This is a genomic window from Amycolatopsis sp. NPDC101161 (assembly GCF_044768185.1).
Lineage (GTDB): Bacteria > Actinomycetota > Actinomycetes > Mycobacteriales > Pseudonocardiaceae > Amycolatopsis.
On sequence record NZ_JBIWPI010000007.1, the window covers coordinates 113,143 to 342,369 of the forward strand.

At 72.4% G+C, this 229,227-nt stretch carries 195 protein-coding genes and 4 pseudogenes (2 of these 199 cut by a window edge); 99 read left to right on the forward strand and 100 right to left on the reverse strand.

The features are described from left to right. The 9 genes from yjfF to ACIRSS_RS43355 form a co-directional block, all read left to right on the forward strand. Nucleotides 1–826, forward strand: partial view of a galactofuranose ABC transporter, permease protein YjfF gene (gene yjfF / locus ACIRSS_RS43315; RefSeq protein WP_400906201.1) — the 3' portion only. 161 nt of this gene lie to the left of the window's left edge; 826 of the gene's 987 nt are visible here — the last part of the coding sequence; the start codon falls outside the window, past its left edge; it ends in the stop codon at nt 824–826. Beyond that, nucleotides 823–4,638, forward strand: a complete 3,816-nt coding sequence (locus ACIRSS_RS43320; protein ID WP_400906203.1) for a LamG-like jellyroll fold domain-containing protein — start codon at nt 823–825, stop codon at nt 4,636–4,638. The genes yjfF and ACIRSS_RS43320 overlap by 4 nt, the downstream gene beginning before the upstream one ends. A 72-nt stretch (nt 4,639–4,710) precedes the next feature. Next, complete coding sequence (gene araB / locus ACIRSS_RS43325) at nt 4,711–6,351, forward strand: ribulokinase (RefSeq protein WP_400906205.1); 1,641 nt, start codon at nt 4,711–4,713, stop codon at nt 6,349–6,351. Next, the gene (locus ACIRSS_RS43330; protein WP_400906207.1) at nt 6,351–7,028 is read left to right on the forward strand and encodes an L-ribulose-5-phosphate 4-epimerase; all 678 of its coding nucleotides are present in this window, start codon (nt 6,351–6,353) and stop codon (nt 7,026–7,028) included. Before araB ends, ACIRSS_RS43330 begins: the two co-directional genes overlap by 1 nt. 14 nt (nt 7,029–7,042) lie before the next feature. Continuing rightward, a complete protein-coding gene (gene araA / locus ACIRSS_RS43335; RefSeq protein ID WP_400906210.1) occupies nt 7,043–8,551 on the forward strand; it encodes an L-arabinose isomerase in 1,509 nt (502 codons plus the stop codon). A 17-nt stretch (nt 8,552–8,568) separates the two neighbouring features. Beyond that, nucleotides 8,569–9,672 (forward strand): multiple monosaccharide ABC transporter substrate-binding protein, encoded by a 1,104-nt coding sequence (chvE, locus tag ACIRSS_RS43340; protein WP_400906213.1) that lies wholly within the window; start codon nt 8,569–8,571, stop codon nt 9,670–9,672. Then, nucleotides 9,669–11,189, forward strand: a complete 1,521-nt coding sequence (gene mmsA / locus ACIRSS_RS43345) for a multiple monosaccharide ABC transporter ATP-binding protein (protein ID WP_400906216.1) — start codon at nt 9,669–9,671, stop codon at nt 11,187–11,189. The genes chvE and mmsA overlap by 4 nt, the downstream gene beginning before the upstream one ends. Beyond that, nucleotides 11,186–12,406, forward strand: coding sequence for a multiple monosaccharide ABC transporter permease (gene mmsB, locus ACIRSS_RS43350; protein ID WP_400906219.1), 1,221 nt, complete (start codon nt 11,186–11,188; stop codon nt 12,404–12,406). The genes mmsA and mmsB overlap by 4 nt, the downstream gene beginning before the upstream one ends. A gap of 135 nt (nt 12,407–12,541) precedes the next feature. Further along, nucleotides 12,542–13,234 carry a hypothetical protein gene (locus tag ACIRSS_RS43355; protein WP_400906222.1) on the forward strand — a complete coding sequence of 231 codons (693 nt, stop codon included), beginning with the start codon at nt 12,542–12,544 and terminating at the stop codon, nt 13,232–13,234. Nucleotide 13,235: 1 nt separating this feature from the next. Here ACIRSS_RS43355 and ACIRSS_RS43360 read toward each other — a convergent pair whose 3' ends face one another. Continuing rightward, a complete protein-coding gene (locus ACIRSS_RS43360) occupies nt 13,236–14,675 on the reverse strand; it encodes a DUF1996 domain-containing protein (protein WP_400906225.1) in 1,440 nt (479 codons plus the stop codon). Between the two features lie 309 nt (nt 14,676–14,984). On the opposite strand from ACIRSS_RS43360, the gene ACIRSS_RS43365 reads away from it, so the two are divergent. Then, complete coding sequence (locus tag ACIRSS_RS43365; RefSeq protein ID WP_400906227.1) at nt 14,985–15,746, forward strand: substrate-binding domain-containing protein; 762 nt, start codon at nt 14,985–14,987, stop codon at nt 15,744–15,746. Between the two features lie 3 nt (nt 15,747–15,749). Here ACIRSS_RS43365 and ACIRSS_RS43370 read toward each other — a convergent pair whose 3' ends face one another. From ACIRSS_RS43370 to ACIRSS_RS43380, 3 genes are read right to left on the reverse strand one after another with little or no spacing between them, the layout of a single operon-like run. Continuing rightward, entirely contained in the window at nt 15,750–16,529 is a 780-nt protein-coding gene (locus tag ACIRSS_RS43370) for a hypothetical protein (protein ID WP_400906229.1), read from the reverse strand. A gap of 57 nt (nt 16,530–16,586) precedes the next feature. After that, on the reverse strand, nt 16,587–18,536 hold the full coding sequence (gene glpK / locus ACIRSS_RS43375; protein ID WP_400906233.1) for a glycerol kinase GlpK: 1,950 nt from the start codon (nt 18,534–18,536) through the stop codon (nt 16,587–16,589). Nucleotides 18,537–18,546: 10 nt separating this feature from the next. Continuing rightward, entirely contained in the window at nt 18,547–19,314 is a 768-nt protein-coding gene (locus ACIRSS_RS43380; protein ID WP_400906236.1) for an IclR family transcriptional regulator, read from the reverse strand. Nucleotides 19,315–19,467: 153 nt separating this feature from the next. On the opposite strand from ACIRSS_RS43380, the gene ACIRSS_RS43385 reads away from it, so the two are divergent. The 4 genes from ACIRSS_RS43385 to ACIRSS_RS43400 all read left to right on the forward strand — a co-directional run bounded on the left by ACIRSS_RS43385 (nt 19,468) and on the right by ACIRSS_RS43400 (nt 24,672). Continuing rightward, on the forward strand, nt 19,468–20,289 hold the full coding sequence (locus ACIRSS_RS43385) for an MIP/aquaporin family protein (RefSeq protein ID WP_400906238.1): 822 nt from the start codon (nt 19,468–19,470) through the stop codon (nt 20,287–20,289). A 14-nt stretch (nt 20,290–20,303) separates the two neighbouring features. Continuing rightward, complete coding sequence (gene glpK, locus ACIRSS_RS43390; RefSeq protein WP_400906241.1) at nt 20,304–21,821, forward strand: glycerol kinase GlpK; 1,518 nt, start codon at nt 20,304–20,306, stop codon at nt 21,819–21,821. A gap of 2 nt (nt 21,822–21,823) precedes the next feature. After that, nucleotides 21,824–23,527 carry a glycerol-3-phosphate dehydrogenase gene (glpD, locus tag ACIRSS_RS43395; protein WP_400906244.1) on the forward strand — a complete coding sequence of 568 codons (1,704 nt, stop codon included), beginning with the start codon at nt 21,824–21,826 and terminating at the stop codon, nt 23,525–23,527. Between the two features lie 65 nt (nt 23,528–23,592). Further along, nucleotides 23,593–24,672: a hypothetical protein gene (locus ACIRSS_RS43400; RefSeq protein WP_400906247.1), complete on the forward strand. Its 1,080-nt coding sequence runs from the start codon at nt 23,593–23,595 to the stop codon at nt 24,670–24,672. On the opposite strand, the gene ACIRSS_RS43405 is transcribed toward ACIRSS_RS43400, so the two are convergent. Then, nucleotides 24,587–25,519, reverse strand: coding sequence for an aminoglycoside phosphotransferase family protein (locus ACIRSS_RS43405; protein WP_400906250.1), 933 nt, complete (start codon nt 25,517–25,519; stop codon nt 24,587–24,589). The genes ACIRSS_RS43400 and ACIRSS_RS43405 overlap by 86 nt on opposite strands. Before the next feature lie 91 nt (nt 25,520–25,610). Between ACIRSS_RS43405 and argG the strand changes: the two genes are divergently transcribed. After that, complete coding sequence (gene argG, locus ACIRSS_RS43410; RefSeq protein WP_400906253.1) at nt 25,611–27,056, forward strand: argininosuccinate synthase; 1,446 nt, start codon at nt 25,611–25,613, stop codon at nt 27,054–27,056. A gap of 50 nt (nt 27,057–27,106) precedes the next feature. On the opposite strand, the gene ACIRSS_RS43415 is transcribed toward argG, so the two are convergent. The 4 genes from ACIRSS_RS43415 to ACIRSS_RS43430 form a co-directional block, all read right to left on the reverse strand. After that, a complete protein-coding gene (locus ACIRSS_RS43415) occupies nt 27,107–28,114 on the reverse strand; it encodes a medium chain dehydrogenase/reductase family protein (RefSeq protein ID WP_400906256.1) in 1,008 nt (335 codons plus the stop codon). A gap of 72 nt (nt 28,115–28,186) precedes the next feature. Beyond that, complete coding sequence (locus ACIRSS_RS43420; RefSeq protein ID WP_400906258.1) at nt 28,187–28,756, reverse strand: TetR/AcrR family transcriptional regulator; 570 nt, start codon at nt 28,754–28,756, stop codon at nt 28,187–28,189. 46 nt (nt 28,757–28,802) lie between these two features. Further along, nucleotides 28,803–29,942 carry a permease gene (locus ACIRSS_RS43425; protein WP_400906261.1) on the reverse strand — a complete coding sequence of 380 codons (1,140 nt, stop codon included), beginning with the start codon at nt 29,940–29,942 and terminating at the stop codon, nt 28,803–28,805. Nucleotides 29,943–30,034: 92 nt separating this feature from the next. Next, nucleotides 30,035–30,736, reverse strand: a complete 702-nt coding sequence (locus ACIRSS_RS43430; RefSeq protein ID WP_400906264.1) for a S1 family peptidase — start codon at nt 30,734–30,736, stop codon at nt 30,035–30,037. A gap of 315 nt (nt 30,737–31,051) precedes the next feature. On the opposite strand from ACIRSS_RS43430, the gene ACIRSS_RS43435 reads away from it, so the two are divergent. From ACIRSS_RS43435 to ACIRSS_RS43465, 7 genes and pseudogenes are all read left to right on the forward strand, one after another. Beyond that, entirely contained in the window at nt 31,052–31,642 is a 591-nt protein-coding gene (locus tag ACIRSS_RS43435) for a DUF6801 domain-containing protein (RefSeq protein WP_400906265.1), read from the forward strand. Nucleotides 31,643–31,840: 198 nt separating this feature from the next. Then, entirely contained in the window at nt 31,841–32,425 is a 585-nt protein-coding gene (locus tag ACIRSS_RS43440) for a papain-like cysteine protease family protein (RefSeq protein ID WP_400906268.1), read from the forward strand. After that, nucleotides 32,422–33,189, forward strand: a complete 768-nt coding sequence (locus ACIRSS_RS43445) for a hypothetical protein (RefSeq protein WP_400906271.1) — start codon at nt 32,422–32,424, stop codon at nt 33,187–33,189. The genes ACIRSS_RS43440 and ACIRSS_RS43445 overlap by 4 nt, the downstream gene beginning before the upstream one ends. A gap of 67 nt (nt 33,190–33,256) precedes the next feature. Continuing rightward, nucleotides 33,257–34,288, forward strand: coding sequence for an Lrp/AsnC family transcriptional regulator (locus tag ACIRSS_RS43450; protein WP_400906274.1), 1,032 nt, complete (start codon nt 33,257–33,259; stop codon nt 34,286–34,288). A gap of 31 nt (nt 34,289–34,319) precedes the next feature. Then, the gene (locus tag ACIRSS_RS43455) at nt 34,320–35,459 is read left to right on the forward strand and encodes a serine hydrolase domain-containing protein (protein WP_400906277.1); all 1,140 of its coding nucleotides are present in this window, start codon (nt 34,320–34,322) and stop codon (nt 35,457–35,459) included. Between the two features lie 50 nt (nt 35,460–35,509). Continuing rightward, the gene (locus ACIRSS_RS43460; RefSeq protein WP_400906279.1) at nt 35,510–36,748 is read left to right on the forward strand and encodes an FAD-binding protein; all 1,239 of its coding nucleotides are present in this window, start codon (nt 35,510–35,512) and stop codon (nt 36,746–36,748) included. A 116-nt stretch (nt 36,749–36,864) separates the two neighbouring features. After that, a pseudogene (locus tag ACIRSS_RS43465) lies at nt 36,865–37,270 on the forward strand (integrase core domain-containing protein); the annotation flags it as partial. Between the two features lie 27 nt (nt 37,271–37,297). Here the strand turns inward: ACIRSS_RS43465 and ACIRSS_RS43470 are convergent. Then, nucleotides 37,298–38,275 (reverse strand): LacI family DNA-binding transcriptional regulator, encoded by a 978-nt coding sequence (locus tag ACIRSS_RS43470; protein ID WP_400906282.1) that lies wholly within the window; start codon nt 38,273–38,275, stop codon nt 37,298–37,300. 229 nt (nt 38,276–38,504) lie between these two features. On the opposite strand from ACIRSS_RS43470, the gene ACIRSS_RS43475 reads away from it, so the two are divergent. The 12 genes from ACIRSS_RS43475 to ACIRSS_RS43530 all read left to right on the forward strand — a co-directional run bounded on the left by ACIRSS_RS43475 (nt 38,505) and on the right by ACIRSS_RS43530 (nt 51,250). Beyond that, on the forward strand, nt 38,505–39,470 hold the full coding sequence (locus ACIRSS_RS43475; protein WP_400906284.1) for a polysaccharide lyase family 1 protein: 966 nt from the start codon (nt 38,505–38,507) through the stop codon (nt 39,468–39,470). Between the two features lie 203 nt (nt 39,471–39,673). Continuing rightward, the gene (locus ACIRSS_RS43480) at nt 39,674–40,855 is read left to right on the forward strand and encodes a Gfo/Idh/MocA family protein (RefSeq protein WP_400906287.1); all 1,182 of its coding nucleotides are present in this window, start codon (nt 39,674–39,676) and stop codon (nt 40,853–40,855) included. A 210-nt stretch (nt 40,856–41,065) separates the two neighbouring features. Next, on the forward strand, nt 41,066–42,346 hold the full coding sequence (locus ACIRSS_RS43485; RefSeq protein ID WP_400906289.1) for an ABC transporter substrate-binding protein: 1,281 nt from the start codon (nt 41,066–41,068) through the stop codon (nt 42,344–42,346). Between the two features lie 3 nt (nt 42,347–42,349). After that, nucleotides 42,350–43,315 carry a carbohydrate ABC transporter permease gene (locus tag ACIRSS_RS43490; RefSeq protein ID WP_400906292.1) on the forward strand — a complete coding sequence of 322 codons (966 nt, stop codon included), beginning with the start codon at nt 42,350–42,352 and terminating at the stop codon, nt 43,313–43,315. Next, entirely contained in the window at nt 43,312–44,157 is an 846-nt protein-coding gene (locus ACIRSS_RS43495) for a carbohydrate ABC transporter permease (RefSeq protein WP_400906295.1), read from the forward strand. Before ACIRSS_RS43490 ends, ACIRSS_RS43495 begins: the two co-directional genes overlap by 4 nt. Before the next feature lie 5 nt (nt 44,158–44,162). Continuing rightward, nucleotides 44,163–44,723 carry a DUF624 domain-containing protein gene (locus tag ACIRSS_RS43500; protein ID WP_400906298.1) on the forward strand — a complete coding sequence of 187 codons (561 nt, stop codon included), beginning with the start codon at nt 44,163–44,165 and terminating at the stop codon, nt 44,721–44,723. After that, nucleotides 44,720–45,829 carry a Gfo/Idh/MocA family protein gene (locus tag ACIRSS_RS43505; protein ID WP_400906301.1) on the forward strand — a complete coding sequence of 370 codons (1,110 nt, stop codon included), beginning with the start codon at nt 44,720–44,722 and terminating at the stop codon, nt 45,827–45,829. The genes ACIRSS_RS43500 and ACIRSS_RS43505 overlap by 4 nt, the downstream gene beginning before the upstream one ends. Further along, nucleotides 45,829–47,049: a Gfo/Idh/MocA family protein gene (locus tag ACIRSS_RS43510; RefSeq protein ID WP_400906304.1), complete on the forward strand. Its 1,221-nt coding sequence runs from the start codon at nt 45,829–45,831 to the stop codon at nt 47,047–47,049. The genes ACIRSS_RS43505 and ACIRSS_RS43510 overlap by 1 nt, the downstream gene beginning before the upstream one ends. After that, a complete protein-coding gene (locus ACIRSS_RS43515) occupies nt 47,046–47,966 on the forward strand; it encodes a PmoA family protein (protein WP_400906306.1) in 921 nt (306 codons plus the stop codon). The genes ACIRSS_RS43510 and ACIRSS_RS43515 overlap by 4 nt, the downstream gene beginning before the upstream one ends. A gap of 11 nt (nt 47,967–47,977) precedes the next feature. Further along, on the forward strand, nt 47,978–49,252 hold the full coding sequence (locus tag ACIRSS_RS43520; protein ID WP_400906308.1) for a polysaccharide lyase family 1 protein: 1,275 nt from the start codon (nt 47,978–47,980) through the stop codon (nt 49,250–49,252). A 161-nt stretch (nt 49,253–49,413) separates the two neighbouring features. Continuing rightward, a complete protein-coding gene (locus ACIRSS_RS43525; RefSeq protein ID WP_400907782.1) occupies nt 49,414–50,187 on the forward strand; it encodes a pectate lyase in 774 nt (257 codons plus the stop codon). Between the two features lie 55 nt (nt 50,188–50,242). Next, a complete protein-coding gene (locus ACIRSS_RS43530) occupies nt 50,243–51,250 on the forward strand; it encodes a pectinesterase family protein (protein WP_400906311.1) in 1,008 nt (335 codons plus the stop codon). 216 nt (nt 51,251–51,466) lie between these two features. Here ACIRSS_RS43530 and ACIRSS_RS43535 read toward each other — a convergent pair whose 3' ends face one another. From ACIRSS_RS43535 to ACIRSS_RS43545, 3 genes are all read right to left on the reverse strand, one after another. Then, nucleotides 51,467–52,333, reverse strand: a complete 867-nt coding sequence (locus tag ACIRSS_RS43535) for a manganese catalase family protein (RefSeq protein WP_400906314.1) — start codon at nt 52,331–52,333, stop codon at nt 51,467–51,469. Nucleotides 52,334–52,472: 139 nt separating this feature from the next. Beyond that, nucleotides 52,473–54,596 (reverse strand): BTAD domain-containing putative transcriptional regulator, encoded by a 2,124-nt coding sequence (locus ACIRSS_RS43540; protein ID WP_400906317.1) that lies wholly within the window; start codon nt 54,594–54,596, stop codon nt 52,473–52,475. A 222-nt stretch (nt 54,597–54,818) separates the two neighbouring features. After that, nucleotides 54,819–55,163 carry a cupin domain-containing protein gene (locus ACIRSS_RS43545; protein WP_400906320.1) on the reverse strand — a complete coding sequence of 115 codons (345 nt, stop codon included), beginning with the start codon at nt 55,161–55,163 and terminating at the stop codon, nt 54,819–54,821. A gap of 37 nt (nt 55,164–55,200) precedes the next feature. On the opposite strand from ACIRSS_RS43545, the gene ACIRSS_RS43550 reads away from it, so the two are divergent. After that, a complete protein-coding gene (locus tag ACIRSS_RS43550) occupies nt 55,201–55,821 on the forward strand; it encodes a TetR/AcrR family transcriptional regulator (RefSeq protein WP_400906323.1) in 621 nt (206 codons plus the stop codon). On the opposite strand, the gene ACIRSS_RS43555 is transcribed toward ACIRSS_RS43550, so the two are convergent. The 3 genes from ACIRSS_RS43555 to ACIRSS_RS43565 form a co-directional block, all read right to left on the reverse strand. Next, entirely contained in the window at nt 55,814–56,212 is a 399-nt protein-coding gene (locus tag ACIRSS_RS43555) for a hypothetical protein (protein WP_400906326.1), read from the reverse strand. The genes ACIRSS_RS43550 and ACIRSS_RS43555 overlap by 8 nt on opposite strands. A 59-nt stretch (nt 56,213–56,271) precedes the next feature. After that, nucleotides 56,272–57,135: a universal stress protein gene (locus ACIRSS_RS43560; RefSeq protein ID WP_400906328.1), complete on the reverse strand. Its 864-nt coding sequence runs from the start codon at nt 57,133–57,135 to the stop codon at nt 56,272–56,274. A 349-nt stretch (nt 57,136–57,484) separates the two neighbouring features. Next, entirely contained in the window at nt 57,485–58,663 is a 1,179-nt protein-coding gene (locus ACIRSS_RS43565) for an MFS transporter (RefSeq protein WP_400906331.1), read from the reverse strand. A gap of 105 nt (nt 58,664–58,768) precedes the next feature. On the opposite strand from ACIRSS_RS43565, the gene ACIRSS_RS43570 reads away from it, so the two are divergent. Continuing rightward, nucleotides 58,769–59,668, forward strand: coding sequence for a LysR family transcriptional regulator (locus tag ACIRSS_RS43570; protein WP_400906333.1), 900 nt, complete (start codon nt 58,769–58,771; stop codon nt 59,666–59,668). On the opposite strand, the gene ACIRSS_RS43575 is transcribed toward ACIRSS_RS43570, so the two are convergent. Further along, complete coding sequence (locus ACIRSS_RS43575; RefSeq protein ID WP_400906335.1) at nt 59,661–60,683, reverse strand: PucR family transcriptional regulator; 1,023 nt, start codon at nt 60,681–60,683, stop codon at nt 59,661–59,663. The genes ACIRSS_RS43570 and ACIRSS_RS43575 overlap by 8 nt on opposite strands. A 105-nt stretch (nt 60,684–60,788) precedes the next feature. On the opposite strand from ACIRSS_RS43575, the gene ACIRSS_RS43580 reads away from it, so the two are divergent. Continuing rightward, on the forward strand, nt 60,789–61,739 hold the full coding sequence (locus tag ACIRSS_RS43580; protein ID WP_400906338.1) for an alpha/beta hydrolase: 951 nt from the start codon (nt 60,789–60,791) through the stop codon (nt 61,737–61,739). Between the two features lie 43 nt (nt 61,740–61,782). After that, nucleotides 61,783–62,622 (forward strand): DUF1932 domain-containing protein, encoded by an 840-nt coding sequence (locus ACIRSS_RS43585; RefSeq protein ID WP_400906339.1) that lies wholly within the window; start codon nt 61,783–61,785, stop codon nt 62,620–62,622. Here the strand turns inward: ACIRSS_RS43585 and ACIRSS_RS43590 are convergent. After that, a complete protein-coding gene (locus ACIRSS_RS43590; RefSeq protein ID WP_400906342.1) occupies nt 62,606–63,643 on the reverse strand; it encodes an NADPH:quinone reductase in 1,038 nt (345 codons plus the stop codon). The genes ACIRSS_RS43585 and ACIRSS_RS43590 overlap by 17 nt on opposite strands. Nucleotides 63,644–63,845: 202 nt before the next feature. On the opposite strand from ACIRSS_RS43590, the gene ACIRSS_RS43595 reads away from it, so the two are divergent. The 3 genes from ACIRSS_RS43595 to ACIRSS_RS43605 all read left to right on the forward strand — a co-directional run bounded on the left by ACIRSS_RS43595 (nt 63,846) and on the right by ACIRSS_RS43605 (nt 64,397). Then, a complete protein-coding gene (locus ACIRSS_RS43595; protein WP_400906345.1) occupies nt 63,846–63,995 on the forward strand; it encodes a hypothetical protein in 150 nt (49 codons plus the stop codon). Next, entirely contained in the window at nt 63,992–64,186 is a 195-nt protein-coding gene (locus ACIRSS_RS43600; RefSeq protein ID WP_400906347.1) for a hypothetical protein, read from the forward strand. The genes ACIRSS_RS43595 and ACIRSS_RS43600 overlap by 4 nt, the downstream gene beginning before the upstream one ends. 79 nt (nt 64,187–64,265) lie before the next feature. Further along, the gene (locus ACIRSS_RS43605; RefSeq protein WP_329046949.1) at nt 64,266–64,397 is read left to right on the forward strand and encodes a hypothetical protein; all 132 of its coding nucleotides are present in this window, start codon (nt 64,266–64,268) and stop codon (nt 64,395–64,397) included. A 137-nt stretch (nt 64,398–64,534) separates the two neighbouring features. On the opposite strand, the gene glgC is transcribed toward ACIRSS_RS43605, so the two are convergent. The 6 genes from glgC to ACIRSS_RS43635 all read right to left on the reverse strand — a co-directional run bounded on the left by glgC (nt 64,535) and on the right by ACIRSS_RS43635 (nt 73,644). After that, nucleotides 64,535–65,752: a glucose-1-phosphate adenylyltransferase gene (glgC, locus tag ACIRSS_RS43610; protein ID WP_372664802.1), complete on the reverse strand. Its 1,218-nt coding sequence runs from the start codon at nt 65,750–65,752 to the stop codon at nt 64,535–64,537. Continuing rightward, nucleotides 65,749–66,903 carry a glycogen synthase gene (glgA, locus tag ACIRSS_RS43615; RefSeq protein WP_400906349.1) on the reverse strand — a complete coding sequence of 385 codons (1,155 nt, stop codon included), beginning with the start codon at nt 66,901–66,903 and terminating at the stop codon, nt 65,749–65,751. Before glgA ends, glgC begins: the two co-directional genes overlap by 4 nt. Before the next feature lie 92 nt (nt 66,904–66,995). Further along, nucleotides 66,996–68,909, reverse strand: a complete 1,914-nt coding sequence (locus tag ACIRSS_RS43620; RefSeq protein WP_400907785.1) for a glycosyltransferase — start codon at nt 68,907–68,909, stop codon at nt 66,996–66,998. Next, the gene (locus ACIRSS_RS43625; protein WP_400906351.1) at nt 68,837–70,345 is read right to left on the reverse strand and encodes a hypothetical protein; all 1,509 of its coding nucleotides are present in this window, start codon (nt 70,343–70,345) and stop codon (nt 68,837–68,839) included. The genes ACIRSS_RS43620 and ACIRSS_RS43625 overlap by 73 nt, the downstream gene beginning before the upstream one ends. Then, on the reverse strand, nt 70,342–71,862 hold the full coding sequence (locus tag ACIRSS_RS43630) for a hypothetical protein (RefSeq protein ID WP_400906353.1): 1,521 nt from the start codon (nt 71,860–71,862) through the stop codon (nt 70,342–70,344). The genes ACIRSS_RS43625 and ACIRSS_RS43630 overlap by 4 nt, the downstream gene beginning before the upstream one ends. Before the next feature lie 204 nt (nt 71,863–72,066). Continuing rightward, entirely contained in the window at nt 72,067–73,644 is a 1,578-nt protein-coding gene (locus tag ACIRSS_RS43635) for a choice-of-anchor A family protein (protein ID WP_400906356.1), read from the reverse strand. Between the two features lie 236 nt (nt 73,645–73,880). On the opposite strand from ACIRSS_RS43635, the gene ACIRSS_RS43640 reads away from it, so the two are divergent. The 3 genes and pseudogenes from ACIRSS_RS43640 to ACIRSS_RS43650 all read left to right on the forward strand — a co-directional run. Then, nucleotides 73,881–75,047 carry a sensor histidine kinase gene (locus ACIRSS_RS43640; protein WP_400906359.1) on the forward strand — a complete coding sequence of 389 codons (1,167 nt, stop codon included), beginning with the start codon at nt 73,881–73,883 and terminating at the stop codon, nt 75,045–75,047. Beyond that, a pseudogene (locus ACIRSS_RS43645) lies at nt 75,044–75,691 on the forward strand (response regulator); the annotation flags it as partial. The gene ACIRSS_RS43640 and the pseudogene ACIRSS_RS43645, both read left to right, overlap by 4 nt. Nucleotides 75,692–75,886: 195 nt before the next feature. Next, nucleotides 75,887–76,525: pseudogene (locus ACIRSS_RS43650) on the forward strand (BTAD domain-containing putative transcriptional regulator); the annotation flags it as partial. Here ACIRSS_RS43650 and ACIRSS_RS43655 read toward each other — a convergent pair. Further along, nucleotides 76,522–76,902, reverse strand: a complete 381-nt coding sequence (locus ACIRSS_RS43655) for an STAS domain-containing protein (RefSeq protein ID WP_400906362.1) — start codon at nt 76,900–76,902, stop codon at nt 76,522–76,524. The pseudogene ACIRSS_RS43650 and the gene ACIRSS_RS43655 sit on opposite strands and share 4 nt — an antisense overlap. A 362-nt stretch (nt 76,903–77,264) precedes the next feature. Between ACIRSS_RS43655 and ACIRSS_RS43660 the strand changes: the two genes are divergently transcribed. Continuing rightward, nucleotides 77,265–78,143 (forward strand): MerR family transcriptional regulator, encoded by an 879-nt coding sequence (locus ACIRSS_RS43660; protein WP_400906363.1) that lies wholly within the window; start codon nt 77,265–77,267, stop codon nt 78,141–78,143. On the opposite strand, the gene ACIRSS_RS43665 is transcribed toward ACIRSS_RS43660, so the two are convergent. Further along, entirely contained in the window at nt 78,140–78,574 is a 435-nt protein-coding gene (locus tag ACIRSS_RS43665) for an SRPBCC family protein (protein WP_400906366.1), read from the reverse strand. The two genes, ACIRSS_RS43660 and ACIRSS_RS43665, sit on opposite strands and share 4 nt — an antisense overlap. 190 nt (nt 78,575–78,764) lie before the next feature. On the opposite strand from ACIRSS_RS43665, the gene ACIRSS_RS43670 reads away from it, so the two are divergent. The 3 genes from ACIRSS_RS43670 to ACIRSS_RS43680 all read left to right on the forward strand — a co-directional run bounded on the left by ACIRSS_RS43670 (nt 78,765) and on the right by ACIRSS_RS43680 (nt 85,685). Next, on the forward strand, nt 78,765–82,370 hold the full coding sequence (locus ACIRSS_RS43670) for a discoidin domain-containing protein (RefSeq protein ID WP_400906369.1): 3,606 nt from the start codon (nt 78,765–78,767) through the stop codon (nt 82,368–82,370). Between the two features lie 87 nt (nt 82,371–82,457). Further along, a complete protein-coding gene (locus tag ACIRSS_RS43675) occupies nt 82,458–84,098 on the forward strand; it encodes a PucR family transcriptional regulator (protein ID WP_400906371.1) in 1,641 nt (546 codons plus the stop codon). 183 nt (nt 84,099–84,281) lie between these two features. After that, nucleotides 84,282–85,685, forward strand: coding sequence for a M4 family metallopeptidase (locus tag ACIRSS_RS43680; RefSeq protein ID WP_400906374.1), 1,404 nt, complete (start codon nt 84,282–84,284; stop codon nt 85,683–85,685). 241 nt (nt 85,686–85,926) lie between these two features. On the opposite strand, the pseudogene ACIRSS_RS43685 reads toward ACIRSS_RS43680, so the two are convergent. Both ACIRSS_RS43685 and ACIRSS_RS43690 read right to left on the reverse strand, forming a co-directional pair. Further along, nucleotides 85,927–87,120: pseudogene (locus ACIRSS_RS43685) on the reverse strand (cysteine desulfurase-like protein); the annotation flags it as partial. A gap of 20 nt (nt 87,121–87,140) precedes the next feature. Beyond that, nucleotides 87,141–87,362, reverse strand: a complete 222-nt coding sequence (locus ACIRSS_RS43690; protein ID WP_400874535.1) for a hypothetical protein — start codon at nt 87,360–87,362, stop codon at nt 87,141–87,143. Nucleotides 87,363–87,459: 97 nt separating this feature from the next. On the opposite strand from ACIRSS_RS43690, the gene ACIRSS_RS43695 reads away from it, so the two are divergent. Then, entirely contained in the window at nt 87,460–88,710 is a 1,251-nt protein-coding gene (locus ACIRSS_RS43695; protein ID WP_400906377.1) for a glycosyltransferase 87 family protein, read from the forward strand. On the opposite strand, the gene ACIRSS_RS43700 is transcribed toward ACIRSS_RS43695, so the two are convergent. Next, a complete protein-coding gene (locus ACIRSS_RS43700; protein WP_400906380.1) occupies nt 88,661–89,080 on the reverse strand; it encodes a DUF4383 domain-containing protein in 420 nt (139 codons plus the stop codon). The genes ACIRSS_RS43695 and ACIRSS_RS43700 overlap by 50 nt on opposite strands. A 77-nt stretch (nt 89,081–89,157) precedes the next feature. On the opposite strand from ACIRSS_RS43700, the gene ACIRSS_RS43705 reads away from it, so the two are divergent. Then, nucleotides 89,158–89,619 (forward strand): SRPBCC family protein, encoded by a 462-nt coding sequence (locus ACIRSS_RS43705; RefSeq protein ID WP_400906383.1) that lies wholly within the window; start codon nt 89,158–89,160, stop codon nt 89,617–89,619. Here ACIRSS_RS43705 and ACIRSS_RS43710 read toward each other — a convergent pair. Both ACIRSS_RS43710 and ACIRSS_RS43715 read right to left on the reverse strand, forming a co-directional pair. Next, nucleotides 89,589–90,785 carry an FAD-dependent oxidoreductase gene (locus tag ACIRSS_RS43710; RefSeq protein WP_400906384.1) on the reverse strand — a complete coding sequence of 399 codons (1,197 nt, stop codon included), beginning with the start codon at nt 90,783–90,785 and terminating at the stop codon, nt 89,589–89,591. The genes ACIRSS_RS43705 and ACIRSS_RS43710 overlap by 31 nt on opposite strands. Beyond that, a complete protein-coding gene (locus tag ACIRSS_RS43715; RefSeq protein ID WP_400906386.1) occupies nt 90,782–91,216 on the reverse strand; it encodes a nitroreductase/quinone reductase family protein in 435 nt (144 codons plus the stop codon). The genes ACIRSS_RS43710 and ACIRSS_RS43715 overlap by 4 nt, the downstream gene beginning before the upstream one ends. A 54-nt stretch (nt 91,217–91,270) precedes the next feature. Between ACIRSS_RS43715 and ACIRSS_RS43720 the strand changes: the two genes are divergently transcribed. After that, a complete protein-coding gene (locus ACIRSS_RS43720; protein ID WP_400906388.1) occupies nt 91,271–91,717 on the forward strand; it encodes a MarR family winged helix-turn-helix transcriptional regulator in 447 nt (148 codons plus the stop codon). Here ACIRSS_RS43720 and ACIRSS_RS43725 read toward each other — a convergent pair. Next, a complete protein-coding gene (locus tag ACIRSS_RS43725; protein WP_400906391.1) occupies nt 91,696–92,439 on the reverse strand; it encodes an ABC transporter ATP-binding protein in 744 nt (247 codons plus the stop codon). The genes ACIRSS_RS43720 and ACIRSS_RS43725 overlap by 22 nt on opposite strands. 83 nt (nt 92,440–92,522) lie before the next feature. Here ACIRSS_RS43725 and ACIRSS_RS43730 point away from each other — a divergent pair, with 83 nt between their 5' ends. From ACIRSS_RS43730 to ACIRSS_RS43740, 3 genes are all read left to right on the forward strand, one after another. Continuing rightward, nucleotides 92,523–93,167 (forward strand): TetR/AcrR family transcriptional regulator, encoded by a 645-nt coding sequence (locus ACIRSS_RS43730; RefSeq protein ID WP_400906393.1) that lies wholly within the window; start codon nt 92,523–92,525, stop codon nt 93,165–93,167. Between the two features lie 10 nt (nt 93,168–93,177). After that, nucleotides 93,178–94,674 (forward strand): cryptochrome/photolyase family protein, encoded by a 1,497-nt coding sequence (locus ACIRSS_RS43735; protein ID WP_400906395.1) that lies wholly within the window; start codon nt 93,178–93,180, stop codon nt 94,672–94,674. A gap of 83 nt (nt 94,675–94,757) precedes the next feature. After that, the gene (locus tag ACIRSS_RS43740; protein ID WP_400906398.1) at nt 94,758–95,897 is read left to right on the forward strand and encodes a DICT sensory domain-containing protein; all 1,140 of its coding nucleotides are present in this window, start codon (nt 94,758–94,760) and stop codon (nt 95,895–95,897) included. A 42-nt stretch (nt 95,898–95,939) separates the two neighbouring features. On the opposite strand, the gene ACIRSS_RS43745 is transcribed toward ACIRSS_RS43740, so the two are convergent. Genes ACIRSS_RS43745 through ACIRSS_RS43760 form a run of 4 tightly spaced genes read right to left on the reverse strand, consistent with a single transcriptional unit; the run spans nt 95,940 to nt 104,017 of the window. Continuing rightward, nucleotides 95,940–97,397 (reverse strand): MFS transporter, encoded by a 1,458-nt coding sequence (locus ACIRSS_RS43745; protein ID WP_400906400.1) that lies wholly within the window; start codon nt 97,395–97,397, stop codon nt 95,940–95,942. Next, entirely contained in the window at nt 97,394–101,683 is a 4,290-nt protein-coding gene (locus tag ACIRSS_RS43750) for a beta-ketoacyl synthase N-terminal-like domain-containing protein (RefSeq protein ID WP_400906403.1), read from the reverse strand. The genes ACIRSS_RS43745 and ACIRSS_RS43750 overlap by 4 nt, the downstream gene beginning before the upstream one ends. Then, nucleotides 101,680–103,383 carry a fatty acyl-AMP ligase gene (locus ACIRSS_RS43755; RefSeq protein WP_400906405.1) on the reverse strand — a complete coding sequence of 568 codons (1,704 nt, stop codon included), beginning with the start codon at nt 103,381–103,383 and terminating at the stop codon, nt 101,680–101,682. The genes ACIRSS_RS43750 and ACIRSS_RS43755 overlap by 4 nt, the downstream gene beginning before the upstream one ends. Nucleotides 103,384–103,402: 19 nt before the next feature. Then, on the reverse strand, nt 103,403–104,017 hold the full coding sequence (locus tag ACIRSS_RS43760) for a hypothetical protein (RefSeq protein ID WP_400906408.1): 615 nt from the start codon (nt 104,015–104,017) through the stop codon (nt 103,403–103,405). 404 nt (nt 104,018–104,421) lie between these two features. Between ACIRSS_RS43760 and ACIRSS_RS43765 the strand changes: the two genes are divergently transcribed. From ACIRSS_RS43765 to ACIRSS_RS43775, 3 genes are all read left to right on the forward strand, one after another. Next, nucleotides 104,422–105,435 (forward strand): alpha/beta hydrolase, encoded by a 1,014-nt coding sequence (locus ACIRSS_RS43765; protein ID WP_400906409.1) that lies wholly within the window; start codon nt 104,422–104,424, stop codon nt 105,433–105,435. Further along, nucleotides 105,402–106,262, forward strand: coding sequence for an SDR family NAD(P)-dependent oxidoreductase (locus ACIRSS_RS43770; protein WP_400906412.1), 861 nt, complete (start codon nt 105,402–105,404; stop codon nt 106,260–106,262). Before ACIRSS_RS43765 ends, ACIRSS_RS43770 begins: the two co-directional genes overlap by 34 nt. 112 nt (nt 106,263–106,374) lie before the next feature. After that, nucleotides 106,375–107,562, forward strand: a complete 1,188-nt coding sequence (locus ACIRSS_RS43775; RefSeq protein WP_400906414.1) for a glycosyltransferase — start codon at nt 106,375–106,377, stop codon at nt 107,560–107,562. On the opposite strand, the gene ACIRSS_RS43780 is transcribed toward ACIRSS_RS43775, so the two are convergent. Together ACIRSS_RS43780 and ACIRSS_RS43785 are read right to left on the reverse strand one after the other, a co-directional pair. Beyond that, complete coding sequence (locus tag ACIRSS_RS43780; RefSeq protein WP_400906417.1) at nt 107,559–107,873, reverse strand: transcriptional regulator; 315 nt, start codon at nt 107,871–107,873, stop codon at nt 107,559–107,561. The genes ACIRSS_RS43775 and ACIRSS_RS43780 overlap by 4 nt on opposite strands. Continuing rightward, complete coding sequence (locus tag ACIRSS_RS43785; RefSeq protein WP_400906419.1) at nt 107,870–108,166, reverse strand: hypothetical protein; 297 nt, start codon at nt 108,164–108,166, stop codon at nt 107,870–107,872. Before ACIRSS_RS43785 ends, ACIRSS_RS43780 begins: the two co-directional genes overlap by 4 nt. A 309-nt stretch (nt 108,167–108,475) precedes the next feature. Between ACIRSS_RS43785 and ACIRSS_RS43790 the strand changes: the two genes are divergently transcribed. Then, nucleotides 108,476–108,886, forward strand: a complete 411-nt coding sequence (locus ACIRSS_RS43790; RefSeq protein ID WP_400906423.1) for a RidA family protein — start codon at nt 108,476–108,478, stop codon at nt 108,884–108,886. Here the strand turns inward: ACIRSS_RS43790 and ACIRSS_RS43795 are convergent. Together ACIRSS_RS43795 and ACIRSS_RS43800 are read right to left on the reverse strand one after the other, a co-directional pair. Next, nucleotides 108,883–109,878 carry a YdcF family protein gene (locus tag ACIRSS_RS43795; RefSeq protein ID WP_400906426.1) on the reverse strand — a complete coding sequence of 332 codons (996 nt, stop codon included), beginning with the start codon at nt 109,876–109,878 and terminating at the stop codon, nt 108,883–108,885. The two genes, ACIRSS_RS43790 and ACIRSS_RS43795, sit on opposite strands and share 4 nt — an antisense overlap. 78 nt (nt 109,879–109,956) lie before the next feature. Next, the gene (locus ACIRSS_RS43800; RefSeq protein ID WP_400906429.1) at nt 109,957–111,468 is read right to left on the reverse strand and encodes a catalase; all 1,512 of its coding nucleotides are present in this window, start codon (nt 111,466–111,468) and stop codon (nt 109,957–109,959) included. Nucleotides 111,469–111,573: 105 nt separating this feature from the next. Here ACIRSS_RS43800 and ACIRSS_RS43805 point away from each other — a divergent pair, with 105 nt between their 5' ends. After that, nucleotides 111,574–111,939: a DNA polymerase ligase N-terminal domain-containing protein gene (locus ACIRSS_RS43805; protein WP_400906431.1), complete on the forward strand. Its 366-nt coding sequence runs from the start codon at nt 111,574–111,576 to the stop codon at nt 111,937–111,939. Further along, nucleotides 111,929–112,759, forward strand: coding sequence for a dihydrodipicolinate synthase family protein (locus ACIRSS_RS43810; RefSeq protein ID WP_400906433.1), 831 nt, complete (start codon nt 111,929–111,931; stop codon nt 112,757–112,759). The genes ACIRSS_RS43805 and ACIRSS_RS43810 overlap by 11 nt, the downstream gene beginning before the upstream one ends. Here ACIRSS_RS43810 and ACIRSS_RS43815 read toward each other — a convergent pair. From ACIRSS_RS43815 to ACIRSS_RS43840, 6 genes are all read right to left on the reverse strand, one after another. Beyond that, nucleotides 112,744–113,424: a DUF998 domain-containing protein gene (locus ACIRSS_RS43815; RefSeq protein ID WP_400906436.1), complete on the reverse strand. Its 681-nt coding sequence runs from the start codon at nt 113,422–113,424 to the stop codon at nt 112,744–112,746. The genes ACIRSS_RS43810 and ACIRSS_RS43815 overlap by 16 nt on opposite strands. A gap of 112 nt (nt 113,425–113,536) precedes the next feature. After that, nucleotides 113,537–114,403, reverse strand: a complete 867-nt coding sequence (locus ACIRSS_RS43820; protein WP_400906439.1) for an NAD(+)/NADH kinase — start codon at nt 114,401–114,403, stop codon at nt 113,537–113,539. Between the two features lie 33 nt (nt 114,404–114,436). Then, a complete protein-coding gene (locus ACIRSS_RS43825; RefSeq protein ID WP_400906443.1) occupies nt 114,437–115,912 on the reverse strand; it encodes a flavin-containing monooxygenase in 1,476 nt (491 codons plus the stop codon). Beyond that, a complete protein-coding gene (locus ACIRSS_RS43830) occupies nt 115,909–116,754 on the reverse strand; it encodes an SDR family NAD(P)-dependent oxidoreductase (protein WP_400906445.1) in 846 nt (281 codons plus the stop codon). Before ACIRSS_RS43830 ends, ACIRSS_RS43825 begins: the two co-directional genes overlap by 4 nt. After that, on the reverse strand, nt 116,738–117,628 hold the full coding sequence (locus ACIRSS_RS43835) for an alpha/beta fold hydrolase (RefSeq protein ID WP_400906448.1): 891 nt from the start codon (nt 117,626–117,628) through the stop codon (nt 116,738–116,740). Before ACIRSS_RS43835 ends, ACIRSS_RS43830 begins: the two co-directional genes overlap by 17 nt. Then, the gene (locus ACIRSS_RS43840; protein ID WP_400906451.1) at nt 117,625–118,920 is read right to left on the reverse strand and encodes a cytochrome P450; all 1,296 of its coding nucleotides are present in this window, start codon (nt 118,918–118,920) and stop codon (nt 117,625–117,627) included. The genes ACIRSS_RS43835 and ACIRSS_RS43840 overlap by 4 nt, the downstream gene beginning before the upstream one ends. A gap of 178 nt (nt 118,921–119,098) precedes the next feature. Here ACIRSS_RS43840 and ACIRSS_RS43845 point away from each other — a divergent pair, with 178 nt between their 5' ends. Then, entirely contained in the window at nt 119,099–119,686 is a 588-nt protein-coding gene (locus ACIRSS_RS43845; protein ID WP_400906454.1) for a TetR/AcrR family transcriptional regulator, read from the forward strand. 48 nt (nt 119,687–119,734) lie between these two features. Here the strand turns inward: ACIRSS_RS43845 and ACIRSS_RS43850 are convergent, their stop codons facing one another. From ACIRSS_RS43850 to ACIRSS_RS43870, 5 genes are read right to left on the reverse strand one after another with little or no spacing between them, the layout of a single operon-like run. Next, nucleotides 119,735–120,013: an HPr family phosphocarrier protein gene (locus ACIRSS_RS43850; protein ID WP_400907787.1), complete on the reverse strand. Its 279-nt coding sequence runs from the start codon at nt 120,011–120,013 to the stop codon at nt 119,735–119,737. An 11-nt stretch (nt 120,014–120,024) separates the two neighbouring features. Next, the gene (locus ACIRSS_RS43855; RefSeq protein ID WP_400906457.1) at nt 120,025–121,473 is read right to left on the reverse strand and encodes a PTS fructose transporter subunit IIC; all 1,449 of its coding nucleotides are present in this window, start codon (nt 121,471–121,473) and stop codon (nt 120,025–120,027) included. Between the two features lie 2 nt (nt 121,474–121,475). Then, nucleotides 121,476–121,928, reverse strand: a complete 453-nt coding sequence (locus tag ACIRSS_RS43860) for a PTS sugar transporter subunit IIA (RefSeq protein WP_400906459.1) — start codon at nt 121,926–121,928, stop codon at nt 121,476–121,478. After that, nucleotides 121,925–122,869, reverse strand: coding sequence for a 1-phosphofructokinase (pfkB, locus tag ACIRSS_RS43865; RefSeq protein ID WP_400906462.1), 945 nt, complete (start codon nt 122,867–122,869; stop codon nt 121,925–121,927). Before pfkB ends, ACIRSS_RS43860 begins: the two co-directional genes overlap by 4 nt. Beyond that, the gene (locus tag ACIRSS_RS43870; protein WP_400906465.1) at nt 122,866–123,627 is read right to left on the reverse strand and encodes a DeoR/GlpR family DNA-binding transcription regulator; all 762 of its coding nucleotides are present in this window, start codon (nt 123,625–123,627) and stop codon (nt 122,866–122,868) included. Before ACIRSS_RS43870 ends, pfkB begins: the two co-directional genes overlap by 4 nt. Nucleotides 123,628–123,730: 103 nt before the next feature. Between ACIRSS_RS43870 and ptsP the strand changes: the two genes are divergently transcribed. The 3 genes from ptsP (at nt 123,731) to ACIRSS_RS43885 (ending at nt 126,846) form a co-directional block, all read left to right on the forward strand. Continuing rightward, nucleotides 123,731–125,293, forward strand: coding sequence for a phosphoenolpyruvate--protein phosphotransferase (gene ptsP / locus ACIRSS_RS43875; protein ID WP_400906468.1), 1,563 nt, complete (start codon nt 123,731–123,733; stop codon nt 125,291–125,293). 4 nt (nt 125,294–125,297) lie between these two features. Next, nucleotides 125,298–125,708, forward strand: a complete 411-nt coding sequence (locus ACIRSS_RS43880) for a cupin domain-containing protein (protein WP_400906470.1) — start codon at nt 125,298–125,300, stop codon at nt 125,706–125,708. A 94-nt stretch (nt 125,709–125,802) separates the two neighbouring features. Further along, complete coding sequence (locus tag ACIRSS_RS43885; RefSeq protein ID WP_400906473.1) at nt 125,803–126,846, forward strand: zinc-binding dehydrogenase; 1,044 nt, start codon at nt 125,803–125,805, stop codon at nt 126,844–126,846. Here ACIRSS_RS43885 and ACIRSS_RS43890 read toward each other — a convergent pair. After that, entirely contained in the window at nt 126,843–127,814 is a 972-nt protein-coding gene (locus ACIRSS_RS43890; protein ID WP_400906476.1) for an SEFIR domain-containing protein, read from the reverse strand. The genes ACIRSS_RS43885 and ACIRSS_RS43890 overlap by 4 nt on opposite strands. A gap of 259 nt (nt 127,815–128,073) precedes the next feature. Between ACIRSS_RS43890 and ACIRSS_RS43895 the strand changes: the two genes are divergently transcribed. The 5 genes from ACIRSS_RS43895 (at nt 128,074) to ACIRSS_RS43915 (ending at nt 134,641) form a co-directional block, all read left to right on the forward strand. Then, nucleotides 128,074–128,640 (forward strand): toll/interleukin-1 receptor domain-containing protein, encoded by a 567-nt coding sequence (locus ACIRSS_RS43895; protein ID WP_400906479.1) that lies wholly within the window; start codon nt 128,074–128,076, stop codon nt 128,638–128,640. A 3-nt stretch (nt 128,641–128,643) separates the two neighbouring features. Further along, complete coding sequence (locus ACIRSS_RS43900; protein WP_400906482.1) at nt 128,644–130,278, forward strand: CATRA system-associated protein; 1,635 nt, start codon at nt 128,644–128,646, stop codon at nt 130,276–130,278. Then, a complete protein-coding gene (locus ACIRSS_RS43905) occupies nt 130,275–130,931 on the forward strand; it encodes a hypothetical protein (protein WP_400906485.1) in 657 nt (218 codons plus the stop codon). Before ACIRSS_RS43900 ends, ACIRSS_RS43905 begins: the two co-directional genes overlap by 4 nt. After that, complete coding sequence (locus ACIRSS_RS43910; protein WP_400906488.1) at nt 130,931–134,005, forward strand: ATP-binding protein; 3,075 nt, start codon at nt 130,931–130,933, stop codon at nt 134,003–134,005. Before ACIRSS_RS43905 ends, ACIRSS_RS43910 begins: the two co-directional genes overlap by 1 nt. 72 nt (nt 134,006–134,077) lie before the next feature. Beyond that, complete coding sequence (locus tag ACIRSS_RS43915; RefSeq protein ID WP_400906491.1) at nt 134,078–134,641, forward strand: dihydrofolate reductase family protein; 564 nt, start codon at nt 134,078–134,080, stop codon at nt 134,639–134,641. A 38-nt stretch (nt 134,642–134,679) separates the two neighbouring features. Here ACIRSS_RS43915 and ACIRSS_RS43920 read toward each other — a convergent pair whose 3' ends face one another. The 4 genes from ACIRSS_RS43920 to ACIRSS_RS43935 form a co-directional block, all read right to left on the reverse strand. Next, on the reverse strand, nt 134,680–135,357 hold the full coding sequence (locus tag ACIRSS_RS43920; RefSeq protein ID WP_400906492.1) for an Asp23/Gls24 family envelope stress response protein: 678 nt from the start codon (nt 135,355–135,357) through the stop codon (nt 134,680–134,682). A gap of 238 nt (nt 135,358–135,595) precedes the next feature. Then, nucleotides 135,596–136,813, reverse strand: coding sequence for an SGNH/GDSL hydrolase family protein (locus ACIRSS_RS43925; protein WP_400906495.1), 1,218 nt, complete (start codon nt 136,811–136,813; stop codon nt 135,596–135,598). Next, on the reverse strand, nt 136,810–139,107 hold the full coding sequence (locus tag ACIRSS_RS43930; RefSeq protein ID WP_400906497.1) for a beta-glucosidase: 2,298 nt from the start codon (nt 139,105–139,107) through the stop codon (nt 136,810–136,812). Before ACIRSS_RS43930 ends, ACIRSS_RS43925 begins: the two co-directional genes overlap by 4 nt. A gap of 95 nt (nt 139,108–139,202) precedes the next feature. Further along, nucleotides 139,203–140,213 (reverse strand): LacI family DNA-binding transcriptional regulator, encoded by a 1,011-nt coding sequence (locus ACIRSS_RS43935; protein WP_400906499.1) that lies wholly within the window; start codon nt 140,211–140,213, stop codon nt 139,203–139,205. A 133-nt stretch (nt 140,214–140,346) separates the two neighbouring features. Here ACIRSS_RS43935 and ACIRSS_RS43940 point away from each other — a divergent pair, with 133 nt between their 5' ends. Genes ACIRSS_RS43940 through ACIRSS_RS43955 form a run of 4 tightly spaced genes read left to right on the forward strand, consistent with a single transcriptional unit; the run spans nt 140,347 to nt 146,470 of the window. After that, entirely contained in the window at nt 140,347–141,642 is a 1,296-nt protein-coding gene (locus tag ACIRSS_RS43940) for an extracellular solute-binding protein (protein ID WP_400906502.1), read from the forward strand. Beyond that, a complete protein-coding gene (locus ACIRSS_RS43945; RefSeq protein WP_400906505.1) occupies nt 141,639–142,610 on the forward strand; it encodes a carbohydrate ABC transporter permease in 972 nt (323 codons plus the stop codon). The genes ACIRSS_RS43940 and ACIRSS_RS43945 overlap by 4 nt, the downstream gene beginning before the upstream one ends. Continuing rightward, nucleotides 142,610–143,434 carry a carbohydrate ABC transporter permease gene (locus ACIRSS_RS43950; protein WP_400906508.1) on the forward strand — a complete coding sequence of 275 codons (825 nt, stop codon included), beginning with the start codon at nt 142,610–142,612 and terminating at the stop codon, nt 143,432–143,434. Before ACIRSS_RS43945 ends, ACIRSS_RS43950 begins: the two co-directional genes overlap by 1 nt. Nucleotides 143,435–143,449: 15 nt before the next feature. Next, entirely contained in the window at nt 143,450–146,470 is a 3,021-nt protein-coding gene (locus ACIRSS_RS43955) for a glycosyl hydrolase 115 family protein (RefSeq protein ID WP_400906511.1), read from the forward strand. A 236-nt stretch (nt 146,471–146,706) separates the two neighbouring features. Here ACIRSS_RS43955 and ACIRSS_RS43960 read toward each other — a convergent pair whose 3' ends face one another. Beyond that, nucleotides 146,707–147,768: a LacI family DNA-binding transcriptional regulator gene (locus ACIRSS_RS43960; RefSeq protein ID WP_400906514.1), complete on the reverse strand. Its 1,062-nt coding sequence runs from the start codon at nt 147,766–147,768 to the stop codon at nt 146,707–146,709. Nucleotides 147,769–147,837: 69 nt separating this feature from the next. On the opposite strand from ACIRSS_RS43960, the gene ACIRSS_RS43965 reads away from it, so the two are divergent. Beyond that, nucleotides 147,838–148,857 carry an endo-1,4-beta-xylanase gene (locus ACIRSS_RS43965; protein ID WP_400906516.1) on the forward strand — a complete coding sequence of 340 codons (1,020 nt, stop codon included), beginning with the start codon at nt 147,838–147,840 and terminating at the stop codon, nt 148,855–148,857. Here the strand turns inward: ACIRSS_RS43965 and ACIRSS_RS43970 are convergent. From ACIRSS_RS43970 to ACIRSS_RS44000, 7 genes are all read right to left on the reverse strand, one after another. After that, the gene (locus ACIRSS_RS43970; RefSeq protein ID WP_400906519.1) at nt 148,844–149,386 is read right to left on the reverse strand and encodes a polysaccharide deacetylase family protein; all 543 of its coding nucleotides are present in this window, start codon (nt 149,384–149,386) and stop codon (nt 148,844–148,846) included. The genes ACIRSS_RS43965 and ACIRSS_RS43970 overlap by 14 nt on opposite strands. Nucleotides 149,387–149,441: 55 nt before the next feature. Continuing rightward, entirely contained in the window at nt 149,442–150,380 is a 939-nt protein-coding gene (locus ACIRSS_RS43975) for an acyl-CoA desaturase (RefSeq protein ID WP_400906522.1), read from the reverse strand. Nucleotides 150,381–150,650: 270 nt separating this feature from the next. After that, the gene (locus ACIRSS_RS43980; protein ID WP_086680104.1) at nt 150,651–150,854 is read right to left on the reverse strand and encodes a cold-shock protein; all 204 of its coding nucleotides are present in this window, start codon (nt 150,852–150,854) and stop codon (nt 150,651–150,653) included. A 101-nt stretch (nt 150,855–150,955) separates the two neighbouring features. Next, the gene (locus ACIRSS_RS43985) at nt 150,956–152,251 is read right to left on the reverse strand and encodes a class I SAM-dependent methyltransferase (RefSeq protein WP_400906525.1); all 1,296 of its coding nucleotides are present in this window, start codon (nt 152,249–152,251) and stop codon (nt 150,956–150,958) included. Next, the gene (locus ACIRSS_RS43990; protein ID WP_400906528.1) at nt 152,233–153,615 is read right to left on the reverse strand and encodes an FAD-binding oxidoreductase; all 1,383 of its coding nucleotides are present in this window, start codon (nt 153,613–153,615) and stop codon (nt 152,233–152,235) included. Before ACIRSS_RS43990 ends, ACIRSS_RS43985 begins: the two co-directional genes overlap by 19 nt. A gap of 85 nt (nt 153,616–153,700) precedes the next feature. Next, nucleotides 153,701–154,234, reverse strand: coding sequence for a hypothetical protein (locus ACIRSS_RS43995; protein ID WP_400906531.1), 534 nt, complete (start codon nt 154,232–154,234; stop codon nt 153,701–153,703). Next, nucleotides 154,231–154,653 (reverse strand): DUF6292 family protein, encoded by a 423-nt coding sequence (locus tag ACIRSS_RS44000; protein ID WP_400906534.1) that lies wholly within the window; start codon nt 154,651–154,653, stop codon nt 154,231–154,233. Before ACIRSS_RS44000 ends, ACIRSS_RS43995 begins: the two co-directional genes overlap by 4 nt. 185 nt (nt 154,654–154,838) lie before the next feature. On the opposite strand from ACIRSS_RS44000, the gene ACIRSS_RS44005 reads away from it, so the two are divergent. Further along, complete coding sequence (locus ACIRSS_RS44005; protein ID WP_400906536.1) at nt 154,839–155,255, forward strand: DUF6292 family protein; 417 nt, start codon at nt 154,839–154,841, stop codon at nt 155,253–155,255. Between the two features lie 27 nt (nt 155,256–155,282). Next, nucleotides 155,283–157,157, forward strand: coding sequence for a S9 family peptidase (locus tag ACIRSS_RS44010; RefSeq protein WP_400906539.1), 1,875 nt, complete (start codon nt 155,283–155,285; stop codon nt 157,155–157,157). Here the strand turns inward: ACIRSS_RS44010 and hpaD are convergent. From hpaD to ACIRSS_RS44040, 6 genes are all read right to left on the reverse strand, one after another. Continuing rightward, complete coding sequence (gene hpaD, locus ACIRSS_RS44015; RefSeq protein WP_400906542.1) at nt 157,140–158,183, reverse strand: 3,4-dihydroxyphenylacetate 2,3-dioxygenase; 1,044 nt, start codon at nt 158,181–158,183, stop codon at nt 157,140–157,142. The two genes, ACIRSS_RS44010 and hpaD, sit on opposite strands and share 18 nt — an antisense overlap. After that, a complete protein-coding gene (gene hpaE / locus ACIRSS_RS44020; RefSeq protein ID WP_400906545.1) occupies nt 158,180–159,688 on the reverse strand; it encodes a 5-carboxymethyl-2-hydroxymuconate semialdehyde dehydrogenase in 1,509 nt (502 codons plus the stop codon). Before hpaE ends, hpaD begins: the two co-directional genes overlap by 4 nt. Then, nucleotides 159,685–160,632 carry a 4-hydroxy-tetrahydrodipicolinate synthase gene (gene dapA, locus ACIRSS_RS44025; protein WP_400906548.1) on the reverse strand — a complete coding sequence of 316 codons (948 nt, stop codon included), beginning with the start codon at nt 160,630–160,632 and terminating at the stop codon, nt 159,685–159,687. Before dapA ends, hpaE begins: the two co-directional genes overlap by 4 nt. 16 nt (nt 160,633–160,648) lie before the next feature. Continuing rightward, entirely contained in the window at nt 160,649–161,317 is a 669-nt protein-coding gene (locus tag ACIRSS_RS44030) for a GntR family transcriptional regulator (RefSeq protein ID WP_400906551.1), read from the reverse strand. Further along, the gene (locus ACIRSS_RS44035; RefSeq protein WP_400906554.1) at nt 161,299–162,720 is read right to left on the reverse strand and encodes a fumarylacetoacetate hydrolase family protein; all 1,422 of its coding nucleotides are present in this window, start codon (nt 162,718–162,720) and stop codon (nt 161,299–161,301) included. The genes ACIRSS_RS44030 and ACIRSS_RS44035 overlap by 19 nt, the downstream gene beginning before the upstream one ends. 72 nt (nt 162,721–162,792) lie before the next feature. Next, on the reverse strand, nt 162,793–164,229 hold the full coding sequence (locus ACIRSS_RS44040) for an aldehyde dehydrogenase family protein (RefSeq protein ID WP_400906556.1): 1,437 nt from the start codon (nt 164,227–164,229) through the stop codon (nt 162,793–162,795). A gap of 138 nt (nt 164,230–164,367) precedes the next feature. On the opposite strand from ACIRSS_RS44040, the gene ACIRSS_RS44045 reads away from it, so the two are divergent. Further along, nucleotides 164,368–165,798 (forward strand): GMC family oxidoreductase, encoded by a 1,431-nt coding sequence (locus ACIRSS_RS44045; RefSeq protein WP_400906558.1) that lies wholly within the window; start codon nt 164,368–164,370, stop codon nt 165,796–165,798. On the opposite strand, the gene ACIRSS_RS44050 is transcribed toward ACIRSS_RS44045, so the two are convergent. From ACIRSS_RS44050 to ACIRSS_RS44060, 3 genes are read right to left on the reverse strand one after another with little or no spacing between them, the layout of a single operon-like run. Then, nucleotides 165,795–167,399, reverse strand: a complete 1,605-nt coding sequence (locus ACIRSS_RS44050; RefSeq protein ID WP_400906561.1) for an amidohydrolase — start codon at nt 167,397–167,399, stop codon at nt 165,795–165,797. The genes ACIRSS_RS44045 and ACIRSS_RS44050 overlap by 4 nt on opposite strands. Nucleotides 167,400–167,402: 3 nt before the next feature. Beyond that, nucleotides 167,403–168,143, reverse strand: coding sequence for a MoaF C-terminal domain-containing protein (locus ACIRSS_RS44055; protein WP_400906563.1), 741 nt, complete (start codon nt 168,141–168,143; stop codon nt 167,403–167,405). 6 nt (nt 168,144–168,149) lie between these two features. Further along, nucleotides 168,150–170,009 (reverse strand): primary-amine oxidase, encoded by a 1,860-nt coding sequence (locus ACIRSS_RS44060; protein ID WP_400906566.1) that lies wholly within the window; start codon nt 170,007–170,009, stop codon nt 168,150–168,152. A 113-nt stretch (nt 170,010–170,122) separates the two neighbouring features. On the opposite strand from ACIRSS_RS44060, the gene ACIRSS_RS44065 reads away from it, so the two are divergent. Then, on the forward strand, nt 170,123–171,037 hold the full coding sequence (locus ACIRSS_RS44065; protein ID WP_400906569.1) for an SDR family NAD(P)-dependent oxidoreductase: 915 nt from the start codon (nt 170,123–170,125) through the stop codon (nt 171,035–171,037). Nucleotides 171,038–171,050: 13 nt separating this feature from the next. Continuing rightward, nucleotides 171,051–171,851: an SDR family NAD(P)-dependent oxidoreductase gene (locus ACIRSS_RS44070; RefSeq protein ID WP_400906572.1), complete on the forward strand. Its 801-nt coding sequence runs from the start codon at nt 171,051–171,053 to the stop codon at nt 171,849–171,851. 1 nt (nt 171,852) lies between these two features. Here ACIRSS_RS44070 and ACIRSS_RS44075 read toward each other — a convergent pair whose 3' ends face one another. From ACIRSS_RS44075 to ACIRSS_RS44105, 7 genes are all read right to left on the reverse strand, one after another. Further along, nucleotides 171,853–172,545: an ABC transporter ATP-binding protein gene (locus ACIRSS_RS44075; protein WP_400906575.1), complete on the reverse strand. Its 693-nt coding sequence runs from the start codon at nt 172,543–172,545 to the stop codon at nt 171,853–171,855. Beyond that, complete coding sequence (locus ACIRSS_RS44080) at nt 172,542–174,215, reverse strand: ATP-binding cassette domain-containing protein (RefSeq protein ID WP_400907790.1); 1,674 nt, start codon at nt 174,213–174,215, stop codon at nt 172,542–172,544. Before ACIRSS_RS44080 ends, ACIRSS_RS44075 begins: the two co-directional genes overlap by 4 nt. Nucleotides 174,216–174,403: 188 nt before the next feature. Further along, nucleotides 174,404–175,264 (reverse strand): branched-chain amino acid ABC transporter permease, encoded by an 861-nt coding sequence (locus ACIRSS_RS44085; RefSeq protein ID WP_400906578.1) that lies wholly within the window; start codon nt 175,262–175,264, stop codon nt 174,404–174,406. A 10-nt stretch (nt 175,265–175,274) separates the two neighbouring features. Continuing rightward, nucleotides 175,275–176,444, reverse strand: coding sequence for an ABC transporter substrate-binding protein (locus ACIRSS_RS44090; RefSeq protein ID WP_400906581.1), 1,170 nt, complete (start codon nt 176,442–176,444; stop codon nt 175,275–175,277). Then, nucleotides 176,441–176,836 carry a nuclear transport factor 2 family protein gene (locus ACIRSS_RS44095; protein ID WP_400906583.1) on the reverse strand — a complete coding sequence of 132 codons (396 nt, stop codon included), beginning with the start codon at nt 176,834–176,836 and terminating at the stop codon, nt 176,441–176,443. The genes ACIRSS_RS44090 and ACIRSS_RS44095 overlap by 4 nt, the downstream gene beginning before the upstream one ends. An 11-nt stretch (nt 176,837–176,847) precedes the next feature. Then, nucleotides 176,848–177,609, reverse strand: a complete 762-nt coding sequence (locus tag ACIRSS_RS44100; RefSeq protein ID WP_400906586.1) for a MoaF C-terminal domain-containing protein — start codon at nt 177,607–177,609, stop codon at nt 176,848–176,850. 57 nt (nt 177,610–177,666) lie between these two features. Then, nucleotides 177,667–178,605: a helix-turn-helix domain-containing protein gene (locus tag ACIRSS_RS44105; RefSeq protein ID WP_400906589.1), complete on the reverse strand. Its 939-nt coding sequence runs from the start codon at nt 178,603–178,605 to the stop codon at nt 177,667–177,669. 131 nt (nt 178,606–178,736) lie between these two features. On the opposite strand from ACIRSS_RS44105, the gene ACIRSS_RS44110 reads away from it, so the two are divergent. Next, on the forward strand, nt 178,737–180,938 hold the full coding sequence (locus tag ACIRSS_RS44110; protein WP_400906592.1) for a helix-turn-helix domain-containing protein: 2,202 nt from the start codon (nt 178,737–178,739) through the stop codon (nt 180,936–180,938). Nucleotides 180,939–181,251: 313 nt separating this feature from the next. Here the strand turns inward: ACIRSS_RS44110 and ACIRSS_RS44115 are convergent, their stop codons facing one another. From ACIRSS_RS44115 to ACIRSS_RS44125, 3 genes are read right to left on the reverse strand one after another with little or no spacing between them, the layout of a single operon-like run. Next, nucleotides 181,252–181,971 (reverse strand): glycosyltransferase, encoded by a 720-nt coding sequence (locus tag ACIRSS_RS44115; RefSeq protein WP_400906593.1) that lies wholly within the window; start codon nt 181,969–181,971, stop codon nt 181,252–181,254. Next, the gene (locus ACIRSS_RS44120) at nt 181,968–183,209 is read right to left on the reverse strand and encodes a bifunctional PIG-L family deacetylase/class I SAM-dependent methyltransferase (RefSeq protein ID WP_400906596.1); all 1,242 of its coding nucleotides are present in this window, start codon (nt 183,207–183,209) and stop codon (nt 181,968–181,970) included. The genes ACIRSS_RS44115 and ACIRSS_RS44120 overlap by 4 nt, the downstream gene beginning before the upstream one ends. After that, nucleotides 183,206–184,162, reverse strand: coding sequence for an acyl-CoA dehydrogenase family protein (locus tag ACIRSS_RS44125; RefSeq protein WP_400906599.1), 957 nt, complete (start codon nt 184,160–184,162; stop codon nt 183,206–183,208). The genes ACIRSS_RS44120 and ACIRSS_RS44125 overlap by 4 nt, the downstream gene beginning before the upstream one ends. A 54-nt stretch (nt 184,163–184,216) precedes the next feature. On the opposite strand from ACIRSS_RS44125, the gene ACIRSS_RS44130 reads away from it, so the two are divergent. Beyond that, nucleotides 184,217–185,188, forward strand: coding sequence for a magnesium transporter CorA family protein (locus ACIRSS_RS44130; protein WP_400906602.1), 972 nt, complete (start codon nt 184,217–184,219; stop codon nt 185,186–185,188). On the opposite strand, the gene ACIRSS_RS44135 is transcribed toward ACIRSS_RS44130, so the two are convergent. Then, nucleotides 185,183–186,337: an NAD(P)/FAD-dependent oxidoreductase gene (locus tag ACIRSS_RS44135; RefSeq protein ID WP_400906604.1), complete on the reverse strand. Its 1,155-nt coding sequence runs from the start codon at nt 186,335–186,337 to the stop codon at nt 185,183–185,185. The genes ACIRSS_RS44130 and ACIRSS_RS44135 overlap by 6 nt on opposite strands. Nucleotides 186,338–186,686: 349 nt before the next feature. On the opposite strand from ACIRSS_RS44135, the gene ACIRSS_RS44140 reads away from it, so the two are divergent. The 4 genes from ACIRSS_RS44140 to ACIRSS_RS44155 all read left to right on the forward strand — a co-directional run bounded on the left by ACIRSS_RS44140 (nt 186,687) and on the right by ACIRSS_RS44155 (nt 195,945). Beyond that, nucleotides 186,687–191,237, forward strand: coding sequence for a HAMP domain-containing protein (locus tag ACIRSS_RS44140; RefSeq protein WP_400906607.1), 4,551 nt, complete (start codon nt 186,687–186,689; stop codon nt 191,235–191,237). A 4-nt stretch (nt 191,238–191,241) separates the two neighbouring features. Then, nucleotides 191,242–193,614, forward strand: a complete 2,373-nt coding sequence (locus ACIRSS_RS44145) for a SpoIIE family protein phosphatase (RefSeq protein WP_400906610.1) — start codon at nt 191,242–191,244, stop codon at nt 193,612–193,614. Between the two features lie 549 nt (nt 193,615–194,163). Further along, on the forward strand, nt 194,164–195,540 hold the full coding sequence (locus ACIRSS_RS44150; RefSeq protein ID WP_400906612.1) for an AIPR family protein: 1,377 nt from the start codon (nt 194,164–194,166) through the stop codon (nt 195,538–195,540). A gap of 96 nt (nt 195,541–195,636) precedes the next feature. Further along, the gene (locus ACIRSS_RS44155; protein WP_400906614.1) at nt 195,637–195,945 is read left to right on the forward strand and encodes a hypothetical protein; all 309 of its coding nucleotides are present in this window, start codon (nt 195,637–195,639) and stop codon (nt 195,943–195,945) included. Nucleotides 195,946–196,431: 486 nt separating this feature from the next. On the opposite strand, the gene ACIRSS_RS44160 is transcribed toward ACIRSS_RS44155, so the two are convergent. Both ACIRSS_RS44160 and ACIRSS_RS44165 read right to left on the reverse strand, forming a co-directional pair. Further along, a complete protein-coding gene (locus tag ACIRSS_RS44160) occupies nt 196,432–197,526 on the reverse strand; it encodes a calcium:proton antiporter (protein ID WP_400906616.1) in 1,095 nt (364 codons plus the stop codon). A gap of 51 nt (nt 197,527–197,577) precedes the next feature. Beyond that, nucleotides 197,578–198,471, reverse strand: coding sequence for a LysR family transcriptional regulator (locus ACIRSS_RS44165; protein ID WP_400906619.1), 894 nt, complete (start codon nt 198,469–198,471; stop codon nt 197,578–197,580). A gap of 70 nt (nt 198,472–198,541) precedes the next feature. On the opposite strand from ACIRSS_RS44165, the gene ACIRSS_RS44170 reads away from it, so the two are divergent. Then, a complete protein-coding gene (locus tag ACIRSS_RS44170; RefSeq protein ID WP_400906620.1) occupies nt 198,542–200,275 on the forward strand; it encodes a pyruvate dehydrogenase in 1,734 nt (577 codons plus the stop codon). Nucleotides 200,276–200,318: 43 nt separating this feature from the next. Here ACIRSS_RS44170 and ACIRSS_RS44175 read toward each other — a convergent pair whose 3' ends face one another. The 4 genes from ACIRSS_RS44175 to ACIRSS_RS44190 form a co-directional block, all read right to left on the reverse strand. Beyond that, on the reverse strand, nt 200,319–200,561 hold the full coding sequence (locus ACIRSS_RS44175) for a hypothetical protein (protein WP_400906622.1): 243 nt from the start codon (nt 200,559–200,561) through the stop codon (nt 200,319–200,321). A gap of 16 nt (nt 200,562–200,577) precedes the next feature. Next, nucleotides 200,578–201,687, reverse strand: coding sequence for an NDMA-dependent alcohol dehydrogenase (locus ACIRSS_RS44180; RefSeq protein ID WP_400906624.1), 1,110 nt, complete (start codon nt 201,685–201,687; stop codon nt 200,578–200,580). An 87-nt stretch (nt 201,688–201,774) separates the two neighbouring features. Next, entirely contained in the window at nt 201,775–203,388 is a 1,614-nt protein-coding gene (locus ACIRSS_RS44185; RefSeq protein ID WP_400906627.1) for a sigma-54-dependent Fis family transcriptional regulator, read from the reverse strand. Nucleotides 203,389–203,490: 102 nt separating this feature from the next. Continuing rightward, complete coding sequence (locus ACIRSS_RS44190) at nt 203,491–204,315, reverse strand: urea carboxylase-associated family protein (protein WP_400906630.1); 825 nt, start codon at nt 204,313–204,315, stop codon at nt 203,491–203,493. A 146-nt stretch (nt 204,316–204,461) separates the two neighbouring features. Here ACIRSS_RS44190 and ACIRSS_RS44195 point away from each other — a divergent pair, with 146 nt between their 5' ends. Together ACIRSS_RS44195 and ACIRSS_RS44200 are read left to right on the forward strand one after the other, a co-directional pair. Next, nucleotides 204,462–205,709 (forward strand): hypothetical protein, encoded by a 1,248-nt coding sequence (locus ACIRSS_RS44195; RefSeq protein WP_400906633.1) that lies wholly within the window; start codon nt 204,462–204,464, stop codon nt 205,707–205,709. An 82-nt stretch (nt 205,710–205,791) separates the two neighbouring features. Beyond that, the gene (locus ACIRSS_RS44200; protein WP_400906636.1) at nt 205,792–206,448 is read left to right on the forward strand and encodes an HNH endonuclease family protein; all 657 of its coding nucleotides are present in this window, start codon (nt 205,792–205,794) and stop codon (nt 206,446–206,448) included. Here the strand turns inward: ACIRSS_RS44200 and ACIRSS_RS44205 are convergent. After that, the gene (locus ACIRSS_RS44205) at nt 206,445–207,188 is read right to left on the reverse strand and encodes a fructosamine kinase family protein (RefSeq protein ID WP_400906638.1); all 744 of its coding nucleotides are present in this window, start codon (nt 207,186–207,188) and stop codon (nt 206,445–206,447) included. The genes ACIRSS_RS44200 and ACIRSS_RS44205 overlap by 4 nt on opposite strands. 55 nt (nt 207,189–207,243) lie before the next feature. Here ACIRSS_RS44205 and ACIRSS_RS44210 point away from each other — a divergent pair, with 55 nt between their 5' ends. Then, complete coding sequence (locus ACIRSS_RS44210) at nt 207,244–207,600, forward strand: MmcQ/YjbR family DNA-binding protein (protein ID WP_400906640.1); 357 nt, start codon at nt 207,244–207,246, stop codon at nt 207,598–207,600. On the opposite strand, the gene ACIRSS_RS44215 is transcribed toward ACIRSS_RS44210, so the two are convergent. The 5 genes from ACIRSS_RS44215 to ACIRSS_RS44235 form a co-directional block, all read right to left on the reverse strand. After that, nucleotides 207,525–208,382, reverse strand: a complete 858-nt coding sequence (locus tag ACIRSS_RS44215) for a GNAT family N-acetyltransferase (protein ID WP_400906643.1) — start codon at nt 208,380–208,382, stop codon at nt 207,525–207,527. The two genes, ACIRSS_RS44210 and ACIRSS_RS44215, sit on opposite strands and share 76 nt — an antisense overlap. 44 nt (nt 208,383–208,426) lie before the next feature. Further along, entirely contained in the window at nt 208,427–210,499 is a 2,073-nt protein-coding gene (locus ACIRSS_RS44220) for a putative Ig domain-containing protein (RefSeq protein ID WP_400907793.1), read from the reverse strand. A 108-nt stretch (nt 210,500–210,607) separates the two neighbouring features. Beyond that, nucleotides 210,608–210,829: a hypothetical protein gene (locus ACIRSS_RS44225; RefSeq protein WP_400906644.1), complete on the reverse strand. Its 222-nt coding sequence runs from the start codon at nt 210,827–210,829 to the stop codon at nt 210,608–210,610. A gap of 201 nt (nt 210,830–211,030) precedes the next feature. Beyond that, nucleotides 211,031–212,602 (reverse strand): acyl-CoA synthetase, encoded by a 1,572-nt coding sequence (locus ACIRSS_RS44230; protein ID WP_400906646.1) that lies wholly within the window; start codon nt 212,600–212,602, stop codon nt 211,031–211,033. 55 nt (nt 212,603–212,657) lie between these two features. Further along, nucleotides 212,658–213,248 (reverse strand): hypothetical protein, encoded by a 591-nt coding sequence (locus ACIRSS_RS44235; protein ID WP_400906648.1) that lies wholly within the window; start codon nt 213,246–213,248, stop codon nt 212,658–212,660. 56 nt (nt 213,249–213,304) lie between these two features. On the opposite strand from ACIRSS_RS44235, the gene ACIRSS_RS44240 reads away from it, so the two are divergent. After that, nucleotides 213,305–213,670 (forward strand): DUF488 domain-containing protein, encoded by a 366-nt coding sequence (locus ACIRSS_RS44240; protein WP_400906650.1) that lies wholly within the window; start codon nt 213,305–213,307, stop codon nt 213,668–213,670. A 14-nt stretch (nt 213,671–213,684) separates the two neighbouring features. Here the strand turns inward: ACIRSS_RS44240 and ACIRSS_RS44245 are convergent, their stop codons facing one another. Both ACIRSS_RS44245 and ACIRSS_RS44250 read right to left on the reverse strand, forming a co-directional pair. Beyond that, entirely contained in the window at nt 213,685–216,030 is a 2,346-nt protein-coding gene (locus ACIRSS_RS44245; protein ID WP_400906651.1) for a glycoside hydrolase family 2 protein, read from the reverse strand. A gap of 76 nt (nt 216,031–216,106) precedes the next feature. Then, nucleotides 216,107–217,141, reverse strand: coding sequence for a LacI family DNA-binding transcriptional regulator (locus tag ACIRSS_RS44250; protein ID WP_400906653.1), 1,035 nt, complete (start codon nt 217,139–217,141; stop codon nt 216,107–216,109). 150 nt (nt 217,142–217,291) lie between these two features. Here ACIRSS_RS44250 and ACIRSS_RS44255 point away from each other — a divergent pair, with 150 nt between their 5' ends. From ACIRSS_RS44255 to ACIRSS_RS44295, 9 genes are read left to right on the forward strand one after another with little or no spacing between them, the layout of a single operon-like run. Then, complete coding sequence (locus ACIRSS_RS44255; protein ID WP_400906656.1) at nt 217,292–218,809, forward strand: sugar ABC transporter ATP-binding protein; 1,518 nt, start codon at nt 217,292–217,294, stop codon at nt 218,807–218,809. Next, nucleotides 218,806–219,846 (forward strand): ABC transporter permease, encoded by a 1,041-nt coding sequence (locus tag ACIRSS_RS44260; RefSeq protein WP_400906659.1) that lies wholly within the window; start codon nt 218,806–218,808, stop codon nt 219,844–219,846. The genes ACIRSS_RS44255 and ACIRSS_RS44260 overlap by 4 nt, the downstream gene beginning before the upstream one ends. Beyond that, nucleotides 219,839–220,846, forward strand: coding sequence for an ABC transporter permease (locus ACIRSS_RS44265; RefSeq protein ID WP_400906663.1), 1,008 nt, complete (start codon nt 219,839–219,841; stop codon nt 220,844–220,846). Before ACIRSS_RS44260 ends, ACIRSS_RS44265 begins: the two co-directional genes overlap by 8 nt. 5 nt (nt 220,847–220,851) lie before the next feature. Next, on the forward strand, nt 220,852–221,913 hold the full coding sequence (rhaS, locus tag ACIRSS_RS44270; protein WP_400906666.1) for a rhamnose ABC transporter substrate-binding protein: 1,062 nt from the start codon (nt 220,852–220,854) through the stop codon (nt 221,911–221,913). Next, nucleotides 221,913–222,248: an L-rhamnose mutarotase gene (locus ACIRSS_RS44275; protein ID WP_400906669.1), complete on the forward strand. Its 336-nt coding sequence runs from the start codon at nt 221,913–221,915 to the stop codon at nt 222,246–222,248. The genes rhaS and ACIRSS_RS44275 overlap by 1 nt, the downstream gene beginning before the upstream one ends. Before the next feature lie 5 nt (nt 222,249–222,253). Continuing rightward, nucleotides 222,254–223,420 carry an L-rhamnose isomerase gene (gene rhaI / locus ACIRSS_RS44280; protein ID WP_400906671.1) on the forward strand — a complete coding sequence of 389 codons (1,167 nt, stop codon included), beginning with the start codon at nt 222,254–222,256 and terminating at the stop codon, nt 223,418–223,420. Between the two features lie 2 nt (nt 223,421–223,422). After that, entirely contained in the window at nt 223,423–225,441 is a 2,019-nt protein-coding gene (locus tag ACIRSS_RS44285; RefSeq protein WP_400906674.1) for a bifunctional aldolase/short-chain dehydrogenase, read from the forward strand. Nucleotides 225,442–225,449: 8 nt separating this feature from the next. After that, a complete protein-coding gene (locus tag ACIRSS_RS44290) occupies nt 225,450–226,871 on the forward strand; it encodes an arabinose isomerase (RefSeq protein WP_400906675.1) in 1,422 nt (473 codons plus the stop codon). After that, nucleotides 226,871–228,262: a rhamnulokinase family protein gene (locus tag ACIRSS_RS44295; protein WP_400907795.1), complete on the forward strand. Its 1,392-nt coding sequence runs from the start codon at nt 226,871–226,873 to the stop codon at nt 228,260–228,262. The genes ACIRSS_RS44290 and ACIRSS_RS44295 overlap by 1 nt, the downstream gene beginning before the upstream one ends. A gap of 13 nt (nt 228,263–228,275) precedes the next feature. Here ACIRSS_RS44295 and ACIRSS_RS44300 read toward each other — a convergent pair whose 3' ends face one another. Together ACIRSS_RS44300 and ACIRSS_RS44305 are read right to left on the reverse strand one after the other, a co-directional pair. Further along, complete coding sequence (locus ACIRSS_RS44300) at nt 228,276–228,872, reverse strand: DsbA family protein (RefSeq protein ID WP_400906677.1); 597 nt, start codon at nt 228,870–228,872, stop codon at nt 228,276–228,278. Between the two features lie 66 nt (nt 228,873–228,938). Continuing rightward, nucleotides 228,939–229,227 carry the final stretch of a response regulator gene (locus ACIRSS_RS44305; RefSeq protein WP_400906679.1) on the reverse strand. It continues 320 nt past the right edge of the window, so only the last 289 of its 609 coding nucleotides appear in the window; the start codon falls outside the window, past its right edge; its stop codon occupies nt 228,939–228,941.

The window sequence follows — 229,227 nt, forward strand, 5'->3', positions numbered from 1 at the left end:
CTTCCTGCTGGTGGTCGCGATCGGCATGACGTTCGTGATCCTCACCGGCGGCATCGACCTGTCGGTCGGCTCGGTGGTCGCACTGTCCACTGTGGTCTCCGGTGACCTGATGCAGAAGCACGGCTGGTCCGCGTACGCGGCGATCGCGGTGGTGCTCGTCATCGGCGCCCTGCTCGGCGCCGGGATGGGCGCGCTCATCCACTTCTTCGAGATCCAGCCGTTCATCGCGACGCTGATCGGGATGTTCTTCGCCCGCGGGCTCTGCTACACGATCAGCACCGAGGCGTACTCGATCGACAACCCGACGATCGCCACCCTCGCCCAGACGCAGATCCCGCTCGGCGGGGAGCTGCACATCTCGATCAGCGTGGTGGTCGCGCTGGTCGTCGTCGCGGTCGCGGTGTACGTCCTGGCGTTCACGCGGTTCGGGCGCACGGTCTACTCGATCGGCGGCAACGCGCAGTCGGCGATGCTGATGGGCCTCAAGACCGGCCGCACGAAGATCGCGGTGTACACGATCAGCGGGTTCTGCTCGGCGCTGGGCGGGCTGCTGCTGGTGCTCTACAAGTCTTCGGGCGACCCGCTCAACGGCGTCGGCCTCGAGCTGACCGCGATCGCCGCGGTGGTCATCGGCGGCACCATCCTCACCGGCGGCTCCGGCTACGTGCTGGGCACCGTGCTCGGGATCATGGTGCTGGGCATCATCCAGACGCTGATCACCTTCGACGGCACCCTCAACTCCTGGTGGACCTCGATCATCACCGGCGCCCTGCTCTTCGTCTTCATCGTCCTGCAGCGCCTCGTGACCCGGGGGAGCCACCGATGAACCCCGCTTTCCGGCGCGTCTTGGCCGTGCTCACGGCCCTGACGCTGTTCGCCGCCCTGCCCGTCACGGCCGCCGCGGCCGACCCGGACCCGGCGCTCGCCGGGCACTGGACGTTCGACGAAGGCAGCGGCACGACCGCCGCCGACACGGCGGGCGACCACCCTGCCGCCCTGAACTCCGGCGCGGCCTGGGGCCCGGGCATCCGCGGCGGCGCCCTGACGACCGACGGCACGAGCGGGTTCGCCGACGCCGGCGCACCCGTGCTCGACACCACCCAGAGCTTCTCCGTGTCCAGCTGGGTCAAGCTCGACAAGACCTCGGGCTACCAGACGTTCGTGAGCGTCGACGGAAACCAGGTCAGCAACTTCTTCCTGCAGTTCCGCGACGACTCGCGCCGGTTCGCCTTCACCCGCCTGGCCGGGGATGCCCCGACCGACGGCGTGGTCGCGAGCGCCAACTTCGACCCGGTCGCCGGCCAGTGGTACCAGCTCACCGGCGTGTTCGACGCCGCCGCGTCGACCCTCGCGCTGTACGTCGACGGCACCCGCCAGGCCACCGTCGCCGCGCCCGCCGGCTGGGCGGGCACCGGGCACCTGGTGATCGGCCGCGGCAAGTACGGCAGCAACCCGGTGGACTACGTCGACGGCTCGATCGACGACGTCCGCGCCTACCGCGGCGCGCTGACCGCGGCCGACGCGGCCCGCCTGGCCATCGCCGGGCACTGGACCCTCGACGAAGGCACCGGCACCACGGCGGCCGACGACTCCCTCGACGCGCGCACCGCCACCCTCACCGGCGGCACGACCTGGGGCGACGGCGTCGTCGGCCCGCACGGCGCGGTCTTCGACGGCACCGATTCCGCCGTCGACGCCCCGGCTCCGGTGATCGACACCGCACAGAGCTTCTCGGTGTCCGCGTGGGTCAAGCCGACCGCGGCCACCGGCTTCCGGACCGCCGTGAGCGTCGACGGCTCGGCCATCAGCGGCTTCTACCTCCAGCGCGCCGCCGACGGCCGGTTCGCCTTCACCCGCCGCGCGGGCGACGGCGACACGGCGTCGTCCGCGGCGGTGTCCACTCTGCCCGCGCAGGCCGACCAGTGGCAGCACGTCGTCGGCGTCTACAACCGCGCGGCCGGCACGCTTTCCCTGTACGTCAACGGAACCCTGCAGCAGAGCGTCCCGTTCACCACGCCGTGGACCGCGGGCGGGCACCTCGTCCTCGGCCGGGGCAAGTGGGCGGGCGCCCCGGCCGACTGGTTCGCCGGTGGCATCGACGACGTCCGCGCGTACCCGACGCCGCTGACCGCGTCCGCCGTCGCCGCCCTGGCCGCGAGCGGCTCGTGGCACTTCGACGAGGGCGCCGGCACGGTCACGCGCGACGCTTCGGCGAACGCCGCCGACGGCACGCTGAAAGGGGCCACCTGGACCGCGGGCGCGGCGGGCAAGGCCGTCCAGTTCGACGGCAAGTCCACTGTGGACATGGGCACCTCGCCCGCGTTCGACACCGGCACCGGCTCCCTCTCGCTGGCGGCCTGGTTCCGGACCACGGCGGACGGCACCCTCGTCGACCACGGCGACGGCTACGCCCTCGGCGTGACCGGCGGCAAGCTCACCGCCCACGTCGGCACCATTCAGGTGACCACCACCGGGGGCGGGCTCGCGGACGGCAACTGGCACCACGCTGCCGTCGTCCTCGACCGCGCTGCGCAGCGGCTCACCGTCTACGCCGACGGCGACGCGGCCGCGGTCACCAGCACCTGCGGCACGCCCAGCGGGACCACCCTGGACGTCTCCGCGTGCCCGGCCTCCGGGACCGCCGCGGCGCCGCTCACGGTCGGCACCGGGTTCACCGGCGCGGTCGACGAACTCGAACTGCGCCGCTTCCCGCTCACCGCGGCGCAGATCGGCACCCTCGCGGGCGCCAACCAGCTCGCGGTCGACGCCAACGTCGTCCGCGCGAACACCCGCCCGACGACGTACGGCTCGATCCTCGAGGACATCAGCCACTCCGTCGAAGGCGGGCTGTACGCCGAACTCGTCCGCAACCGCACCTTCAAGGAGGCCTACCAGCCCGGCAGCGGCGCGGGCGACACGCCGGTGCCGTACTGGTCGCTGGTCACGTCGGCCGGCGCGACCGGCGCGTACGCGATCGACACCGCGGCTCCGCTGAACACCGCGCTCGACCGTTCGCTGAAGCTGCACGCCGACACCGTCCCCGCCGGGGGCCGGGTGGCGGCCGCCAACGTCGGCTTCTACGGCGTCGCGGCGAAACCGTCCACGAAGTACACCGGCAGCTTCTTCGCCAAGGGCACCTGGACCGGCGCGGTCCGGGTCAGCCTGGAGAAGCCGGACGGCACGGTCCTGGCGAGCAAGGACGTCCAGCCGGTCGGGCCTGCGTGGGCGCAGCAGACGTTCAGCTTCACCACCCCGTCGACGATCGCCGCGTCCACCGACAACCGGATCGTCGTCTCCCTGGTGAACAAGGGGAAGACGGCCCCGTCCGGGGACGCCTGGTTCCAGCAGGTGTCGCTGTTCCCGCCCACCTTCAAGAACCGGCCGAACGGCGTCCGCGCCGATCTCGGGCAGAAGCTCGCCGCGATGAAGCTCGGCCTGTTCCGCGTCCCGGGCGGCAACTACCTCGAGGGCAACACCCTCGACTCGCGGTTCGCGTGGAAGAACACCATCGGACCCCTGGAACAGCGGCCCGGCCACCAGAACACCGCGTGGGGCTACTGGTCCACCGACGGCTTCGGCATCCTCGACTACCTCAAGCTGGCCGAGGACATCGGCGCCCAGCCGCTGCTGGCGCTGTTCGCCGGCTACACCCTGAACGGCCAGCACGTCGACCAGGCCGACTACCCGCAGTACGTCCAGGAAGCCCTCGACGAGATCGAGTACGCCATCGGTGACGCTTCCACGACGTGGGGCGCGAAGCGTGTGGCCGATGGGCACCCGGCGCCGTTCGACCTGCACTACGTCGAGGTCGGCAACGAGGACTGGTTCGACGGCTCGGGCAGCTACGCCTGGCGCTTCACCGACATGTACAACGCCATCAAGGCGAAGTACCCGCAGCTGACCGTCATCGCGACGACCGGCGGCCTGCAGGGCGGGGCCGCGTCGAGCACGTCGACCGGGGTGCGCCCGGACGCCGCGGACGACCACTACTACCAGTCGCCGCAGTGGTTCACCGACAACTCGACCCGCTACGACACCGCGGACCGCTCCGGCCCGGACATCCTCGTCGGCGAGTACGGCGCCCAGGACGGCCGGCCCACCGGCACCCTGGCCGCCGCCATCGGCGAGGCCGCGTTCCTCACCGGGCTCGAACGCAACAGCGACGTCGTCATCGGCTCGATGTACGCGCCGGTGCTGGTGCAGGAGAACCAGCCGAACTGGCCGGTCAACCTGGTCGGCTTCGACGCCGGGAGCAGCTACGGCTCGCCGTCGTACTGGGTGCAGCAGATGTTCTCCAGCACCCTCGGCAAGCAGATCGTCACCAGCCGCCTCAACCCGGGCAGCCCGCTGCGCCAGGTCGTCAACGTGACCACCAAGAGCGGAAGGAAGACCTTCACGGTCAAGCTCGTCAACCCGACCGGCCAGGTGCAGACCGCGCGACTGGCGCTCACCGGCGTCACCGCGGTCGACGGCACCGGGACGCTCACCACGCTCACCGGCGACCCGGCGGGGCGCAACAGCCTCGCCGCGCCGACCGCCATCGTGCCGCAGACCAGGGAGATCACCGGGCTGGCGGCGACGTCGAAGCTGACGCTGCCCGCCAATTCCGTGACGACCCTGGTCCTCACCGGCCGCTAGAACCCCGGGGCGCGGCGCGCAGACCGCCGCCCGCGCCGCGCCCCGGTCACCAAACAGGAGGGAGAGGACACCGTGGCAGAACCACTCACCGTCGGCGTCGACTTCGGCACGCTGTCGGGCCGCGCGGTGGTCGTGCGGGTCCGGGACGGGGCCGAGCTCGGCTCCGCGGTTTTCGAGTACCCGCACGGGGTGCTCGACGAGACGCTGCCCGCCACCGGCCGCGCGCTGCCGCCGGACTGGGCGCTGCAGGTGCCCGCCGACTACGTCGGGGTCCTCCGCAACGCCGTACCGGCGGCGCTGCGCGACGCGGGCGCCGACCCGGGCGACGTCATCGGCGTCGCGACCGACTTCACCGCGTGCACCATGGTGCCGACCACCGCGGACGGCACGCCGCTGTGCGAGCTGCCCGAGTTCGAAGGCGACCCGCACGCGTACGTCAAGCTGTGGAAGCACCACTCGGCCCAGCCGCAGGCCGACCGCATCAACGAGCTGGCCCGCACCCGCGGCGAGAAGTGGCTGCCGCGCTACGGCGGCCTGATCTCGTCGGAGTGGGAGTTCGCCAAGGCGCTGCAGCTGCTCGAAGAGGCGCCCGCGGTCTACGCCGCGATGCGGCACTGGGTCGAGGCGGCCGACTGGATCGTCTGGCAGCTGACCGGGACGTACGTCCGCAACGCCTGCACCGCCGGGTACAAGGGCATCCTGCAGGACGGCCAGTACCCGAGCCGCGACTTCCTCCGCGAGCTGGCGCCCGGGTTCGAGTCCTTCGTGGCCGACAAGCTCGAACACCCCCTGGGCGAGCTGGGCTCCCGCGCCGGTTCACTGTCCGCTGAAGCCGCTGAATGGACCGGATTGCCCGAGGGCATCGCGGTCGCCGTCGGCAACGTCGACGCCCACGTCACCGCGCCCGCGGCGAACGCCGTCGAGCCCGGCCAGATGGTCGCGATCATGGGCACGTCGACCTGCCACGTGATGAACGGCGCCGAACTGCGCGAAGTCCCCGGCATGTGCGGGGTCGTCGACGGCGGGATCGTCCCCGGGCTCTGGGGCTACGAGGCCGGGCAGAGCGGCGTCGGCGACATCTTCGGCTGGTTCACCGAGCACTTCGCCCCCGACGGGCACGACCAGCTCACCCGGCTGGCCGCGCAGCAGGAGATCGGCGAACACGGCCTGGTCGCCCTCGACTGGCACAGCGGCAACCGGTCGGTCCTCGTCGACCACGAGCTCTCCGGCGTCATCGTCGGCCAGACGCTGGCCACCCGCGCCGAGGACGTCTACCGCGCGCTGCTGGAAGCCACGGCGTTCGGCACGCGCAAGATCATCGAGACGTTCAACGCCGCCGGCGTCCCGGTCACCGAGCTGATCATCGCCGGCGGGCTGATGAAGAACGCGCTGCTCATGCAGATCTACGCCGACGTCACCAGTCTGCCGCTGTCGGTCATCGGCTCCGGGCAGGGTCCCGCGCTCGGCTCGGCCATCCACGCGGCCGTCGCCGCCGGGGCCTACCCGGACATCCGCGCGGCCGCCGCGGCCATGGGCTCGGTCGAGCGCGCGGTCTACCGGCCAGTGCCCGCCCACGTCGTCGCCTACGACGAGCTCTACGCCGAGTACACGACGCTGCACGACTACTTCGGCCGCGGCGGCAACGATGTCATGCACCGCCTCGCCGCCCGCCGCCGTGCCGTTTCCCAGGCTGTCGCGAAAGGACGGTCCTGATGTCGCTGACCGGCGAAGTCCTCGACACCGTCGCCGAGCTGCGGGAGACCGTGGCGAACCTGCACGGCGAGCTGACCCGCAACGCGCTGGTCATCTGGACCGCCGGCAACGTCTCGGCGCGGGTGCCCGGGCGCGAGCTGATGGTCATCAAGCCGTCGGGGGTGTCCTACGACGACCTGTCCGCCGACACCATGGTCGTCACCGACCTGCACGGCGAACTCGTCCACGGCGAGCTGGCACCGTCTTCGGACACCGCCGCGCACGCCTACGTCTACCGGCACATGCCCGAGATCGGCGGCGTCGTCCACACGCACTCGACCTACGCCACGGCGTGGGCCGCGCGCGGTGAGCCGATCCCGTGCGTGCTCACGATGATCGCCGACGAGTTCGGCGGTGAGGTGCCGGTCGGGCCGTTCGCCCTGATCGGCGACGACTCCATCGGCAAGGGCATCGTCGAAACGCTGCGCGCGAGCCGGTCGCCGGCCGTGCTGATGCGCAACCACGGCCCGTTCACCGTCGGCCGCACCGCCCGTGACGCCGTCAAGGCCGCCGTGATGGTCGAGGACGTGGCCCGCACCGTGCACAAGGCCTTCGAGCTGGGCACGCCCGAACCCCTGCCGCCCGAGGACGTCGACCGGCTCTACGCCCGGTACCAGAACGTCTACGGCCAGCACTGATACCGAGGAGAACGATGACCCGCGCGTCGAAACCCCAGCTCTGGTTCCTCACCGGGAGCCAGGCCCTCTACGGCGAGGAGACCCTCGAGCAGGTCGCCGGCCAGTCCCTGCGCATCCAGCAGCTCCTGGCCGCCTCCGGTGGCCTCCCGGCCGAGATCGTCGGCAAGCCGGTGCTGACCGAGGCCGCGTCGATCCGCCGTGTCCTGCAGGAAGCCAACTCCGACGCCGCGTGCGTCGGCGTGATCGCGTGGATGCACACCTTCTCGCCCGCGAAGATGTGGATCACCGGGCTGGACGCGCTGCGCAAGCCGCTGCTGCACCTGCACACCCAGCTCAACGAAGCCCTGCCGTGGTCCACCATCGACATGGACTTCATGAACCTCAACCAGGCCGCGCACGGCGACCGCGAGTTCGGGTTCATCCAGACCCGCCTCGGTGTGCCGCGCAAGACCGTCGCCGGGCACGTGTCGGACCCGGCCGTCGTCGCGCGGATCGACGCGTGGGCGCGGGCCGCGATCGGCGCCGACCACCTGCGCAACCTCCGCCTGGCCCGGTTCGGCGACAACATGCGCGACGTCGCCGTCACCGAAGGGGACAAGGTCGAGGCCGAGCTGCGGTTCGGCGTCTCGGTCAACACCTACGGGGTCAACGACTTGGTCGAGGTGGTCGACCAAGTTTCCGAAAAAGACACAGTCGACTCGCTCGTGGCGCAGTACGCGCAGGATTACAACGTTGTCGCGGACCTGGCGGCCGGGGGAGCGCGGCACGAATCCCTGCGGTACGCGGCGAAGATCGAGGCCGGGCTGCGGAAGTTCCTCACCGACGGCGGGTTCGGCGCGTTCACGACGAACTTCGAGGACCTCGGCGGCCTGCGCCAGCTGCCCGGCCTGGCCGTGCAGCGGCTGATGGCCGACGGCTACGGCTTCGGCGGCGAGGGTGACTGGAAGACCTCGGCGCTGCTCGCCGCGGTGAAGGCGATGGGCGTCGGCCTCGAGCGGGGCACGTCGTTCATGGAGGACTACACCTACCACTTCGGGCCGGGCACGCCGAAGATCCTCGGCGCCCACATGCTGGAGGTCTGCCCGAGCATCGCCGCCGCGAAGCCGTCGTGTGAGATCCACGCGCTGGGCATCGGCGGCCGCGAGGACCCGGTCCGGCTGGTGTTCGACGCGGCGCCCGGCCCCGGCGTCACCCTCGGCCTGGTCGACCTCGGCGACCGGTTCCGCCTGGTGGCCAACGAGATCGAGGTCGTCGAGCCGGACGAGCCGCTGCCGAACCTGCCGGTGGCGCGCGCGGTGTGGGAGCCGGCGCCGTCGCTGTCGACGTCGGCCGAGTCGTGGATCACCGCGGGCGGCCCGCACCACACCGTGCTGACCCAGGCCGTCGGCACCGAAACCCTTCGCGACTTCGCGAACCTGCTCGGCGTCGAGCTGCTGGTGATCGACAAGGACACCACGCCGCACGACTTCGCCGACCGCATCCGCTGGAACCAGGCGTACCACCGGCTCGCACAGGGCTTCTGAGAAAGGAAGAAAGAACGATGAAGTTCACCAGAGGAATCGCGGCGCTCGCGGCCGCGGGGCTCGTGCTCACGCTGTCGGCGTGCGGCTCGAGCCAGAAGACCGCGGACCAGACGGCCGCGCCCGGCGCGAGCGCGGCGGGCAGCCTGGTCGGCGTCACCATGCCGACGAAGTCGTCGGAGCGCTGGATCCACGACGGCGACAACATCAAGTCGGCGCTGGAGAAGCTCGGGTACAAGGTCGACCTGCAGTACGCCGAGAACGACATCCCCACCCAGGTGAACCAGATCGAGAACCAGATCACCAAGGGCGCCAAGCTCCTGGTCATCGCCTCGATCGACGGCACGGCCATCACCACCCAGCTGCAGGAGGCCGCCGACAAGAAGATCCCGGTCATCGCCTACGACCGGCTGATCCGCAATTCACCGAACGTCGACTACTACGCCACGTTCGACAACTTCAAGGTCGGCGTCGAGCAGGCGAACTCGCTGGTCAAGGGCCTGGGCAACGGCCCTGGTCCGTTCAACATCGAGCTGTTCGCCGGTTCCCCGGACGACAACAACGCCACCTTCTTCTTCAACGGCGCGATGTCCGTCCTCAAGCCCCTGATGGACAGCGGCAAGCTGGTCGTCAAGAGCGGCCAGACCGACTTCGCCCGCGCGGCCATCCTGCGCTGGGACCCGGCCACCGCGCAGCGGCGCATGGAAGACCTGCTCACCAAGACCTACACCGGTGGCGCGAAGGTCGCGGGCGTGCTCTCGCCGTACGACGGCCTGTCGATCGGCATCCTCTCGGCGCTGAAGAGCAACGGCTACGGCACCGCCGGCCAGCCCTACCCGATCGTCACCGGGCAGGACGCCGAGGTCGCGTCGGTCAAGTCGATCATCGCCGGTGAGCAGTACTCGACGATCTTCAAGGACACCCGCATCCTCGCCGACACCACGGTGAAGATGGCCGACGCGGTGCTCAAGGGCGGCAAGCCCGAGGTCAACAACACGAAGGACTACGACAACGGCAAGAAGGTCGTCCCGTCCTTCCTGCTGCAGCCGGTCACCGTGGACAAGGCCAACTACCAGAAGGAACTGGTCGACTCCGGCTACTACACGGCAGGTCAGCTGAAATGACCGAACTACTCGGCATGCGCGGGATCACCAAGACCTTCCCCGGGGTCAAGGCGCTGTCCGACGTCACGCTTTCCGTGCGCCAAGGGGAGATCCACGCGATCTGCGGGGAGAACGGCGCCGGGAAGTCCACCCTGATGAAGGTGCTCTCGGGCGTCTACCCCCACGGGACGTACGACGGCGAGATCACCTTCGACGGGCAGCGGTGCGAGTTCGGGTCGGTGCGCGACAGCGAACGGCGCGGGATCGTGATCATCCACCAGGAGCTCGCGCTGTGCGGCCAGTTGTCGATCGCGGAGAACATCTTCCTCGGCAACGAACAGCAGAAGCGGGGCTGGATCGACTGGAACCGCACCAACCACGAGGCCGGCGCGCTGCTCAAGCGCGTCGGCCTCGCCGAAAACGCGACCAGGGCGGTGCAGGAGCTCGGCGTCGGCAAGCAGCAGCTCGTCGAGATCGCCAAGGCCCTGTCCAAGGAGGTGAAGCTGCTCATCCTCGACGAGCCCACCGCGGCGCTCAACGACGACGACTCGGCCCACCTGCTCGACCTGCTGCGCGGGCTGCGCGACGAGGGCGTCACCTGCGTGATCATCTCGCACAAGCTGGGCGAGGTGACCGCGATCGCCGACACCGTCACGATCCTGCGGGACGGCAGGACGATCGAGACGCTGGACGCGGCGGGGCTGACCGAGGAACGCATCATCACCGGCATGGTCGGGCGCGACCTCGAGCACCGGTTCCCGCCCCGGGAGCCAGACATCGGCGAAGAGGTGCTGCGAATCGAGGACTGGACGGTGCACAGCCCGACCCAGGCCGGCCGCGTGATCGTCGACAACGCGTCGCTTTCGCTGCGGCGCGGGGAGATCGTCGGGCTGGCCGGGCTGATGGGCGCGGGCCGGACCGAGCTCGCGATGAGCGTGTTCGGCCGGTCCTACGGCAAGGACATCTCCGGGCGGATCATCAAGCACGGGAAGGAGATCGACGTCCGGTCGGTGCAGGACGCCGTCCGCCACGGCATCGCCTACGCCACCGAAGACCGGAAGCGCTACGGGCTCAACCTGATCGAGGACATCCAGCGCAACGTGTCCGCGGCCGGGCTCGGCAAGCTGGCCAAGCGCGGCTGGGTCAACGAGCACGCCGAGCACGACACGGCCGCCCGCTACCACCGCGACCTGCGGATCAAGGCGCCGTCCGTGCGCAGCGTCACCGGGAAGCTCTCCGGCGGCAACCAGCAGAAGGTCGTGCTGGCCAAGTGGATCTTCACCGACCCGGACGTGCTGATCCTCGACGAGCCGACCCGCGGCATCGACGTCGGCGCGAAGTTCGAGATCTACACGATCATCAACGCCCTCGCCGCGCAGGGGAAGGCCGTGCTGGTCATCTCCTCCGAGCTGCCGGAGCTGCTCGGGCTCTGCGACCGGATCTACGCGCTGTCGGCGGGCCGGATCACCGGCGAGGCGACCCGCGAACAAGCCACCCAGGAACTGCTGATGCAGTACATGACCAAGGAACGGCAATGACCACGACCGAAGCGCGGCCCGCCGCGCCCCCGGCCGAGCGCTCCGCCCGGCGGATCTCGATCAACCCGCGCCAGAGCGGTATCTACGTCGCCTTCGCGCTGATCGTGGTGCTGTTCGAGGTGCTCACCGGCGGCGCGCTGCTGGAACCGCAGAACATCTCCAACATCATCGTGCAGAACAGCTACGTGCTGATCCTGGCGATCGGGATGATCCTGGTGATCATCTCCGGGCACATCGACCTCTCCGCGGGGTCGGTGGTCGCGATGACCGGCGCGGTGTCGGCGGTGCTGATGGTGAACTGGCACCTGCCGTGGTTCTGGGCGGTGCTGGTCACCCTCGTCGTCGGCGCGGTGATCGGCGCGTGGCAGGGTTACTGGGTCGCCTACTTCGGGATCCCGGCGTTCATCGTGACGCTGGCCGGGATGCTGGCGTTCCGGGCCCTGACCCTGACGGTGCTGGGCAACCAGGGCATCGGCCCGTTCCCGGACGCCATCCGCACGCTGTCCAACGGCTTCACCGACGGTTACCTCGGCAACATCGGCCTCGGCCCGCTCGGCGGCGCCGACCTGGTGTCGCTGCTCGCCGGCGTCGCGGCGGTGGCCGGGATCGCGTTCACGCAGTGGCGGAAGCGCTCGGCGCGGCTGGGCTACGGCCAGGACGTCGACCCGTTCGGCATCTTCGTGCTGAAGATCGCCGGGATCGCGGTGCTGGTGCTCGCGCTGGTCGTGCAGCTGGCGCGGTTCAAGAACCTGCCGTGGGTGCTGATCCTGCTGGCGGCGCTGGTGCTCGGCTACTCGCTGGTGGCCGGGAAGTCGGTGTTCGGCCGGCACATCTACGCCGTCGGCGGCAACCTGCAGGCCGCGACGCTCTCGGGCGTCAAGGTCAAGTCGGTGACGTTCTGGATCTTCGTCAACATGGGCGTCCTGGCGGCGCTGGCCGGGATCATCTTCGCCGGCCGGCTCAACCAGGCGGGCCCGACGGCGGGCGTCAACTTCGAGCTGGACGCGATCGCGGCGGCGTTCATCGGCGGCGCGGCCGTCCAGGGCGGCGTCGGCAAGGTGGTCGGCGCGATCACCGGCGGCCTGATCATGGCGGTGATCAACAACGGGATGTCGCTGATCGGCGCGCCGAGCGAGCGGGTGATGCTCGTGAAGGGCGTCGTGCTGCTGGCGGCCGTGGCGTACGACATCTGGACGAAACGCCGCGCGGCTTCCTGAGTCCCGGTATCGAAAGGGGCTTTCCCGTTCGACGGGAAAGCCCCTTTCTTTTTCGAAGTTCTCGAATTGCTTGACCGCACGGTAACGGGACGTACATAGTGCTGGTGAATCCCTCACCAGTGGAGGACACTTCCCATGCACAAAGCCGTGCGCTCCCTCGTGGTTTCCGTGACCGTGGCCGCTTCCGTGGCCACCTCGGCCGGCGTCGCTTCGGCTGCGACGTGGTCGTCTTCCGACAAATGGGCGACCTGGTCCAACGGCGGGTACACGATCCGCAACGACGTCTGGGGCAGTGGTGCGGGCCCGCAGACCATCTGGGCGAATTCGTATTCCGACTGGGGTGTCTGGTCGGATCAGCCGAACACCGGCGGCGTGAAGTCGTACCCGCATTCGGCGAAGAACGTCGGCAAGAAGCTGAGCGCTCTCGGCCGGGTGTCGAGCAGCTTCAATGTGAACCGGCCCGGTGGTGGTGCCTACGAGACCGCCTACGACATCTGGGCGGACAACAACGCCTACGAAACGATGCTGTGGATGAACAAGCAGGGCGCGGTCGGCCCGCTCGGCAGCAAGCAGGCCACCGCGACGGTCGGCGGTCACACCTGGGACGTCTACAAGGGATCGAACGGGTCGAACGCGGTCTTCTCGTTCGTGCGCACGTCGAACACCGACGCGGGCACGGTCGACGTCCTGGCGGTGCTGAACTGGATCCGTGCCCGCGGGTGGTTCGGTGACGTGACGCTCGGCGAAGTCCAGTTCGGCTTCGAGATCACCTCGTCCGCCGGTGGCCTGGACTTCGCCGCGAACAGCTACTCCGTCACCTCGTCCTGACTCACTGGCTGCAGCGCTTGCCGGTGTTGATGCAGTTGACGACCTGGTTCATCAGCCGCTGGCCCATGACGTTGGCGAAGTCGTCGTGGTCCGAGCGGGGGTTGTGGCTCTCCTGCGGGAAAGCGTCCACTTTGTACTGGCCCTTGACCTGGATGTCGTGCGGGATGTCGTAGACCAGCTTGATGACCAGCTGCGGCACGTTCTGGAAGCCTTGCGGGCACTTGCCCTGCTGGTCGGCGAACACGATGTGGGTGCGGTGGTTCGCGCTGTCGATGTTCTTGCCGTCCCAGCAGTTCGGGAACGCGTGGATCCGCTCGACCCGGCTGCCCTGCGGGCAGATCGGGTAGTGGTCGGTGAGCCGGTCCTCGAAGCCCGTGCAGGTCCAGCTGGGCCGGGCGTTGGCCGGGCCGTTGGTGCTCTGCTTGGCGTCGCCGTAGAGGATGCGGAGGAACTGCGGCATCGCGACGACCTTGTTCGCGCCGCCGCTGGTGAACGTGATCGTCGCCGAGCGGACCCGCTGGATCTCGCCGTCGTTGCCGGCGACTTCGTTCTTGTCGTTGACGCCGGGTAGTTCGGCCGCCTGGCCGGCGCTGTTCTGGCCGCCGTTGTCGAGGCCGCCCTGGCCGTTCTGCTTGAGCACGCACGCGGCGAGCCCGCCCAGGTTGGTGGGCTTCGCCGCGCGGCGGCCGATCGCGATGGCGATGCGGTCGATCGTCGCCGTGCGCTTGTCCTTCAGCGGGCCGACGACGGCGTTCTGGATGTCCTGCGGCGTCTTGAGGTCGCCGTTCGCGATCCGCTTGTTCGCCTCGGCGATCTGCGTGTCGAGCAGGTCGAGGTTGCGGTTCACCTCGTCCATGGCCTGGTCGGGGACGTCGGGGAGCTTGCTCGCGACGTCGGGGCAGTCGACCTGCGCGCTCGCCTTGTCCTTCGCGCTGCCGGCGCGGTCGGGCTGGGTCGCGGGCGGGTTCTTCGCCTCGTCGCCGGTGTCGATGCGCACGACCGGCCAGAAGTAGGCGGACTTGTCGCCGTTCTTGCACGTCGTCCCGGCCTTGACCAGGCTCTTGTTGTTCGAGTCGGCGTTCGTCGACAGGTTGCCGACGTAGTCGTGCAGGTGCTGGGCGCCGTTCTTGACACCCGGCTGGGCGATGAAGTTGTCGGGGTTGAAGTGCTGGTTCTCGTTGCGTCCGCAGTCCACGGTGAACGTGCCGCGCGCGCCCTTCTGCTGCACCGCTTTGTTCACGTTAACACCGGCCGGCACCTTCGCGATGTCGAGGAAGAACGACGCGTCGGCGGGATCGGCGCTGGCCTGGCCGGTGCGTCCGGCCGTGGTCGCGACGACGATGCCGCCGACCGCGAGCGCGAGGGCGAGCCCGCCGGTCGCGATCTTGGTGCGGCGGGTGATGCGATGTCTGCCCGTGGCGGGGGAGGTTTTCCGGGGCAATGGTCACCTTCTTCGGTTTTCCGGGCGCGCCGACGACAGCTGCGTGCCCGGGTGGGGAGACGCGCGGAACCCGGGGGAGTGCCACCGCGGCGCGGGAATCGGGGAACCGCGCCGGTGTCACTGGTTCCGGCACTGGCTGAAACGGCCGCCGCGGAGGACCGGTTCAAAGCGCCTTTCGCGCGTTACCGTTTCGTTATTTATGGAAAGTGAAGGAAGTTCACGTCCGATCGTGTGATCGTTAACATCGTCGCCATGTCCGCGGACGACGCAGGTCCTGTCAGACCCCCGGCCCGGCGAGGCACGCTCGGGGTGATCACCACGGGAGCCGCCGCGGCCGGGCCGGTCCTCACCGGCTTGCGCGCGGCCGCGCGGGAATACGGGTACGCCCTCGTCGTCTTCAGCGTGCCGGGCCGCGGCCGGCCCGCGGTGTCGGCCGCCGTGGCCGGCCTGCGGCTGCAGGGGGTGGCCGGGATCGTCCTGCTCGACCCGCACGCCGCCGGCGCCGACCTGCCGCCGGTCGCCGGCGTCCCGCTCGTGCCGGCCGCGTCCGCCGACCAGAGCGACGGCGCGCGCCGAGCCACCGAGCACCTCCTCGACATCGGGCACCCGACGGTCTGGCACGTCGGCGGCCCCGAAGACGGGGTGATCGCCCGCGACCGTGAACGCGGCTGGCGCGAAACCCTCGAACGCTACGGCGCCGACGTGCCCCCGGTGGTCCGCGGCGACTGGTCGGCCCGCTCCGGCTACCGCGCGGGTCAGTCCCTCGCGGTCGAAGCGGGGGTGTGCGCGGTGTTCACCGCGAACGACCACATGGCACTCGGTCTCCTGGCGGCCTTCGCCGAAGCCGGGATGCGGGTGCCGCGCGACGCCCACGTCGTCGGCTTCGACGACGTCCCGGAGGCGGCCTACTTCGCGCCCCCGCTGACGACGGTCCGCCAGGACTTCGTCGCCGCGGGCCGCCACACGATGGCCGTGCTCGCCGCGCGGATCGACGGCCTCGCGGCCCCCGGCGGCGGTGCGGTCCGGACCGAACTGGTGGTGCGGGAGAGCAGCCGCCCGGTCCGGAGGTGATCGTCAGCGCGTGGCGGTGACGCAGACGTTGATTTCGCAGTTGGGCTGCGTCCAGACGCCGGCCAGCGAGCCCGCGAGGAGTCCGAGGTAGCCGGCGGCCAGGCCCTGGGCACTGTCCACTCCGGTCATCCCGCCGGTGGCAGGCAGGCCGTACTGACCGCCGGTCCCGTCCCGGAGCAGGGCGGTGAGCTGGGCGGCCGTGAACCAGATGGTCTGCCCGAAGGCGCTGTCGTAGAGCTGGAACCGCAGGTTCTCGGTCGTGGCGGCGGTGCCCTGGGGCCAGGCGGCCCAGCGGACGTACTGGAAGAGCGCGTTGGTCAGGTCCCGGAAGGCCGTGTAGCCCGGGATGTCCGTCGCGAACTGGTAGAGCTCGCGGCCCGTCGTGGTGTAGACGCCGTACAGCGCCGGGACGACGTTGCCGGCGGTGTCGCGGTCGGCGGCCAGGGCGAGGTCCCAGTACCACCGGCCGTTCTCCTGGAAGTAGTGCCGGCCGTCGGAGGCCCAGTAGGCACCGGAGCGGAAGCTCGGGCCGGCCGGGGCGCCGGCCGCGCCCCCGGTGGGTGCGCCGGATCGCGCGTCGTACCGGGCCGCGCGGCCGGCGTCCACAGTGGCCGGCGGCGCTTCGGTGCCCGGTGTGGTGGGTGGCGTGGTCGTGACGACGGCGCTCGACGGCGCGGCCGACGGCGAACCGGAAACGGTGCAGGCACCCAGGAGCAGGGCGAGGGTGACCGCGACGACCGCACCGGTCACCGTGCGTTCCGGAACGGGCGTTGTGCGTGGCATGGGCTGCCCTCCCGAGGTCGTCCGTTGCCCCTAGCCTCGCCCGGACGGCGGAATCCGTTACAGCGCGAGCCGGTCGCCGAGCTCGCGGATGTGGCCGGTGGTGCCGCAGCCGAGGTCGAGCTGACGGCGGCGTTCCGCGACGAACGCCCGCCCGAGGCCGGTGCGGTCCGAAGTGGACATCGTGCGGCGCAAGTCGTTCAGCAGCCCGCGTTCCTCGCCGCGCACGTGCCCGTCGACGATGTTCTCCAAGCGCAGCAACGCCTTCTCGAAGTCGTCGGCTTCGAGGACCGCCAGGAGCTCGTCGGCGAAGGGGGTGCCGGGGGAGCCGGGCCGGACGATCCGCTCGGTCGCCGTCGCGTGCGCGACGAGCAGGGCCGCCAGCTCCGCGACCAGTGCCGGCCGGTCGGCCTCGGCGTTGCGCAGGTCGCGCAGCAGCTGCTCGAACCGGCGGTGGTCGGCCAGCAGCACCTCGACCAGGTCGGACCCCGGCGCGGCGGCGGCCGGGCCGGGGCGCATCCAGCCGAACGTCAGCTCCACCGCCTGGCGCCAGTGCCCGTACTCGGTGTCGCGGCGGGCCGGGTCCATCGCCGGCAGCCACTGCCCGGCCCGGTGCCAGTTGCGCCGCAGCCCTTCCAGGTCCGGCCAGTACCCGACGGACAGCCCGGCCGCGTAGGCCGCGCCGAGCGACACCGTCTCCGCCACCATCGGGCGCACCACCGGCACGTCGAGGACGTCGGCGATGAACTGCATCAGCAGGTTGTCGGCGGTCATGCCGCCGTCGACCTTCAACGTCTTCAGGGCCAGGCCCGAGTCGGCGTTCATCGCGTCGACGACCTCGCGGGTCTGCCAGCCGGTCGCCTCCAGCACCGCCCGCGCCAGGTGGCCCTTGGTGATGTACGACGTCAGGCCGGCGATCACGCCCCGGGCCTCGCTGTGCCAGTGGGGCGCGAACAGCCCGGAGAACGCGGGCACGATGTAGCAGCCGCCGTTGTCGTCGACCGTCCGCGCGAGGGTCTCGATCTCGGGTGCGCTGCCGATCAGCTCCAGGCCGTCGCGGAACCACTGCACCAGTGACCCGGTGACGGCGATCGACCCTTCGAGGGCGTACACGGCCGGCTCGTCGCCGATCTTGAACCCGACCGTGGTGAGCATGCCGTGGGTGGACAGCACCGGCGTCGGGCCGGTGTTGAGCAGCAGGAAGCTGCCGGTGCCGTAGGTGCACTTCGCCTCGCCGGGCGCGAAGCAGGTCTGGCCGAACAGCGCGGCCTGCTGGTCGCCCAACGCCGCCGCGATCCGGATGCCGGGGACCACGCGCGAGGTGGTGCCGTAGACCTCGGTCGAGGAGCGGATCTCCGGCAGCATCGCGCGCGGGACGTCGAAGAAGTCGAGCAGCTCGTCGTCCCAGTTGAGCGTGCGCAGGTTCATCAGCATGGTGCGCGAGGCGTTGGTGACGTCGGTGACGTGCACGCCGCCCTCGGCGCCGCCGGTGAGGTTCCAGATCAGCCAGCTCTCGATGGTGCCGAAGAGGACGTCGCCGCGCTCGGCGCGTTCGCGCAGGCCGGGGGTGCGTTCGAGCAGCCAGCGGACGCGCGGCGCGGAGAAGTACGTCGCCAGCGGCAGGCCGCACAGCTGCCGCACGCGGTCGGCGCCGGGCTCGCGGGCGAGCTGTTCGAGCATGGCGTCGGTGCGGGTGTCCTGCCAGACGATCGCCCGCCCGACGGGGTTGCCGGTGTGCCGGTCCCACAGCACGGTGGTCTCGCGCTGGTTGGCGATGCCCAGCCCGACGACCTGGTCCGCGGTCGCGCCCGCGTCGGCCAGCGCCTGCGGCACAATCCGGGAGAGGTTCCGCCAGATCTCGATGGCGTCGTGCTCGACCCAGCCGGGCCGCGGGAAGTGCTGCTGGTGTTCCCGCTGGACGACCGAGACGAGCCGGCCGCGCGCGTCGAACAGGATGCACCGGGTGGAGGTGGTGCCCTGGTCGATGGACATCACGTACCGCTGGACCATGGTCCTCCCTTCACCATCGGGACGCACCCAGGTCCCGCGACACCGCGCGCGCCGCGTCGCGGACGTGGCCCAGCAGCCGCGGGCTCGGGCTGCCGTCCGGCTCGCAGACGCGCTCCACCGCGCCGGACACGCCGATCGCGCCGACCACGATGCCGCCGTGGCCGCGGATCGGCGCCGCGATGCCCGCCTCGCCGGCGATCATCTCGCCGTTCTCCACCGCCCAGCCCGCCTCGCGCACCTTCCCGCAGGCGCGCTTGATCGCGGTCTGGGTGACCAGCGTCCGGCGGGTGTAGGCCTCGGGCTCGCCGGTGCGCAACGATGCCACGAGAGTCGTGTCGTAGGCCAGCAGCACTTTCCCGAGCGCCGTCGCGTGCAGCGGCAGCAGCGTGCCCACGTCGAGGGTCTGCAGGCTGTCGTCCGGGCGGAACACGTGGTGCACCACCAGCACCCGGCCTTCCAGCGGCGCGCCGATCCGGACCGCCTCGCCGCTGCGGGCGGCCAGCGCGTCCGCCCAGTTGATGGCCCGCGACCGCAGCTCGTTGACGTCCAGGTAGCTCGTGCCCAGGTGCAGCAGCGCCGCGCCGAGCTGGTACTTGCCCGTGTCGCGGTCCTGCTCGACGAACCCGACGCCCTGCAGCGTGCGCAGGATCCCGTGCGCGGTGCCCTTGGCCAGCTCGAGCGCGTCGGCGATCTCCCCGACGCCCAGACGGCCCGAGCCGCGCGCCAGCAACCGCAGGATCGCGGCGGCGCGCTCGATGGACTGGATCGGACCCGGCACGCCGCGACCCTAGCCCGACCGGCCCCGATTCGACAATGTCGAACATCCACTCCGGCCGTTCGACAATGCCGACCGGCGTCCGTTGACCCCTCCGCAACGCGAACTTAACTTTCATCCACCAGGGGGAATGAACGGTCCTTTGTGGAGGAAGCAATGGTGCGAAACCTCAAGGCCCACGGGCTCGTCGGCGAGATGGCCGCCGAGTTCGTGGGGACGATGATCCTCATCCTGTTCGGGTGCGGGGTGGTGGCGCAGGTCGTCGCCGCGGGCATCGGGGACCACGACAGCATCGCCTGGGCCTGGGGACTCGGCGTCACGCTCGGTGTCTACGTCGCTTCGCGGATCAGCGGCGCGCACCTGAACCCGGCCGTGACGGTCGCCCTCGCCGTCTTCAAGGGCTTCGAATGGCGCAAGGTCGCCCCCTACGCCCTGGCCCAGACGGCCGGCGCGTTCCTCGCCGCCCTGCTGGTGCGCTGGAACTACACCGAGGTGCTCAACGCCAAGGACCCCGGCCTGACGATCAAGACCCAGGGCGTCTTCTCCACCCTTCCGGGTAACGGCACGCTCCCGGTGGGTGACTGGGGCGCCTTCCGCGACCAGATCATCGGCACCGCGATCCTCGTCCTGGTGATCTTCGCCATCACCGACCTCCGCAACACCTCGCCGGGCGCGAACCTGGCCCCGGTCGTCGTCGGCTTCCTCGTCGTCGCCATCGGCATGGCCTGGGGCACCGACGCCGGCTACGCGATCAACCCCGCCCGCGACTTCGGCCCGCGGCTCGCCTCCTGGCTGACCGGCTACGACACCGCGTTCACCGACCAGTACGGCTTCCCCTACTGGTGGATCCCGATCGTGGCACCCGTCCTCGGCGCGGTGATCGGCGGCGCGATCTACAAGTTCTTCATCGAGCGCTACCTGCCCGCCGGGGAACCCCTCGATGCCATGCCCGCCAAGGACTTCGAGCCCGCCAACTGAGTAGGAGCACGACCATGCCGGACTACGTAGGCGCCGTCGACCAGGGCACCACGAGCACCCGCTTCATGATCTTCGACCACGGCGGCAACGAGATCGCCCGCCACCAGCTCGAGCACGAGCAGATCCTGCCCAAGCCGGGCTGGGTCGAGCACGACGCCACCGAGATCTGGGAACGCACCCGCTCGGTCATCGCGACCGCGCTCAACAAGGCCAACCTGACGCACGCCGACCTGGCCGCGCTCGGCATCACCAACCAGCGCGAGACCACCGTCGTGTGGAACCGCCGCACCGGCCGCCCCTACTACAACGCGATCGTCTGGCAGGACACCCGCACCGACCGGATCGCCTCGGCGCTGGAGCGCGAGGGCAAGGGCGACGTCATCCGCCGCAAGGCCGGCCTCCCGCCCGCGACGTACTTCTCCGGCGGCAAGCTGCAGTGGATCCTCGAGAACGTCGATGGCGTGCGCGAAGACGCCGAGAAGGGCGACGCCCTCTTCGGCACCACGGACTCGTGGCTCATCTGGAACCTCACCGGCGGCCCGGACGGCGGCGTGCACGTCACCGACCCGACCAACGCCTCCCGCACCATGCTGATGGACCTCGAAACCCTCGACTGGGACGACGAGCTGCTGTCGTTCTTCAACGTCCCGAAGCGGATGCTGCCCGCCATCCGGCCGTCGTCGAACCCCGGCCTCTTCGGCACCACCCGCGCCGACGGCCCGCTCGGCGGCGAGGTCGCGCTCACCGGCGTCCTCGGCGACCAGCAGGCGGCCACCGTCGGGCAGGTCTGCTTCCGGCCCGGCGAGGCCAAGAACACCTACGGCACCGGCAACTTCCTGCTGCTCAACACCGGCCACGAGCTGGTCCGCTCGAAGCACGGCCTGCTCACGACGCTGTGCTACCAGTTCGGCGACGACAAGCCGGTCTACGCGCTGGAAGGCTCGATCGCCGTCACGGGTTCCGCGGTGCAGTGGCTGCGCGACCAGCTGGGCATCATCAGCGGCGCGGCGCAGAGCGAGAGCCTGGCCCGCCAGGTCGAGGACAACGGCGGCGTCTACTTCGTCCCGGCGTTCTCCGGCCTGTTCGCGCCGTACTGGCGCTCGGACGCCCGCGGCGCGATCGTCGGGCTCACCCGCGCCACGACCAACGCCCACATCGCGCGGGCCACCCTGGAAGCGATCTGCTACCAGACCCGCGACGTCGTCGAGGCGATGCAGAACGACTCGGGCGTCACCCTGGACGTGTTGCGGGTCGACGGCGGCGTCACCGCCAACGAGCTGTGCATGCAGCTGCAGGCGGACATCCTCGGCGTGCCGGTGTCGAAGCCGGTCGTCGCCGAGACCACCGCGCTCGGGGCCGCCTACGCGGCCGGCCTGGCCGTCGGCTTCTGGTCCTCGACCGACGAGCTCGAGCAGAACTGGAACGAGGACAAGCGCTGGGCGCCGACGTGGACCGGCGAGCAGCGCTCCGAGGGCTACGCGGGCTGGCAGAAGGCCGTCGGCCGCACGCTCGACTGGGTCGACGTGCAATGACCATGAGGAGGAACACCGTGACAGCGCTTTCCCCGTCCTACCGCGCGGACACCCTGCGGAAGCTGGCGCGCGAGGAGATCGACGTCCTGGTCGTCGGCGGGGGAGTGACCGGGGCGGGCGTGGCGCTCGACGCCGCGTCGCGCGGGCTCTCGACCGCGCTGGTCGAGGCCCGCGACTTCGCGGCCGGCACGTCCAGCCGGTCGTCCAAGCTGATCCACGGCGGCCTGCGCTACCTGGAGCAGCTGGACTTCAAGCTGGTGCGCGAGGCGCTCAAGGAACGCGGGCTGCTGCTGCAGAAGCTGGCCCCGCACCTGGTGCGGCCGGTGAGGTTCCTGGTGCCGCTGACGCACCGGGTGTGGGAGCGCGGGTACATCGGCGCCGGCGTCACGCTGTACGACACGCTCGGCGGCGCCCGCGCGCTGCCGCGGCACCGGCACCTGTCCAAGCGCGGCGCCGCCAAGGTGGCGCCCGGCCTGGCCGACGACGCGCTGATCGGCGCGATCCAGTACTACGACGCCCAGGTCGACGACGCCCGCCACACGATGACGATCGCGCGGACGGCTGCCGAACAGGGCGCTTCGGTGCTGACGCGGGCTCGCGTGACGTCGCTGCTGCGCGACGGCGAGCGCGTGGTCGGCGCGAAGGTCGTCGACCGCGAGAGCGGCGCCGAGATCGAGGTGCGGGCGAAGACGGTCGTCGCCGCGACCGGCGTGTGGAGCGACGACATGGCGGAGGCGGCCGGGATCCCGGCGCCGTTCACCGTGCGCGCGTCGAAAGGCATCCACCTGGTGGTGCCGCGGGAGAAGATCGACCTCGACACCGGCCTGATCCTGCGCACCGAGAAGAGCGTGCTGTTCGTGATCCCGTGGGGCCGCCACTGGATCGTCGGCACGACCGACACCGAGTGGGACCTCGACCGCGAGCACCCGGCGGCGAGCCGCGCGGACGTCGACTACGTGCTGGAGCACCTCAACGCCGTCCTGCGTACCCCCGTGACGCACGACGACATCGAGGGCGTCTACGCGGGTCTTCGCCCGCTGCTCGCGGCCAAGGCGGCCGCGACGACGAAGCTGTCGCGGGAGCACGCGGTGGCGCACCCGGTGCCGGGCCTGGTGATCGTGGCGGGCGGCAAGTACACGACGTACCGGGTGATGGCCGCGGACGCGGTCGACGTCGTGGTCGAGGAGCTCGGCCGCCCGGCCCCGCCGTCGTGGACCGACCGGCTGCCGATCGTCGGTGCCGAGGGCTACCACGAGCTGTGGGAAGACCGCGTCGGCCTGGCCGCGCGCGCCGGGCTGCCGCTGACCCGCGTCGAACACCTGCTGCAGCGGTACGGCACGCGGATCTGGAACCTCCTCGATCTGATCGAGGAGCAGCCTTCGCTCGCGGAGCCGATCACGGAGACGTCGGAGTACCTCCGAGTGGAAGCGGTGTACGCGGCCACGCACGAGGGTGCGCTGCACCTGGAGGACGTGCTGACCCGGCGGACGCGGATCTCGATCGAGGAACGCGACCGCGGCGTGGCGGCGGCCCCGGTGGTCGCCGGGCTGCTGGCCCCGGTGCTGGGCTGGGACACCCACCGCGTCGAGCGCGAGGTGGCCAACTACCTCGCGCGGGTGGACGCGGAGCGCTCGGCCCAGGAAGCTCCGGACGACGCGGCGGCGAACGCCACCCGCCTCACGGCCCCGGCGCTCCTGCCGGGCTGACTCAACCGATCGCCGCCGTCGCGCGTGAACACCCCGGAACCCACCTGACAGGGGAGGAGCAGGGGATGTTCAGAGGTGTTCTCGCGACGGCGGTGGCGACGACGGTGCTCGCCGCCGTCCCGGCGAGCGCGGACGAGGTGACCGGCCCGATCGACCTGGGCACGCTGCCCGGCGGCTCGAGCAGCTCGGGTCTGCTGGTGACCGACCGCGGCACGGTGTTCGGCGAGGCGTACGACAAGGCGTTCGACGTGCACGGGGCCCGGTGGGACCCGGCCGGCCGGATCACCGACCTGCGGCCGCTCGACGGCTACAGCGCCGTGAAGGCCACCGCCCTCAGCGAGGCCGGGGTGGCGGTCGGGGACTCGACCAACCACGTGAACACCGGGCGGGCCACCCGCTGGGACGCTTCGGGCTTACCGGTGGAGCTGGACCAGCCGACCGGTTTCCCGGGCTACGCGTGGTCCACGCCGGTCGCGATCAACGAAGGCGGCATGGTCGCGGGTACCGCCTACGGCGCGCCCGGCCCGGACGCCGCCGTGCGGTGGGACACCTCGGGCAAGGTGACCGTGCTCGGCCTCGGCCGGGTCCGGGCGATGAACGACGCGGGCGCGGTGATCAGCGAGTCCACGTACTGGGACCCGGCGGGCAACGTCGTCGAGCTGACCGACGGCGGTTCCCTGCGCGACCTCGACAACGCCGGCACCGTGGTCGGCAGCATCGGCGTCCACGCGGCGAAGTGGGACTCGACGGGCCGGCCCACGGTGCTCGACACCACCTGGGAGTCCAGCGAGGCGCTGGCCGTCACCGCCGGCGGGACGATCGCCGGCGAGGTGCGCGACAAGGACTTCACCACGCGGATCGCGCGCTGGGACCCGGCGGGCACGCTCACGGTCTTCGAGGCCCCGGGGTCCCGGTTCACGGCCGTCAGCTCGTCGGGCGCCGTGCTCGGGCAGCTCGGCGACGGGACGGCGGTGGTCTGGGACCGGGCCGGCCGGGTGCTGCGGCTGCCGGTGCCCGAAGGCGGGATCTGCTCCGCGGACGGGCTGAACGACTGGGAGGTCACGGGTTCGTGTTCGGTGCCGGGCCGGAACTCGCACGCGGTGCTGTGGCGCTTCGGGGAGCCGGTCGGCAACCGAGCTCGGTGAGCACGTACCGGGCGTTGGCCGAGATGACCGGGTTGGTGTGCCGGTAGTACGGCAGCTGGATCACGGCCATCGACAGCGCCCAGCCGCGGCCGCGGGCCCAGGTCGCCTCGTCGGCTTCGACGGCGTCGCGGAAGACCCCGCGTGTGTTCTCCGTCAGCAGGTTCCACGCGGGGATCAGGTCGCACGCCGGGTCGCCCAGGCCCGCCGTCGCCCAGTCGAGGACCCCGGTCAGGCGGCCGTCGCGCAGCAAGAGGTTGCTGGGCATCAGGTCCGAGTGGACCCAGCGCGGCGGGCCGGTCCACTGTGGAGCGTCGAGCGCCTCGGCCCAGACGGCGAGGGCCGCGGCCGCGTCGAACGGCTCGTCGGTGCGGCTGAGCTCGTCGATCGCCCGGCGGGTGGCCCGGTCGACCGGACCCAGGGGTTTTCCGCGGTAGGCCGGGGGACCGTCCGCCCGCTGGGCGCGCAGCGCGCGGACGAACTCCGCCAGTTCGCGCGCCGGTGCGTCACGGCCTTCGCGGGCCGGTTCGCCGTCGAGCCAGCCGTGCACCGCCCACGGCCACGGATACCCCTCGGCCGGTTCGCCGACCCCGACGACGGCCGGCACCGCCACCGGCAACCCGTCGAGCGCTGCGAGGACCCGGGCTTCCTTCGCGAGGTCACCGGCGCCACCGCCGGTCAGGGGGAGCCGGACCGTCAGGCTGTCGCCGAGGCGGTACACGGCGTTCACCGTGCCGCCGGAGGCCAGGGGCGTGACCGGCAGGTCCGCCCACTCCGGGAACCGCCCGCGCACCAGCCGCCGCACGAGGGCGGTGTCGATGGCGTGCTCGTCGGTGTGCATCCGGCCCATGCGATCACGCAACCACGCACGTCAACCGGGTTTCCGTGAGCCACGGCACCCCGGATTGCACGACGATGCATGGGCGTGCATAATCATTCGCATGTCCAAGGTGCTCACTTCCCTGCCCGTCGGCGAGCGTGTCGGTATCGCCTTCTCCGGTGGCCTCGACACTTCCGTAGCGGTCGCGTGGATGCGCGACAAAGGCGCGGTCCCCTGCACCTACACCGCCGACATCGGCCAGTACGACGAGCCCGACATCGAGTCGGTGCCCGGGCGGGCCGGCCAGTACGGCGCCGAGATCGCGCGGCTGGTCGACTGCAAGGAAGCCCTCGTCGAAGAGGGGCTCGCGGCGCTGACCTGCGGCGCGTTCCACATCCGCACCGGCGGCCGCAGCTACTTCAACACCACCCCGCTCGGCCGCGCCGTCACCGGCACGCTGCTCGTGCGCGCCATGCTCGAGGACGACGTCCAGATCTGGGGCGACGGCTCCACCTACAAGGGCAACGACATCGAGCGGTTCTACCGCTACGGCCTGCTGGCCAACCCCTCCCTGCGCGTCTACAAGCCGTGGCTCGACGCGGACTTCGTCACCGAGCTCGGCGGCCGCAAGGAGATGTCCGAGTGGCTGCTCGCGCACGACCTGCCCTACCGCGACAGCACGGAGAAGGCCTACTCGACCGACGCCAACATCTGGGGCGCCACGCACGAGGCCAAGTCCCTCGAGCACCTGGACACCGGGATCGAGATCGTCAAGCCGATCATGGGCGTGGCGTTCTGGGACCCCGAGGTCGAGATCGCCACCGAGGACGTCACGATCGGCTTCGAGCAGGGCCGCCCGATGACGATCAACGGCAAGGAGTTCGCCACCGCCGTCGACCTGGTCCTCGAGGCCAACGCCATCGGCGGCCGGCACGGCCTGGGCATGTCCGACCAGATCGAGAACCGGATCATCGAGGCCAAGAGCCGCGGCATCTACGAGGCCCCCGGCATGGCGCTGCTGCACGCCGCCTACGAGCGGCTCGTCAACGCCATCCACAACGAGGACACCCTCGCGAGCTACCACAACCACGGGCGGCAGCTCGGCCGGCTGATGTACGAGGGCCGCTGGCTGGACCCGCAGGCGATGATGCTGCGCGAGTCGCTGCAGCGCTGGGTCGGCACCGCCATCACCGGCGAGGTGACGCTGCGGCTGCGCCGCGGCGAGGACTACTCGATCCTCGACACGACCGGCCCGGCGTTCAGCTACCACCCGGACAAGCTGTCGATGGAGCGGACCGAGGACTCGGCGTTCGGCCCGGTCGACCGCATCGGCCAGCTGACCATGCGCAACCTCGACATCGCCGACTCGCGCGCGAAGCTGGAGCAGTACGCGAGCCTCGGCATGGTCGGCGGCTCGAACCCGAAGCTGATCGGCGCGGCCCAGGCCGCGTCGACCGGGCTCATCGGCGCGATGCCCGAGGGCGGCGCCGAAGTGATCGCCTCGCGCGGCAAGGCCGACGACGTCGAGCTGCTCGACAACGCCGCGATGGAGTTCGGCACGGACTGATCCGCAAGACCCGAAGGCCACCACGCTCGCCGTGGTGGCCTTCGGTGCGTTCAGGGGACGAGCGCGACCTTGCCGGTGGTCGTCCCGGATTCCGCCAGTGCCAACGCTTTCGCGGCCTCCTCGAGCGGGATCCGCGCGGCCACCTGAGCCTTGAGCTCGCCCTTCGCCGCCAGTTCGAAGACGGCCGTCAGGTCCTCGGCGAGCCGCGCGCGGAACCGGGCGAGGTTCCGCTTGCCGCCCCAGACGTTGTAGAAGTGCGTCCGGCGCCGGTTCCGCAGCGCGTTCCACCACAGCAGCCGCGCGACCAGCTTCAGCACGGCGGACCTCGGGTTGCCGCCGGTGTCCTTGGTCGCCGCGCTGCCGTAGGCGATCAGGGCGCCCCCGGGTGCCAGCAGGCGGAACGAGTCGACGATGCCGGGCCCGCCGACGTGGTCGAAGACGGCGTCGACGCCGCCGGGCGCCAGCGCGCGGACCTGGGCCGGGACGTCGCCGCGGTAGTCGAGGGCGGTCGCGCCGAGCCCGGTGACGACGTCGAGGTTGCGCGCCGACGCCGTGCCGATCACCTTGATCCCGGCGGCCCGGGCGAGCTGGACGAGCGTGGTGCCGACGCCGCCGCTCGCGCCGTGGACCAGGATCGTGCCGCCGGCCTTCACCTTCGCCCGGCGGTGCAGCATCTGGTAGGCCGTGATGCCGTTGACCACGAAGGTTTCGGCCTCGGCCGCGTCGAGTTCTTCGGGCACGGGGACGAGGTCGGCTTCCGCGAGGACGAGGTGGCTGCTCCAGCCGCCGATCTTGGTCATGGCGGCCACCCGGCGGCCGATGAGGGCCGCGTCCTCGGCTTCGAGGACCGTGCCGACGACGTCGTAGCCGGGCACGAACGGGAACGGCGGCTGGTCGTAGTACTTGCCGCGCCGCATCTGCTGTTCGGCGAACGAAACCCCGCTGGCTTCGACGCGGACGAGGGCTTCGCCGGCGTCGGGCCGCGCGATCTCGCGGTGCTCGACACGCAGGCCGTCCGGCTCGACGAGGCCGGGGAGGACGATCTCGGTGACGTTCATGGTGCTTCCTTCCGGGTGTGAGTGATTGGTCAATCACTCGACGGGTGTGAAAAAGGGTTCGCTGGTCGGAGGTCAGTTTTTGCCGGGGTGGCGGATGCCGGCGGAGAGGACGGCGGCCCACTCGCCGACGTGGTCGTCGAGGTCGAGGGTGGCGATGAGGTGGCAGAGCTGGCCGTAGGCGATGAACCGCTGGACCTGGTCGCCGTCGGCACCGGAGCGCCGGCGGGCGAGTTCGGTCACCTTCGCGAGCCCGCGGCGCACGGCGTCGGCGATTTCGGGGGTGTCGGCGGCGGACTGGGCGTGCACCTGCAGCATGAGCAGGTCCCGGTCGGCGATGAGCTCGGCGTAGGCGCCGCCCATTTCGTAGAGGATCTTTTCGGGGTCGTCGTCCTCGGCGCGGGCGGCGCCGTTGGAGAGCGCGTGCGCGACGAGTTCGTAGCACCGGTCGAGCGCGGCGACGAAGAGGGAAACCTTGCTGGGGAACAACTTGAAGACGTAGGCGGGGGAGATGTCGGCCTTGGCGGCCACGGCGCTGATCGGCGTGCTGTGGTACCCGGCCCGCGCGAACTCGGCGATGGCCGCGTCGACGACGACGTCCCGCCGGGCATCGGAGGTGGAGAGGGTGGCACCGCGCTTGGTCATGTGAGTGACTGTACACTCACTCTCGTCGGCGGCGCAACACCGCTGGTCAGTCCCGGTCGGGGGAGCCGCCCATCATGCGCAGCATCCCGGCTCCTCCCGTGCGCAGGAAGCGCGTCACCAGAACCGCGGCCAAGACCAGGAACACGATGTTCAGCCAGGTCGTGTAGTTCCAGGAGACGCCTTCGCGCATGACCGTCGCCGAGCGCTCGGCCGGGATCAGCCCCGTGACGCCGAACAGCAGCTCGACCACGTACCCGGCGCCGACCATCGCCGCGTAGAACGTGCCGAGCAGCACCAGCGTCATCCGGACTCCGTAGTACTTCCGGTAGATGTTCAGGATAGGCAGGATCAGTAGGTCGGCGAAGATGAACGACACCACGCCGCCGAAGCTGATGCCGCCGTTCCACAGCACCGCGGCCAGCGGCACGTTGCCGATCGAGCACACGAACGCCAGGATCGCGACGACCGGGCCGATGATCGGGCCCCAGACCGCCGAAGCGACTGCGTGGTCGGTGAAGAACAGTGCCCGCCACCAGGACTCCGGGACCCACGCGCCGACCGCGCCCGCGATCAGCAGGCCGATCACCAGGTCGCGCAGGATCGCCGCCCACTCCATGACGAACACGTGCGCCACCGCGGTGAAGCCGGCCTCGGAGAACAGCCGCTGCCGGAAGGTGCCCGGGCCCTGGACGGACATGTCCATCGCCGCGTGGCCCTCCATCGACCCGGCGAGGCCCTTTTCCGCCTGTTCGCGGGCCTGCTCCAGCAGCCGGCGGCGGACGAACACGCGGAACAGCACCGCCACCAGCACGATCATGATCGGGCCGCCGACGAACTCGGCCGCGGTGAACTGCCAGCCCATCAGCAGGGCCAGGATGATCCCGAGCTCGACGACCAGGTTCGTCGAACCGATCTCGAAGGCCATGGCGGCGGTGAAGTGCGCGCCCCGCCGGAACAGCGACCGCGCCAGCGCCACCGCGGCGTACGAGCAGGACGACGACGCCGCGCCCAGCAGCGACGCCACCGCGAGCGTGCGCGGCCGGTCGTCGCCCATGAGCCGCACGATCGTCGACTTCCGGACGACGGACTGGACGACGGCGCTCAGCAGGAACCCGAGGATCAGGGCCCAGAGGATCTCCCAGGTCATCGACCCGGCCAGCGCGAGCGCTTCGAGGACTTCACCCACAGGACCGGGACGCTACTCTCGCCGTGGCGCCCCGGCCACGCGAACGCGCCCGCCGCGTCCACTGTGGACTCGGCGGGCGCGCCGGGGACGGCTCAGACGCCGGCGGTCGAGGAGATCCAGTCGCGGTACTTCGTGATGTTGATGTACGCCGTGTACGACTGGCGGTCGCTCGTCGACGCCACGCCCACCTGCTTGCCGTTCGCGTACATCGGGCCGCCCGAGTCGCCGCCCGCGGTGATGCCGTCGCCGCGGTTCGCGCACACCGAGACGCCCGCCGCGCCGTCCGGGCAGTCGATCGACGTCACGCTCACCTTCGCGACCTTCAGCAGCTGCGACTGGCACTCGATCTCGGGCTTGTCCGTGCACGTCGCGCCCCAGCCGTACACCTCGGCCTGGTCGCCGACCTTGACGTCGCCCTCGCTGCCCAGCGGCGCGTACTCCGTCCGCACCTGCTGGTCGATCTGCACGAGGGCGATGTCCGAGTCCGGCGCCTCGTGCACGGACGTCGCGTTGACCGTGGTGCCCTTCGTCTGGTCCAGGTCGCCCACGTGGAAGCTGATCGGCTTGCCGCCGGCGCCCTGCGTGCAGTGGCGTGCGGTGAGGATCCAGTCCGGCGCGATGATCGTCGCCGAGCAGATTTCCTGGCCGCCGGCGAACATCCGGGCCGCGGAGTGGAGCGAGCCGGCGTTGCCGCCGTCGATGATGGCCGGCTGGGCGGCCAGGGACGGCGCCGCGGCTGCGAGGGCCGAGAGCAAGACGCCGGAGACGACTACGCCGGTTCGCGCGATACGCACCTGGGATCAACCTCCTGCAACGTGGGGTGAAGGACGCACCTACCGTCACGGCTGTGGGTGAATCTCCGGAACCCGCCGATAGTCGGTTGACCCAAAACGCGACTTTCGTCGTGGGCCGTCCGGCGCAGCGGGTCGCTGACGCGAGTGAGTGCGCGGCACCGGAAAATTGTCACCCCGAAAATGGTGTGTGACAAAAAACAAAGCCCGCAACAGCGATCGCCGTGACAAATTATGCGCCCACGGGAAAGCGCATTGGCCGGTTGGGAAGTTTCCGCCTAGCATCCGAATCGCCGTTCGACGACGAAAGGACGAGACATGACGGAAACCCTCGTGCGGAAAAAGCGGTTCCGGGGAATCGGGCTGGCCGCGCTGCTGGCGTGCGCGGTGGCCGTGGTTTCCGCGGGACCGGCCGCGGCGGCGGAGAAAACGCTCACGTACAAGGGCGGCTTCCCGCTGATCGGCGACCAGCAGGTCACCGTCGTGGTCAAGGCGGACATCCCCGCGACCGCCACGGCGGGCACCCCGGTTTCGGTGCCGTTCAGCCTCGACGTCGACGCCGGGCAGGCGGCCGGCGACGGCCTGCGCCTCGTCGGCGCCACGAAGGTCTCGGGCACCATCAAGTCCCAGGTGAACGTCGCGATCGCCGGTCAGTCGGTCGCCATCCCGATCGAGCTGCCCATCCCGGAGACGCCCGTCCCGGCCGAAGGCAGCCTCAAGTTCACCGCCCAGGGGCAGGTCGACTTCACCGTCCCCGCCGGCACCCCGGCCGGGGAGGCGACCAGCAGCGTCGACGCCGCGGCGACCACCCACGTCGCCACCGACAGCAGCCTCGGCGAGTTCGACGTCGCGCTGACGCTCGACCCGCCCGGCCAGGACGCCACCCTCGGTACGACGACCGTGAGCTGACCTACGGCGTCCCGGCCCGCCGGAATCCGCCCGGCGGGCCGGAGCCGATGCCGGAATCCGGCACCCGGGAAATGCCGGGATCCGCCGGAACCCGTTCCCTCCCAACGTGATCCTCCCTTAGTAGGTACCGGGCGCACCGCGGTGCGCGGAGTATTCCCTGCCACCAGGTCGAATCCCCACCGGCTGGAGGACCACTTCGTGAAAACCACTTCAGGAGTCCTACGTGGACTCGCGGCGATTTCGGCCGCGGTGGCCGTCGTCGCACTGCAGGCGCCGGCCACCGCGGCCGCCGCGCGAACCGATCTCGGTATCACCATGCAGGCCCAGCAGAAGGACCAGTGGTGCTGGGACGCCAGCGGCAACACCATCGCCGACTACTGGGGCTATTCGCTTTCCCAGACCCGGTTCTGCCAGGTCGCCCACAACGAGTCGGGCAGCGACTGCGCCAACAACCAGGGTTATCTGTCCGACCAGCAGCGGGTGTTCCGCTGGCTCGGTTTCCCGAACGTCGGGTCGTACAACTCGAACGGGCAGGTCCTTTCCTTCACCACCATCAAGAACCAGATCGACGCGGGACAGCCGATCGGCACCCGCATCGGCTGGCGCTCCGGCGGCGGGCACATGCACGTCCTCTACGGGTACGACAACGCCAACGGCGCCACCCGCGTCGAATACGGGGACCCGTGGCCGAACAACAGCCGCTACAACTCGATGAACTACGACACCTACCGCTCGAACACCCAGTTCCAGTGGACGCACACGCTTTACGGGATCGAGGGATGAGCGTGCTGAAGAACGCGATGGGCGCGGCCGTGCTGGCCGGCGCCGCGATGCTCACCACGGCCGGCGCCGCCGGCGCGGCGACCGGGCCCGCCGGCACCCCGAGCGCGGCCGACACCGCCGCGATCGGGCAGGTCACCGGCGGCAAGCAGACCCTCGACCGGCTGGCGGAGACGAAGTTCCCCGGCGCCCGTGCGGCGGCCGCGGCGAACAGCGCGAACGCCGACCCGCGCACGCAGGTCCCGGTCTACGAACCGACGGCGGGGTTCGTCTCCGGGACTTCGGACGTCCCGGCCGCGCTGGCCTACGTCGCCGTGCCCGCGCGCACCGGCGACGGCACGACGGCGACGGTCTGGGCCGAGCGGCAGGGCGCGGCCTGGACCGTCGTCAACGTCGCTTCCGGTGACTACGAACGGAAGTACGCCGCAGCCGCGGCCGGTGGTTACCTGCTGCACGAACCGCAGGTCAACGCCTGGTACGCGGTACGCGGCGACGCCGTGACGGTGCTCGACGGCTCGGTCACCGGCCTCGCCGCGGGCACGAAGCTGGCGCTCGCCGACTACCGCGCCCAGCTGCACCAGCGGTACGCGGACAAGCTGCCGGGCTCGGCCTACGACCGCGACGGCGCGGGCGGCGGCTACGGCGGCCGCGAGCGCGCGGTGCCGGCCGCGGACTCCGGCGGGCTGCCCCTGCTGCCGTTCGTGCTCAGCGGCGTCCTGGTGCTGGTGGCCGGGGCGGTCGTGGTGCCGCGGCTGCGGCGTCAGTAGGACGGCGGGGCCGCCGGGACGCCCGGCGGCCCCTTGGCAGGTGATCATGACCAGGGCACAATGCGCCATGCCCGTTCCCACGGCGGCCCAGCCGGAACCGGCGCGGCTGACCGGGTCGGACCTCGCGCTGGTCGAGGCGCTGCAGCGCGACCCGCGGGCGCCGTGGACGCGGATCGCCGCCGCCGTCGGCACCGACGCGACGACGGCCGCGCGCCGCTGGGACCGGCTGCAGGCGGCCGGGCTGGCCTGGCTCACCGCGTACGCGACAGCCCCGACGACCACGGTCGGCTACGTCGACCTGGCCTGCCGCCCGGACGCGCTGACCGAGCTGACCCGCGAGCTGTGCGGCTGGCCGTCGGTGTTCAGCGTCGAGCGCACGACCAGCCGGTTTTCGCTGTTCCTCTCGCTGGCCGCGCGCGACCTCGACGCGCTGGACGGCTTGGTGACCGGCCGGATCGGCGGGCTGCCCGGGGTGCGCGAGGTCCGGTTCGCCGTCGCGACGCGCGTGTACCGCGAAGGCAGTGGCTGGCTGGTGAACGCGCTGGCCCCGGAACAGCGGGCGGTGCTCGACGAGACGGCGGTGCAGGCCCGGCTGGTCGTCCCGCAGCAGTGGGACGACCGGGACGTGCGCGCGCTGGTCGAGTCCCTCGGCGAGGACGGCCGGCGCAGCTACGCCGAGCTGGCCCGCGACTGCCGGATGAGCGAGTCCGCGGTGCGCCGCACGCTGGCGCGGATGCTGCGCAACCACGAGCTCGACTTCCGCTGCGACCTCGCGCACGTCCCGGCGGGCTGGCCGGTGATCGCCGGCTACCGCCTCGACCTCGCGGCCGCCGACCTGGACCGCGCCGGCACCGCGATCGCGCAGCTGCCCGAGACCCGGCTCTCGGCCGCGGTGGTGGGCGAGGGCAACCTGGTGGTGTCGGCGTGGCTGCGGGAACCGGCCGGCTGCACGGCCTACGAGCAGCGGCTCGCGGCGGTGGCCCCGGGGGCCCGGGTGCTGGACCGGGCGATCACCTTGCGGATGCCGAAGCGGATGGGCCGGCTGCTCAGCCCGCACGGCCTCGGCGGCACCCACCAGGCGATCATCCCCGCCCGCTGACTATCGTGCGGCCACGGACCCGGGGAGGATCATGAGCCTGCGCGAAACCCTGCAACGCCACGTCGACGCCGGCGCGCTGCCCGGTGCGGTGGCCGTCGTCGACCGGGGCGGAGACCGCGAAGTCGTGGCGGTCGGCGCGGCCGACGTCGAAGGCAGCCGGCCGATGACCGCGGACTCGCTGTTCCGGATCGCGTCGATCACCAAGCCGATCACCGCCGCCGCGGTCCTCACCCTGGTCGACGACGGCACGCTGGCCTTCGCCGACCCGATCGCGCGGTGGCTGCCCGAGCTGGCGGACCCGAGGGTGGTGCGCACGCCGTCGAGCCCGGTCGACGACGTCGTCCCGGCGCGGCGGCCGATCACCGTGTTCGACGTCCTCACCGGCCAGGCCGGCTGGGGCTTCGCCTCGGACTTCACGCTCCCCGCGGTGCAAGCGCTGTTCCCCGTGCAGGGTGACGGCCGGGAGGTGCAGAGCTTCCCGTCGCCGGACGTCTGGCTCGCGCGGCTGGCCGAGGTGCCGCTCGCCTTCCAGCCGGGGGAGGCGTGGCTGTACGACACGTGTTCGACGATCCAGGGCGTGCTCGCGGCCCGCGCGTCCGGCCGGTCGCTGCCGGAGCTGCTCGAGGAGCGGATCTTCGCGCCGCTGGGCATGGCGGACACCGGGTTCGTCGTCGGCCCGGACCGGCGCGACCGGTTCACCACCTTCTACAAGAAGACCGCCGACGGGCTCGTCCTCGCCGATCCGCCGGACGGCCAGTGGAGCACGATGCCGGCGTTGCCGCTCGGCAGCGGCGGCCTGGCCGGGACGGCGGGGGACTGGGTGGCCTTCGGCCGGATGCTCCTCGCTTCCGGCGCCGCCGCGGACGGCCGGCGCGTGCTCAGCCCCGAGTCGGTCCGCGCGCTGACGACCGACCACACCACCGCGGCGCAGCGCGAGATCGGCGCGCTGTTCCTGGAGGGCCAGGGCTGGGGGATGGGCGGCGCGGTGGACGTCGCCGCCGTCGAGCCGTGGACGGTGCCCGGCCGCTACGGCTGGGTCGGCGGCACCGGCACGACCGCCCACATCGTCCCCTCGACCGACACGGTCGCGGTGCTGCTGACCCAGGTCGGCGCGGACAGCCCGGTGCCGCCGGAGTGGATGCGCGACTTCTGGCGGGAGGCGGCCGCGTAGGGTCTCCAGGTGGGGATCCGGCACTGGGGATCCGGCACTGTGGAGGGACATTGGGCGAGTCGAACTGGGCGGGCAACCACGCCTACACCGCGGACGCGGTCGTGGCCCCGCGCACGGTCGACGAGGTGCGGGCGGCCGTCGCCGGCGCGTCGCGCGTCAAGGCGCTGGGCAGCCGGCACTGCTTCAACGACATCGCGGACTCGCCCGGCGGCGTCCTGCTGGACCTGCGCGCGCTCGACGTCCCGCTCGAGTTCCACGACGGGAGCGTGACCGTCGGCGGCTCCGCGCGTTACGGCGACTTCGCCGGACAGCTGCACGCGGCGGGGTTCGCGCTGCCGAACCTCGCGTCGCTGCCGCACATCACGGTGGCCGGCAGCGTCGCGACCGGGACCCACGGTTCGGGCCGGCGTCAGCCCGGGCTCGCCGCGGCCGTCTCGGCGGTCGAACTGGTCACCGCGGACGGCGAGCTGCGGACGTTCACCCGGGCCGACCCGGAGTTCGCCGGGGTGGTCGTCGGGCTGGGCGCGTTCGGCGTCGTCACGCGGCTGACGCTGGACGTCGTGCCCGCGTTCGACGTCCGCCAGGACGTTTTCGACGCCCTGCCCTGGGACGCCGCCGCGCGGCACTTCGACGAGATCGAGGACGCCGGCTACAGCGTCAGCCTGTTCACGAACTGGGTGAACGACACGATCGACCAGGTGTGGGTCAAGAGCCGCGTGGACGCGTTCACCGCGCGGTCCGGCCTGTTCGGCGCGGTCCCGGCCGACGGCCCCCGCCACCCGGCGCACGCGGCCGGGATCCCGGCGGACAACTGCACGCCGCAGCTCGGGGTGCCGGGCCCGTGGCACGAGCGGCTGCCGCACTTCGCGCTGGCGTTCACCCCGAGCGTCGGGGACGAGCTGCAGTCGGAGTACTTCGTGCCCTACGAAGACGCCGTGGCCGCGATCGGGGCGGTCCGCGAGCTCGGCGAGCTGCTGGCGCCGGTGCTGCTGGTGTCGGAGATCCGCGCGATCGCGGGTGACGAGCTGTGGCTGAGCCCGTGCCACGGCGGCGACCGCGTGGCGCTGCACTTCACGTGGCAGCCGCGGCAGGCCGACGTCGAGGCGGTGCTGCCGGTGCTGGAAGAGCGGCTGGCGCCGTTCGGGGCCCGGCCGCACTGGGGAAAGCTCTTCCACGCGGTCACCGCGGAGTACCCGCGGCTGGCGGAGTTCCGGGCGCTGGCCGGGAAACTGGACCCGGCGGGCAAGTTCCGCAACCCGTTCCTGGAGCGGCACGTCCTCGAGGGCTAGCTGTTCTGACCGGGGGTTGCGATCGATGCGACATGTGGCCGGATGATCTTGGTATGTGGGAGGGCCTCCGGGTTCGGTGTGGATTGCGACGTCTACGCCAAGCAACGGAGGCCCTCGTGATCCACGCCAACGCACCCCTGACCCCGACCGGCAGGCTGCGCCTGGCCTGCTGTGTCGTCGACGGGGGCCGGCCGTTGCGGCGAGCTGCGGAACGGTTCCAGGTGTCGGTCTCCACCGCCGTCCGATGGGTCGCCTACCTCGATCGAGCGACGGGCCGGCCTGTCCGCCGCTACGAACACGCCGCACTTCTTCACCGACCACGGAACCACCGTCGCCCGGGTCCTGACCGACAACGGATCTTGCTACCGCTCACTTCTCTGGCGCGACACGCTGCACGACGTGAGCATCGCCCGTAAACGCACTCGGCCTTACCGGTCCCAGACCAACGGAAAGGTCGAGCGGTTCAACCGGACGCTGCCGGAGGAGTGGGCCTACAGTCGGCAATATCGCATCGAAACCGAAGGCCGAGCCGGGCTACCGGCAATACAGCTAGCCCGCCGGCGGGGCCGTGGTCGCGCGGACGATCAAGTACGTGTCGAGCACCTGGTTCGCGCGCTCGTCCGCCTCGCCGTCCAGGAGGTCGAGCAGGATCGTGACCGCCGCGCGGCCCGCCGCCTCCGTCGGCATCGCGATCGTCGTCAGCGGGGGTGCCGAGATCGCCGCGAACACGAGGTCGTCGAAGCCGACCAGGCTGATCTCGTCCGGAACCGGGACACCGCGGGCGTTCAGCCGCGCGAGGGCGCCGAAGGCGACCAGGTCGTTGTAGGCGACGATCGCCGTCACGTCGGCCGCCAGGGCCAGGTCCGCGCCCTGCAGGCCGCCCTCGAACACCGGCGGGAACGGGCCGAACTCGACCACCTCCGTGCCGTGCCGCTCGGCCGCTTCCGCGAGACCCCGGCGGCGGGCGCGGTTCGCCCACGACGCGCGGGGCCCGCCGAGGTAGGCGCAGCGGCGGTGCCCCAGGGCGGCCAGGTGCTCGATCGCCTGCCGCATCCCGTCCGCCGCGTCCATCACGATCGACGGGATCCCCGGCACCTCGCGGTTGAGCAGCACCAGCGTCGTCTGGCCGGCGAGCGCGCGCAGCTGGTCGTCGGTCATGCTCGGGCTGCCCAGCACCACGCCGTCGACCTGCCGGGCCATCCGGCGGACCAGGTTCTGCTCGGTCGCCGGGTCCTGGTCGCTGCTGGCGAACAGCACGGCGACGTCGTCCTGGCGCGCGCGGGCCTGGACGCCGTCGAGCACGCCGGTGAAGAACGGGTTGCCGAGGTCCGACACCACGATCCCGATGTGCCCGGTGCGCGCGACCGGCTGGGGGGTGCCGACGGCGTGGTAGCCGAGCTCGCTCGCCGCCGCCAGCACCCGGCTGCGGGTCTGGTGGCGGACCAGGCCCGGGGACGTGAACGCGCGCGACACGGTCGAGATCGACACGTTGGCCCGGCGGGCGACGTCGTGAATGGTCACGCTCACGGCTACTCCTCGGCAGGCTCCTGCCACATCATGGAAACGCCCGGCAGCGTTGTCAACAACGGATCGCTTTGCGGCAGCGGGGATCCGGCCACCGCAGGGCCATTCGGCTGGGCTTGCGATGAAAACCCTGCAAATCGTTGACCGGCTTTTGCTGCAAATCGTAGAACGGAGACTCCGCCGTGTTCCCCGCTCCCGGGGCGCGGGTCCCCACCCCCTTTCGAGGTGCCTGATGACCAGGAAGTCCCTGCGCGTTTTCGGAACCGCCGCCGTCGCCGCCGCGATGGCCGTCGCCGTCCCCACCGGGGTCGCGCACGCTTATGAGAACTCGCCGATCGGCTTCGGCGCCGGCACGACCGGCGGCGCGGGCGGTGAGACCGTCACCGTCACGACGGCGTCGGCGTTCACCAGCGCCGTCGCCGATTCCACGGCCCGCACCGTGCGGGTGAGCGGGAAGATCACGCTGGCGAACAAGACGCTGGTGAAGATCGGGTCGAACAAGACGATCCTCGGCGTCGGGTCCGCGTCCGGCTTCACCGGCGGCGGCCTCGCCGTGGACAAGTCGTCGAACGTGATCATCCGCAACCTGGCCATTTCGAAGGCCGTCGGCACCGATGCGATCCAGATCCAGCGGGGCGCGACCCGCGTGTGGATCGACCACAACGACCTCTCGTCGGACCTCGACCACGGCAAGGACTACTACGACGGCCTGCTCGACATCACCCACGGCGCCGACGGGATCACGGTGTCGTGGAACAAGTTCCACGACCACTACAAGGTCTCCCTCGTCGGGCACAGCGACAGCAACGCGGCCGAGGACACCGGCAAGCTGCACGTCACCTACAGCCACAACTGGTTCGAGAACGTCAACTCGCGGCTGCCCAGCCTGCGGTTCGGCACCGGGCACGCCTACGACAACTATTTCCACTCGGTCGCCGATTCCGCCGTGCATTCGCGGATGAACGCGCAGTTCCTCGCCCAGAACAACGTCTTCGAATCGACGAAGGTGTGCCTGGAAACGACCGGTGACAGCGATGTCGACGGCTACCTGAACGAGTCGGGCAACTCCTTCGGCGGCTGCACGAACAAGATCACCCGCACCGGGAGCATGACGACCGCGCCGTATTCCTTCACGCTGGAGCCGACTTCGACGGTCAAGGCGACGGTGACCGCGGGGGCGGGCACCGGCCGGATCTGACCGGCCCGGCCGGTTCGAGTAAGCGCTTACTCGAACCGGCCACCGCCGTTCGGAGTACCCGGTTTTCGACGAATTCGAGGGGCGTGTCCCGGATATTGACACACTTGTCGCGAACGCCCTACCGTGACCTCCGGAAGTTTCTCCCGAACTGCCCATTCGTCAGTTCCCGCCCGGCCGGACCCGGCCGCGCCGATCGGAGACCCATGTCGGGGAGCAGGCGCCGCACCGTCGCGGACCCGCCGAAGCTGGCCGTGGTCGGCACGTCCGGCTACGCGTTCAGCTACCTGCACCGCGCGCGCATCCTGCACGACGAAGGACTCGTCCGGTTCGCCGGCATGGCGGACATCCGGGTGCCGTCGGCCGCCGCGATCGCCCTTCTGCCCGAGGGCGGCACCGCCCACGTCGGGGTCGACGACCTGCTCCGCCGCTGCCGTCCCGACATCACCGTGGTCGCGACGCCGCCGCACGCGCACGTCCGGGTCGGCGGCGCGGTCCTGCGGGCGGGCGGCGACCTGCTGCTGGAAACCCCGCCGGTGCTCGACCTCGCCGGGTTCCGGACGCTGTCGCGGCTGGCCGCGGAGAACGGATCGGCGTGCCAGACCGGGTTCCAGAGCTTCGGGTCGCCGGCGCTGCCGGTGCTGCGGGCGGCGATCGCGGCCGGCCGGCTCGGTGAGATCGCCGGCGTCGGCGCGGCCGGGGCCTGGATCCGCACCGACGCCTACTACCGCCGCAACCCCTGGGCGGGCCGCCGGTGGCTGGACGGCGAAGCCGTCGTCGACGGCGCGCTGACCAACCCGTTCTCCCACGCGGTCGCCACCGCGCTGCTCGTCGGCGGGGTCGGCGGGCGCGACCCGGCGGAGATCGCCCTGGAGCTGTACGGAACCCGGGACATCGAAGCCGACGACACGGCGTGCCTGCGCATCCGCTTCGACCGCGGTCCCGAGATCGTCGTCGCGGCGTCGCTGTGCGCCGAGCAGGACCACGAGCCCTACGTCGTGGTGCACGGCAAGAAGGGGCGCGCGAAGTTCTGGTACAAGAGCCACCGGCTGGAGCTGGACGACGAGCGCGTCCACCTCGGCGAACCGGTGGACCTGCTGCGCAACCTGGTCGCCCACCACCGCGACCCGGCGGGGGTGCCGCTGCTCGCGCCGCTGCCGGCCACCCGCGCGTTCGCGTCGGTGGTGGAGGCGGTGCGGGACGCGCCCTCGCCGGCGCGGATCCCGGCGGGCTGGATCCGCACGGCGGGTGAGGGCGGGAGCCGGCACCCGGTGGTCCGGGGGATCGGCGAGGAGGTCGCCGTCGCGGCGGACCGGCTCGCGCTGTTCTCCGAAATCGGTGTCCCGTGGGCGAACGCCGTCCGCCCGGGTGCCGAACGCACCGGGTAGCGGATCCCGGTGCGTCCCGCGCCGGCGGCTCCCGCGTCCACCGGGGTGCTGTAAGCGCTTTCTCAAGCTGCCCATTTTGCGGGAAAGGCATTGCTGCACAAGGGTTATTGCGCCTCTTCGGCCGTTGACACGCGCGGCGCGCACTGCCTACCGTGAGCGCGCTGACAGCGTTTTCAGAAAAGTGCTGACCGGCTGAGAACGGAGACCTCGATGCGTCGGACAAGACAGCGGCGGACCCTCGTCGCGCTGGCCGCGGTGGTACCGCTGCTGCTGACCGGGGTGGCCGCGTGCGGCTCGGACTCCGGGGGCGGCGGCGACGTGACGATCACCTTCGTCTGGTGGGGGAGTGACGGCCGCGCGAACCTGACCAAGAAGGCCGTCGAGCTGTTCCAGCAGAAGAACCCGAAGATCAAGGTGCAGACGTCGTTCTCGGCGTACGCGGCCTATTGGGAGAAGCTGGCGACGCAGACGGCGGGCGGGAAGCCGCCGGACGTCCTCAACGTCGACACGCGCTACCTGGCCGAGTACGGCGGCCGCGGCGTGCTGGCCGACCTGAACCAGGGCGCCGGGAAGGCGGTCTCGCTGGCCGACATCAACCCCGAGCTGGCCGCGACCGGCGTCTACCAGGGCAAGCGGTACGCCGTGCCGTGGGCGCAGAACACCCCGGCGATGCTCTACGACCCCGCCGCGTTCACCGCGGTGGGTGCGGACCCGGCGAAGGGCCTCACCTGGGACCAGTACGCCGACGCGACGCGGAAGGTGAGCGCCGCCGGCGGCGCCCGCGGCACGACCGACTTCGGCATCCTCGACACGACCCTGGAGATCTGGCTGCGCCAGCAGGGCAAGCAGTTCTACACCCCGGAGGGCAAGCTCGGCTTCGCCGCCGACGACCTGCGCCGCTACTGGCAGCTCGCGGGCGAGTTCCGGGACAGCAAGGGCGCGTCCCCGGCCGACGTCACGGCGTCCTACAACACCTCGCCCGAGCAGTCGCCGCTCGGCAAGAAGCAGACGAGCTCCGAGTTCGCCTACGACAACCTCCTGCCCGCCTACCGGAAGGCGAACGGCAAGCCGCTGAACGTGGCGCCGTACCCCGCCGCCGCGGGCGGCGACCTCGGGCAGTACCGGCGGCCGTCGATGTTCCTGTCGGTGTCGGCGCGCAGCCAGCAGCAGGAGGCGGCCGCGAAGCTCGTCGACTTCCTGGTCAACGACCCCGAAGTGGGCAAGATCGTCGGCACCGACCGCGGCCTCGCGCCGAACCTCAAGGTCCGCGCCCAGCTCGCGACGTCCGCGAAAGGCGCCGACAAGACGCTCTACGACTACGAAGCCGCGCTCGAGCCGAAGCTCGGGGCCGCCCCGCCGGTCCCGCCCAAGGGCGCCGGCTCGATCCAGAAGCTGCTGCAGCGCACCTACGAAGAGGTCGCGTTCGGCCGGCTGGGCATCGACGACGCGGTGAACCGGTTCCTGTCCGAAGCCGAGAAGGCGCTGGGCTAGCCGATGACGACCGTGCGCACCCCGGACCCGCCGGTCGCCACGGAGGTGGCCGCGCGCGTACGGCCAGCGGGGCGCCGCCGCCGCACCCAGCCGGAGGCCTTCGCGTTCCTGACGCCCTGGCTGCTCGGCGCGGTGGCGCTGACCGTCGGCCCGATGGTCGTCTCGCTCTACCTGTCCTTCACCGACTACGACCTGTTCACCTCGCCGAAGTGGGTCGGCTTCGGCAACTTCGCGCACATGTTCACCGACGACGACCGCTACCTGCAGTCGGTGAAGGTCACCGTGATCTACGTCCTGGTCTCGGTGCCGCTGAAGCTCACGGTCTCGCTGCTGGTGGCCATGCTGCTCAACACCCGCCGGGGCGGAGGAGGCGGCTTCTACCGCGCCGCCTTCTACGCGCCGTCGCTGCTCGGCGCGAGCGTCGCCGCGGCGCTGGTGTGGCGGGCGCTGTTCATGGGCGGCGGCCCGGTGAACGAGGTCCTGGCCTCCGTCGGCTGGCACACCCCCAGCTGGGTCGACGACCCGCGGTTCAGCCTCGCCTCGATCGTGCTGCTCGGGGTCTGGCAGTTCGGCGCGCCGATGGTCATCTTCCTGGCCGGGCTCAAGCAGATCCCGGCGGAGCTGCACGAGGCGGCCGCGATCGACGGCGCCGGCGCGGTCCGCCGGTTCCGGCACATCACGCTGCCCATGCTCTCGCCGGTGATCTTCTTCAACCTGGTGATGGAGGCCATCCACGCGTTCCAGGCGTTCACCCCGGCGTTCGTGATCGGCGGCGGCCGCGGCGGCCCGGCCGACGCGGACCTGTTCTACACGCTCTACCTGTACGAGGTCGGGTTCCAGGACTTCCACATGGGTTACGCGTCCGCGATGGCGTGGGTGCTGCTGGCGGTGATCGCGATCGTCACGGCGATCGTGTTCCGGACCGCGAAGCTGTGGGTGTTCTACGACGACGCCGGGGAGCGCTCATGACCGCGCTGCCGCGCACGGCCCGCTCGTTCGGGTGGCACGTGCTGTGCCTGGTGATCGTCGCCGTGGTGCTCTACCCGCTGGTGTGGCTGGCGTTCGCGTCGGTCAAGCCGCCGGACGAGATCCTCTCGCGGCTCTCGCTGCTGCCCACCCGGTTCGTCTTCGACGGCTACACGAAGGGCTGGGAAGGCGCGGCGGACGTCGGGTTCGGCCGCTTCTTCCTCAACTCCGTGCTCGTCGCCGGCCTGTCGGTGCTCGCGAACGTCCTGTCGTGCTCGCTGGCCGCGTTCGCCTTCGCGCGGCTGAAGTTCCGGTTCCGCGGCGCGCTGTTCGCGTTCATGATCACGACGCTGATGCTGCCCTACCACGTCACGCTCATCCCGCAGTACGTGATCTTCCAGCAAGCCGGCCTGGTCAACACCTTCGTCCCGCTGATCCTGCCGAAGCTGCTGGCCACCGAGGCGTTCTTCGTGTTCCTGATCGTCCAGTTCATGCGCGGGATCCCGCGCGAGCTCGACGAAGCCGCCACGATCGACGGCTGCTCGGTCTACCGGACGTTCTGGCACGTCGTGCTGCCGCTGTCGAAACCGGCACTCGTCACGACGTCGATCTTCACCTTCATCTGGACGTGGAACGACTTCTTCACGCAAATGGTCTACCTGAACGACACGGAGAAGTTCACCGTGCCTCTGGGCCTGCGGCTGTTCGTCGACACCAGCAGCGAGTCGAACTTCGGCGCGATGTTCGCCATGTCGGCGCTCGCGCTCGTGCCGATCGTCCTGTTCTTCCTCGCCTTCCAGCGCCTGCTGGTCGAAGGCGTCAGCACCAGCGGCCTGAAGGGGTGACGACGATGCGCACCACCCAGTGGCGGACCGGGCTGGAGGACTTCTCGGACTGCCTGCTGACCGGCCTGCTCGTCGCGCTCGCGTCGGTGCCGGTGGTGACCGCGGCGCCGGCGTTCGCGGCGGGCTGCCGGGCCCTGGACCGGACGCGACACGGCATCGGAAGTCCACTGTGGACGACCTACTGGGCGGACTTCCGGACGAACGCCCGGGGCGGGCTCGCCTTCGGCGGGCTGGGTCTGCTGGCGGTGCTGTTGTTCGCGGTGGACCTCGAAGTCGTGCGGTCGATGCCGGGCGCCGGGGTGCTCGGACCGGCGTTGTGGGTGCTGGCCGCCGCGGGCGTCGTCGTCGCGGTGCGGACGTGCGAGGTCGTCGCGACCGGGGAGCTGCCCTGGCGTCGTGCGGTTGTGACGGCCGCTCGCGGGGCCGTGGCGGCGCCGGGGAACGCCTTGCTCCTGGCCGGGGCAGCCGGCCTCGCGGTGGTGCTCGTGTGGATGCTGCCGATCCTCGCGCTGGTCGTGGCCGGACCCCTGGCCCTGGCCGCGGTGGCGACGGGTCGCCGCCGATGACCCCCAGGGTCGTCGTCTTCGGCACGGCCGGCTACGCGCGCACGCACCTGCGCCGGGCCCGGACGCTGCACGACCGGGGCGAGATCGTCCTGGCCGGCGCGTGCGACGTCCGCGAACCGCCGGACGCGGCCGCCGAGCTGGTGCCGGTGTTCACCCACGACCCGGCCGAGCTGCTGGCCCGCGTGCCGGCGGACATCGCCGTGATCGCCACCCCGCCGCACACGCACCTGCCCCTGGCCCGCCTCGCGCTCGCCGCGGGCTGCCACGTGCTCGTGGAGAAGCCGCCGGTGCTCGACCTGGCGGCGTTCGACGAGCTGACCGAGCGGGCCCGCGGCCGCGCCTGCCAGGTCGGGTTCCAGAGCTTCGGCTCGCCCGCGGTGCCGGTGATCCGGGCCGCGCTGGCCCGCGGGGCGATCGGGACGGTCACCGGGATCGCCGCCGCGGGCGCGTGGATCCGGCGCGACCGCTACTTCGCGCGCACCGCGTGGGCGGGCCGGCGCCGGTTGGACGGACGCGCGGTCGTGGACGGTGCCCTGACGAACCCGTTCGCCCACGCCGTCGCGACCGCCTTGCTGCTCGACGGCGCGGCCGGCGCGCTGCCCGAGCGGACCACCGTCGAGCTGTACCGCGCCCGCGACATCGAGGCGGACGACACGGCGTGCGCTCGCCTCTCCTTCGCCGGCGCACCGGACGTCGTCGCGGCCGCGACGCTGGCCGCCGAAGCCGACCACGAGCCCTACGTGCTGGTCCACGGCACCGAAGGCCGGATCCGGTGGCACTACAAGACCGACGTCGTCCTCATCGGGGGCGAGCCGGTGCCGGTGGGACCGCCCGAAGACCTGCTGGGAAACCTCGTCGGCCACCTCCGCGACGGCGTGCCGCTGCTCGCCCCGCTCGCCGCGACCCGCGCGTTCACCGCACTGGTCGAGGCCGTTCGCGACGCGCCCGAGCCGCGGCGGCTACCCCAGGCCCGGGCGGTCGGCGCCGGGCCGGAGCGCCGGTTCGTCGTGCCGGGCGTCGACCGGGCGGTCGACGCCGCGGCCGAGCGGCTCGCGCTCTTCTCCGAACTCGCCCTGCCCTGGACCCCCGCCCGAGAGGAGACGTGATGGTGACGCGCCGGTACGCGATCGTCGGGCTGGGTTCTCGCGCCCAGCTGTTCGCGCGGGCCCTGGCCGGCTCGCCGCGGGCCGAGCTCGCGGCCTTCTGCGACCCCAACGAAACCCGCATGCGCGTCCACAACGGCTGGCTCGGCACGGCGGTGCCCGGCTACCGGCCGGACGACTTCCCCGCCATGCTGGCGAAAGAACGCGTCGACGTCGTCGTGGTGTGCACGCCCGACCACACGCACGCGGACTACGTCGTCGCGGCGCTGCACGCGGGCTGCGACGTCGTCACCGAAAAGCCGATGACCACCGACGTCGACGGCGCGCGGCGCATCCTGGCGGCCCGCCGCGAGACCGGACGCTCGGTGCGGGTCGCCTTCAACTACCGGTACAACCCGGTGCACCGGAGGGTGCGTGAGCTGCTGGCGGCGGGCACGATCGGGGAGGTCGGCGCGGTCGAGTTCAGCTGGCTGCTCGACACCGCGCACGGCGCCGACTACTTCCGCCGCTGGCACCGCGCCAAGGCGAACTCCGGCGGGCTGCTCGTGCACAAGTCCGGGCACCACTTCGACCTGGTCAACTGGTGGCTCGGCAGCGGCCCGGAGACGGTGTTCGCGTTCGGCCGCCTGTTCTTCTACGGCGAGGGGAACGGGCGCCCCGACGACCGGTTCGCGCTGGACCTCGAGGCCTCGCCCCGGCTGCACGCGCTCTACTTCGACGCGCGGCACGAGGACGGCTACGACCGGAACCAGAACGTGTTCGCGCCCGGCGTCACGATCGAAGACGACGTGTCGGTGCTCGTCCGGCACCGCGGCGGGGTCGTCCTGAACTACCACCTGCACGCGTATTCGCCGCGGGAGGGCTACCGCGTCGCGTTCTCCGGCAGCGCAGGACGTCTGGAACTGGACGTCCGGGAGAACGAGTTCGCGAAGGACGCCGCCCCGGCGCCGGAGCCGGGACGCGCCCGGCTGACCGTGCAACGGCACTGGGAGCCTCCGGAAGTCGTGTTCGACGGGGTGCTCGGCGAGGGGCACGGCGGCGGGGACGAGCGGATGCTCGCCGAACTCCTCGGCGACGCCGAACCGGACGCGCTCGGCTGCGCCGCCGACCACGACGCCGGGCTGCAGGCCCTGCTCACCGGCCTGGCCGCGAACCGGTCCCTGGACACCGGCCGCCCGGTGCCGGTCGCGGAGCTGCTGGCCGAAACCGGGGACCCGGCGTGAGCCGCGCGGCGGTGGGGAACGGGACCCTGGCGCTGGCCGAGGACGACGACGGCGCGGTGCGCGTCCGCCTCGGCGACGTCGTCCTGGCGGAGTACGTCGTGACGCCGCCGACGCCGGCCGGGGACTCGCCGAAGCCGTACCTGCACCCGCTGCGGACCACCGCGGGCGAGACCGTGACCGCGGTCCGGCCGCACGACCACACCTGGCACAACGGCCTGCAGTTCACCATGGCCCACCTGTCGGGCGAGAACTTCTGGGGCGGCCGGACCTACGTGCGCGGCCGCGGGTACACACCGCTCGACAACAACGGCACCGTCGGCCACGTCCGCTGGGAAAGCATCGTGTGCGCGGCCGGGCACTGCGAACTGCGGCACGAGCTGGCGTGGAGCACGGCGGCGGGCCGGCGGTGGCTGACCGAACACCGGACGCTGCGCTTCGGCGACGTCTCGGCGGACAGCTGGACCCTCACGTGGTCGAGCCGCCTGCGCAACACCAGCGGCCGCGAGCTGCGCTGGGGGAGCCCGGTGACCGAGGGCCGCGAAACCGCCGGGTACGGCGGGCTGTTCTGGCGCGGCCCGCGCTCGTTCGTCGGCGGCACGGTCCGGACGTCCGACGGACGGCCGGCCGGCGACGCGATGGGGCACCGCGCGCCGTGGCTCGCGTTCACCGGCCGCCACGACGAAAGCCTGCGGACCTCGACGCTGCTGTTCGCCGACAGCCCGGCGAACCCCGGTTTCCCGACCGCCTGGTACGTCCGCGCCGAACCGTTCCCGGTGGTCAGCTTCGCCGCCACCTACCACCGGCCGTGGCTGCTGGAACCGGGCGGAGAACTGACGCTGACCCACCACGTCGTCGTCCTCGACGGCGACCCGGATCCCGCCCGGCTGGCCGAGCTCGCGGCCCGGGCGGCCGAGTAGAAGGAGCCGACATGCGCTGGAAGGCTTTCGCGGGGTGCCTCGCCCTGCTCGGACTCACGCTCACCGCCGGGCCGGCGGCCGCCCACGGCCACGACCCGGGCCGCGAGGTGCTCGGCGCGCACGACGGCTGGGGCGCGGGGACGACCGGGGGAGCGGCCGCCGCGCCCGGCGACGTCCACACGGTGTCCAAGCGCTCCGAGCTGGCCGTCGCGCTGGCGGCACACCCGGGCGCGCCGAAGATCGTCTACGTCCGCGGCACGATCGAGGGCAACGTCGACGCCGCCGACCGGCCGATGTCTTGCGACGACTTCGCGGATCCGGGCTACCGCCTGCCCGCGTACCTTGCGGCGTACGACCCGGCGACCTGGGGCAAGGTGGAGCCGTCGGGTCCCCTCGAAGAGGCGCGGGCGCGGTCGCAGGCCAACCAGGCAGCGCAGGTCGTGCTCGACGTCGGCCCGAACACGACGGTCTACGGCCTCGACGGCGCCACCCTGCACGGGCTGACCCTGCGCGTCACCGGGGACAACGTGATCCTGCGGAACCTGCGCTTCGCCGACGCGCACGACTGCTTCCCCCAGTGGGACCCGCTCGACGGCGCCGACGGCAACTGGAACTCCGAGTACGACAACGTCGACCTCGTCGGGGCGACGCACGTCTGGGTCGACCACAACGAGCTCAGCGACGGCGGGAACACCTCGCAGCCCACGTACTTCGGGCGGAAGTTCGAGGTCCACGACGGACTGCTGGACATCGTCGACGGCTCGGACCTCGTGACGGTGTCGGACAACCGCCTGCACGACCACGACAAGACGATGCTGATCGGCAACACCGACAAGCCGACGTACGACGTCGGCAAGCTGCGCGTGACGGTGCACCACAACCTGTTCGCCGACATCGGGCAGCGCGCACCGCGGGTGCGGTACGGGCAGGTGCACGTGTACGACAACTTGTACGTGGTGCGGGACGCGGCCGCGTACACGTATTCGCTCGGCGTCGGCGTCGAATCGCGGATCTACGCCGAGAACAACTTCTTCCGGATCCCGGCGTCGGTGCCGTTGGGGTCGCTGGTCCACTATTGGAAGGGAACGGTGTTCCACGCGACCGGGACGCTGGTTTCTTCCGGTGCGGCGTGGCCGCGCCCGGTGGACCTGCTCGCGGAGTACAACGCGGCGAACGACCCCGATCTGGGGCCGGACGTGGGCTGGACACCGACGCTGGTGGACCGGCTCGACCCGACGTGGTCCGTCCCGGCGCGCGTGCTGGCCGGTTCGGGTCCCGTTTTCTGAAAATCGACGGATTCGGCGACCGTCCGGGGGACGGCGGACCCCCTGCGGTGGGTGGCATTGGCACGGGGAAGCGTCCGACCCGAAACTGAGAAAGCGCTTTCAGCACTCAGGAGGACCATTTCCCGAACGGGAAGAACCAAGGAGTGATGAGCATGTCCCCGATTCCCCGGGCGCTCCGGGTCGCGGTCGTCGCCGCCCTCGCGCTCTCGGCGGCCGTCGGCGCCGGCGCGACCGCCGCCGGCGCCGCGTCCTGGCCGAACCCGAGCACGAGCGTGCCCGTCGGCGCGACCATCAAGGTCACCAGCGGCACCTACGACGGCGGCCTCAAGCGGTTCTACGGCACCGGCGACCTCGGCACCGGCGGCCAGGACGAGGACCAGGGCCCGATCTTCGAGCTGGCGAACGGCACCACGCTCAAGAACGTCGTCCTCGGCAACCCGGCCGCCGACGGCGTGCACTGCCTCGGCACCTGCACGCTGCTCAACGTGTGGTGGGAGGACGTCGGCGAGGACGCCGCGACCTTCAAGGGCACGTCGGCGTCGCAGCCCATGACCATCGACGGCGGCGGCGCGCGCAAGGCGTCGGACAAGGTGTTCCAGCACAACGGCCCCGGCACGATGTACATCCGGAACTTCCAGGTCGACGACTTCGGCAAGCTGTACCGCTCCTGCGGCAACTGCAAGACGCAGTACAAGCGCAACGTCGTCGTGGACAACGTCACCGCGACCGCGCCGGGCAAGGCGCTCGTCGGCATCAACACCAACTACGGCGACACCGCGAAGCTGACCCGGATCACCATCGTCGGCGACTCGAGCCGCAAGATCGAGCCCTGCCAGAAGTACCAGGGTGTCACCAGCGGCGAGCCGACGAAGATCGGCAGCGGGCCGGACTCTACGAACTGCCTGTACACCACCGCAAACATCACCTACCAGTAAGCGTCCGGGGTGCCGGCCGCCGTCCGGCACCCCGGCGTCTCCCCGTGGAGGTGCCATGTTCACGACCCTGCTACTCGCCTCGATCCTGACCGGGGCGACGCCGGCCCCACCCGCCGCGGCGAACGTCGTCGTGGCCGAGGACGGCTCCGGGAACTACACGACCGTCCAGGCCGGGATCGACGCCGTCTCCGCCGGCGGCACCGTCTCGGTCAAGCCCGGCACCTACCGCGAGGTGCTCACCGTCCCCGCGGCCAAGACCGGGATCACCCTGCGCGGCACCACCGGCGAGGCCGCCGACGTCGTCGTCGACTACGACAACGCCAGCGGCACGAAGAAACCCGACGGCTCGACGTACGGCACGTCGGGCAGCGCGACCGCGACGATCGCCGCGAACGGCTTCACCGCGAGCGCGCTGACCTTCCGCAACTCGTTCGACCGCGCGGCCCACCCGGAGATCACCGCGACCCAGGCCGTCGCGGTGAAGACCACCGGCGACCGGATGGTGTTCGACAACGTCACGTTCCTCGGCCACCAGGACACGCTCTACGCCGACACGGCGGCGACCGGCGCGATCGGCCGCCAGTACTACCGGAACTGCGCGATCAGCGGCGACGTCGACTTCCTCTTCGGCCGCGCCACCGCCGTGTTCGACCGGGCGACGATCACCGCGCTCGACCGCGGTTCGAACCCGAACGGCTACCTGACCGCGGCCAGCACCCGCCGGAGCAACCCGTACGGCTTCCTGATCGTCGGCAGCAAGGTGGTCAGCACGGCGGCGAACGCGAGCTTCTACCTGGGCCGGCCGTGGCACCCGAGCGGGGATGTCGACGCCATCGCGCAGGTCGTCGTCCGCGAGACGGCCCTGCCGGCGGCGATCAAGGCCACGCCGTGGACCGACATGTCCGGCTTTTCGTGGAAGGACGCCCGGTTCTTCGAGTACCGCAACACCGGGCCCGGCGCGGGCACCGGGACCGACCGGCCGCAGCTGACCGCCGCGCAGGCCGCGACATTCACCGCGCAGCACTACCTCGCCGGCGGCGACGGGTGGAACCCCGTCCACTGACCGGCGAAAGGACCGGCGGACTGCGCCGCCTGCCCCGCTTCGACGAAACGTGCGGCCAGCCGGTCCTGTGTCGCCACATCCGCTTGCGCGAGCGCGGCTGCCCGGCCGGAGCGATGCCGCCGACCGCGCGGCCATCGCTTCGAGCAGCGCGCTAACCGAGGCGGCGTTGGAGAAGGAAGGGCCCGGCGCGCCCCTGGGGACGCGCCGGGCTCCCGGTCACGTCAGCTTCTTCTTGACCGCCTTGGCCTTGCCCTTCGCGGTGCCCTTGGCGTCCTGCAGCGGGGCGTACGTGCCGTAGAGCGCGGGGTCGGGCTTCGGTGCGGTGCCGGGGCCGCCGAGGGGCTCGGGGTCCATCAGGTACTCGATGCCCGCGTCGGTGGTCCAGCTGCTGCCCTTGGCGCCGTCGGGGCCGTCGGACAGGTGCCAGATCGTGTGGTTGTGCGTCTGGTCCTCTTCGTCGAGGAGGGCGTTGGGCGCGATTTCCTCTTCGAGCCCGTCGGCCTTCAGCTCTTCGATGGCGGCCAGCCACTGCTTCTGGTGCACGGTGTCGCGGGCCAGGTTGAACTTCAGCATCGCCTTGACGCCGGGGTCGTCGGTCATGTTGTACAGCCGCGCGGTCTGCAGCCGGCCCTGGGCTTCGGCGGCCGCGTTGGCGCGGAAGTCGGCGAGCAGGTTGCCCGAGGCGACGATGTACTTGCCGTTCCACGGGGTGCCGTTGCTGTCGGCGGGCAGGGCGCCGCCGCCGGCGACGATCGCCTGCTGCGGGTCCATCCCGCCGATCACCGCGGCCATCACCGGGTCCTTCACCGCTTCGGCGGTGGCGGTGGCGGGGGCGCCTTCCAACAGGCGGGCGACCATGGTGGCGAGCATTTCCACATGCCCGATCTCCTCGGTCGCGGTGTCCATGATGAGGTCCTTGTACTTGCCTTCGATGCGGCAGTTCCAGCCCTGGAACAGGTACTGCATGGTGACGGTCATTTCGCCGTAGGCGCCGCCGATCAGTTCCTGCAGCTTGTGGGCGTAGACGGCGTCGGGCTTTTCGGGCTTGGCTTCGAACTGCAGCAGCTTCGTGTGACGGAACACGCGTGGTTCCCCTTCGTCGGCGCCGGTGGTTCCCGGGGCGGAACCGGTGGCCGGAAGCCAGCGCATTCCCGGGCGCGGGACCGATAACCACGGAAGCGGTGATTTCCGCGAGGAATTCGCACCGCCGGGAACGGCGTGATCACCGGCCCTGGTCGCCGAAGGTGCGGGACTCCTCGTCGGCCGCCGCCAGCTCCTGCTCCGCCGCCACCGCGTCACCCGGCCCGCCGCGCCGAACCAGCGCTTCGGCGTGGCGGCGCCGGGAGAACACCACCGCCGGCCAGTGCGCCAGCGCCAGGTTGTGCTGCACCGCCGCGCGCAGGTGGGCCACCGCGCGGTCCAGGTCGCCCGTCGTCAGGGCCGTCGTGCCCAGCGGGTAGTGGATCGACCCGAAGCACGCGATCGCCAGGCTCGCCATCGCCGGCAGGTGGCCGAACGGGCGCAGCAGCTCGGACACCCGCGTCGCCGTCTCCGTGTCCTCCAGCAGGTAAGCGGTTTCCGCCGCCCCGCACAACGAAATCAGCCACGTGCTCGACCGCGGCAACGCACCCAGGTCGTCGCCGCACAGGCGGGCCAGCGCACCCGCCGCCGTCCGGCGGTCGCCCGCCGCGGCCGCCGCAACCGCGAGCGCCGCGTAGTACGAATTGTCGATCGCGCTGAGCGTGGGGGAGTGCATCAGCCCGTCCAGCACCGGCACCAGCTCGCCCAGCCGGCCCTGGAACCACCGGATCGCCACCAGCTGCGCGCCGTACCAGCCGAGCGCGTCCAGGTCACCCGCTGCCTGGCCCAGCTCCGCGCACGCCTGCGCGCCCTGCTCGGCCTCGCGGAACCGGCCGGCCCGGATGGCGAGCATGACCTTCAGCGCGTCCGCGACGAACCCCGCGGCCAGGTGCTTGCGCGCCGCCAGCAGGTCGTCGAGCTCGCCGAGCCGCCGTTGCGCGTGCGGGTCGCCGGCCAGGAAGAGGTCGACGGTGTCCCACAGCACCCCCATCACGAGGTCGGTGCGCCGCCCCGACCGGCCGCTCACCCCGAGCAGCTCGGTGGCCAGCGCGTGCCGCCGGACCGTGTGGCCGGGGCCGAGCAGGCAGTGGTGGGCCAGGCTCAGCGCTTCGGCGTGCGCGACCGGGTCGCCGGTCCGCCGCGTCTGCTCGACCGCGGCCAGGATCCGGTCGTGCGTCACGCCCTGGTAGTCCTCTTCGCCGGCGAGCCGCGTCCGCAGCCGGAGGGCGAGCAGCGACGCCGGATCGACCTCCTCCAGCGCGTACCGCAGACGCGCGAGCAGCAGTTCCGACGCGGCGGCCGTCCGGTGCTCGTGCACCCACACCCCGCCGAGGCCGAGCACCGCGCGGGCGAGCGCGTCGGCGTCCCCGGCCTGTTCGGCGCGGCGGTAGGCGGTCTCGAAGTGCTCGCGGCTGGTGCGCAGGTCGCCGTCCTCCAGCAGGGCGTGCTCCCCGGCGGCCAGCGCGTCGTCCGGGACGGTCGCCATGGTTCCGGCCCGGACCGCGAGCAGCCCCGGGTCGTGGGCGAGGACCCGCCGGTGCACCTGCGCCAGCACCGGCGACGGCTCCACCCCCGACGCGGTGATCAGCCCGTGCCGGGCCCGGCGGAACGCCTCCAGCGCGTCACCCTGGCGGCCGGCGCGGTAGAGCGCCGTCATCAGCTGCGCCCACAGCCGTTCGTGGCCGGGGAAAGCGGTCGTCAGCGCCTCCAGCTCGGCGATCAGCCCGGTGTCCTCGCCGGTCGCGAGGTCGGCGTCGATCCGGTCCTGGACGGCGTTGTGGCGCAACCGGTCCAGCCGCATCCCCTCGGCCTTCAGGGTTTCGACGTCGTCGAACTCCTCGTACGCGTTCCCGCGCCACAGCGCCAAAGCGGCGCCGAGGTGCTTCTGCGCGATGCCGGCATCGCCGGCCGCGAGCGCGCGGCGGCCTTCCGCGGCGAACTGCTCGAACCGCGCCGAGTCGAGGGCCTCCGGCACGACGTGCAGCACGTACCCCGGCGGGCGGGTCAGGATCAGCCGCGGGTCCACGGAGCCGCGCAGCCGCGAAAGGTACGTCCGGACCGTGCGGTCCGCGTGCTCGGGCAGCCGCTCGCCCCACAGCGCGTGCCCGAGCGCGTGCACGCTCACGACGCGGCCCGCCTCCGCCGCCAGCAGTGCCAGCAGGGTCCGCAGGCGCGGGCCGCCGACGTCCCGCGGGGTGCCGCCGATCCGGACCTCGAACGGTCCCAGCACTCCGAGTTCCACCCCGCCGGTGGTGTTCCCGACCATCCCCGCCCCTCCGCCGCGGACACGTCCGCGCTCAGGCGTACAGGAGCGAACCGGGGCGCGCGAGATACGTCGACAGGAAAGAAAAGCGGCGTCGGGGAACTGTCGACGAACGCGGCCGGTGCGGGCGCGGGCGGACGTGGCCCCCGGTTGTCCGGGAGAGCGGCGGCGAAACGCGCGATTCGCTGCCTGGCAAGGGTTTTCCGGCGCGGAAACCGGCCCGGCTCACCGCGTGTCGGGGCCCAGGGCGGTGCCCTGATCGGCCGCGTGACCGGGCTCCTTGAGTTCGACGAAAAAGGCGTGACTGGGCGTGTCACCGATGTTCTCGCCGGAGTGCTCCTGCGCCGCCACCCAGCGCGCCTCGCCGGCGGACAGGTCGACGCGCACCTCGCGGCCGCCGGCGGCGATGCGGCGGCTGAACGAGCCGAGCGTGATCATCACGGTGTCGGGGTGCCGGTGCGGCGCGGTCCGGTCGCCGGGCCGGTCCCGGTATTCGAGGACCCGCACCCGGTCGTTCTCGAGGACGACGCGGTAGAGCTCGGGGTTCGTTTCGGCCGGATCGGCGGACATGGCGCCCTCCTTCGTGGGACTTGAGTACCATGATGGCATGGAAGTGCCATATGAGTCCACGGGCAGGCAGCGGCAGAAGGGCCGGACCCGGGCGGCGCTCGTTTCCGCCGCCCACGAACTGCTGGCGCGCGGAGCCGCCCCGACGGTCGAGGACGCCGCGGCGGAGGCCGGGATTTCGCGCACCACGGCGTACCGGTACTTCCCGAACCAGCGCGCCCTGCTGCTGGCGGCGTACCCGCAGATCGACGACGACGCGGGCCTGCTCCCGGCCGGCGCGCCCGCGGACCCCGCCGCGCGCCTGGAGCTGGTGATGCGCGAGTTCATCGCGTTCACGGTCCGCTGGGAGCCGCAGCTGCGCGCCCAGCTGCGGCTGTCGCTGGAGCCGGGCGCGGACCAGCCGGTGCTCCGCGGCGGCCGGGCGATCCGGTGGATCGAGGAGGCGCTGGCCCCGCTGGCCGAGACGCACCCGGCCGTCGACGTGCACGGCCTGGCGGTCGCGATCCGCTCGGCGACGGGGATCGAGTCGCTGGTGTGGCTGACCGACATCGGCGGCCTGGCTCGCGACCGGGCGGCGGAGGTGCTGGCGGCCTCGGCGCGGGCGATCTTCCGGGCCGCCCTCGAGCCGGCGGGGTTCGCGCCGACCCCGCGGGCTACGTGATCGGCACCGTCGCCGTGCAGGACGTCGTGCCGTTGTCGAACTTCGTGGCCGCCGTGCCCCGCGCCGTCGCCGGGATCGCGAGCCCCGACGGCAGGCTCTGCGCGCCGTTCGTCGCCGGGCCGGTCCGGGTGTAGACCGCGTGCGTGCCGAGCCCGTCGGTGTAGGAGATCCGCAGCGTCTGCGTGCCCGAGTCCCCGATGTACGGCCCGGAGGTCGTGATCGAGCCGAGCGGGCGGTGGTAGCCGCCGGAGGTCTCGTAGCGCAGGGTGAACGTCCCGGCGAAGTCGCCGGCGCGGCAGGTGTTCGTGACCTGCTTGACGGTCGCCGCCTGGGCTTGGGCCGGGGCCGCCAACGCCGTGATCAGCGTCGCGGCTAGCACCACTGTCTTCATCTGTCCCTCGCTTCCGGTCCCCGTCATCCTGCCGCGGGCCGCTTCCGTCGCGCTTCCGCTCAGCGGGCGGTGCGGACGAGCAGCACCGGGCACGCCGCGTGGTGCAGCAGCGCCTGGCCGGTCGAGCCGAGCAGCAGCCCGGGGAAGCCGCCGCGGCCGCGGTCGCCGACGACGACCAGCTGGGCGGCCCCGCTGCGCTCGATCAGCTCGCGCCGCGGGTGGGCGTGGACGACGACCTGCTCGACGGCCAGGTCGCCGGTGTCGTGGTCGTGGAGCCGCTCGCCGAGCAGCCGCTGCCCGGCGTCGTCGACGCACCGCGGGTCCGGCCGCGGCGGCGGGGTGTCCGCCCAGGCGTGCAGGACGACCAGGGGAGCGCGGCGGGCGCGCGCTTCGGCGACGGCCGCCGCGAGCACCCGCGTACCGGCTTCGCTGCCGTCGATGCCGGTGACGATGGGACGGTCGCCCGCGCCGGGCTCGTCCCAGCTGTCCCCGCGGACGACGACGGTGTCGCAGCGGGCGTGTGTCCCGAGCGCGGCGGCGACGGAGCCGGCGAGCAGGCTGGTCAGCCTGCCGTGCCCGCCGGAGCCGACGACGAGCAGCGACGCCGCGCGCGAAGCTTCGATCAGGGCCTGGGCGGCGCGGTCGGGGTCGAGCCGGGTGACGACGTCCGCGACGCCTTGCGCGGCAGCGAGTTCCCGCGCGGTCCGCAGCGCCCGCCGCCCCCGGGCCCGCAGCGCGTCGACCATTTCCTCGGGTGGCGGGACGACACCGCCGGCGAGCAGCGCGGGGACATCGAGGGCGTGCACGATCTCCAGGGGCGCGTCCCGCAGGCAGGCGGTCCGCGCGGCCCACCGGACGGCGTCCAGCGATTCGGCCGACCCATCCACCCCGGTGACGATCGGCGGCGCGGCTGCAGCGGTCATCCGCCGACTCTATGCCCGGAGCAGGGGCGGGCGGAGCCGATCGGCTGGGCGAAGGGGCAGCTGGTGGGACGTGGACCGGCCGGCCCGCGCCAGGCACAGCCGGCCGCAAGGTGGCCGCCGGTGCGATGCCGGCGGGCGGGGCGGGTCGGCCGAGCAGGTCGGCTGCCGCTGCAATGCCCGCGGAAGAAGCGAGCGCGGCCCAGTGGCTGGGCGCAGCCGGCGCAAGGTGCCCGCCGGCGCGATGCCCGCGGGCGGGGCGGGCGGCGGATCGGCCGAGCGGCGTCGGCTGCCGGTGCGATGCCCACGGCACCGGCGACCCGAACAAAGCACCCCGAACCCGCACCCGGCGCTACGCGCGCCCCAGAGTGCGGCGGGCCGACCAGCCGAGCAAACCCAGCTCCAGCACCGCGAACCCGGCCAGCACCACCGACCCGGGCGCCACCAGCATCGCCAGCCCGATCAGCAGCACCGGCAGCACCAAACCCGCGTACGCAGCCAAGAACAACGCCGCCAAGACCTCGCCGCGGGTGAGGTCGTCGGCCAGGGCCGCGACCGTGCCGACCGCCGCGCGGAACCCCAGCCCGAACCCCGCCCCCGCGAGCGCGCTCGCGGCGAAGAACAGCGGCAACGATCCCGCGAGGGCCAGCAACACCAGTCCGGCGCCCATCAGCGCGTACCCCGCCCGCAGCTGGGACCGCGTGCGCAGGCGCGCCAGCCCGATCTGCGCGAGCGCCGCACTGCCCAGCATCGTGAACGGCGCCAGCCCGGCGAGCAGGCGGGACGGCTCGTGCAGCTCGTGCGCCAGCAGCGTCGGGGCGAGGGCCATGAACAGCCCGCTGAGCGCGAACGCCGCGAACGCGCCGATCGCCGCCCCGGCGAACTCGGACCGGGCCGCGGCCGGCAGCGACAGCCGCTGGGGCCGGTACGCCGGGCGCTCTTCGCGGCGTTCGACGGTCTCCGGCACGAGGCTCACCACGGCCGCTTCCCCGAGCAGCACCACCAGGAACACCGCGAACGGCGTGTGCAGCGGCTGGTCGGCGAACCGCGCGAACAGCCCGCCGACCAGGGGACCCAGCGCCAGGCCGCCGGCGTTGACCACCGTCGCGGCGAGGCCGGGTCGGGCTTGCGTGCGCAGCTCGGACAGGTGCGCCGTGGCGGTCGCCGTGACCACCCCGATCCCGGCGCCGCTCACCAGCCGCGCGACGATCAGGCCGGGGACCTCCGGCCACAGCAGGAACAGCGCGGCCGCGAGTGCCTCGGCCAGCAGCCCCGCGACGAGCACGCGACGGCGGCCGAGCCAGTCGCTGACGTGCCCGGCCAGGTACAGGCTCAGCATCACCCCGACCGCGTACGCGGCGAAGACGACGGTGACGAGGAACGCCGGAAACCCGTCCCGCTGCTGGTAAAGCGCGTACAGCGGGGTCGGGACCGTGGAGAACGCGAGCGCCGTCGCGAACGCGACCGCGACGACGCGAAAGCCCCAGCCGTGGCTCATCCGGAGCCGGGCGGGGGCGAGGGTGACGGACATCGGGACCTTCCAGGACGCCGGGGATCTTCCGACCTCCACGATGTCCCCGCCGACTCAGCAAGTCCAACGAAAAGTCCTGGCCAGAGTTATCGCTACGATCGATGAATGGAGACGCGTCAGCTCGAGTACTTCGTCGCCGTGGCCGAGGAACTGAGCTTCACCCGGGCCGCCCAGCGGATGTTCGCGGTCCAGTCGACCGTGTCCGCCGCCGTCCGCGCCCTGGAGACCGAGCTCGGCGCCAAGCTGTTCGACCGGTCCACCCGCCGGGTCGCGCTGTCGGCGGCCGGCGCGGCGTTCCTGCCCGAGGCGAAGAGCGCGATCGAGGCGTTCGAACGCGCCCGCGCGACCGTCCAGGAGGCTTCGGAGGGCCTGCGCGGCAGCCTGCGGATCGGCACGCTCACCTCGATCGGCGGCGTGGACCTGCCCGGGCTGCTCGGCGCGTTCCACCGGCGGCACCCGCGGGTGGACATCCACGTCACGGTGTCGCTCACCGGCTCGACGGGGCTGGCCGAAGAGGTCCGCCAAGGCCGGCTCGACGTCGCCGTGGTGGGTCTGCCCGAGTCCGACCTCGCCGGGCTCGACGTCCTGCGCGTCGACACCCGGCCGTTCGTGGTGCTGCTGCCGGAGACCCACCGGCTGGCGGGCCGCCGCGCGGTGCGGCTCGCGGACCTCGCCGGCGAGTCCTTCATCGACACCCCGCGCGGCTTCGGCAACCGGGTCGCTCTGGACCGCGCCTTCGACGCGCTCGGGTCGCCGCGGCGCGTCACCGTCGAGGTCGCCGACCTGCGCACCGTGTCCGGGTACGTCGCGGCCGGGCTGGGCGTCGCGGTCGTCCCGGACATGCCCGCGCCCACCCATCCGGACGTCGTCGTGCTGCCGCTGTCCGGCGCGGGCCTGGACTGGCCGCTGAACGTCGTCACCTCGGCCGCGAAGCCGCCGAGCCGCGCGCTGCGGACGCTGCTGGACCTGCTGACCGACGCCCGTCCACAAAGGACGGTCAGCTGACGGCGCTGTTGTCCCGCCACCTTTTCAGCATCAGCGCGAGGTGCAGCCGGAACCGGCCGGCGGGCGAGTCGACCTCGAACCCGAGGACGGCTTCGGCCCGGGCCAGCCGGGCCGGCATCGTGCTGTGGTGGCGGTGCAGGACCGCCGCCGCCTTGCGGGCCGACCCCGTCGCGCACAACGCGTCGAGCGCCGAGAGCGTGTCCGCGCCGTGGGGTTCGGCCGCGAGCCGGTCGAGGGCGCGGACGTCCGGCAGGTCGTCCAGCGCCGGGTCGCCGAGAAGCGAACCGAGCGCGCCGAGGCTGCCCAGCCGCTCCCACCACACCACCGGCTCGGTGTCCGAAGTGAACCGCAGCGCCGTCCGGGCGGCCGCCCACGAGCGCGCCGCGTCGAGGGCGGGCAGCTCGGGTCCGATGCCAGCGCGGCCGCCGTCCGGGAACGGGTCCGGGACCGCCTCGGCCAGGATCGCGCGCACGCCGCCCAGCTGAGCCGACCGCCCGACGAGCCCGTCGACACCGGTGCCCGCCAGCACGCGCAGCCGGGCCGACGGCGCGACGCCGAGCAGGTGCAGGGCCCGCGACCGCTCGGCCGTGCCCGCGTCGCCGGACAGCACCAGCTCGACGAGCGCCGGGTCGCCGAGCTCGGGCCGCGGCACGCCGTTCTGCTCCAGCAGGACGGCGGTGGCGATCGCGAACCGTTCGAGCAGCATGTCGTCGAGCGGCAGGGCCGCGCCGTCGCGGGCCACCCACACCTCGACGCCGCCGTCGAGCCGGCGAACCGCCGCCCCGGCGGGAGCCGTGCCCGGCGTCGCGACGGCCCCGCCCGGGTCCGCCCGCAGCGACATCCCCTGGCCCGGCGCGTGGACGCCGACGCGGCAGCCGGCGAGCTCGGCCGTGCTGCGCACGAGCGCGTCCAGGCCGGCCCGGCCGGTGATCAGGCGGTCGAAGAACCCGATCACCCGCACGGCGTTCTCGGCGTCGGCGTCGAGCCCGGACAGCCGCAGCAGCAGCCCCTTCATGCCGTCACGATAGGCGCGCCCGCCGCCGGATGGCGAGGTCCGGACCCGCAACGCCCGCCGCGTGGCGGTGGCCGGGAGCGCCCCGGGCGGCCGAAGATCGGTCCCATGACCTACGCGATCGATCCCGAGCTGCTGCCCTGGCTGGACATGCTGCCGGGCGTGACCCTGACCGACTACGACGCCCTGGTCGCCGCCCGCTCCTCGATGAGCGAGCTGGGCGACGTCCTGCCGGCCTACGAGCCGGTTAACCCCGTCGACGTCCGCGACACGACCGTGCCCGGGCCGTCCGACGCGCCGGAGGTCCCGGTGCGCGTCTACTCCCCGGCGAACCGCACCGGCGCGGTGCCCGGCCTGCTCTACATCCACGGCGGCGGGTTCGTCCTCGGCGACCTGGACATGTTCCACGCGTCGCTGCTGCGGCTGGTCGACGAGCTCGGCGTCGTGATCGTGTCGGTCGACTACCGGCTGGCGCCCGAGCACCCGTTCCCGGCGCCGGTCGAGGACTGCTACGCGGCCCTGCAATGGGTCGAGGCCAAGGCGGCGGAGCTGGGCATCGACCCGGCCCGCCTCGGCGTGGGCGGCGAAAGCGCGGGCGGCGGCCTGTCGGCGGCGGTGGCGCTGCTGGCGCGCGACCGCGGTGGCCCGGCCCTGTGCTTCCAGTACCTCGGCATCCCGGAGCTGGACGACCGCCTCGGCACGCCGTCGATGCGGGCCTACACCGACACGCCGCTGTGGAACCGGCCGAACGCGGTGTTCAGCTGGACCAGCTACCTCGACGCGGAACCGGGCGGCGAGGGCGTTTCGCCGTACGCGGCCCCCGCCCGCGCGGAGGACCTGGCCGGGCTGCCGCCCGCGTTCGTGACGACGTGCCAGTTCGACCCGTTGCGCGACGAGGGAATCGCGTACGCGCAACGCCTCGCGCACGCCGGCGTGGCGACCGAGCTGCGGCACTACCCGGGCACGTTCCACGGGTCGGGCATGGTGGAGACGGCGGCGATCTCGCGCCGGATGTTCGCCGACGAGGTCGACGCCCTGCGCCGCGGCCTGCGCGTCTAGCGCGGTCTGCGCGATCATGGGGGCTCCCGCGAAAGGAGCCGCCATGACGCCGGTCGGACTGCTGCACCCCGGCGCGATGGGCGCCGCCGTCGGGGCCGTGCTCACCCGCGCCGGGACCCCGGTTTCCTGGGTCTCGGCCGGGCGCGGCCCCGCGACGCGCCGCCGCGCCGAAGACGCCGGGCTGACCGAGGTGCCCGACGTCGCCGCGCTGGCCGGGTGCGACGTCGTGCTCAGCGTCTGCCCGCCCGCCGCCGCGCTCGACGTCGCCCGCGAGGTGGCCGCCACCGGGTTCGAGGGCGTCTACCTCGACGCGAACGCCATCGGCCCGCGCCACGTCGAGGAGATCGAAGAGCTCTTCGACGGCACGGCGACCGTCGCCGACGGCGGGATCGTCGGCCCGCCGCCGCGGTCGGCCGGGACCAGCCGGCTCTACCTGTCCGGCCCCGAGGCCGCCGTCACGCGCCTGACGAGCCTGTTCGAGGGCACGCACCTGCGGCCCGTCGTGCTGCCCGGCCCGGTCGGCCGCGCGTCGGCGCTCAAGCTCGCCTTCGCCGCCTACAACAAGCTCACCTACGCGCTCGCCGCCCAGTCGTACGCGCTGGCCGAGCACCACGGCGTCGGCGGCGAGCTGCGGGAGCTCGCCGCCGACGTGCTGCCGGCGACCCCGCTCGGCGCGCCGGACGGGATCGCCTCCGCCGGGCGGCGGGCGTGGCGGTGGGAGGGCGAGATGGCCGAGATAGCGGAAACCTGCGCCGACGCCGGGTTGTCACCGGCGTTGCTCGACGCCGTGCGCGAGCTGTTCGGCCGCTGGCGCGAGCACCGCGACGACGACGGCGTCACGCTCCCGGACCTGCTTCAGGCGCTGGTCACTCCGCCGGGGTGACGTCGATCAGCACCTTCCCGGTCGCGCCCTCCTCGGACGCGATGTGCGCCTTCGCGGTCTCTTCCAGCGGGAAGCGGTGCACCGGCACCCCGCGGTCCTCGCCGAGCCGCAGGGCACCGTCGGCCAGGGCCGCCGTGACGTCTTCCGCGGCGGCGCGGAGCTTGTCCGCGCCGACCGTGTAGAGCACGAGGAACTGGTAACGCGTGTTGAGCCACAGGTTCGCGCCGAAGTCCAGGGTGAGGGTCGCCCCACCGCGGTCGTTGCCGTAGACCGCGACCGTGCCGCGCGGGCGCAGGACCTCGGTGTGCAGCTGCGCGTTGACCGCGGCCGCGACCTCGACGACCAGGTCGACGCCGTCCGGCGCGACCTCGCGGATCCGGGCGGCCAGCTCGGGATCGGGGTAGCGCAGCACGTGCTGGGCGCCGGCCGCGCGGGCGAGGGCGGCCTTCTCGTCGCTGCTGACCGTGGCGATCACCGTGGCGCCGGCCCAGCGGCCGAGCTGGATGGTGGCGTTGCCGACCGCGCCGGCCCCGCCGCTGACCAGCACCGTCCGGCCGTCGAGGGCGCCGGGCGCGAGCCGGGCGGGTCCGTCTTCGGCGACCGTCAGCGCCCGGTGCGCGGTCAGGCCGGGGACGCCGAACCCGGCGCCTTCGTCGAACCCGGCGCCCTCGGGCAGCGGGACCACCTGCGCGGCCGGGAGGACCGTGTACTCCTGCGCGGTGCCGGCCGCGGGTCCGTGGGTGCCGGCGAGGATCAGCCACACGCGGTCGCCGGGGGAGAAGCCGGTGACGTCCGGGCCCACCGCGTCGACGACGCCCGCGCCGTCCTGGTTGGGCACGGTGTCCGGCGTTTCGGTCCCGGCCTCGGCGCCCCGGCCGAGCCGGGCCTTCCAGTCGGTCGGGTTGACCGCGGACACGACGATCCGGACGCGGACCTCGCCGGGCCCGGGGTCCGCGACGGCCCGCTCCGACAGCGACAGCACCTCGGGTCCGCCGTGGCGGCGGTAGACGACTGCTTTCATGCCCGGTGCAATCCCCGGGGTACCCCGGGTTATTCCCGGCGCGCCGGAAATGAGCTCACGGTAAATCCGCAGCGTGTGCCGCCCGCTTATTCACCGCCCGGCGGAAAACGCCCGAAAACGGAGGTCGCACGGGTGATCCCCCGGCCGGGCGATTTTCGGTGTTGCCCGCGCGAAATCGGCCGCCGTCGCAGAAACTGGGCGCGTGGGAGAGGAAAAGCGCAGTCCGGGGGACGAGCGGCCGAAGCGTGACGACGGGGAACCGACGCCGATCTTCGACGCCGTGTTCAGCGCCACGCGCGCGCGGGCCAATACGAACAATCCGCCGGGGGAGCCGGACAAAACGGGGCGGTGAATAGCGTTCGGCGGAACCGGGGGCGGGAGGGGTGGGCGTGGCGCGGCCTGGCGGTGGCGTACGCGGTGGCGTCGGCGGCCCAGGTGTACCTGGCCGCGGCGATGGGTGTGGTGTGGGCGGCGGTCCTGGCGACGCTGTTCCTGGCGGCGGCGATCGCGTGCGGCATCGCCGGCGGCGGCTTCCCACGCTGACCTGTGGCACATTGTTCGACGTCCGCAGGGAACATGTAGCATCTCCGGTGCACTCGCACCGGCGGCCGAGGAGTGGAACGTGGCAGGCGTCGTGAACAGCATGATCGCCGCGGAGTACGCGGCGGGCGCCACGATTTCCGAGCTGGCCGAGCGGTGGGGCATCGACCCGCGCCAGGTGGTCGAACGCCTCTCGGCGGCCGCCCGCTCCTGAGGCCGGCAGTCCACGTAGGACCGCCGCCGCCCGGATCTGCCGCGCCGCACGCCGCCACTTGCCGACCTGACCGCCGCGGCGCCTGAACTCCTCGTGCCGCCGCCGCGAGCGACCCGCGCCCGCGGCGGCCCGCCGGCTCAGATCGCGCGTTCTCCCTTGCCCAGCACCACGATCCCGCCTTCGCTCACGTGGTAGTGCCCGCGGTCCCGGGCCAGGTCCACCCCGATGTGCGCCCCCGGCGGGACGACGACGTTCTTGTCCAGGATCGCCCGCCGCACCACCGCGCCGCGGCCCACCCGGGCCCCGTCCAGCAGCACCGACCCCTGCACCACCGCGCCCTGCTCCACCAGCACGTCCGGCGAGAGCACCGAGTCCACCACCTGCGCGCCCGAGATGATGCAGCCGTTGCTCACGATCGACTGGTTCGCCGAGCCGCCCTCGACGAACTTCGCCGCCGCGCGCTGGCCCGGGTGCGCCAGGATCGGCCACTTCCGGTTGTAGAGGTTGAAGATCGGGTGCGTCGAGATCAGGTCGGTGTGCGCGTCGTAGTAGCTGTCGATCGTCCCGACGTCACGCCAGTAGCCGTGGTCGCGCTCGGTCTCGCCGGGCACCACGTTGCCGTTGAAGTCGTAGACCGCCGCCTCGCCCGACTTCACCAGCGCCGGGATGATGTCGCGGCCCATGTCGTGGTGCGACGCCGCGTTCTCCGCGTCCGCGTGCAGCGCCTCGAGCATCACCTTCGTCGTGAAGATGTAGTTGCCCATCGACACGTACGACTCCTCGGGGGAGTCCGGCAGGCCCGGCGGGTCGTCCGGCTTCTCCATGAACGCGTCGATCATCAGGCCGTCGGTGGTCCGGATGACGCCGAACGAGCTCGCCTCCGCCCGCGGCACCCGGATCCCGGCCACCGTGACGCCGGCGCCCGAGGAGATGTGGGACTCCAGCATCTGCCGCGGGTCCATCCGGTAGATGTTGTCCGCGCCGAACACCGCGATGTACTCGGGATCCTCGTCGTAGACCAGGTTGAGGCTCTGGTGGATGGCGTCGGCGCTGCCCTGGTACCAGCGCGGGCCCAGCCGCTGCTGCGCCGGCACCGGCGTCACGTACTCGCCGGTCAGCGACGACAGGCGCCACGTCGTCGAGATGTGCCGGTCCAGCGAGTGCGACTTGTACTGCGTCAGCACGCACAGCCGCCGGAACCCGCCGTGCACCATGTTCGACAGCACGAAGTCGACCAGGCGGTGCACGCCGCCGAAGGGCACGGCCGGTTTCGCGCGGTCGGCGGTCAGCGGCATCAGCCGCTTGCCCTCGCCACCCGCGAGGACGATGCCCAGCACGTCGGCTCCAAGATTCACGACGACCTCCCGCACGCTTCGTAGAGGGCGACCGTCCGCTCGGCGATCGCCTTCCAGCCGAACTCGCCGACCGCGCGCTCGCGGCCGGCGCTACCCATCTCGGCGGCCCGGTCCGGGGAGCCGACCACTTCGTTCAGCGCTGCGGCCAGGCGCGCCTCGAACCCCCGCGCGTCTTGGTCGTCGTAGTGCACGAGCAGCCCGGTGCGGCCGTCGTCGACGACCTCCGGGATGCCGCCGACGTCGCTGGCCACCACCGGCGTGCCGCAGGCCATCGCCTCCAGGTTCACGATGCCGAGCGGCTCGTAGACCGACGGGCACGCGAACACCGCGGCGTGGGTGAGCAGCTGCACGACCTCGTTCCGCGGCAGCATCTCCGGGATCCACCGGACGCCGGTGCGGGTCTTCTCCAGGTCGGCGACCAGCCCGCGGAACTCCGCGTCGAGCTCGGGGGTGTCCGCGCCGCCCGCGCACAGCACGAGCTGGACGCCGGGGTCGAGCGACGCGCCCGCGCGCACCAGGTGCGGGACGCCCTTCTGGCGGGTGATCCGGCCGACGAACAGCACGTACGGCCGGTCGGGGTCGATGCCGTGCTTCGCCAGCGCGTCGGTGGCGGGGTCGGGGCGGTACAGCGTGGTGTCGATGCCGTTGTGGATCACGTGCACGCGCTCGGGCGGCACCGCCGGGTACGCGGCGAGGACGTCGCGGCGCATGCCGCCGCTGACCGCGATGATCGCGTCCGCGGCCTCGTAGGCCTCGCGCTCGATCCACGAGGAGACGCGGTAGCCGCCGCCGAGCTGTTCGGCCTTCCACGGGCGCAGCGGCTCGAGCGAGTGCGCGGTCACGACGTGCGGGATGCCGTGCGTCATCTTCGCCAGGTGGCCGGCCAGGTTCGCGTACCAGGTGTGGCTGTGCGCGAGGTCGTGTCCCTCGAGGGCGTTCGCCATGGACACGGCGATGTCCATGGTCGTGAACGCGGGCTGGCGGTAACCGTGGGGGTCCGTGTGCCCGGTCGCGTCGGGGCGGTCCGCGCCCCAGCAGTGCACGTCGAGGTCGACCAGCGGCCGCAACTCCCGGGCGAGGAACTCCACGTGAACTCCGGCGCCGCCGTAGACCTCCGGCGGGTATTCCCGGGTGAGCAGGCCGACCTTCATGCCGAAACCCTATGGCCTCCCCGGCCTGTGGCGCAGTCTGGCGTCCAGGGGAATCTTCGGAGTTTTCGGTCACTGCTCAGATGAGCGGGCGATCAGAGGCCGTAGAGGCGCTTCCAGTTCTCGCGCGAGGTCAGCTCCGGCATGGCGCGCTGGTACCGCTCCTGCACCGCCGCGCCCTCCCGGCGCAGCCTCTGGACCATCCGGATGCCGCGTTTGGCCAGGTCGAGGGTCTTGGCGCGGTCGTACGAGCGGACGCGGACGCCCTCCTGGCTCGCGTCGGTGACGACCACGGTCGAGAACAGCGACGTGTGCCACCAGTGGGCCTCGTCGGCCGGCACCGCGCCCAGACCGAACCGGTGGCGGCCGGTGGTCTGGTGGAGGATCCGCTTGAGGAGGACGACGAGGGTCCGGCTCGGCGGTGGCGCGCTGTTGATGATGCCGATGTCGTTGGACGCGATACCCGGGACGTCGGTCGCCTTGTAGCGCTTGGTCTCGGGGTAGGCGTCACGGATGCGGCGGATCTCCTGCATCGCCTCGACCCCGCCGTCCCGCAGGACCTCCGGGCCCTTCAGGAAGTCCTCGACGGCCTTGATCAACGTCGCCGACAGGCCGTACTGCATGCCCAGCAGGTACCGCACCAGCTGCGCGAGCAGGACCCGCGAGAGCAGGTTGAGGTTGAACGGCGAGTGCAGCGCCGCGGTGATGATCGAGTTGCGCAGGTTGAAGTACCGGTGCCACTCGTCCCAGTCCTTCATGTGGAAGTCCGCGTGCCACACCCCCGCCCCCGGCAGGGTGACGGTCGGGAAGCCGTGCGCGCGGGCCCGGTAGGAGTACTCCGCGTCGTCCCACTGGAAGAAGAACGGCAGCGGATACCCGGTGGCCTGGACGACCTCGTACGGGATCAGGCACGACCACCAGCCGTTGTAGCCCGCGTCGAGGCGGCGCTCCTGGCGGTTCGGTTTCAGCGTCTCCTCGTCGACGCCGAGCAGGTCGGCGGTGGAGAGGGAGTGCTCGACCGGCTGGCCGGGCTCGAGGGTGTTGAGCCGGGCGTACTCCGCGCCGACGTGCAGCTGGTTGGGGTGGAACAGGTTGAGCATCTGGCCGCCGACGATGATCGGGTTGGCGGCGCGGTTGGAGAACGCCGTCATCCGGATCACCAGGTCCGGCTCGAGCAGCACGTCGTCGTCCATGAACAGCACGTTCGCGTGCTCGGTGGCGGTGTGCCCGGCCACCTCGAACAGGCCGCGGGTGAAGCCGCCGGCGCCGCCGAGGTTGGGCTGCTTGATGTAGTGCAGCTTGTCGGCGAGGTCCTTGGCGACCTGCTCGAACCCGTCGCGGGACTCGACCAGGTCGGTGCCCTGGTCGGCGACGTAGATCGCGTCGAGGGTCTCCAGCGAGGAGACGTCGGCGGCGAGGGCCTGGAGGTTCTTGAGGCAGTCGTCGGCGCGGTTCATCGTGCAGATGGTCACCGCGGTCGGGCGGATCTTCTCCGGGGCCTCGACCGTCCAGCGGACCTGCTCGACGCGCAGGGTCTGGCCGCCCTCGGTCTCCAGGTCCAGCCAGAGCGCGCCGCCGTCGTAGAACTTGTCGAGCTTGGCGGTCAGCGCCACCTTCGCCTGCTTGGCGTCGGCGACCTGCTCGGCGGCGACCACGCGGGGCTCGCCCTCGACGTCGGAAGCACCCATCGACAGCAGGCCGGTGCCGGTGACGACGAGCTCGACGGAGACCTCGGTGACGGTCGTCCAGCGCTGCCAGTAGCTGGCCGGGAAACGCCCGAAGTACGTGTTGCCCGACACCAGCGTGCCCGGGTCCAGCCGCAGCGAAGCCCGGTCGCGGATCGCCGAACCGCGGTGGACCTCGGCGTAGAGGTCTTTGCTGACGATCGGCGCCGGGCCGGCGTACAGGCCGCGCTGCGCGGTGAGGTCGGTCATGGTCAAGCTCCGCTTCCGTTGCCCCGGACGAGATACAGCTGCTGGGTGCCGGCCCACGGCGACGTCAGTGTCCAGTGGGCCAGCGCACCGGGCGGCGGGTCGCCGCGCACCAGTGCGAAGTCGGTGACGATCGGCCGGTCGCCGAAGTCGAAGAAGCGGAAGTTCACGTCGACCGCGGCCCGGCCGAGCGCACCCAGGTGCGCCTTCCGCTCGGTGATGGCCGGGCCGACCGCGCCGCGGTCGTCGAAGAGGTCGACGATCGCGCAGCCGCAGCTGTAGGCCAGCACGCCGATCTCGCCGCCGCTGCGCACCGTGCCGCCGCCGACCAGCCGGCCCAGCTCCGGGCCGATCCGCTCGTAGTCCGCGGTCGCGTCGTGGTTGGACATCAGCGGCGCGAACCGCCGCGGCAGGCCGTCCGAGACGTAGAACCCGGCACTGGCGACCAGCACACCGGCGACGGCGACCACGCCGGCGACCCGGGCGGGCAGGCGCACGCAGGCCGCCGCGGCGGCCGCCAGGAACAGCGTCGCCGCGACCAGGCTCGGCCCGTAGTACCAGTGGTAGGGCGGCACGTGCAGCCGCGTGTAGGCGAGGTAGTGCGCGAGACCGGCGGGCACCAGCGGCGCGAACGGCAGCAGTTTCGTCCACACCGGACCGCGGTGGCCCGAACCCGCCAGCCAGAGCAGGAACGCGGCCACGGCCAGTGCGGCGGGCAGGAACGACAGCGCCGTCGCCCCGGGGAAGACCTGCGCGTAGAGACCGGGGCCGTTGCCGAAGTCCCACTGGCCCCAGGACTTCTGCAGCGTCTTGATGATCACCGTGTCCGGCACCGCCGACCCGAGCACCACCCAGCTGAAGGCGAACCAGGGGAGCGCGACCGCCGCCGCGGCGAGCACCGACTGCCACGCCTTCTCCCAGAAGCGGCGTCGCAGCGCGAAGAGCACCAGCGCGACCACGACCAGGTCCGGCCGGACGAGGGCGAGCAGCCCGGTCAGGACGCCGAGGGCGACCGGCCGCCGCTCCCCGGCGGCCACCAGGAGCCAGGCGATCCCGGCCGCGCCGAGCTCGACCTCCAGCCCGATCGACGACAGCAGCAGCGGGTTCACCGTCAGCAGGGCGACGGCGGCCGGCGCGAACCAGGACGGCAGCCCCGCCCGCTCGCCGGTGCGGCGCAGGGCGAGCACCAGCGCGACCTGGCAGAGGACGAACAGCGCCCCGGCGGCGAGGACGGCGTCGCGCAGCACCAGCGTCAGGGCCGCGAGGAGCAGGACGTTCAACGGTGAGGTCGCCGTGTTCGACGTCTCGGCCGGGATCAGCCCCCAGTGCCCGTGGAACGCCAGGTTCCGCGCGTAGGAGAGCGTGATGAACGTGTCGTCGATCAGGTGCGGGCGCACCGCGGCGAACACGAGCACGGACACCGCGGCGACCACGCCGGGCAGCACCCAGCGCCGCGACCGGGACACCGGGGTCGCGATCCCGGCGGCGGCTTCCCGCCGCTGCGTCACGGTCACGGTTCGCGGGTGAGGGTGAAGTGCCCTACGCCCTTGGCGGCGGACTCCACCTGCCAGCTGTCCGGTCCGGTCGCCGGCCCCGACGCGTACTGCAGCCGGTAGTCCGGCTTGCGCGGGGTGATCGAGCGGTCCAGCCAGTGGTAGTTCACCCGCAGCGCGAAGCTCATCAGCGGGTTCGCCGTCGCGATCCGCTGCTCGACCAGCTCCTTCGCGTGGCCGCGATCGGAGAACTCGTCGATGATCGCGCACTCGCAGTAGTACGCGAGGGTGCCGATCTCGCCGGGGCTGGCCACGCTCGCGCCGTCGAGGCGCGCGCCCAGCGCCTTCCCGACCCGGGCGTAGTCCTGCGCGCTGGCCCAGTTCCCGAAGATGACCGGCGACTTCCAGGGCAGGCCTTGCGCGGCGTCGACGGTCGCCGCGCTCAGCACCAGCAACCCGGTCACCCCGAGGGCCAGCAGCGGGGGACCGGTGCGCAGCTCCGTCCGCTCGCGCGCCTGGCCGTACCAGACGCCCGCGGCCGCGACGGCGAACGAGCCCACCGTGGTCGTCGGAGCGACGTAGTACCAGTGGAACGGGCCGACACCGATGAACGAATAGGCGACGAAGTAGAGGATCCCGCCGGCGCCCAGCGCCGCGACCGGGCCGAGCGCGGGGAACTCCGGCCACCGCACGGAGAACCGCGCGGCGGCCCACACGGCGAGCGCGACCGCGCCGAGCAGCGCCGGGACGAACGCGACCAGCACGGTGACCGGGTAGCCGAGGTAGTACATGACCGGCCCGGTGCTGTAGGTCCACGGCGCGAACAACCCCACCTGCGTCTGCTTGATCGCCAGCGTGTCGGGCACGAACGAGCCGAACGCGAACCAGCTCACGACGAACCACGGCGCGGCCGTCAGCACCGCGCAACCGGCGGCGGGCAGCATGCGTCGCCGGATCGCGGGCGCGCTGAGCGCGATCACCACCACGAACACGATGAGGTCGAGCCGGGTGAGGACGGTGAGCCCGGCGGTCACGCCGAACAGGACCGGCCGTCCTTCGAGCGCGAAGACCGTGAGCACCAGCAGGACGGCGGGGATCAAGAGGACTTCGAGGCCGATCGCGGACAGCACGAACGGGTTGAGCAGCACCAGCGCGACCCCGAGCACCCCGGCCGCCGGCGGCAGCGCGAGCTTCCGCCCGAGGCGCTGCCACGCCCAGCCGAGGGTGCCCCCGCACAGGACCGTCAGGATCCCGAGCGCCACCACCGGGTGCGGGCCGCCCGCCACCCGCGTCACCAGGGTCAGCGCGCCGAGCAGCAGGACGTTCAGGGGTGACGTCGCGGAGTTCGCGGGCGATCCGGGGATGATGCCCCACTCGCCGTGCAGCGCGAGGTTCTTGGCGTAGGCGAGGGTGATGTAACCGTCGTCGGTCAGGCTGCCGCGCACCACCAAGAAGACGGCGGCGCCCAGCACCGCACCGAAGACGGGCAGCCACCGGCTCCACGCGTTCGCCCGCTCGGCGTTCGTTTCCGGAAGCACTTCCCCACCTCGCGGCGGCGCCACCGGCGCCGGCTCCGCCATCTGCCTGATCGACATAGCCCGGGGACCCTAGAGACGGTTCATTACCGCGGTGCTACGGCACGGTTAGGTCCGATGGCCCCTTGTGACATCACCCGATGGTGGCACGGGCGGTGTGGACCCGCAGTGCGACCGCCTGGCTCCACTGTGGACGACGGTCCCCGATCAGGCCCGGCGTCGGCGGGTGACCAGCACCAGCGCGGTGCCGCCGGTGACGAGGAGCACCCCGAGGCCGAGGACCGGGCCGACGTCGGTGCCGGTGTCCGGCAGGCCACCGGTTCCACCGGGAGTGGTCGGCGCGGGCCCGGAGGCGGGCGGAGTGGTCGAGGTCGCCGTGGTCGAGGTCGCCGTGGTGGTGGTCGCCGTGGTGGTGGTCGCCGGTGTGGTCGTGGTGCCGCTGGTGACGATCGTCGACGTGGCCGGAGGGGTGGTTGTCGTGTTGGTCGGGTTGGAGGTGGTCGGGGTTGTTGTCGTCGGGCTGGTCGTTGTCGTCGGGCTGGTCGTGGTCGGGGTGGTGGTTGTCGTGGTGGCCGGGTTGGACGTGGTCGGGCTGGTGGTTGTCGTGGTGGCCGGGTTCGACGTGGTCGGGGTCGTTGTCGTCGAGCTCGCTGTGGCCGGGGTGGTGGCGGTCGTGGTGGTCGTGGGCGTCGGGCTCGTCGTGCTGGTGGCCGGCGCGGTGGTGGTCGTCGTCGGCTCGGGTTTTCCGTGGCACGACGGCAGGTCGCCGACGAAGGGGTACGCGTGGAACTCCTGGCCGCTGCCCTGGCCGGCGCTGGAGCCGTGCACGAGGTCGCCCGCGGTGAAGAAGCGGCCGTTCGTGCCCGGCAGCGTCACGGTCGTCGTCCCGGCCGGGTTGCCGGCGAGCACGCTGCCCTGGAACATGCCGCTGCCGGTGAGGGCGGCCGTGCTCGCGTCGGGGAAGTTCCACAGCAGGCGGGGCCGCAGCTTGTTGAGCGGGTCGTTGTCGTCGAGGGTGCCGCTGTAGGTGTTGATCGTCCGGACGCGGCCGGTGAGGTTGACCAGCACCGTCGCGCCGTCGGGGATGCCGGTGAACGCGATGCCCTGCGTGCCGCCGCCCGGCCCGGCGATGTCGGCGTCGATCGTGAAGACCTGCAGCTTGGACTTGCCGTCGCCGGTGAAGAGCGTCTGGTAACCCTGGTTCTTCGCGGTCCCCGTGGTCGCGGCCCGCGCGTAGCACTTGCTCGCGGCGTTGAGCCGGCCGCGCAGGCCGGCGTAGGGCTCCATCGCGGCGGGATCGTGGACGAGCTTGCCGATCACGGTGCCGGTGACGGTTCCGGCGTGGCGGACGACGCCGCCGGCCGAGTCGCCGACGGCGTCGAGGCGCTGCCCGGCGGCGACAGTGAGGTCCTTGCCGACGGTGAGGTAGTCGGCGCCGTCCGGCGGCGGCACCCGCGAGCCGACCCCGGCGACGCCGACGTTGTAGATCGACGACCCGGAGGTCTTCCGCAGCGTGAAGTCCTCGCCGACGACCACGCGGCCCTCCGCCTCGGCCGCGCTCCCGGTCACGCGCATGCTGCCGCCGACGAAGACGTTGATCCCGTTGTCACGGCCGGCGAACGGGCCGTTGCCGACCGGCGGGTGGACGGTGGGGCACGTCCCGGGCACGCACGGGCCGAGGCCGTCGGGCAGCGGGTCGGCGTGCGCGGTCCGGCCGAGCGGCACCGAGAGGGCCACGAGCCCGCAGGCCGCCAGCGCCGCCAGGGCGGCATGGGTCGCGCGCACGGGACCTCCCCTGTCCTTTGTGGACTCGTCGGCTCGGACGTTAATGTCCGGTCCGGCCCGATGCGCGGCGATCCACCCGATCGAGGACTCGGCGATGGGGTGAAGGGGGCATGCACGTGCCGGTCGACGTCCGGGCCGTCACCGAGGGCCGACCTGCGCCGATGAAATCCGCATGAACCGCAACCTCCTCCCCGGGCCGGATGCGCCCACCCCGTTCACTTCCTAGGCTGTCCCCCGTGGGGGCGAGGGTGGTGAGCGGGATCCGGGCCCGCCTGGAGGCGAGCCTCGGCCGCGCCGGGATCGGGCTGCCGTGGTGGGTCCCCGTGGGTGTCACCGCCTTCGGGGTGGTGCTGGCGGTGGCGGCGGTGGCGCAGCGAGGGGCGCTGGCGCCGCCGGCACCGATCGCCCTCGCCGGCCTGCTCGCCGTCGTCACCGCGTTCGTCTGGGCCGTCACCGGCGTCATCGTTCCGCCGTGGCTCAAGGCCCTCACCGTGCTGACGGCCGTCGCGATCCTGCTCTCCCGGCCCGCCGTCCCGGACTTCGCGCCGGTCGTGCTCGTCGTGCTGGCCGCCGAGACCGCCGCCATCGCGCGTCCCCTCATCGCCTACTCCGTCGCCGCCGCCAGTGTCGCCACCCTGGCCGTGGCCGCCGCGCGGGTCGGGCTCGTCGGGTTCCCCGTCTACGTCGCCGCCGTGCTGCTCGGCACCGCGGGCGGGTTCATGATGCGCTGGTACGTCCGGGCCCTCGACGCCGAACGCGCCGCTCGCGACGCCGCTCGCGACCAGGCCGTCCTCGCCGAACGGCAGCGGATCGCCCGCGAGGTGCACGACGTCGTCGCCCACTCGCTGAGCATCACCCTGCTGCACCTGACCGGCACCCGCCACGCCCTGCAGCAGGACCGCGACGTCGAGGAGGCCCTCGAAGGCCTCGCCGAAGCCGAACGCGTCGGGCGGACGGCGATGGCCGACATCCGCCGGACCGTCGGGCTGCTCGCCGAAGCGCCCGCCGGGACCCGCCCGCTGCCCGGCGCCCGCGACATCCCCGCCCTGGTCGAGCGCACCCGCGCGGCGGGACTGCCGGTGCACTACGAGCAGGAAGGCGACCTGGCCGCGGTGCCGGACCTGGCGGGGCTCGGGCTCTACCGCATCGCGCAGGAGTCGCTGGCCAACATCGCCAAGCACGGCGAGGGCGCGCCGGCGCGGGTGCGGCTCGACGTCGGCACGGCCGAGGCCCGGCTGGTCGTCCGCAACCGGCTGCCCGCCGGCGGACCGCCCGCCACCGGCGGATCCGGCCTCAAGGGCATGGCCGCCCGGGCCGGGCAGCTCGGTGCCGAGCTGACGGCCGGACCCGACGGGCCGGACTGGGTGGTCGCCGTCGGCGTGCCCGCGGGAGGCACGCCGTGACGGCCGGCGAAGTCCGCGTCCTGCTCGTCGACGACCAGGAGCTCGTCCGGTCCGGGCTGCGGCGGATCCTGCGCAAGCGCGACGGCTTCATGATCGTCGGCGAGTGCGCCGACGGCGCGGAGGTCCCCGCCGCGCTGGCCGCCGCCGAGGTCGACGTCGTCGTGATGGACCTGCGGATGAAGCGCGTCGACGGTATCGAGGCGACGCGGCGGATCGGCGGCCGGCCGCCGGTGCTGGCCCTGACCACGTTCGACGACGACGAGCTGCTCGCCGGCGCGCTGCGCGCGGGCGCCGTCGGCTACATCCTCAAGGACTCACCCGCCGAGGACCTCATCCGCGCCGTCCGCGCGGTCGCCGCGGGCGACGCCTGGCTCGACGCCTCGGTGACCGCGCGCGTCCTCACGACCTACCGGCGCGCCCCCGCCGACGAGCCCGCCGGCCCGCCACCGGGCCTGCTGACGCCCCGCGAGCTGGACGTGCTGCGGGCGGCCGGGCGCGGGCTGTCCAACGCCGAGATCGCCGCCGCGCTCGTCGTCTCCGAGCTGACGGTCAAGAGCCACCTGGGCCGGATCTTCACCAAGCTGGGCCTGCGCGACCGCGCCGCGGCCGTCGTCTACGCGTTCGACCACGGCGTCGTCAGCCCGCGAAGGTCCATTGTGGACGACGCGCCGGTGCGGCCGGCCGTGGCGGAGCCGGTTCCGCGGCCGGGGCTGCGGTTTTCGGTCCTGGGACCACTGCGGGCGTGGCGCGGCGGCACGCCGCTCGACCTCGGGCCGGTGCGCCAGCAGGCCCTGCTCGCGGCGCTGGTGCTGCGCCCCGGCGTCACGGTCAGCCAGTCCGAGCTGCTCGACGGCGTCTGGGGGCTGGAGCCGCCGGGCACCGGGGGCCGCGTGCTGCCGGTGTACGTGCACCGGCTGCGCAAGTGCCTGCGCGCGCCCGGCGAGCGGACGCCGGACTCGGTCATCGGCCGCACGCGCGGCGGCTACCGGTTCGCCGTCGACGGCGTCCGGATCGACACCGCGCGGCTGGCCGAGCTGGCCGCGGACGCTGTCGCCGCCGAAGAAGCTGACGAACCGGCCGCCGCCGTCGAATCCTGGTCCGCGGCGCTCGGGCTGTTCCACGGCGAGCCCCTGTCCGGGCTGCCGGGGCCGTTCGCGGAAGGCCAGCGGCTGCGGCTCACCGAGCGCCGCGGCACCCTGCTGACGCGCAAAGCGCGGCTGCAGCTGGGGCTGGGCCGGTACGCCGAAACGGCCGACGAGCTGTCCGCCGTGCTGGCCGAGGAACCGCTGCGCGAGCCGGTGGCGGTGCTGCTGATGCGGGCGCTGCAGGCGACCGGCCGGCGCGCCGAGGCGATCGCGGTGTACGGCCGGATCCGCGACCGGCTGGCCGCCGACCTGGGCGTCGAACCGGGGGAGGAGCTGCGGCGCACGCACCGGGCGGTGCTGGATGACGTCCTCCACCCGGACTTCCCCGGTTAGGAGACGCGGCTCGCGGATGTCCCGTCGAGCGCCGCGCGGGCCTCGGCGAGCCCGAGGTGCAGCGGCAGCACTTGGTCGAGGCCGAGGATGGCGAGCGGCCGGGCGACGGCGATCCTGGCCGCCGCGATGGCGTACGGGATTTCGCGCGCGAGCGCTTCGCGGTAAGCCTCGACGAGGACGCTGAAGACCGTCGAGTCGCAGTACGTCGTCTCGGTGAGATCGGCGACGACCCCGCGCGCGCCGTCGGCGAACGGGCCCAGCAGGACTTCCCGCAGCCGGGACGTCGTGGCCAGGTCGAGGTCGCCGGCGCAGCGGACGGTCACGACCCCGCCGTCCGTCGTCGTCGCGAAGCGGGGCGCAATGCGGTTTTCGGTCATCGGAGTCCCTCCTGCGGTGCGAAGTACCCAGCGCCGGCCGAGATCACTCGTCCGGGAGGGCGGATCACTGCGGCATCCGAGGGATAACGATGCACGAACGTTGCGATGAGCGGTATTTTGGGGTGCGGAACCGTTCCGCGACGTCCCGGCCGTGGCGGGTTGCCACACCCCGCGGCCGTCCGGATCCGGCTGACGCGGGCCGGATCCCGGCGCCGGGCGGCGCCGAAAGGGGACGCGGCAGGTCGACGCCCCGCCGCCGCGTCCCCGGCGCACCCTCGAGCCGTCCGGTCCGTCCACCGTGTCACCCTCTGCCGGGTAACCCCTCCGTCGCTAAGCTGCGGCGATCGAGGCGAAGGGGAACGGTGGAACCGAAGAGCGTCGACGAGCCGTCCGGAGCGGGTGCCTGGGCGCCGGGCAAGGTCGCCGAGCTGCTCGGCGTCTCGCCGGTGACCCTGCGCAGCTGGAGCGCGCGGTACGGGATCGGCCCGTCGGCGGCCGGCGCCGGGCGGCACCGCCGCTACTCCGACGCCGACGTCCGCCGGCTGCAGCACATGCAGCGGCTCGTCGGGCGCGGGATGCCGGTGCGCGAGGCGGCCGCGGCGGCCTTCGGCGGCCCGGCGGACCCACCCGAGGTGCCGGCCGCGCGACGGGTGCGTGAGCTCGAGGAAGCGGCCGAGGACCTGCGCTCGGCGTCGGTGGCGGGCCTGCTCGACGAAACGCTCGCCACGCTCGGCCCGGCGGCGGCGTGGACCGATGTCCTGGCCCCGGTCCTGCGCGGCCTGGGCGACCGCTGGCAGCGCGGCGACCGGTGCTTCGCGTCGGAATGGGCGCTGACGACGGAGATCTCGCTGGCGTTCGAGCGGTTCAGCCGCCGCTTCCCGGCGGCGGTGCCGGGGCGCCCGGTGCTGCTGGCCTGCTGCCCGGCGGAGCGGCATTCGCTGCCGATGGAGGCCCTGCGCGCGACGCTGGCGCAGGCGGGCATCCCGGTGGCGTACCTCGGCCAGCTGGTCCCGGCGGAGACGGTGGCCGACCTGGCCGAGCGCCTGGACCCGGTGCTGGTGCTGCTGTGGTCGCTGGCGCCCCCGACCGCCGACGACCTGCTCGCGGCGCGCGTACGCGACTTGGGCCGGGTGGTCGGGACAGCGGGACCGGGCTGGGAGCACCTCGGGGACCGCGGGTTCGCCCACGTGGACGACCTGGCGTCGGCGGTCGAGCTGGCCGTGGCGACCGCGGGGGACTAGTCCAGCCCTTCGAGCACCTTCGCCAGCTTCGGCGCCACTTCGTCCCCGAGCCGCTCGAACTCGCGCTTCAAGAACGGCCCCGCGAGCTTCGCCAAGCCGTGGAACTCGATCGTCGCCCGGTACCGGACCGTCGTGCCGTCGGGCCCCGCCGACAGGCCGAAGTCGTCGGTCGACGTCGCCGTCTTGTTCTTGCCCACGAACGTCACCCGGCCCGGGTCCCGGCGGGTCAGGCTGTAGTCCAGCTCCGTCCGCCGGCCGCGGAACTCCGACACGTTGTGCCACCGCGCGCCGACCACGATCGGGCCCTCGCCGGTGCGGGTGCAGCTGACCGTGCCCGGGTCCCACTCCTCCGTGTGCGCGAAGTCCGCGAGGTACGCCACCACGCGCTCGACCGGCGTGCGCACCGTGAGGCTGCGTTCGACCTGGACCATCGGACCTCCTGGCGTGATGCGGATTCGATGCAACCGTAACGGGCCCCGCTCACCGGGGCGCGGTGAGCCACCAGCCGACATCGATGTCATTTTTCCTAATTCTTGTCTTCCTTGTCTTCTTGACGCTCCCGACGCGCTCGGCGGAAGCTTCCTGGCAACGTTGTCACCCACGCCCGAACGGAGTTCTTCCATGGCGGAGGAGTACGGCATCACCGCCGATGTCGAGCCCGCGGAGGTGACCGCCGTGTCCCGGCGGCACGTCCTGACCGCCGGGACCGGCCTGCTGGCCGGGTTCGGCCTCGCGGCCGTCCTGCCCGGGGTCGCGTCCGCCGCGCCGGCCGTCGCCGACGCGGCGGCGCCGAAGACCGACCTGGCCCTGTTCCGCCCGGTGCAGGTGTCCTCGACCGCGTACGCCGCCACCCCCGCGGACTTCGCCGTCGACGGCCTCGCCCAGGTCGGCGTCAAGGGTTCCGGCTGGCGCGCCGAGCCGGGCGACGGCCAGTGGATCGTCGTGGACCTGCAGGGCCAGTGCCGGATCGACTCGGTCGTGCTCACCTTCGAGGCCCAGCCCGGCGACCCCGCCTTCGACGCCGCCGGCTCCCGCAGCCACACCAGCGGCTTCGAGATCCTCTCCAGCTACGCCGTGTCGTTCGACCTCGACGTCTCCGGCGACGGCAAGGCCTGGCGCACCGTCCACCACACCGACGCGGGCACCGGCGGCGTCGTCACGATCCCGCTGTCGGGGGTCACCGCCCGCTGGGTCCGCTTCAGCGCGGCGAGCCGCTCGACGACCAACCCGCTGGGCCTCAACGGCTTCCAGGTCTTCGGCACCGGTCCTCAGAACCGCCCCGCCGTGCACGGCTGGACGAGTTTCCCGGTCCGCCCGCACGACGACCCGCCCGCGCTCGCCGTCGCGCCCGACGGCACCGTCCCGCTCGAGTCCGGCTGGGTTCTCACGATGGACGATTGGGCGCCGACCGGCGACGGCAAGGCGCTGTCCGGCGACACCGTCGACACCCGCGGCTGGCTCCCGGCGACCGTCCCCGGCACGGTCCTCGCCTCCCTGGTCGAGCAGGGGCAGCTGCCCGACCCGGTGTCCGGCATGAACCAGCTCCACGTCCCGGAGGCGCTGTCCCGCCACGCCTGGTGGTACCGCCGCCGCTTCGCCCTCCCGCGCGGCCTCGACACGTCGGCGGGCCGGCACGTCTGGCTCGAGTTCGACGGCGTCAACCACGAAGCGCAGATCTGGCTCAACGGCGCGGAAATCGGCACGCAGAGCCACCCGTTCGGCCGGGGCGCGTTCGACGTCACGGCGGCGCTGCGCCGCACCGGCGACCAGGCCCTCGCGGTGAAGATCTCGCCGATGCCGCGGCCCGGCAGCCCGGGGGACAAGGGCGCCGACGGCAGCTCCTGGCGCGACGCGGGCAGCACCATGTTCGACAACTCGCCGACCTACCTCGCGGTGTCCGGCTGGGACTGGATGCCCGCGGTGCGCGACCGCGCGTCCGGCATCTGGGACCACGTCCGCCTCCGGTCCACCGGCGCGGCGGTCCTCGGGGACGTCCGCGTCGACACGTTGGTGCCCGACGCGACGACGGCCGAGGTGACGCTCACCGTGCCGGTGCGCAACGCCGCCGCGACCGCCCAGCGCGTCAAGGTGAGCGCCGCCTTCGGCCCGGTCAGCGTCTCGGCCACGGTGACCGTCCCGGCCGGGCAGACCACGGACGTCGCGTTCCCGAAGCAGGTGGTGAAGAACCCGAAGCTGTGGTGGCCCAACGGGTACGGCGACCCGAACCTCTACGACCTGACACTGACCGCGGCGATCGGCGCGAGCACCAGCGACCGCCGGACGGTCAAGATCGGCCTGCGCGAGATCGGCTACCGGTACGACCTGCCGATCGTCATCGCCGACGGCCGCGCCACCCAGACCGTCGACCTGGCGCCGCAGAGCGCCCGGTTCGTCCGGATGCAGGGCCTCAAGCGCGCCACGGGCTGGGGCTTCTCGCTCTGGACGATGGCCGTGCTGGACAGCTCGGGCACCGATGTGGCGCAGGGCAAGCCGTCGTCCTCGTCGTCGGTCGCCGACGGCAACCCGCCCGAGCGCGCCTTCGACGGCGACCCGAACACCCGCTGGACGTCGGCCTACGACGACAACCAGTGGCTGCAGGTCGACCTCGGTGCCGCGACCGCGTTCGACAAGGTCGTGCTGACCTGGGAGACCGCCTACGCGGCGACGTTCGAGATCCAGGTGTCGCAGGACGGCGACACCTGGACCGACGCGGCGTCGGTGGACAACAGCCCGAAGCCGCTGACCTTCCTCGTCAACGGCGTCAAGGTGTTCGCCCGCGGCGGCAGCTGGGGCTGGGACGAGCTGCTGCGCCGGATGCCGGCCGAGCGGACCGACGCCGTCGTCGCCATGCACCGGGACATGAACTTCACGCTGATCCGCAACTGGGTCGGCTCGTCCTACCGGCAGGAGCTGTTCGACGCCTGCGACAAGTACGGCATCCTGCTGTGGAACGAGTTCTGGGACGGCTGGTCGACCGACCCGGCCAACCACGACATCTTCCTGGCGCAGGCGAAGGACACCGTGCTGCGCTACCGCCACCACGCGTGCGCGACCGTCTGGTTCGGCTGCAACGAAGGCACCCCGCCGCCAGCGATCGACAACGCGCTGCGCGACATCGTCCACACCACCACCGACCTGCTGTACCAGGGCAACTCGGCGGGCGGCGTGATCACCGGCGACGGCCCCTACTTCTGGCAGGACCCGAAGCGGTACTTCACCGGCGAGGCGACCGGCGGGAAGTACGGGTTCTGGAGCGAGATCGGGCTGCCGACCGTGTCGGTCGTCGAAAGCATGCGCAACCTGGTCGGCAAGGACGACCCCGGCTGGCCGATCGGCGCGCCGTGGTTCCTGCACGACTGGTCCACCGGCGGCAACCAGTCGCCGCAGAGCTACCTCGCCGCGATCGACGCGCGGCTCGCGCCGTCGACGAGCCTGGCCGAGTTCTGCCGCAAGGCGCAGTTCGTCAACTACGAGAGCATGCGCGCGATCTTCGAGGCGTGGAACACGAAGCTGTGGGCCGACGCCACCGGCGTGCTGCTCTGGATGTCGCACCCCGCGTGGCACAGCACGGTGTGGCAGACCTACGACTACGACCTCGACGTCAACGGCAGCTACTACGGCGCGCGCAAGGGCTGCGAGGCCCGGCACGTCCAGGCCGACTTGACGACGTGGCAGGTCTGCGTCGTCAACCACACGCCGGCCGCGCTGAGCGGCGTGACGGTCACCGCGCGGCTGTTCTCCTTGGACGGTGCCTCACTCGGTGCCCCGGTGCAGCAGAAGCTGGACGTCGCGGCGAACGTCGGCGCGACGGCGTTCACGGTGCCGTTCGACGCCGCGCACCCGGACCTGCACCTGCTCCGGCTGACCCTGACCGACGCGGGCGGCGCGGTGCTGTCGGAGAACACGTACTGGCGCTACCGCAGCGACACGGCCATGCGCGCGCTCAACCAGCTGCCGGGCGCGCGGCTGACGTCGTCGCTGAAGGCCGACGGTGACGCCTTCACCGCGACGATCCGCAACGACGGGCAGACGGTCGCGGCGATGATCCGGCTGTCGCTGCGCGAGCGCAACGGCACCGACCGCGTCCTGCCGACCCGCTACGGCGACAACTACTTCTGGCTGCTGCCGGGGGAGAGCCGCACGGTCCGCGTCGAGCCGCGGCGGCGCGTGCCCGGCGCCCGGCTGCAGGTGGAGGCGTACAACGTGGCGGCGAAGCTGACTTCGTAGCCGAATTGGTGCGGGCGCACGAATCAGTGAGGTGAATTCGTCCCTCCCGACGAACTAGGCTGGCGGTGTCCCGCCTAGCTTCGGGAGGTGCTCGTTTCGGTGAACCTGCGCCCGCACGCCAGCCTCGGCCGCGTCCTCGACGACCTGGGCGGCACCCTCCTGGACCTGGTGCTGGGGGACGCCGACCGGCCCGGGGGCATCGGCGGCGTCGCCATCCACGACCCGCTCGACGAGCCCGCCCTCCCGCAGCACGCCCTGGTGCTGGGCGTCGGCCTCGCCGAACCCGACGAGGTGGTGCGCCAGCTGCGCGTCCTGGCCCGGCACGACGCGGCCGGGCTGGTGCTCCGCGCGCCGGTCACGGTGACGGCCGCGATCACCACCGCCGTCGAGGAGACCGGCGTCGCGCTGCTGAGCCTGGCCCGCGGGGCGTCGTGGGCCCAGCTCGCGGCGATGCTGCGGTCGCTGCTGGCCGAGGGCGACGTCGGCGACGCCGAACCCGAGACCCTGGCCGGCCTGCCGTCGGGCGATCTCTTCGCCGTGGCCAACGCGATCGGGGCGCTCATCGACGCGCCGGTCACCATCGAGGACCGCCGCTCGCGCGTGCTCGCGTTCTCCGGCCGCCAGGACGAAGCCGACCCCTCGCGCGTCGAGACGATCCTCGGCCGGCAGGTGCCCGAGCGGTTCTCGCGGATGCTGGCCGACCGCGGCGTGTTCCGCGAGCTCTACCGCAGCGACCGGCCGGTGTACGTCGACCGGCCGCCGGAGAGCCCGGACGGGTTCATGATCCCGCGCGTGGCCGTCGCGGTCCGGGCGGGCGACGAGATCCTCGGCTCGATCTGGGCCGCGGTGCGCGAACCGCTGACCGCCGACCGCACCCAGGCGCTGTGCGACGCGGCCCGCCTGGTGGCGCTTCACCTGCTGCGCGTCCGGGCGGGCGCCGACGTCGAACGCCGGCTGCGCGCGGACCTGTTGAGCACGGCGCTGGAGGGTGGGGCGGCCGCGCGGGAAGCGTTGAGCCGCTTGGGTTTGGCGGACCAGCCGGTGGTCGTGCTGTCGCTGGCCGTGCTGGAGAACGGCGCCGAAGACGCCGAAGTCGCGACCGAGCGGCAGCGGCTGGCCGACGGCCTGGCGATGCACCTGAGCGCGGTCCACCCGCGCTGCGCGGCGGCGCTCGTCGGCGACACGGCGTACGGGCTGGTGCCGGTGACCCGCGACGCCGACGGCGAACGCCGCGCGCTGCGGATCGCGAAGGACTTCCTGGACCGGGTGGGCGACCGCGTCCGGGCGGTCATCGGCATCGGGCCGGTGGCGCGCAGCGCGGCCGAGCTGCCGGAAGCCCGCGACAGTGCGGACCGGGCGTTGCGCGTGCTGCGCTCGGGCAGCGGCGCGGGCCGCCGGGTGGCATCGCTGGCGGACGTGCACGTCGAGGCGCTGCTGCTGGAGCTGCAGGACCTGGTAGCGGCCCGCGGCGACCGCCCGACGGGCCCGGTGGCGCGCCTGCTCGAGTACGACGAGCAGCACCACGCCCACTTGGTGGAGACGCTCCGGGCGTGGCTCGACGCGTTCGGCGACGTCATCGCGGCATCGGCGGCGGTGCACGTCCACCCGAACACGTTCCGGTACCGCCTGCGCCGGCTGGCGGAGGTCGGCGGGTTCGACATGACGGATCCGGAGGCCCGCTTCGCGGCGATGCTTCAGTTGCGGGTGGTGGCCCCGCCCGCTTCCTGACCTGTCCGAAATGTCGGTGATTAACTACCGACTTACGACGCCCACATGGTGACTTACCTACTTTCGACCGGTGTGCGACCCCTTCGGGGCATGTGACCCTGCTCGGACTTCACGTCAGGTGATCAAGCTTCCACGGAGGTGTACCGGGTGTCACGCAAACGGGCTATCGCAGGGACGGCGGTCGTGAGCGCGGCCGTCGTCGCGGTGTCGCTGGCCATGACCGGCTCGCCGGCCTACGCGACCATCGCGCAGCCGTCGATGCATGCGCTGAACTCCCTCGCGATGCCGTTCGGCAGCGTCGTGCGGTCCCAGCAGGAGATCGGCGGGGTGCCGGTGTTCGGCGGCCAGCTGGTCCAGCTGCGCGACAAGACCGGCGCGGTCCTCGCGACCCGCGGCCGCACCGCGAAGAAGACCGCGGGTGCCTTCCCGGCGAGCGCCGCCGGTGCCGCGGACGCCGCGCTCGCGGACGTCGCGAAGCGCACCGGCCTCGCCGCGAACACGCTCAAGGCCGACGCGCCCCGCGCGTACTGGTACGACGCCACCCTCGGCGGCGCGAAGGGCGACGGCGTCGCCGTGCCGACCTACCAGGTCACCGTGCACGGTGCGAAGCTGAACGACAAGTGGACCGAGGTCGTCAAAGCCGGCACGCAGGACGTCCTGACGTCGTGGTCGGAGGTCCGCGAGGCCAACCGGGACGTCTGCGACGCCAACCGCAAGGTGGTCAGCGGCAGCAACGCGTCGGTCCGCTGCGGCACCGCCTTCGACGTCACCCGCAAGGAAGGCGGCGCCGAGTCGAGCGTCGCCGACGTCAACAACGTCTACACGTTCTTCGGCCAGGCTTCGGACTTCTACCAGAAGTACGTTAACGTCGACCTCACGAACCTCATCGGCGCCGACTACTCCGACGGCACCGGCAAGGCGCTGCGCGGCACCGTCCGGATCTGCGTCAGCGGCGAATGCCCGTTCGCGAACGCCTTCTGGGACGGCGAGCAGATGGCCTTCGGCGAGGGCGTCACCACCGACGACATCACCGGGCACGAGCTGACGCACGGTGTCACCCAGCACACGTCCGGGCTGAGCGGCGGTCAGGCCGACTCGATCAACGAAGGCCTCTCCGACGTCTTCGGCAAGTTCATCGGCATCACCTCGAACGATCCCAACGACACCGGTGACAACCGCTGGCTGCTCGGCGCGGGCTCGTCGCTGGGCGCGATCCGGAACATGAAGGACCCGCGCTCCTCGCTCAAACCGCAGCCGGACATGGTCAACGGCCCGGGCTGGGACACGAACAACCCGGACGAGCACATCAACGACGGCGTCGTCAACAAGGCCGACTACCTCATCACCGACGGCGACACGTTCAACGGCCAGACCGTGCGCGGCCTCGGGCTCGAGAAGTCCGTCCAGGTCTGGTGGGGCGTCGAGAACACGCTGACGCAGAGCGCGACGTTCAAGGACGTCGGCGACGCCCTCAACTCCTCGTGCGCGGCGCTCGCCAAGGCGGGCACGGCCGGCATCACCGCCGACGACTGCACCCAGGTCGGCAACGCGGTGAAGGCCACCCAGCTGGACCAGGACCCCAGCTGACGAACTCCCACGGATCGTGAGGGGTGGGGGGGGGGGCCCCCCCCCCCCCCCCCCCCCCCCCCCGGGCGGTTACAGGCCGGGGCGCGGCGCGGGGGCCGCGGCGTGCGGGGGGTTGGGGGCGCTTGCCGCCCCCCTGGTCCCCCCCCGGGGGGCCCCCCCCGCCCCCCCCCCCCCCCCGCCCCCCCCCCCCCCCGGGGGGGGGGGGGGGGGGGGGCGGGCCCCCCCCCCCCCCCCCCCACGACCGCGAGAGCGATTCCAGGCCGGCGAGCAGCGCGTCGACGTCGGCTTCCGTGGTGTACGGCGCGATTCCCGCCCGCACCGCGCCCGTGTCGCCGAGCCCGAGGTGCCGGGAGCACTCGATCGCGTAGAAGCTCCCCGCCGGCGCGTTGACGCCCAGCGCCCCGAGGTGCTCGTACACCGCCTGCGACGCGACGCCGTCGACGGAGAACAGGACCGTCGGCGTCCGGTCCCGGTCGGGCGCGCCGTAGCGCGTCACGCCCGGGAGCGCGGCCAACCCGGCGTCCAAGCGCGCGAGGAGCGCGTTTTCGTGCTCCTCCAACGCGGACAACGACCCGAGCAGCCGCGCGCGGCGCGAGCCCGACCCCGGCACCAGGCCCGCCAGGAAGTCGATCGCCGCGGTCGTGCCGGCCAGCAGCTCGTACGGGAGCGTCCCCAGCTCGAACCGCTCCGGGACCGCGTCGGTCGAGGGCAGCAGCTTGTCCGGGTGCAGGGTCTCCAGCAGCGCCGGCGCCCCCGCGACCAGGCCCAGGTGCGGGCCGAGGAACTTGTACGGCGAGCACGCGTAGAAGTCGGCTCCCAGCGCCGTGACGTCGACCGGGGCGTGCGGGGTGAGGTGCACGCCGTCGACGTACAGCAGCGCGCCGGCGTCGTGCACCGCGGCCGCGATCGCCGGGACGTCCGGCCGGGTGCCGAGCAGGTTCGACGCCGCCGTCACCGCCACCAGCCGCGTCCGCTCCGACAGCAGCCCGGTCACGGCGGACGCGGCCAGCTCCCCGGTCGCGGGGTCGAAGTCCGCCCAGCGCACGGTCGCGCCCGCGGCTTCCGCGGCCTGCACCCACGGCCGGATGTTCGCGTCGTGGTCGAGCCGGGTGACGACGACCTCGTCGCCCGGCCCCCAGTTCTTGGCCAGCGTCCGGGAGAAGTCGTAGGTCAGCTGCGTCATGCTGCGGCCGAAGACGACCCCGGCCGGGTCCGCGGCGAGCAGGTCGGCGACGGCCTGGCGCGCTTCGGCGACCACCGCGCTCGCCCGGCGTTCGGCCGCTGTGACGACGCCGCGGTTGGCGATCGCGGCGCACAGCGTCCCGGCCACGGCCTCGCCGACGACGTCGGGAACCTGCGAGCCACCCGGGCCGTCGAAGTGCGCGGCGGAGAGGGCGGGGAAGTGCTTGCGGATCGTCTGCACGTCGTAGCTCATGGCGCCAGCGTGCCAGGAAGTCAGCGGTTGCGGGGGTGCTCGCGGGCCCGCCGTTCGTTGCCGTGCTTGTAGTTGCCGGTGGCCCGGGCCATCAGCAGCTGCCGGTCGTCACCGCGGTCGGCGGCGGCCAGGAAGCGCGCGGCGGCGGACCCGCGCAGCGTCCCGGCCGGGCGGCCGTGGTGCGTGATCGTGACGGTGCCGCGTTCGTCGACGCGGTAGGCGAAGCCGGTCGGTGTCCCCATCCGCCCAGGCTGGCACGCCGGGCAACCTGTTTTCTCCGGGGCCGCTCCGGGGGTTTCCCGGATGGCGCCGCCGCTGGGACCCGACAGAATGCGGAAGATGATCCGAGGGGGACAGTGGGTGCGGGCCAGACTCGGGAACGCGTACGTGCTGCTGGGGGCGCAGGTGCTCGTCCTGGCGGTGCTCCTGGTGTCGTACAACGACGGCCGGGTGCGGTTCCCCGCCTACCGCGTCGACCTGGACGTCTACCGGCTCGGGTCGGCGGTCCTGCTGCACGGCGACGCGCTCTACGGGACTCTGCCGCCCACCGGCGACGGCCAGCTGCTGCTGTTCACCTACCCGCCGTTCGCGGCGGTCGTGCTGGCGCCGCTGGCCGTCCTGCCGTACTGGGCCGCCTGCCTGGTGGTCACCGTCGGCACCCTCGGGCTGCTGGCGTTGGTGCTGGTCACGGTCCTGCGGGCGCTCGGCGCGCGAGCCGACTGGCGCCGGGTCGGCACGCTGCTGCTGGCCGCCGAAGTGCTCGAGCCGGTGCTGCGCACGGTGTACGCGGGCCAGATCGACCTGCTGCTGCTCGCCCTCGTCGTGCTCGACGTCCTGGTCGACACCCCGCGGTGGCCGCGCGGCCTGCTGATCGGGCTCGCCGCCGCGATCAAGCTGACCCCGGCGGTGTTCCTCCTGTACTTCCTGCTCCGCCGGGACACCCGGGCGGCCGTGACGAGCGCCGTCACGTTCGTCGCGGCGACGGCGCTGGGCTTCCTGCTCGCCGGCGCCGACTCGGTGCGGTACTGGACGGGCGCGCTGTGGGACACCGGCCGCGTCGGCGAGCCGACCTACGCCGGCGACCAGTCGCTGCTGGGCCTGCTCGCCCGCGCCGGGGTGCCCGCCGGCGCGCGGACCGCGTGGTGGCTGCCGCTGGTGGCCGTCGTCCTCGTGCTGACGGCGTTGGGCGTGCGGCGCGCGCTGGACGCGGGGGAGAAGACGGTCGCCCTCGGCGTCAACGCCGTCGGCGGGCTGCTGATCTCCCCGATTTCGTGGACGCACCACTGGGTCTGGGCGGTGGTCGTGCTGCTCGGCTGGGCGGAGCTGGCGCGCCGGACCCGGCGGCGCGGGTTCGCCGTCGCGGCCGGGGCGGGCGCGGTGCTGTTCGTCGCGGGGCCGCAGTGGTGGTGGCCGCGCGGCGGGCAAGCGGAGCGCGGCTGGACGTTCCTCCAGCAGCTCACCGGCAACGGTTACGTCCTCTTCGGACTCGCCGTGCTGGTCTCGGCGGTGCTGGTGCGGTTCCCTCGCGCCGAGGAGGACTTCAGCGGCGCCGTCCCCGTTGCAGCGAGCCGGCTCCCAGGACCAGCATGACCGTGCCGAGGGCGAGGGCGAGGCAGATCCCGGCGGTGTTCAGCGGCAGCACGTCGGTGACCGCCTGCGGCAGCGGGAGCAGGCCGGCCAGGCCGGCCAGGGCGTAGCCGGCGCCCGCGGCGACCAGGAACCGGGAGGCCAGGCGCGAAGAGCGGGTGCAGAACACCGCCGCGGCGCCGGTCAGCAGGTGCAGCAACGCCCACAGCCCGGACACCGAGAACAACCCGAACAGCTGGTGCGGGCCCGCGCCGTCGGTGACCCCGGACATCAGTTCCAGCGCGGCGAGCACGAGGAACAGCAAACCGATCAGCATGCCCAGGCCCTGGATGGGGGCGGGACCGCGCCGGGTCTCGGGTTCGGTGGCCGTCATGTCCACCAGGTTCCCCGCAAAACGCCTTTTAATGCACGACTTCAGGGGTAACCGAGGGGTCGACGAAAGGTGATCCGATGACCGAGTACCGCCACACCGCGACCGCCGACGTCCCGGCGGACGAGCTGTTCGCGTTCCTGAGCCACCCCGAGAACCTGCCGCGGTACTTCCCGGAGATGAAGGTCGCCGAGCTGAAGGGCGGTGACAGCGTGCACGTGGAGGCGGAAGTGCACGGTCAGCGCGTCGCCGGCGAAGCCTGGCTGCACACCGACGCGGCGAACCGGTCGCTGTCCTGGGGCGCCGAAGGTCCCGACGACTACCACGGCGAGCTGCGGATCGCCGAGGACGGCCCGGCGTCGTCGGAGATCACCGTGACGCTGCACAGCGTCCGGAAGGCCGACGGCGGCGAGGTCCAGCAGGGGCTGGAGCGCACCGTGGCCGCGATGACCCACGCGGCGAGCGCCGACGCGGACGTCGAGGCGGCCGAAGGTGAAGGCGGCTGGACGTCCTACGACGCCAAGAGCGACTCGTCGAGCTGAGGCGGGAACGGCCCGTAGGCGTTGCCGCGGGCGCCGCGGGTGCGCAGCGCCGGGATGGCGAAGAGGAGCTTGAGCAAGGCCGGCGGCGCGGCGCCGCGGCCCCGGGCGCGCGCGGCGGCGGCGCGCCGTTCGACCTTGACCTGGTCGGCCTGCACCCGTTCGATCGCCGCGATCCGGTCGGCTTGGACGCCGGCGAGGTCGGCTGAGGTGACTTCGCCCCGGCGCAACGCGGGGATCAGCCGGTTCGCCGCGGCGACGGCGTCCTGGACGGCCATCAGGATCCCGTTGCCGCCGACCGGGGAGATGACGTGCGCCGCGTCGCCGAGCAGCAGCAGGCCCGGGCGGTGCCAGCGCTCGACGCGGGAGATGTCGACCGACAGCAGCGTGGTCTGGGCGAAGCCGGTGAGCAGGTGGGCGCGGTCGGCCAGCCACGGAACGCGGTCGCGCAGGAACGCGCGGATCGGCTCGACGCCGCGTTCGCGCAACGCCGGGTAGGCGCCCTTTTCGAGGCTGTAGCCGACTTGCCAGTCGTGAACGCCGCCGAGGACGCCGACGTAGGCGTCGCGCCCGAAGTAGAGGTCGAGGTCGGCGTCGCGCGGGTCGCCGGGGGAGCGGGGGAGGCGGAACCAGAGCAGGTCGGTGGTGGCGCCGAGCGGCTTCGCGTCGAGGCCCGCGAGCCGCCGGACCGTCGAGAACCGCCCGTCGGCGCCGACGACGAGCGACGTCTCGAGTTCGCCGCCCCGGAACCGGACGCCGGTCACCTTCCCGTCCGTTTCGAGGAGGCCGGTGACCTTGGCGTTCGTCTTGAGCGTGAACGACGGCAGTTTCGCGGCTCGCTCGGCGAGGAAGTCGAGGAAGCGCACCTGCGGCATCAGCGCGACGTAGCCGAACGGGGTGTCGAGCCGGTCGTAGTCGGCGCAGCTGTAGACGCCGGACGGCGTGTGGAAGCGGAACGAGCGCGCCTTGAAGTGGTCGAGCGCCAGGAGGTCCTCGGCCAGGCCGAGGCGGTCGAGCAGTTCGAGGGTGTAGGGGTGCAGCGAGTCGCCGCGGAAGTCGCGGTCGAAGTCCGACCGCGCTTCGAGCACGGTGACCTCGATCCCGGCGCGGGCGAGCAGGTAGCCGAGCAGCAGCCCGCCGGGCCCGCCGCCCGCGACGGCGACGCTCACGCCGGCTCCAATCGGAAGACCGCCATCCCGGGAACGTGCTCGAGGATCTGGTCCGGGGTCGCGTCCTGCGGGACCGGGAACGCCCGGACGGCCCACGGCACCGACATCGCGGCCAGGTAGGTCGCGACCACGCCGGCGGCCTCGGCGCCATCGACGGTTTCGGCGCGGCAGTCCTGGCGTTCGCCGGCGGCGAGCAGCGCGCAGTCCGGCGTTTCCAGGAGGTTCGCGACCCAGTCGCGGTCCCGCACGGGCGAGACGAGGTAGTGCCCGCCGTCGCGCGCGACGACGGCGAGCGGCACGCGCCGCGGCTCGCCGGTGCTGCGGCCCCGGGTCTCGACGACGCGCAGCGCGTACCCGCCTTCGGGTGGTGCCTCGCCGGGGGCGTCGATCAGTTTGGCGGTCATTTCGGCGTTCATCGCTCGGACGTCCACGCGTTCCACGGTAGCAAAACTCGCTAGATTGTCTAGCTACCTTAGAATGGGCCGGTGGAAGACGGTGTGGCGCTCCGGGTGAACCTCGCCCTGCGGGACCTGCTGGCGCTCGCCCACGACGTCCAGCTGGCCCTGGCCCGCCGCCTGGGCCTCGGCGCGACCGACGTGCAGGCGCTGCAGCACCTGGCGACGGGAGTCCCGATGGGCACGGTCGACCTGGCGCACGCGCTCAAGATCCGGTCGGCCTCGGCCACGGTCCTGGTCGACCGGCTGGAGGCGGCGGGCCACGTCCGCCGCGACCGCCACCCGAGCGACGGGCGGCGCATCACGCTGGTGGTGGCGGAGGCGGCGCGCGCCGAGGTCCGCGCGGCGCTGGCCCCGCTGGTGGACGCGGTGACGCGGCTGACGGCGGAACTGGCCCCGGGGGAGGCCGAGGTGGTGGCGAAGTTCCTCGGCGACACCACGGAGGTCTTGCGCGCTTACGCCGCCGAGCCGCGGTAGGCCGCCAGGACTTCGTCCAGGGACCCGCTCGCACGGATCCGGCCTTCGTCCATCCAGAGCGCGCTGGTGCACAGGGCGCGCAGCAGCTCCTCCGAGTGCGACGCGAACACGAGCGCCCCGGCCCGGCGGGCGAGGTCGACGAGCCGCCCGCGGGCCTTGGCGAGGAACGCCGCGTCGATCGCGCCGAGACCCTCGTCGAGGATGAGGATCTCGGGGTCGATGGTGGTCACCACGCCCAGCGCCAGCCGGACCCGCATGCCGGCCGAGTAGGTGCGCAACGGCAGCCGCAGGTAGTCCCCGAGCTCGGTGAACTCCGCGATGTCGTCGACCCGCTTCTCCATCTGCTTGCGGGACATGCCGAGGAAGAGGCCGCGGATCAGGATGTTCTCGTGGCCCGAAACCTCGGGGTCGAGGCCCACGCCGAGGTCGAACACCGGCGCGATCCGGCCGGTGACCCGGGCGCTGCCGCGGGTCGGCTCGTAGATCCCGGAAAGCAGCCGCAGCAGCGTGGACTTGCCCGCGCCGTTGTGCCCGACCAGGCCGACGCGGTCGCCGTCGCCCATCGACAGCGTGATGTCCCGCAGCGCCTCGATGACGGGGACCTTCGCCTCGGTGCCGATCGCGCCCCCGGCCTTGCCGAGTACCTGCTTCTTGAGCGACCGGGTCTTGGCGTCGAAGACCGGGAAGTCGACGGAGGCGTTCCGCACCTCGATGCTCACCATGCTGCCCTCCCACTGCCAGATGCGAACGCAAGTTATCATTCGCATTCGAGCGGGCCGCCGGCGCCCGCCGGAGGGAGGTGACGGTGCGTCAGCCGTCCGCCGAGCCGGGGTTCCGGCCGCCGCAGCAAGCTCGCAGCCGGGAGTCCCTGCAGAAGGTGCTCGCCGCGGCCGAACACGTCCTGGCCGAGCGCGGCGTCGAGGAGTTCACCGTCGGCGCGGTGGCCGAGCGGGCCGGGTTGTCGGTCGGGGCCATCTACCGCCGCTTCACGGGCAAGGACCAGCTGCTCTACGCCGTGAAAGACGAGCTTCTCGGACAGCTGGAAGCCGGCGTCGGCGAAGCCCTCCGCTCGGCGGAGCCCGGGTTGCGTGCTGTGGTCGGTGCCTTCACGACGGCTTTGGCGCGCACCTTCGCGACCCGCGACCGGATCTTCCCGGAGCTGCTCGACGGGCAGCGCGCCGACGGGCGTGATCGCGGCCTGCGGGCCCTCGCCGCGATCCAGCAGGCCTTCGTCGAAGCCGCCCACCCCTGCGTCCAGGAGGTCCGCCGTCCGGACTCCACGCTCGCCCTGAGGATGGCTGCGCGCACCATCATCGGCTCCTGCGTGCACCGGGCGGCCAGCAGCCGGTTCTGGCCCGACGGGCTGACCTGGACCGCGTGGGCCGGCGAAACGACCGAACTCGCCCTCGCCTACCTGACCGGACGTGCGGAGCCGCCGGAAGCGGGTTAGCGTTCCGCTCATGCGAAACGAGCCCGCGCTCTGGCTGTTCGCCGACCAGCTCGGGCCGCACTTCCACAGCACCCCCGACCACCGCGGCCGCGACGTGCTGCTCATCCGGTCGGCGGCCGCCTTCGGCGCGAAGCCGTTCCACCGGCAGAAACTGCACCTCGTCCAGGCCGCGCTGCACCGGCTCGCCGCCGACCTCGGCGACCGCGTCACCCTCCTCGACGCGCCCGACTACCGGACCGGGCTGCGGCGGTTCGGGCGGCCGGTCGTCGTGCACGAGCCGACGTCGCACGCCGCCGACGCCTTCGTCCGGAAGCTGCGCGACGAAGGCGTCGTCACGGAAATCCTGCCCACGCCCGGTTTCGTGCTGTCCAAAGAGGACTTCAAGCTCTGGGCCGACGGGCGCAAGCGGTTCGTCATGGAGGACTTCTACCGCGACCAGCGCCGGAAGTTCGGCGTCCTGCTCGAAGCCGACGGCGAACCCGAGGGCGGGCAGTGGAACTACGACCACGACAACCGGCAGCCGCCGCCGAAGACGACCCGGCTCGACGTCCCCGCGCCGTGGCACCCGCGGGAGAACGAGATCGACGACCGCGTCCGCGCCGAGCTCGACGAAGCCGTCCGCGCGGGGGAGATCCAGCCGGTCGGGCTGGACGGGCCGCGGCAGTTCGCCGTCGGGCACGACGAAGCCGTCCGCGCGCTGCGGCGGTTCCTCGACCACCGCCTGCCCGTCTTCGGCCCGCACCAGGACGCCATGCTGACCCACGACTGGGCGATGGCGCACGCGCTGTTGTCGGTCCCGCTCAACCTCGGCCTGCTCGACCCCCGCGAAGTCATCCGGCGGGCCGAGGAGCGCTACCGGGCCGGTCACGCGCCGCTGAGCAGCGTCGAAGGGTTCGTCCGGCAGGTGCTGGGCTGGCGCGAGTGGGTGTGGCACCTGTACTGGTACCAAGGGCCGGAGTACTTGCGCCGCAACGCGTTGCAGGCGCGCCGGAAGCTGCCGGAGTGGTGGCGTTCGCTCGACGCGGACGCCGTCGAAGCGGCCTGCCTGCGCACCGCGCTGGCCGGCGTGCGCGACCGCGGCTACGCCCACCACATCGAGCGCCTGATGGTGCTCGGCAACCACGCGCTGCAGCGCGGCTACGACCCGGCCGAGCTGACCCGCTGGTTCGCCACCGCCTTCGTCGACGGGTTCCCGTGGGTGATGCCGGCGAACGTGATCGGCATGAGCCAGTACGCCGACGGCGGGGTCGTCGCGACGAAGCCGTACGCGGCCGGTGGGGCCTACATCAACCGGATGAGTGACCATTGCCCCGGTTGTGCGTTCGACCCGAAGAAGCGGACCGGGCCGGACGCGTGCCCGTTCACCGCCGGGTACTGGGCGTTCCTCGACCGCAACGCCGGGCGGCTGCGGGACAACCACCGGATGCGGCAGCCGTTGCGGGGCTTGGAAAGGCTCGCGGACCGTGACGAGGTCGTCGCCCGTGAGGCTGACCGTCGCCACTTCTGATTTCACCTCATTGTGTGGCTAGCCGGATGGGGCTTGCTCTTTTAGGTTGATTGCCTCCCTTACCCCGGCGAAGGCGACCCTCCATGCCCGACGCAGACCCGCGCGCTGGCGTGCTGTCCAAACGCGCTCTGGTGACCGCGTCGCACGCGGTCGAGCGCGCGGCCCTCGCCGAGGGGGCGGGCGCGGACACCGTGGTGTTCGCGCTGTTCCAGCGGCTGCCGTACTTCGAACGCGAGCGCGAGATGTACGCGAAGATCGCGCGGAGGGCCGCCGTCACGGTCGTCGGCATGGTCGACTCGGGCCGGCCAGACCTCCCTCACGGCGTCACGCCGGTGCTGCTGCGGCCCGACGAGCCGATGGCGCGCGAGTGGTCGGTCGCCGTGCTGTCGCCGACGTTCGGCGCGTCGGTCGTCGCGCAGGACCTGGACGAGATCGACCCGCGGGCCACGTCGGTCGAGCGGGCGCGGCTGTTCCGCGGCCGCTGGGGACTGCGCCGCGACGAGGCGTACGCCGAGGTCGTCCGGCTGCGCGACGCCATGGGCGACCGGCTGCCCCCGGCGGTCCGGCGCAAGGTCGGCGAGGTCCTGGCATCGGTGGAGACCCCGGCGGCGCTCGACGTCGAGAGCCGCGCGGAGGCGGCGCTGCGGCACGTGGCGTCCCGGCTGGACGCGGCCCGCGCGTCGGCGCCGGTCCCGGTGGGCCCGGCGGTCGACCCGGAGACGGGACTGGACACCTTGGCGGGCATCACGCCGTGGCTCGGCGACGCGACGGACACGGTGCCGCTGGGCCTGGTCCTGGTCGCGGTCGACGACCTGGCGGCGGTCGAGCGCCGCCACGGCACGCGCGTCCGGATGCACACGGAGCAGAACATCGCCGACCTCCTGCGCGGCGGCCTGCGCCCGCTCGACCGCGCGGTCCGGCTCGGGCCGGGGGAGTTCCTGGTGATCCAGCCGGCGGTCCCGCCGGCGGAGCTGACGATCCGCAGCCGTCACCTGGCGTCCCGACTGGCCGCGTTGCACGCGACTTACCCGTTCGTGGACCTGCACCCGCGCACGACGACGCTGCTGACCCGCCGGCGGCCGTTGCCGCTGCAGAAGCTGCGCGCCCAGTTGCGCGAGGTGCCGGCGGTGACGTTGTGGCCGCCGAGCCAGGGGTCGTTGCCGATCCCGCCGGAGCCGCAGGGGCTGGTGATGCGGTCGGCGGCGGGCGCGTGGTTCCGCTGACGAGTGCCCCGGCAACCGCTCGCACGGTGACTGTATAACGACCTATACGTCCGCCGTTTCGGCACCTCGACTTCTGACCCGGCTGAGCGCCGAAACCACTGCAGCGACGGCAAAGAGTCCAGCAGCGACACCCGCCGCCACCTGCACCCCCGCGGTGCACGCCGCCCGCGCGGCCGCCGACAACCCCTCCGCCGCGAACTCCCGCGCCGCCGCCTCCGCCTGGACCGGGCCCGCCGTCGCCAGCCGGGCCGCCTGAGCCGGCACTCCCGGCGGTACCACCAGCCGCGCCGCGTACACCGTCGCCGCCAGCGAACCGAACGCCGTCGTGCCCAGGCCCGCGCCCAGCTCGTACCCCGTCTTCTCCACCGCCGCCGCGCCGCCAGCGTGGCCGGGCGGGGCCGCCGACAGCAAGGTGTCCGTGCTCGACGTCAGCGCCAGCGCCATCCCGAACCCGGACCCGACCAGCGCCGCGCCCAGCCACCACGACGTCACCCCGCCCGCCGCCGGCACCGCCAGCGACGACCCCGCCGCCGCGAACCCCGCGGTGCGAACCCGCGCGTTGCCGAACCGGCCGAGCAGCGCCGGCGCCGTCACGCTGCCCACCGCCGACGCCCCGAGCACCAGCAGCAGCCGCGCCGCCGCGGCCGTCGGGGACAGTCCCAGCACCACCTGCAGGTACTGCGCCAGCAGCACCCCGAGCCCCACCAGCGAGCTCATCACCAGCAGCACCCCGCCCACCGCACCCGGCACGCCCGGGCGGCGGAACAAGGCCAGATCCAGCAACGGCGTCGCAGCGGAACGCTGGCGCAGCACGAACTGTCCTAACAGGACACACCCGGCCACGCCGGCGAGAACGCCGCCGCCCGACGGCCCGGCGGCGAACGCGATCCCGAGCACGCCGCCCGCCGCGAGGACGGCGCTGAGCGCGTCCCACGGCCGTCGGCCGGGCGGCGACCGCGGCAGCCAGCGCAGCGCTGCGACCACCGCCACGAGGATCACCGGCGGGTTCACCAGGAACGTCGCCCGCCAGCCCCACGCCTCGACGAGCACCCCGCCCAGCACCGGCCCGAACACCGAGCCCGTCCCGGCGACGCCGCTGCACACCGCGATCGCCGTGCGCCGCCTGCGCTGGTCGGGGAACAGCTCCCGCAGCAGCGACATCGTCACGGGCATGATCATCGCGCCGCCGCAGCCGAGCGCCGCCCGGGCGGCGAGCAGCGCCGGGACGCCCGGGGCGAACGCGCACCCGAGCGACGCCACGCCGAACACCGCGTAGCCGGTGACCAGCACGCGCCGTCGTCCGAAGCGGTCGCCGAGCGTGCCGAACGGCAGCAGCAGCGGCGCCGCCGTGAGCGGGTAGATCGCCACGATCCACACCTGCGCCGCCGCGCCCGGGCGCAGGTCCCGGAGGAGGTCGGGAAGCGCGACGTGCAGCACGGTCGCGTCCACGGCCACCAGGAACAGCCCCGCGCCGAGGACGGCCAGCAGCGGCCGCCTCACAGCAAGCTCGCGAGGTGCCGCGCGACGACGTCGACGTGCGGCGGGTCGACGACCGACAGGTGGTGCGCGGGCACCGGCACGATCTCCAGCCGCGGGCACAGGTCCGCCCAGCCCGCGGCGAGGTCGGAGCGGGAGTAGCGCGGCTCCATGGCCAGTCCGGCGGCGTACGGCTCGGTCGCCCGGTAGAGCACCACGCGGCCGTCGTAGCGACGCGGGACCCCGCGCTCCGCCGCGAGTGTGTCCAAAAAGGACTGGCGTTGGTGCCGCAGGACGCCGGGGCTGAGCAGCCCGGCCTCGGCGACCCGGCGCATGGTGAGCTCGATCTGCTCTTCCTCGGGCAGCGGCGTGAGCTCGTCGTGCCCGAGCCGGACCGGGCGGCCGTACGTGCCTTCGACGTAGCCGGTGAACCGCAGGAACCGCCGCGCCGACGACGCCCGCGGGTCGAGGCCGGGTTCCGGCAGCGGCAGCATGGTGTCGACGAGGGCGACGAGCTCGACGTCTTCGCCTTCGTCGGCGAGCCGGGTCGCGACGCCGTAGGCCAGCGCGCCGCCGAACGACCACCCGGCGAGCCGGTAGGGCCCGCGCGGCAGCCGCGCGCGGACCAGCGGCAGCAGCCGTTCGACGCGGTCCTCGATGCTCGTGCCGGGCACGCGTTCGAAGCCGAGGCACGGCACGGCGGCGGGCAGCCGGTCGAGCAGCGGCCGGTAGACGGTGCACGTGCTGCCGCCGGGGTGGAACAGCAGCAGGGGCGCGGTGCCCGCGTCGCCGGGGGTGAGGACGTGTACCGGGCCGCGGGCTTCGCGCGTGTCGAGGACGGCGCGCGCGACGTCGGCGATGGCGGCGAGGGAGTCGTGCCGCAGCAGGTCGGCGGCGTCGATCGGGGTGTCGAGTTCGGCGGAGAGGTCGGTGGCGAGGAGCCGGGCGAGGCGCTCGTCGAGGTGGACGAGGGGGCCCGGCTCGTCGCCGGTGTGCCGGCGCCAGAGCCGCAGGACGAGGCGGTCGGCGGCGTCCCAGGCGCGGCCGCGGGCGGGGCGGGGGAGTTCGCCGTCGCGGGGAGCGAGGTCCCGGTTGAGGTCGGCGAGGGTGGCGCCGCGCAAGACGGCGGCGGTATCGGGTTCGGCGCCGAGTTCCCGCCGGACGGCTTCGCGGATCCGGTTGGCCATCAGGGAGTCGAGCCCGAGGTCGACGAGCGGGGTGTCGGCATCGAGGCGAGCGGGGGCGAGCCCCATGACCGCGGCGACGATCTCGGTGAGCCGATCGCGCGCGGTGAGGGGTGCGGCAGCGGGTGGCCGGCTGGGGGACTCGGCTGATGCGCCTCCACGGCCGAGCAGCGGTTCGGCCGGTGTGGCGAGCGGGTCCGCGGCGGCCGCCCTGGGGCCAGGCTGCAGCGGAGCGTGTGTGGCGAGCAGGTCCGCGGCGGCGCCCCCATGGCCGGGCCGCCGCCCGGCGGCCGGGTTCGCCACCCGTGCCGTCGCCGGAACATCCGTGTACCAATGCCGTTCGTGCCGCCACGGCATCGGTGGTACGTCCGCCAACCTCGCGCCGTCGTCCGGGGCGCTCACCGTGATGCGCGTTCCCGCGCAGTACAGCTCCGCCGCGGCCGCTCCGAACGCCCGGATCTCGTCCTGTCCCCGGCGCAGCGTGCCCGTCACCACCGCGTCCCGGATGCCCGCCGCCTCCAGGGTGCGCGCCAGGGAGCCGCGCAGGATCGGGTGCGGCGACACCTCGACGAACACCCGGTGCCCGTCCGCGGCCGCCGCCGTCACCGCCTGGCGGAAGCGGACCGGGCGGCGGACGTGCGCCGCCCAGTAGCCCGCGTCGAAGTCCGGCAGCGAGCGCGGGTCCGTCAGCACCGTGTCGTACCACGGCACCAGCGGCCGCCGCCCGCCCAGCTCGGCCAGCGCGTCCCGCAACGAACCCAGGATCGGGTCCACCGAGGACGAATGCCCGGCGACGGACACCGGCAGCCGGCGCGCGGTTCGCCCCGAAGCCGTCAGCGACGCGACCAGCGAGTCCAAAGTGGACGCTTCCCCGGCCACCGTCAGCTGCCCGGGCGCGGAGTCGACGGCCAGCTCCACCCCGCTCGGCAGTTCCGACGGCGTCAGCGGGACGGCGGCCATCGCGCCGCCCGCGCCGAGCGTGCCCAGTAGCCGCGCGCGGGTGGCGACCAGGTGGACGGCCTCGTCGGCGGTCAGCACCCCGCTCACCACGGCCGCGGCCGCCGAGCCCAGCGAGTGCCCGACGACGGCGGCGGGCCGGACGCCGAGCGCCTCCCACCGCGCGGCCAGCGCGACCTGCGTCCCGAAGATCGCCAGCTGGGTTTCGGGCAGCGACAGCCGATCCGAACCGAGCAACGCGCGCAACGACCGTCCACTGTGCTCGGTGAACGGGTCGCCGAGCTTGTCCACCTGTGCCGCGAACACCGCTGAAGCGGCCAGCAGCCCGAGGCCCATGCCGGTCCACTGCGAACCGTGCCCCGAGAACACGAACACCGGCCCCTCGCCCGGCACCGCGGTTCCCGTCGCCGCACCCGCGGGCAGGGGATCGGCGTCGACGGCCCGCAGCAGCGTGGCCAGCTCGGCGGTGTCCCCGGCGACGAACGCCGCCCGGTGCCGCTCGCCGTTGTCACGCCGGAACAACGTGTGCGTGACGTCGGCGAGGGACTGGCCCGGCGCCGAGTCCAGCCAGTCCGCCAGCTGCGTCGCGCGTTCGGCGAGCCGGTCGCGGGTGCGCGCGGACAGCAGGCCGATCCGGACGCCGGGACCGGGAGAAGGGGTACCGATCGGCGCGGCCTCTTCGAGGACGACGTGCGCGTTGGTCCCGCCGAACCCGAACGCCGACGCCCCGGCGGTGGCGCGTCCGGAGTACGACGGCCACGGCGTCGGTTCGGTGACCACCTTCAGCCGCAGGTCGTCGAACGCGATGTGCGGGTTCGGCGCGGTGAAGTGCAGCTGCGGCGGCAGTTCGCCCCGGCTCAGCGCGAGCACGACCTTGATCAGCCCGGCGATCCCGGCGGCCGCCTCCGCGTGCGCGATGTTCGTCTTGACCGACCCGACCAGCAGCGGGGCGCCGGGGGAGCGGCCCGCGCCCAGGACCGCGCCGAGCGCGCCGGCCTCGATCGGGTCGCCGAGCAGGGTGCCGGTCCCGTGCGCCTCCACGTAGTCCACAGTGGACGGATCGAGCCCGGCGCCGCGGTAGGCGTCGCGCAGCATCGCCTGCTGGGCCCCGGGGTTCGGGGCGGCCAGGCCGTTGGAGCGGCCGTCGGAGTTGACCGCCGACGAGCGGATGACGGCGAGCACGCGGTCGCCGTCGACCTCGGCGTCGGCCAGCCGCTTGAGCACGACGACGCCGCAGCCCTCGGCGCGCGCGATGCCGTCCGCGCCGGCCGAGAACGTCTTGCACCGGCCGTCGCCGGCGAGCAGCCCCGCGGCGGCGAACGCGGCTGTCGGCCCGGGCACCAGCATGAGGTTCACCCCGGCGGCCAGCGCCAGGCCGGCTTCACCGTCGCGCAGCGCGCGCACGGCGTGGTGCACCGCGACCAGCGACGACGAGCAGGCCGTGTCCACCGCCATGCTCGGGCCGCGCAGGTCGTAGACGTAGGACAGCCGGTTGGCGGCGATGCTGCCCGCCGCGCCGGTCGCCGTCCACAGGTCCGGGGCGGCACCGGCGAGGGTCAGGTGACCGTAGTCGTGGGTCGAGATCCCGGTGAAGACGCCGGTGCGGCTGCCGCGCAGCGACGCCGGGGCGATGCCGGCGTGCTCGAGCGCGGCCCAGGCGACTTCGAGGAGCATCCGCTGCTGGGGGTCCATGGTCGCGGCTTCGCGCGGGGTGATGCCGAAGTGCTCGGCGTCGAACCCGGCGACGTCGTCGAGGAAGCCGCCGGTGACCGGCGCGGCCTCGGCGTCCCAGCGGCCCGGCGGCGCCGTCCGGACGGCGTCCCGCCCGGTGCGCAGCAGGTCCCAGAACTCCTCGACGCCGTCGGCGCCGGGCCAGCGGCAGCCGAGCCCGACGACGGCGACCGGGTCGGTCCGTCGCCGGTCGGCCGGCGGGGCCTCCGGCTCGTCGCCCGAGGTGAGGCTGCGGACGAGGTGGTCGACGGTCGGGCTTTCCCACAGCAGCGTCGCGGGCAGCCGCGTGCCGACCAGGTCTTCGAGGTCGGCGGCGAGACCGACGGCCTGGCGGGAGGACAGGCCGTAGTCGGCGAGCGGGCGGTCCGGCTCGATGTCGGTGCCGGTGTGTTCGGCGAGCAGCTCCAGGAGCCGGTGGCGCAGGTCGGGGTTTCTCATCGCGCCAGGGCCTTTCGGTAGTCGCCGGCGAGGTAGCGGTCGCGGCAGGCGGCGCGCGCGATCTTGCCGCTGGAGGTGCGCGGCACCCGGCCGGCCGGGACGAGCAGCACGTCCCGCAGGGACAGTCCGTGCGCGTCGGAGACCAGCCGCCGGACCGCGACGGCGAGGGCGCGTTCCGCGTCCTCGGTCAGGGCGTCGTGGGTGCGGTGCTCGGCGACCACGACGACGGATTCGGTGTCGGCACCGGTGACGGCGAAGGCGGCGACGCTGCCGGGGCGGATGGCGGGGTCGGCGGACGCGGCCGTGGCCTCGACGTCCTGGGGGTAGTGGTTGCGGCCGTCGACGATGATGAGGTCCTTGATCCGGCCCGCGATGTACAGCTCGCCGTCGTGGCGGACGCCGAGGTCGCCGGTGCGCAGCCACGGGCCTTCGGGCAGCCCCGGGTGGTCGCCGGCCAGGCGGGCGCCGAAGGTTTCGGTGCTCTCCAACGGCTTTTCCCAGTAGCCCGCGCCGACGTTCGGTCCGTGGACCCAGATTTCGCCGACCTCTCCGTCGGCGAGGGGGACGGCGGTGTTCGGGTCGACGAGGGCGACCTGCTGGCCGGCCGGGACCCCGCACGCGACGAGCCGGACGCCGGTTCCGGCCGGTCGCGCGGTTCCGGTCGCGAGGGCGTCGCGGTCGAACGTCGTGACCTTCGGGGCCGCGGCCGGGCCGGTGGTGACGAAGACGGTCGCCTCGGCGAGGCCGTAGGCGGGGCGCGTCTTCTCGGGCGCGTACCCGGCGGCGGCGAACGTCGTGTGGAAGCGGTCGAGGACGTCGGGGTTGATCGGCTCGGCGCCGTTGACGATCGCCGCGACGGCGCCGAGGCGCAGGCGTTCCGGCTCGCGCACGCGCGTCGCGCAGTAGTGGAAGGCGAAGTTCGGCGCGGCGCTCCACGCGCCCGGGTGGTCGCCGAGCAGTTCGAGCCAGCGGACCGGGCGCTCGATGAAGGCGAGGGGGTCCATCAGCACCGACCGCAGGCCCAGGGCGAGGGGCGTGATCAGCCCGAGGACGAGCCCCATGTCGTGGAACAGCGGGAGCCACGACACCGTGGTGGCCGTTTCCGGGTCGAGGCCGAGGCCGCTCACGACTTGGGCGACGTTGGCGAGCACGGCGGCGTGCGTGAGCACCACGCCGGCCGGGCTGCGGGTCGAACCGGACGTGTACTGCAGGTAGGCCACGTCGTCCGGCGACGCCTCGGGAGCCGGCCACGAGCGCGTGGGACCGGGGCGGTCGGCGGCGATGACCGGGACGGCGCCGTCGAGGAAGTCCGCCACCGCGGCGTGGGCGGCGGTGGTCGTGACGACGGCCGCGGGCGCGCAGTCGTCGAGCACCGCGGCGAGGCGCCCCGCGTGGCCGGGCAGGCCGGGGTCGAACAGCGGCACGGCGATCGCGCCCGCGGCGACGGCGCCGAGGAACCCGGTGACGTAGTCCGTCCCCTGCGGGCAGAGCACGGCCACGCGGTCGCCGGGCCGGACCGGCAGCGCGGCCGCGACGGCGTCGACGCGCTCGGCGAGCCGCCGCCAGGTCAGGCCGCGGCGGCGCCCGGCGGGGTCGGCGGCGAAGTCGAGGAAGGTCACGGCGGGCTCGTCGGGCGTCGCCGCCGCCCAGTGGCGCAGGCAGGCGGTGAGGGTGCCGCCGCCGAGGTGCTGCAGGGACATCGGGGTTCTCCTTGCGGTTTCAGCGGCCCAGCCGCGGGCCCGCGTGCTGCCACGCGGCGACGGCCAGGGTGTCGAGGTCGAGGCCGGTCGCTCCGGCGTCGCGGAGCACGAGCAGCACGTCGTCGGCGGCGATGGCGACGGTGCGCAGGCGCAGCCCGGTGGTCTGGCCGGGCAGGCTCAGGACTTGTTCGTAGGAAACGGTTTCCGCGCCGGGCACGGCGGGCGGGGTGCCGAGGGTGAGCGTCGAGACGGTGGGGAGGTCCCCGTCGTCGACGGTGACCCGGGCGCAGCGACGCGCCTGTGCGGTCCAGGCGGTGAGATCGGTGCGGGTGCGGGCGAGGAGTTCGGACAGCTGCCCGCCGGGGACGGTCGTCTGGAAGCCCCGGGCGGTCACGCGGCCGCCGGGGAGCAGCCGGCCGCGGACGACGGCGGTGCAGCCGTCGTCCTTGTCCGTCGTGGACGGTGCTTCGGGCACGTCGAACTCGGCGCGAGCGGGGGTGCCCGGGATCGCTTCGGCGGGCAGCAGCGCGGCGGGCGGAACCGCCGGCGGCGGTTTCGCGGTGGAGCCGGAAATGGTCGTCGCCGCGGCGGCGGCGATCAGGAGGACGGGCAGAAAACGAATTTTGGCAGCCATGGGCATCCCTTTCGGGAGCGTTCTCGAGGGGTTCGCGGTCCCCGCACTGGGACCCTTCGGCGGGGAGGCGTCCGTGGACGGCCGAGCCGGGCGGCAGGGGAAGGCTACGACAGGTAATCGGTTACCGGAAGGGCCTCAAGATTGCGTAAACGTACGGTGTGTACCCGGCGTGACCTGCGTAATGGCTGGTTACTCATGAGTCAACCCCGGCGGTGTGGCACGGGCGTCCGACTTTGGTCACCCTCGGTGGTCGCCGACCCACCCTGATGGGGGAGTTCGTTTGCCTCCCATTCACATTGTCCGGCACTGGACAATTGCGTTTTCGTTTCCCGCTCCGCTAGCTTGGCCGCACACCCGACACGTTTTCGGGTGATCGCCGTCACTTTCCCGGGAAAGGAAAACGCATGCGCATATCCGCGAGGTGGCTGCGGTGCGCCGCGGTGCTGCTCGCCGTGGCGGGCACGCTGCCCGGCACGGCCGCCCGGGCCGCGACGGGCGGGCCGGACGCCCGCGCCGACGACGGGTCGCACGTCGTCGCCGAGTCCATTTTGGACGGAGACGCGCGGGTGCTCGACCTGACCGTGCGCTCGACCGGCGTCGGCGGCTACGCGATGGTGCGGCTGATCCTGCCGCGGGACTGGGCCGCCGAACCGGAGCGGAAGTGGCCCGCCGTCTACCTGCTCGCGGGCGAGACGCGGCTGCAGGACTACCGCGGCTGGAGTGCCAACACCGACGTCCGCCGCCTCGCCGACGACGCGGACGTCCTCGTCGTCATGCCGGGCGCGGGCCCGGCCGGGTTCTTCACCGACTGGTGGAACTACGGCAAGGACATCGCGCTCAACCAGTGGGAGACGTTCACCGCCGTCGAGCTGCCGCAGCTGGTCGACCGCGGCTACCGCGGGGACGGTCGGCGCGCGGCGGCCGGGCTGTCGCTGGGCGGCTACGGCGCGATCGAGCTCGCGGCGCGCCGGCCGGGCGTGTTCCGCTACGCCGCGTCGTACAGCGGGAACCTCAACCCGGCCGGCCCGACCGGCGAGCTGCTGACCGACGCGATCGTCGCGTCGGCGCACCTCGACCCCGAAGCGCTGTGGGGCGACCGCCGTCGCGAATCGGCGCGCTGGGAGGCGCACGACCCGGTCGTGAACGCCGACCGGCTGCGCGGCACGGAGCTGTACCTGTCCGCGGGCAACGGCCTGCCGGGCCCGCTCGACGCGCAGCTCCCGGTCGACGTGCTGCCCGGGGCGATGCTGCTGGAGTTCCTGTGCGGCGGCCAGACCACGGCGATGGCCGGCCGGCTGCGCGCGCTCGGCGTCCCGGTGACGGCGGACCTCTACGGGCCGGGCACCCACCAGTGGGCGTACTGGCAGGAAGAGCTGCACAAGACGTGGCCGCGGATGCTGGCGGTGGTGACGTCGTGAAACCGTCCTATGTGGTCACCGGGGCTTCGAGCGGGATCGGCCGCGCGTGCGTGGCGGAGCTGGTCCGCCGCGGCGCGCACGTGTGGGCGAGCGTGCGCACGGACGGGGACGAGAAGGAGCTGGACCGCGCGTACGGCGACGCGGTGAGCGTGCTGCGGATGGACTTGCGGGACGCGGAGTCGATCGCCGAGTGCGGCGCGCGGGTCGCGGCGGCGGGCCCGGTGCGGGGGCTGGTGAACAATGCCGGCCTCGCTCGGCCGGGACCGCTGGAGTACGTGCCGCTGGCGGCGTTCCGCGAGCAGCTGGACGTGAACGTGACGGGCCAGCTCGCGGTGACCCGCGCGATGCTGCCGGCGCTGCGGATCGCCCCGGTGGCGAGGGTGGTGACGGTCGGCTCGATCGGCGGCCGGATCGCGGGGCCGATGGTCGGGCCGTACCACACGTCGAAGTTCGCGCTGGTGGGCTTGACGGACAGCCTCCGCGCGGAGCTGGCCCCGGAGGGGATCGAGGTGATCCTGGTCGAGCCGGGCGCGGTGGCGACGGCGATCTGGTCCCGAGCGCGAGAGGCGGCGGAGGAGGTGCGCGCGACGCTGCCGCCGGCGGGCCTCGAGAGGTACGGCGAGCAGCTGGCGGCGGCGGAACGGAGTGCGTCGCGGTCGGCGCGGACGGGCGTACCGCCTCGGCGAGCCGCGGAGGTGGTGGTGCGCGCGTTGACGACCCGCCGTCCGGCGCCGAGATACCTGGTGGGTACGGACGCGCGCCTGGCGGCGGTGCTGGCGAGCTTGCCGTTCCGCTGGCGATACCGCTTGACGGCGGCGAAGCGATGACGGCGGACAAGCAGGTTGCGCGGGCGGCGGGGTGTCGGATTCCCCAGCGGCGGATTCCACCTGCGGCGACGAGGCTCAGCCACCCACACCCTCACCGCGCGGCGGTGGAGCGATGAGCCGCCGGGTCGTCATCATCGCGCCCGGGTCGCGCGGGGACGTCCAACCCTGCGTCGCGCTCGGGCGGGGGCTCGCCGCCGATGGCGACCAGGTCCGCATCCTCGCCGCTCCCGCCTTCGAACCCCTCGTCACCGCGCACGGCCTCGGCTTCGGACCCCTGTCGGCGGATCCCGGCGAAGTGCTCACCTCGACCGCCGGCCAGGCCTGGACCGCCGGACGTCGCCCGCTCGCGTTCCTCACCGGCCTCCGCGAGGTCCTCCGGCCGGTCCTCGACCGCTTGCTCGCCGACGTCCACGCCGGCACGAAAACCGCCGATCTCGTGCTCGCGCCGACCCTCGGTTTCCTGGGCACCCACCTCCCCGTCCCGAACGTCGAACTCCACTACCAGCCCGGCATCCCCACGCGTGCCTTCCCGCATCCGCTCCTCCCGTGGGCCGCGAAGCTGGGACCGTGGGGCCGTCACCTCAGCTTCACCGCCGTGGACGCGCTGGCCGGGCACCTCCTGCGTCCCGAACTCGACCGCTGGCGCGCAGAAACCCTCGGCCTCTCCGGGAAACGACCGCGCCGGGATTCCCCGGTCCTTTGCGGCTTTTCCGAGGCCGTCGTCCCGCGGCCACCCGACTGGCCGGCCCGGGTCCACGTCACCGGCTACTGGTTCCTCGACGCCGACCCCGGCTGGCGCCCGGACCCGCGGCTGCGCGACTTCCTCGCCGCCGGACCGCCGCCGGTGTACGTCGGCTTCGGCAGCATGCGCGCGACCGAGGAGACTTTCGTCCTCGCGCGCACCGCCTTGCGGCGCGCCGGCCTGCGCGGTCTGCTCGGCACCGACGCGGACTTCTCCGACGACGATCTGCTGGCCGTCACCGACGTCCCGCACGACTGGCTGTTCCCGCGCAGCGCCGCTGTGGTCCACCACGGCGGCGCCGGAACGACCGCGGCCGGGCTCCGGGCCGGCGTCCCGGCGCTCGTGTGCCCGGTCTTCGCCGACCAGCCCTACTGGGGCGACCGCGTGTACCGGCTCGGCGCGGGACCCCGCCCACTCGGCGACCTGGCCGGTCTGCCGGCGAAGCTGAAGGAGCTGACCGGCAATCCGCTCTTCCGCCGGGGCGCGCAGTACGTCGCAGCGCGGCTGCGCCGCGAGAACGGCGTCGCCCACGCTTGCTCGGTCCTGCGCGAGGTCTAGGAGCCGGCCCGCTCGACGGCCTTAACCAGCGCTCGCAGCGCGGCCACCTCCGCGGCCAGGGCCCGCCGTCCGGCCGGGCTGATGGTGAGCCACGTCCGGGGCCGCTTGCCCTCGTACCCCTTTTCGACGTCGATCAGGCCGGCTTCGTCGAGGATCGTGATGTGCCGGGACAGGTTGCCCGCCGTCATGTCCAGGGTCCGGCGCAGGTACCCGAAGTCGACCTGGCCGGCTTCGGCGGTGATCGTCAGGATGCCGAGCCGGTGCCGCTGGTGGACGGTCTCGTCCAGGCCCGCCGCCGGGTGCTCGCTCACGCGCGGGCCCGCCGCTCGTGCCACGCCGCGAAGACGCCGCCCGCGAGCAGCACCAGCCCCGGCAGCACGGTCGTGACCGACGCCGAGACGTTGGCCAGCAGCGTCGCGGCCGCGAAGAGCCCACTGACCACGCCGAGCACCCGGCTGCGCTCCAGCCACGCCAGCCCCACCAGGCCGAGCGCGATCGTGACGAGCGGGGCGTCCGGCCGGACGGGCGCGAACCACAGGTCGAGCATCGCGAGGGCGACGAACCCGAAGACCATCGCGGTGGCGGTCGTGCGTCGTGGCCGCAACCACAGCAGCGCGCCAAGCGCGAGATCGCGAGCACGCCGACCAGCCCGACGGCGAGAGGTAGCTGCGGACCGGTGTCCGCACGCCGCTGCACGTGCCGCGGTGACCAGGACCCCCCCGACCATGGCGACCAGCCCGTAGAGCTGCAGCGGCGTGCCGAACCGGAGGATCCCGACTTCGAAGCGGCGCGGATCGTCGCCCGCCCAGCACGAGCATCGCGAACAGGAACAGCGGCGGCACGTACGCGTGCCGGTCGGCCCGGATGGGGGCAAACCGGCCCGAACCGGGAGCCGCTCTGCGATCATGAAGCCGTGAAGCCACGCCGCTGGAACCCCGATACCGTCGCGCCGCCGCTGGGCCGCTACAGCCACCTGGCGGAGGTCCCTGCCGGGCACCGGCTGGTCTTCCTCGCGGGACAGCTCGGCGTCGGACCCGACGGCACCCTCGCCGGCCCCGGCGCCGAACCGCAGGCGACGCAGATCTTCGCCAACCTCGGCGCTCTCCTCGCCGCCGAAGGGGCCGGGCCGGAGCACCTCGTCAAGCTGCTGACCCTCGTCGCGGGCACCGAACACCTGGACGGCTACCGCGCCGCGCAGGCCGAAGCCTTCGCGAACTGGTTCCCCGACGGCGACTACCCGGCTCAGACCCTCGCCGTCGTCGCGGGCCTCGCGCGTCCGGAGTACGCCGTGGAGGTCGAGGCGGTCGCCGCGGTGCCCGCTTAGGCGAAGATCGCCAGCGCGAGCCCGGTGCCGGTGATCAGCGCGCACGCCGCGACCGTCGTGCGCCGGTAGTGCAGGATCAGCGCCGCGAACTCGCGCAGGAGCGCGCTCGGCAGGAAGTACCGCGCGGTCGGCGCGCCCGTCGCGTCGAAGGGCAGGCCCAGCCGTCGGCACTCGACGGCCGTGCGAAAGACGTGGTAGTTGCTCGTCACCGCCAGCACGCGGTGCGGCCGCACCCCATCGGGCAGCAGGTCGGCGGAGAACCGGAGGTTCTCCTCGGTCGTCGTCGCGCGGTCCTCGCGGCGGATCCGGTCGGCCGGGATCCCGCGGGCGCGTAAGTACTCTTCCATCGCCGCGGCTTCCGTCATCGTCTCGCCGGAACCCTGCCCGCCCGACACCACCAGCAGCGGGGGAGCCGCTTCGCGCTCGTACAGGCGGATCGCGCGGTCGAGGCGGGCGGCCAGCAGCGGCGTCACGCGCTCGCCCGCCAGTCCGCAGCCCAGGACGATGATCGCTTCGACGCCCGTGCGGCGCCGCAGCCTGCCGTACAGGATCGAGTACCCGAGCAGGGACGCGAACAGGAACCCGAAGTAGCACGCGAGCACCGCAGCGGTCGTGACCAGCGCCGAGCCCCACCGCCCGAGGGGCACGAAGAACAGCCCTTCGAGCACGAGCATGCCGACGCCGAGGACGAATGAGAGCAGGTTCGCCGGACTCCGGCCCTCGCGCCGGACCATCCGGACGCCGTTGCCGATCAGCGCGGCCGGCAGCACCACCGCGACGAGCACCGCGACCGCGGCCACCAGCACGCCCAGCACCGGGGTGAGCCACTCCAGGTGCAGGGCCGCGCGCAGCAGCCACAACCCGGTCATCAGGAGCGCGATGCCGAGCCAGACGGCGTTGCCGAGCCGGCGCGGTTCGCGGGCCAGCCGGACCGCGAACACCAGCAGCGCCACGGCGGCGCAGCCGGGCAGCACGGCCTCCGTGACGCTCACCCGGCCCTCCCCACCTCCCGCGAAGAGGCCAACGTAGAGCACGCGGACCCGGCGGCCGCCCACCGGGTCCGCGTCCCGTCAGGCCTTGTGCTGCATGCTGGACCGCGCCGGGTTGCCCTGCTCGGCGGCCTTCGGGTCCTTCTCGTCCTGCTTGGCGCGGACCCCGGATTCGATCCGGTCGCCGAGGTCCTTGTCGACGTTGCGCCAGTACTCGAACGCCCGCGTCAGCACCGGCTCGGACACGCCGTTGAGCAGGTGCCCGACGATGTTGTCGACCAGCCGGCCACGCTGCGCGTCGTCCAGCACCTCGCGGACCATCGTCCCGGCCTGGCCCCAGTCGTCGTCGTCCTCGCGCAGCGTGTACGCCGTCCGGACCATGTCGCCGTCGGTGTGCCAGCCCGCCGGCTGCCCGTACCGGGCGACGTCGGCCTGCGGGCCGCCCTTCGAGTTCGGCGCGTACACCGGGTCGGACACCTTCGTGTACCGCATCGCGCCGTCCTTGCTGTAGCTGTGCACCGGCGCGACGGGTGCGTTGACCGGCAGCTGCTTGTAGTTCGCGCCGATCCGGTAGCGGTGGGCGTCCGGGTAGGAGAACAGGCGGCCGAGCAGCATCTTGTCCGGGCTCGCCCCGATCCCCGGCACCAGGTTGCTCGGCTCGAACGCGGCCTGCTCGATTTCGGTGTGGTGGTCGGTCGGGTTGCGGTCGAGCGTCATGCGGCCGACGTCGATCAGCGGGTAGTCGCCGTGCGGCCACACCTTCGTCAGGTCGAACGGGTTGAAGCGGTAGGTCTTGGCGTCCTCGAACGGCATGACCTGGACCTTCAGCGTCCAGCTCGGGTGGTCGCCGCGCTCGATCGCCTCGTACAGGTCCCGGGTGTGGTAGTCGGTGTCGGCCGAGGCCATCTGGTCGGCTTCGTCCTGCGTGAAGCACTCGACGCCCTGGTCGGTCTTGAAGTGGTACTTCACCCAGAAGCGTTCACCCGCGGCGTTGACCCACATGTAGGTGTGCGAGCTGTAGCCGTTCATGTGCCGCCACGTGCGCGGGATGCCGCGGTCGCCCATCAGCCACGTGACCTGGTGCGCCGACTCCGGCGACAGCGTCCAGAAGTCCCACTGCATGTCGTGGTCGCGCAGGTTGTTGTCCGCGCGGCGCTTCTGCGACCGGATGAAGTGCTGGAACTTCAGCGGGTCCCGGATGAAGAAGACCGGGGTGTTGTTGCCGACCATGTCGTAGTTGCCTTCGCTGGTGTAGAACTTCACCGCGAAGCCGCGCGGGTCGCGCCAGGTGTCGGGGCTGCCGCGCTCGCCGGCGACGGTGGAGAACCGGATCAGCAGGTCGGTCTTCGTACCCGGCTGGAACACCGCCGCCTTGGTGTAGGCGCTGACGTCACCGGTCGTCTCGAACCGCCCGAACGCGCCGCTGCCCTTCGCGTGCGGCTGCCGTTCGGGGACGCGTTCGCGGTTGAACTGCGCCATCTGTTCGATGAGGTAGTTGTCGTGCAGCAGGATCGGGCCGTCGGGCCCGACGGTGAGGGAGTGCTCGTCGCTCTCGACCGGGATTCCGGCGTCGGTGGTGGTCGGTTCCGTCATGACACCCCACCGTGCGCGCTTTTCTGGATCTGGTCAAGTGCTCGGATGGCGTGTTTGACCGGCCGGAAAACGGGTACGGGCCGAGGTTTCTGGCATGGTTGGGGGGTGAGTGAGCGACCGGCTTTCGTGCTGCACGAGCACTGGCGCCCGCGGCACCACTTCGACCTCCGGCTCGAGGAGAACGGCGTGCTGCGCTCGTGGGCCGTCCCGCGCGGGCTCCCGCCGGACGCGCGCGGCAACCGGCTCGCGGTCGCCGTGCCGGACCACGAACTCGACCACCTCGCGTACGAAGACGACACGAAGAAGGTCGCGGACACCGGCTGGTGGGAGGAGCACGACCGGACGGACAAGCGCATCCTGTTCACGTTGCACGGCCGGGAGGGCGCGGTCCGCTACGCGCTGATCCGCACCGACCGCGACTGGCTGCTGCACCGCACCCGCGACCAGCCGGGAGACGCCGATGCGCGCTGAAGTCCTGTCCGCGACGCCCACGCTCTTCCGCGACGACCTCGCGCTCGACGAAGGCGCGAACACCGCGTTGCTGACCTGGCTGCACGGGCGCGTCGACGGCGTCTTCGTCGCCGGGACGACGGGCGAGTTCCCCGCTCTCGACCGGGCCGAACGCCGGACGCTCGCCGGGCTCGCCCTCGACGTGTTCGGACCGGACCGCACGATCGTGCACGTCGGCGCGGCGAGCACGCGGGAAGCCCTGCTGCTGACCGAGGACGCTCTGGCCGCGGGCGCGACCCGGCTGGCCGTGATCACGCCGTACTACCTCCCCGTGGACGCCGACGCGGTCCGCCGGCACTTCGCCGCGGTCCGGGACGCCGCCGGGGACGCCGACGTCTACGGCTACCTCTTCCCGGACCGCACCGGCGTGACGCTCTCCCCGGCGGAGTTCGCCGCGACGGGCCTGCGCGGCGGCAAGCTGTCCGGTGCGGCGGCGGCCCGGTTCGCCGACTTCCGCGCGGCGCTGCCGGGCGCGCGGTTCTGGTCGGGCGCCGACACCGCCGTCGCGGCGGTCGCCCGGGCCGGCGGAGCGGGGGTGGTGTCCGGCTTGTCGTCGGCGTTCCCGGAACCGTTCGTGGACCTGGCGGCCGCGGTGGAGGCCGGGGACATCGAAGGCGAACGCGCCGCCCAGGCCCGCGCCGACGCCGTCCGGGCCGCGCTGGGTGGCACGGTCGAAGGGATCAAGGAAGCGGTCCGGCTGCGGGGCTTCGGCAACGGCGTGCTGCGGATGCCGGCTCCGGCGGCGCCGGCCGAGCGGATCGCGGCCTACGCCCGGAGCTGAGCCCCCGCGCGCATCGCGCGGTGCGCCCAGTGACCCAGCACCGCGAGCAGCGCGATCTCCAGCACCATCATCAACCGCTCCACCAGGCCGGTCGCCACCGTCGGGAGGTGGCCGCCGAGGACGACGTTCACCGCGAACGGCACGATGAACGGCAGGTAGAACGGGATCGCCGCCAGCGCCAGCCGCCGCGACCACGTCGCGAAGCGCCGCCAACGCGGGTCGTCGCGGTGCCGGCGCCCCAGCGCCCAGCCCACGATCGGCAGGCTCAGGCACGTCACGGCGGAGGCGTACAGGTGGATCTTGCCCGTCGCCGTGATGGCGCCACCCTGCGGATCCTTCGCGAAGACGGCGACGGCCAGCAGGCTCACGCACCACAGGGCCTTCGCCGCCACCAGCGCCGGGTTGGCCAGCAGGCCCCGCCGGTACAGCGCCACCAGCAGCAGCGCCGAGCCGGTGCTGGTGAGCAGGAGCGCGCCGTCCCACATCCAGCGGCCGGGGCTGAGCGCGTAGTCGCTGAGCATCGTGCTCACGGGGTTCAGCGGGGCGAGCTGCCGGTCGAGGTGCAGCACCGCCAGCAGGACGACGGCGCCGGCGAAAGCGGCCAGGGCGCCCGGCACGAGCAGCCGGGCACGGAGGCGGGGACGGACGGGTGCGGGGTACAGCATGTAGTGGGACACTCCCGGGCGGCTCGGCTGGTTCAAGCGGAGCCGCGGACGCTACCCGTGACCGTTCCGTGATCAACGCGCGACACGCCCGAGATGTGACCCGGGCCACAGATCAGTGGTCGCCGTCCTGCGGGATCTCGGCCGAGTCCGTCAGCCGCAGCTTGCGCCGCGCCCGCTGGTAGAACGTCGTCATCCCGAGCCGGACGACCCGCGCCGCGCTGGGCCGGGCGCGCAGGTCGAGGCGGTCGCCGGGGGAGACGTACCCCTGGACCTGGCCGTCGACCTCCACCGCCAGCCGGCCGCTGGTCGGCAGCAGCTCCAGCGTCACCTCGTCGTGCACCGACAGCACCACGCCCCGGCTGTACGCGGAGTGCGGCGCCGCGGGCGTGACCAGCAGCGCTTCGACCGACGGGCTGGTGATCGGGCCGCCGGCGGAGAAGCTGTACGCCGTCGACCCGGTCGGGGTCGCGACGACCACCGCGTCGGCCGAGTAGCTCACGAACGGCTGGCCGCCGACGCGGACCGCGACCACCGCGCTGCCGTCGCCCGGCACGCGGACCACGGCGATGTCGTTGAACGCCGTGATCTTCCGCCCCTCCAGCACCGCGTCCACCGCCAGCCGCGGCTCCACCGTGAACTGGTGGTCGTCGATGGCCGAGAGCGCGCCGGGCAGGTCCGGCACGTCGACCTCGGCGAGGAAGCCCAGCTTGCCGAGGTTGACCCCGAGCACCGGCGCGCGCTGGCCGTCGGCCAGCCGCATGGCCCGCAGCATCGTGCCGTCGCCGCCGAGGCTGACGACCAGGTCGGACCGGCGGCCGAGCTCCTCGGCCGTCACCCCGATCGCCGCGCAGTTCAGGCGGACGATCTCGTCGGCGATGCCGAGGATCTCGATGTTCCGGTTGCCCGCCCAGCCGAGCACGGCCTCGACGGCGGCCGCGGAGTCGCGGCGGGGGTGCAGCACGAGTCCCGCGGAGTGCATGTCAGCGGCCCCGGACGGGCGGAGTGCAGAGCGTCATGCGGTCAGTCTGCCCGCTCCCGCCCGCCGTCGCGAGAACCGCAGCGCGCCGTCGTCGATCCGGCCGTGCCGGAGCTTGACGACGTCGTGCGCGTAGCTCATGCCCAGCGTCCACGGCGCCCGCGACCCGGCCTTCGGGAACTCGTCGATCGACCGCAGCACGTAGCCGGCGTCGAAGTCGAGCAGCGGCCGCTCGGTGACCGCCGGGTCGTCGTTGACCGGCACGCACTGGTCGTAGCCACCGCGGTCGAGGTGGCGCAGCAGCCGCACGACGTACTCGCCGACGAGGTCGGCCTTGAGCGTCCACGACGCGTTCGTGTAGCCGATCGTGAACGCGAAGTTCGGCACGCCGCTGAGCATCATCCCCTTGTACGCCATGGTTTCCGGCAGCTTGACGGGGTCGCCGTCGACGACCAGGTCGATGCCGCCGAAGGCCAGCAGCCGCAGCCCGGTGGCGGTGACGACGACGTCGGCGGGCAGCTCGTCGCCCGATTCGAGCCGGATGCCGGTCTCGGTGAAGGACGCGATCCGGTCGGTGACGACGGAGGCGTCGCCGCGCTTGATGGACCGGAACAGGTCGCCGTCCGGCACCAGGCACAACCGCTGGTCCCACGGCTGGTAACGCGGCTTGAAGTGGGTGTCCACGGCGTACCCGGGCGGCAGCTGCTTCATCGCGGCCTTGCGGATCATCGCCTTGACCACCCCGGGGCGGCGCCGGCTGAGCTGGTAGATCAGCGTGCTGACGGCGACGTTCTTCCAGCGCGCGATGGGGTAGGCCAGCTTCGCGCCGAGCAGCCCGCGCAGCCGGTTGGCCAGCGCGTCCTCCGACGGCAGCGACAGGATGTAGGTGGGGGAGCGCTGCAGCATCGTCACGTGCTCGGCGCGGTCGGTCATCGCCGGCACGAGCGTCACGGCGGTCGCGCCGCTGCCGATCACGACGACCTTCTTGCCGGCGTAGTCGAGGTCCTCGGGCCAGTGCTGCGGGTGCACGACCGTGCCGCCGAAGGTCTCGAGGCCCGGGAACTCCGGGGTGTGGCCGCCGGCGTAGTCGTAGTAGCCGCTGCACAGGTAGAGGAACTTCGCGGTGAACTGCACGGGTTCGCCGTCGTGCGTCGCCTCGACCGTCCACAGTGCGTCCTCTGTGGACCATTCCGCCCGGACGACCTTGTGCCCGAACCGGATGTGCCGGTCGATGCCCGCCTCGGTGGCGGTGTCGCGGACGTACTGCAGGATCGACGGGCCGTCGGCGATGGCCTTCTCGCTGGTCCACGGCCGGAACCTGTAGCCCAGGGTCTGCATGTCCGAATCGGACCGGACGCCGGGGTACCGGAAGAGGTCCCACGTGCCGCCGATGGCGTCGCGGGCCTCCAGGATCGCGTACGTCTTGTGCGGGAACGCCGTCCGCAGGTGGTGGGCCGCGCCGACGCCGGACAGCCCGGCGCCGACGATCAGGACTTCGACGTGCTCGGTCATCGGACGGCCTCCGTCCGCCGCGGGCGCCTCATCACGCGCGAGAGCACGGCGTTGTAGTGGGTGGGGGTGATGCGGGCGAGCGCGTCGAACAGGTAGGCGTCCGGGCCGACCAGGATGCGGGCCTTGCCGCGGTCGACGCCGGCGTGGATGATCGCCGCGGCCTTGTCCGGCGAGGTCATGGTCATGGCCTCGAACTGGGCGGCCATCTCCTCGCGGGTGCGGCCCATCCCGGTGGGGTCGCGGCGCACCCGGGCGTTGCGCGCGATGTTCGTCGTGATGCCGCCCGGGTGCACGGTGATCGCGCGGACGGCGGACCCGTGCAGCTCCTGCCGCAGCGACTCGGTGAAGCCGCGGACGGCGAACTTCGCCGCGCAGTACGCGCTCTGGTTCGGCATGCCGAGCAGGCCGAAGACGCTGGAGGTGTTGACGATCGCGCCTTCGCCCTGGCCGACGAGGATCGGCAGGAACGCGCGGGTGCCGTGCACGACGCCGCGGAAGTTGATGTCGTGCAGCCAGTCGTCGTCCTCGATCACCGCGTCGAGGACGCTGGAGGTGACCGCGACCCCGGCGTTGTTGAACACCGCGGCCAGCGGCGCGGGGAGCCAGTCCTCGACCTCGGCGGCGAACTTCAGCTGATCTTCGGCGTCGCGGACGTCGAGCACGCGGGTCAGCACCCGGCCGTGCAGGGCGGCCGCGGTGGCCTTGAGGCCGTCTTCGTCGACGTCGGCCAGGGCGACGGGCGAGCCGAGCCGGGACAGCCGGGTGGCGAGCGCCCGGCCGATCCCGGAGGCCGCGCCGGTGATCACCACCGGCCGGCCGGTGAGGCTACGGGGCCGTGACATCGCTGCTCCTCGCGTGCTTGTCGATGAGGTCGAGGATCGTGGGCCACGCGCCCTCGGGCAGGTCGTGGCCCATGCCCGGCACGGTTTCCCGGCGAGCGCCGGGAATCGCGCGGGCGGTGGCGGCGCCGCCGGTCGGGTGGACCATCCGGTCGCGGTCGCCGTGGATCACCAGCGTCGGCGCGGTGATCTTCCGCAGCAGCGGGGTCCGGTTGCCGGACTTCATGATCGCGGCGAGCTGGCGGCCCACGCCGCCCGCCGTCGGGTCGCGGTCCCAGCCGGTCCCGGCCAGCTCGCGGACCCGGGCCTCGTCGAACGGGAAGCCGTGGGAGCCGATGTGCCGGAACATCCGGACGGCGCTCTCGACCGCCTCTTCGCGGGACTTCGGCGGCTTCCCGCCCATCATCCGCAACGTCGAGAACGCGGGGCGGCCGAGCAGGCGCGACCCGGTCGTCGACATGATCGACGTCAGCGTGCGGATCCGGGGCGGGTGCAGCGCCGCGACGGTCTGGGAGATCATGCCGCCCATGGAGACGCCCGCGATGTGGGCGGTCTCGAAGTCCAGGGCGTCGAACAGGCCGATGGTGTCGGCGGCCATGTCCGTCAAGTCGTACTGCTGCGCGGGGAACCGGCCCGCGAGCATGCCGGGCAGGCTCGGCGGCCGGAACCGCGGGTGGGTCGAACGGCCGGCGTCGCGGTTGTCGAACCGGACGACCTCGAAGCCCCGGTCGGCGAGCTGCGCGCAGAAGGCGTCCGGCCAGCTGTGCAGCTGCTGGCCCAGGCCGGCGACGAGGACGAGGGGCTCGGCGCCGGCGTCCCCGATCCGTTCGTAGGCCAGGGAAATGCCCCGGCCGACGTCGGCGATCTGTTCGGTCACTGCTCTCCTCCGGTCGTTCGGCGGCGCACGACCGCGCGGCCGCCCTTGGCGGGGGCGTAGGCCACGCCCCGCGAATGCCAGCGTTCGTCGGGTTCGGCGGTCGGGACCAGCGTGAAGTCCCGCAGCAGCGTCCGCAGCACGACGGTCATCTCCATGGTCGCGAAGGCGGCGCCGAGGCAGCGGCGGGTGCCGCCGCCGAACGGGATCCATTGGTAGAGGTCCGGGCGCCCGCCTTCGAACCGGTGCGGGTCGAAGGTCTTCGCGCGCGGGAAGACGGCGTCGTCGTCGTGGATCAGCGCGATGCTGACGAGCACCGCGTACCCCTGCGGCAGCGTCCAGCGGCCGAGCCGGAAGCCGTCCTGCTTGACCTGGCGGGCGGTGAGGTCGATGACCGGGCGCGTGCGCTGGACCTCGAGGATCGTGGCGTCGAGGAGCTTGCCGTCGTCGTTCTGCAGCTCTTCGAGCACTGTTGGGTGCCGTCGGAGGCGTTCGACGGCCCAGGCGAGCGTGGTCGCCGTCGTCTCGTGGCCGGCGGTGAGCAGCGTGAGCAGCTGGTCGGCGATCTCGTCGCGGGTGAGCCCGGACCCGTCGTCGTAGCGGGTCTGCAGCATCATCGAGAGGACGTCGTCTTTTTCTTCGGCGCGGGCCCTGGCGATGAGCCGGTCGACGATCGCGTCGTACTCGCGGCGCATCCGTTCGAAGCGGCGCCACGGGTTGAAGCGGCCCTTCTTGGAGATCGGCGCGACGGCCAGCCGCGAGCCGAGCGTGACGAACGGCGGCAGCAGCTCGCGCAGCTCGGCGAACTCGGCCCCTTCGGCGCCGAACACCGCGCGCAGGATGGCGTTGAGCGTGATCCGCATCATCGACGGCAGGGTGGCGAACTCGTGTCCGTCCGGCCAGCTCTCGAGTTCGCGAACGGTTTCTTCTTCGACGATCCGCTCGTACGCCGCCAGCCGCTTTCCGTGGAAGGGCGGGACCAGGAGCTTGCGCTGCCGTTTGTGCTCGTCGCCGGAGAGGGCGAACATCGAGTGCGGCCCGAGCACGCGGCCGAGGTTGACCTCCAGGTTGTCGACGAGGTCCGGGCCCGAGGTGAACAGCTGCTTGATCTCGGCGGGGTCGCTGAGCACGACGGCGCGGCCGAAGATCGGCACGTTGACGGTGAAGGCGTCCCCGTAGCGCTCTTTGAGCCGCCGCATGCCCCGCAGCGGTTGCGTGAGTGCGTAGACGCCCTGGACGGCGCGGGGCGCGGTCGGTCCCGGCGGCAGCGTCACCGCGCTTGTCATGGTCGTCATCGACCCTCCCGAAAGCTGGTACGCGAGCGTACCGTCGGTACGGTACGCCGGTGTACCATCTCGTTTCAAGAGTGAGGCTTATTCTGGTCAGGCCGCCGCGCCCCGCCCCGCAGGCTGCTGTTCGGCGCTAAGTTGTGCGGCGGCCGACGGCTGAACAAGCCTCAGGGAGGGCTGTAGCGTGACTTCCGTGGACGTCGACACGCGCCCGTTCCGGCAGCGCCTGCTGGACGGGCTGGCCGCGTCGATCACCGAGGACGGCTTCCGCGACACGACGGTCGCCGACATCGTCCGCCGCGCGCGCACGTCCCGCCGGACGTTCTACGAACACTTCACCAGCCGCGAAGAGTGTCTGATCGCGTTGCTGGCGGAGGCGAACCGCTCGATGATCCAGCAGATCTCCGACGCTGTCGACCCGGCCGCGCCCTGGGCGCTCCAGGTGCGTCAGGCGATCGAGGCGTGGATCGCGTGCGCGGAGTCCGAGCCGGCGATCACGCTGAGCTGGATCCGCGACGTACCGGCCCTGGGCGCCCCGGCCCGCGACCTGCAGCGCGACGCGATGGAGGGCTTCATCGCGATGACGCAGCGCCTGACGGACACCCCGGAGATGCGCGCGGCGGGAATCAGCCCGCCGTCCCGCCAGCTGTCGATCATGCTGCTGGGCGGGCTGCGCGAGCTGATCGCGACCACTGTCGAGGACGGCGGCCGGGCTGGTGACGTCACCGAGTTGGCTGTGCGGGCGTCGATCGCTTTGCTCGGCCCGGCCTGATCGTGAGTGTTCAGGCGGGTTAGCACCCACCTGAACACTCACGACCGGCTACGCGTCGAGATCCTGGGCGATGAGTTCGGCCAGCGCGTCGACGGACTCCCGCGCCGAGTCGCCCTCCGCGGTCAGCTCGACCTCGTCGCCGAACGCCGCGCCCAGGGTCATCAGCCCCAGGACACTCGCGGCGTCGACCGAATCCCCGGCCACCCCGCCGGTGATCTTCGCTATCCGAACCTTCGCCGGCTGACCGGCGGCCGTCTTGGCGACCAAGCCCGCCGGCCGGGCGTGGAGCCCGACACTGCTGGCGACGAGCGTGCGGCGTTGGTACACAGTGGACTCCTTCACGCGTTGACGGTCTGGGTCGGAACCGCGGCGGTGCGCTCGGCCGCGCGGAACCGCACCTGCTTGAGCGCGATCACCGAGCCGGCGGCGACCAGGGTCCCGGCGATCAGCGCCACCAGGAACAGCAGTGGGCTGCCGATCAGCGGGAGGACGAAGATGCCGCCGTGCGGGGCGCGCAGCGTCGCGCCGAACGCCATCGACAGCGAGCCCGTCACCGCCGAACCCAGCATGATCGACGGGATCACCCGGAACGGGTCCGCCGCCGCGAACGGGATCGCGCCCTCGGTGATGAACGACGCGCCCAGCAGCCACGCCGCGCGGCCGTTCTCGCGCTCGGCCTCGGTGAACAGCTTCTTCCGGACCGTCGACGCGAGCGCCAGGGCCAGCGGCGGCACCATGCCGGCCGCCATCACCGCGGCCATGATCTGCAGCGACCCGGTGGCGCCGGTCGTCAGGCCGCCGACCGCGAAGGCGTACGCCGCCTTGTTGACCGGACCGCCCATGTCGAATGCCATCATCAGGCCGAGCAGCGCGCCCAGCAGCACCGCGCTGGCGCCGCTGAGGCTGTTGAGCCAGTTCGTCAGCCCGCTCGTCGCGGCCGCCATCGGCTTGCCGACCACGACGTACATCAGCACACCGACCACAATGGACCCGAGCAGCGGGTAGACGACCACCGGCATGATCCCGCGCATCGCCTTCGGCACCTGGATCTTCTTCAACGCCAGCACGACGCCACCGGCCAGCAGACCGGCGACCAGGCCGCCGAGGAAGCCGGCGCCGACCGTGACGGCGATCGCGCCGCCCACGAAACCGGGCGCGATGGCCGGGCGGTCGGCCATCGCGAACGCGATGAACCCGGCCAGCACGGGCACCAGGAACTTGAAGGCGGCGCTGCCGATCTGGAACATCAGCGCGGCCCATCCCGCCACCGAACCGGCGTCGAAGTGCTCGGTGACCGCGGGGGCGTCGGAAATCTTGTAGCCCCCGAGTGCGAAACCGAGCGCGATGAGAAGCCCACCGGCGGCGACGAACGGGATCAGGTAGCTGACGCCGGTCATCAGCCACTGGCGGACCTTGGTGCCGGCCTTGTCGTTCGCACCGACCTTCGTGGCCAGTTCCGGAGCGGCAGCGGGTGCGACGGGCTCGCGGGCCGCGGCCTTCGCGCGTTCGAACAACCCGGCCGCGTCGTTGATCGCGGCCTTGACCGGCGCCTCGACGATCGGCTTGCCCGCGAACCGGTCGCGGCCCTGCACGGCGAGGTCCGCGGCGAAGATGACGGCGTCCGCGCTCGCGATGTCCTCGGCGGACAGCGGCTCGGACCCGGCCGAACCCTGGGTCTCGACGACGATCGTGTCGCCGTTGGCCTTCGCGGTCTGCTCCAGCGACTCGGCGGCCATGTAGGTGTGCGCGATGCCGGTGGGGCACGCGGTGATGGCGACGAACTTCATGGTCAGGACACCTCCTGGCGGATGTACGAAGCGACGGCGCCGGCGTCGGTGGCGTCCAGGAGGTTCTGCTTGAACTCCGCCCGGACGAGCCGGCGGGCGAGGGCGGCCAGGACCTTGAGGTGGTCGCTGCCGCCGCCCTCCGGTGCGGCGATGAGGAAGATCAGCGTCGCCGGGCCGTCCGGCGCGCCGAAGTCGACGCCCGCGGCGCTGCGGCCGAACGCCAGCGTCGGGGCGGTGACCGCGGCCGAGCGGCAGTGCGGGATGCCGATGCCGCCTTCGAGCCCGGTGGCCATCTGCTCCTCGCGGGCGGCGACGTCCTTGAGGAACAGGTCGAGGTCGGTCACCCGCCCGGCGTCGACGAGCCGCTGCGCGAGCGCCCGGGTGGCGCTCTGCTTGTCGGCGGCGTCGAGGCCGAGGTCGACCAGGTCGGCGGTGATCAGGTCTGGGGTGGTCATGCGGCGGCTCCGCTGAGGGTGAGGGTGGGGTCGGCGTCGAGCACGCGCACCTGGTCCGGGTGCACGTCGTGGGGGGTGGGCATGCGGCTGCCCTCCTGCGTGACCGCGGCGGTGCCGTAGGCGACCGCGGTCCGCAGGGCTCGGGGGCCGGTCCCTCCCGCGTGGAGGAACCCGGCGAGTGCGGCGTCTCCGGCGCCGACGGTGCTGCGCACGGCGACCAGCGGGCCGAGCGCGTGGCAGGTTTCGGTTTCCCCGACGAGGACCGCGCCGCGCGCGCCCAGGCTGACCAGCACGGTGCCGACGCCCCCGGAGATCAGCTCGCGGCAGAAGGCGACGACGTCGCCGAGCAGCGGCAGCGGGCGGCCGGCGAGCTCGACCAGCTCGTCGAGGTTCGGTTTCAGCAGGTCCGGTCCGCCCGCGCAGGCGGCGGCGAGCGGCGCGCCGGACGAGTCGACGGCGACCTTCGCGCCGGCGTCGTGCGCGAGTTTCGTGAGCCGCGCGTAGAAGTCGTCGGGCACGCCGGCGGGCAGGCTTCCGCAGCACACCAGCCATTCGCCGCGCGCGGCCAGCTCGACGGCGCGGCGCTCGAGCGTCGCCAGCTCGGCGGGGGAGATCTCCGGGCCCGGCTCGTTGATCTTCGTCGTGGTCCCGTCGGCTTCGACGAGCGTGATGTTGCTGCGGGTCGTCCCGGCGATCGGCACGGCGACGACCGGGACGCCCTCGGGGGCCAATAGGTCGGCCAGGCGGTCGCCGACGAGGCCGCCGGCGGGCAGGAGCGCGACGGTCGGGGTGCCGGCGGCGGCCAGCGCGCGGGCGACGTTGACGCCCTTGCCGCCCGGATCGAGCCGCACGGCTTCGGCCCGGTTGACCTCGCCGCGGCGCAGGTCGGCCAGCCGCGCGGTCCGGTCGAGGCTCGGGTTCGGGGTCACGGTGACGATCACGCCAGCACCACCTCCGGGCCCGCTTCTTCGAGTTCGGCCACGGCACCGGCGTCGAGGCCGCTGTCGGTGACCAGGACGTCGATCTCGGCCAGCCGCGCGAACCGGCTGAGCTGGTCGGTGCCGTACTTGCTGTGGTCGGCCAACAGCACCCGCTTGCGGGCGGCGGCGACCACCGCGGCCTTCACCGCGGACTCGGCCATGTCCGGCGTCGTGCAGCCGTGCTCGGCGGAAAAGCCGTTGGCGCCGAGGAAAGCGACGTCGACGAGCAGCCCGTCGAGCGCGTGCAGCGTCCACGCCTCGACGGCGGCGAGGGTCGTCCCGCGGACGCGGCCGCCGAGGATGTGCAGCGTGATCCCGGGGCGGGTGGCGAGGATCGAGGCGACCGGGATCGAGTTGGTGATGACGCTCAGCTCGCGGTCGGCGGGCAGCAGCGTCGCGAGCCTGCTGGTGGTCGTGCCCGCGTCGAGCAGGATCGAGCCGCGGTCGGGCACGAGGTCCAGCGCCGCGCGGGCGATCGCGTCCTTCTCGGCGGCGTTCGTCTGGTCCCGTTGTGCCACTTCGGGTTCGAAGTCGAGCCGCTCGACGGCGACCGCGCCGCCGTAGACGCGGCGGACGACGCCCTGGCGTTCGAGGACGCCGAGGTCGCGGCGGATGGTCTCGGGGGCGACACCGAGTTCGGTGGCGACGTCGTTGACGTCGACCCGGCCGTCGCGACGTGCGCGTTGCGCCAGGAGCTGATGCCGTTCGGCGGCGTACATGCCCGTTCCTCTCCGAGGTTTGCCCGTTGCAGTTTGATTGTGCCCGTTGTTACCGTAGTGTCAATCCCCAGTTACGAGATCCTTTGCTCCCGGAGGTCCCGCCATGCAGTTGTCCGGAGTCGGAGTCAGCCCCGGCCGGGTCGCCGGTCCGCGCGTAGTCGTGGTCGCTGACCTGCGAGAACCCGCTTCTTCGCCGGCTCCGGACGATCTTTCGGCGGAAGCGGGCAGGATCGGGCCGGCGGCGGAAGCGGTCGCGGCTTCGCTGTCCGATCGTGCCCGTTCCGTGTCCGGAGATGCCCGGTCGGTCCTCGAGACGACGGCGGCGATGGCCGCGGACCCGGCCTTGGTCGCGTCCGCCTCGGAGCTCGTCCGCACCCGGTCGCTGCCGGCGCCGCGCGCGGTCTGGGAAGCGGCGGGGGACTTCATCACCGCGTTGCGCGCGGCCGGTGGCTACATGGCCGAACGCGCCGCGGACGTCGCCGATGTCCGCGACCGGATCATCGCCCGGCTGCTGGGGTCGGCGCCGCCGGGTGTCCCGGAGCTGACGTCGCCGAGCGTCTTGGTGGCGCGCGACCTCGCGCCGGCCGACACCGCCGGCCTCGACCCGGACCTCGTCCTCGCGCTGGTGACGGAGGAAGGCGGCCCGACGAGCCACACGGCGATCCTGGCGCGGGCGCTCGGTATCCCGGCGGTCGTCGCGTGCGCGGGCGTCCTCGACCTGGCCGGACCCGGCCTCGTGGTCGACGGTTCCGCGGGCACGGTCTCGCCGTCCGACGGCGTCGTTTCGGCACCGGCTCGCGCCGCGCGTGCGTCCTGGGACGGCGTCGGGCGGCTCGCCGACGGCCACCGCGTGAAGCTGCTGGCGAACGTGGGGTCACCCGCCGACGCCCGCGCGGCCGCCGCGGCCGGCGCCGAGGGGATCGGCCTGTTCCGCACGGAATTCTGCTACCTGTCGGCGAACGCCGAGCCGACGGAGTCCTCGCAGCGGGCGTCCTACGCCGCGGTGCTGGAGCCGTTCGCCGGCAAACCGGTCGTCGTCCGGACCCTGGATGCCGGTTCGGACAAACCGCTCGCGTTCCTGGACATGGGTGCGGAACCGAACCCGGCGCTGGGCGTGCGCGGCCTGCGCGTCGCGTTCGACCGGCCGGACCTGCTGGACCGCCAGCTGTCGGCGATCGTGTCGGCGGCCGGCGACGCGGGAGTCGAGCTGTCGGTGATGGCCCCCATGGTGGCGACGGTTTCCGAGGCGGCGTGGTTCGCCTCGCGTGCCCGGGCGGCCGGGGTTCCCCGGGTGGGCGTGATGATCGAGATCCCGGCGGCGGCGTTGTGCGCGGCTTCGATCCTCGCGGAAGTCGACTTCGTGTCCCTGGGCACGAACGACCTGTCCCAGTACGTCTTCGCGGCCGACCGCCAGCTCGGCGCGGTGGCCGCGCTGAACGACCCGCACCAGCCGGCGTTGCTGCGGTTGGTGGAGATGGTGGCTTCGGCGGGAGCGGCGGCGGGAAAGCCGGTGGGCGTCTGCGGCGAGGCGGCGGCGGATCCGTCGTTGGCGGGCGTTCTGGTCGGGCTGGGCGTGACGTCGTTGTCGATGAACGCGGTGGCGCTGGCCGGTGTCGGGGCGGCCCTGCGCGAGGTGGATCTCGCCGGGTGCCGCGCGTTAGCTTGAGGGCATGGAAAGCGACAACAGCCGGAGCGTGTTCGACGTCCTCGCCGAGGCCGCGGCCCTGCCCTCGACCGCCACGACGATGCTGGTGGACAAGTACTTCGTCGACAAGCCCGCGGCCAGCGCGCGGATCTTCCGGATCTACCGCGAAGTTCCGCTCCACTACCACGAGGGTTGCGACGAACACCTCTACCTGCTCAGCGGCGGCGGCACGTTCCACCTGGACGGCGAGGAGTTCGAGGCGCGGCCGGGGATGTTCCTCTGCTTCGAACGCCGGAAGGTCCACGGTTTCCCCCGGATCACCGCCGAACCCCTCGTGGTGCTGGCGATCGACGTCCCGCGGCGGCGTCCGGACGACATCGTCTTCGTCGACCCCGCCGAAGGTGACGCCCGGACGTTCATGGCCCGCAACGCCTGAATCTCAAATTGCGACAGCCGGGCGGCTTCCGCGGTCCTAGCGTCGAAAGCGGCCGGGCCCGGCCACGCGAGCCGGGCGGCCGACGGAGGCGACGATGAAGGCGCTGGTCTACCACGGTCCGGGCGCGAAGGCTTGGGAAGACGTCCCGGACGCCGTCGTCGAAGAGCCGACCGACGTCGTCGTGCGGGTCGACACGACCACCATCTGCGGCACCGACCTGCACATCCTGCAGGGCGACGTCGCCGCGGTCACCGACGGCCGGATCCTCGGGCACGAAGCGGTCGGCACGGTGACCGCCGTCGGGGACGCCGTCCGCGCGTTCGCGGTGGGGGACCGGGTGCTGGTGCCGGCGATCACCCAGTGCGGGCGCTGCGAGTACTGCGGGCGCGGGATGCCGTCGCACTGCCAGACGGTCGGCGGGATCGGCTGGATCTTCGGGCACCTCATCGACGGCACGCAGGCCGAGCTCGTGCGGGTTCCCTTTGCGGACACGTCGTTGTACGCGGTGCCGCCGGAGGTCACCGACGAGCAGGCGATCTTCCTGGCGGACTCGCTGCCGACGGGCTACGAGGTCGGCGTGCTGGCCGGCCGCGTCCGCCCGGGCGACGCGGTGGCGGTGGTCGGCGCCGGCGCGGTCGGCCTCGCGGCGATCCTGACCACGGGACTGTGGGGCGCGGCGAAGGTGATCGCGGTGGACTCCAACAAGTTCCGGCTGGAGAAAGCCCTGGAGTTCGGCGCGACGGACGCGTTCGAAGCGGGTCCGGGCGTGCTCGAGGACGTCCGGTCGCTGACCGACGGCCTGGGCGTGGACGTCGCGATCGAAGCGGTCGGCTACCCGGAGACGCTCCGCACGGCGGCGTCCCTGGTCCGGCCCGGCGGCCGCATCGCGAACATCGGCGTCCACGGCGTCCCGGTCGAGCTGCCGATGCAGGAGATGTGGATCCAGAACCTCACGCTGACGATGGGACTGGTGGACACGGTGTCGATCCCCACGCTGCTGAAGATGGTGGCCTCGGGCCGCATCCCGGCCGAGCGCATGGGCACCCACCGGTTCACCTTCGCGCAGATGGAGGAGGCGTACGAGGTGTTCGGCAACGCGGCGGCGAACTCGGCGCTGAAGGTGGTCATCACGCCTTAGGTGACGGTGGGATCGCCGAGCCCGAGCTCGGGCGGCCGGCCCCGCCGGCTGACGACGACGGCCGCGGACCCGAACGGGGACGCGGAGACGCCCGGCCGCGACATCTCGAGCCGGAGCTTCAGGGCACCGGTGACGTCGAGATCGATCGCGGCCGGCTTCCCGACGGCCACGTCGTGCTCGGATCGCGGCCTGCCGTCGAGGAGCACGCGGACGCGGCCGACCTGGAACCGGTCGGCCGCTTCGTCGAGCACCCCGGCCACGGTGGAAAACCGCCGGTAATGGCCGCCGAGGTCGAGTTCGACGAACCCGGTCCCGGAGGTCGCGGTCGCGGCCGGCCGCAGGACGATGCTGTGCTCGTACCGCACGTCGCCGATCGACGCCGCGCCACGGCGGATCCCTTGGCTGGCGCAGGTCCAGGGGAGATCGCTCGCGAGGATCGGCTGCGCCTCCGACGATCCGCCGAGCCACCGGCCGCGCGGGGGTATCGGGTGCTTTCCCCGGCCGGTGATCGCGGCGAGCAGGTCGGCGACGCCTTCGTCGCTGATCTCCCCGATCTCGTACCGCGTCATCGAGTAGGGGTTGAGGAACGCCGGGATGTGGTCGATCGACCCGCCGGGCAGCACGACCGGGAGGATCCGCCGGGTGCCGTCCTCGATGTCCTGGGTCACCTTGTTGCGGAGCAAGGCGGATTCGAACTGGGCGCCGCGTCCTTCGTCCGGCGGCGCGTCACCGTCGGCGCGCGCCCGGTAGAGGGGAGAGGCCACAGCGACGACGAAGTCCGCCGCCTTGATGTTCCGGGTGGCCCACAGCGACCAGTCGATGCGGTGGTTGTCGTCCCACTGGTCGAGCACGACCTCGAGGCCGATCCGGCTGCGCAGCAAGGTCGCGAACCGCCGGACCTGGTCCTTGTGGTCCTCGGTGTCGTGCGAGTAGCTGAAGAACACCCGGGGCGCTTCACGGTCGGACATCGGTTTTCCCCCTCGGGATCGGTCGGTGATTCACCGATCCGGGAGATCGGTATTCCGCAAGCGCTTCGCGGCATGGCGATCCGCTTTGGTGTCATCTATCCGCGCCGGGAAGATTTGTCAAGATGCATTCTCCGGTGGCACTTGAGGGGTGGCCAGTTATTGTCCTGAATTTGTCAGGTTTCGCGCCTTCTTCGTCGGCGCGTAGCGGATCTAGGATGACATTCGCCTGGTGGGGGAGCGGTGAGGAGCGTCGGCACGCGTGTACGAGTACGACGTCTTCATCAGCTACCGGCGCGGTGCGAGCGACATATCCGAGTGGATTCGCCACCATTTTCACCCGCGCCTGGCCGAAGTGCTCGACAACAACCTCTACGAGGACGTCAAGATTTTCTTCGACGACCAGGTGCGCACCGGGGAGAGCTGGCCGGACGAACTGAGTTCGGCGTTGCTGCGTTCCCGCGTGCTCGTGCCGGTGTTCTCGCCGAAGTACTTCCGGGACGAGCTGTGCCTGGCCGAGTGGTATTCGATGGCGGACCGCGAGGCGCTGGGCGCCGGGCGGTCCCTGATCTACCCGGTGATCTTCTGCGACTCGCAGCACTTCCCCCACTGGGCCCACGCCCGGCGGCCGCGCGACTTGCAGCAGTGGAACCACCCGTTCGAGCACTTCCAGACCGCGCCGGCCTACCTCGACTTCAACCAGCAGATCAAGCAGATCGCCGCGGAGCTGGAGGAGCTCATCGAACGAGCGCCCGAGTGGCGGGACGACTGGCCGCTGCGCACCCCGGACCCCGAACCGTCGACGCGGGCACGAAGGCCGAGGTTCTGACCGATGCCGGGAACGATCTTCACCTTCTACTCCTACAAGGGCGGGGTCGGCCGGAGCTTCACGCTGGCCAACATCGCCGTGCTGCTCGCCCGGTGGGGCCACCGCGTCCTGTGCCTGGACTGGGACCTTGAGGCGCCGGGCCTCGGCGACTACTTCCGGCCGCGGCTGCCCGCGCGGCCGAGCGGCGGCGTGGTCGACCTGGTCGACGATTTCCGGCAGGGCCGGTTCGAGCCGGAGGCGCACGTCCAGCGGCTGAGGGACGTCGGTGTCCTCGACTTCCTCGCCGCGGGTCGCGAGGAGTCGGGATACGTCGGTCAGGTGCAGGAGATCGACTGGGACCGCCTGTACGAAGACGGGTTCGGCGAATACCTCGAGAAGTGCCGCGAGCAGTGGATCGCGCGCTACGACTTCGTCCTCGTCGACAGCCGCACCGGGATCTCCGACATCGGCGGGATCTGCACGGCGCACCTTCCCGACCACCTCGTTCTGCTGTTCACGGCCAACCGGCAGAGCATCCTCGGTGCCGTGGACGCGGCCCGGCGCGCGGACGCGGCGCGCAACCTGCTGCCCTTCGACCGCTCGCGGCTGACCGTCCTGCCCGTGCTGTCGCGGTTCGACAACCGGGAGGAGTACGACCGGTCGGAGACCTGGCGCGGCATCGTCGTCGAGGAGACGGCCGAGCTGTACCGGACCTGGCTGGACCAGACCGTCGAGCCGGCGACCATGGCCCGCCACCTCACCCTGCCGTACGTGTCGTACTGGAGTTTCGGCGAGCAGCTGCCGGTGCTTTCGGAACAGACACCGAGCGCCGACCAGATCGGGTTCGCCCTCGAGACGGTCGCGGCGGTGATCGCCTGCCGGCTCGACCGCACGGATCTGCTCGCGGAGAACCGCGACGCGTACGTCGCCGCCGTGCGCACGAGCCGGCGGGAGTTCAAGCACGAGTTGCGCGTCAGCATCCCGCGTTCCTTGGTCGGCACGGCCAACGAGCTGGTCTCCGCCCTGAAGAAGGAGGGCATCCGGGTGGTGAGGTCGCTTTCCGGCGACCGGTCCCTGCTCGCGCGAGCCGAAGACGACGCGCGGCACCTGTGCCTGCTGGTCGACGGCAAGGTGAGCCGCTGGCAGTCCGCGGAGGTCGAGCTGTTCCTGCACCGCACGCTGGGTCAGGACCGCCGCGTGATCCCGGTGCTCACCACGGGCACCGACGCGGCCGCGCTGCCGGGTTACGTCGGCAACCTCCGATACCTGCGCCTCGGTGGCTCACGCGGTCCGGACGAGGTGGCCCGCGACCTGGTCGGCCAGCTGAAGGGCGTCACGTCGCTGGTCGACGCGGACGACGACGTGGACCTGGTGACGCTGCTCGGCCAGGCCCGCACGGCCCGGCTGCGCCCGTCGCGGTGGGAACTCGTCGACGAGCTGGTGACCGCGCTGCAGACGGCCGTCGGGGCCGGGGACGGCGGCCGCGCTCGCGACCTCGCGGCGGACCTGGCGGTGGCGGTCAAACCCCGCGCTCCGAACGGCGACGACCGGCACGCGGCACCCCCGGGAGTCCGCCAGTCGATCGACTGGCTCCTGCGGACGCTCGACGTCCGCGCCCAGACCACGGCGAAACCGAACCACCGGAAGGATCTCGGATGACCGACCGCTTGGCGCACAAGCAGATCGCGGCGATGTTCACGCTGATGGTGCTGGGCCGGGAGGTGCCCAACCAGGAACTGGAGGAAGTCGTCGGGTTCACCCTCACCGGCCCCGAACGCACCGGCTTGAAAGACCTCGGGTACATCCTGAGCGACCGCACCGGACCGCGGCGCAGCTACGTGCACCAGCTGAGCGACGACGGCTGGGCGTGGTGCGAGAAGGAGCTGTCGGAGAGCGGCCCGCCCCCGCAACGAGGGCAGAGCCCGCTGGCCTCGGCGTTGTACGTCCTGCTCGGTGGCCTGAACGAGTACCTCCGGCGGGAGGACAAGCGGCTGTTCGAGGTTTTCGGGCCCGCGGTCGAAACCCCGGTCGACGCCCCGCCCGCGCCCGAGGGCGACCTCGAGACCCGGATTCGCGTCGCCTACTCCGAACTCGTGCGGGAACCGCGTGGCTGGGTAGCGCTGGTGGATCTGCGGCCCAAGCTCGGCGCGCCCGCGAGCGAGGTCGATGCCGTCCTGAAGGAACTGAGCCGCACGGGCAAGGCGCACCTCGTGCCGGAGGACAACCGCAAGGTGCTCACCCCCGCCGACCGCGAGGCGGCGATCCGCATCGGCGGTGAGGACAACCATCTGCTCTCGATCGAGGCGTTGTGATGGACGAGCTGAAGGCACTGGCGACGCTCAGCTTCGACTGGGCGGACACGCCGGACCACGTCTGGCGGGACTCGCCGTACCACGTGGACGGGTTGCACGCCGACGCGCTGGCCGCGCTCGACACCGGTATCCGGGAGGCCGCCGCCAGTGGCGGTCCCAGTCCGATCGGGCTGGTCCTGCGCGGGCTGAAAGGGGTCGGCAAGACCCACCTCCTGGGTCTCGTCCGGCGCCAGGTGCACATGTCGAGGGGCTACTTCTTCCTCGACGACGTCACCGCGGCCGAGGCGTTCTGGGAGAACACGGCCGAGGCACTGCGCCGCGGGCTGACCCGCCCGGACGACTCGGGTGACTCACAGCTGAAGAGCTTCCTGCTGCGCGTCTGCCTGCGAGCCCACGTGGACGCCGAAGTCGAGGCGAGGATCCGGCGCGGACGTGGAGTGACCGCGGACGACGTCGAGGCGTTCGTCGACGGCGTGTCGTCGCTCAACGAGATGGTCGGCGACGAGTGCGGGGACACCGCCCGCGCCCTGGTGCTCATCGCCAGCCGGGACCGGGGCGTCAAGTACATCGGCGAGGACTACCTGGACGGGGACGCCGAGCTCACGTCCGAAGCCCGGACGTGGAACATCTATTCGCGGCCGAAACCCGCCCGCGTCCTCGTGCAGGAGATCACCCGCCTGCTCGCGCTGACCGGGCCGGTCGTCATCGCCGTGGACCAGCTCGACACCCTCGTCGCCCGGTCGATGAAGCGCACCGAGGCGACCGGGGACAGCGCCGAAGAGGACCTGCTCGTCGCGCGGATCGCCGACGGGCTCATGGGCCTGCGGGAGGTCACCCACAAGACGCTCACCGTCCTGGCCTGCTTGCCCAGCACCTGGGAGCAGATCAAGACGAAGGCGGCCGGCACGGTACCCGACCGCTTCCGCGAGTCGGTGACGCTCGGCCGGATCACCGACGCGCGCATCGGCCGGGCGCTGGTGGAGAAGCGGCTCGGGGTGGTCTACGAGTCCCTGGACTTCACGCCTTCGTACCCCACGTGGCCCGTCGCGCCCGAGGCGTTCGAGGGTCCTTGGGACCAGTGGACGCCGCGCGAGCTGTTGAAGCGCATCGGTGCGCACATCGACGTCTGCCTGCGCGCCGGCCAGGTCCGCGAGCTGACTTCCTTCGACGAGAAGGTGCAGGTGCCGGTCGTCGCCGCGCGCACCGCGGTGGAGAACGACCGGTTCGCCGAACTCGACGCGGAGTTCGAAACCCTGCGAGGGGGAGCGGACCCGGGCGCGCTGCTCGCCGAGAAGACCGTGGACAAGGTCATGCCCGACCTGCTCTCCGCGGCGCTGCGGTGCTGGGTCACGGAAGTCGGCGACGACGACATGGAGTGGTCGTGCGAACGCCAGAACGGCCGGAGCGAAGTGCACGCCTGGCTCACTCGGACTCTCGAGGAGAAAGCGGATCTCCAGGAGCACTGGGTGTTCCGGGTGATCGCCGCCCGCGACCCCCGGGCGGCGCTGAGCCGGTTCCGGAAGGCCCGGTCCGCGGCGGGGCAGCTGCAGGGAGCCGACAACCGGCACCTCGTGATCCTGCGGGAGGCTTGGGGCCGCGGCGCCAAGACCCGGGAAGAGGTCGCGAAGTTCACGGCCGCGGGCGGGAAGACGATCCGCCTCTCCGACGCCGACGTGAAGACCTTCTGGGCGTTGCAGAAGATGCTCGGCAACGGTGGCCGCGAGCTCCACGAGTGGCTGATCGACCGCCGCCCGGCCAGCCGGTCCGAACTGCTGTCCGCCGTCCTGCCGGAGAAGCCGTCGGGGCAGCTCGCCGAGGAGACCCACCCGCCGCCGGCCGACGGGGAGATCACCCTCGGGACCGTCGTCGGGTCCGGGGAGCCCGTCCGGATCGAGCTCTCCGCCCTTCGCAAGCACGCCGCCGTCTTCGCCGGGTCCGGTTCCGGGAAAACCGTGCTGCTGCGGCGGATCGTGGAGGAGTGCGCCCTGCTGGGGGTCTCCGCGATCGTCCTCGATCCGAACAACGACCTCGCCCGTCTTGGCGACGCCTGGCCCACCCCGCCCGACGCGTGGGGGTCCGAGGACGCCCAGCTGGCGAAGCGGTACCTCGCCGAGACCGACGTCGTCGTCTGGACGCCCGGGCGGGCCACCGGGCGGCCGCTCGCCTTCCAGCCGCTGCCGGACTTCGCCGGCGTTCTCGACGACTCCGACGAGTTCGCCGCCGCCGTCGAGGTGGCCGTCGCGACGCTCGCACCGCAAGCCCGGCTGACCGGCAGCACCGCCAAGACGAACATCGGGCTCGCCGTGCTGCGGCAGGCAGTGGTCCGGCACGCGCGGACCGGGTCGCGCAGCCTGCCGGAGCTGATCGAGCTGCTGACCGAGCTGCCCGAGGACGTCAGCAACCTCAACGACGCCCCGCGCATCGCGGCCGGCCTGGCCGAGGTGCTGAAGGCGGCGATGGTCAACGACCCGCTCTTCGCGGGCGGCGGCGAGCCGGTGGACCCGGGCGCGCTGCTCACCCCGGCGCCCGGCAAGAGGGCGCGCGTGTCGGTGATCAGCTTCGTCGGGCTGCAGGCAGAGGAGCAGCGGCAGAACTTCGTCAACCAGCTGCAGATGGAGCTGTTCGCCTGGATCAAGCGCAACCCGGCGGGCGACCGGCCACTGGGCGCGCTGTTCGTGATGGACGAAGCTCAGACGATGGCCTCGTCGGGCAGCCTGACGGCGAGCACGCGCAGCACGATCGTCCTGGCGTCGCAGGCGCGCAAGTACGGTCTGGGCCTGCTGTTCGCCACCCAGGCACCGAAGGGCCTGCACAACCAGGTGGTCGGCAACGCGATGACGCAGTTCTTCGGCCGCCTCAACAGCCCGGCCCAGATCGCGGCGGCGAACGAACTGGCGCGGGCGAAGGGGAGCCCGGTCGCGGACATCTCCCGGTTGGAACGCGCGCAGTTCTACGTGGCGGGGGAGGCGTTCGGGTTCCGCCAGGTGGCGACCCCACTGTGCCTGTCCCACCACCCGGCGAGTCCCCTGAGGCTGGAGGAGGTCATCGCCCGGGCACGCGACGAGCGGGAGTAGCCGCCGAGCCTGTCGATCCGGCCGCACGTCGTTCGACGTACCGGTGTAGCCCACTTCAGGAGGGAGTCCGCGATGACCGGACCGATCAGGCTCTACATGACCACCTCGCTCGATGGTTTCGTTGCCGGGCCGGATGACCGGCCGGGGCAGGAGATGGGGCGTGGGGGGTTCCGGTTGTTCGACTGGCTGGACGACCGGCACGGCGACGGGCCGAGCGCGCAGGTCGTGGCCGAGGCTACGGCTACCGGGGCGGTGATCTCCGGGCGGCGGACGTTCGAACTGGCCGGCCGCTGGGGTGGCGACCACCACGACGGTGTCCCGATCCACGTCCTGACCCACCACGTCGACCCGTCCGACACGCCGCCCGGGAGCGCGCGGTTCTACACGGATGTGGTGGCGTGCGCGGAAGAAGCGCGCTCGGCGGCGGGTGGCCGCGCCGTCCTGGTGCACGGCGCCGGTGCCGCGCAGGCGTTGCTGAAGGCGGGACTCCTGGACGAGATCGAGCTGCACGTCGTCCCGGTCCTGCTCGGTGGCGGCCGCCGGTTGTTCGGGGAGGGTTCGCCGGTCGAGCTGGAACTCGTGCGGCAGCTCACCGATCGCGACGTCCTCCACCTGCGCTACACCGTGCGCCGCTGACCGGTCCCGGGGGCGCAACCCCGGGACCGGACAGGAGATCAGCCGGCTTCGGGGAAGTGGATGTCGGCCACGTGGACGTCCACCGTCGCGACCTCGAGGCCGAGGTACTCCTCGACCGCTTCGATCACCTGGACGCGGATCTGCTCCGCGAGGGTCTTGACCGCGCGGCCGAACTCGACGACAAGGGTGACGGCGATCGTCGCGACCTCGCCGTCCACCTCGACCGACGTGCCCGCCTCGTCGAGTTCGTGCACACCCTCGGCCGCGCGGGCGACCCGGATGACGATCTTGCTGACCACGCCGTCGGCCACCGTCGTGCTGCCGCGGCTGCCCGCCGCGGGCCGCGCGGCTTCTTCGGTCTCCTCGGCGACGGCGACCGGCGCCTCCGCTTCTTCCTCGACGACGACCGGCGCTTCGGCCTCGTCCGAAACCGCTTCCTCGGTGTCCTGCTCGGACTCCGCGGCTTCTTCGGTCTCCTCGGCGCTGTCCTCTTCGGAGACAGCTTCCTCGTCATCCTCGGCTTCCGCGGCGTCGTCCTCGACCGAGACCTCGGCGGTGTCCTCGACCTCGGCCGGCTCGGAGGGTTCCGCCGCGTCGGCGTCCACGGTCTCCACCGCGTCCACGGTGTCCGTGGCGGTGGTGCCGTACTCGTAGCTCTCTGAACTGGGCGTTTCGTTCTGGGCGCGACCGAAGATGCTGTTGATGACGTCGGACATGATTTCCCCTTTTCGGGATCGTCGACTGCGGATGGGGGACGAGCAGACGGCGACATGATAGGGGCACGCTCGTGATCCACGTCACCGGACCCGAGCTTCGAGACTCGCTTGTGTCCCAACGGATACCCGTTGACTGGACCACTGATCACCCAGCGTCAGGCCGGGTTCGCCGGTCCGTGATCGCGGCCCGGGAATGGCGTCCAGGAATTGTCCACTTTCACCATCCTGGACAATTCCTTCACCCCGTCCGGAATAGACCGAGCGGAATGCTGGAACCGAGGGCCCGGTAGCCCGCCGGGTTCAGGTGCAGGTGGTCACCGACGTCGTAGGCGGGCAGCAGGCGGGTCGGCGCCGCTGGGTCACGGGCCACTCGGTCGAAGTCCAGGACCGCGTCGAAATGGCCGCGGATCCACGCGTTCACCGTGCTCCGTGCCGCTTCTCGTTCCGGCGAGTCGTAGCCCGTGTTGCCGCCGAACGGCGTCAATGTCGCGCCGTACACCTGGATCCCCGCCGCGTGGGCGCGCGTCAGGATCTGGTCGTAGGCGTCGATCAGGTCCGCGGCCGTGGAGGCTGCGGCGGAAGGGGTCGCCGTGCCGATGTCGTTGACGCCCTCGAAGACGATCACCCACGACACGCCGCTCGTCGCCAGCAGGTCGCGGTCCAGCCGGGCCAGGACGTTCGGGCCCAGGCCGTCCTGCAGTACGCGGTTGCCGCCCGCGGCCTGGTTCACGACGGCGGCCGGGACCCGCGAAGCCAGCACATCCGGCCAGCGGTCGTTGCCGTTGGTCGTCGAGCCGCGGCCGTCCGACAGCGAGTCGCCGATCACCGCCACCGCCGACGCCGGGGACAGCACCTCGACGCCGCTCAGGAAGTACCAGTGGTCGACCGGCGTCGCGCCCGGGAGATCGAGCGCGGCCACCTGGTCGCCCGCCATCAAGTAGGACGTCGTGCGCGAGCCCGGGTGCGAAGTGATCGACAGCGACGCCTGGCCGTGCGCCAGGTACGTCGTCACCGTGATGTTCTCGAACGGGCGCACCGGGAACGGCAGCGGATCGGACACCACCTGCGCGCCCACTGGCACCGTCGTGGACGGCTTGCCGTGGAACGTCACCGGGACGACGCTGCCCGGAACCACCGCGGACACCCCGGCGGCGCCGGAAACCGGCCGGGCCACCGAAACCGCGGTGAGCGGCAGGGCAGCACCGCCGAAGGCGTTCGAAAACCGCAGCCGGATCCGCGGACCGCCGACGGAAACGTGCGCCGTCTGGCGCAGGGAAGCGTTGTCCAGCACCCGGTCGGTCCCCGTGAACGGCGCCGGCGGCATGTTCGACGGCTCGGTCAGCTGCGGCATCGACGTCCAGGTCGCCACCCAGTGCGACGCCGGCGGATGGCCCGACGCCCCCACGAACAGCGCGGTCAGGACCGCGAGGCAGAGGACCGCCGCCGTGCGCTTCACGACCCGAACTCCGGCGTCATCACCCGCTCGACGCCCACGTGCCGCCGGGAGCCGGTCAGCGTGCAGTGCAGGGTCGCGACGATCCGGTCGCTCGACGTCCCCACCCGCAGCTCGACGTCGCCCGGCTCGACCAGGCGACGGCCCGCCCGGCCGGTGTAGGACGTCAGGTCCGCGTGCAGCCCGATGTCCACCACCACCGTCGCCCCCGGCTCGACCGCGACCCGGCGGGCCGCGATCAGCTGGCGCTCGGGCCGGGCGACCTCCGCGACCGGGTCGTGCAGGTACACCTGGACCACTTCGGACGCTGTCCGCGCGTGGTCGTTGCGCAGGGTCACCCGCACCCGGCACACGCCGTCGGTCGGCCACAGCGAGCCCGTCGCGCTCACGTCGGTCCAGGTCACCGGCGTGTAGGAAAGCCCGTGCCCGAACGGGAACAACGCCGTGGGGTCGACCGTGCTCACCTCGCTGCGGCGAGCGAGCGGAGCGGCGAGGTACGTCGACGGCTGGCTCGCGCCGGCCGCCGGGAAGCTCACCGGCAGCCGCCCGGACGGGTTGATCCGTCCACTGAGGACACCGGCCAGCGCCGGGCCGCCTTCCTCGCCGGGGTAGAACCCGCAGACGACCGCGGCCAGCCGGTCGATCTGCCGCGAAAGCTCGTACGGCCGTCCCGACAGCAGCACCACCACGACCGGCTTCCCCGTGGCGAGCAAGGCTTCCAGGAGCTCCTCCTGGCGGCCCGGCAGCCGCAGATCGGCCGCGTCACAGCCCTCGCCGGACGTCCCGCCGCCGAACAACCCGGCCAGGTCGCCCAGCACCGCCACGCACACGGACGCGGAAGCGCACGCCGCCACGGCCTGGGCGATCCCGTCGTCGTCACCACCGGTCACGGGGCAGCCCAGTGCGTAGGTGACCTCGAAAGACTCCTGCAGCGCCTCGACGACCGTCGGCACCGAAACGCCGAACGGGACGTCCGGGTGGTGGACGCCGACGTGCAGCGGGAAGGAGTAGCAGCCGAGCATCGCGCCGGGCGCGTCGGCACGGGGCCCCACCACGGCGATCGACGCGCCGGGGGAGAGCGGCAGCGTCCCGTCGTTGTGCAGCAGCACGATGGACTTCTCGGCCACCTCGCGGGCGATCGACCGCGACGCGGCGTCGTCGAGATCGATCTCCTCGGGCACCTCGGGCACCCAGTCCGCGTCGAGCAGCCCGAGCTCGCACTTCTGGCGCAGCACGCGCTCGAGGGCGCGGTCGACGGCGGCGGCGTCGACCGCGCCCCCTTCCACCGCGGCGAGCAGCGGCTCGCCGTAGCAGTCCATGGTGGGCAGTTCCACGTCGATCCCGGCGGTCAGCGCCTGCCCGGCCGCGTCGGCCCGGTCGGCCGCGACGCCGTGCAGCCGGTGCAGGAACGCCACGCCGAAGTAGTCGGCGACGACCGTGCCGGTGAAACCGTAGGTGTCCCGCAGCAGGCCCGTCAGCAGCGTCGTGTCGGCGGCGGCCGGCACGCCGTCGGTGTCGTTGTAGGCGCTCATCACCGACCTGGCGCCGGCGCGCAGCGCCAGCTCGAACGGCGGGAGCAGGACGTCCGCGACCTCCCGCGGCCCGGCCGAAACCGGGGCGAGGTTGCGCCCGGCGCGCGAAGCCGAGTAGCCGACGAAGTGCTTGAGCGTGGCGATCACGCCGGCCGACTCGAGCCCGGCGACGTACGCGCTGCCGATCGCGCCGACCAGGTACGGGTCTTCGCCGATGGTCTCTTCGACCCGCCCCCAGCGCAGGTCGCGGGCGACGTCGAGGACCGGTGCCAGTCCCTGGTGCACGCCGAGCCCGCGCATCGTCGCCCCGATGCGCGCGGCCATCCGGCGCACCAGGTCCGGGTCGAAGGTCGCGCCCCACGACAGTGGGGCCGGGTAGATCGTCGCCTGCCACGCGGCCAGTCCGGTCAGGCATTCCTCGTGCACGACGGCGGGGATGCCGAACCGGCCGGCGGAGGTGATCTGCCGCTGGGTGCGCGCGAGGCTGCGCGCGCCGATCACCGGGTCGACCGGCCGGGTCCCGAAGACGCGGGTCAGCTGGCCGATGCCGTGGGGGACGAGCTCGTCGAAGTCGACCGCCGGGTCGTCGAAGTCGTGCTGGTGCGGTGCGACCTCGCCGGCGGAGTCGATGCCCACCCAGATCCCGTAGAGCTGAGCGAGCTTTTCGCGCAGGGTCATCCGCGCCATGAGGGCGCGGACCCGCTCGGCGGGGTCGGCCGCGGGGTCACGCCACGGCTCGGCTGCCGTGGTGGGCTGCGTGGTCAAGGCTTTTCCGCCCTTCGTCAAGGAGCTTTCGGGGGTCCGGGTGGCGGAGCCCCCGTGCCGGGGCGAAGCTCCGGATGTCACAGAGGGAGAGGAGATCAGGGGAGGGCGCGGGTCGAGCTGCGCACCACCAGGCCGGTGTCGAGGGTGACGTGCGTGCGCCCGACCTCGTCGCCGTTGATCAGCGCGATGAGCATGCTGATCGCCCGGTGGCCCATCTCGCGGATCGGCTGGTCCACTGTGGTCAGTGGCGGGCTGCAGAGCGCGGACTCGGGGACGTTGTCGAAGCCGACCACGGACAGGTCGTCGGGCACCGAAAGACCCAGCTCGCGGGCCGCGCCGACGGTCGCGATGGCGGAGATGTCGTTGGCGGCGAACACCGCGGTCGGCCGGTCCGGGCCGGTGAGCAGGTCGTGAGCCGAGGCTGCGGAGACCTCCGGGTCGTACGCGCCGATCCGGATCAGGCTCTCGTCGGCCGGCACGCCCGCGGCTTCCAGGGCACGCAGGTAACCCGCCTTGCGCAGCGACGCCGATTCGAGGTCCGGCCGGCCGGAGAGGAACGCGATCCGCCGGTGGCCCAGGTCCAGGAGGTGCTCGGTGGCCAGCTGCGCGCCGCGCAGGTTGTCGGAGTCGATCGTGGGCAGGTGCGACGGCCCGGTGTGCGGGTCGACCGCGACGACCGGCGTGCCGGGGACGGCCTCGAGCGAAACCGCCGGCGTCACCAGCACGGCACCGTCGACGAGGGTGCCGGAAAGCCGGGACAGGTACCGCTTTTCCCAGCCCTGCGGGTCACCGGTGCGCCCGCCCGCGGAGTAGACGACGAGCTCGAACCCGCTGCCGCGGATGGCGTCCGCGGCCCCCTTCAGCAGCTCGGTGGAGAACGGTTCGAGGTCGGCGACCAGGATCCCGATCACGTTGGTCCGGTGGTTTCTCAGGCTCTGCGCCACGAGGCTCGCCTCGTAGCCGAGTTCTTCGATCACCGCGCGGACCTTCGCGAGCGTCGCGGCGGAGACGCCGTAGCGCTCGTTGATCACTTTGGACACCGTGGCCACCGAGACGCCGGCCCGGGCCGCGACGTCACGGATGGTCACCCTGGAACTGGGCTGCATCGGCTCAGACTAACCATGGAAAACGTTATCGACAACGATTGACATCCGATTTACCCGGGAGCAGACTCTTCGCCAACCCGGGCGCAGTCGCGCCCCGTCCAACTCGGCCGAAGTCGTCAGGAGTGGACCCACGATGTCTGTCAAACGCCGGATCCCCGTTCTCGCCGCCCTGGCGGCCGTCGTCCCGCTCGCGCTTTCGGCGTGCAGCGGCGGGACCGAAACGCCCGCGCAGCCGAGCGGTCCGGTCACCCTCACCTGGTGGCACAACGGCACGACCGACCCGATCAAGTCGATCTGGGAGAAGGTCGTCACCGACTACCACCAAGCGCACCCCGACGTCACGATCAAGGCTCAGCCGCTGCAGAACGAGGACTTCCCCACCAAGGTCCCGCTCGCGCTGCAGGGCGCCGAGCCGCCGGACGTCTACCAGTCCTGGGGCGCCGGTGACCTGGCCTCGCAGATCACCTCGGGCAAGGTCGCCGACATCACCGACGCCACGAAGTCGTGGATCACCCAGACCACCGGCAAGTTCGGGGAGAACTGGCAGGTCGACGGCAAGCAGTACGGCGTGCCGTTCGAACAGCACTTCGTCGGCTTCTGGTACCGCAAGGACCTCTTCCAGCAGGCCGGGATCACCACCCCGCCGAAGACGATGGACGAGCTGAACGCCGCCGTCACGCAGCTGAAGGCCAAGAACATCGCGCCGATCTCCGTCGGCGGCAAGGACCGCTGGCCGGATGCCTTCTACTTCAACTACTTCGCCATCCGCGAATGCTCGGTCGACGTGCTCAAGCAGTCGGTGAAGGCGGTCAAGCTCGAAGACCCGTGCTGGACCAAGGCCGGGCAGGACCTGAAGAGCTTCCTGGCCACGCAGCCCTTCCAGACCGGGTTCGCCGGCACGCCGGCCCAGCAGGGCGCGGGCAGCTCCGCCGGCCTCGTCGCCAACGGCAAGGCCGCGATGGAACTGCAGGGCGACTGGGAACCCGGCACGATGTCGGCGCTGACCGAGGACAAGCAGCTGGACTCGAAGGTCGGCTGGTTCCCGTTCCCGTCCGTGGCGGGCGGGCAGGGCGACCCGGCGGCCGTGCTCGGCGGCGGCGACGGTTTCGCCTGCACCACCCGCGCGTCGAAGGCGTGCGCGGACTTCCTGCAGTACCTGGGAAGCGAGCCGGTGCAGACGCAGCTCGCCGCGCAGGGGGCCGGCCTGCCCGTCAACACCGTGGCCGCGAAGTCGCTGAAGACCGACACGCTGCGGGCCGTCTACGACTACGGCACGAAGTCGCCGTACCTGCAGATGTACTTCGACCGGGCGTTCCCGACCGCGGTCGGCGCCGCGCTGAACGACGCGGTGGCCAACATGTTCGCCGGCCAGGGCACCCCCGAAGGCATCGTGACCGCCGTCAACCAGGCCGCGGCGGGCAACAAGTGACCACGGCGACGACCCCGGTGCGGACGGCGCGGCAGCCGTCCGCACCGGCGGTCCGCGCCCGGAAGAAACGTCCGAGCCTGCGCAAACGGCTCGAGCTGGCGCTCCTGCTCGGGCCCGCCCTGCTGCTGTTCGCGGGGTTCGTCCTGGTGCCGATCGGGATCGCCGCGTTCTACAGCCTGTTCAAGTGGAACGGCTTCGGCCCGCTCGACGACTTCATCGGCTTCGACAACTACGCCGACGCCTTCAGCGGGTCGGTGTTCCAGAGCGCCATCGTGCACAACCTGATCATCGCGGGACTGTCGATCGTGGTGCAGCTGCCGCTGTCGATCGGGCTGGCGATGCTGCTCAACCGGAAGCTGAAGGGCCGGGCGGTGCTGCGCGCGCTGGTGTTCGCGCCGTACGTGCTTTCCGAGGCGATCACCGCGGTGATCTGGGTGCTGATGCTGCAGCCCAACGGGTTCGCCGACCAGGTGCTCAAGGGCGCCGGGCTCGGCGGCCTGATCCACAACTGGCTGGCCGACCCGGGCATCGTGCTCTACACGCTGTTCGCGGTGATCACCTGGAAGTACATCGGCTTCGGGATCATCCTGCTGCTGGCCGGTCTGCAAGGCGTGCCGGCCGAGCTGCGCGAAGCCGCCGCGCTCGACGGCGCGTCGGCCTGGCAGACGACCAGGCACGTCGTGCTGCCGCTGCTCGGGCCGACCATCCGGATCTGGATCTTCCTGTCGGTGATCGGCTCGCTCCAGCTGTTCGACGTCGTGTGGATCATGACGCTGGGCGGCCCGGCGAACGCGTCGACGACGATGGCGACCTACCTGGTCGACCACGGCTTCAAGCGCTACGAATTCGGGTTCGGCTCCGCGGTGGCGGTGATCCTGTTCGTCATCTGCTTCGTGTTCGCCCTGCTGTACCAGCGGTTCGCGCTCCGCCGCGACACCCAGGGCGCGCTGACGAGGATGGTGGGCTGATGCGGTCACGCCGGTTGGGCCTGTCGGTGGGCTACCTCGCGGCGATCGTCGTGCTCGGGGTGACCGTCGTGCCGCTGCTGTTCGTCGTGCTCGGCGGGTTCCGCAGCAACGCCCAGATCAACAACGACCCGGCCGGGCTGCCCGGCCCGTGGATCACGGACAACTACGCCTCGGTCCTCGGCTCGAGCGCGTTCTGGACGTTCCTCGGCAACAGCGCGCTGGTCGCCGTGATCGCGACCGGGGTCGCGGTCGGGCTGGGCTCGATGGCCGGGTACGCGCTGTCGCGGTACCAGTTCAAGGGCCGCGAGGGCCTGTACACGCTGTTCACCCTCGGCCTGCTGTTCCCGCTGACCGTGGCGACGCTGCCGCTGTACCTGTGGCTGCGCCAGCTGGGCATGCTGGAGAGCTTCTGGGGCGTGGCGATCCCGGAGGCGGCATTCTCGCTGCCGGTGACGATCGTGATCCTCCGCCCGTTCATGCACGCCATCCCCGGCGAGCTCGAAGACGCCGCGGTGCTCGACGGCGCGAGCCGGCTGGGGTTCTTCTGGCGGATCCTGCTGCCGCTGTCGACGCCCGCGCTGACCACCGTCGCCGTGCTCGCCTTCGTCACCAGCTGGAACGCCTACCTGCTGCCCCTGCTCGTGTTCAACGACTCCGCGCACTTCACGCTCCCGCTCGGCGTCGCGACGTTCCAGTCCCAGTACTCGCAGGACACCGCCCGGGTGCTCGCGTTCACCGCGCTGTCGATGATCCCGGCACTCGCGTTCTTCGTGCTCGCCGAACGGCGCATCGTCGGTGGGCTGACCGGATCCGTGAAGGGCTGACTCAGGAGGTCTCCCGTGCCGTCCGAGGTCCACCGTCGTGCCTTCTTGCAGTTGCTCGCGCTGGCCGGGGCCGGCTCGGCGGTCCTGCCCGGGCTGGCCGAAGCGGGAGCCGGGTTTCCGTTGGTGTCGCGGGGAAAGGCCGCGACGATCGTCGTGAGCTCCGGGGACGAGCCGGGGGTGCGGCGAGTCGTGGGGGACCTCGCCGCCGACGTCGAACGCGTCACGGGCGTCCGGCCCGCGGTCGCGTTCGACGTCGCTCCCGCGGACGGGCCGGTCGTGCTCGTGGGCACCCTCGGCCACAGCCCCCTGGTCGACTCGCTGGTCGCCGCCGGCCGTCTGGACGTCCGGGGGATCGCCGGGAAGCGGGAGACGTCGCTGAGCCAGGTGGTCGACGGCCGGCTCGTGCTCACCGGCAGCGACCAGCGGGGCGTCATCTACGGCGTCTACGAGATCTCCCGGCGCATCGGCGTCTCGCCGTGGTACTGGTGGGCCGACGTCCCGCCCGCCCGGACGCCGGAGCTGCACTTGCCGGGGGAGCGGTTCAGCCTCGGGACGCCGCACGTGAAGTACCGCGGGTTCTTCATCAACGACGAGAACCCGGCGCTCGGCACTTGGGCGCCGGCGTTCTTCGGGCCGGGAAAGGCGCCGGGCTTCCCGAACGGCTTCAACCACCTCTTCTTCGCCAAGGTCTTCGAGACGATGCTGCGGCTGCGGGCCAACTACCTGTGGCCGGCGGTCTGGGGCCGCGCGTTCGCCGAGGACGACCCGCTCAACCACGCCACGGCCAAGGAGTACGGCGTCGTGATGGGCACCTCGCACGAGGCGCCGATGATGCGCGGCATCGAGGAGTGGAACCGGCACGCGGTCCCCGCGGTCCGCGACTCGTCGGGGACGATCGTGACGCCGGGCCACGACCCGTACGGCGGCACGGGGGAGTGGAGCTTCCGCCGCAACGGCGACGCCATCAAGGCCTACTGGACCGATGGCATCCGCCGGATGGCCCGTGAGGGCTTCGAAGGCGTCGTCACGCTCGGCATGCGCGGCAACGGCGACGTCAGCCTGCCCGACGGCGACGGCATCGAGCTGATGCGGGAGATCATCGCGGCGGAGCGGGACATCCTGGCGCGCGAGCTGAGCACCGACGTCCCGCAGGTGTGGACGCTGTACAAGGAGGTCCAGCGGTACTGGGCCCAGGGGCTGCGGCCGCCCGACGACGTCATCGTCGTGTTCACCGACGACAACTGGGGCAACATCCGCAAGCACCCGGACCTCTCGCTGCCGCCGCACCCCGGCGGGTACGGGCTGTACTACCACTTCGACTACGTCGGCGGCGGCCGCAACTACAAGTGGGTCGACACCGCGCTGCTGGCGAACACGTGGGAGCAGCTGCACCAGGCCACCTCCTACGGGAACGACCGGCTGTGGGTCGCCAACGTCGGCGACATGAAGGGCAACGAGCTGCCGTTGCAGTTCTTCCTCGACTACGCGTGGGATCCGGGGTCCCTTCCGGTCGAACGCCTGTCCACATGGGAGCGTTCGTTCGCCGCGGAGAACTTCGGTTCCGCTTTGGCGTCGGACATCGCGTCGGTGCTGCACGACTACGGGCGGCTGCAGTCGCGTCGCAAGCCGGAGCTGCTGAACCGGCGGATCACGGTGGACAGTGCCGGGGTGATCACCTATGACGACCAGATGACGCCGTTCAGCCTGGTCGACTACCGCGAGCTGGACCGCGTCACCGAGGAATGGCAGGACCTCGCGGCGCGCACGGCCCGGATCTCCGCGCGGGTACCGGCTCCCCACCGGGACGCGTTCTACGAACTGGTGGGCTACGAGGTCACGGCGACGGCGAACCTCTACGCGTTGCGGCGCGCCGAGTTCACGAACCTGCTGTACGCGGCGCAGGGCCGCGCGTCGGCGAACGGCCTGGCCGCCGTCACCGAGGCCCGCTTCGCCGACGACCTCGCGCTCGCGGAGAAGTACAACACCGGCATCGCGGGCGGCAAGTGGAAGGGGTTCCAGACCCAGCCGCACGTCGACTACGGCGACGTCGCCCGCTACGGCCCGAACGCGCCGTGGCAGCAGCCGGAGCTGAACAACGTCGCGCTGCCGGACGTCATCTTCCCGGCGGTGCGGCGGCTCGACCTGCCCACGGCCGCGTCGCTCGGCGTCGCCGTCGACGGGGCCGCCGAGGCGTGGCCGGGCGCCGCGGGCCGTCCGGTGCTGCCGGAGTTCAGCCCGTTCCAGAGCGCGCCGGCGCAGTACATCGACGTCTTCAACCGCGGGCGGACGCCGTTCCGGTGCGATGTCTCCGTCGCCGGGGCGCCATGGGTCCGGGTCGAGCCGCGCGGCGGCCGGGTGGAGGAGGAGCTGCGGATGACCGTGCGGATCGACTGGAGCCGGGCGCCGAAGGGCACCACGACGGTGCCGATCACGGTCTCGGGCGCGGGGCAGTCGGTGGTGGTCGACGCGGTCGTGCGGCACGTGGACCTGCCGGCGCCGTGGCGGCGCGGGTTCGTCGAGGCGGGCGGGTACGTGTCGATGGAGGCCGCGCACTGCAGCGCGAACGTCGCCGCCGGGCCGGTCGCGTGGCGGGCGGTCGCGGACCTGGGGATGACTCCGTTCCCGGTCACGGCGGCGAGCCGGACGGCGGGGGCGGGGCCGCGGCTGGAGTATCGGATGACGCTGGTGACGGCGGGGCCGGTGACGGTGTGGGCGTACCTTTCGCCGCGCAGCAACGTGTTGCCGGGGGACGGTCTGCGCTACGCGGTCTCGTTCGACGACGCCGAACCGCAGCTCGTGAACATCACGAAGGCCACGGGCGCGGACGACATGACCATGAACCGCCAGTGGGAGCGGACGACGTCGGACAACGTGAACCTGACGTCGACCCGGCACGAGGTGGGTGCGGCGGGTCCGCACGTGCTGAAGGTGTGGATGGTGGACCCGGCGGTGGTGGTCCGCAAGCTGGTGATCGACACCGGCGGCCTGCGGCCGAGCTACCTCGGGCCGCCGGAAAGCCTGCGGTGGCCGGGATGAGCGGGGCGGCCGGGGTGGCCCGAGTGTGCGGGGCCGGTCCCGGAGTTCGCGGGGCGAGCCAGCGCCGCTCGGGGCTGGGCAGGCTCGAAGGCCCGCCGGGGGCGCCCCCCGTTTTCCACTCTACCGGTGGGCACCGACAATTCCGGCGCCCGGAAGTCTGCGGGCGCCCGGGCTTCGCGAGGCGCCGGCGCCCGGAAGTCCGTCAACGACCGCCGGGCCCGCGCTGCGCCGGCTGCTCAAGCCCGGCCGACCGTCAGCACCTGGTGCGCCGGCGCTGCCGTGCTCTGCCGGACCACCAGGCTCGTCGCCAGCTCCAGCCGGTGGCTCTCCGGGTGCGTTCCCCGCGCCAGGGAGATCGCCAGGCGGGCGCCGGCCGCGGCCATCTCCTGCAGCGGCTGGCGGATCGTCGTCAGCTCCGGGGTCAGCCAGCGGGCCACCGGCAGGTCGTCGAAACCGACCACGCTCAGGTCGTCCGGGATGCGCAGCCCCGCGTCGCGCGCTGCCTCGTACACCCCCAGGGCCTGCAGGTCGCTGCCCGCGAACACCGCCGTCGGACGATCCGGGAGGGTCAGCAATGACGCCAGCTCCCGGTACCCCGACCGGACGTGGAAGTCGCCGCGGCGCACCAGCGCCGGGTCGAACGCCAGCCCCGCCGTCTCCAACGCCGTTCGGTAGCCGTCGATCCGGGCGCGGCTGCACAGCACCCCGTCCGGCCCGCCGATCATCGCGATCCGCCGGTGCCCCAGCTCCACCAGGTGCCGGGTCGCGGTCAGGCCGCCCTGCCAGTTCGTGGCCCCGATCGAGGGCGTCTCCGGCCCCGGCGCGCCGGCCGGGTCGACCACGACCAGCGGGATGTCGCGGGCCCGCAGCTTCGCCAGCTGCCCGCCGGTGAAGTCGGAGCACACCGAAACGATGCCGACCGGCCGCCGCGCGAGCACGCTTTCCAGCCAGCTCTGGCCGGGCGTGTGCCGGCCCGACGATTCCGCCAGCACGACCGCCATTCCGTTTTCGCGGGCGACGTACTCGACCCCGCGGATGATTTCCAGCGCCCACGTGCTTTCGAGTTCGTGGAACATCAGTTCCAGCAACCGGGAACGGCGGGACCGTTCGTCGGCCCGGCGGCGGTAACCGTATTTTCCGATGACGGCTTCCACTCGTGCCCGGGTGCTTTCGGCGACGTCGGGACGGCCGTTGAGCACTTTCGAAACGGTCGGGACGGAAACCCCGGTTTCGGCCGCGATCCGGGCGATGGTGACCCGGGACGGGAGGGGCTCGGGATCGTCGGACTTCGTTGTCATGGAGGAGATTCTAGGTCATCGAAACCCCGTTGGACACACCTCGAAACTTTCGGAAAATGGAGGATGCAGATGCTGCGAAGAATTCCTATTAAACGCGCGCTGATGACGGCCGCGATCGTCGCGGGCATTGCCGTGTGGCAGGCGCCCGCGGCTTCGGCGTCGGTTCCACTGAAAAACATCACCCACAAGTACGTCGGCAGTGCCGTGGCGGCCGCGTACCTGGCGAACGAACCCGACTACCGGGCCGTCCTCACCCGTGAATTCGACAACGTGACGCCCGAGAACGAGATGAAATGGGGGACCGTCGAAGCCGTTCGCGGGCAGTACGACTGGTCGGGCGCCGACGCGATCGTCCGGTACGCGCAGGCGACCCACAAGACCGTCCGCGGCCACACGCTGGTCTGGCACTCCCAGCTGCCGGACTGGGTCGCCGCGCTGCCCGCCGACGAGCTGCGCCGCGTCCTGCACGACCACATCACCACGGAAGTCAAGCGGTACAAGGGGAAGATCCGCGCCTGGGACGTCGTCAACGAGATCTTCAACGAGGACGGCACGCGCCGCGACACCGTCTTCCGGCAGAAGCTCGGCGACGGCTTCGTCGCGGACGTCTTCCGCTGGGCGCACGCGGCCGACCCGTCGGCGACGCTGTACATCAACGACTACAACATCGAAGGGATCAACCCGAAGAGCGACGCGGTGTACGACCTCGTGAAGACGCTCCGGCGGCAGGGCGTCCCGATCGGCGGTGTCGGGGTCCAGGCACACCTGTCGATCCAGTACGGCTTCCCGGACCAGTACCGCGAGAACCTGACGCGCCTGACCAAACTCGGCGTCGACGTCGCGGTCACCGAAGCCGACGTCCGGATCCCGACCCCGCCCGACGCGGCGAAGCTGGACACGCAGGCGAGCTACTTCGACCGGCTCTGGGACGGCTGCCAGGCGGTCCGGCGCTGCGTCGAGTTCACGACCTGGGGCTTCACCGACCGGCATTCGTGGGTGCCGGACGTCTTCCCCGGCGAAGGGGCGGCCTGCCTGTTCGACGAGAACCTGCAGCCGAAGCCGGCGTACCTGCGGATCAACCCCTGGTGAGTCCCGGCCGCAGGCCGCGGGCGGCGAGCGCCGCCAGGATCCGCGGCACCGCCGCCACCGTGGCCGGGCGGCCTTCGTGCAGCAGCACGACGCCGCCCGGCTCCACGCGGTCCGCCGCCGCGACGATCTCGTCCGCGGAGGCGCCGGCCCAGTCGCGGGTGTCGACGGTCCACAGCACCTCGGTCAGCTCGTGCGCGGCGGCGGTCCGCGCCACCGAGGGATCCGTGTCGCCGTAGGGCGGCCGGAACAGCGCCGGGCGCACCCCGGTCAGCGAAACCAGGAGGTCCTGCGTCCGCCGGACCTCCTGGTCGCGGGCCTCGGCGCTCAGCGCGGTCAGGTGCGGGTGCGTCCACGTGTGGTTGCCGATCACGTGGCCGGCGGCCGCGATGTCCCGGACCAGCGCCGGGTGCTCGGCCGCGTGCTCGCCCCACAGGAAGAACGTGGCCCGCACGCCGTCGAGCGCGGCCAGCAGCGCCGGCGTCGTCGAGGGGTACGGGCCGTCGTCGAAGGTCAGCGCCACCGCGTCCATCGGGCCAAGGTCGCCCGGCGGGCCCGCGGGGGCAAGGACTTTCGGCGGGCTTTCGTCAGCGGGCCAGCGAGGCCAGCCGCTTGGGGGTGGGCCAGCGGACGTTCCACGCCCAGCCCAGCTTCTCGAAGGCCCAGATCACCCGCGCGGAGATGTCGATCTGGCCGCGCAGCACGCCGTGGCGGGCCGACGTCGGGTCCGCGTGGTGGGTGTTGTGCCAGGACTCGCCCATCGACAGGATCGCCAGCGGCCAGAAGTTCGCCGACCGGTCGCGGCTGGCGAACGGGCGCTCGCCGATCATGTGGCAGACCGAGTTCACCGACCACGTCACGTGGTGCTGGAACGAGATCCGGGCCAGGCCGGCCCACAGGAACGCGGTCAGCGCGCCCCACCACGACAGCGTGATCAGGCCGCCGAGCAGCGGCGGGAGCAGCAGGCTCAGCACGACCCACAGCGGGAAGAGCCGGTCGACGACGCGCATGTCGCGGTCGGCCGCCAGGTCGGGGGCGAAGCGGTCGACGTTCGTCTTGTCCCGGCCGAAGAGCCAGCCCATGTGGGCGTGCCAGAAGCCGCGGGCCAGCGCGACCGGGGACGTGCCGAACAGCCACGGCGAGTGCGGGTCGCCGTCGCGGTCGGAGAAGGCGTGGTGGCGGCGGTGGTCGGCGACCCAGCCGATCACCGGGCCCTGCGCGGCGAGACCGCCGGCGATGGCCAGCGCGATCCGCAGCGCCCGCTTCGCGCGGAACGCGCCGTGGGTGAAGTACCGGTGGTAGCCGACGGTGATGCCGAGGGTCGACACCACGAAGAACGCTCCGCCGATGGTGAGGTCGAGCCAGCTGACGCCCCAGCCCCAGAACACCGGGACGGCCGCGGCGAGCGCGAGGAACGGGACCAGCAGGAACGTCCGGATGGTGATCAGCTCGGCCACCGTCTGGCGGCCGGAGAGCACGGGTTTCGGAGCCGGACGGGTGGGTCTCACCGGTGCGGAAGTCGTCATGGATTCTCGTTTCGAGGTCTTCGCCGCGCGGGGGCGCGGACGGCCGGGGGTGAACACCGGCCGGTCAGCGGTTCGTCAGGGGGCCGGGCGCGTCGCCGCTCCTGCCGGCGATCGGCCCTGAAGCCGGGGGCGAGAGTGTGGCCGGCCGGACGCCGGCGTACTGAGGTGCTCTCGACTCCCCAAGGTTACCCGATCGTTGTGAACGCGCAGTGTGGCGCGCACGAGAAAGGCCCCCGCCCCGGGGGGCGAGGGCCTTCGGTGCCTCGTGGCTCAGATGACGCTGACGCGCTGGGCCTGCGGGCCCTTCTGGCCCTGGCCGATTTCGAACTCCACGCGCTGGCCCTCATCGAGGGACTTGAAGCCGGTGCCCTGGATCTCGGAGTAGTGGACGAACACGTCCGGGCCCCCGCCATCCTGGGCGATGAAGCCGAAGCCCTTTTCGCCGTTGAACCACTTGACACTGCCCTGAGCCATACCAATACCTACTCTTTGTAGTGAGCCTGGACGCCCCGTTCGGACGCCCGGTCTCGCGACCATCCTCCCATCACCGCCCCCGCCCGGCCAAGCCCCGGTGGTCAAACTCCCCAATCGGGGCGCAGCGGCATGCCCATCCCGCCCTCGCGGTCGGTCCGCACCCCGAGGATCTGGTGCAGTTCGATCTCGCGGCGTTCGAAGGCCAGCCGGCAAGCCGCCAGGTAGAGCGCCCACACGCGGCTGCGCCCGGCACCGGCCTCGGAGACGGCTTCGTCCCAGTGTTCATCGAGGTTGGCGCACCAGCCGGCCAGGGTCAGCGCGTAGTGCTCGCGGAGGTTCTCCGAGTGGCGGACCTCCAGCCCGGCGTCGTGCATCGCCGTCATGAGCTCGCCGGGGGCCTCGAGCTCGCCGTCCGGGAAGACGTACCGGTCGATGAACCCGCGCGACCGGTGGGCGACGCTCGAGTCCGGGTTGGTGATGCAGTGGTTGAGCAGCCGGCCGTGCGGCTTGAGCTTCTCCGCGAGGAACCGGAAGTAGCCCGGCACGTTGCGGGCGCCGATGTGCTCGGTGAGGCCGATCGAGGAGATCGCGTCGAACCCGGTCTCGGTGACGTCCCGGTAGTCGAGGTGGCGGATCTCCGCGCGGTCGGCCAGCCCCAGGGCGACGATGTTCTTCTGCGCCCACTGCGCCTGTTCCCGCGACAGGGTGACCCCGAGCGCCTCGACGCCGTAGTGCCGGACGGCGTGGGCGACCATGCCGCCCCAGCCGCAGCCGACGTCGAGCAGCTTCATCCCGGGCTGGAGGCCGAGCTTGCGGCAGACCAGGTCGAACTTGTGGTACTGCGCCTCCTCCAGCGTGGCGTCGGCTTCCGGGAAGACCGCGCAGGTGTAGGCCATCGACGGGCCGAGCACCAGCTCGTAGAACCGGTTGGACACGTCGTAGTGGCTGGCGATGGCCTCGCTGTCGCGGCCCTTCGAGTGCCGCAGCGCGGTCAGCCCGCGCCGGAACCGGCTCGGGTGCTCCTCGGCGGGCGGCTTGACCACGCGCAGGTGACGCGGGCCGAGCTTGCGCAGCAGCCACAGCCGGTCGGCCGGGCTGAGCTGGTCGACCTGGGCCGCCAGCGCGTGCAGCGCGGTGTAGAGGTCGCCGGTGACGTCGAGCGCGCCGGCGACGTACGCGCGGGCGAGGCCGAGGTCGCCGGGGGAGGACATCAGGTAGTCCAGGGCCAGCGGCGAGCGGACCTGGATCGCGACCGGCGCGTCGGCCGGTCCGCTGTTGCTGCCGTCGTAGGCGGTGATCGACACGGTGGCGCGGGGGCCGAGCAGGCGCTCGAAGACCTCGCCGACCGGGATGCTTGCCTGGGTCACGTTCGTTCCTTTCACCGGCGGCGGACGCATTTCTCGTAGAGGCCGAGCAGCCGCCCGGCCGGGTCGTAGGTCCGCTTGAGGTCCCGGTAGGTGTCGCCGTTGTAGAGCCGCCAGAACTCGTCCTCGGCGTAGAAGCTGTCCGAGTAGAGCGACTTGTGGCCGCCCAGCCGGGTGACCTCGGCTTCGATCATCCGGTTGTGCACGCCGTCGCGCTCGCCGGGGTCGAGCGGGACGGCCGACCAGAACCCGAAGTTGACGTACAGCGCTTCGGGGTCCAGCTCGTAGAGCGGCCAGCGCACGCCACCGGGGCGCTGGCGCAGGGGGCAGATCCAGACCGGGCTGATCGGGATCTCCCGTTCGAAGAACTCGAGGAACTCCGCGGCGCGGCCGACGGGCACCTCGATGTCCTGCACGATCGTCTCCTCCGGCGGGAGGCGGCGCAGCTTGAGCAGCCGCTGCGCGATCTTGAACCGGCGGTCGAGCGCCACGGCCTTCCAGTACACCGAGGAGCGCAGGAACCGGCGGCCGAGCAGCAGCCGCGGCAGCCGGTGCTGGACGCCGAACGCGCGCGAGCACCAGAACCAGTCGGTGTCCCAGCGCCAGAGGTAGTCGCGGACGGTGAGGTGGTCGGTTTCGCGGCGCTGGATCGAGCGGTAGTAGATGTCCAGCCAGGTGTAGTCGCTCGTCGCCGGCGCGGTGTCGGTGAAGCTCGCCAGGGTCAGGTAGAGCTCGTCCGGGCCGAAGACCGTGCCGTCGACGAAGTCGTGCTCGCCGCTGTCGCAGGCTTCGGTGAGGGCGCGGAAGTAGGTGTCCCGGTCGTGGTACCGGACGTGCCGGAGCTCGACGAACGGCTTGACCGGTTCGAGGAGGATCTTCAGGCGCAGCGCGTAGCCGAGGGTGCCGTAGGAGTTCGGGAAGCCGCGGAAGAGGTCCCGGTGCTCGTTGTCCGGCGTGGCGACGACGATCCGGCCGTCCCCGGTGAGCACCTCGAGCTCGAGCACGGACTCGTGCGGCATGCCGTTGCGGAACGACGAGGACTCGATGCCGAGGCCGGTGACCGCGCCGCCGAGGGTGATGGTCTTCAGCTGCGGGACGACCAGCGGCATCAGGCCGTGCGGCAGGGTGGCGTCGACGAGCTGTTCGTAGGTGACCATCCCTTCGACGTCGGCGGTGCGGGTTTCGGGGTCGACGCGCAGCACGTGGGTGAAGCCGGAGACGTCCAGTCCGGGGTGCTTCGCGGCGGCCCGGGAGCGGAAGAGGTTGGAAGTCCGCTTCGCGAGCCGGACGGTCGCTTCGCCGGCGATGGCGGTGAGCTGCCGCCGCAGCGCGTCGACGCGGGCTTCGTGTTCGGGGAACGGCGGGGCTTGGGGCACCCCGGCCTGATCGATGGTCACGCTTCGATCCTGCCTCACGCCGACGGCGGGCGCACCGTGCCTCCCGGGCGACGTTTCCCGGCGCGTCCCGGCTGGTGGGAACGAGTCAGGCGACGGCGTGCAGCGGGGTGTCCGCCTCGAGGAGTTCCGCCGCTTCGGCCAGGAACGCGTCGATCTTCCGCAGCCGGTCGGCGGTCCGGCGTTCGACGGCCGCCAGGTGCTCGGCGCGGCGCCGGGCGTAGTCGGCTTCGCCGGCCGCGCGGGCCCGGGCGTCCTCGAGCCTGCGATCCGCCGTTTCCTCGGCTTCGCGGACGATCGCGGCGGCTCGGTGCCGGGCCGCGGCGACGACGCCGTCCGCTTCGGCGTGGGCCAGTTCGAGCAGGTGCCGGACGCGGTCGCCGACGGCGGCCGGGTCGGCGGGGGTCCGGCACAGGCGGTCGGCGCGGGCCCGCAACGCGGCGTTGTCGGAGCGGGCCTGTTCGAGCCGCCGCGCGAGGTTCTCCGCTTCGGCGACCGCGGCGTCGCGGTCGGCCGTGAGCAGGCGGATCTCGGTGAGCAGCTCGTCGATCCGCTCGTCGACCTGGTCCCGGTCGTAGCCGCGCAGGGTGAGGGCGAAGCTCTCGGGCAGGGGGAGCGTCATGACCGGCGCAGGAGGTCGGCGAGGCCGGCGTCGTCCGCGGACCGCAGTTCGACGGGGTCGGGGCGCCCGACGGTGTGGTCGTCCTCGTGCAGCGCGGTGACGAACCGCGCGACCCGCCGCGGCGCCGGGGCCACCGTCGGCCCGCCGAGGTAGCGCAGGACGATCAGGTCTTCGCCGGAGTGCGTCTCGACCGCCGCCGCCCAGCCGCGTTCCTCGTCCCAGAGGAGCGCGACGTCGCGGTCGGGGTAGTGCGGCAGCCGCGTGTCGAGGGCGACGTACGCCGACAGCGGCGTGTCGTGGTCGAGGGTGCACGACTCGAGGCCGATCCCGAGCTCGGCGGTGACGTCGCGCAGGTAGTCGAGCAGCGCCGGGACGGCGGGGTGCTGGTAACCGGTCGGCAGGGCGATCGATGCGGTCACGGGGGGACGGAACCTTTCTCGGTGGTGTGCTGGTACCACCGTTCTAACATGTCATCGAAACGATGACAAGGTGGATGTCGCCGGATTGACGACATACGATCGTCGGGGGTTGATCGGGGCGGCGGCGGGTATCCGACGCCCGGACCGCGGGGATCCCGCGGCGGGACGGGGAAAGCGAGGCGGCGTTGAGCATCCTGATCGATTTCGGGCGGGACACGGAGTTCTCCTTCGAGCGGGGGTTGCGCGGGTACGTCGCCGCGGTGGCCCGCGCGGTGGGGGTCGGGCTGGAGTCCTGCACGCTGGACGCGGGCACGCCCGCGGCGGCGTACATCGCGCTGGACTGGCGCCTGAGCCGGTTCCCCGAACACGACCTGGCCCTGGTGTGGGACGAGGCGAACGGCTGGGCGGCGGCGGTCGAAGAGGCCGGCGGCGCGACGGTGCTGTCCTACCTCGGCGGCGAAGTGCTCCCGGACCCCCGTGCGGTGGCCCGCTTCCTGGCGGCGATCCGCGCCGACGACCCCGACGCCGGAACCCTCGAAGCCCCGGAACTCCGCGAACCGGGCCGGCACGAGGAACTGCTGGGCACGCTCGCCCCCGGCTGACCCCCCGCTTGCGGCACACTGGGCCGGGTGCTGAAAGCGGAAACCGTGGTGGACCGGAAAGTGCCGCGTGATCCGCGGATCTCCCCGGACGGCCGGTGGGTGGTCTACCTGACCGCACCGGTGGGCCGGACCGGGAAACACCCGGTGAGCGAGCTGTGGCTGGCCCCTTCCGACGGCAGTGCGGCTCCGCGGGAGCTGGCGGCCGGTGTGGCCGCGGACAACCACGCACCGAGGTGGGCGCCGGACTCGGGTTCGGTGTTCTTCCTGTCGGACCGCGCGGAGCGGGGAACGGCGCAGCTCTACCGGATCGGGCTCGACGACGATGCTCCCGAGCAGCTCACCGACTGGCCGGTGGGCATCAGCGGCCACGTCCCGCTCCCGGGTCGGGTGGTGGTGATCGCGCCGGATCCCGAGGAACGGCTGGGTGATCCGCGGGTGCGGACCGTCCCGCGCGCCGTGAGCACGCAGACTCCGGCGGAACTGCCGAACGGCGAACCCGAAGACCCGTCAGGGCGCTGGGACACCGAGGACCGCCCCGACCGGCTCTGGCTGCTCGATCTCGGCACCTCCGCCGTCCAGCCCCTCGGCGATCTCGGCCGCCGGCACGTCCGCGAAGTCGCCGCCCGGCCGGACGGGACCACCCTCGCCGTCCTCACCTGGGCCTGCGCCGATCGCGCGCCCGGCGTCTTCGGACCCGGCCTGCACTTCGTCGACGTCGCCACCGGCGAGACCCACGACCAAGCCACCCCGGCTCTCGAAGCGTCCGACCCGGCCTGGTGGCACGACGGCACCGCCTGGCACCTCGCCTACCTCGGCCTGACCCCGCCGGGCCTCATCGGCGGCACCGCCGTCTTCGACAACGGCGAGAACCTCACCGCCGACCTGGCCCTCTGCCCGATCGAACTCGTCCAGGTCGACGGCGGCCCACCTCTCGCCCTCTTCGCCGAAGGCCTGGACACCACCCTCCGCCGCCTCGACCCCGGCGAGCGCGCCTTCGCCGAAATGACCAAGGTCCACGGCACGTCCCTCACCGCGAGCCGGGACGGCGGCACGATCGCGCTGGTCGTGAGCAGGGGGACCGAGCCCGAAGAGATCCACGCCGGTGCGCCGCACAGCCTGAAACGCGTCAGCGCGCCGGCGTCACCGGGAACCTGGGGCACCCAGCACCGGCTGGCCTACCGGGCCTCGGACGGCCTGGATCTCGACGGCCTCCTGATCCTGCCGCCCGGCAAAACGCGGTCCGACGGCCCGTTCCCGCTCGTCACCCTCGTGCACGGTGGCCCGTACGACCGCTACGCCGACCGCTTCCACCTCGGCTGGTACCCGTCCGGCCAGTGGCTCGCCGCCGCCGGGTTCGCGGTGTTCCTCCCGAACGCGCGCGGCGGAATGGGCCACGGCCACGCCTTCGCGGCGAGCGTCGCCGGGGACGTCGGCGGGGCGGAGCTCACCGACGTCCTCACCGGCATCGACGTCCTCGTCGAAGACGGGATCGCCGACGAAGCCCGGCTTGGCATCGGCGGCTGGAGCCACGGCGGGTTCTTCGCCGCCTGGGCGGTCACGCAGACCGACCGGTTCAAAGCGGCCGTGGTCGGCGCCGGCGTCATCGACTGGCCGCTCCTGGCCGCGACCGGCGAGCACTCACTGTTCGAAGCGGCGCTGGGAGGCCGGGAGAACAGCCCGATCACCCACGCCCACCGCATCCGCACGCCCGTCCTCATCCTGCACGGCGAGGGCGACACCAACGTCCCGCTGTCGCAAGCCGAACTCCTGCACCACGCCCTCGGCGACCGGCACCACGAGTTCGTCGTCTACCCGCGCGAGAACCACTCACCCCGCGAGCGCGCTCACCAGATCGACATCCTGGACCGCTCACGGAAATGGTTCTCAGACCTGCTCGCCTAGCTTGAACTCCGCCTCGCCGGCGCTGAAGGAGAACCCGTCCGCGCCGATGGTGACGTCGGCTTCGCGTGGCTCGGCCCGTTCGACGACGGGCTGGACCTCGCCGGCGAGGTCCAGCACCACCGAAGCGTCGGTGTACCAGCTCGGCACCACCGGGTTGCCCCACCAGTCGCGGCGCTGGTTGTCGTGGACGTCCCAGGTGATCACCGGGTTGTCCGGGTCGCCGGTGTAGTAGTCGTGCGTGTAGATCTCGACGCGGTGCCCGTCGGGGTCCCGGACGTAGAGGTAGAACGCGTTCGAGACGCCGTGCCGGCCCGGGCCGCGCTCGATCATGCCCGGCTTGCGCAGCGCCCCGAGGTGGTCGCAGATGTGCAGGATCTGGTGCCGTTCGTGCGACGCGAACGCGATGTGGTGCAGCCGCGGGCCGTCGCCGCCGGTCAACGCCACGTCGTGGACCGTCGGCTTGCGGAACATCCACGCCGCGTACACCGTGCCCTCGTCGTCCTGGATGTCCTCCGACACTCGGAAACCCAGGCCCTCGTAGTACTTCCGGGCCGCCGGGACGTCGGGGGTGTCCAGGTTGAAGTGGTCCAAACGCGACAGTGCCCCGGCGCCGTGGACGTCGTAGCGCTGGGTGAACCGCTCGACGTGCTCGGCCTCGTGGAAGAACTCGACCGGGAACCCGAGCGGGTCGATGACCCGCACCGCCTCGCCGATCCCACGCGTCGCACCCGCCGCCCGCCGCTCGACCCGGCAGCCGAGCGAGCGGTAGTACGCCTCCGCCAGGTCGAGATCGGCCTCGCTGCGGACGCGGTAGCCCAGCACGGCCAGTGCGGGCGTGGATCCCTTGCGCAGTACCAGCGAATGGTGCAGGTACTCCTCGAACGCCCGCAGGTACAACGCCTCGGCATCTTCGTGCGTGACGACGAGACCGAGCACGTCGACGTAGAACGCCCGCGACGCGGCGAGATCGGTGACGACGAGCTCGGCGTACGCGCAGCGGAGGACGTCCGGCGGGATGGCGGTCATGACTGTCCCTTCCGGCCACTGCCGAACCGGGCCGTGTGCACGGGCCCGAGCGAGACGTGGATGGCCTGCTGGTGGGTGTAGAAGTCGAGCGAGCGGTAGCCGCCTTCGTGGCCGAGGCCGGACGCCTTGACCCCGCCGAACGGCGTCCGCAGGTCGCGGACGTTGTGCGAGTTCAGCCAGACCATCCCGGCTTCGACGGACTGCGCGAAGGTGTGCGCCCGCGTGAGATCCGACGTCCAGAGGTAGGCGGCGAGCCCGTACTTGACGTCGTTGGCCAGGGCCAAGGCCTCGGCTTCGGTGTCGAACGGCGTCAGCGCGACGACCGGCCCGAAGATCTCTTCCTGGAAGATCCGCGCGGACGACGGCACGTCGGCGAACACCGTCGGCGCCACGTAGTTGCCACTGTCCAAACCGGACGGACGCCCGCCGCCGGCGAGCAGTCGGCCCTCGGACTTGCCCAGCTCGACGTACCGCATCACCTTCTCGTAGTGCTCGGGGTGGACCAGCGCGCCGACTTCGGTGGCCGGGTCGTGCGGATCCCCGACGACGATGTTCGCCGCCCGTTCGGCGTACCGGGTGCAGAACTCGTCGTAGATCGGCCGCTCGACGAGGATCCGGCTGCCCGCGGTGCAGCGTTCGCCGTTGAGGGAGAACACGCCGAAGAGCGTCGAGTCGAGGGCGGCGTCGAGGTCGGCGTCGGCGAACACGATCGCCGGGGACTTGCCGCCCAGCTCCATCGACATGCCCTTGAGGTGCGCGGCGCAGTTGCGGTAGATCGTCTGCCCGGTCGTGGTCTCGCCGGTGAACGAGATCAGCGGCACGTCCGGGTGCTTGACGAGCGCGTCACCCGCTTCCTCGCCGAAGCCGTTGACCAGGTTGAACACGCCTTCGGGCAGTCCCGCGTCGGCGAAGATCCGCGCCCACAGGCTCGCCGACAGCGGCGTGAACTCGGCCGGCTTGAGCACGACCGTGCAGCCCGACGCCAGCGCCGGCGCGAGCTTCCAGCTCTCCAGCATGAACGGCGTGTTCCACGGCGTGATCAGCCCGGCGACGCCGACCGGCTTGCGGTGCACGTAGTTCACCTGCCGCCCGGGTACCTGGTAGGTGTCGTCGGCCTGCGCGACGACGAGGTCGGCGAAGAACCGGAAGTTCTCGGCCGCGCGCTGCGCCTGTCCCAGGGCCTGGGTGATGGGCAGGCCGGTGTCGAACGTCTCCAGCTCGGCGAGCCGGGCGTCCTGCGCCTCGACGGCGTCGGCGATCTTGTTCAGGATCCGCGCCCGGGCTCGCGGCAGCATCCGCGGCCACGGCCCGTCGGTGAACGCCGTGCGCGCCGCCGCGACGGCCCGGTCGACGTCCTCGGCCTGGCCCGCGGCCGCGGCGACGTATGGGGTGTTGGACACCGGGTCGAGCACATCGAACGTCTTGCCCGAGACGCTGTCGACGAGCTCACCGCCGATGTAGTGCTTCAGCTCGCCCGGCAGTCCTTCCGGGACGTAGTGGGTCATGCCTTCCCCTTCACGGTGAAGCCTTCGGTCGGCGATAAGTACTTCGCGCCTTCGGTCATCAGCTCGGTGATCCGCGCGACGCCGGACGTGGTCGGCGTGATCAGCGGCGGCCGGACGTGCCCGGAGGCGATCAGCCCGCGCTGCTCCAGCACCCACTTGCCGGGCGCCGGGTTGGTCTCGACGAACAGCAGGTCGACCAGGGGGTGCAGGCCGTAGTGGATCTCCCGCGCGCGTTCGTGGTCGCCGGACTGCCACGCGGTGTACAGCTCCGCGCAGGCGGCCGGCGCGATGTTGGCCGTCGCGCTGACGAACCCGGCGCCGCCGAGGGCCAGCAGCGGCAGGCAGAGCAGCTCGATCCCGGACCACACCAGCAGCTCGCGCCCGCACAGGTGCAGCACGCGGGAGAAGTGCTCGAAGTCCTTCGTCGTCTCCTTGATCCCGACGAAGTTGTCGCACGAGCGGTACAGCTTCGCGACCGTCGCCGGCGCGAGGTCGACCGCGGTCCGGCTCGGCACGTTGTAGGCGACGATCGGCAGGTCGGGGAACTCGCGGCAGACCGTGCGGTACCAGACGAACAGCGCGTCCTGCGTCGGCCGCGCGTAGTACGGGGTGATGACCAGCGCCGCGTCGATCCCGGCGTCGTGGGCCAGCGCCGTCAGCTCCAGGGTCTCGTCGAGCTTCGCCGAACCGGTGCCCGGCACGAACGGGACGCGGTCGCCGACCTCGGCGGCCACCGTGCGGATCGCCTCGGCGCGTTCGGCGACCGTCTGGGAACCGGGTTCGCCGGTGGAGCCGCCGATCGAGATGCCGTGCGAGCCGGACGCGAGCTGCCAGCGGACCAGGTTCGTCAGGCCGTCGTGGTCGACGGCGCCGTCGGCGGTGAACGGCGTCATCAGCGGCGCGATCGACCCGCGGATGCTCTGGGGGTCGGAGCGGAAGCGCATGGGGTCCTTCCCGGGTTCAGGGGTGACGGTGGGCGAGGAACGCGTCCAGGGTGGCCAGCCGGTGGGCGCGGACGGCCTGTTCGACGTCGGCAGCCGGGGCGCCGGCGTCGAGCAGGCCGAGGATCTGCTCGTGCTCGGCCACGGACTGGCGGGCGCGGCCGGGGACGAAGCTGAACGTCGAGGTGCGCAGGCCGCTCAGCCGGTCCCAGCCGCGCCGGACGAGGTCGAGGACCTGCGGGTTGGGGCAGGCGCCGAACAGCACGGCGTGGAAGTCGCGGTTGAGCGCGGTGAACCGGGCCGGCTCGAAGTGCCCGAGGCAGTCCGCCAGTTCGGCGTTCAGCGCCCGGGCGTCGGCGAGCGCGCCGGGCGGGAGCACCGGCGCGGCGAGCGCGGCGGCGTAGCCCTCGACGAGCGCGAGGGTCTGCATCGTGTGCTGGTACTCGCGTTCGTCGACCATCGCGACCTGCGCGCCGACGTGCCGCTCGAACGTGACCAGCCCTTCGGCTTCGAGGAGCCGGATGGCCTCCCGGATCGGTACGACGCTGACGCCGAGTTCCTGCGCGAGCTGGCCGAGGACGAGCCGGTAGCCGGGGGAGAAGGTGCCGTCGGCGATCCGGGCCTTGATCCACTCGTAGGCGATCCGCGACTTGCTCGGCGCGGTGCCGTTCACCGCTTCGCGAGCCATGCGGCGTACCTCCCGCGCCAGTGCTCGTCCATCGGGTAGAGGCCTTCGACGCGCTCGCCCGCGGCGACCTGCTCGGCGATGAACGTCTCCTGCAGCTCCTGCTCGATCGCCGCGTCGACGACCGCTTCGACCAGATTCGGCGGGATGACCAGGACGCCGTCCCCGTCCCCGACGATCACGTCGCCGGGGCAGACGGCGGCGCCACCGCAGGCGATCGCGACGTCGACGTCCCACGGCACGTGCCGCCGGCCGAGCACCGCCGGGTGCGGCCCGGCGTGGTAGGTGGGGATGTCCAAAGCGGACACCGCGGCCAGGTCGCGGACGCCGCCGTCGGTGACGATCCCGGCCGCGCCGCGCACCTGCGCCCGCAGCGCGAGGATGTCGCCGACGGTGCCGGTGCCGCGTTCCCCGCGGGCTTCCATGACCAGGACGTCGCCGGGGCCGAGGCTGTCGATCGCGCGCTTCTGCGCGTTGTAGCCGCCGCCGTGGTCCTTGAACAGGTCTTCGCGGTAGGGCAGGTACCGCAGGGTCCGCGCGCGGCCGGTCAGCCGGGCGCCGGGCCGGGTGGACGTCAGGCCGTCGATCGACACCGCGTCGTAGCCGCGCTTGCGCAGCTGGGCGGACAGCGTTGCGGTGCCGACGGATTCGATGCGCCGCTTGAGGTCCGCGGTCAGGGTGAAGTCCGGTGTGGACGTTCCGTAGGCGTCCGCCCGCTGCTGCTCGTCCACGCGGGGGAGCGCGCCGTACGGTTCGAAGGGGACGGTCCCCTCGGTGATCGGCGTGACGAGCCGGCCGGTGGTGTGCCCGGCGGTGTCGACCTCGACTTCGACGACGTCACCGGGGACGGCGACCGACGCGCCCGCGGGGGTGCCGGTCAGGACGACGTCACCGGGGTCGAGGGTGATCAGCTGCGAGAGGTCCGCGACCAGCCGTCCGAAGCCGAAGAGGAGGTCGCCGGTGGTGTCCTCCTGGACGAGTTCGCCGTTCAGCCAGGTCCGCAGCCGCAGCGCGGCCGGGTCGACGTCCGCGGCGGCCAGCACCGCCGGACCGAGCGGGGTGAAGCCGTCGCCGCCCTTCGACCGGAGGTTGCTGCCCTTGTCGGCGTACCGGAGGTCGTAGACACCGAAGTCGTTGGCGGCGGTGACACCGCCGACGTACGACCAGCCGTCGGCGGGGGAGACCCGGCGGGCGGTGCGGCCGATGACCAGCGCGATCTCGCCTTCGAAGCCCAGCAGTTCGGTGCCCGCCGGCCGTTCGAGCGCGGTGCCGCTCGCCGCGACCGACGTCGGGGGCTTGAGGAAGTACGACGGCTGCTCCGGCACCCGGCCGCGCTGGGCGGCGCGGGAGTGGTAGTTGAGGTGCAGCGCGATGATCTTGCCGGGCCGCTGCGGGAGGGGTGTCATCCGTGGTCCTGCCTGCCGGTTCGGAGAAGGTATCTCAAATGATATACGATCTGCGGCGTGGGGAAACCCCCTTCAGCCGCCGTAGTGGAGCCAGACGGACTTGACCTCGGTGTAGGCGTCGAGGGCCCACGGCCCCATCTCGCGGCCCCACCCGGACGCCTTGTAGCCACCCCACGGCGCCGCCATGTCCGGGATCGGCGGCATGTTGACGAACACCGCGCCCGCGCGGATGCCGTCGGCGTACCGCTGGGCCGTGCGCAGGTCGCGGGTCCAGACCGTCGCGGCCAGGCCGTACTCCGTGTCGTTGGCGCGGCCGAGGAGCTCGTCACCGTCGTCGTACGGCGTCACGGCGAGGACCGGGCCGAAGATCTCCTCGCGCATGATGGCCATGTCGTCGCGGACGCCGGCGAACAGCGTCGGGGTGTAGAAGTAGCCGTCGCCGCCGACCGGGGTGCCGCCGGTGACCAGGTCGGCGCCCTGCTCGCGGCCGGTCCCGACGAGGAAGTCGACGTGTTCGCGGTGCTTCGCCGACACCAGCGGGCCCAGCTGCGTGGCCTCGTCGGTGCCCGGGCCGAGCCGCAGCCCCTCGAGACCGCGCGCCAGCTTCCCGACGAACTCCTGCTCGCGCTTGCGGTCGACGTAGAAGCGCGTGTAGGCGGCGCAGACCTGGCCGGTGTTGAGCGTCGCGCCGGCGAGGTTGCCCGCGACGGCGGCGTCGATGTCGGCGTCGGCCGCGATGATGCTGGGCGCCTTGCCGCCGAGTTCGAGGGTGAGCCGCTTGAGGTTGGACGCCGCGCTCGCCGCGGTGATCAGCTTCCCGACCGCCGTCGAGCCGGTGTAGGAGACGTGGTCGACGTCCGCGTGCCCGGTCAGCAAGGCGCCGACCGCGCCGTCGCCGGTGACGAGGTTGACCACCCCCGCCGGGACCCCGGCTTCGTGGACCAGTTCGACCAGCCGGATGCTGGTGAGCGGCGTGACCTCGCTGGGCTTGATCACCACCGTGTTGCCGGTGGCGAGCGCCGGAGCGAGCTTCCACGCGAGGATCATCAGCGGGAAGTTCCACGGCGTGATCAGGGCGTTCACCCCGACCGGCTCGCGGCGCGTGTAGTGCAGGGTGTCCGGGAAGGACACCGGGTTCGTGGTGCCCTGCAGCTTCGTCACCCAGCCCGCGAAGTAGCGGAAATGCTCCGCAGCGCCGGTCACGCTCACCTGCCGGGACACGCCGATCGGCTGCCCCTGGTCGAGCGTTTCCAGGCGGGCCAGCTCTTCGTGGTGCCGCTCGACGAGTTCGGCCAGCCGGAACAGCAGCGCGGCGCGGCGGACCGGGAGCAGCCCGGCCCACTCCGGGGCGCTCAGCGCACGTCGGGCCGCCGCCACGGCGGCGTCGACGTCGGCCTTCGACGCGGAGCCGACCTCTTCGAGCACCCGGCCGGTGGCGGGGTCATGCGTGGGGAGGGCGCCGCCGCCGGCCTCGGTCCACTGTCCGTCGATGCACAGGCGTGTCGCCATCCCGGGTTCCTCCTCGGCCTTCGGTGAGCCGAGTATCGGGCGCCCGGCGGCCCCGGGTCTTGTCCGCTCACGCATGCCCGTTGACCGGCCGCGAAAGGATGCGTCCCGCCCCGCCGGGCGCGCGTCAGGCTGGGGCGCATGGATGTGATCGTGGTGGGTGCCGGCTCGGCCGGCTCGGTGGTGGCGCGGCGGCTGGCCGACGCGGGCGCGGCGGTGACCCTGCTCGAAGCGGGTGGTCCAGACGGGAACCCCGCCATCCACGACCCCGCGCGGGCCGGGGAACTGTGGCACGGTCCCGAGGACTGGGACCTGTACACGGTCCCGCAGCCGCACGCGGGCGGCCGCCGGCTGCACCTGCCGCGCGGCAAGGTGCTGGGCGGGTCGCACGCGCTGAACGCGATGATCTGGGTCCGCGGCGCGCCCGCCGACTACGACGGCTGGGGCCTGCCCGGCTGGACCTGGGCCGACGTCGAGCCGGTGTTCGCGCGGATCGAGAAGGACTTCCTGGAGGTCGTCCCGAACGAGCCGCTGCACCCGATCCAGCGGTCCATAGTGGACGCCTGCGCATCGGCCGGGTTGCCGCTGAACCCGGACTACAACAGCGGAACCCTGGACGGCGTGTCCGTCGAGCGGATCACCGCGCGCGACGGCCGGCGCTTGACGACGTGGCACGCCTACGGCCTTCCGGTGGCTTCGCGGCTGACCGTCCACACGGGAGCGTTGGTGCACCGGCTGGCCTTCGCGGGTTCCCGCGTGACCGGGGTGGTGGCTTCGATCGACGGCGTGGTGCGGGAGCTGCCGGCGGACCTGGTGGTGCTCGCCGCGGGTGCGCTGGCGTCGCCCGCGATCCTGCTGCGCAGTGGCGTCGGCCCGGCGGACGAGCTGCGCGCGCTGGGCATCGACGTCGTCGCGGACCTGCCCGGCGTGGGGCGGAACCTGCACGATCACCTGCTTTCACCGGTCATCTTCACGACTTCGCGCGAGGTCGAGCCGCCGGTTTCCGGACGTTCGGTGACGCAGGTGCACTGGTTCTGGCGCAGCCGTGCGGGATTGGCGGTGCCGGACACGCAGCCGATCTGCTTCAGCGTGCCGATGTACGAACCGTGGATGTCCGGGCCGCCGACGGGGTTCTCGCTGATGGCCGGGATGGTGTCGCCCTCCAGCCGGGGCAGCCTGCGGTTGGCCCCGGACGGTTCACCGCTGATCGACTTGGCCGCGCTGTCGTCGCCGGAAGATTTCGAGAGCCTGGTGGCGTCGGTGGAGCAGTGCCTCGAGGTCGGCCGGGCACCGGCGCTGGCTTCGGAATGGGGCGCGCGGCAGCTGTACCCGGGCCCGGAGGACGACGTCCGCGAGTACGTCCGCCGGACGGCGATCACGTACCACCACCAGGTCGGCACCTGCCGGATGGGCACCGGCGCCGACGCGGTCGTGGACCCGCGGCTGGCGGTGCACGGGCTCGACGGGCTGGTCGTCGCGGACGCGTCGGTGCTGCCCCGCGTGACGACGGGCAACACCAACGCCCCGGCGGTCCTGGTGGGGGAGCAGGCGGCGAAGTTCATCCTCGGCTAGCGGGCGAACACCCGCTTGCCGGCGAACCACGTCTCGACGACCTGCGTCGCGGCGACCTCCGAAGTCCGGAACGGATTCCGGTCCAGCACCACGAAGTCCGCCGACCGGCCCGGTGTCAGCGATCCCGTCACGTCGTCGAGGCCACACGCCCGCGCCCCACCGAGGGTGAACGCTTCGATCGCCTCGGCCAGGGTGATCGCCTGCTCGGGCCACAGCGCCCCCGGTCGCCTGCCGTGCGGGTCCTCCCGCGTCACCAGGCCCGCGATGCCCTCCCACGCGTTCGGGGACTCGCTGACCGGCCAGTCCGAGCCGCCCGCGACCAGCGCGCCCGTGTCCAGCAGCGTCCGGTTCGGCTGCATCCGGGACGCTCGCGCCGCGGGCAGCACCTCCGCGATCGCGTCCGGGATCACGCCAGGCACCCAGAGGAACGGCGAAATGTCGGCCGCCACGCCCAGCGCCGCGAACCGCGGGAGGTCGTCCGAGTGCACGAACTGTCCGTGCGCCACCTGGAACCGCGTGCTCGCGTACCCGGCGGCCCGCACCTGCTCGACCGCGTCGAGGAACTGCCGCACCGACGCGTCGCCGGTGCAGTGGACCTTCGCCGAGAAGCCCGCCGCGGCCGCGGTGAGCAGCCACCCGGTCAGCTCGTCCGGCGGCATGGTCGTCGAGCCGTGGAAGCAGCCGCCGTGGACGTCATCGGGCAGGTACGGCTCGAGGAACGCCGCCGTGCGCGTCGGCGGGACGCCGTCGAGGAAGATCTTCACGAAGTCGGGCCGGTGGTGCTCGCCGCGGTAGCGGCCGGCGACCTCCAGCAGCGGCGCGCCGACCGGGTCGAACCCGAAGATCGGGTCGTTGACCAGCAGCGACGACACGACCCACGCGGCCAGCTCGCCCTCGTCGTCGAGCGCTTTGAGCGCGCCGAGGATGTCGGTCGATACTCCGGCGTCCTGGAACGCGGTGACGCCGAACCCGTGCAGGATCTCGATCGCGCGCCGCGACGCCCGGCGGTGCTGCTCGGGCGTCAGCTCGCCGGTCACTCGTTCGACGAGCACGCCGGCGGCCTCCAGGAGCAGGCCGCTCGGCTCGCCGGCGTCCCGCACGATGACGCCCCCGGCGGGGTCCGGCGTGGCCGCGGTGATCCCGGCCAGCTCCAGTGCGCGGCTGCTCACCCAGCGGTTGTGGCGGCTGTCGTCGGCCAGCGCCACCGGCCGCCCGCCCGCGGCGTCGTCGAGCGCGCGCCGGGCGGCCACAGTGGACAGCCGCGAGACCAGGGTGGACGCCCAGGCACCGCCGGTCAGCCACTCGTCCGGGCCCAGCGAGGCGGCCCGGGCGCGGACCGCGGCGAGGATGTCGTCGAAGCCCGCGTCGGCGCCGAAGGTGAGTTCGAACAGGTCCGCGCGCCCGGCCATCGCGTGGTGGTTGTGCACGTCGACCAGCCCCGGCATGACGAACGCGCCATCGAGGTCGCGCACCTCGGTGTGCGGGCCGATGGTTTCGTCGGCGGTGATCTCGCCGCCGGCGACGGCCATTGTGGACGCCCACGGCCGCTCGGCGTCCACTGTGTACACGACGGCATTGGTGAGTACGAGGTCGGCCGCCATCGCTCAGCCCTCCGCCGGGTCGTACGGTCCGGGGTGGACGGTGGTGCTCAGCAGCCGTCCGTGGGCGCCGAAGGTGAAGTGCGTCGGCTGTTCGCCGGTGGCGTCGAGTCCGAAGAGGACGCCGTGCGAGCGCAGGGCGCGGGCGTCGCGGTGGTCGGCGACCGTCACCGACGCGCACGGGATGACCTTCTCCCGCCAGGCGAAGACGTGGATGCCGGGCCGCAGCCGGTAGACGGTGTTCTCGTCGGTGTCGGCGAGCCCGCGCTCGGGCCCGGCCAGGCACTGCCACGTGTACCAGTGCGGGCTGAGGTAGACGTGCTCGTAGGCGTGTTCGGCGCTGTACACCCACAGCACGCGGCGGCCGATCAGCGCGGTGCTCGGGGCCATCGCCTCGCCGCGGACGTCGTACCCGTCGATGGTCGCGGGCCGGAACTGCTGGGTGACGCGCGGGGTGCCGTGGTCGCCGATCGTGGTGGTGACGACCAGCGCGCGGCCGTCGCGCAGGTCCAGGAAGAGCGACACCGCCTCCCGGTCCGCGGGCCGGACCTGGACGTAGTAGAGGTCGTCGTCCACGAGGAACGTCTCGCCGGCGTCCGTGCCGGTCCAGGTTCGAATAGGCCCGTTGTCGTCGCGCAGGACGAATTCGCGGCCCCGCAGGTCGTCGACGGCCGGTGCCTTGTTCGCGTCGAAGCCGGGCGCGAGACCGTCGAGCGGGAGCCAGGTGGAGGTGTCCGAAAGAGTCATTTTTCCTCAGTGGTCGCAGTGGTCGCCCGACGGCAGGTCGAGCGCGGGGTTGCGGTCGCAGAAGCCGGCCGGCCGGAACAGGAAGCCGGACTTGTCGACGGGCATCACCGGCCAGTCCTCCGGCCGGGGGACGTGGGTGGGGCCGAAGACGTGCCAGAGCACGAGGTCGGCGTCGACGAGGTCGCGGTCCGCGGCGGTCCAGGCGGGCAGGCCCGCGCCGCCGGGGTGGGCGTTGGGCCGCTCGCCGGCGGGGTAGCGCTCGTCGTCGCGGTACGGCGTCGCCCAGAGGTGCCGCGTCGCGAAGGTGGCTCGCGCGTGCACGGACGCTTCGGGCTGGGCCAGCAGCGTCGCCGACGGACGCGGCACGAGCTGGTAGGCGGTCGGCTTGCCCAGCCGGTTCACCCGCTCCGCGCTGCGGACTTCCCAGACGCGGGCGTGGGCCGGGTCGGCGTGCCGCTGAGCCTCGCTTTCGGTCCGCAGCGGGGTGCTCCGCCAGGTGAACGCGTTGCCGTACGGGTTGTCCGGGCCGGTCGGCACGCCCACGACGTCGACCTCGTGCAGGCTGGTGCGCTCGCCGTCGACCTCGACGTCGAGCCGGGCGCAGAAGAGGTGCTGGTGCACCGGCGCGAACAGGCCGGGCGCGAGCTCGGTGGCGTGCGGCTGCTCCCGGCCGGGCGCGCCGGCGCCGCAGAAGACGATGCCGGTGGCCTTCGCCTCGAACTCGATCGAGCCGTCGAGGTGGAAGTACCAGTAGTGGCCGTAGTCGTAGTTGCCGATGGTCGAGATCGAGGAGACGACCAGCCGGCGCGAGCGGCGCACCTCCGGCGTCCCGGCGAGGTCGGTGTGCTTCCAGAGGATGCCGTCGTCCTCTTCGTGCAGGCAGACCGCGCGCGGGATTTCGACGGGCTCGCCGTGGTCGTCGGCGACCCAGGCCGGGAGGTAGCGGATCTCGCCGACGCAGTCGCAGCCGAGGCGCAGGTCGTTGCCGTTCTTGCCGAACTGGTACTCGCCGGCGTCGAAGTAGCTGATCCAGAACCGGCCGGGCGCGACGTCACCGTACGGGACCACCATCTCCGGGACGGAGGCCCGGTACAGGACCGGCCGGTCCTGGAAGCTCACCTGGTGCAGGGTCAGGCCTTCGCGGGAGTTGAAGCCGACGCGCAGCCGCCAGCCCTCCCAGGTCACCTCGGTGCCGTCGACGGCGAAGCTCGGGCCGTCGGGCTGGGTGATCTCGATCGGCCGCTGCGTCGTCCGGGCCTCGACGCCGGTGTAGCGGCCGTGCTCGGCCGGCACCGGGACGTCGCCCTCGTCCTCGACGCGCAGGACTTCCCGCCGGGTGAGGTCGAGGTGCACGACCAGGCCCTCGACCGGGTGGGCCCACGGGCTGTCGCCTTCGTCCTCGCGCAGGAAAGTCAGCGAGCGCATGACGCGGCCGGTCTCGTCCTCGCGGCCGAAGTGCCCGGGGGCCAGCGGTGCGCAGAAGGCGTGGCCGATCCGGTCGCCGAGGCCGCGGCGGGCCATCGCGGCCTGCCAGCCCGCGGACGCTTTGGTCAGCTGCTCGGCGAGTTCGTACTCCTCGAAGAGGTAGGACGGCTGCCCGGGTTCGTCGGTCCAGCCGGCCCAGCCGACCTCGCTCTTGGTGACGTCGACGACGGCCTCGCCCGATTCGCCGGTGGCGGTGTCGAGGAGGGTGTAGCGGATCCGCCGGGTCCCGGTGCCCGCGCGGACGTCGGCCTTGGCGGGTTCGAGGGGCACGACCTGCGGGAACCGGACGGCGTCGGTGACGAGCTCGGCGTCGGCGAGGAGGGCGCGCCCGGCGGAGAGCTCGGCGGCGGTCAGCGGGGCGAGGGGGTGCGGCGTGCTCACCCTGGGCAGTCTCGCGCGCCTCGCGGTCGCGCGGAATCACCCGTGCGGCGGCGGACAACAAGGCTGCGCTCGACGCCAACCACGGGTGCGCCGCCGCCGGTGAGGATGGGCGCATGGGATGGGAACTGGCCGGCAAGGCGGTCTTGGTGACCGGCGGGGCGTCGGGCATCGGGCTGGCGTGCGTGCGGGCGTTTCGGGCGGAAGGGGCGCGGGTCGGGGTGATCGATCGAGAGGCGGGGCCCTGGGGCGGAGCGACGGACGGCGGTTCGCAGCCGGTGCCGGCCGATCGCTCACCTGGCTTGGTGGCTGGGGCGGCGGATCGCGGTTCCGAGCCGGCACCGGCCGGCCGCTCCTCGGGCTCGGTCGCCGGTTCGGCCGGGATGGCCGACTCCGGTTCCGAACCGGGGCTCGAGTTCGCCCGCGCGGATGTCGCGAGCGATCCCGCCGGACCCGGGCTCGCGTTCGCCCGCGCCGATGTCACCGATGAACCCGCCTTCGCCGCCGCCGTCGCGACCCTCGCCCGGCACCTCGGCGGGCTCGATGTCGTCGTCGGCTGTGCCGGGGTCTCCGGGCCCGTCGGCAAGCCCCTCGCCGAAACCACCGCCGCCGAGGTCGCCGCCGTCCTCGCCGTCAACGTCACCGGTCCGTTCCTGCTGGTCAAGCACGCGCTTCCGCACCTGGCCGACGGCGGCTCGGTCGTGCTGCTCGGCAGCGACTCCGCCTTCACCGCCGCGCCCGGCATGGTGCCCTACTGCGCCTCCAAAGGCGCCGTCGTCGCCCTGACCCGCGCCCTCTCCGTCGAAGTCGCCGGCATCCGCGTCAACTGCGTCTGCCCGTCGGTCGTCGACACCCCGATGGCGCGCGGCGACCTCGGGGACCTCCTCGACGACCCCGCCTTCCCCGTCCAGGCCGCCGAGGACGTCGCCCGCCAGGTGCTCTTCCTCGCGTCCCCCGCGTCCCGGCCGGTCAACGGCCAAGCCCTGCTGGCCGACTTCGGGATGTCGGCCCGCTCGGCCTTCCCCGCCTAGGAAAGGATCCACAGTGGACACACCGAACAGGGTCGTCGCCGTCACCGGCGGCGGCACCGGCATCGGCGCGGCCGTCGCGCGGCGCTACTCGGGCGAGGGCGCGCACGTCGTCGTGCTGGGCCGGCGCCGCGAACCCCTCGAGAAGGTCGCCGCGGAGACCGGCGCGCACGTCATCATCTGCGACGCGAGCGTCCGCGACGACGCCGAAACCGCGGTCGCCGAGATCATCGGCAAGTTCGGGCGGCTCGACGTTGTGGTCGCCAACGCCGGCGGCCACGGCCTCTCGTCGGTCGTCGACACCGGCGACGACGAGTGGGAGCTGGCCCTGCGCTCGAACCTCTCCAGCGCGTTCGTGCTCTGCCGGGCCGCGCTGCCGTCGCTGGTGGAAACCGGCGGGCAGGTCGTCGTGGTGTCGTCGCTCGCCGGGCTGTTCGCCGGGCCGAACGTCGCCGGGTACACCGTCGCCAAGCACGCGCTGATCGGCCTGACCCGCTCGATCGCCCGCGACTTCGGGCCGAAGGGTGTGCGCGCGAACGCGGTCTGCCCGGGCTGGGTCCGCACGCCGATGGCCGACGGCGAGATGGACCAGTTCGCCGCGGCGGCCGGCTTCACCGGCGGTCACGACGAGGGCTACCGCCGGGTGACGGCGGAGGTCCCGCTGCGCCGCCCCGCCGAGCCCGAGGAGATCGCGGCGGTGGTCCGGTTCCTGGGCTCGGCGGAGTCGTCGTACATCACGGGCGCGGTGCTCGTCGCGGACGGCGGCGCCCACGCGGTGGACCTGCCGACGCTGGCCTTCGAGCGCGCCGGCATGTGAGTCAGGACCCCAGGTAAGCGGTGTGCAACGTCGCGGGGGAGTCCAGCAGCGTCCGGGCGTCCCCCGCGTACGTCACCCGGCCCGACGAGACCACCAAAGCCTCCTGCGCGACGCCGAGAGCCAGGTGCGTGAACTGCTCCACCAGCAGGATCGCCGCCCCCTCGGCCGCGAACCGCGTCACCACCGGCAGCAGCCGCGTGAACACCACCGGCGCCAGGCCGAGCGACATCTCGTCGATCAGCAGGAACGCCGGGCGCGCCGCGAACGCCCGCGCCAGCACCACCATCTGCTGCTCGCCGCCCGACAGCAGGGCCGCGGGGGAGTCGCGCCGCTTTTCGAGCTCGGGGAACAGCTCGAGCACGGCGTCGACGCGGTCCGGGGTGCGCGCGGTCAGGCGCAGGTTCTCCAGCACCGTCAGCCCGGGGAACACGGCCCGGCCCTGCTCGATGTGCGCGAGCCCGAGCCGCGCCCGCGCCACCCGCGAATGCCGGGTGACGTTCACCCCGCCCACGTGGACGCTGCCCGCCGCCGGCGCCACGACCCCCGACACCGCTTCCAGGAGGCTCGTCTTCCCGGCCCCGTTGGGCCCGACCAGCGCCGTGATCCGGCCGGGCTCCAGGGTGAACCCGACGTCGCGGATGACCGGGCCGGCACCGCGCTTCACCGTCAGTCCGTGGACTCGCAACGCCGTCACAGCAGCTCCGTTTCACCCATGTACGCCTTGAGGACCGCCGGGTCGGCGAGCACGTCCGCCTGCGGCCCGCTCGCGAGGACCTCGCCGAAGTCGAGCACCGTCAGCCGGTCGCACACCGACCGCACGAGGTCGAGGTCGTGCTCGATCAGCAGCACCGACACGCCGAACCGGGCCGGGACCTGCCGCAGCCGCCGTCCGAACGCGACGTGCTCCTCGTGCGGCAGCCCGGCCGCCGGCTCGTCGAGCAGGAGCACCCGCGGCCGGGCCAGCAGGTGCCCGACGACTTCGACGAGCCGCCGCGCGCCCGCGTCCACCCGGGACAGCGGGGTCCGGGCCGGCGGGCAGCCGAAGAACCCGAGCGCGTCGGCGACCTCGCGGCCGGTGACCCGGCGCCGGGCGACGAACCGGACGTACGCGCCCACCGTCAGCCCGGGTGGGACGCGGTCCTGCTGGAACGTCCGCCGCAGCCCGCGCCGGGCCCGCCGCACGGGCGAGCCGGTAAGCGGACGGCCGTCCAGCGTCACGGTTCCGGTGGCGCGCGGCAGGAAGCCGCTGATGACGTCGACCAAAGTGGACTTCCCGGCACCGTTCGGCCCGATCACGCCGAGGATGCCGCGTTCCGGCACCGAGATGTCCACTTCGGACAACGCGCGGACGTGACCGAAGTGGACAGTCAGGCCGCGGACCTCCAGCACCGGATCGCCGGGTGGCACCGGCTCGACCTCGGGGATGTCCGTGAGGCCGAGGCCGGTGGGCACGCGCGACCGGTACCGGAGGTTCCGGACGGCCGTGCCGAGGTTGCCGCGCCCGGCCAGGGCCTGGACGCCGAGCACGCCGAAGATCACGAACCCCCAGTCCTGCGGCACGCCCCAGCGTTTCAGCAGCTCCGGCACTGCGACCCAGAGCAGCGCGCCGAACACGGCCATGTCGATCAGGTGCGCGCCGGACATGATCGCCAGCACGTAGAGCGCGAGGGACTGGATCGCGGTGAAGCTGGCGGGGAAGGCGAGCCCGACCTGGCCGGTGAGCAGGCCGCCGCTGATCCCGCCGAGCGCGGCGCTGACCGCGAACGCCGTCAGCTTCGACGTCCGCACGCCGGCGCCGACCGCGGCGGTGCCCCGCTCGGAGAAGGCGACGAGGTGCCAGCTGCTGCCCCAGCGGCCGCGGCGCAGGAAGTGCACGAGCAGCCCGCAGGCGACCAGGACGAGCACCGCGAACAGGAAGTACGAGCGGTCGTCGGAGAACGCCTCCGGGCGTTCGACGGAGAGGCCGCCGGTCGCGCCGGGGAACTGGATCTGCACGAGCGTCAGGTCCGCGGCCGCGGCCAGCCCGAGGGTGACCACGGCGAGGGTGATACCGCGCAGCCGGAGCGCGGGCAGCCCGACGAGCACCCCGGCCGCCGCGGCGGCCAGCCCGCCGAGGAGCAGCCACGCGACGAACCCACCGGGCACCCCGGCGACATTGCACGCCGAGACGACGAAGGCGCCGACCGCGCCGAAGGTCAGCTGGCACAAGGAGATCATCCCGGCGGTACCGGTGACGACGCCGAGCCCGAGCAGCGCGATCGCCGCGACGACGGCGCTGACCCCGAGGTAGACGAAGTACCCGGCGAGCCCGACGCTCAGCGCATAGCCGACCCCGACTGCCGCAGCCGCGACGGCGAACGGCAGGGCCGCCCGGGCGAGGGGGTGTTCAGAGAGCCGCACAGCGCACTGCCTTTCCGGCCGCAGCGGCCAGGGGAATCCGCGACGGTCGCCCCGGCGCGCAGCCGGCCCCGACCGCGACAGTGGCCGCGGCCACAGCGGCCAGGGGAATCCACGACGGCCGCCCCGGCGCGTCAGCGACCGGCCGGAACCGCTCAGCGAGCCGCATCCCACACCTCCTTGCGCTGCGTCCACAGCAGCAGCGCCACGATGACCAGGAACGGGAGGAAGTACCGCAGCACCGACAGCCTGTCCGACTGGGCGACCGCCCCCTGCGCCATGCCGAGGACCAGCCCGCCGGCCACGGCCAGGTCGAGCCGCCGGAAGCCGCCGAGCAGCGCTGCCGCGGCCGCCGGGACCACGAGCATCGCCAGCGATGCCGGGTCGTTCGACTGCGACGGCGCGACGATCGACACAGCCAGCGTCGCGATCACCCCGGTCGCCGTCCAGACGCCGACCGACAGCGGCCGGGCCGGGATGCCCAGCAGCTCCGCCGTCGTCGGCCGCTCCGACAGCGCGCGCAGGCGGACGCCGAGCGTCGTGCGGGCCAGCACCACCCGGCAGGCCAGCGCCACCAGCACGGCCAGCGCGACCGTCACCACGGTCACCTGGCTGACCACCACCCCGCCGACCGTGAACGCCGGGCCGGCCAGCAGCGGGTGGAACGGCTGCGGCTTGTTGCCGAACAGGATGAACGCCAGCGAGATCAGCAGCAGGAGCACCGCGACCGTCACCGCCGAGCGCGTCCCGGTGTCGGCCTCGGCGAGCCAGGTCGAGACGATCCAGCCGAGGACCGCGCTCAGCGCGCCGCCGAGCACGATCCCCGCCACCGTGGCCAGCCACTCCGGAAGTCCCGAGTGGACCGCCAGGAACACCGCGACGTAGCAGCCGAACATCCCGGTGGCGGACTGCGCGAAGTTGACCACGCGCACCAGGCGCGACATCAGCGTCAGGCACACCGCGAGCACCGCGTACAGGCCACCGGCGGCGAGACCGGCGAGAGCGCCCTGCAGCATGACCGTCCTCCTAGGACCGGGGGATCCGGAGCCAGTCCGTCCCGGCCAGCTCCCACTTGTTCGTGCCGGAGGCCAGCTTGATCGGCCAGCCCGCGGTGTTGTCGTGGTGCGTCGGCGCGGGGCCGAACACGTACGGCGTGCCGACCATCGGGTCGGTGACCGGCTTCATCTCGCGCAGCGCCTTCGTGACGGACTCCCGGGTGACGTTGCCCTTGATCCCGCGCACGACGTCCAGGAAGTACTTCGCCGCCAGGTAGCCGCCCTGGCTGAACGACGTCAGCGGGATCTTGTTCTTCGTCATCAGGTCGCGCCAGTCCTTGGTCTGCGGGCTGCCGGCGTCGGTGAACGGGTAGAACTCGGCCGGCACGTACACCCCGGCGCCGGCGTTCGCGATCGCCTTGGCGTAGTTCTCGCTGTAGACGCTGGTCAGCAGCAGCCAGGTGACGTCGTTCCAGCCCTGCGCCTGCGCGGCCTTGAGCTGGCCGATCGAGTCGGGCTCGACCGGGTTCACGGTGATCGCCTTGCAGCCCGCGGCCCGCGCCTTGACGATGTAGGACGTGTAGTCCGACCCTCCATAGGGGACGGTCGCGTCGACGTACTTCAGCTTCTTGCCGGTGATCTTCGTCCACTCGTCGATCGCGGCCCGGTACGCCGGGAGCGTGTTGCCCGCGATCTCCAGCAACGCGCAGATGTCGTCGAGCTTCAGCGTTTCCGAGCCGTAGAGCAGTGTGAGCGTCATGTCGTGGAACGGGCCGACGTTGACCGGCGCGATGTTCGGGCTGGAGAAGCACGCCGGGTCGACGCCGATGCCCTGCACGGACAGGATTTTCTGCTGCTCGTAGTACTTCGCGTTGATCTCGCACTCGATGAGGCTGGACGACCCGACGAGCGCGACGGCGTCGTCGCCGCCGACGACCTCGCGGGCGGCCGCCGCGGCCGCCGCCGGGTCGCCCTTGTCGTCGATCGCCTTGTATTCGACCTTGCGGCCGTTGACCCCGCCCGCGGCGTTGGCCGCGTCGAACACGGCCTTGGCCGCCTGCGAGGCTTCGGGGAAGGTCGCCGCGCCGCTCAGCGCGTTGACCGAGCCGACGACGATCGGGCCGTCGCCGCCGGCTCCGGAACCGGCGCACCCCGCGGTGACGAGGAGGGCGGCCGCCAGGACGGGAAGGATCTTTCTCATGACTGCTCCCGGGCCGCGGCCACGACGGGCGCGGAGTCGACGATCTGCTCGAACGAGGTGAGGTCGCCGCCGTCGAAGCGCCACAGGTGCGCGACGCGGGCGGTGAAGGACCGGCCGGTCCGGCGGTGCGTGCCGGTGTAGGTGCCGACGCCGACGACGGTGTCGCCGGCGTCGAGGAGGCTGTCGAGGGTGAAGGTGTAGCCGTCCCAGTCACGGCCGATCGCTTCGAAGACGTGCTCGCGGACTTCGTCGGGACCTGTGTAGGTGCCGGCGTAGGGGAAGCCCGCGGCCTCGGTCCAGGTCGTGTTCGGGCCGAGCGGGGCGAGCATGCCGGGCAGGTCGCCCCGGTCGCTGGCGGCGTAGTGCGCGCGGATGACGTCCACAGTGGACACGCTGGTCTCCTTCAGACGGGCTGGGCGTCGGGGTAGGCCACCGAGCCCAGCGGGTAGACGTGGCCGCCGGCGCGGGAGTGCTCGGACCGGCCGTCGCCGGTGAGGCCGAGGAAGACGCCGGTGGTGCGCAGCGCGTAGCCGAGGTCGTGCAGCCACACGCTCGCCACGGCGATCCGGAACTCGCGGAAGCAGAACAGGTAGAGGCCGTCGGCGAACTTCCACACGGTCGAGAGGTCCATGTCGCCGTGGCCGCGCTGGACGCCTTCGAGGCACTGCCACGCGTAGCGCTCCGACGAGACGTAGACGTGCTCGTAGAGGTGGTCCGGGCTGTAGCGGTAGAGGTTGCGCTTGCCGATGAGGTCGCGCGACGGGCCGGGCGCGTCGCCGGACGGTGTGCCGCCGTCGGTGACCCCGGCGCCGAACCGTTGGGAGACGCGGGGAACGACGTCCTCGGCACCGATGACCGAACGGACCGCGAGCGCGCGGTGGGACGTCGTCGAGTACACGACGGTCAGCGCTTCGCCGTCGACGCTGGTGAACGGCAGGTTCACGAAGAGGACGTCGTCCCGTACGGCGACAGCGTCGTACGGATCCTCGACGCCGTTGCACACGACGCGCTCGGCGTCCTTGAAGCTCAGCGCGAGGACTTCGCCGTCGTCGAGGATGATCGTGACGTCGCGGCCGGAGAGGTCGGCGTCCGGCAGGCGGTAGGTGGCGATCCCGGCGGCGAACTCGTCGTAGGTGCGCCAGCCGTCGGTGGGGGCTTCGGGCATGGCCTCATCGTCGGGTGGGGCAGGCCGCCCGGCGAGCGGTCACGCGCTGCGGGGCAACTACCGGTCGCTGACGGTCAACTCGCGGCGCAGCTCGCTCGGCGCGCGGCCGAACGCGCTCTTGAACACCCGGCTGAAGTGCGCGGCGTCGACGAACCCCCAGCGCGCGGCGATGGCCGCGACCGGGCGGCCGGAGTGCACGGGGTCGAGCAGGTCGCGGCGGCAGTGCTCGAGCCGCCGGGTCCGGATCCACCCGGCGACGGTGGTGCCCTGCTCCTGGAAGAGGCCGTGCAGGTGCCGCGTCGAGATGAAGTGCTCGGCGGCGATCCGCGCGGGGCTGAGGTCGGCCGAGGGCAGGTTCGCGTCGATGTGCGCGCGGATCCGGCGCATGAGCTCGTGGTGCGGGTCCGCGTTGGCCAGGTCCAGTTCGGTGGCGACGAGCGTGGAGAGGAGGTCGACGGCGCTGTGCGCGAGCCGCGCGCCGGCGGGCCCGGCCAGCTGCTCGAGGTTCCCGCCGAGCTGGGCGAGGAAGGGGACGACGACGTTGCCGACGCCCTCCTTGCCGGACATGCGCACGGCGGTGAGCCGGCCGACGAGCTCGGCGGGCAGGTCGATCAGCCGCTGCGGGAACATCACGACGAGGGTGCGGACGTCCTCTTCGAAGACGAGCGAGTAGGGCCGGTGGGTGTCGTACAGAGCGACATCGCCGGGGCGCAGGACGGCTTCGCGGCCGTCCTGCACGAGCAGCTGGGTGCCGGCGAGGATCAGGCTCAGCTTGTAGTACCGCCGGTCGCCGCGGGCGATCAGCTCGGGGGTGCGTTCGACGACGTGCGGGGACGCGGTGATCTCGGAAACCTGCACCTCGTCGGCCCCGGACGAGCGGATCCGCCCCCGGAAGCCGTCTCCGTCCGCGGTGACGTGGAGGGGGACGAACGACTGCGAGACGGCGGTGCGGAACTCGGTGAAGTCGCGGGCGATGAGGGTCGTGGGGGCGGACACGGGGCACCTCGCAGCGTCGAGAGGGGAGCAGTGTCGTATACGATAAGCGATACGATCTACGCCGACAATGCTCGGACGCTGGCGCCCACCGGCCGCCGCGTGTGATCCTCCTCCGGGGAGGAGGGGCGGGGATGAACGCGTTCGGCACCCGGTTGCGCCGGCTGCGGCGCGCCGCGGGGCTCACCCAGGAGGCGCTCGCCGAGAAGTCCGGGCTCAGCGGCCAGGCCGTCGGCGCGCTCGAACGCGGCGACCGGCGTTTCCCGCACCGCGACACCCTCGACCGGCTGGCCGATGCCCTCGGCCTCACCGGCACCGACCGCGACGACTTCGCCCGAGCGGCCGCACGTCCGACGAAACCCGCGGCCGCCAAGGTCGTTCCCCGGGAGCTGCCCGGCGGGCTCGCCGTCTTCACCGGGCGGGACGCCGAACTCGGCCGCGTCCTCGCCTTGTTCGAGTCCCGGGACAGCGTCGTCGTCGCCATCGCCGGGATGGCCGGCGTCGGCAAGACCGCGCTCGCCCTCGAAGCCGGCCACCGGCTCTCGCGCCGCTTCCCCGACGGCTCGCTCCACCTCGACCTGCGCGGCCACGCCGCCGACCCGCCCGACCCCCTGGACCTGCTCGACCGGCTCATCCGCGAACTCGGCGACGAGCCGCCGAAGCCGCTCTCGCTCGAGTCCGCGTCCGCCCGGTTCCGGACGCTGCTCGCGGCGAAGCGCGTCCTGCTCCTGCTCGACAACGCCCGCGACGCCGCGCACGTCGCCCCGCTGCTGCCCGGCGCCGGGGGTTCCGGGGCGATCGTCACCAGCCGCGCCGCGCTGCCGGACCTGCCGCAGGCGCACCAGGTGCTGCTGGACGTCCTGCCCGAGGCCGACGCGCTCCGCCTGCTCGCGGCCGAGATCGGCGCCGAGCGCGTCGCGGCCGAACCGGCCGCCTCGCGAAGGGTCGCGCGCCTGTGCGGCTACCTCCCGCTGGCGCTGCACCTCGTCGGCGCGCGGCTGGCGACGCGGCCGCGCTGGCCCGTCGCCCACCTCGCGCACCGGCTCGACGACGAACACCGCCGGCTCGACGAAACCGGCGTCCGCGCCAGCTTCGCCGTGGCCGTCGACGCGCTCGACGACACCGCCGCCCGCGCGTACCCGCTGCTGTCGCTGCTCGACGTCCCGGAGCTGTCCGTGCCCGTCGCGAGCCGGCTGCTCGACGCGCCCGAACACGAGACCGAGGCGCTGCTCGAACGGCTCACCGACGAGCACCTGCTGACCACGCCCGCGCCGGGGTGGTACCGGCTGCACGACCTGCTGCGGCTCTACGCCCGGGAGCAGGCGCCACCGGACGCGGGGGCCGCGGCGATCACCCGCGTCGTCGAGCTGTGCGCGGCGATGGCGTGGCGGAGCATGGCGCTCGTGTCGGCGGCCTCGCACCGCCACGACTGGGCGGCCGGGCGGTGGGCCGCGCCCGGACCCGCGTCGGCGGACGAGGTGTTCGCCTGGCTCGACCGGCACCAGGCGCACCTGGTGACGGTCGTGCGCCAGGCCGCGGCGACGCCGGGCGTGCCGCCCGAGGCGATCGCCGCCGTCGGGCTCGGCCTCTACGAATACCACCGCGCCCGCGCCCGCTGGCGGGACGCCATCCAGGTCGACGAGGTCGCGCTGAGCCTGGTCGACGGCGTCGACCCGGTCGCGGCCGCCACGCTGCGCAACGACCTCGGCGTCGCCGAAGCAGAGCTGGCGAGCGGTGGCGAAGCCGCCGGTTTCCGGCGCTCGCACGAGCTGCTCCGCCGGAGCCTCGCCGACTGGGAGGCGATCGGCGACGAGCGTCAGCTCGCGGCCATCCTCAACAACCTCTGCTTCGTGTACGGCCTCGGCGACGACGTCGAGGCGGCCATCGGCTTCGGCGAGCGGAGCCTGGCGCTCAACCGGACGCTCGGGCTGCGGCACGTCGAGACGCTCAACCTGGTCAACCTGGCGGTGCTGTACGGCCGCCAGGGCGACCGCGAGCGGGAGCTGAAGTACGCCACCGAGGCGGTGGCGGTCGGCGAAGACACCGGAGACGTGCGCGGCACGGCGTACGGCCGCATGCGGATCGGGATCGTGCACCGCGACCTCGGCCGGTTCGCCGCCGCGGTCGACGAGCTGAGCCGCAGCGTGGACCTGTGGCGTGAGGCCGGCGTGCGGCTGTACGAGGCGATGACGCTCGCCGAGCTGGGCCGCGCGTACCTGGGCCGGGAAGAGCGCGACCGGGCGCGGGAAGTGCTCACGGAAGCCCTGGAGCTGCTGGGGGAGTACGGCGGTGCGGAGCGCGCGGCGGCGATCCGGGCGGAGCTGGAGCGGTTGTGAAGGCGACGACGAGGTAGGGCCGCGGCCGGTGCACCGGCCGGCAGGCGACCGTTCCGCCGTGGTTCGCGCAGACGATGGTGACGGTGTCGAGGACCCGCTCGACGAAGAGCAGCCGTGCCCGGGTTTCCGCGGCGGCGGGCACCCCGGAGAGCAGGGCCGCGGCGACGAGCGCGGCGAGAAGCGTTCTGAAGGCGACTCTCACCGGTGCCCTTCGCGTCGGGAATGGCGGCGAGACCGATCTTCGCGGCGCGCGACGGCGTGCGACAGCGACAACCTTTACGAACGACCTCCACAAACGCGAGCCGAGACCGCGTCAGGCGACCGTGTCCTCCGCCAGCCCGCGCAGCAGCGCCGCCAACCCGTCCGGGGCCCGGCCGACCAGCCGCGCGCTCGTCACCACCGGCGCCCCCGACTCGTAGCACCGCCGGAACCCCGCCTGCCCGAGCCGGCGCCACAGGTCGTGGTCCTCGCCCGTCGCGCGCGGGCCGAAGCCGCCCACCACGTCGAACGCGTCCGCTCGCACCCCCAGGTTCGCCCCGTACACCGACCCGTGCCCGTCCTCGGTCCGCGCGCGGTCGAGGACGTGGTCGTACCGCGCCAGCGCGCGGGACGACGCGCTGAACGGCTCCGCCAGTTCCGCCGTCCCCGCGACGGCGTGGTAGCCCTGGCGCGCCCGGGCCAGGTGCGCCCGCGCCCAGCCGGGCGTCACGCGCGTGTCGGCGTCCGTGCTCAGCAGCAGGGTCCGGGACGGCGCGGGGGAGCCGAGCGCCGCCCGCACCCGGGCCACGCCCAGGTCGCGGACCTCACCGACCGTCCGCGCCGACCGGGAGACCACGACCACGCCGGGCACCTCGCCGAACGCCGTGCGCGCCACGTCGGCCGTCGCGTCGCCGCACCGGTCCGCGACGACGCAGACCGCGCGCGCGATTCCGGCGGGCAACCGCCGCAGCGCGAGGTCCACCGCGCGCACGCAGGCGCCGACCAGGGAAGCCTCGTCCCGCGCCGGCACGACGACCCCGACCGCCTCGATCACCGGCGCCTCAGCACGTGCAGCAGGAACTCCTCGTCCGTGTGCTCGACCAGCGGCTCGAACGCGGGATGCGCGAGGAGCCGCGCGTGCGCGTCCCGGCCGTCGCGCGGGGCCTCGGGTGCCCACGGGAGCCAGTGCGCGGCCAGCAGGTGCCCGCCGGGACGCAGCGCCGCCGCCGACGCCTCGATCGTGGCGGTGAGCTCCTCGTCGTCCAAGTAGTACAGAAGCTCGCTGTAGACCAGCAGGTCGACCGGGCCGGCGGGGATCGCGGCCGGTACCGCTCCGATGTGGACGTCCACCTGGGACAGATCGGCGACGGCGGCGCGCGCGCGGTCCACTGCCGCGGGCACCGGGTCGAACGCCACCACGCGATCGGCGCGCGCCGCGAGATCCCGGGTCAGCGCCCCGACGCCGCAGGCGGGCTCGACGACGGTCCCGTAGTGCTCGTCGGGCAGGCACGCCAGCACCATCGCCCGCTTCCGCCGCTCGTACCACTTCGTCGCGACCGACCACGGGTCGTCCGCGGCCGCGTACAGCGACGCGAACCGGCTCACCGGCGCCGACGTCCGCGGCGGCTCGCGGAAGAACACCTCGCTCCCGCCGGAGAAGTGGGCCAGCACCTCCTCCGGCAGGATCGGCTCTTCGCCGCGGGGCCCGGGCTTGAGCTGCGAGGTGAACGCCGCGATCGCGGCCGCCTTCGCCTCGCGTTCCGCTCCCGTCAGCCGCAACGACCGCGCCCGGGACCACGGGATCGCCGGGTCGTCGTGACGCAGCCGGTGCCAGAGCCAGATCGGGTACGACCAGCACTGCGCGGACACCGGCGCGGCGGCGAGCGCGGCCCGGGCGGCCGCCTGGTGATCGGGGTGCGGGTCGGCCGGCCACGGCAGGAGGCACAGGTCGTGGCCGTCCGCGTGCGAGCGCATCGCCGCCGTCAGTTCGTCGCCGCGGGACGCCAGATCGGAGTCCGGCAGCCCGAGCCAGACGGGTTCCACATCGGACAGTCCTTGCGCCCGCAGGGAATCCCGCAGTTCCCGGCGGCGGGTGCGGCCCAGCGCCCGCCGTTCGTCCGCCCCCGCCGCGGGGAAGGCCGCTTCGCCGTCGGTCGCGACGACGAGCGTCACCGCGGTGCCGGCGGCGTGCAGGCGCTGCAGGAGACCGCTCGCCCCGAGCGTCTCGTCGTCCGGGTGCGCGGCCACGACGAGGGCGCGTTCGAACCGCTCGCCCGGCCAGTCCGGGATCACGCCGCGCCCAGGACGGTGCGGCCGAGCGCGGCGAGATCGCGTTCGGCGTGGTGCTGGCGGACGTACACCGGCAGGTCGGCGACGCGCTGGGCGAAGCGTCGGTCCCGGCACGCCGGCGTCGGCCCGGTCACCTTCAGCGCCCGTTCCAGGACTTCGACGGCGGTCCGTTCCGCCGCGGCCCGGCAGGTGCCCGCGACCAGGGCGTCGACCTCGGCCGTGGCCGCTCGCAGCAGCACCGCTTCCGCGCAGCTCAGCGCGGTGTGCATCGCGCCGACGTGCGCCAGCTGGTGTTCGTCGGCCTCGCCGCGGTCACGCAGGTAGGCGAGGACGCCGTCGAGGACGCCCGCGGCGCCGCCGAGCCAGACGGCCGCGACGCCGGCCCCGCCCAGGGCGAACCCGGGCCGGGCCACGTACCAGCCGGGCGGCCCGACGAGCGTGCCGGGCACGCCGTCGAACACCACGTCCCCGCTGTCGGAGGCGTCCATCCCGACGGCCTGCCACGCGTCCGGGTGCCGCCGGACGCGCGGATCGGCGAGGTCCACTTCGACCAGCCGGTCGCCCGCCGCGACCAGGGCCCGCTCCAGCAGGGACAGCCCGGAGCAGAACCGGACCGTCCCGGTGAGCGCGCCGTCCTCCAGGACCGCGCCGGTACCGCCGGACTTCGCCGCCCACACGCCGTAGAGCGCGCCCGGCGCGGGGGACCGGTCGGCCTCGGCGAGGATCGCGACGGCGTCGGTGTGGCCCTCGGCGAGCCGGGCCAGCGCCAGGTCACGGCGGCCGAACGCGGCCAGGCCCGCCCACCGCGCCGCGGTCCGACCGCCACCGGGGAGAGGAAGATCGAGCGCGCCCGCGGCGTGCAGCGAGCGCAGTTCCGCGCCGACCGCGGCGGTGGTGCGCGGCGACGGCAGGGGTTTCGGCGGGGTCTCCGCGAGCAGGGCGTTCACAAGATCCACGAGTACCCCGATTTCGGCGGGTTACGCGGGCGCGGGCCGGGCACCCCAGGGGGTATGACGAAAAATCGGGCCTACCGCGAGGGCGCACTGCTCAAGGAAGACTTCCCGATGGCGGACGTCTCGGACTTCCTGGCCGAACCGGACACCGTCGTCTGGGCCGACCTCTGCGAACCGTCCGAAGCGGACCTCGCCGAGCTGGCCGAAGAGCTGGGCCTGCACCGGCTCGCCGTGGAGGACGCCGTCCAGGAGCACCAGCGGCCCAAGCTGGACCGCTACGACGGCCACTTGTTCCTCACCGTCTACGCGGTCCGGTTCGACGCCGCGAGCGAGCGCACGAAGACGTCCGAGCTCGCCGTGTTCATCACACCCCGCGCGCTGGTGACCGTCCGCAAGGACGACGGCTTCGACATCGAAGCCGTCACGCGCCGCTGGGACCAGGCGCCGGACCTGGCGAAGTCCGGGGTGCCCTTCCTGCTGCACGGCCTGCTCGACCTCATCGTCGACGGGCACTTCGACGCCGTCCAGGCACTCGACGACGAGGTCGAGAAGCTGGAGGACATGGTTTTCGACGAGCGCCCGGACACCGCCGAGCTGCAGCAGCGCTCGTTCCGGTCGCGCAAGAACCTGACCGCGCTGCGCCGGGTCGTGGCACCGGTGCCCGAGGTCGTCGGCTCGTTGATGCGGCCGGACCTGAAACTGGCCGACGACACCACCCGCCCGTACTTCGAAGACGTCCGCGACCACGCGCGGCAGGCCGCCGAGCAGGCCGAAGCGCTGCGCGAACGCCTCACGACGGTCCGGGAGACCCAGCTGAACCTGCAGAGCGACCGGCTGAACCTGATCATGAAGAAGGTCACCGGGTGGGCCGCGGTGATCGCGGTGCCCACCGCGGTGACCGGCTTCTACGGCCAGAACGTCGCGTACCCGGGCAACGGCACGACGGTCGGGTTCTGGGTCTCGACGGTCGTCATGCTGGTGCTCTCGGTCGGGCTGTACGTGCTCTTCAAGAAGCGGGACTGGCTATGACCCCGGGATCGGCGCACCGCGGCGGACCAGGTCCTGGCCCCGCTCGTAGTCCTCGTCGGCTTCGTGGGTGAGCACGCCGACCGCCTTGCCGTCGCGTTCGTACCAGACGGTGAAACCGCCGTCGTCGCGCGGCAGCGGGCGGGCGCGGTCGAAGCCGTCGCCCCAGGCGGCGTACTTGAGCACGCGATCGCCGATCACCGACCAGAAGCCGGGCACCTCGTCCCACGCGGCGTCCTCGCCGGCCGCGGTCCGCCCGGCCACCTCGCCCATCGCCAGGCCTTCGCCCCAGTGCTCGACGGCCAGCGCGCGGCCCGCCGCCGGGTTGTGCGCCAGCGCGACGTCCCCCGCCGCGAGCACGCCGGGCCGGCTCGTGCGCAGGTGCTCGTCGGTGCGGATCCGGCCGTTCTCGACGGCGAGCCCGGCCGCCTCGGCCAGCCCGATCCGCGGCCGGACGCCGGTGGCGAGCACGACGAGCCCGGCGTCGAGGACCGGCACGAGATCGGTGCGGACGCGGTAGCCGCCCTCGACCGACAGCAGCTTCGTGCCGCGGAGCACGCTCACGCCCTCGGTTTTGAGCCACCGCAACAGGAATTCGCCCGCTTCGCGGCCGAGCCGCTTCTCCTGCGGGACGTCGTCGGGGCAGACGACCGTCACCTGTACCCCGAGGCGCGACAGCGAGACCGCGGCTTCGCAGCCGATGAACCCGGCGCCCACGACGATCGCGCTGCGCACCCCGGACGCGGCCGCGCGCAGCTCGCGGGAGTCGGCGGCCGAACGGAGGGTCCGGACGTCGGGGTGGTCCGCGCCGGGGATGTCCGGCCGGACGGGTTCCGCGCCGGTCGCGAGCACGCAGGTGGTGAACGGGTGGACCGCGCCGGCGGCGGTGCGGACTTCGCGGTCGCCCAGTTCGGTGACCGGGTCGCCCAGCGTGACGCTGATGTCGTGCTTCCGCTCGAAGTCTTCGTCCAGCGGCGTCAGTTCGGCCTCGCCGCGCAGGAACTCCTTCGACAGCGGCGGGCGTTCGTAGGGCGGGTCGGTGTCCGCGGTGAGCAGGCGGACTCCTCCGGTGCCGCCCGCTTCCCGGTAGGCGCGGGCCGCCGACACGCCCGCCGGTCCGCTTCCGATGACGACCAGGTTCTCGGCATCCATGCCGACGGGGTACCCCGGGCGTGCGCCGGTACACCTCGTCCACAGTGGAGCGTCCACAGTGGACACCGAAAGCGCGCGCGAAAACCGGCGGTGCCCCCGCCGGGTGCGGGGTACCGCTGTCTGGGAGCGCGTTCAGCCGAATGGGTCAACGTGGCCGGATGGCCTGGGAGGAAAGGAAAGGCTCTCGAGCACCGCCTGGGGAGCGCGCGCGGACACGGGCGCGGCTGGTTGCTCAACCGTTGCCCGTCAGCATAGTGCAGCTGCACTATGCTGGGCCATCCGGTGTGCTCACCGGGACGGCGCTCCGTGCGCCGACAAGCGGAGAAACGGGTGGCGGATGGGTGGGGCAATGGCCGAGGGGACGCGCCCGGGTGCCAAAGGCGCGGTCGCAGGCGTCGGCGAGGCGGGGGAGCAGGAACTGCGCCGCCTGCTGGCCGGCCTGACCGCCGTCCGCGACGGCGACTTCGGCATCCGGCTGCCCGGCGGGGCCGACGGCCTGCTCGGCGAGATCGCGACGGTCTTCAACGGCATGGCCGACCAGCTGTCGCTGTTCACCTCCGAAGTCACCCGCGTCGCCCGCGAGGTCGGCAGCGAGGGGCAGCTGGGCGGCCAGGCGAAGGTCCCCGGCGTGTCCGGCACGTGGAAGGACCTCACCGACTCGGTGAACGCCATGGCCGGCAACCTGACCACCCAGGTCCGCGACATCGCCCAGGTGGCGACCGCGGTGGCCAAGGGCGACCTGTCGCAGAAGATCGACGTCGACGCCCGGGGCGAGATCCTCGAGCTCAAGGACACCGTCAACACGATGGTGGACCAGCTGTCGTCGTTCGCGGACGAGGTCACCCGCGTGGCCCGCGAGGTGGGCAGCGAAGGCCGGCTGGGCGGCCAGGCCCAGGTGCCCGGCGTCGGCGGCGTCTGGCGCGACCTCACCGACTCGGTGAACTTCATGGCCGGGAACCTGACCGACCAGGTCCGCAACGTCGCCCAGGTGACGACGGCGGTCGCGAAGGGCGACCTCTCCCAGAAGATCACGGTCGACGCCCGGGGCGAGATCCTCGAGCTGAAGAGCACGATCAACACGATGGTGGACCAGCTGTCCTCCTTCGCGGACGAGGTCACCCGCGTCGCCCGCGAGGTGGGCACCGAGGGCCGGCTGGGCGGCCAGGCCGACGTCAAGGGCGTCTCCGGCACCTGGCGCGACCTCACCGACTCGGTGAACTTCATGGCGGGCAACCTCACCGACCAGGTCCGCAACATCGCCCAGGTCGCGACGGCGGTGGCGAAGGGCGACCTGTCCCAGAAGATCAACGTGACCGCCCGCGGCGAGGTCCTGGAGCTCAAGGACACGCTGAACACGATGGTGGACCAGCTGTCCGCGTTCGCGGACGAGGTCACCCGGGTGGCGCGCGAGGTGGGCACCGAGGGTCGGCTGGGCGGCCAGGCCGACGTCAAGGGCGTCTCCGGCACCTGGAAGGACCTCACCGAGTCGGTCAACGTCATGGCCGACAACCTCACCGCGCAGGTCCGCTCGATCGCCCAGGTCACCACCGCGGTCGCGCGCGGTGACCTCTCGCAGAAGATCCGGGTCGACGCCCGCGGTGAGATCCTGGAGCTGAAGGAGACCATCAACACGATGGTCGACCAGCTGTCCGCGTTCGCGGACGAGGTCACCCGGGTGGCGCGCGAGGTGGGCACCGAGGGCAACCTCGGCGGCCAGGCCACGGTCCGCGGCGTGTCCGGGACCTGGAAGAACCTGACCGACAACGTCAACGTCATGGCGTCCAACCTGACCGGCCAGGTCCGCTCGATCGCGCAGGTCGCGACGGCGGTCGCCCGCGGTGACCTGTCGCGGAAGATCACCGTCGAGGCCAAGGGCGAGGTCGCGGCGCTGGCCGACGTCATCAACACGATGGTGGACACGCTGTCCGCGTTCGCGGACGAGGTCACCCGGGTGGCGCGCGAGGTGGGCACCGAAGGCATGCTCGGCGGCCAGGCCCGCGTGCCGAACGTCGCCGGCACGTGGAAGGACCTCACCGACAACGTCAACTCGATGGCGAACAACCTCACCGGGCAGGTCCGCAACATCGCCCAGGTGACCACCGCCGTCGCGCAGGGCGACCTGACCCGCAAGATCGACGTCGACGCCCGCGGCGAGATCCTCGAGCTCAAGACCACGATCAACACGATGGTCGACCAGCTCTCCGCGTTCGCCGCGGAGGTCACGCGCGTGGCGCGCGAGGTCGGCAGCGAGGGCCGCCTCGGCGGCCAGGCCGAGGTCGAAGGCGTCTCCGGCACCTGGAAGCGGCTGACGGAGAACGTGAACGAACTGGCCGGGAACCTCACCCGCCAGGTGCGCGCGATCGCCGAGGTCACCAGCGCCGTCGCCGAGGGCGACCTGACCCGCTCGATCACCGTCGACGCCTCCGGCGAGGTCGCCGAGCTGAAGGACAACATCAACTCGATGGTGGAGTCGCTGCGCGAGACGACGCGGGCGAACCAGGAGCAGGACTGGCTCAAGTCCAACCTGGCCACCATCACCGGGCTGATGCAGGGCCGCCGCGACCTCGCCGTCGTCGCGGCCGCGGTGATGGACGAGCTGGTCCCGCTGGTCAACGCCCAGTACGGCGCGTTCTACCTGGCGGACGACACGACCGAGGTGCCCGAGCTGCGGCTGGTCGGCGCGTACGGCCACCCGGACGACGGCGACGGCCCGGTGGTGCGGTTCCGGGTCGGCCAGTCGCTGGTCGGGCAGGCCGCGCGCAGCCGCCGCCCGATCGCGGTCGACGACGTCCCGCCCGGCTACGCCACGATCTCGTCCGGGCTCGGCAGCACCGCGCCCGCCGGCCTGATCGTGCTGCCGATCGTCGTCGAGGACCAGGTGCTCGGCGTGCTCGAGCTGGCGTCCGTGCACGGCTTCACCCCGGTGCACCGGGCGTTCCTCGAGCTGCTGATGGAGCAGATCGGCGTCAACGTCAACAGCATCGTCGCCAACGCCCGCACCGACGAGCTGCTCGGCGAGTCGCAGCGGCTGACCGCGGAGCTGCAGGCCCGGTCCGAAGAGCTCCAGGCGCGCCAGGAGGAGCTCCAGTCGTCCAACGCCGAGCTGGAGGAGAAGGCGGCGCTGCTGGTCACGCAGAACCGCGACATCGAGACGAAGAACCTGGAGATCGAGCAGGCCCGCCAGGAGCTGGAGGCCCGCGCCCAGCAGCTGACGCTGGCGTCGAAGTACAAGTCGGAGTTCCTGGCCAACATGAGCCACGAGCTGCGCACCCCGCTCAACAGCCTGCTCATCCTCGCCCAGCTGCTCGCGCAGAACCCGACCCGCAACCTCACCGCCAAGCAGGTCGAGTACGCGGGGATCATCCACTCCGCCGGGTCGGACCTGCTGCAGCTGATCAACGACATCCTCGACCTGTCGAAGGTCGAGGCCGGGAAGATGGACGTCACCCCGGAGCAGGTGTCGCTGCGCGGGCTGCTGGACTACGTCGAGGCGACGTTCCGGCCGATGACCTCCCAGCGCAACCTCGACTTCCGGATCAGCGTCGCCCCCGGCTCGCCCACCGAGCTGCTCACCGACGACTCGCGGCTGCGGCAGGTGCTGCGCAACCTGCTGTCCAACGCGGTCAAGTTCACCGAGGTCGGCGGGATCGAGCTGCACATCGCGCCGGTCGACCCGGAGAGCCTGCCGCGGCCGCTGCGCGCGCACGGGCCCGCCGTCGCCTTCCGGGTCACCGACACCGGGATCGGGATCGCCGAGCACCAGCTGGAGTCGATCTTCGGCGCGTTCCAGCAGGCGGACGGCACGACCAGCCGCAAGTACGGCGGCACCGGCCTGGGCCTGTCGATCAGCCGCGAGATCGCCCAGCTGCTCGGCGGCGTCATCACCGCGGAGAGCACGCCCGGCGAGGGCAGCTCGTTCACCTTCTCGCTGCCGGTCGCGCGCCCGGACTTCGCGCCGCTCCCGGCGGGCGAGCACCCCGGCACCGCCGTCGCGGCCGGCGACAACGGCAACGGCGTCACCCCGTCGGCGCCGCGGTCCCACCGGCGGCTGCTGGTCGTGGAGGAGCGCCAGCACGGCCTGCTGACGCTCGTCGCCGAGAGCGCCGCCGCGGACCTGGCCGACAGCCGGGACATCGGCATCTCGCCGGCCGAGGTCGAGGTCGTCACCGCGGTCGGCACGCAGGAAGCCGCGGCCGCGCTCGCCACCGACGCCTACCACTGCGTCGTGCTCGACCTCGACCTGCCCGACCGCACCGCGTTCGGCTTCCTCGACGCGATGCAGGGCGACAGCGCGCTGCGGCTGGTCCCGGTGCTCGCGCACAACAGCCGCCGCCTCGACGGCGAGCTGGAACAGCTGGTGCAGTCCCGCGCGGACGTCCAGTCGCTGGAAGTGCTGTCCGGTTTGGACGAACTGCGCGAGCGGATCGCGCTGCACCTCTCGGCCGAGGAGCCCGGCGCGGTGCTGCCGCTGGTCCGGCCGGACGAGCCGGCCGCGCCGGTGCGCGCGGCCGACGTCGACACGACGCTGTCCGGGCGCACGGTGCTGATCGTCGACGACGACCCGCGCAACGTCTACGCGCTGACCGGGATCCTTGAGCTGCACGGGATGCAGGTGCTGCACGCCGAAGACGGCCGCAAGGGTGTCGAGACCGTCGCCGCGCACCCCGGCATCGACCTGATCCTGATGGACGTGATGATGCCGGAGATGGACGGCTACACCGCGACCGCGAAGATCCGCGCGATGCCGGAGCACGCCCGCATCCCGATCGTCGCGGTGACGGCGAAGGCGATGCCGGGCGACCGCGAGAAGAGCCTCGCCTCGGGCGCCACCGACTACGTGACCAAGCCGGTCGACGCGGACGACCTGATCGCCCGCATCAAGCGGCACGTGACGGCGTGATCGGGTGACCGCCGACGAAGAGACGCTCCCGGTGCTCGCCCCGCCGGCCGAGGTGTCCGCCAACCTGGCCCGGCTCGCCGACACCGTCGCCCGCCTGCGCGGCGAGGTCGACCACGCCCACGCCGTCGCCGACGGCCGCGCGCTGATCGAGCTCGCCAAGGGCGTCCTGATGGAACGCCTGCACTGCACGCCGTCCGACGCCGCCCGGCAGCTGGAAACCCTCGCCGAGCGCGCCGGGATGACGCCGCTGCAGTTCGCCGCGGACGTCGTCGGCGAGGCCGCCGAGGACCGGATCAGCGAGGTGACGCAGGAGTTCCTGGCCAGCGCCGAAGGCGAAGACTCCGTCGCGGTCCGGCTGCGCACGGCCGAAAGCGGCGTCCTCGCGGCGGGGGACACCCAGCGCGTCGCGGAGTCCATTTTGGAGCACGCGCTGCGGCCGCTGGGCGCGACGGCGGTCGCGGTGTGGCTCGCCGGGCCCGACGGGTCGATGACCCTCGCCGGTTCGGCCGGGTTCTCCGCCGAGGAAGCCGCGCGCTGGCGGTACGTCCCGCCCGGTGTCGCGACTCCCGCGCGCAGCGCGCTGATCGAGCGCGACACGGTCTGGTACCCGACGCTGTCCGGCGGCGGGCTGCCGTCGATCGGGCAGCACACCCTGGGCGAAGGCGGCCGCGTCGCGGTGCCCACCGGCACCGGCGGCCGGATCATCGGCGTCGTCGAGATGTGCTGGCCGGACCCGCTGCCGTCCGAACCCGGGCGGCAGCTGCGTCAGCTGGAGGCGCTGGCCGAGCTGTGCGCGCACACGCTCGACACGTGGGACGGCGTGGTCGCCCCGGTTGCCGCCGACGGTTCCGGGGACTTCCTCGGCGAGCTGGTGGACTTCGTCGACGGCCTGCACGACCCGGCGGTGCTGCTGTCGCCGTGCGTGGAAGGCGGCCGGTTGAGCGACTTCCGCATCCACCACGCCAACGTCCGGTTCGCCGACCCGGGTGGGCGCCCGCGCAGCCGGATCATCGGCACGCGGCTGCTGGAGACCTACCCGCTGGCCGCGGAGGAGAGCGGCCTGCTCGACAAGGTCCAGCGGGTCTACGCGACCGGCGAGCCCTTCCGGGCCGACAGCATGGCCGTCACCACGCTCGTCGATCAGGTGCCGCTGACCGTGCTGACCGACGTCAGCCTGACCCGGTTCGCCGGCAACGTGCTGCTGATCCTGCGCATCCAGGACGACGCGGCGAAGCTCGCCGTGCTGCTGCAGCACGCCCAGCGCCTCGGCCGCATAGGCGGCTTCGAAGAGAACGTCGTGACCGGGGCGATCACCTGGAACACCGAGCTGTTCGCGCTGTACGGCCTCCCGCCGACGGCGACTCCGCTGTCCCTGCACGACCTCGCCGCGCACGCCCACCAGGACGACGCGCAGGCGATCGGCCGGTTCCTGCGCGCGGTGCTGCACCACCGGCGTCCGTCGTCGACGGCGTTCCGGCTGCAGCGCTCCGACGGCGTCGCCCGGCACATCCGGGTGGTCGCCGAGCCGGTCGTGGACGGCCGCGGCGAGCTGGTCGCGGTCCGCGGCGCCTACCAGGACGTCTCGGCGCAGCACTGGACCGAGGTGGCGCTGGCCGCGACGCGGGACCGGCTGGCCGAGACCGAGCAGGAGGCGATCGAGCGCAACCGGCTCGCGCTGCAGCTGCAGCACGCGATCATGCCGCCGGCCAAGGGCCCGATCGACATGCCGGGCCTGCGCGCGGCGGTCCGCTACCGGCCGGCCGAGAAGGAGCACCTGGTCGGCGGCGACTGGTACGACGCGGTGGCGCTGCCGACGGGCGAGGTCCTGCTGTGCGTCGGCGACGTCGCCGGGCACGGCATCGACGCGGCGACCGGCATGGTGAGCCTGCGCAACGCGCTGCGCGGGCTGGCGGCGACGGGCGCGGGGCCGGCCCAGCTGCTGACGTGGCTGAACCTGGTGGCCTACCACCTGACCGACCACGTGACGGCGACGGCGGTGGCGGCGGTGTACGACCCGGCGAACCGCAAGCTCCGCTGGGCCCGAGCCGGCCACCTGCCCCCGATCGTCCGCCACCGCAACGGCGGCGCGACGACGCTGCCGCTGATCCGCGGGTCGCTGCTGGGAGCGGTGCGGGACGTGGTGTACCAGGAGGAGGAGCTGCAGCTCGACGAGGGCGACATCCTGCTGATCTACACGGACGGGCTGATCGAGCGGCGCGATCGTCCGGTGCAGGAGACGGTGGCCCGGTTGGTGTCGCTGGTGAAGGGGCATGACGGCGGGTTGGAGAACCAGCTGGACACGCTGCTGACGTACAGCACGGCGGACACGGACGACGACACGTGCGTGGTGGGCATCGAGGTCCGGACGACGACGTGAAGCGGCGATCTTCGCTGGTCGGTCCCCGCGCTGGACCGACGCGATGATCCCCGCGCTCTAAACTTCGCATGAACGTCCGGCCTCTCCCGATAGTTCCGCCTGCTAGCCACATAGGTATTTCGTCATTGAGCGTGTACTTCCAGCAGCGAAAGCAGCATGAGGAAGATCTCGAAGCGTGAAAGCATGCTGACAATCGTGCATTCGCGTATGTCGGCTGGCCGCAGGGTCGGAGCCCCGGCCACCGGCGCGGCCTGGTCTCGTTTGACCAGGACCTCACATTGCGCGAGCAAGTCGGCGCAATCGACCGACACGGGCGGGTTGCCGTCCAGTGCTGCAGGCAGGGCAGCGCTCAGGCGGGACGGCTCGAGTTCCCGCCGTCCTGGGGGCGGGTTGGTGACCGATCAGAACCAATGAGGTGCACGACAACACGTCTTGGTTTGACTCGCCTCTAGACAATTCGATCGCGGTAGGGTACAAGTCGGAGGCACTCCTTGTCCTGCCGAGTGGTTCGAGTCGAACCACCCCCGTTGCCCCAAGGAAAGAGCGTGGATGCACACCCTCACAAGTAAGCGCGTCGCGAAGTTCTCGCGCGACTTCGGCTTCGGCGGAACTGAGGCTGATCAGTTTGAGCGATACGTCGCAGCGAACTACCTCTTCCAGTACGTGGGCGACAACGTTGAACTGATTGAACGCTCGGTCCTTGGTGGCGGTAGGGATGAGGGCATCGACATTGCGGCAGTAGTTGTCAACGGCAAGATTGTCTTCGAGCCTGAGGAGATCGATGACCTTATTGCGGAGCAGGTTACAAATTCCGCGAAGGTGATTTTCATTCAGGCCAAGACGAGCGAGTCATATGACTCGAAGTTGATAGCCAAGTTCCTTCATGGCGTGGAGGCTGTGACAAAGTACGCGATGAAGCCGAAGAGCGTTGCTCTGCCGCCGCGCTTGGTCGATTTGGCCAATCTGATTGACAGGATTGCGGAGAGTGGCGACAAGTTCCAAGATAGTCGAATTCCTTGTGAGCTTTACTACGTCACGACGAGCTCCAATGATGGCAGGAGTGCGCAGGCCGAGCTTCAAGTCTCGGAGGCGATGGTGCGCATCCGGCAGATCGAGGCCTACTCTGAGGGGCTCAAGCTTCGCACTCATGGGCACGAAGAGCTCGCTGCCAAGCAAAAGGAGCGACATGGGCCCCAGAACGTGCAGTTTCATTTCGAAAAGCGCCAGACGATACCTGCCACTGACAGGGTGAGTGAAGCCTACATCGGGCTCGTATCTGCTGTCGAACTCCTGAAACTGCTGAAGGATGACTCTGGCGAGGTGCGCGTCGGCATATTCGATGACAATGTTCGCCTAGACCTTGGCTCCCAGAACCCGGTCAACAGCCGGATTATGGGAACTCTGCAGTCGGCAGAGCGTGAGCATTTTCCCTTTTTGAACAATGGTCTTACGATAATTGCAACCGATCTTCGGGGGCTTGGAGATAGATTTCTTATTTCAGGCTACCAGATCGTCAACGGCGGGCAGACGAGCCATCAGCTCATCCGATGGGCTGAATCGGCTGAAGTCAAGAATTCTCCCAGTTTGCTGTCTGACGTGTGGGTGCCCGTCAAGATCGTGAGTTCGAACGATGCGACTGTTCGGACGAGTGTTTCGATCGCTACCAATCTTCAAACCGCGATCGGGTCTTCGGATATCCAAGCAAGTTCGCAGGTGGCGAAAAATGTGGAAGAGTATTTCGCTCAGACTGGCGTGGACGGTCTCCGTTACGAGCGCCAGAACCGTGGAACAGTTCTGGAGTTCGCGCGCACCCGCGTGGTGACAACACCCGAACTTAATCGCGCTGTGGCTGCGACTCTGTTCGGAGAGTCATCGCGAGCAATTGGATCGCCGAAAGATCTGGAAGCTGAAGATACGTTCGTTTGAGGGGAGTATCCCGAGGAAACGTATTATTACGCCGCTTGGATCATTTATCGTATTGATAGGTACTTTGCTCGGACGCAGGAATCGACTATCTTGAAGGTGGCTAAGTATCACATTGCTATGATGGTGTCCGCCCTTGTAAATCCGGATCTCATACCTGTCTTCGAAGCGGGCGATACCGATGCTGTGGCTCAGAGGCTGATGAAACCGCGAAAATTGAGGTTTCGAGTATCTGACGGGAAGCTGTCGGATGAGATAGAGGCGGCGATAGCTTCGGCGGCGAGGCTAACGGCAGAGTTCTTCGAAGGCGTGCTCGCTGAAGGGCGGAGTCTGCGGAAAGATGATGTGCGGAGCAGGAGGAGTCAGGAAGCCTTATTGCATCAGGTAAAGGCACTCAGTGCTAACTGATCTAGTCAACCCTGCCCGGAGGTTGATGGAGGTTGGGCATCAGCTAGTTCGCGGCCGAAGGTAGGCTGGGTCGAGACCGGTGAGCCGCAGTGGTCGAGTATGCAGAGCCTCGGATCCTTGGGTGAGTGGTTCAGGAAAAGCCCGGTCTGACAGCCCGGCCGGATCGAACTACGTCTGCGCCGCCCATCGTAAGGAGCGTTCGAGACCGGTTCGGCCGGGTGTCCGGTGCGGCGTCTGGGCCGTCAATGTCGCTATCCCGGCCCCACGACTCGACTCGTGATGCTCTGCGTGACGGGTTCTGCCGACCGGTCGGTGGGGTCACGTCGACGCCCGGGGGTGGCACCGGTTCGCACTCGTGGTCGCCGACCTGGCCGCCGACGTCGAACGGCTGACCGACGCCGGTGTGAAACTGCGCGGGGACGTCGGTCTTGGCGTCGGCGGTGATCACGTGCTCGTCGAGCTGTGCGGCCCGGGACGAGGCGCGGCTCAAGGGTTGACGGCCAAAACCAGAAACCCCGCCAGCAGCACCAGGTGCACCCCGCCCTGCAGCCGGGTCGCCCGGCCGGGGACCACCGTCAGCACGCTCACCACCACCGTCAGGGCCAACAGCACGATCTGCGTCGAACCCAACCCCAGCAGCAGCTGGACCGGCAGCCACACCGATGCCAGCGCGATCGCCGGGATCGTCAGGCCGATGCTCGCGATCGCCGAGCCGTAGGCCAGGTTGAGGCTGATCTGCATCCGGTCGCGCTGGGCCGCGCGCGTGGCGGCGAGCGTCTCCGGCAGCAGCACCAGCAACGCGATCACCACGCCGACGAACGACTGCGGGAACCCGGCCGCGCGCACGCCCGCCTCGATCGCCGGGGACTCCACCTTCGCCAGGCCGACCACCGCGACCAGCGCCACCAGCAGCAGCGCGAGGCTGCCGAGCGCCGCCCGGTTCGACGGCGGTTCCGCGTGGTCGTCCTCCTTGACCTCGCCGTCGGCCGCCACCGGGAGGAAGAAGTCGCGGTGGCGCACGGTCTGGGTCAGCACGAACGTCCCGTACAGCACCAGGGACGCGAGCGCCGCGAACGTCAGCTGCGCCGGGGAGAAGGCCGGCCCGGGCGTGCTGGAGGTGAACGTCGGCAGCACCAGGCTCAGCGAGGCGAGCGTCGCGACCGTCGCCAGCGCGGCCCCGCTGCCCTCGGGGTTGAACAGCGTCGAGCCGTAGCGCCGCGCGCCGACGAGCAGGGAGATGCCGACGATCCCGTTGGTCGTGATCATCACCGCGGCGAACACCGTGTCCCGCGCGAGCGACCCGGCCTCCGGCCCGCCGGACACCATCATCGTGACGATCAGCGCGACCTCGATGACGGTGACCGCGACCGCGAGCACCAGCGACCCGAACGGCTCGCCGACCCGGTGCGCGACGACCTCCGCGTGGTGCACCGCCGCCAGCACGGTCGCGCCCAGCGCGATCGCGACGACCGCCACGAACACCGGGCCGAGGTCGCGGCCCCACGCCAGCGCGAGCACGACGAGGCCGAGCACCGGCGTGACGGAGGTCCAGGACGTCAGGAAGGATCTCAGCGCGGCCATGTCCCCACCCTGTCACACCCATGGGAAAACCGCCTGGTCCTACGGCGATTCTCACATAGTCCCTTGTGGACGGTCGAGGCCGGCGGCGAGGACGTACCGCCGGAAGGTTTCGCTGAGCGGCGGGAGAGTCCGCCCGGCCGCCCAGGCGAGGCCGATGTCGCGGGCAGCGTCCACATCGGTCAGTGCGAGGTGCGGCGCCGGGAACGTCGCGGAGCGCGGCAGCGGCAGCACCGACACGCCGAGCCCGGCGGTGACGAGCCCGCGCAGCGTCTCGACTTCGTCGCCCTCGAACCCGATCCGCGGCGCGAACCCGGCTTCGGCGCACAGCCGCTCGGTCGTCTCGCGCAGGGCGTAACCGGGCCGCAGGAGGATGAACGTCTCGTCCGCGAGGTCGGCGAGGCGGACGCGCCGGCGGCCGGCGAGCCGGTGGTGCGGCGGGACGGCGAGCCGCAGCGGCTCGACGAGCAGGCGTTCCCAGTGCAGCTGCGCGTGCCCCGGGTCGCCGCTGGTGATGACGAGGTCGGCGGTGCCGTCGAGGAGCTCCGCCTCGAGGCCGGCTTCGCCGTGCTGCCGCAGTTCGAAGCGGGCGCCCGCGTGCTCGCGCAGGAAGCCGCTCAGCACCGACGGCACCAGCCACGTGCCGAACGTGTGCAGGAAGGCCAGCGGCACCACGCCGGTCCCGGGGTCGACGATCTCGGCGACCTCGCGCAGGCCCTGGTCCAGCTGGTCGAGCACGAGGTCGACGTGGCGGCGGAACGCGTGCCCGGCCGGGGTCAGCCGCAGCACCCGCCCGGAGCGGCGGAACAGCTCGGCGCCGGCGTCGTGCTCGAGCCGCCGCAGGGCCCGCGACAGCGCGGGCTGGGTGAGGTGCGCCCGCGCGGCGGTCTCCGTGATCGTGGCGCCGCCGGCGACCTCGCGGAACAGGCGCAGCGTCTGGACGTCCATGCCCCGAGTGTATGGATGTTCAGCCAATCAGGCATTGGACGCATCGGTCGGGACGGGCCACGCTGGAGGCATGGCAACCGTCGCAGAACAACTGGTCAGGACCCTGCGGGACGCGGGTGTCGAGCGCATCTACGGCATCGTCGGCGACAGCCTCAACCCGATCGTCGACGCGGTCCGCCGCACCGACGGCATCGAGTGGGTGCACGTCCGGCACGAGGAGACCGCCGCCTTCGCCGCGGCGGCCGAAGCGCAGGTCACCGGCAAGCTCGCCGTGTGCGCGGGCAGCTGCGGGCCGGGCAACCTGCACCTCATCAACGGCCTGTTCGACGCCCACCGCTCCGGCGCGCCGGTGCTCGCGATCGCGTCGCACATCCCGTCGAACCAGATCGGCACCGGCTTCTTCCAGGAGACCCACCCGGACCGGCTGTTCGCCGAGTGCAGCCACTTCAGCGAGGTCGTGGCCGACCCCGCACAGCTGCCGCGGCTGCTGCGCATCGCCACGCAGGCCGCCGTCGGCAAGGGTGGCGTCGCCGTGCTGACCATCCCGGGTGACCTGGCCGACCGCAAGGCGACCGGCCCGCTGACCGAGCGCCTCCCGCTGGTCACGCCGTCGCCCGCGGTGCCGTCCGCGGAGACCGTCCAGGAGCTGGCGGACCTGCTGAACTCGGGCGAGAAGGTGATGCTCTTCGCCGGCGCGGGCGTCCGCGGCGCGCACGACGAGGTCATGGCGCTGGCGGAGAAGCTCGCGGCGCCGGTCGGGCACTCGCTCGGCGGCAAGGAGTGGATCCAGTTCGACAACCCGTTCGACGTCGGTATGAGCGGCCTGCTCGGCTACGGCGCCTGCTACGACGCGATGCACGAGGCCGACCGGATCGTGTTGCTGGGCACGGACTTCCCGTACGACAAGTTCCTCCCGCAGGCCCGCACGATCCAAATCGACCACGACGCCTCGCGCCTCGGCCGGCGCACGCCGCTGGACCTGGCGGTGCACGGCGACGTGCGCGAGACGCTGCGTGCGCTGCTCCCGCTGCTGCGTCCCCGCAACGACCGCGCGTTCCTCGACCGGATGCTGCGCGAACACGTGCGGAAGCTGGAGAAGGTCGTCGGCGCGTACACGACGAAGATCGAGCAGCGGCGCCCGATCCACCCGGAGTACGTCGCCTCGGTGCTCGACGACGTCGCCGCCGACGACGCGGTGTTCACCGTCGACACGGGCATGGGCAACGTCTGGGCGGCGCGCTACCTGACGCCGAACGGCCGCCGCCGCGTGCTCGGCTCGTTCCGGCACGGCAGCATGGCGAACGCGCTGCCGCACGCGATCGGCGCGCAGCTGTCCCAGCCGGGGCGCCAGGTCGTGTCCCTCTCGGGCGACGGCGGGCTCGCGATGCTGATGGGCGACCTGCTGACGCTGCCCGCCTACGACGTCCCGGTGAAGGTCGTGGTGTTCAACAACGCCACGCTGGGCATGGTGAAGCTGGAGATGCTCGTCGACGGCCTCCCGGCCTTCGGCACCGACCACGCGCCGGTGAACTTTGCGGCGATCGCGGCGGCGTGCGGGGTGTTCTCGGTCCGGGTCGAGGACCCGGCCGACGTCCGCGGCGCGCTGGAGCGGGCGTTCGCCCACCGGGGCCCGGCGGTGGTCGAGGTGGTGACCGACCCGAACGCGCTGTCGATCCCGCCGCGCATCACCGGCGAGATGGTGCGCGGGTTCGCCTTGGGTGCGACGAAGACGGTGCTCAACGGCGGCGTCGGCAAGATGGTCGAGCTGGCCCGCACCAACCTGCGCAACGCGCCGCGGCCGTGAGCCGGGGGTGGCCACCACGCCGTTGGGGTGGCCACCCGCCGGTTCACGGGTCCGTGACGATGATCCCGGCGGCGGCGAGCAGTTCCAGCGCCGCCACCACCCGGGCCCGGCTGGTTTCGGCGAGTTGCGCGGCGTCGAGCGCGTCGCGGGCCGTCGCGTGCATCGCCAGGGCCCGGGCGAAGCGGACCACGTCCGGAGCGTCGAGCAGGCACCCTTCCCGGCGCTCGTGGACGAGCTCGTCGAGGGGCACCAGCGGGTTCAGCCGGTACGGCACGTCGAGGTCCACTGTGGACTCCGTCGGGTCACCCGTGGACGATGACGCCGCGGATGTTCTTGCCGTCGCGCAGGTCCTGGTAGCCCTCGTTCACCTGCTCGAGGGTGTACTTGCGGGTCACCAGCTCGTCGAGCTTGAGCTGACCGGCGTCGTAAAGGCGCAGCAGCCGGACGATGTCGTACTGCGGGTTCGCCGAGCCGAACAGCGTGCCCTTGATCGTCTTCTCGAACAGCGTCAGGACGCCGCCGGAGACGTGCACGGTGAGCTTTTCGGGGTTGGCGAGGCCGGTGATGACGACCGTGCCGCCCTTGCCGACGACGTTGAACGCCTCGCTGACGACGTCCTCGTCGACCGTGCCGACGGTGATCAGCGCCTGGTCGGCCAGCTGGCCCCAGGTGAGCTCGTTGACCTTCTCGGCGGCTTCGGCCGCGGTCGCGAACGCGTGGGTGGCGCCGAACTTGAGCGCCGTCTCCCGCTTGAACTCGATCGGGTCGACCGCGACGACGTACTTCGCGCCGGCGTGCTTGGCGCCCTGCACGGCGTTGATGCCGATGCCGCCGATGCCGTAGACGACGGTGGTGTCGCCGGCCCGGACGCCGCCGGCGTAGTTGGCGGTGGCCCAGCCGGTCGGGACGCCGCAGCCGACCAGGACGGCGGTCTCCAGCGGCAGCCAGTCGTCGACCTTCACCACCGAGTGCTGCGAGATGGTGGCGCGCTCGGAGAACGTGCCGAGCATGCACATCGCGCCGAAGTCCTGCCCGCCGCCGTGGAAGCGGAAGGTGCCGTCCGGCATGTGGCCGTCGAGGATGGTGGCGCCCATGTCGCAGAGGTTCTGGCGCCCGGTCGAGCAGTAGCGGCAGGTGCCGCAGTTCGGGATGAAGCTGCAGACGACGTGGTCGCCCGGCTGCACCTTGGTCACGCCGGCGCCGACCTCCTCGACGACCCCGGCGCCCTCGTGGCCGCCGATGATCGGGAAGCGCGGCACGAGGTCGTTGTCGATGAGGTGCAGGTCCGAGTGGCACAAGCCGGCGGCGGTGTACTTGATGAGCACCTCGCCGGGGCCCGGGCCGTCGAGGTCCAGCTCCATGATCTCGAACGGTTTCCCGGCATCGAACAGTACGGCTGCCTTGGTCTTCACGGCCATCTCCTCCACGTGCGGCGGTGGTGACCTCGATTGTGTGCAGCCGCCGGTTCCGTGAAGTGTCCGAATCCCGGACACCGACGCTCAGCGGACCCGCAGGGCGCGCATCCGGTTGTAGAGCGTCGAGCGGCTGATGCCCAGCTGCTTGGCCGCGCGGACCTTGTTGCCGTCGCACGCCCGCAGCGTCCGCACGATCACGTCGTACTCCGCCTGCTCCCAGCCGCTCAGCGCGCCGCCCGGGGCGGTCTCCGCGCAGCCCGGTGCCACGTCCTCCGCCGTGAGGTCGCCCGCCGAACGGCGGTCGGCCGCGCCCGCCAGCACTCCCGCCAGCTCGCGGAGGTTGCCCGGCCACTGCTGGGACCCCAGCAGCTCCAGCGCGCCCGGGGTCAGCCGGAGGGTGTCGCTGAAGCCGCGCAGCAGCGCGCGGGCGATCGCCGGGATCTCGTCGCGGCGCTCGCGCAGCGGGGGCAGCTCGATCCGCCGGTGCATGCGCGCCGCCAGGGTCGCCTGCTCACCGCGCAGCTCCGCCGGCGGGCCGCTGAGCAGGGCGAACCACGCCGTCGTCGTGTCCAGCAGCCGGGCCAGGCGGACCGCCGCCAGCGGGGGCAGCAGCTGGACGCCGTCGACCACGAGCAGACCGCGCAGCGACGCCGCGGCCTCCACCCGCGCGCACCACTCCGCCTCGCCCGCGACGACGTCGGAGGCGTCGAACTCATGCACCGGCTCGTCCCCGGCGACGACCCGCGCCGCCGTCGTCCGGCCCGCGCCCGGCTCGCCGGAGATCAGCACCCGCCGCCGGGCCCGGCCCGCGCCGCGCAACCGCTCGTCGACCTGCGCCGGGAAGAGCGCGCGCTCGGCGCGCGGACGGGACACGACCGGGCTCGACGTCCGGACCGGCGCCAGTTCGAACAGCAGCCCGGCGTTCGCCGACACCGCCTCGACGCGCACCTCGACCGGCGTGCCCGACGTCAGCAGCAGCCGCCGGAGCCCGCGGCGGGTGCGGCCCAGCTCGCGCAGCAGCCGGTGGTCGGCCGTGTCGACCAGCTCGGTCGCCGCGGTGTTCGCGAGCACGACGTCCTGGCCGAGCGCGAGCACCGCGCACGCCCGGTGCTGCACCGACTGGAACGCGGCCAGCAGCTGCTGCTCGGCGAGCTTCGCGCCGTCGAGCAGCCGCCGTTCGATGTCGGCGACCGCGCGCCGCAGGAACGGCCCGAGCAGCGGGTTCGCGTCGCCGGCCGGGCCGGTGATGTCGAGGACGCCGGCGAGCCGCCGCGTCGCCGGGTGCACCACGGGGTGGCCGTAGCAGGTGAACTGCTTCATGGCTTCGAGGAAGTGCTCGTCGCCGTCGACGGAGACGCCGCGGCGGGTCTCGAACGGCGTCGCGAGGGAGTTCGTCCCGGTCCGCTCCTCCAGGAACTGGCAGCCGGGCACCGCGCTGATGGTCTCGAGCGCCACCTCGACCGACCGCTCGCTGAACCGGCGGGCGACGATCCGGCACTCGTCGTCGGCCAGCACGACGCAGAAGCGCGTGCCGGCCAGCTGCCGGGCCAGGTCGTCGAGCACCGGCGAGGCGGCCCGCAGCAGCCGGCTGCGGCTGTCGACGTCGGCGAAGTCCAGGCGCTCGACGGACGAGGCCGGCGAGAGCCCGGAAAGCTCCGCCCGCCGCCACGACTGCGCGATCTCGGTCCGCAGGTCCACTCGCACTCCTCGTCGAGCCGATCGGTGTCCCCGGACTGCCATCATCACACGCGGCGCAAGGGCGATGCACCGTCTCCGCGGAATCCGTTGCGGCGCAAGGGGTTACGCGCCCCACTCCGGCAGCCGGACGCCGTGCAGGCCGCGGTAGGCCGCGCGCGCCGGTTCGCGCCGGCCGTCGAGCAGGGCGTCACGCGGCTTGAACACCTCGACGCCGATCGGGTGGCAGACGTCGATCGGGTCGCGGGCGTCCGGTCCCCAGAGCGGGATGGACAGGTCGCCGCCCGGGCAGGTGGACAGCGCGCACAGCAGGTCCAGCTCGGCGAAGAATTCGAAGTGGTCGCCGGGACGAGCGGGGCAGGCCTTCATGAAGTACCGGTCTTCGTCGTTGAGGCCGGTGCACTGGAAGACGTTCAGGACGTCGTGCACGTCGAACTCGGTCAGCCCGAACGGCGCGACCGCGCGCACGAGGTTCGAGTGGCAGTGGAAGTCGAAGTCCTCGCCGGTGAGCATCCGGTTGACGTAGGGGTCGCAGCGGGTGCCGAGCAGGTCGTGCACCCGGCCGCCTTCGGCGTCTTCGCCGTAGTTCTCGAGGGTGTCGGCGGTGATCGTGGCGAGCGGGCGGAGGAAGGGGAGCGTCGACCACAGGCGGTCGAACGTGCTGACGTGGGCGCGCTGGAGCTGGCGGGTGCGCGCGGCCCAGAAGCGTTCGCGGGGGTCGTGGGCGTTCCACAGGTTGAGGTCGCCGACCTGCGGGCCGTCGACGGTCTTGAGGCGGCAGAGGTGGCCCGCGGGCACGCGCCAGGCGCGGCCGGAGCGGATGGGGACCTCGAAGGCGTCGACGAGCTCCCGGCCGTCGTCCCCGGCGAGCCGCCGGTAGAAGTCCTGGTCGACGTCGAGCGCGCGGCCCTGGTAGGCGGCTGGGGGCATCGGGGTCTCCCTCGTGCGGTGTGGATGCGGGTCCAGCATGCCTCGGTCACGCACGGTGGTGTTCGATCACTCGTTCGGCTGCTGGGGTCGGGGCCGGTCCGCTCTTACCGTCGAGGGAGCTCTACTCGTGGGAGGAGTGACCGGCGGTGCTCGTGGCCTTCCAGCGCACCGGTGACGAGCGTCGCCTGCCCGCCGCGGCGGAGCACCTCGTCGGGTTGCTGCGTTCGTGGGGCCCGGGCCCGGACCATCTGACGGGTTTGGCGCTGGCGGGGATCACGGTCCCGAGCCGCGGCGGCCCCCGGGTGGTGGACGCGCTGGTGTTCACCCGGTCGGGGGTAGTGGTGATCGCGGCGCACGAGCCGGGGGCGGGGGTATCGCCGGGGCCGGAGGAGCGAGCCGGCGCCGGGGTGGCGGCGGCGAAGGGGGCGTTGGCCGCGCACGACGGCGGCCGGTACGTGACGGGGCTGGTGGCGGTCGTGCCGCCGGTCGCGGAGTCGGACCGGGGCGGCCGGCTGGCCGAGCCGGCGGGGGAGCCGCATCGGTTCGCGGCCGGGCCGGATGCGAGCGGTCGTGCTGGGGATACCGCGGCGCCAGGGTGGGGCGGGGGCGAGGAGGTGGCTGCTGGGCCGCCGGAGTCGCGCTCGGTGGGCGATCCGCGACCGGGTTCGCGGCCGGGCGGGAGCGACGATCTGGATGCCCGGCCGCCGGAGCCGCGCTCACTGGGTGACCCGCGACCAGGTTCGGGGTCGAGCGGCGAGGATCTGGCTGCTGGGCCGCCGGAGCCGCGCTGGGCGGGCGATCCGCGACCGGATTCCGGGCCGGGCGGGACCGCGGATCCGATCGCCGGGCTGCCGGAGCCTCGCTCGGCGGGCGATCCGATTTCACCCGAGTCCGCGCCGAGTCCCCGCGAAGGGCAACTCGAGCCCAACGGCCCCGAAACCCTTCCCCACCCGCGCGTCCCCGAGTCCGTCCCCGGGGTGGCCGTCGTCCTCGCCGATCCGCGCGGTCTCCGCCGGATCATCGGACAGCACAACCGGTGGCGGACCGTCTGGTCGGCCGACGACGTCCTCGACGCCTGCTACGCCCTCTCCCTCGCCCACCTCGCGCCGCCCCGATCCGCCCTGCTCGCCGACGGCTTCCCCGCGCGCATCCACGCCCGGTCGCCGCTGCCCGTGCTCCCCGCCGTGGTCGAACTCCCGCCCAGCCCGCTGCCGCCGCCCGTGGCCGAGGCTCGGCCCGCCCTGCGGATCCCGGTCCAGCGCACCCAGGCCGTCTTCCCGCGGCAACGGCCCATCCGGCTCGTGCCGTGGGGGCTGCTCGTCGTGCTCACGCTGCTCGTCACCGCGGGGGTCGTCGCCGCGGTTTTCGTCGCGCAGGTCTTCCACGGCTCGTAAAGATCGCGCCAACTACGCCATCTGCACCGTTTCCCCGCGTCGTCGCTTGGGCACCTCCCGGTAGACGTGAAAGGGGTTCACGATGCCGCGCACCCGAGCGCTCCTTCTGCTCGCCGTCCTGACCGGCGCCTCCCTCACCGGCTGCAAAGTGCCGAACGACCTGGCGGCCGGGAGCCAGCCCGGCGGCACGCAGCAGGCTCCGCCGATCGCGCCCTCCGAGGCGCGGGCCCAGCTGGCGAAGCTCCAGATCGCCGTGCGCGGCACCATGGACGGCTACAGCCGCGACAAGTTCCCGCACTGGGACAAGGTCGACGGCGCCTGCGACACCCGCGAAGAGGTCCTCAAGCGCGACGGCAAGGACGTCACCACGAACGCCGACTGCGCCCCGAAGTCCGGCACCTGGGTCAGCGCGTACGACGGCGCGACCTGGCACAAGGCGTCCGATGTGGACATCGACCACATGGTGCCGCTCGGGCAGGCCTGGATCAGCGGCGCGAAGAAGTGGACGCAGGAGCGCCGCGAGCAGTTCGCGAACGACCTGACCCGCCCGCAGCTGCACGCGGTCACCGACAACCTCAACGAGCAGAAGAGCGACAAGGCCCCCGACCAGTGGAAACCGCCGCTCGTCTCGTACTGGTGCACCTACGCCACGGACTGGATCGTGGTCAAGAGCAACTACGGCCTGACGATCACGGTCCCGGAGAAGACGGCTCTCGAAACGATGTTGCAGCACTGCTAGAACGAGCGCGCCGCCGCGAGCGCCTGGCCGGCGTACGACTGTCCGAACAGGACCGTGTGGACCAGCAGCGGGAACAGCTGGTGCAGCCCGATCCGGTCGCGCCAGCCGTCGGCCAGGGGCGCGGCCTCGTCGTACGCGGCCAGGACGCGGTCGAGGTGCGGGCAGCCGAACAGGTGGAGCATCGCCAGGTCCGTCTCGCGGTGCCCGCCGTGCGCGGCCGGGTCGATCAGCCACGCCTCGCGGCCGTCCCACAGGACGTTGCCGGTCCACAGGTCGCCGTGCAGCCGCGCGGGCGGCTCGGCCGACGCCGGGATCCGGGCGCAGGCACGCTCGAACAGCGTCGCCTCCGCCGGGTCGAACGTCCCCGCGTCGACGGCCCGGCGGACGTACGGCAGCACGCGGTCCGAGGCGTACCACGACGCCCAGTCGTCGGCCGGGACGTTCGCCATCGGCGCGAGCCCGATCCACGCGTCGGCGGCCCCGTCCGGCGGAGGTGAGCCGAACGCCGGCGCCCCGGCCGCGTGCAGACCCGCCAGCCCGCGCCCGAAGCGCTCCGCCGCCGGGGCCGACGGACGACCGGAGGGAACGCGGTCGATGACCAGCGTCTCGTCGTCCTGGCTTCGGACGACCGGCACCGGAACCGTGCCCGCCGAGGCGAGCCACCGCAGACCGGCCGCCTCCGCGGCGGTCGCGCCGGGGGCGTGCCCCCGCTTGACCACGACGTCACGCGGATCGCTCATGTCCCGCACGGTACCGGCGCGCTACGGTGGTCGCCGGAGACAGGGGGAGCGACAGGTGACGGTCACGGTCCGGAAACTCGAACTGCTGCTCGGCCGGCTGGTGGAGGTCCAGCGGTCGGAGGCACGCGACTACTCCTCGTTCAGCGTGCGCGGCAAGCGGTTCGGCTACTTCTGGCCGCGGACCCGGACCGTCGGCCTCAAGCAGGAGATCTCCGAACAGCTCGCGCTGGTCTCGGAGCGGCCGGACGTCTTCGAGGTCCAGTTCACCGCCGGCGGCTTCGGCTGGGTCGTCGTGTACCTCGACAAGATCGACGCCGACGAACTGGCCGAACTGCTCTACGAGGCGTGGCGGCTGTCGGCGCCCGAAGAGCTCGTCGAGGAGACGCCCTTCACCAGGATCGCCCGCGCGTAGAGCAGGTCGAACCCCTGCCGCTGCGCGTTCTGCTGCGACTTCGACCCCGGCTGCGTCGTGACGACGGCGACCTCGCACCCGGCCGCGGCGGCCGCCGCGAGCCGCGCCCGCAGCAGAGCCGTCTGCACCCCGCGGCGCCGGAACCGCGGCACGGTCGCGGCGCCGGTGAACTGCGCGATCCCGTCGGTGACGCGGAAACTCGCGCCGCCGGCGAACTCGCCGTCGCGCTCCGCGAGGTAGCGCCGCACCCCGGCCATGTCCCGCATCGCGTCGAGCACGGTCTGCCGCGGGAAGTCCTCGTGCGACGGCACGCCCTCGGTGTCGGCGACGGCGAACGCGTCGGCGACCTCGGCCAGCCAGTGGTCCAGCTCGTCGTCGCGGGCGAGCCGCACGCCGTCGGGGACGGCCGCCTCGCCGACCCGCCGTCCGAGCACGTTCTCGAACGACTCCAGGTGGTAGCCGCGCCGGGTGAGGAACGCTCCCACGGCGGGATCGGCGAGCTGCGAAAGCTCCACCTGTACCGGGGCGCCGAGCGCGGCGAAGGCCTGCTCGACGTCGTCGAGCGCGTCGGGGAGGCCCTCGAAGCCGAGCCCGGCGATCTTGTTGAACGGCGAATCCGCTTCCGCGAAACTCGCGACGCCACCGGCGAGCGGACGCGCGAACCCGACCGAGTCCCCGCGCCGCGCTCGGGCGGCGTCACTGCTTTCGGCGATCAGCCGCACTTCGGCGCGCTCGATGCGCGCGGCGAGCGCGGTGTCGCAGAAGAGCCGTTCCCCGTCCACGTCCCCAGACTGGCGGACGTGGACGGGGAACTCCAACCGGTTTCTCAGCCCTCGACGCGGTGCGAGGCCCAGAACGACGTCAGGTCGGTCGACCCGGCCGCCGCCTGCGCCGCGGCCTTGAACTCCGCCGTCGTGGACACGCCGTACCAGTGGGACTGGGCGTACGACTTCAGCAGGTTCGCCATCGCCGTGTCGCCGATCAGCCGCCGCAGGTCGTGCAGGGTGCACTTGCCGTAGTTGTAGACGACCGTCGAGTACCGGGACGAATGCGCGTCCCAGTAGGCCATCGAGTTGGTCAGCTTCTCCGCGCTCGACTGCCACGTGATGCCGCAGCCGCTGCCGTCGATCCCGCGGTAGAGGTCGGTGGCGTAGTCGGTGAAGCTCTCGTCCAGCCACGGCGAGTTGTACTCGTCGTCACCGACGATGCCGTACCACCACTGGTGCGCCAGCTCGTGGGGGAGCGCCGTGGTCGACACGAGGTCCATCACGAAGCCCGGGTACTCCATGCCGCCGAACCAGAAGTTGTTGTCCAGCACCACGTCGACCTCGCCGTACGGGTAGTCGCCGAAGCGGCCCGCGTGGACGTCGATCGAGTCGGCGGCCAGGCTCAGCATCTGGTTGGCGCTGCTGGTCGAGATCCCGCTGACCGAGTAGACGTTGACCCGCACGCCCTTGCCGGACGTCGTGCTGATCTTCGCGAACGGGCCGGCGGCCCAAGCGAAGTCCCGGACCTTCGCCGCGGTCGCGTGCGTGGTCGTCGTGCTGCCGCTGGTCGTCTCGGTCGACGTGCCGGTGGCCGGGGTCAGCAGCGACGTCGGGTGCACGAGCGTGACGTCGAAGTCGCTGATCACGGTGTAGAACGACTCGCCGTTGTTGGTGTACGGGTCGAGGTGCCAGCCCGCGCCGTCGCGGACGGCGAGCACCGGCAGCGCGTTGCCGATCATGTTGAACGCGCCGTCGTGGCCGAACCGGTCGGCGCCGCTGGGCACGACGATGCTCAGGTCGAACCCGATGGTCGCCGACTGGCCCTGGGCGAGCGGGCTGGGCAGCGTGATCTTCATGGCCGTGCAGTTGACGCTGAGCGCGGCCGGCGTGCCGCCGGTGACGTTCGTGACGGTGATCGGCGTCGACGGGCAGCTGCCGTGGTAGTTGTCCCAAAGCCGCAGGTAGACCTCGGGCAGCGCGGTCGCCGAGCCGTTGGTGAAGCTGACGCTCTGGTGGCCGGTCCACGTGTCGCCCGCGGTGTTGGACGTCAGGTTGACCGTGTAGGCGGGGTTGATCGGCGTGCGCGTGGAGTCCGCGGGCGCCGAGGTGATCGTCCAGGTGAAGGTGGCGCTGCCGCTGTTGCCGGCCGGGTCCTTGGCGGTGACGGTCACCGAAGACGTCCCGGCCGTGGTCGGCGTGCCGGTGATCTTGCCCGTGGAGGCGCCGATGGCGAGCCCGGCGGGCAGGCCCGTCGCGCTGTAGGTGAGCGCGTCACCCTGCGGGTCGCTCGCCTGCACCTGCAGGGACACGGCCTGGCCGACGGCGCCGGACTGGGCGCCCGGCGAGGTCACGACCGGAGACTGCGGGTTGCTCGTGCCCGTGGTGGTCAGCGAGAAGTCGTCGAGGAGGAAGTTGGTCGCGAGGCTCGAGTCCTCGGTGCCGGTGATCTTGAGCGTGACGGTCTGGCCCAGGTAGCGCGACACGTCGACCGTGCGCTGGACGTACCCGGTGTTCTTGTCGAGGTTCGAGTAGCTCGCGAGGGTGTCGGTACCCGCCTGCACCACCAGCTTGTCGTAGGCGGTACTGGTCGTCGTCTCCTTGGTGTCGACGTGCGCCCACCAGGACAGCGACGCCGACGCGCAGCCGGCGGGGAGCGTCAGTGACTGGGACAGGGTGTCGGTGTGCGTGCTGCCGTAGCCGTCCAGCCAGGCGTCCATCGTCCCGCCGTGCGCGGGCTCCGCCGAGGTGGCGGCGGAGATCACGCCACTGGTCTGGGTCCACGGCGTGGTGCCGCTCTCGAACCCGCCGTTGCCGACGACCTGGTCACCGCAGACCGCGGCGGCCTCGGCCGGCGCGGCGACGACGACTGTGCCCAGCAGGCCCGCGGCCAGGCTGAGCGCAGCAGAAAGCACCCTCGATCTCATGGGGGGAGTCCTTTCCCGGCCCCGCCCGTCGGGGCCAGGGGAAAGCGTGCGCTGCCGCCGGGGCGGCAACAACCCGCCATGAGTCGGGTTCCGCGTTCAGGCCTGCTGGAGCACGTTCAGCAGGATGAAGAGCAGGACGAGGGCCCCGGCGACCGCGAGCACGGCCGACACGCCGGAGCGGATCATCTCCCCGAAGCCCTTCGCGGTCCGGGCCCGGTAGGCGGAGTAGTTGGCGCGGGCCTCGCGGGCGCTGTGGACGCGGCCGCCGACGAACAGCCCGGCGCCCAGGGCGAGCAGGACGGCGAGAAAAACGGACACTGGAAGATCCTTTCGCGGTTCGGGAACGAGGAACGGCCTCATTACTAGACCCGACGGACGCCGCGCGCCATGGCTTTCGGACATCTCGTTTCCGGGCCGGTCGGCCCTGGTGGGACACCCGGCCCGCGTTCCTCGGAAAGTAGCGGCGGGCAGTCGACGGTATCCGCGGTCTTCCGTGCCGCGCAAGGAGTTTTCGGTGGCTCAGCCCTCGGTCGCGAGTCCTTTGTGTCGTTCCCGCAATTCCCGCTTGACGATCTTTCCGCTGGGGTTCTTGGGAAGGCGGTCCGCGAACACGACGTACTTGGGGCATTTGTAACCGGCGAGGTGTGCCTTTGCGTGGTCGATCACTTGCACAGCGTCGAGAGTCACGCCTTCACGCGGCACGACGACGGCCGTCACCGCTTCGATCCAGTGTGGATGTCCGATCCCGAACACGGCGACTTCGGCGACGCCGTCGAGCAGGTACAGCGCCTCTTCGACCTCTCGGCTGGCGACGTTCTCGCCGCCGGTCTTGATCATGTCCTTCTTGCGGTCCACGACGGACAGATAGCCGTCCTCGTCGACGACGCCGAGGTCGCCGGAGTGGAACCAGCCGGCGCGGAACGCTTCGGCGGTCTTCTCCTCGTCGCGGTAGTAGCCGAGGGTGGCGTGCGGGCTCCGGTGCACGATCTCGCCGATCTCGCCCGGCGCCACGGGGTTGTCCTCGTCGTCGACGATCCGCGTCTCGACGTTCAGCGACGCCCGGCCGGCCGACCCCGCCCGCTCCAGCTGTTCGTGCGGGCGCAGGATCGTCGCGAGCGGAGCCATCTCCGTCTGGCCGTAGAAGTTCCACAGCTCGACGTCGGGCAGGCGCCGCCGCAGCTCGCGCAGCACCTCGACCGGCATCGCCGACGCGCCGTAGTAACCCTTCCGCAGGCTCGCCAGGTCGGTCCGGTCGAAGTTTTCGTGGCGCAGCAAGGAGATCCACACCGTCGGCGGCGCGAAGAGCTTCGTCGCGCGCTCCCGCTCGACGGCGGCGAGCAGCGCGGCCGGGTCCGGGCCGGGCAGGATCACGCTCGTCGCGCCGAGGTAGACGTCGACGGAGAAGAAGCAGTCCAGCTGGGCGCAGTGGTACAGCGGCAGCGAGTGCACCTCGACGTCGTCGGCGCTCATGCCGCCGTCGACCACGCACGAGACGTACTGCGCGATGAGCGACCGGCTCGACAGCAGCACGCCCTTCGGCCGCGACTCGGTGCCGGAGGTGTACATGATCCGCAGCGGGTCGTCGTCGGCGACGAGGACGTCGGGGGCTTCGGCGTCCCCTTCGGACAGCCAGCCGGTGACGTCTTCCCACTCGCCGCCACCGCTCTTCGGGATGCGGCCGCGGACCACGTCGCCGAGTGCGGCCAGCTCGAGGGCTTTCGCGGCGGTCGGCTCCAGGGCGTCTTCGGCGATGAACGCTTTGACCTCGGCGTGCCGCAGGATGTAGGCGACTTCGTCGGCGCCGAGCATGAAGTTGACCGGCACGAGCAGCACGCCGAGCTTCGCGGTGGCGAAGGCGAGGACGCCGTACTGGAAGCAGTTGTGGCTCAGCAGCGCGAGCCGGTCGCCCTTGGCCAGGCCGCGGGCGGCGAGGACGTGGGCACAGCGGTTGGCGGCGGCCTCGAACTCGGCGAAGGTGAGTTTCGTGGTCCCGTCGACGACGGCGAGCTTGTCCGGCAGCCGCAGCGCGGTGCGGCGCAGCAGGTCGCCGAGGGAGTGCTGCCGGGCGCGGTCGACGAGGTGCTGATCCATCCCGGCAGTCTCGGTCGCGACGGGCGATGCCGCAAGTGTGCCCGGCCCGCCCGGTTCAGCGGGCGCTGTCGTCGATCTGCACGGGGTAGCCGGCGCGCAGCACGGCGATCGTGGCCGGTGGCGTGAGGACCGGGACGGTCCCTGCGCGAGGCAGCTTCTGCTTCCGGCCGTAGCCCGCGGTCGTCCACTCGGTGAGGTGGCCGTCGACCGTGAGCTCGGGGTGGTCTCCGCGGAGCACGAAGACGCCGTCCGGGAGCTCGGCCCAGCTCAGGTCGTGCAGGCGTCGGGTGTGGGTGCCGCGGACCAGGCGTTCGCCGTGCAGCCGCCGGTTCATCGCGCCGGCCGACGGGCGGCCCGGCCAGGCGTCGCGGTAGGCGGTGTACGCGGGACGGCGGCACTCGCCGCACGGCCGGTGTCCGGCGGCGAACGAGACGGCCTCGTCGTGGAAGTACAGGTGGGTGTAGCGCTGGGGCAGCCACTGCTCGCGCCACCGGTCCTTGAAGGCGAGCGCGCAGGTGATCCAGAGGTCGCCGCCGTGGAAGCGGACGATCTCGTGGCCGCGGTGCAGCACGCCCCGGTTGCCGGTCCACGCGCCGCGCAGCGGGATGTCGACGATCTCGCCGGCCGGCGTCACGCGGTTGCGCACCGGGGCCCCCGCGTTCTCCGGTGGCGGGGCGCGCGGGCGCACCGCAGAATGCGCGCATGCAGCCGACGGTCGTCCGGGTGGCGCGCCTGGCCGACCCGGCCGGGCCCGCCGACGGCGTCCGCGTGCTCGTCGAACGGCTGTGGCCGCGCGGCACGGCCCGCGCGGCGGTCGTCCTGGACGGCTGGTACCGCGGGCTGGCCCCGTCCGACGAGCTGCGCACCTGGTATGGCCACGATCCGGAACGGTTCGAAGAGTTCGCCGAGCGCTACCGCGCGGAGCTGCGGGAGCCCGATCGGCTGGCGGCGCTGGAGCGGTTGCGCGAGCTGGCGGCGGGCGGCCCGCTGACCTTGCTGACCGCGAGCGGGTCGCCGAAGATCAGCCAGGCCGCGGTGCTGGCGGAGGTCCTGGCGGGCGAAGCCTGAGCGGGGTGCCCCCGTCACGAACGTGACCCGCTTTCCGAGCCGCTGGCGCTCGTCGTGATCGTCGCGGTGGCCGTGCCCAGGGAGTCGTGCTTCGCGGTCAGCGTCAGCACGCCCGGCGGTCCCGCGAAGGGCCGCAGCCACACCGCCGCCGCGCCGCCGGTCGCCCCGAGGTCCAGCGTCGGGTCGCCGACCAGCTCGCCCGGCCCGGTCAGCGCCAGTGTCACCTGGCCGGTCGCGCCCGCGCGCAGCGTCCCGAACCGGTCCAGTGCGGACACGACCACCCGGGTCGCGTCCGCGCCGTCCGCGCGCAGCTGCGTGTCGTCCGGGACGCAGCCCAGCACATCCCGGCTCCGGTCGCCGCTGAACCGGCGGGACACCACGAGCCGGTCGCCCAGGTAGCCGTCGATCCGCAGCTGGGGCCGCTGCCCGCGCGGGACGACCAGGTCCGCGGCGAACGGCGGGTACCGCAGGTGCGGGAAGTCTGACCGGCGGCTGCGCGCCTCACCGATCGCGCGGTCGTCGAGGAACAGCAGGAGCCGGTCGCAGTTGGACCAGATCGTCACGTCCCGCCCCGGGCCACCAGGGGACGCCGTGAAGTCCCACGCGAACCCCGGCTCGACGACCGCCCGCGCCAGCGGGTCGCCCTGCGAGGCGTAGAACGCGGCCGCGGGCTTGGGGATGCGGAAGAAGTCCGACACCCCGGCGTACTTCGACCCGCCGACCGAGCGCTGCCAGCCCGACGGGTAGTCGAACGCGCACCACGCGAGCAGCCCGCAGTACCGGTCGTCCGCGGCGGCCAGGTCGTGGGCCTTCGCGTGCAGCTCGGCCTGCAGCTGCTGGGCCGCGGCCGGGTCGGTCCGGCGGTAGGCGCGGGCACCCGCGAGGGTGCCGATCGTCTCGGTGACCAGGTACGGGACCCCCGCGCGCGGCGGACGCAGCTGAAAGGGCGCGCCGCGGCGGGCCGTGTAGTCGTTGTAGGCGAGCACCTCGACGTCGCTGCCGGCGAACCGCGCGCCCGTCCAGGAGGCCAGCGCCCCGCTCGTCGGCCGGGACGGGTCGAGCTGGTGGGCGAGCCGCCCGGTGCGGCCGTACATCGCCGTCGTGCCGTTGGCCTCGTTCACGCGGGTGCCCCAGACGACGATGCTGGGGTGGTTGCGGTCCCGGGTGATCATGCCCGAGACGTCCCGGAAGTTCTGCTGCTGCCAGCCTGCGTCGCCGATCCGGCCCCAGCCGGGGATCTCCTCCCAGACCAGCAGGCCCAGCTCGTCGCAGGCGTCGAGGAACGCGCTCGACTGCGGGTAGTGCGAGCAGCGGACCATGGTGCAGTTCAGCTCGCGGCGCAGGATCTCCGCGTCGCGCCGCTGGACGCGGTCGGGCATCGCGCCGCCCGCGAACGGGTACCACTGGTGCCGGTTGAGGCCGACCAGCTTGAGGCGGCGGCCGTTGAGGAAGAAGCCGTCCGGGGTGAACTCCGCTTCGCGGAACCCGATCCGGACCGTCCGCTGGTCGAGCAGCACCGGCCCCGACCGGACGGTGACCACGACCTCGCACAGCGCCGGGTCGTCGACGTCCCAGAGCCGCACCGCGCCGAGCCCGCCGATGTCGAACTCGGCGGTGGTGCCCTCCACCGGGACGGTGCCGTGGGCCAGCTCGCGACCGGCCTGGCGGACCGACGCGGTCACCTGGGCCACGACGGGCGCGTCGAGCGTGCACGCGAGGTGCAGCGACCGCCCGGGGGAGAGGACGTCGACGGGCCGGGCGAAGACGTCGGTCAGCCGGATCCGCGGCACCGGGCCGATCGCGGCCGGGCGGTAGATGCCGGCCGGCTGGTAGAAGTCGATCGACGAAGGCCCGCCGGCGCGCGGCAGGTTGGGCGGGACATCGAGCACCCACCGCCCGTCGACGACCACGGCGGCGACGTTGTCGCCCGGCACCACCCCGGGCAGCTCCACCTCGAAGGGCAGGTAGCCGCCCTCGTGGGTCGCGACGAGGGTGCCGTTGAGGTACACCGACGCGTTCGTCATGACGCCGTCGAACCGGGCCGTGCAGCGTTCGCCCGCGGTCGCCGTGAAGTGCTTGCGGTAGATCCACCGGTCCTGCCAGGACGCCGGGTCCCAGCCGGTCCACGACAGCGGCGTCACGCAGTGGGGGAGCTGCACCGGGGAGAGGTCGATCTCGTCGAAGCCGAGTTCCGTGCAGCCGTCGTCGTACCGCCCGAACAGCCAGAAATCGCCCAGCCGTGCGGTATCCGGCCGCGGCGCCGCGTGTCCGGCCGAGCCGGCGACGACGGCGCCGAGCAGCGCGGCCCCGCTCGCGGCCAGGAACCCGCGCCGGGTCAGCCGCGGGTGCGAGTCGGCCATCGGCGACCTCCGTGCTCGGGCTCCCCAGGGATATCGCTTGTGCCCGTCAAGACGTCACAAACGATCAGCGGGTTGCTCAGCGAAGGGTCGAAGCGCGGACCACCAGTTCGGGGGTGAACACGACCTGCCGGTGCTCGTGGCCCGGTTCGGTCTCCGCCAGCAGCAGCTCGGCGGCCGTGCGGCCGAGGCGGCGCCGGGGCTGGCGGACCGACGTCAGCGGGACGGCGGCCGCGGCGGCGAACTCGATGTCGTCGTAGCCGACGATCGCCAAGTCCTGCGGGACGCGCATGCGCAGGCTCGCGCACGTCTGGAGCAGGCCGAGGGCGACCAGGTCGTTGGCGCAGAACGCGGCGGTGGGGCGGATGGCCGCCGGCAGCCCGGCCAGCCGCTCGCCCGCGCCGCGGCCGTCCGCGACGGTCAGGGCCGTCGTCGTCAGGTCGACCAGGCGCTCGGGCCCGAGCCCGGCCGCTTTCAACGCGCGCAGCGCGCCCAGGCGCCGGTCGCGGACCTGCCCGACCGTGGTGTGGTTGCCGATGAACGCGATCCGGTCGTGGCCCTGCTCGACGAGGTGGCGCACGGCGATCTCGCCGCCGTAGACGTCGTCGACGGCGACCGAGCAGTGCGTCGTGCCGCCCGGCGTGCGGTCGACGACCACCACCGGGGTGCCGCGGTGCGCGATCTCGCCCAGCAGCGGGGCGTCCGGGTCGACCGGCGTGATGAGGATGCCCTGCACGCGCTGCTGTTCGAGGCGGCCGAGGTAGGCCGCCTCGCGCGACGGCTGGTGCGCGCTGTTGCAGAGGAACAGCGAGAGGTCGCTCGCGTCGGCGGCGTCTTCCATCCCGGCGGCGACGTCGGTGAAGAACGGGTTGCTGCCGTCGAGCATCACGTACGCCAGCACGCGGCTGCGCCCGGCCCGCAGCTGCCGGGCGGACTCGTTGCGCACGAACCGGAGCTCGGTCATCGCGGCTTCGACCTTCGCGCGCGTCGCGGGGCTGACCCGGTCGGGCCGGTTGAGCACGTTGGACACCGTGCCGAGGGAGACGCCGGCGGCCGCGGCGACGTCCTTCATGCCCGCCGCTCTCGGCTCGGCACCGGACTCCTGGACCGTCATGCGCCCTCCCCTTTGAAACGTAACATCATCACGAACTGCCCGGTCCAGAAGCCGTTTGGCCACGGTTCGACGGATTCATTGACTTGCTCTCCGACCGCATAGTAGCGTCACCGCGCCAGGTTTGTGAAACCTTTCAATCCGGAGGTCGCGATGACGCGGCAGGAACCGGGCCGGGCCCCTCTGCTGGAGGTGCGCGGCGTGACGAAGTCGTTCGGCGCGGTCGCCGCCGTCGCCGGCGTGAGCTTCGGCCTGCACGCCGGGGAAGCCCACGCGCTGGTCGGGGAGAACGGCGCCGGCAAGTCCACGATCGTGAAGATGCTCGCCGGGGTGCACAAGCCCGACGACGGCACGCTGCTGCTGGACGGCCGGCCGGTCGAGTTCGGCTCACCCGCCGACGCCAAGGCCGCCGGCATCGCCGTGATCTACCAGGAACCCACGCTGTTCCCGGACCTTTCGGTCGCGGAGAACATCGTGATGGGCCGGCACCCGCGCAAGAGCATGGGCCGCATCGACCGGACGGCGATCCGCGAAGAGGCCGAACGGCTCTTCGCCCGCCTCGGCGTCCGCATCGACCCCGGCCGCCCCGCGCGCGGGCTGTCGATCGCCGACCAGCAGATCGTCGAGATCGCCAAGGCGCTCAGCGCCGACGCCCGCGTGCTCGTGATGGACGAGCCGACCGCCGCGCTGAGCCGCGTCGAGGTCGACCGGCTCTTCACCGTCGCCCGGACGCTGCGCGAGGAAGGCGCGGCGATCATGTTCATCTCGCACCGCTTCGAAGAGATCACCGAGCTCTGCCAGCGCGTCACGATCATGCGCGACGGCAAGCACGTCTCCACCGACCTCCTGGACGACGTCACGGTCGACGACATGGTCAAGCGGATGGTCGGCCGCGACCTCGACGCCCTGTTCCCCAAGCAGGACGTCGAGCCGGGCGCGGTCGTGCTCGAAGTCGAAGGCCTGACGCGCGAAGGCGTCTTCCGCGACATCTCCTTCTCCGTGCGCGCGGGGGAGATCGTCGCGTTCGCCGGGCTCGTCGGCTCCGGGCGCTCGGAGGTCGTCCAGGCCGTGTTCGGAGTGGACGAACGGGACGCCGGGGTCGTGAAGGTCAGCGGCAAGAAGCTGAAGGCGCACTCGTCGCGGGCCGCAATGGCCGCCGGGATGGCGCTGGTTCCGGAAGACCGGCGTCAGCAGGGCCTGATCATGGACCTCTCGATCGAGCGGAACGTGACGCTGCCGCGGTCGCGCGCGCTCTCGAAGCTCGGTTTCCTGACCGGCGCGAGCGAGCGGCAGGAAGCCCGGCACTGGACCGAGCGCCTGCGCACCAAGTACCGGCGCCTCGCCGACCCCGTCGGCACGCTTTCGGGCGGCAACCAGCAGAAGGTCGTGCTGGCCAAGTGGCTCGCGATGGCGCCGAAGGTGCTGATCGTGGACGAGCCGACGCGCGGCATCGACGTCGGCACGAAGGCCGAGGTGCACCGGCTGATGTCGGCGCTCGCGGCCGAAGGCGTCGCGATCGTCATGGTGTCCTCGGAGCTGCCGGAGGTGCTCGGCATGGCCGACCGCGTGCTCGTCATGCGCGAGGGCCGGCTCGTCGCCGAGCTTTCGCGCGCCGACGCGACCGAAGACGCCGTCATGTACGCCGCGATGGGTCAGGGAGCCGCCGCATGACCGTCACGAAGGAGGCGCCCGTGACCGGCGACCCGGCCGTCCACGCCGGACGCTCGTGGACCGCGAACGTGTTCAAGGCCCGCGAATCCGGCATCGTCCTCGCCCTGATCGTCCTGGTCGCGTTCACCGCCACGCAGAACTCCCGGTTCCTGTCCGGGCAGAGCATCCGCGACATCCTGCTCGGCACGGCGATCCTGGCGGTGCTCGCCGTCGGCCAGGCGATCGTGATGATCACCCGCAACATCGATCTCTCGGTCGGCTCGGTGCTCGGCCTCGCCGCCTTCGCCGTCGGCTCGCTGATGCGCGACAACCCCGGCCTGCCGGTGATCGTCGCCGTGCTGGTGGGTCTCGGCGTCGGCGCGGTCTGCGGGCTGCTCAACGGCGCGCTCGTCCGGTTCGGCCAGGTGCCCGCGCTGGTCGTCACCCTCGGCACGCTCTACGCCTACCGCGGCGTCAGCTACTTCTGGGCGGGCGGCCAGCAGATCAACGCCGACAAGCTGCCCGCGTCCTTCCTGGACTTCGGGACGGCGTCGGTGCTCGGCGTGCCGTGGCTCGTGCTCATCGCGGTGGCCGTCCTGGTGATCGCCGGGATCGTGCTCCGCAGCTACCCGGCCGGGCGCGAGCTGTACGCGATGGGGTCGAGCCCGCAGGCCGCGCAGCTGGCCGGCATCCGCGTCGGCCGCAACACGACCGCCGCGTTCCTGGTCAGCGGCGCGCTCGCCGGACTCGCCGGGGTCCTGTTCGCCGCCCGGTTCGGCACCGTGGACGCGGCCGCCGGCACCGGCTACGAGCTGAACGTCGTCGCGGCGGCCGTCGTCGGCGGGGTCGCGGTCTTCGGCGGCAGCGGCTCGGTCTGGGGCGCGGGCCTCGGCGCGCTGCTGCTCACCGTCATCGGCAGCGCTCTGGCGGTGCTCGACATCAACCAGTTCTGGCAGCAGGCGATCGTCGGCGCGCTGATCCTGCTGGCCATCGGCGCCGACCGGCTCGTCGCCGTCCGGGTCGCCAAGGCACTGAAGAAGAGGGATTCCCATGTCTGACCGACCGAACCCGCTCGGCCGGCTGCTCAGCTGGGACGCCGCCGTCGTGCTCGTGACGGTGGTCGTGCTGATCGTCGCTTCGGGCGCCGTCGAGAACTTCGGCACCAGCCGCAACTTCACCTTCCTGCTCCTCGACCTGCTCCCGATCGCGCTGGTCGCGCTGCCGATGACGTTCATCATCGTCACCGGCGAGATCGACCTCTCCGTGGCGAGCACGCTCGGGCTGACGTCCGCGGTGATGGGCTCGCTGTGGGACGCGGGCCTGTCGATCGAGACGATCATCCCGCTCTGCATCGTGCTCGGCGCGGTCCTCGGCGCGCTGAACGGCTTCTTCGTCACCGTGCTGAAGCTGCCGTCGCTGGCCGTCACGATCGGCACCTTGGCCCTGTACCGCGGGCTGGCCTTCGTGGTGCTGGGAGACGGTGCCGTGGCCGACTTCCCGCGGGACTACACGAGCTGGGTCACCGGGACCATCGGCGACGGCCCGATCCCGAACGTCCTGGTCCCGCTGGCCGTCGTGGCCCTGATCTTCGGCGTCGTGCTGCACGCGACGCCGATCGGCCGCGGCGTGTTCGCGGCCGGCGCGGGCGAGCAGGCGGCCCGGTTCGCCGGGATCCGCACCGGACGGCTCAAGTTCTGGCTGTACGTCGTCGCCGGCGCGGTCGCCGGGCTCGCCGGGATCCTGTGGACCCTGCGCTACTCCAGCGCCCGCGCCGACAACGGCTTCGGCCTCGAACTGGCTGTCGTGGCCGCCGTGCTACTCGGCGGCGTGTCCATCTTCGGCGGCAAGGGCACGCTGCCCGGCGTGCTCGCCGGGGTGGTCCTGCTGGCGACCCTGCAGAACGCCTTGCGCCTGCAGGACGTCTCGAACGAGGCGCTCAACATCGTGACCGGCGTGCTGCTCATCGTGTCGGTCCTGCTGCCCAACATCGTGTCCTCGGTCCGGACGGCACTGAACCGCCGGCACCGAGCGAGTGCTCCGGTATCCCCAGAAAGGTGACGAAGATGTCCCGACGGTTCCTCACCGGCGCAGTGTCGGCCGGGCTGGTGCTCGTGCTGGCCGCCTGCGGCGGCACCACGAAGAACGACAGCAGCGGCTCCGGCGCCCAGCAGTCCACGGCCACCGCGAACCCGAACGCCACGGCGGCGACCGGCGTCAAGATGGCCTTCCTGCCCAAGCAGCTCAACAACCCCTACAGCGACATCGAGGTCAGCGGCGGCAAGGACGCCCTGGCCGAGCTGAAGGGCGAGTACAAGCTGGTCGGGCCGAACGACGCCAGCGCGTCCTCGCAGGTCAGCTACATCAACACGCTGATCCAGCAGCAGCAGGACGTCATCGGCATCGCCGCGAACGACCCGAACGCCGTGTGCCCGTCGCTGAACCAGGCCCGCAGCGCCGGCATCAAGGTCGTCGCGTTCGACTCCGACGCCGCCAAGGACTGCCGCGACGTCTTCATCAACCAGGCCACCACCCAGGGCATCGGCGAGGCGCTGGCCAAGCAGGCCAAGGATCTCTCCGGCGGCTCGGGCGAGATCGCGGTGCTGTCCGCGACGCCGAACGCCACCAACCAGAACGCCTGGATCGAGGTCCTGAAGAAGGAGCTGGCCAAGCCGGAGTACGCGAACCTCAAGCTGGACAAGATCGCCTACGGCAACGACGACGACCAGAAGTCGTTCCAGGAGGCGCAGGGCCTGCTGCAGTCGTTCCCGAACCTCAAGGTGATCGTCTCGCCGACCACGGTCGGCATCGCGGCCGCCGCGCGGTACGTCAGCTCGTCCAGCTACAAGGGCAAGGTCGCGGTGACCGGCCTCGGCACGCCGAACCAGATGCGCGCCTTCGTCAAGGACGGCACGGTCAAGCAGTTCGCGCTGTGGAACCCGGCCGACATCGGCTACCTCGCCGCCTACGCGGGCGTCGCGCTCAAGTCCGGCCAGATCACCGGCAAGGAGGGCGAGACGTTCAAGGCGGGCAAGCTCGGCGACTACAAGATCGGCGCGAGCGGTGAGATCGTCCTCGGCCCGCCGACGACGTTCGACGCGAACAACATCGACAAGTTCAACTTCTGATGCCACGGTACTGCTTCTGCCTCCAGGTCAAGCCCGAGCGGAAGGCCGCGTACGCCGAGCGGCACCGGGCGGTGTGGCCCGAGATGCGGCAGGCCCTGCACGACACCGGCTGGCGCAACTATTCGCTGTTCCTCCGCGACGACGGCCTGCTGATCGGGTACGTCGAGGCGGACGACCTCGAAGCCGCACAGGCCGCCATGGCGGAGACCGACGTCAACACCCGCTGGCAGGCGGAAATGGCGGAGTTCTTCACCGGCCTCGACGGTCGTCCGCCGGATGTGGGGTTCCAGCTGCTCGACGAGGTCTTCCACCTCGACGTCCAGGAAGGACAGTGATCGCCATGGGTGACTTGACCGCGGTCAAAGCGGCTTTGCGGGCCCAGCGCATCGAAACGCCGTCGTGGGCGTACGCGAACTCGGGCACCCGGTTCAAGGTGTTCCCCCAGCCCGGCGTCCCGCGGACGCCCGAGGAGAAGATCGCCGACGCGGCGACCGTGCACCGGTTCACCGGGGTCGCGCCGAGCGTGGCGCTGCACATCCCGTGGGACAAGGTCGACGACTACGGCGCCCTGACGGTGTACGCGCGGGACCAAGGCGTCGAGATCGGCGCGATCAACACGAACGTCTTCCAGGACGAGGACTACAAGCTCGGCTCGGTCACCAACCCCGACGCCGGGATCCGGCGCAAGGCCACCGACCACCTCCTCGAAGCCATCTCCATCATGGACGCCACGGGGTCGCGCGACCTCAAGCTCTGGTTCTCCGACGGCATCAACTACCCGGGCCAGGACGACATCCGCGACCGGCAGGACCGGCTGGCCGCGGCGTTGAAGGAGACCTACGACCGGCTCGGCGGGAACCAGCGGATGCTGCTGGAGTACAAGCTGTTCGAGCCCGCGTTCTACGCCACCGACGTCCCGGACTGGGGCACGTCCTACGCGCACTGCGTCGAGCTGGGGGAGCGGGCGACGGTGTGCATCGACACCGGCCACCACGCCCCCGGCACGAACATCGAGTTCATCGTCGCGTTCCTGCTGCGCGCGGGGAAGCTCGGCGCGTTCGACTTCAACTCGCGCTTCTACGCCGACGACGACCTGATGGTCGGGGCGGCGGACCCGTTCCAGCTGTTCCGGATCATGTACGAGATCGTCCGCGGGGATGCGTTGGATCCTGCATACGGTATTGCGTTCATGCTCGACCAGTGCCACAACATCGAGGCCAAGATCCCGGCGATCATCCGGTCGGTGATGAACGTCCAGGAGGCGACGGCCAAGGCGCTGCTCGTCGACCGTCCGGCGTTGCGCGTGGCCCAGCAGGCGGGTGACGTGCTCGCCGCGAACGCCGTGCTGATGGACGCCTACAACACCGACGTCCGGCCGCTGCTGGCCGAGCTGCGCGAGGACGCCGGGCTCGACCCGGACCCCGTCGCGGCCTACCACCGCAGCGGGTACCAGGAGAAGATCGTGGCCGAGCGCGCCGGCGGCACGCAGGCCGGATGGGGAGCATGAGCATGACGGTGCCGGAGCAGCTCATCGCGCGCAGCAACGCGCTCGGGGCCGACCCGCGCAACACCAACTACGCCGGCGGCAACACCTCCGCCAAGGGCGCCGTCACCGACCCGGTGACCGGCGCGCCGACGGAGGTGCTGTGGGTCAAGGGCTCCGGCGGCGACCTCGGCACGCTCAAGGAAAGTGGTCTCGCGGTGCTGCGGCTCGACCGGTTGCGGTCGCTGGTGGACGTCTACCCGGGTGTCGAGCGCGAGGACGAGATGGTCGCCGCGTTCGACTACTGCCTGCACGGCCGGGGCGGCGCGGCTCCCTCGATCGACACCGCGATGCACGGTCTCGTCGAGGCCCAGCACGTCGACCACCTGCACCCGGACTCCGGCATCGCGCTGGCCACCGCGGCCGACGGCGCCGCGCTGACGAAGGAGTGCTTCGGCGACCGCGTCGCGTGGGTGGACTGGCGGCGGCCCGGGTTCCAGCTCGGCTTGGACATCGCCGCGGTCAAGGCCGCGAACCCGCAGGCCATCGGCGTCATCCTCGGGGGGCACGGCATCACGGCGTGGGGCGCGACCTCCGAGGAGTGCGAGCGCAACTCCCTGGAGATCATCCGCACGGCCGAGAGGTTCCTGGCCGACCGCGGGATCGCCGAGCCGTTCGGGCCGGTCGTCCCCGGCTTCGAGGCGCTTCCCGAAACCGAGCGCCACGCGCGTGCGGCTGCCCTGGCTCCGGTGATCCGGGGGCTGGCCTCGACCGACCAGCGGCAGGTCGGGCACTACACCGACAGCGACGTCGTGCTGGAGTTCCTTTCGCGGGAGAAGCTCGCGCCGCTGGCCGCGCTGGGCACGTCCTGCCCGGACCACTTCCTCCGCACCAAGGTCCGTCCCCTGGTGGTCGACCTGCCCGCGACGGCCCCGGTCGACGATGTCGTCGCCCGGCTCAAGGAACTGCATACCGAATACCGTGCGGAGTATGCCGCCTACTACGACCGGCATGCGACCCCGGATTCGCCCGCGATGCGCGGCGCGGACCCGGCGATCGTGCTGGTGCCGGGAGTCGGGATGTTCTCCTTCGGCAAGGACAAGCAGACCGCTCGGGTGGCGGGCGAGTTCTACGTCAACGCCATCAACGTCATGCGCGGCGCCGAAGCCGTCTCGACCTACGCGCCGATCCCCGAGAGCGAGAAGTTCCGGATCGAGTACTGGGCGCTCGAAGAGGCCAAGCTGCAGCGGATGCCGAAGCCCAAGCCCCTGGCCGGGCGGATCGCCCTGGTCACGGGCGCGGGTTCGGGCATCGGCAAGGCCATCGCCCAGCGGCTCGCGGCCGAGGGTGCCTGCGTGACGATCGCCGACCTCAACGGCGACGCGGCCGCGGAAGTCGCGGCGGAGATCGGCGGGACCGCCGTCACCGCCGATGTCACCGATGCCGCGGCGGTGCAGGCGGCGATCGACGCGACCGCACTGGCGTACGGCGGGATCGACCTCGTGGTCAACAACGCCGGCCTGTCCATCTCGAAGCCGCTGCTGGAGACGACCGAACGCGACTGGGACCTGCAGCACGACGTCATGGCGAAGGGCTCATTCCTGGTCGCCCGCGCGGCGGCCAAGGCGATGATCGACCAGGGCATCGGCGGGGACATCGTCTACATCTCCTCGAAGAACTCGGTGTTCGCCGGACCGAACAACGTCGCCTACGGGGCCGCGAAGGCCGACCAGGCCCACCAGGTCCGCCTCCTGGCCGCCGAACTGGGCGGGCACGGCATCCGCGTCAACGGCGTCAACCCCGACGGTGTCGTCCAGGGCTCGGGCATCTTCGCGGGCGGCTGGGGTGCCCAGCGCGCCGCGGTCTACGGCGTCGAGGAGGCGAAGCTCGGCGAGTTCTACGCCCAGCGGACCATCCTCAAGCGCGAGGTGCTGCCCGAGCACGTCGCGGCCGCGGTGTTCGCCCTCACCGGCGGCGACCTCACCCACACCACCGGCCTGCACGTGCCGGTGGACGCCGGGGTGGCCGCCGCGTTCCTGCGTTAGGAGCTCCGATGACCCTCGACCGCATCACGCCGCGCAAGACCCGCGTCGGGCTCGTCTCCGGCGGCCTCGGTGCGTATTGGCCGCAGTTCCCTTCCCTTTTGCCGCAACTGGAAGCCTCCGCCCGGCGGGTCGCTGAACGACTGTCCGGAATGGACTGCGAGGTCGTCGACGCCGGGTTCGTCTCCGACGCCGTCGAAGGGGCGGCCGCGGCGGAAGAACTCCGGGTGGCCGGGTGCGACCTGATCATCGGGTTCCTCACGACGTACCTGACCTCCAGCATGCTGGCCCCGGTCGCGCAGCGCTCGGGCGCGCCGGTGCTGCTGCTCAACCTGCAGCCGACCGAGGCGATGGACCACGAGTCCTTCGACACCGGCGCGTGGCTGGCCTACTGCGGGGCCTGCCCGCTGCCGGAGATGGCCAACGCGTTCCGCCGCGTCGGCGTCGAGTTCCGTTCGGTGTCCGGCTACCTCGAGGACCCGCGGGCGTGGACGCGGATCGAACGCTGGATCAAGGCGGCCGGCGTCCGGGCGGCGCTGCGGCACGGCCGCCACGGACTGCTCGGGCACCTCTACCCGGGCATGATGGACGTCTCCACGGACCCGACGCTGGTGTCCGGCCAGCTCGGCGGGCACGTCGAGATCCTGGAGATCGACGACCTGCGGGTGCGCGTCGAGAAGGTCACCGACGACGAGACCGCCGCGCGGGTCGACCTCGCTCGCGAAGTGTTCACTGTGGACGAGTCCGTAGTGGACGAAGACTTCGCCTGGGGCGCCCGGGTTTCGGTGGCCCTCGACCGGCTGGTCGAAGACTTTTCGCTCGACTCCCTGGCTTACTACCACCGCGGCCTCGACGGCGAGACGCACGAACGCGTCGGCGCCGGGTTCATCCTCGGCGCGTCCCTGCTCACCGCACGCGGCATCCCGGCCGTCGGCGAGTACGAGCTGCGGACGTCCCTGGCGATGCTGGTCATGGACCGGCTCGGCGCGGGCGGCTCGTTCACCGAGCTGCAGGCGCTGAACTTCCGCGACAACGTGGTCGAGATGGGCCACGACGGCCCGGCGCACCTCGGCATCAGCGCGCGCAAGCCGCTGCTGCGCGGCCTCGGCGTCTACCACGGCAAGCGCGGCTGGGGCGTCTCGGTCGAGTTCGACGTCAAGCCCGGGCCGGTGACGCTGTGCGGGCTCGGCCAGCGCCGCGACGGGACGTTCACGCTCATCGCCTCGGAAGGCACGGTCGTGCCCGGACCACTGCTGAGGATCGGCAACACGACGTCCCGCGTCGACTTCGGCTGCGACCCGGGGGAGTGGACCGACGCGTGGTCGGCCAGCGGCATCGCGCACCACTGGGCCCTCGGCACCGGCCACCGCGCCGGCGAGCTGACGGCCGTCGCGGACCTGCTCGGCCTGGAGCTGACCGTGGTGAACCCGTGATGCGGGTGGCGGCCGTCGACCTGGGCGCGTCGAGCGGGCGCGTGATGGCCGGGACGATCGGGCCGTCGGTCCTGGCCGTCGAGGAGGTGCGGCGGTTCCCGAACGGCGGGATCCAGGCGGGGCCGGTGCTGTACTGGGACGTCCTGGGCCTGTACCGCGAAACCCTCGCCGGGATCCGGGAAGCCGGCGCTCTCGATGGTGTCGGCATCGACTCGTGGGCCGTCGACTACGGGCTGCTCGACGAGCGGGGCGCGTTGCTCGGCAACCCCGTCCACTACCGCGATCCGCGCACCGTCGGGGTCACCGTTCCGGTGCCCGACCGGGAGCTCTACGACGTCACCGGGTTGCAGCAGCTGCCGTTCAACACCCTGTACCAGCTGGTGGCCGAAGGTGACCGGCTCGACGCCGCCGCGACCATGCTGCTCGTCCCGGACCTGCTGAACTACTGGCTGACGGGGGAGATCGGGGCCGAACGCACGAACGCGTCGACCACGCAGCTCTACGACGTGCGCGCGCGGACCTGGGCTCTTTCGCTGGCGTCGAAGGTCGGGATCCCGCCGCGGCTGCTGCCGCCGTTGCGGGACCCCGGCACGGTCGTGGGGAAGGCACGCGAGCTGTCCGGCGTGCCCGTGGTCGCCGTCGGCTCGCACGACACGGCGTCCGCGGTGGTCGCCGTGCCGGCCTCCCCCGGGACGAACTTCGCATACATCTCGTCGGGCACGTGGTCCCTGGCGGGCCTGGAGCTGCCCGCGCCGGAGCTGAGTGACGCGGCGCTGGACGCGAACTTCACGAACGAAGGCGGTGTCGACGGGACGATCCGCTTTCTGCGCAACGTGATGGGCTTGTGGGTGCTGTCGGAGACGCTGCGGACGTGGTCCACTTCGGACCTGCCGGGCCTGCTCACGGCGGCGGCTGCCGCGCCTGCTCTGGCGGCGGTGGTGGACATCGACGCGCCGGAGTTCCTACCGCCCGGCGACATGCCGGCCCGGATCGCGGCCGCCTGCGCGGCGACCGGCCAACGCCCACTCGGCACGCGAGCCGAGGTGGTCCGGTGCATCCTGGACAGCCTGGCACTGGCGTACCGGCGCACGCTCCGGACGGCGGCTTCGATCACGGGCCGCACGATCGACGTGGTCCACATCGTCGGCGGCGGCGCCCGCAACGAACTGCTGTGCCGGTTGACGGCGGACGCGTGCGGGGTCCCGGTCCTGGCGGGCCCGGTCGAGGCGGCGGCGCTGGGCAACGTGCTGGTCCAGGCCCGCGCGCTGGGGGAGGACCTGCCGGACCTGGCGTCGATGCGGGCCCTGGTCCGCGAGACGCAGGAAGTCCGCCGCTACGAGCCGTCGAGCGGCGGCGACTGGGACGCGGCGGAAGCCCGGCTGCGACGCTGATTCTCCTCCACACCTAGCTCGTCACCGGACGGCCGCGGCCCCGCTTCAGCTCGAAGAACCCCGGCGTGCCGGTCACGAGCAGCACGCCGTCCCACAGCCGCCCGGCCTCCTCGCCGCGCGGGACCGGGCTGACGACCGGGCCGAAGAACGCGTTGCCGTCCACGTGCAGCGCCGGGACGCCGAGGTCCTCGCCGATCGGGTCGAGCGCCGCGCGGTTGCCGGCGCGCAGGTCCGCGTCGAGGTCGGGCGACTCGGCGGCGTCGGCCAGCGACGCCGGCAGGCCCACCGACGTCAGCGCGGCGACGATCGTTTCGCGCGAGACCGGCTCCTTGTCGCGGTGGAAGCGCGTGCCGAGCGCGGTGTAGAGGTCGCGCAGCACCTCGTTCCCGTGCGCGCGCTCGGCGGCCAGCGCCACGCGCGCCGGACCCCAGCGCTCGTCGAGCCAGCCGCGGTACCAGTCGTCCACCTCCCGCCCTTCGTTGTGCAGCGACAGGCTGAACACGTGGAACCGCGTCCGCACCTCGCGGACGGCCTCCACCTCCAGCAGCCACCGGGAGGCGATCCACGCCCACGGGCACACCGGGTCGAACCACAGGTCAACGGTTTTCACAGAGCCAACCTAGGGCGCCGAACGGCCCGGCAGAAGATCCAATTCCGGGAGACCGGACCGGGCCAATCAGAGCCAGCCGCGCTCGTCGGCGATCCGCACCGCCTCGACGCGGTTGCGCGCGCCGGTCTTGGTGATCGCCGCCGAGACGTAGTTGCGCACGGTGCCTTCGGACAGGTAGAGCCGGGACGCGATCTCGGCGACCGTGGCGCCGGTGCGGGCGGTGATGAGCACGTCCCGTTCCCGCGCGGTCAGCGGCGACTCGCCCGCGGCGAGCGTGGCGACGGCCAGCGCCGGGTCCACCACGCGCTCACCGGCCCGCACGCGGCGGATCGCGTCGGCGAGGACGTCGGCCGGG

Coding starts and splice junctions, on each gene's coding strand:
- ACIRSS_RS43320 (WP_400906203.1), top strand. CDS start 823: ATGAACCCCGCTTTCCGGCGCGTCTTGGCCGTGCTCACGGCCCTGACG.
- ACIRSS_RS43330 (WP_400906207.1), top strand. CDS start 6,351: ATGTCGCTGACCGGCGAAGTCCTCGACACCGTCGCCGAGCTGCGGGAG.
- araA (WP_400906210.1), top strand. CDS start 7,043: ATGACCCGCGCGTCGAAACCCCAGCTCTGGTTCCTCACCGGGAGCCAG.
- chvE (WP_400906213.1), top strand. CDS start 8,569: ATGAAGTTCACCAGAGGAATCGCGGCGCTCGCGGCCGCGGGGCTCGTG.
- mmsA (WP_400906216.1), top strand. CDS start 9,669: ATGACCGAACTACTCGGCATGCGCGGGATCACCAAGACCTTCCCCGGG.
- mmsB (WP_400906219.1), top strand. CDS start 11,186: ATGACCACGACCGAAGCGCGGCCCGCCGCGCCCCCGGCCGAGCGCTCC.
- ACIRSS_RS43355 (WP_400906222.1), top strand. CDS start 12,542: ATGCACAAAGCCGTGCGCTCCCTCGTGGTTTCCGTGACCGTGGCCGCT.
- ACIRSS_RS43370 (WP_400906229.1), bottom strand. CDS start 16,529: ATGCCACGCACAACGCCCGTTCCGGAACGCACGGTGACCGGTGCGGTC.
- glpK (WP_400906233.1), bottom strand. CDS start 18,536: ATGGTCCAGCGGTACGTGATGTCCATCGACCAGGGCACCACCTCCACC.
- ACIRSS_RS43385 (WP_400906238.1), top strand. CDS start 19,468: ATGGTGCGAAACCTCAAGGCCCACGGGCTCGTCGGCGAGATGGCCGCC.
- glpK (WP_400906241.1), top strand. CDS start 20,304: ATGCCGGACTACGTAGGCGCCGTCGACCAGGGCACCACGAGCACCCGC.
- glpD (WP_400906244.1), top strand. CDS start 21,824: ATGAGGAGGAACACCGTGACAGCGCTTTCCCCGTCCTACCGCGCGGAC.
- ACIRSS_RS43400 (WP_400906247.1), top strand. CDS start 23,593: ATGTTCAGAGGTGTTCTCGCGACGGCGGTGGCGACGACGGTGCTCGCC.
- ACIRSS_RS43405 (WP_400906250.1), bottom strand. CDS start 25,519: ATGGGCCGGATGCACACCGACGAGCACGCCATCGACACCGCCCTCGTG.
- argG (WP_400906253.1), top strand. CDS start 25,611: ATGTCCAAGGTGCTCACTTCCCTGCCCGTCGGCGAGCGTGTCGGTATC.
- ACIRSS_RS43415 (WP_400906256.1), bottom strand. CDS start 28,114: ATGAACGTCACCGAGATCGTCCTCCCCGGCCTCGTCGAGCCGGACGGC.
- ACIRSS_RS43420 (WP_400906258.1), bottom strand. CDS start 28,756: ATGACCAAGCGCGGTGCCACCCTCTCCACCTCCGATGCCCGGCGGGAC.
- ACIRSS_RS43435 (WP_400906265.1), top strand. CDS start 31,052: ATGACGGAAACCCTCGTGCGGAAAAAGCGGTTCCGGGGAATCGGGCTG.
- ACIRSS_RS43445 (WP_400906271.1), top strand. CDS start 32,422: ATGAGCGTGCTGAAGAACGCGATGGGCGCGGCCGTGCTGGCCGGCGCC.
- ACIRSS_RS43450 (WP_400906274.1), top strand. CDS start 33,257: ATGCCCGTTCCCACGGCGGCCCAGCCGGAACCGGCGCGGCTGACCGGG.
- ACIRSS_RS43455 (WP_400906277.1), top strand. CDS start 34,320: ATGAGCCTGCGCGAAACCCTGCAACGCCACGTCGACGCCGGCGCGCTG.
- ACIRSS_RS43475 (WP_400906284.1), top strand. CDS start 38,505: ATGACCAGGAAGTCCCTGCGCGTTTTCGGAACCGCCGCCGTCGCCGCC.
- ACIRSS_RS43480 (WP_400906287.1), top strand. CDS start 39,674: ATGTCGGGGAGCAGGCGCCGCACCGTCGCGGACCCGCCGAAGCTGGCC.
- ACIRSS_RS43485 (WP_400906289.1), top strand. CDS start 41,066: ATGCGTCGGACAAGACAGCGGCGGACCCTCGTCGCGCTGGCCGCGGTG.
- ACIRSS_RS43490 (WP_400906292.1), top strand. CDS start 42,350: ATGACGACCGTGCGCACCCCGGACCCGCCGGTCGCCACGGAGGTGGCC.
- ACIRSS_RS43495 (WP_400906295.1), top strand. CDS start 43,312: ATGACCGCGCTGCCGCGCACGGCCCGCTCGTTCGGGTGGCACGTGCTG.
- ACIRSS_RS43500 (WP_400906298.1), top strand. CDS start 44,163: ATGCGCACCACCCAGTGGCGGACCGGGCTGGAGGACTTCTCGGACTGC.
- ACIRSS_RS43505 (WP_400906301.1), top strand. CDS start 44,720: ATGACCCCCAGGGTCGTCGTCTTCGGCACGGCCGGCTACGCGCGCACG.
- ACIRSS_RS43510 (WP_400906304.1), top strand. CDS start 45,829: ATGGTGACGCGCCGGTACGCGATCGTCGGGCTGGGTTCTCGCGCCCAG.
- ACIRSS_RS43520 (WP_400906308.1), top strand. CDS start 47,978: ATGCGCTGGAAGGCTTTCGCGGGGTGCCTCGCCCTGCTCGGACTCACG.
- ACIRSS_RS43530 (WP_400906311.1), top strand. CDS start 50,243: ATGTTCACGACCCTGCTACTCGCCTCGATCCTGACCGGGGCGACGCCG.
- ACIRSS_RS43540 (WP_400906317.1), bottom strand. CDS start 54,596: ATGGTCGGGAACACCACCGGCGGGGTGGAACTCGGAGTGCTGGGACCG.
- ACIRSS_RS43545 (WP_400906320.1), bottom strand. CDS start 55,163: ATGTCCGCCGATCCGGCCGAAACGAACCCCGAGCTCTACCGCGTCGTC.
- ACIRSS_RS43550 (WP_400906323.1), top strand. CDS start 55,201: ATGGAAGTGCCATATGAGTCCACGGGCAGGCAGCGGCAGAAGGGCCGG.
- ACIRSS_RS43555 (WP_400906326.1), bottom strand. CDS start 56,212: ATGAAGACAGTGGTGCTAGCCGCGACGCTGATCACGGCGTTGGCGGCC.
- ACIRSS_RS43560 (WP_400906328.1), bottom strand. CDS start 57,135: ATGACCGCTGCAGCCGCGCCGCCGATCGTCACCGGGGTGGATGGGTCG.
- ACIRSS_RS43565 (WP_400906331.1), bottom strand. CDS start 58,663: ATGTCCGTCACCCTCGCCCCCGCCCGGCTCCGGATGAGCCACGGCTGG.
- ACIRSS_RS43570 (WP_400906333.1), top strand. CDS start 58,769: ATGGAGACGCGTCAGCTCGAGTACTTCGTCGCCGTGGCCGAGGAACTG.
- ACIRSS_RS43575 (WP_400906335.1), bottom strand. CDS start 60,683: ATGAAGGGGCTGCTGCTGCGGCTGTCCGGGCTCGACGCCGACGCCGAG.
- ACIRSS_RS43580 (WP_400906338.1), top strand. CDS start 60,789: ATGACCTACGCGATCGATCCCGAGCTGCTGCCCTGGCTGGACATGCTG.
- ACIRSS_RS43585 (WP_400906339.1), top strand. CDS start 61,783: ATGACGCCGGTCGGACTGCTGCACCCCGGCGCGATGGGCGCCGCCGTC.
- ACIRSS_RS43590 (WP_400906342.1), bottom strand. CDS start 63,643: ATGAAAGCAGTCGTCTACCGCCGCCACGGCGGACCCGAGGTGCTGTCG.
- glgA (WP_400906349.1), bottom strand. CDS start 66,903: ATGAAGGTCGGCCTGCTCACCCGGGAATACCCGCCGGAGGTCTACGGC.
- ACIRSS_RS43655 (WP_400906362.1), bottom strand. CDS start 76,902: ATGACCGAAAACCGCATTGCGCCCCGCTTCGCGACGACGACGGACGGC.
- ACIRSS_RS43665 (WP_400906366.1), bottom strand. CDS start 78,574: ATGGTCCAGGTCGAACGCAGCCTCACGGTGCGCACGCCGGTCGAGCGC.
- ACIRSS_RS43670 (WP_400906369.1), top strand. CDS start 78,765: ATGGCGGAGGAGTACGGCATCACCGCCGATGTCGAGCCCGCGGAGGTG.
- ACIRSS_RS43690 (WP_400874535.1), bottom strand. CDS start 87,362: ATGGGGACACCGACCGGCTTCGCCTACCGCGTCGACGAACGCGGCACC.
- ACIRSS_RS43695 (WP_400906377.1), top strand. CDS start 87,460: ATGATCCGAGGGGGACAGTGGGTGCGGGCCAGACTCGGGAACGCGTAC.
- ACIRSS_RS43700 (WP_400906380.1), bottom strand. CDS start 89,080: ATGACGGCCACCGAACCCGAGACCCGGCGCGGTCCCGCCCCCATCCAG.
- ACIRSS_RS43705 (WP_400906383.1), top strand. CDS start 89,158: ATGACCGAGTACCGCCACACCGCGACCGCCGACGTCCCGGCGGACGAG.
- ACIRSS_RS43725 (WP_400906391.1), bottom strand. CDS start 92,439: ATGGTGAGCATCGAGGTGCGGAACGCCTCCGTCGACTTCCCGGTCTTC.
- ACIRSS_RS43735 (WP_400906395.1), top strand. CDS start 93,178: ATGCGAAACGAGCCCGCGCTCTGGCTGTTCGCCGACCAGCTCGGGCCG.
- ACIRSS_RS43740 (WP_400906398.1), top strand. CDS start 94,758: ATGCCCGACGCAGACCCGCGCGCTGGCGTGCTGTCCAAACGCGCTCTG.
- ACIRSS_RS43750 (WP_400906403.1), bottom strand. CDS start 101,683: ATGAGAAACCCCGACCTGCGCCACCGGCTCCTGGAGCTGCTCGCCGAA.
- ACIRSS_RS43755 (WP_400906405.1), bottom strand. CDS start 103,383: ATGTCCCTGCAGCACCTCGGCGGCGGCACCCTCACCGCCTGCCTGCGC.
- ACIRSS_RS43760 (WP_400906408.1), bottom strand. CDS start 104,017: ATGGCTGCCAAAATTCGTTTTCTGCCCGTCCTCCTGATCGCCGCCGCC.
- ACIRSS_RS43765 (WP_400906409.1), top strand. CDS start 104,422: ATGCGCATATCCGCGAGGTGGCTGCGGTGCGCCGCGGTGCTGCTCGCC.
- ACIRSS_RS43775 (WP_400906414.1), top strand. CDS start 106,375: ATGAGCCGCCGGGTCGTCATCATCGCGCCCGGGTCGCGCGGGGACGTC.
- ACIRSS_RS43800 (WP_400906429.1), bottom strand. CDS start 111,468: ATGACGGAACCGACCACCACCGACGCCGGAATCCCGGTCGAGAGCGAC.
- ACIRSS_RS43810 (WP_400906433.1), top strand. CDS start 111,929: ATGCGCGCTGAAGTCCTGTCCGCGACGCCCACGCTCTTCCGCGACGAC.
- ACIRSS_RS43815 (WP_400906436.1), bottom strand. CDS start 113,424: ATGCTGTACCCCGCACCCGTCCGTCCCCGCCTCCGTGCCCGGCTGCTC.
- ACIRSS_RS43820 (WP_400906439.1), bottom strand. CDS start 114,403: ATGCACTCCGCGGGACTCGTGCTGCACCCCCGCCGCGACTCCGCGGCC.
- ACIRSS_RS43825 (WP_400906443.1), bottom strand. CDS start 115,912: ATGACCGAGCACGTCGAAGTCCTGATCGTCGGCGCCGGGCTGTCCGGC.
- ACIRSS_RS43830 (WP_400906445.1), bottom strand. CDS start 116,754: ATGTCACGGCCCCGTAGCCTCACCGGCCGGCCGGTGGTGATCACCGGC.
- ACIRSS_RS43840 (WP_400906451.1), bottom strand. CDS start 118,920: ATGACGACCATGACAAGCGCGGTGACGCTGCCGCCGGGACCGACCGCG.
- ACIRSS_RS43855 (WP_400906457.1), bottom strand. CDS start 121,473: ATGAAGTTCGTCGCCATCACCGCGTGCCCCACCGGCATCGCGCACACC.
- ACIRSS_RS43860 (WP_400906459.1), bottom strand. CDS start 121,928: ATGACCACCCCAGACCTGATCACCGCCGACCTGGTCGACCTCGGCCTC.
- ACIRSS_RS43870 (WP_400906465.1), bottom strand. CDS start 123,627: ATGTACGCCGCCGAACGGCATCAGCTCCTGGCGCAACGCGCACGTCGC.
- ptsP (WP_400906468.1), top strand. CDS start 123,731: ATGCAGTTGTCCGGAGTCGGAGTCAGCCCCGGCCGGGTCGCCGGTCCG.
- ACIRSS_RS43880 (WP_400906470.1), top strand. CDS start 125,298: ATGGAAAGCGACAACAGCCGGAGCGTGTTCGACGTCCTCGCCGAGGCC.
- ACIRSS_RS43885 (WP_400906473.1), top strand. CDS start 125,803: ATGAAGGCGCTGGTCTACCACGGTCCGGGCGCGAAGGCTTGGGAAGAC.
- ACIRSS_RS43890 (WP_400906476.1), bottom strand. CDS start 127,814: ATGTCCGACCGTGAAGCGCCCCGGGTGTTCTTCAGCTACTCGCACGAC.
- ACIRSS_RS43900 (WP_400906482.1), top strand. CDS start 128,644: ATGCCGGGAACGATCTTCACCTTCTACTCCTACAAGGGCGGGGTCGGC.
- ACIRSS_RS43905 (WP_400906485.1), top strand. CDS start 130,275: ATGACCGACCGCTTGGCGCACAAGCAGATCGCGGCGATGTTCACGCTG.
- ACIRSS_RS43910 (WP_400906488.1), top strand. CDS start 130,931: ATGGACGAGCTGAAGGCACTGGCGACGCTCAGCTTCGACTGGGCGGAC.
- ACIRSS_RS43915 (WP_400906491.1), top strand. CDS start 134,078: ATGACCGGACCGATCAGGCTCTACATGACCACCTCGCTCGATGGTTTC.
- ACIRSS_RS43920 (WP_400906492.1), bottom strand. CDS start 135,357: ATGTCCGACGTCATCAACAGCATCTTCGGTCGCGCCCAGAACGAAACG.
- ACIRSS_RS43935 (WP_400906499.1), bottom strand. CDS start 140,213: ATGCAGCCCAGTTCCAGGGTGACCATCCGTGACGTCGCGGCCCGGGCC.
- ACIRSS_RS43940 (WP_400906502.1), top strand. CDS start 140,347: ATGTCTGTCAAACGCCGGATCCCCGTTCTCGCCGCCCTGGCGGCCGTC.
- ACIRSS_RS43950 (WP_400906508.1), top strand. CDS start 142,610: ATGCGGTCACGCCGGTTGGGCCTGTCGGTGGGCTACCTCGCGGCGATC.
- ACIRSS_RS43960 (WP_400906514.1), bottom strand. CDS start 147,768: ATGACAACGAAGTCCGACGATCCCGAGCCCCTCCCGTCCCGGGTCACC.
- ACIRSS_RS43965 (WP_400906516.1), top strand. CDS start 147,838: ATGCTGCGAAGAATTCCTATTAAACGCGCGCTGATGACGGCCGCGATC.
- ACIRSS_RS43970 (WP_400906519.1), bottom strand. CDS start 149,386: ATGGACGCGGTGGCGCTGACCTTCGACGACGGCCCGTACCCCTCGACG.
- ACIRSS_RS43975 (WP_400906522.1), bottom strand. CDS start 150,380: ATGACGACTTCCGCACCGGTGAGACCCACCCGTCCGGCTCCGAAACCC.
- ACIRSS_RS43980 (WP_086680104.1), bottom strand. CDS start 150,854: ATGGCTCAGGGCAGTGTCAAGTGGTTCAACGGCGAAAAGGGCTTCGGC.
- ACIRSS_RS43985 (WP_400906525.1), bottom strand. CDS start 152,251: ATGCGTCCGCCGCCGGTGAAAGGAACGAACGTGACCCAGGCAAGCATC.
- ACIRSS_RS43995 (WP_400906531.1), bottom strand. CDS start 154,234: ATGACGCTCCCCCTGCCCGAGAGCTTCGCCCTCACCCTGCGCGGCTAC.
- hpaD (WP_400906542.1), bottom strand. CDS start 158,183: ATGACCGCCATCCCGCCGGACGTCCTCCGCTGCGCGTACGCCGAGCTC.
- hpaE (WP_400906545.1), bottom strand. CDS start 159,688: ATGACCCACTACGTCCCGGAAGGACTGCCGGGCGAGCTGAAGCACTAC.
- dapA (WP_400906548.1), bottom strand. CDS start 160,632: ATGCGCTTCCGCTCCGACCCCCAGAGCATCCGCGGGTCGATCGCGCCG.
- ACIRSS_RS44030 (WP_400906551.1), bottom strand. CDS start 161,317: ATGGCTCGCGAAGCGGTGAACGGCACCGCGCCGAGCAAGTCGCGGATC.
- ACIRSS_RS44035 (WP_400906554.1), bottom strand. CDS start 162,720: ATGACACCCCTCCCGCAGCGGCCCGGCAAGATCATCGCGCTGCACCTC.
- ACIRSS_RS44040 (WP_400906556.1), bottom strand. CDS start 164,229: ATGGCGACACGCCTGTGCATCGACGGACAGTGGACCGAGGCCGGCGGC.
- ACIRSS_RS44045 (WP_400906558.1), top strand. CDS start 164,368: ATGGATGTGATCGTGGTGGGTGCCGGCTCGGCCGGCTCGGTGGTGGCG.
- ACIRSS_RS44050 (WP_400906561.1), bottom strand. CDS start 167,399: ATGGCGGCCGACCTCGTACTCACCAATGCCGTCGTGTACACAGTGGAC.
- ACIRSS_RS44055 (WP_400906563.1), bottom strand. CDS start 168,143: ATGACTCTTTCGGACACCTCCACCTGGCTCCCGCTCGACGGTCTCGCG.
- ACIRSS_RS44065 (WP_400906569.1), top strand. CDS start 170,123: ATGGGATGGGAACTGGCCGGCAAGGCGGTCTTGGTGACCGGCGGGGCG.
- ACIRSS_RS44085 (WP_400906578.1), bottom strand. CDS start 175,264: ATGCTGCAGGGCGCTCTCGCCGGTCTCGCCGCCGGTGGCCTGTACGCG.
- ACIRSS_RS44090 (WP_400906581.1), bottom strand. CDS start 176,444: ATGAGAAAGATCCTTCCCGTCCTGGCGGCCGCCCTCCTCGTCACCGCG.
- ACIRSS_RS44100 (WP_400906586.1), bottom strand. CDS start 177,609: ATGCCCGAAGCCCCCACCGACGGCTGGCGCACCTACGACGAGTTCGCC.
- ACIRSS_RS44110 (WP_400906592.1), top strand. CDS start 178,737: ATGAACGCGTTCGGCACCCGGTTGCGCCGGCTGCGGCGCGCCGCGGGG.
- ACIRSS_RS44130 (WP_400906602.1), top strand. CDS start 184,217: ATGACGAAAAATCGGGCCTACCGCGAGGGCGCACTGCTCAAGGAAGAC.
- ACIRSS_RS44135 (WP_400906604.1), bottom strand. CDS start 186,337: ATGGATGCCGAGAACCTGGTCGTCATCGGAAGCGGACCGGCGGGCGTG.
- ACIRSS_RS44140 (WP_400906607.1), top strand. CDS start 186,687: ATGGCCGAGGGGACGCGCCCGGGTGCCAAAGGCGCGGTCGCAGGCGTC.
- ACIRSS_RS44150 (WP_400906612.1), top strand. CDS start 194,164: ATGCACACCCTCACAAGTAAGCGCGTCGCGAAGTTCTCGCGCGACTTC.
- ACIRSS_RS44160 (WP_400906616.1), bottom strand. CDS start 197,526: ATGGCCGCGCTGAGATCCTTCCTGACGTCCTGGACCTCCGTCACGCCG.
- ACIRSS_RS44165 (WP_400906619.1), bottom strand. CDS start 198,471: ATGGACGTCCAGACGCTGCGCCTGTTCCGCGAGGTCGCCGGCGGCGCC.
- ACIRSS_RS44170 (WP_400906620.1), top strand. CDS start 198,542: ATGGCAACCGTCGCAGAACAACTGGTCAGGACCCTGCGGGACGCGGGT.
- ACIRSS_RS44190 (WP_400906630.1), bottom strand. CDS start 204,315: ATGCCCCCAGCCGCCTACCAGGGCCGCGCGCTCGACGTCGACCAGGAC.
- ACIRSS_RS44200 (WP_400906636.1), top strand. CDS start 205,792: ATGCCGCGCACCCGAGCGCTCCTTCTGCTCGCCGTCCTGACCGGCGCC.
- ACIRSS_RS44205 (WP_400906638.1), bottom strand. CDS start 207,188: ATGAGCGATCCGCGTGACGTCGTGGTCAAGCGGGGGCACGCCCCCGGC.
- ACIRSS_RS44230 (WP_400906646.1), bottom strand. CDS start 212,602: ATGGATCAGCACCTCGTCGACCGCGCCCGGCAGCACTCCCTCGGCGAC.
- ACIRSS_RS44240 (WP_400906650.1), top strand. CDS start 213,305: ATGCAGCCGACGGTCGTCCGGGTGGCGCGCCTGGCCGACCCGGCCGGG.
- ACIRSS_RS44245 (WP_400906651.1), bottom strand. CDS start 216,030: ATGGCCGACTCGCACCCGCGGCTGACCCGGCGCGGGTTCCTGGCCGCG.
- ACIRSS_RS44250 (WP_400906653.1), bottom strand. CDS start 217,141: ATGACGGTCCAGGAGTCCGGTGCCGAGCCGAGAGCGGCGGGCATGAAG.
- ACIRSS_RS44255 (WP_400906656.1), top strand. CDS start 217,292: ATGACGCGGCAGGAACCGGGCCGGGCCCCTCTGCTGGAGGTGCGCGGC.
- ACIRSS_RS44260 (WP_400906659.1), top strand. CDS start 218,806: ATGACCGTCACGAAGGAGGCGCCCGTGACCGGCGACCCGGCCGTCCAC.
- ACIRSS_RS44265 (WP_400906663.1), top strand. CDS start 219,839: ATGTCTGACCGACCGAACCCGCTCGGCCGGCTGCTCAGCTGGGACGCC.
- rhaS (WP_400906666.1), top strand. CDS start 220,852: ATGTCCCGACGGTTCCTCACCGGCGCAGTGTCGGCCGGGCTGGTGCTC.
- ACIRSS_RS44275 (WP_400906669.1), top strand. CDS start 221,913: ATGCCACGGTACTGCTTCTGCCTCCAGGTCAAGCCCGAGCGGAAGGCC.
- rhaI (WP_400906671.1), top strand. CDS start 222,254: ATGGGTGACTTGACCGCGGTCAAAGCGGCTTTGCGGGCCCAGCGCATC.
- ACIRSS_RS44285 (WP_400906674.1), top strand. CDS start 223,423: ATGACGGTGCCGGAGCAGCTCATCGCGCGCAGCAACGCGCTCGGGGCC.
- ACIRSS_RS44290 (WP_400906675.1), top strand. CDS start 225,450: ATGACCCTCGACCGCATCACGCCGCGCAAGACCCGCGTCGGGCTCGTC.
- ACIRSS_RS44295 (WP_400907795.1), top strand. CDS start 226,871: ATGCGGGTGGCGGCCGTCGACCTGGGCGCGTCGAGCGGGCGCGTGATG.